The sequence below is a fragment of the Herbidospora mongoliensis genome (assembly GCF_001570545.1).
GTDB classification, from domain to species: domain Bacteria; phylum Actinomycetota; class Actinomycetes; order Streptosporangiales; family Streptosporangiaceae; genus Herbidospora; species Herbidospora mongoliensis.
The window spans coordinates 403,701-629,129 of record NZ_BBXD01000010.1 but is presented as its reverse complement, the minus strand read 5'-3'; the positions used below and the strand labels follow the sequence as shown (position 1 = coordinate 629,129).

Genomic DNA, 225,429 nt, shown 5'->3' with positions numbered 1-225,429 from the left:
CTGGACGGCGGCGAGCCCCGGGCGGCGCGACACCGTGTCGAGCAGGGCGAGTTCGGCCCGGCGGCCGACGAACATGACGGTCTCCACATCGATGCGGATCCCCGGCGCCCGGTCCTGATACAGCTAGACGGTCAGCCACTCGGTGACGACGGTCCGCCCGGCCAGCTCACACCGCAGACTCAGCGACCCGGCGGCCACCTCGTCGGCCGCGAACCGCCCGAGGTCGTCGGCCCGCACCGGCGGCCGCCCGTTGACCACGATCTCCGCCTCCTGCGGCGGCAGCAACTGCCCCAGCAGACGGCCCCCGTCGAGCTCCACCTCGATCGTCAGGCCGGGTGCCGTGAACGTCAGCAGCCGGGCGTCCTGCCCCCTGACCAGCTCGGGCTCGTCGAGGGAGTCGAACGCCAGCGCCGCCAGCTCGCCGTCGAGGTTATGCAGCGCGAAGGCGTCGACGGCGACCTGCACCAGGTCGACGGGCGGTGGGTCGAACATCGCGGCCACCTCCTGGAGTTCGGCTTCCAGTTCGTCGTCGGTCACGCCACGCCCTGCTCGGCCAGCAGCGTCCGCAGCCGCCCGAAGCAGCGGGCCCGGATCGGCCCGATGCTGCCCACGGCCAGCCCGGTCGCCGCCGAGATCTCGGCGTAGGAGGGCGGCGGGCTGGTCATCAGCACCCGGACCAGCCGCTGGCAGGTGTCCGACAGCTCCCGCACCACCTGCCAGAGCACCCGCGCCCTGGCCATCGCCGCCTCCTGCCGCTCGGCCTCGACGACCACCTCTTCTGGCGTCGGCGCGGCCGAGGACAGGTCGAGCAGGGCGGGATGGTCGTCGAGCGGCACCGGCCGGACCGAGCGGGCCATCTTCAGCGCCTCGTGGCGCGCGGTGCTGGCCAGCCAGGCCCCGACCTTGTCGGGCTCGCGGATCCGGCCCAGGTGCTGGACCAGCTTGAACCAGGTCGTCGCGAAGACGTCCCTGGCGTCGGCGTCGGACAGACGGTAGGAGCGCGCGATCGACCAGACGAGCGGCGCCAGCCCCTCGACCAGCCCTTTCCAGGCGGCCGAGTCACCGTCGGCGGCGGCGGTGAACAGCTCGCCGATCTCCGCACGCTCCATGTGTCCTCCGTGGGTCAGTACTGCTCGTACACGGTGCGCCGTTGCCAGGTCTCGGGAAAAACGACCGGATACGGGCGATCGTGGATCATGAGTTTCGGCGCCGAGCCGATCAGATCCGCGGCCGCGTCACGCGGGTCCACGTTCTTGTCCGCCGACATCCGGTTGGCGATCATGGCGGCGACCAGGGGCGTGGAGAACGACGTGCCGCTCCACTCCGCGAACCCGGTGAACTCGGCCATCTTGAGTTCCCTCTGGTCGGCCTGGTCCCCCGCGTCGAAGGGGCGGCCCAGGGACAACTCGCCGATGTGCCGGGGCCACTGGCAGGGGCACACGTACTTCGCCTCGTGGCGGCACCGGCTGTAGGTGGTGTGCTGGTAGTCGTACTGTGTCCTCTCCTCAAGAGGGCTGACGGCGTTGACCAGCCGCTCACCCGGCGCGAAGACCTTGACCCATCGGCCGTGGTTGCTGAAGCAGGCCTCCGCCCGGCCGTCGGCCCGCAGCGCGCCGACCGAGACGACCATCGCGGCGGCGCGTCTGGCCTCGGCGCGCTGGGGGTCGTTGGGTTCGAGTTCGGGCCAGGCCCCGGGATCGGCCCAGGCCGCGGGCCAGAACGGCTCCTCGGAGGCGTTGTTGCCCGCGGCGGCGACCAGCACCGTCTTCTCCGGGCGGAGCTTCGCCATGAAGGACCGCAGCGCCAACGGCTGGTGCCCCTCGGCGGTCGGGGTGCCCGACGAGAGGCTGATGATGTCGGGCCAGTAGTCCATTTCGTCGACGATCTTCAGCAGCTCCTCTCCGAGGTGGTGATCCTCGATCGTGCCCGCGTTGGCGAACGGATTGGCGACGGTGATCCTCGCATCGTGGGCGACGACCGAGATGAGGCCGGCGATGAAGGTGCCGTGACCGACGTACTGGCGGAGCACGTTCCGGTCGTCCAAGGGGCTCGGCTCGGCGAAGGTGCCGAGGGTCTTGCCGTCCGTGGTCTGCGGGATCACCACGTTCCGCGCCAGCCAGTCGTGCTTCTCGTAGTTGGGGACGAGGCCGGTGTCGACCACGAGGATCGAGACCTGGCGTTTGGACGGGGGCCTGGACGTCGGCAAGGTGGGGTTGAGCTGCTTCCGGGTGGCCGGCACCGGTTCGTCGCCGGGACAGCAGTTGACGTCGCAGATGGTGATCAGGTGGTTCCTGGTCGCCTCGATCTGGTGCCTGCGCAGGGCGTGGATCACATCGGAGACGGCGGGGTCGTTCCAGCGGTCGCCGCCCGGTGGTGTCGGCAGCACGATCCGTGCGACCCCGGTCCTTTCCGAGACCTCGACGACAGGTTCAACCGTGGTGCCGAGCACCTGGCTGATGATCTCCCGCCATGGCTCCGTGGGCATCTCCGGCTTGTCGGGGTCCTCCGGCTTGTCGGGGTCATCCGGCTTGTCGGGGTCCTCCGGCTTGTCGGGGTCCTCCGGCTTGTCGGGGTTCTCCGGCTTTTCGGGGTCTACGGGGTCCTTGACGACCACCGGGTCTGTGACGACCACGGGATCTGTGACGACCACGGGGCTCGCGGCGAACCCCGTGTCTCCGGCAGCCACGGCGGCCCTGGCGGCTCTGGGCTTGACCACGCCGGGCGGTATGAGCACCACACCGCGTTCATAGAGGTACTGGGGGGCGCCGCTGGGTCCGGCCACCATTCGGGGGCCGCTGGATAGGTCATAGCTCTGCTGGATCATGTCGAACTGTTCGCGGAAGCGGTCTGGCTCCATCTCGCGGTTCCTTTGATCGGAGGGGTTCCTTCGTGGAGTGGAGCCGAATTCCCAGCCGCTGATACAGCATGATCACCAAGCGTTTACGCCTCGTACCCCAACGTCTAACATCGATCTGTGCCGGGGGGAAGGTCACCTTTTAGAGGCATTCCGGGGGACCTGCTCCCCCTCGTCTTCGCTCGCCCCGCCGACGCCCTCGCAGGCGCGCGGGCCCTACTCGACGGCCGTCCCACCAGGTCTGAGGCCTCCATCGCGCACCAGGTCATCGGCATCTGGGAGCGCGACTTCGGCCGACTCACGGCCGCCCTGAAGCACCTCAGGAAGGCTGTCTCGCTGGCCGATTCCGCTGACAGGGAGGCCGATGTCCTGGCCACTCTGGGCGCGGCGCTCGTCCACGCCGGTCACACCCGGCGGGGGCTCGCCGCGCTGGAGCGCGCCGTCGCGCTCAGCGAGGGCGGCACGGCCGCGCGGGTGCTGTTCCGCCGCGCCTACGTGCGCTGGGTGGTCGGTGACCACGAGGGCTCTCTCTCCGATGTACGTCGTGCGCTCCCCGTACTGAGAAGGGAGAACGACGTCATCTGGACGGCCCGCGCCCTCACCCTGCGCGCCACCGTGCACCTGGCGGTGGGCGCCGCCGACCGGGCGGGGGCCGACTTCACGGCGGCCGACGAGCTGTGGGCCCGCACCACCCAAGACCACGACAAGGCCAAAGCGGTCGAGAACCGCGGTCTGGTGGCCTGGCGGGCCGGTGACGCCCCGGCGGCGCTGCGCCACTTCGACGAGGCCGCCCACCTCTACGAGACCCTCGGCACCCCGGCCGTCATGCTCACCATCCAGCGGTGCGGGGTGCTGCTCTCCGCAGGGCTGGCCCGCGACGCCCTGGACGAGGCGCAGGCCGCCCTGACCGGCCAGGCCACCCGGGCGGCCGAACTGCGCCTGGTGGCCGCCCGCGCGGCCGTCGCCGCGGGAGATCCGGGCCTGGCCGTCGGGCACGCCACGGCGGCGGCCCGGGTGTTCGCCCGGCAGCGCCGGGGCTGGTGGCACACCCACGCCCGGCTGGTCCTGCTCCATGCCCGATACGCGGCCGGTGACCACACCGCGCGCGACGCGCCCGCGCTGGCCGACCGGCTGGCGGAACTCCGCTCCCCCGAGGCGGCGCAGGCCCGCCTGCTGGCCGGGCGGATCGCCCTGGCGCGCGGGAACCTCTCCGCCGCCCGCCTGCAGCTGGGGGCCGCCGCCGAGGCCCGCCGCCGGGGGCCCGCCCAGGCCCGCGCCGACGGCTGGACCGCGCTGGCCCTGTTCGCCGCCGCGACCGGCGACCGCCGCCTGACCCTCGACGCCTGCCGCAAAGGGCTCGACGTCCTCGACGAGCACCGCATGACCCTGGGCGCCGCCGAACTGCGGGCACGCGCCACCGTGCAGGGCGCCGAGCTGGCCACGCTCGCCCAGCGGGCCGCGACCTCCCCGCGTGAGCTGCTGCGCTGGAGCGACCGGTGGCGGGCGACCGCGCTGGCCGTGCCACCGGCCCGCCCGCCCGCCGACCCCGAGCTGTCCCGCGACCTGACCGCGTTCCGCGAGATCGGCAGCCGGGCCGAGGCGGCCCGCGCGGCCGGGTCTCCCCAACCGGCGCTCGACCGCGAGCAGCGGCGGCTCGAACGCCGCATCCGCGCCCACACGCTGCGCCTGCGCGGCACCTTCAACGGCGACCGCCTCGACGTGGCCGCCCTCCTGACGGCCCTGGGCGACGACCGGCTGGTCGCGATCGTGCCGGTCGACGGGATGCTGCACGCGATCGTCTGCGGCGGCGGCCGGGTCCGCCGGTTCCCGGCCGGTTCGGCGGCCGACGCCGCCCTGGAGGCCGAGCGGCTGCGGGCGGCGCTGCGGCGGCTGGCCCACCGGGGCTCGGCCGACTGGCTGCCGATCGTCGCGGCCGGGGCCCGCCGGCTGGAGACCGTCCTGTTCGGCCGGGCCCTCGGCCACCTGGGAGACGGGCAGGTCACCGTGGTCCCGCCCGGCCGTCTGCACGGCGTGCCCTGGGCGGCCCTGCCGTCCCTGCGCGACCGGGCGGTCGGCACCTCCCCGTCGGCGGGGGCGTGGCTGCGGGCCCGCCGCATCACCCCGCCCGGCGGCGACGTCGTGCTGGTCAGGGGGCCCGGCCTGGTCTCGGGCGGCGCCGAGGTGCCCCTCCTGGCCCGCGACTACGGCGCCGCGACCGTGCTGGCCGACGGCGCCGCCACCGCCGGGGCCGTGCTGGCCGCGCTCGACGGTTCACGGCTGGCCCACATCGCCGCCCACGGCACCTTCCGCGACGACAGCCCCATGTTCTCGGCCCTGCGCATGGACGACGGGCCACTGACCGTCCACGACGTGGAGGGGCTGCGGGCGGCGCCGTACCGGATGATCCTGTCGAGCTGCGAGGGCGGGCGGCTCGCGCCCGCCGGAGCCGACGAGCTGCTGGGCCTGGCCGCCGCCCTGCTGCCGCTCGGCACCGCCGGGCTGGTGGCCAGCGTGGTCCCCGTCAACGACGCGGCGGTGGTCCCGTTCATGGTCGCCCTGCACGACGGCCTGCGCGCCGGGCTGACCTGCGCCGAGGCCCTCAGGGACGCCCGGCGGTCGGCCGACCCGGCGACCGGCTGGTCGTTCTCGGCGATCGGCGCCTCATGACGCCGACATCTTCATCATCTGCGGCGGCTTGTTCCCGGCCCCGAGCCCGCCGTCGACGGGCAGCGTCACCCCGGTGATGTACGACGACTGGTCGGAGAACAGCCAGATCACCGTCGCCGCGACCTCCTCGGGCAGCCCGACCCGGCGCATCGGGGTGGCGTTCCCGGCCTTGCGCTGGACGTCCTCCCCCGCAGCCTCCAGGTGGTAGGTCAGGATCGGCCCGGGGGCCAGCACGTTCGCCCTGATCCCCTGGTCGGCGTAGTCGAGCGCGGCCACCTTGGTCAGCCCGATGATCCCGGCCTTCGCCGCGACGTAACCGGCGAGGTTCGCGGTGCCCTGCACGCCCGCCACCGACGCCATGTTCACGATCGACCCGCCCCCGGACGCGAGCATCGCCGGGATCTGGAACTTCATCCCGAGGAAGGTCCCCCGGACGTTGGTCCGGATGCCGAGGTCGAAGTCGAGCGGGTCGATCTCGGCCAGCGGCGCGGGCACCGGCCCGTCGGTGGCGTTGTTGAACGCCGCGTCGAGCCGCCCGAACTTCTCCAGGGTCAGGGCGACGAGCCGCTCCGCCGAGTCGGAGTCGCCCACGTCGGTGGGCACGGCCATCGCCCGCCCGCCGAAGGTCCGGATGTCGGCCGCGACGGCCTCGATGGCGGTGGAATCACGGGCCGCGAGGACGACGGCGGCCCCGGCACGGGCCAGGGCCCGCGCGGTCACCGCACCGATGCCCCGGCTCGCTCCGGCGACGATCGCGACTTTCCCGTCAAGTGTCATAACGGTCTTGTTCCCGGTGATCGGTAATCCGGAGGGCGAGAGACCCTCTATACCTGGGCCGCGAGCGACTTCGGCGCCACCTGCCGGAACGCGTCGGCCACGATCCGCCCGATCTCGTCCCAGTCGACGGGGACGTCCAGATAGACCCCCAGCCACCCCCGATGCCCCACGTAGGGCGGCCGGAAGAACCGGTCGGGCTCGGTCTCCACCAGCTCGGCCTGCACCCCGGGCGCCGCCGCGCACCAGAAGGCCAGCCGGTCGACGTGGTGGTGGTCGGCGAAGGTCACGAAGGTCTTCTTGCCCCGGACGAACCATGTCGGCTCACCGTGGCTGAGGCGTTCGGTCGCTTCCGGCAGCGCCAGGCAAATGGCGCGCAATCGCTCCAACTGCTCCATGGTGGCACCATAACCGCATGAGAATCGACCCTCCCCTCGCCGGCGACGAGCGCGCCACCCTGATCGGCTTCCTCGACTACCAGCGCGACACCCTGGCCTGGAAGTGCGAGGGCCTCACCGGCGAGCAACTGCGCCTGCGGGGCGTCGAGCCCTCGTCGCTGTCGCTGCTCGGCCTGGTCAGGCACATGGCCGACGTGGAGCGGGCGTGGTTCCGCATCCGTCTCAACGGCGAGGACCTGCCGCCGATCTTCTTCACCGACGAGCACCCCGACGACGACTTCGACGCCCTCGACTCCGCCCCGGTGGAAGAGGTCTTCGCCACCTGGCGGACGGAGATCGAGACCGCCCGCAAGATCAGCGCGGAGACCGACCTCGGCGCCCTCATGAAGAAGCCCAACCGCGCCGGCGAGCTCATGTCGCACCGGTGGATCCTCGCCCACATGCTCGAGGAGTACGCCCGCCACAACGGCCACGCCGACCTGCTCCGCGAGCGGATCGACGGCGCGACCGGCGAGTAGCTAGCCGCTCAGCCTGATGGGGTTGACGATGTCGGCGAAGATCAGCAGGCCGCCCATGAAGAGCAGCACCACCGCCATCGCGTAGGTCAGCGGCAGCGCCTTGGCCACGTCGACGTAGCCGGGCGCGGGCCGCCGGGTGAGGCGGGCGAAGCCGCGCTTCAGGCCCTCCCACAGGCCGCCCGCGATGTGGCCGCCGTCGAGCGGCAGCAGCGGGACCAGGTTGAAGATGCCGATCGCCAGGTTCAGCCCGGCCAGCAGGTTGATGAAGATGACGATCTTGTTCTCGAGCGGCGCGGCCGAGGCGGCGATCTCGCCGCCGAGCCGTCCCGCGCCGACGATGCCGATCGGCCCGTTGCGGTCGCGCTCCTCGCCGGAGAAGGCGGCGTGCCAGACGCCGACCATCTTGGACGGGATGTCGACCATCGACACGGCGGTCCGGGTGGTCATGTCCCACATCTCGGCGGCGACGTAACCCGGGCCCTGGCGCTCGATCACCTGGGTCGGCTCGACCCCGAGGAAGCCGACGTTCTGGACGACCTTGCTGGGGTCTTCCAGGTCGGGCCGCTCGGTGGCGATCAGGTTCACGGTCACGGTCTGCTGCTCGCCGCCCCGCTCGATGACGATGGGGACCGGCCCCGCGCCGTGCGCCCGGATGGTCGCCGTCGCGGCTTCCCACGTGGGCACCGGCTTGCCGTCGATGGAGACGAACTTGTCGCCCTTCTGCAGCCCGGCCGCGAGGGCGGGCGTCTTCGGGTCGGTCGGCTTGCAGTCGCGGTTGGCCTGGGAGGCCGGGACCACACACGGGCTGACGCCGTTGACGGTCGGCTTCAGCACGGTCACGCCGAAGCCCATCATGACGATCGCGAACAGCACGAAGGCCAGCACGAAGTTCATGAACGGCCCGCCGGACATGATGATGACCTTCTGCCACCACGGCTTGCGGTAGAAGACCCGGCTCTCGTCGCCGGGCTTGATCTCCTCGCCTGCGACCTGGCGGGCGTTCTCGATGAGGCCCTGCCACGGCCCGGTGGAGATCGACCGCAGTTTGTTCGGGTCGTCGCTCGGGCGTGGCGGCAGCATCCCGATCATGCGGATGTAGCCGCCCATCGGGATCCACTTGATGCCGTATTCGGTCTCGCCGCGCCTGCGCGACCACATGGTGGACCCGAAGCCCACCATGTATTGGGTGACGCGCACACCGAAGATCTTGGCCGGCACGAGGTGGCCGATCTCGTGGAGGGCGATCGACACCAACAGGCCGACGAACAGGATCACGAACCCGGCAACGAACTGCCAGCTCATCGGCGCATACCCCCGGCAGGCGGAAAATCAGTCTCGCCTTGAGAGTAGCCCACGCCGTCCGGCGTCCAGTCGTGTCCACATTCGCGGGTATTTCTCCCTGGCAACTTGCGGTCGGTTTGCCGAACGTAGAGACTTCAATGACACTGTGCGTCTGGCCGATCACCCTGAGGTATGAAATGGGGGCTCATGATCAGGATCTTGGTGGCCGAGCACCTTCCTTTCGTCCGGCATGGCCTGGTCGCGTCCCTCAACGGGGAGAGCGATCTCGAAGTCGTGGCGGGGGTGGCCTCGGGGGAGGACGCCATCCCGGCCGCGCTCCGGCTCCGGCCCGACACTGCTGTGATCAACATCGACCTGCCCGCCATGGGCGGTCTCACGGCCGCGACCCGCCTCCTCGAGAAGATGCCCGCGTGCCGGGTGATGATCCTTTCCTCTCAGGCCAACCCTGGGCAGGTGCGCCGGGCGTTCGCGGCCAAGGCGCTGGGCTTCATGGGCACCGAGGCCGGGCCCGAGAAGCTGGCCGAGGGCATCCGGCTGATCGCGGCGGGGCGCCGGGCGATCGACTCCGACCTGGCCGTGGCCGCGCTCCAGACGGCGGAGAACCCGCTGACCCGGCGCGAGCTCGACGTGCTGCGCATCGCCGCGCAGGGGGCGCGGTCGAAGGAGATCGCCGACGAGCTCTATCTGTCGGTGGGGACCGTCCGCAACCATCTGTCTCGCATCATGTGCAAGACCGGAGCGAGGAACCGGGTCGACGCGGTCCGGATCGCCAGCGACTCAGGCTGGTTATAAGGGGCCGGGCCTCCGCAGGTGAGCCGCGCCGCCAACCTGAGGAGGCCCGGGGACCCTGAATGGGGCCGCACTCCGGCGACACCCCCGTACCGCCGGCGACCGGATCAAGAGTCTCAATTGCCGTCAAGCACGGCCAGTGACTGTCTATACACAGAAAGCCATGATGAAAGTCACGGTCGCCAGATGAGAACGAGGGCGCAGTCGTCGTTGTGACCCGACGACATCGCGGTCACGAGCTGGCGGGCGCTCTTGGAGAACCCGCCGGGCAGCAGCCGTTCGGCCTCGCCGAGCAGCTTGTCGAGGCCGGCGTCGATGTCGCGCCCCGGCTGCTCGATCAGCCCGTCGGTGTAGAGCATCAGGGCGTCGCCCTTGCGCAGGGTGCCCCGGTCAGGCTCGCAGGCCAGATCGGGCACCACCCCGAGCACGACACCCTTGGCGGCCGAGACCCGCCAGGTGCCGGTGCCGGAGTCGAACTTCACGACGGGCGGGTGGCCCGCGGAGGTGATCTCATAAGCGCCGGTGGCCAGGTCGAGGCTCAGGTGGACGGCCGTGACGAACCCCTCGCCCTCGCGCTGACGCCGCAGGTAGGCGTTGCACGCCCCGAGGAAGTCGGTCACCGAGCCGAGGAGGCCGCCGAACGTGCCGGAGAGAAGAAGGGCTCGGGTGCCCGCGTCGATGCCCTTGCCCGAGACGTCGACCACGGCGAGCTCGACCCGTGTCCCCTCGCGCATGGAGACCACGAAGTCGCCGCCGAACGACGACCCGCCGGCCTGTTTGAGCACGACCTTGCCGCCCCACGCCTTCGGGAAGGAGGGCAGCTCACTCTGTTTCTTCAGCCGGTCGCGCAGTTCCAGCAGCATCGCGTCGCCGCGCAGCCCCTGCACGCCGAGCGTGCCCCGGGTGCGCGCCATCAGCCAGGCGAGCACGACCGTGAAGCCCATGGTCAGCAGATAGCCGGGCCCGACCTGCCGGGCCCCGTAGGTGATCCCCAGATAGGTGACCGACGCGGCGACGGCGACCAGCAGGGCCGCCAGGCTGCGCAGACGCAGCTGGAGCCCGCCGGCGAGAGTCACCAGGATGAGCAGCGACGGCGAGAACCAACGCGTCGAGACCTGGACGCCGAGCACTCCGATGAGCAGGCTCACGACGACCAGGGCGATCAGCAGATGGCTATCTTTCGACGAACTCTTCCTTACGAACCGGACGATCGGCACCAGAAACGGGACCCGCACCAAAATCGCGCGGAGCCGAGGGGGAATGAGCGGCACCGGACGGGAACTCATGATGACGACGACTGTATCGGTCGGCTTCGTGGTAAGGCGCTGTCTTGACCAACACCTTGATCATTTAGGACGTATATTGGGTGGCCGTCCCTCTTTGCCCGGCCCTACGGTGGTGCCGTGAATCACCCCGTTCGCCCTATCGCCGAATCTGAGTTCCCCGCCGTGTGCGCCCTGCTCGACGAGGCGTTCGTCTCCTCCTGGGCACCCGGCCAGATCGAGCGGTTCAAGGGGGTCACCGAGTTCGACCGGTCCCTGGCGGCCTTCGACGGCGACCGCATGGTCGGCTACACCCAGGTGATGAGCTTCGACATGACCGTCCCCGGCGGCGTGCTCCCGGTGGGCGGGGTCAGCGCGGTGGGCGTGCTCGCCTCCCACCGGCGTCAGGGCGTGCTGAGCTCGCTGATGCGCAGGCAGCTCTCCGACATCCGCGACCGGGGCGAGTCGGTCGCCGCGCTCTACGCCTCCGAGGCCGCCATCTACGGCCGCTACGGCTACGGCCGCGCGGTCGACAACGTCTTCTACACGATCCCCAAGCACTCCAGCGCCTTTCGCCCCGACGCCCCGGTCGACCCGGCCCTGCGCCTGCGGGTCGAGCCGCCGGAAAACGTCCGCGACGAGTTCGTGAAGCTCTTCGACCAGGTCAGGACCTCCCGGCCGGGTCTCTACACGCGCACTCCTGCCCGCTGGAACGCGGTGCTGGCCGACGACGACAACGCCCGGCACGGTTCGGGGCGGCTGCGCTGCGTGCTGGCCGAAGACGACCAGGGCGTGCGCGGCTACGCGCTGTTCCGGGTGAAGCGTCAGACCACCGACCACGACGTGCCCGACGGCCTGGTGGACCTCGAGGAGCTGTTCGCCCTCGACCCGGCCGCCTACGCGCTGGTGTGGCGCAGCGTCCTCGACCGGGATCTGTGCTCGCGCGTGTTCGCCGGGAACCGGCCCGCGGACGACCCGATCATGCACCTGCTGGCCGAGCCCCGGCATCTGACCGCCGGCACCCTCGACGAACTGTGGATCCGCCTGGTCGACGTGCCCGCGGCCCTCACGCAGCGCGTCTACAGCGCGCCGGTCGACCTGGTCGTCGAGGTCGACGACGACGTGTGCCCGTGGAACGCCGGGCGCTGGCGGCTGTCGACCGCCAAGGGCACGTGTGAGCCGACCGAAGACGCGCCCGACCTCAGCCTGCCCGTCAGGATCCTGGGCGCCGGGTATCTCGGGGGGCGGTCGCTGGAGTCGTACAGACTGGCAGGTCAGATCGCCGAGCACCGCGAAGGCGCGGTGCGGGAACTGTCGGCGGCGATGTCGTGGAGCCCGCTGCCCTGGGGTGGGCTCGTCTTCTGAACTACCCTCAGACCATGGCCCTGACGAGTTTGACGATCACGGCGATCACCGCCATGCGCGCCCGCGACGTGTCGCGTCCGTCGAAGGAACAGCAGGAGGCCGCCGACCGGCGGCCCCTGCGTGACGAGGCCCCCCGCAAGGAGATCCGCAAGAAGCCTTAGGGCAGCGGGGGCAGTTCGCCGCTCTGCTCGTAGTCACTCAGCATGTCGATGCGCCGGGTGTGGCGCTCGGCGCCCGAGTAGGGCTCGGCGAGGAACAGTTCGACGAAACGGGTCGCGTCGGCCTCGGAGTGCATCCGGGCGCCGATGCTGATCACGTTGGCGTCGTTGTGCTGCCGCCCGAGCCTGGCGGTCTCGTCGCTCCACGCCAGCGCGGCGCGCACGCCCTCGACCTTGTTGGCGGCGATGGCCTCGCCGTTGCCAGAACCGCCGATCACCACGCCCAGCGAACCGGGCTCGGCCACCACCCCGGCGGCCGCACGGAGCACGAAGGGCGGATAGTCGTCTTCTGCGTCGAAGACGAAGGGACCGCAGTCGACCACGTCGTGGCCGTTTTCTTTGAGCCAGCCGACCAGGTGGTTCTTCAGGTCGTAGCCGGCGTGGTCAGAACCGATGTAGACGCGCATACGGAGAGCTTCTCAGGTCCACTAGAGTAACGGCCAGTTACCCCCGTCAACCCTTACAGCGGAGGGCATGATGCGCGAGATCCGGTATATCGGAGATCCCGTGCTGCGCACCCCGGCCGAGCCGGTGACCCAGTTCGACAAGGACCTGCGCCGCCTGATCGACGAGATGTTCGCCACGATGTACCTGGCCGACGGCGTCGGTCTCGCGGGCCCCCAGATCGGTGTGGGGAAACGCCTTTTCGTGTACGACATCAGCAACCGCAAGGGCGCTCTGGTCAACCCCGAACTCGTCATCGACGACGACGCCGAGATCCTCGAGGAAGAAGGGTGTCTGTCCGTCCCGAGCAAGGAGACCGGCAAGCCGCTCTACTCGACCACCCCGCGCGCGTCCGGAGTCACGGTGCGGGGCTTCGACCGTCTCGGCCGCCCGGTGGAGATGAAGGCGCGCGGCATGCTGGCCCGCTGCTTCCAGCACGAGTTCGACCACCTCAACGGCACCCTCTACGTCGACCGCCTGCCGAAGAACGCGGCCCGCCGCATCATGCTGCAGACCCCCTAAGGCACCTCCCAGCGGCTGGGCTCGGGGCGCTCCAGCCGGTAGGTGGCGTCCAGGACCGCCTGCTCCGGCGTCAGCCACCCGAGGTCACCGCCCAGCGTGTGCACGATGACGAGGTCCCACGGCTCGGCCCGGGGATCCGGTGCGCGTTTGAGGAACTCCTCCCCGACCGAGAGCTCCACCACCAGCGGATCGGTGAACTCCACCCGCGCGCCCAGCCGCCGCAGCTCGGCGATGATCGGCGCGGCGGGCGTCTCCCGCGCGTCGGCCACCCCCGGCTTGTACGACACCCCGGCGATCAGCACCTTCGCGTCCCGGATGTCCCGCCCGGCCGACGCCAGCATCTCCAGCGCCCGCCGCACCACCGCCTGCGGCCGGGCCGCGATGGCCCCCATCGCGGCGGTCAGCACCGTCGGCGCCGCCCGGCGCAGCCGCCACAGCAGGTAGTAGGGATCGGAGGGCACGCACTGCCCGCCGACGCCGGGCCCGGGGTCGAAGCGCATGAACCCGAACGGTTTGGTGGCCGCCGCCTCGATCACCTCGACCGGGTCGACCCCGACCTCGCGGGCGATGTCGGCGAACTCGTTGGCCAGCGCGATGTTGACCGCCCGGAACGAGTTCTCCAGCAGCTTGCACAGCTCGGCCGCCTCCGGCGAGCTGACCCGGTGCACCTGCGGCGCCACCCGCTTGAGCAGTTCCTCGGCGCGGTCGCCCGCCCTGGCCGAGGCCGGCCCGAGCACCCTGGGCACGTGTTCCAGCGGCCGCCCGCCGGGGCCCGGATCGACGCGTTCCGGGCTGAACACGACGTCGACCCCTTCGAGCCGGTCGATCAGGAGGTCGCGGGTGGACCCGACATAGGTGGTCGAGGTCAGCACCACGAGCTGCCCGCGCACCGCGTGGGCGACGACCGTGCCGCAGGCCGCTCTCAGCGCCTTCAGGTTCGGTACGCGCCGCTCGTCCACCGGCGTCGGCACACAGATCACCACGGCGTCGGCGGTGGCGATGGCGGCCGGATCGGTGGTGGTCACCAGCCGGTGGCGGCGCAGCCGCGCGTGGTCGCGGGGCGACAGGTCGGCCTCGCCCGAGCGGATGGCGGCGAGCCGGGCGGCGCTGACGTCGTAGCCGGTGACCCGGCAGCCCGCTTCGAGGAAGGCCAGCGCGGTCGGCAGCCCGACGTAGCCCAGTCCCACGATCAAGACGTGCATGACTTTGTGTATCTGTGCCCGGGTCAAGCCGGAAAGATCACATCTGCAAAGACTTGACCTGGAGGAACTCGTCGAACCCGGCCTCGCCCAGCTCCCGGCCGACGCCCGACTGCCCGTAGCCGCCGAACGGGGCCAGCGGGTTGAACCGGCCGCCGTTGATCGCGACCTGCCCGGTGCGCAGCCTGCGGGCCACGCTGACGGCCTGCTCCTCGTCTTTCGCCCAGACGGCGCCCGACAGGCCGTAGGGGGTGCCGTTGGCGATCGAGACGGCCTCGTCGACGGTGCCGTAGGGGACGATCGACAGCACCGGGCCGAAGATCTCCTCCTGCTCGATCGTCATGCCCGGCGCGACGCCAGCGAAGACGGCGGGCTCGACGTAGTAGCCGCGCTCGTGGACGGGCTCGGTGCCCCCGGCAACGAGCCGGGCGCCCTCCTCCTGGCCGACGTTGAGGTAGCGGATCACCCGGTCACGCTGGACCTTCGACACGAGGGGCCCGATGCGGGTGTCGTCGGCGAACGGGTCGCCCACGGTGTATTTGCGGGAGAACGCGACGGCCATCCGCACGGCCTCGTCGTATTGGTCCCACTGGACGAGCATGCGGGTCAGCGCCGAACAGGTCTGCCCGGCGTTGGTGTAGGCCTGCCCGACCCCCACCTTGACCGCCGTCTCCAGGTCGGCGCCCGGCAGGATCACGTTGGCCGACTTGCCGCCGAGCTCCAGCGCTACCCGCTTCACCGAGCCGCCCGCCAGCACGGCGACCCGGCGCCCGGCGGCGGTCGAACCGGTGAAGGAGACCATGTCGACGTCGTGATGGGCGGCCAGTGCCTCACCGACGGTCTGGCCGGGCCCGCTCACCAAGTTGAAGACGCCCCGCGGCAGCCCCGCCTCTTCGAGCACCTCCGCCAGCGCGTAGGCCGCAAGCGGCGCCACCTCGCTGGGCTTCAGCACGACCGTGCACCCGGCCGCCAGCGCGGCGCCGACCTTGCAGATCGCCTGGTGCAGCGGATAGTTCCAGGGCGTGATCGCGGCGACCACGCCCACCGGCTCCCTGACGACCAGGGAGTTGCCCACCCGGGTGGTCTCGGTCTGCCGCCCGGCCATGCCGGCGAAGGATTTGAGCACCGTGGCGGGCATCTGCGTCTGCGTGCGCAGCGCGAAACCCAGGGGCGAGCCCATGTCGGTCGCGATGATCTCGGCGATCTTCCGGGCCCGTGACTCGATCAGCTCGGCCGCGCGGGACAGCAGCGCGCCGCGTTCCTCCGGCGGAGTGGCCGCCCACCGGGGGAAGGCGTGCCGGGCGGCGTCGACCGCGTCGGCCACGTCGTCGGCGCATCCGGCCGGGACCCGGTCGACGACCTCCTCGGTCGCCGGATTGACGACGTCGACGCCTTCGCCGGACGCCGAGGGCACCCAGGCACCGTTCACGAAGAGCTGACGCATGCGCCCCATCCTTGCGTGAACGGTGTCATATGGCGAGTTCCACCTGTCAATCGAAGATGGGGTCCCTGGTGCGGGTCCGCTTCAGTTCGAAGAACCCGTCGGTGGACGCCACCAGGACCACTCCGTCCCACAGCCGGCCCGCCGCCTCGCCCTTCGGGGCGGGACTGATCACGGGGCCGAAGAAGGCGACGCCCTCGACCGCGACGACGGGGGTGCCGACGTCCATGCCGACCTGGTCCATTCCCGCGTGGTGGGAGCGGCGGATCTCCTCGTCGTACTCCGTGGAGTCCATCTCGCCCGCCAGAGCGGGGTCGAGCCCGGCCGCCACGAGCGCCTCGGCGACGACTTCCTGGAGATCGCCGAGGTCCTTGATGCGCTGACCGGGGTGGAAGCGGGTGCCGAGCTGGGTGTAGAGCTCGCCGACCACCTCGTCGCCGTACTTGCGCTGCGCGGCCGCGACGACGCGGACCGGCCCGATTGCCTTGCTCGTCCGTGCCTGATATTCCGCCGGGAGATCGCGTCCCTCATTCAGGAAGGTGAGGCTCATGAGATGCCAGCGGATGGTGACCGGCCGCACCTTCTCCACTTCGAGCATCCACCGCGAGGTCAGCCACGCCCAAGGACAGAAGGGGTCAAACCAGAAATCTGCGATCTTGCGTTCGGACATTTGTTCACTCTCCCGACAAGAATGTGGTTCCATCGATCGACAACTGGAGTCAGGGATCTACCTATTCCAGGTAGGGAAACATTTGAGTGCGGCTTTGTCCGGTCGCCGTGGCAGGATGCGGTCATCCCGGTCGCGACGGTGCGGCGGGCCGTGTGTGAGGAGCGGATGTGGCAGGCAATCTGACCCGTGACGAGGCCCGGGAGCGCGCCCGGCTGCTGACCGTTCAGTCTTATTCGGTCGAGCTCGACCTGACCGAGGGCGAAGATCGGTTCGAAAGCGTCACGACGGTCCACTTCACGTGCGCCCAGCCGGGTGCCGACACCTTCATCGACCTGCACAACGCCAACGTGCGCTCGGTGATCCTGAACGGCGCCAGCCTCAGCGTCAGCACCTACGACGCCGACGCGGGCCGCTTCCCGCTCACCGGGCTGTCGGAGCAGAACGAGCTCCGCGTCGACGCCGACTGCGGCTACATGCGCACCGGCGAGGGCCTCCACCGGTTCGTCGACCCGGTCGACAAGCGCGTCTACCTGCACAGCCAGTTCGAGACCGCCGACGCCCACCGCATGTACGCCTGCTTCGACCAGCCCGACCTGAAGGCCACCTTCGAGCTGACGGTGCTGGCCCCGGCCGACTGGGCGGTCATCTCCAACTCGGCGCCCGACGACACGATCTCCATGGACGCCCACGAGGGCCGTCATGGCACGCTCCAGGCCGCCAAGCGGTGGCACTTTCCGGCCACGCCGGTCATGTCGACGTACATCACCGCACTCGTGGCGGGCCCATACTCGTCGGTCCACGACGAGCACGACGGCATTCCCCTGGGCATCTACGTCCGCCAGTCTCTGGCGGAGCACCTCGACGCGGACAACATTTTCGAGGTAACCAAGCAGGGCTTCGATTTCTTCCACCGCGTCTTCGGCCTGCGCTACCCCTTCGGGAAGTACGACCAGCTGTTCGTCCCCGAATTCAACGCCGGCGCGATGGAGAACGCGGGCTGCGTCACCTTCCTGGAGGACTACGTCTTCCGGTCCCGGGTGACCGACGCCCTGATCGAGCGCCGCGCCGAGACGATCCTCCACGAGATGGCCCACATGTGGTTCGGCGACCTCGTGACCATGCGCTGGTGGGACGACCTGTGGCTGAACGAGTCGTTCGCCACCTACATGTCGGTCCTGTGCCAGGCCGAGGCCACCCGCTGGGGCCAGGGCGCCTGGACGACCTTCGCCAACGTCGAGAAGGCCTGGGCCTACCGCCAGGACCAGCTCCCCTCGACCCACCCGATCGCCGCCGACATCCCCGACATGCACGCCGTCGAGGTCAACTTCGACGGCATCACCTACGCCAAGGGCGCCAGCGTCCTGAAGCAGCTGGTGGCCTACGTCGGCCTCGACAACTTCCTGGCCGGCGTCCGCGACTACTTCAACGAGCACGCCTGGGGCAACACCGAGCTCAAAGACCTGCTGGGCGCCCTGGAGCGCACCTCCGGCCGTGACCTGTCCTCCTGGTCGAAGGAGTGGCTGGAGACCTCCTGGGTCAACACCCTGCGGCCCGCCTTCGAGGTCGACGCCGAGGGCCGGTTCACCCGGTTCGACGTGCTCCAGGAGGCCCCGGCCGACTACCCAACGCTGCGGTCCCACCGGGTTGCTATCGGCCTCTACTCCGACGTCCTCGGCGTGCTGACCCGGGTCAAGCGGGTCGAGCTCGACATCGTCGGCGCCCGCACCGCCGTGGCGGAGCTGGTCGGCGAGGTCCAGCCCGACCTGGTCCTGATCAACGACGACGACCTGACCTACGCCAAGGTCCGCCTCGACGAGCGCTCGCTGGCGACCGTGATCAACGGCGGCATCGTCAGGTTCGCCGACTCGCTGCCGCGCGCCCTGTGCTGGTCGGCCGCCTGGGACATGACCCGCGACGGTGAGATGTCCACCCGCGACTACGTCACCCTGGTCGACAGCGGCATCCACTCGGTCCGCGACCTCACCGTCCTCCAGACGGTGCTGCGCCAGGCCCGCCAGGCCGTCCAGCAGTACGCCGCCCCCGAATGGCGCGACACCGGCATGGCCACCCTGGCCGCGACGCTGCGCCGCCTGTTCCAGGGCGCCGAGGGCGGCTCGGACCACCAGCTGGCCTACCTCAACGCCTTCGCCGAGACGGCCACCTCCAAGGCCGACCTCGACTTCCTGCACGCCATCCTGCTCGGTGTGTCGGCCCCGGCCGGTCTGACCGTCGACGCCGACCTGCGCTGGACCCTCACCCGGGCCCTGGTCGTCGGCGGCGTGCTCGACGCGGCCGACATCGACGCCGAGCTGGTCCGCGACGCGACCGCGACGGGCGAGCGCTCGGCCGCGCAGGCCCGCGCCTCGATCCCGACCGAGGAGGCCAAGGCCAGCGCCTGGGCCCGCATCGTCGGCGGCGAGCTGAGCGGCGCGGTGCTGCGCTCGACCATCCTCGGCTTCGCCGAGCCGCGCCGGGTCGACCTGCTGGAGCCCTACGGCCCGGCGTTCTTCGCCGAGGTCAACGGGATCTGGAAGAGCTGGACCAGCGACACGGCCCAGAACTTCGCGATCGGCTGCTACCCGACCCACCTGATCCGCCAGGAGACCGCCGACACCACCCACGAGCTGATCACCTCCGCCCAGCCGCCCCACGGCCTGAAGCGGCTGCTGCTCGAAGGCGCCGACGGCGTCGCCCGCGCTCTGCGCGCTCGGGCCAAGGACGCCGCATCCGGCTGAACGGTCACGTAGGTTCTGGGGAGGCCGGGCCCGCGCCCGGCCTCCCCCGTACCCCGTGAGAAAGTGAATGGATGGAGTCGGCCCACGACCTGCTCATCGCGCTGGCCCGCCGTTATTCCTTCGGCGACGTCGGCGCCCTGTCCAGCTCCGTGCTGCCCGACGAGGCACGCGCGGCGCTGGTGGCGGCCGTCTGCGAGTTCGGCCAGCGTCTGCTGACGCTCGACGCCGAAGATTTCGCGAGCGAGCTCGACGCCCCGGTGATCCCCGCTGACCTGCGTCGCCGGGCCCGCGCCTGCCACATGCCGCAGACCCCGAAGGAACGCCCCCGCGGCGCCCTCGACTCGCTGCGCCCGGCCTACTCCCTGCTCCTTGAGGTGATCAAGGTGCGGTGGGACCAACGGGAGCTCAGCGCGATGATGGCCGCGCTGCACATCACGTCCGAATACCTGCCGCTCCTCGCCTTCGAAGAGGCGCTGGGCCACTCGGGCGACCCGGCCCGCTGGCCCGAGGGCCTTCAGGCGCCCGGCAGCCGCTTCGGCGTCATCGGCGAGAAGGAGTGCGACCACACCCGCTCCGAGCAGTCGGCCACCCAGCGATCGCTCCGCGTGGCGTCGGAGCCGGCCGAAGGCTGGCGGGCCTACTTCGACCGCCAGCACAGCCAGGTCGCCGGCGCGATGGCCGTCTGCGTCGCCAAGTGCCGCACCCCCTGTACGGCCATGGACTGGGTCCCCGACAAGGACACCCTGGCCACCCGCTGCCGCACCGCCCTGGCCTTCGCCGACACCCCTCTCGTACGGCTCCGCCACGCCGCTCCGGTCGGGCACGGCTTCGGCGTGCCCTCACCCGAAGAGGTGCTGGAGGCCTGGCGGCGGAGCAGGGCCGTCCTCGACAAGAACGCGGTCGGCCACGAGGTCACCGCGAACGACGGCTTCCCGCTGGAGGGCCTGCCGAGCCTGGTGTCCGCCATCGCGGGCACCGACGTGAGGCCCTCGGGGCTGCTGGCCGACGTGTCGGAACACGTCGTGTCCCTACTTATCTAGGGCTCACCAGCCGGGTGGGCGGCGTTCTCCCCAGAAGCCGCCCACGGCCGCCTCGACCTGGGCCGAGAGCGCGATCAACGTGCCTTCCCCGGCCCATCGGCCGCCCAGCATCACCCCGATGGGCAGGCCTTCGGGCGTCCAGTGGATCGGCAGGTTGACCGAGGGCTGGCCGCTGACGTTGTAGACGGCCGCGAACGGCGCGAACCGCTTCATCCGGGCGAAGGTCTCGGCGGGGTCCTCGACGTCCTCGAACCAGCCGATCTCCGGGGTCGGCCCGGTGACCGTGGGCGTCAGCACCGCATCGAACTCGTCGGTGACCAGCAGCGCGAACCGGGTGGCGAGCTGGATCGCCGACTGGGCCCGGAGGAAGTCGGGCGCCGAGGTGGCGAACCCGCGTTCGCGCAGCCACGCCGTGACGGGCCGCAGCAGGTGCTCCCGGTCGGGCGCGACGACGTGCATGCAGGCGAAGCTGAACCACATGCGCTCGAACAGCGCCACGGTGTCGGCGCCGTAGGGGTTGGGGATGTCGACGACCTCGTGCCCGAGTCGTTCCAGGAGCTTCGTCGCGTGGTCGTAGGCCGCGATCACTTCGGTGTGGAGTTCCGCCCCCTCCACCACCGGGTCGCAGTAGCGCGCGATCCTGAGCTTCCCCGGGTCTCTGCCGACATGGGCGGAGAAGGACGTCCCGGGATCGGGCGCCCAGTACATGTCTCCTGGCTGGTGATGGGCCAGGACGTCGAGCAGCGCCGCCGCGTCGGCGACGTTGCGGGCCAGCGGCCCGTTGGCCGACAGCCCCGCCAGATCGGGGATCATCGGGGCGAACGACACCCGTCCACGACTGGGCTTGATGCCGAACAGGCCGCAGGCCGCGGCCGGGATGCGGATCGACCCCGCTCCGTCACTCCCGTGCGCGACCGGCGCGAGCCCGGCGGCCACGGCAGCCGCCGCTCCCCCACTCGACCCACCCGCCGACCTGGTCACGTCCCAGGGGGTGCGGGCCGGTGGCCCGAAGGCTGGTTCCGTGTAGCAGGGCAAACCGAACTCTGGCGTATTGGTCTTACCGGTCAAAACGGTCCCGGCCTCGCGCAGCCGGGTGACGATGGAGTCGTCCACGGGCGCGATGAAGTCCTGATAGGTGGCGGAACCGAACCTGACGGGCACGCCCTTCACGAAGTTCAGGTCCTTCACCGGCACCGGCACGCCGAACAGCGGCCGATCTCCCGGGTCTTCGTTTTCGAGGCGTCGCGCCTGGTCAAGGGCTATCTCGGCGGTCACGGTGACGAACGCGCCGACCTCGTCGGTCCGGGCGAGGAAGTGTTCCGCGATCTCGACGGGCGACAGCTCGCGGGCGCGTACCGCGGAGGCGAGTTCGAGAGCGGTGAGATCATGAATGCCGGCCACTGCCGGAAGATATCTGGAGATGATGCCCTATACCAGCATGGGCGAATCAACAAATGTTGGCCACAAAAGTATGAACAAGGCTCCACTAGGCAACAGCTTGGCGCCTCAACTACGGTCTGTTATGTGGATAGCCGTCTAGCGCCCGAAGAGGGTCACGAAGCGTCACCGATCTGGGTGAGCGATCGTGAGGAGCGCCCCCCGACGCGACCCGACACGCCCGCGTCGACCTACGCGCCTGTTGAGCGCGCGTCCCTGCGGAGCACCTTGCAGCAACCCAAATACCAGGATCTGGCGCGCCGAGCAGCCATCTCCGTCGCGGTGGGGATCGTGACGGGTCTGTTGTTCGGGAGCGTCCGAACGGGTCTGCTGTTCTTGGTGCTGACCGCGATCGGGCTGACCGTCTACCGGGCCAGGACGACGTCGTCCGTCCCGGCGTGGCGGCGGCCTTCAGTCGCCGAGAGGCGGACCGAGGCCCAGCTGAAGAAACTCGAACGGGGTGGTTACCGCACGCTCCACGCCCGGTCGATTCCCGGCAGCGACGCCCAGATCGACCACCTGGTGGTGGGCCCGACGGGGGTGTACGCCGTCGACTCCGAGAAGTGGGACCGGCGTCTTCCCGTCCGCGTGCAGTCCCACCGCAAACTCTTCCACGGACCCTTCAACCAGAAGCCACGCCTCGACGAGGCACGCTGGGAGGCCACCCAGGCCGGTGACCTGATCAGCAAGGCGATCGGCCGCGAGATCACGGTGGTCCCGTCGCTGGCCATCTACGGGCCGGCGATCCCCTGGCGGATCCTCAACGTCCGCGAGGTCGACGTGTTCTCCGGCAGCATGGTCCGCAAGTGGATCACCAAGCGAGAGAAGTCGCTCACGACCTCGGAGGTCGACTCGATCTTCAAGGCCGCCGAGAACGTCCTGCCGTCGCGCTACAGCGAGGTCTGACGGAGGAACGTTCTAATCCCCTGTCCGAACAGGCCCGCGCCGGATCACGGCGCGGGCCGTTTCACGTTCTGGGACCCGTGTCTCAGCGGTCGGGCGGCAGACTTACCATGTATGGACCCGTGATGCGATCGCATCACGGTGACGGTCTTCTGATGGGAGTCTGGCCATGCCCGCCCTCAGGTCTCGAACGGTCACTCACGGCAGAAACATGGTCGGTGCCCGGGCCCTGCTCCGGGCGACCGGTGTAGCCGGAAGCGACTTCGGCAAGCCCATCGTCGCGGTGGCCAACAGTTTCACCCAGTTCGTGCCCGGCCACGTCCACCTCCGCGAGGTCGGCGAGGTCGTCGCCGGCGCCATCCGCGAGGCCGGCGCGATCCCCCGCGAGTTCAGCACCATCGCCGTCGACGACGGCATCGCGATGGGCCACGGCGGCATGCTCTACTCGCTGCCCTCCCGCGAACTGATCGCCGACGCGGTCGAATACATGGTCAACGCCCACTGCGCCGACGCGCTGATCTGCGTCTCCAACTGCGACAAGATCACGCCCGGCATGCTGCTGGCGGCCATGAGGCTGAACATCCCGACCGTCTTCGTCTCGGGCGGCCCGATGGAGGCCGGCAAGGCCGTGATGAACGGGAAGATCCGCAAGCTCGACCTGATCGACCCGATGATCTCCGCCGCCGACGAGAGCGTCTCCGACGAAGACCTCCTGACGATGGAAGAAGAGGCCTGCCCGACCTGCGGCTCCTGCAGCGGCATGTTCACGGCCAACTCGATGAACTGCCTCGTCGAGGCGATCGGCCTGGGCCTGCCCGGCAACGGCACGATCCTGGCCACCCACAAGGCCCGCGAGCAGCTCTACAAGGACGCCGGGAAGACGATCGTCGAGATCACCCGCCGCCACTACGAGAACGACGACTTCTCGGTGCTGCCCCGCTCGATCGCCACCAAAGACGCGTTCGAGAACGCCATGGCCCTCGACGTAGCCATGGGCGGCTCGACCAACACGATCCTCCACATCCTGGCGGCGGCCCGCGAGGGCGGGGTCGACTTCGGCCTGAAGGAGATCAACGAGATCTCGCTGCGGGTGCCGTGCCTGTGCAAGGTCGCCCCGGCCACGAACAAATACCACGTCGAAGACGTCCACCGGGCCGGCGGCATCCCCGCGATCCTGGCCGAGCTCTCCCGCGGCGGTCTGATCCACCGCGAGACGGTCACGGTCAACGGCGGCACCCTCGGCCAGATGCTCGACGAGTGGGACGTCCTGTCGCCGCAGGCCGTCAACACCGACCTGTGGTACGCCGCCCCCGGCAACATCCGCACCGTGAAGCCCTACTCCCAGAACGCCCGCTGGGAGACCCTCGACCTCGACCGCGCCGAGGGCTGCATCCGCGACGTCGAACACGCCTACACCAAAGACGGCGGCCTGGCCGTCCTCTACGGCAACATCGCCGTCGACGGCTGCGTCGTGAAGACGGCGGGCGTCGACGAGGAGATCTGGAAGTTCTCCGGCCCGGCCGTGGTGTTCGAATCGCAGGAATCCGCCGTCGAGGGCATCCTCGGCGACAAGGTCAAGGCGGGCGACGTCGTCGTCATCCGCTACGAGGGCCCCAAGGGCGGCCCCGGCATGCAGGAGATGCTCTACCCGACCTCGTTCCTCAAGGGACGCGGGCTCGGCAAGGCCTGCGCGCTGGTCACCGACGGCCGCTTCTCCGGCGGCACCTCGGGCCTGTCGATCGGCCACGCCTCCCCCGAGGCGGCCGAAGGCGGCACGATCGCCCTGGTCCAGAACGGCGACCTGATCGAGATCGACATCCCCGGCCGTTCGATCGAGCTGCGGGTGCCCGAGGCCGACCTGGCCGCCCGGCGCGAGAAGCTGCTGTCGGAACTGGGCCGCTACCGCCCGGTCGACCGCGAGCGCCCGATCACCGCCGCCCTCCAGGCGTACGCCGCGCTGACCACCTCAGCCAGCACGGGAGCCTCACGAGACCTCTCCCAGCTCGCGAACTAGTTCGAGAAAATGTCAGTGGGCTTAGTTAAAATCTAACTATGGCCACTGTCATTCGGCACACCGGGTCCCTGACGACCGCCGAGCTCGCCGCGCTCGCGCTTTCGCTCGCCCACCTCGGCGCCGGTCCGCAGTCCGTGACCGCGCGCCGGGGTCTGCGCCACGCCCTCGACCACATCGAACTCGACGACGACGTGATCGCGACGACCCTGTCCACCCTGACGACTCCCCTGTCTCCCGACGTCGCCCGCCGCGCCCGCGCGGTCGCCCAGGCCATCACGTCCCGGCTGGTCGTCCGCATCCACTACCTCGACGCCGCCGGGAACCTGAGCGTGCGCGACGTCGAACCCGTCACCTGCCTCGTCCACCGCGAACACTGGTATCTGGCGGGCTGGTGCCGGCTGCGCCGGGGCATCCGCGCCTTCCGCTTCGACCGCATCATCTCGGTCGAGTCCACCGACATCCCGGCTCGCCCCCACTTACCGGAACGTTTCCTGCCGTTCCAGCGCCGGAGTAAGACTGCGGCATAACCGCGTGTCGTAAAACCGCTGGTCAGGGCCCTCGACGGAGTCTGTGATCATGAACCCGAGGTCCCTACCGGCGGCATGCACGCAGGTCAGGCCCGCACGCCTGGCCACCACCCGCCCGCCCTGCACCGGACCGGCCCGTGAGGTGCCCATGGCTTTCGGTCCCGCCGATCGCCTCACGCTGACCCGTGAGGTGGCCGCCTACCTGCGGGCCCGTCCCGGCCGGGGCGCGGTGGCGGTCCACGACCGCCTGACCGGGATCCGCTTCACGATGGAACCGACCCCGGGCACCTTCCTGCTGGCCAGCGTGGCCAAGGTGGGCATCCTGCTGGCCACGCTGCTCAACGCCCAGTCGCAGACCCGCGACCTGACCCCGGCCGAGCGGGTCCGCGCGGAGGCGATGATGCGCCACAGCGACAACGCGGCGGCCCAGGCCCTGGCGGTGGAGCTGGGCGGCAAGGAGGGCATCACCCGGTGGCTCCGCGCGCTGGGCGTCGACCAGACCTGGCCGGCCACCGCCTGGGGCACCACCCGCAGCTGCCCGGCCGACCAGCTCAAGCTCCTCGACCTGCTGATCTCTTCCGGCGGCCCACTGACACCCGGGCACCGCGCCTACGCCCACGCCCTGATGACCTCGGTGGACCCTGCGCAGGCCTGGGGCATCAGCGCGGCCGCCCTGCCGGGGGAGCGGGTCGCGATCAAGAACGGCTGGATGCCGATGAAGGCCCACGACGGGAGATGGGTGGTCAACAGCGTCGGCCGCCTGTCGTCGGAGTCGTCCGACCTGCTCATCGCCGTCCTGACAGAACACAACCCCGACAGGGAGACCGGCATCAGAACCACGCAAGAGGTGGCCAAACTGGTGATCACGGCTCTACGCCGCTGATCTCCAAAGTCACGCTCATCCACGCGCCCAGCGGGGGTTACCCCTCAGGGCTGGTGACGCACTCCCGGGTCAGCCGCAGCAACCCCCACCGCAGCAGCCACCACCACCGCCGCCGCTCGACGGGCGGGGGGCCGAGCCGCCGCTGGCGGTGCCGGTGACGGCGACCGTGGACAGGAGTTTCACCGTGTCGCCGTGGCCGTCGGGGCAAGGCGCGGGGGCGTTGGCCTCGGCCATGGGGCGGTTGAGTTCGAAGGTCGAACCGCAGGCGCGGCAGCGGTAGTCATATCGAGGCATGCCACCAGAGTAAGGGGCTCAGGCGAAGGAGACAGAGGCGTAGTCGCCCACGGGGACGTAGCCGAGCTTCTGGTAGATCGAGTTCGAGGTCGGGTTGGACAGGTCGGTGAAGAGCAGGACCTCGGAGGCGCCGGCCGCCAGGGCGGAGGTCGTCGCCGCGTGGGTGACGGCCGAGCCGTAACCCTTGCCGCGGAGCTCCGGCGGCGTGTAGACCGGGCCGATCCGCGACATGCCGCCGATCGGCTGGGAGAAACCGGCCACCGAGACGGGGGCGCCGCCGGCTTCCCAGTAGACGAGCTCCTCCCGGTTGGTCCGGGCCGAGACCACGGGGGTCGGGTCGGTGTCGCGGTCGACGTGGGCCTCGTGCTGGAAGGCGCGGAACCAGCCGACGAGATGGTCGAGGTCGGGGGCGGTGGCCGTACGGGAGGATCCTGAACCGCCGTTCGGGGCCAGGGTGGTCAGACGGTAGAGGCGTTCGCTGCGGCGGCGGGTCTCCGGGCGCCACCAGAGGCGGGTGAAGGCCTCGGCCACCTCAAGGGGGGCGGAGATGCCGGGGATCGCATGATCCATCGCGATCAGCTCGCGCGCCAGCGACCCCAGGGCCCTGATGGGCACCGCTCCCAGCAGGAGCGGGTAGGGCGGGGTGTGCAGGACCGCGCCGGCGATCTCGTCGTCTTCGACGAACCAGCCACAGAGGTTGTCGTCGCGGAAGACGCCGCCCCGCAACCCCCGCAGCACGGTCAGTGGGACCGTGTTGCGAACGGGGTCGCGGAGCAGCCAGTCTTCGGCGTCACCGGGGAAACCGGTGACATCGTGGCTCAGAACCCAGGTCATGCACCGGATCCTAGGCCGCCGACTCCTCGAGGTAGGGAGCCCATTGCGGGTCCCCGTCGAGCTGGGCGCCGATCAGCCTCCAGTGGGGCCCGTGCGGGACCACCGGGAGCACCCGGAGCTGCCAGCCGATCTCCTCCAGGAGCTTGTCGGCCTTGCGATGGTTGCAGGGCATGCAGGACGCCACGCAGTTCTCCCACGTGTGCGGGCCGCCCTTGGAGCGGGGGATGACATGGTCGATCGTCTCGGCCCGCTGCCCGCAATAGGCGCAGCGGAAGTCGTCGCGGCGCATCAGCGCCGCCCGCGTGAGCGGGATTCTCGACCGGTAGGGAATGCGGACGTAGCGGCGAAGCCGGATCACCGACGGGATGTCGAGGGTCCGGGTCGCGGATCGGAGCACACCACCACGGCCGTCACGATGAATGATGTCCGCCTTCTCCCGGAGCACGAGCACGATCGCGCGGTGCATCGAGAGAGTCGTCAGCGGCTCGTAGGTGGCATTGAGGAGGAGTACCTGGCGCATCAGCCGACCCCCTCGGCCGTGGCTGTGCGCCGAAGTTGTGGCCCCACCTGTTGGGACTCAGGTCGTTCTTTCACACGGACCTCCGCCGGACGGCCCAGCGGATGGTCACCACGGCACCGTCCTCAACCAAAGTGTGTCCTTTGTGAAGACAAGTCCGCCACCCCATAACCTGGGCAACTGGTACGCCTGATGCTCTTTATGCCCCGGCGATCATCTTTTTACTCCCCTGGCGAAGCGTGTCGATGGCGCTGTCGTCCCGGTGTCTGCCTGTCGGTGAGCTGCCTTAGAGTGCCAGGCATGACGCGACCTTCCTACCCCGCCGCCAGGCGTGCCGACGCGGCCGACGTGCTCCACGGCACCACCGTGCCCGACCCCTACCGGTGGCTGGAGGAGCCGGCCGCCCCGGAGGTCGCCGACTGGCTGTCCGCGCAGGCCAAGCTGTTCGGCGAGGCCGAGATGGCCGGGCGCGGGCGGTTCCGCGGGCGGGTGGCCGAGCTGCTGAAGTCGGGCTCGATCGGGGTGCCGGCCTGGCGGGGCGCGCGGCGGTTCTTCATGCGGCGCACCCCCGACCAGGAGCACGCCGTGCTCTACGTCATCGAGGGCGACGGCGCCGAGCGGGCCCTACTCGACCCGATGGCGCTCGACCCCAGCGGCCTGACCACTCTCGACACCTGGCAGCCCGACAAGGAAGGCCGTCTGCTGGCCTACCAGATCTCCGTGGGCGGCGACGAGGAGTCGAAGCTTTACGTCATGGACATCACGAGCGGCGAGATCGTCGAGGGGCCGATCGACCGCTGCCGCTACTCCCCCGTGGCCTGGCTGCCCGGCGGGGAGCGGTTCTACTACGTCCGTCGCCTGGCCCCGGAGCTGGTGCCCGAGGGTGAGGAGCAGTTCCACCGGCGGGTCTACCTGCACACACTCGGCGCCTCGCCCGACGACGACGTCCTGATCTTCGGCGAAGGGCTGGAGAAGACCAACTACTACGGCGTCTCGGTCTCCCGTGACGGCTCGTGGCTGACGATCTCGGCGTCCCGGGGCACCGCGCCGCGCAACGACCTGTGGATGGCCGACCTGCGCGGGGGCGACGTGGCGGCGCCCGCGCTGGTGACCGTACAGGAAGGGGTCGACGCGCAGACCGGGCTCCACTTCGGGCGCGACGGGCGGCTCTATGTCTTCACCGACCGCGACGCGCCCCGCGCGCGGGTCTGCGTGACCTCACCGGCCGAGCCGGACTACGAGTCGTGGCGTGACCTGCTGCCCGAAGACCCCGAGGCGGTGCTGAGCGACTACGCCATCCTCGACGACCTCGACGAGCCGATCATGCTGGCGGCCTGGACCCGCCACGCGATCTCCGAGATCACCATCCACCGGCTCGACACCGGTGAGCGCATCGGCTCGGTGCCCACGCCCGGCATCGGCACGATCGGCGGCATCGCCGAACGCCCCGAGGGCGGCCACGAGGCCTGGTTCGGCTACACCGACAACACCACCCCGCCGACCATTCAGCGCTTCGACGCCAAGACCGGCGAGACCACCCTGTGGGCGGCCTCCCCCGGCTCGGTCGAGGTGCCGGCGGTCAAGACCGAACACCTGGTCTACCCGTCGGGCGACGGCGCCGAGGTCCACCTGCTGGTGATCTCGCCGGTCGACCGCGACGGGCCGTGCCCGACCATCCTCAACGGCTACGGCGGCTTCGGCATCTCGATGACGCCCGGCTACTCGGCGTCCGTGCTGAGCTGGGTCGAGGCGGGCGGCGTCTACGCGATCGCCCAGCTCCGGGGGGGTGGCGAGCAGGGCGAGGAGTGGCACCGCGACGGCATGCTGGCCAACAAGGAGAACACCTTCCGCGACTTCGAGGCCGCGGCCGAGTTCCTGATCGCCCAGGGGATCACCACGCCCGAGATGCTCGGCATCTCCGGGGGCTCCAACGGCGGTCTGCTGGTGGGTGCGGCGCTGACCCGTCGTCCCGACCTGTTCGCGGCCGTGGTCTGCTCGGCGCCGCTGCTCGACATGATCCGTTACGAGAAGTTCGGCCTGGGCGCGACCTGGAACGTCGAATACGGCTCGGCCGACGACCCCGAGGAGTTCGGCTGGCTGTGGGCCTACTCGCCCTACCACCACGTGAAGGAGGGCGTCGACTACCCGGCGACCCTGTTCACCGTGTTCGCCAGCGACACCCGCGTCCACCCGCTGCACGCCTGGAAGACCGCTGCGGCGCTCCAGCACGCCACGAGCGGCGACCGGCCGATCCTGCTGCGCAACGAGGCCGAGGCGGGCCACGGGGCGCGCGCGGTCAGCAAGAGCGTCGAACTCGCCGCCGACCAGCTCGCCTTCTTCGCCACCCACCTCGGTTTGAAGGTCTGACAAGGCTCACCGTCTTCGCGGGCCGTTTCGGGCCGGCAGGCCGATAGCCATGCCGCCCGAAACGGTCCACCGCGAGGCCTCATGGGCTGGAGTCGATAGGGCTCGTCATCGCGGGTCCCCTTGGCCGGTGGCCTGATGGATCGCACCACCCAAAACGGCCCGCCGCGAGCCCGGCCACCTCAGGCTCACCGCTTTCGCGGAGCGCCTCAGGCCGGCAGGCCTGGGGATCACACCGCCTAGAACGGCTTCGCCGCGAACGCTTCCGGCCTAACGGGGGAAGATGACCGTCTTGTGGCCGTCGAGCAGGATGCGGTGGTCGGCGTGCCACTTGACGGCTCGTGCGAGGGCCTGGCTTTCCAGGTCCTTGCCGATGGCGACGAGGTCTTCGGGTGAGTGGGTGTGGTTCACCCGGGCGACCTCCTGCTCGATGATCGGCCCCTCGTCGAGGTCGGCGGTCACATAGTGGGCGGTCGCGCCGATCAGCTTCACGCCCCGTTCGGCGGCCTGGTGGTAGGGGCGCGAGCCCTTGAACGACGGCAGGAACGAGTGGTGGATGTTGATCACCCGGCCGGCCAGCTTGGCGCACAGGTCGGTCGACAGCACCTGCATGTAGCGCGCCAGCACCACCAGGTCGGCCCGATAGTGGTCGACCAGGGTGAGGATCTCCTGCTCCTGGCGCTCCTTGGTGGCCGGGGTGACCGGCAGGTGGTGGTAGTCGATTCCGTGCGACTGGGTGAGCGGCCGCAGGTCGGGGTGGTTCGAGGCGACCGCGACGATCTCGATGCCGAGCGACTTCGACCTGACCCGATAGAGCAGGTCGTTGAGGCAGTGGTCGAACTTGGAGACCAGCACCAGCACCCTCGGCAGCACCGCCCGGTCGAAAAGCTGCAGTTCCATGCCGAAGTCGGGCGCGAGGGCGGCGAAGTCGCCGCGCAGCCCGTCGGCGGCGACCGTCGCGGTGAACTGCACGCGCATGAAGAATCGCTCGGAGACGGGGTCTCCGAACTGCTGGCTCTCGGTGATGTTGCAGCCGTGGCGGGCCAGCAGCCCGGAGACGGCGGCGACTACTCCGGGACGGTCAGGGCACGAAAGCGTCAGCACGTATTCGGCGGTCATTTCCGGAAACCTTCAGTCGAAGGGGTGACTCAGACGGAGAATGATACCCGGCCCGAGCCCGGCGGATGGGGGACGACACCGTGGCTGAAACCAGACCGGCCGCCCGCGTCGTCTGCCTCGACGGCGACGGGCGGGTGCTCTTACTGCGCTGGCACGACCACGTCAGCGACGAGATCTTCTGGGAACCGCCAGGTGGCGGCATCGACCCCGGTGAATCCCCGCTGGCGGCGGCCCGGCGCGAGCTGGCCGAGGAGACCGGCCTGCCGGGTGAGGCGGTCGAAGACCTCTGGGTGCCGGTGGAACGCGATTTCCACTGGCTGGGCGTCCACTACGTGAAGACCGAGCCCTTCTTCCTGGCCAGGTTCGCGGGAACGCCGCAGGTCGGCAGCGTCGACTTCACCTCCGAGGAGACGGGCACCTACCGGGGGCACGCCTGGCACACGCCCGACTCGCTCGACGCGTTGCCGGAACGGGTGGAGCCACCGAATCTGCGCGACGTCATCGAACGCCTGACGTAGTAAGCGATGGAACGACGCGACTCGCGGCGTTTCGTGGCCGACCGAGACGTCGTCGAACTCCTGACCCACAACCCGCCATCTCACGGTCGGACTCCTGATGCGGTCACCGATGCGATCGCGATCAGCAGGGTGCCGCCCAGCAGGACCGAGATCGCCGCCGCCGGGCTCAGTGCGGCGAAGCCCGGCTCGCCGGTGGCCACCACGGCAACCATGGCGAGCGCGGTGGCCAGCCGGGCGGTCTCGGCGCCGAGCATCAGCGAGCGGGCGTCGCGGCGGTCGACGTACACCCCTCCCGGCAGGTAGAGCACCAGGTAGGGGACCATGCCGACCGAGGCGATCAGGCCGGCCGCGACCGGTGACTCCAAGATGGCCAGGGCCAGCAGCGGGTAGGCGATCGCGGTCGCCCTGGTGCCGAGGAACGAGATCGTCGATCCCGTCCAGAACAGGATGTAGGCCCGGATCACGGACCGAGGGCGTGCCGGATGTCGGGGTCGGCCGGGTCGAGGTCGTGGGCCCTTCTCAGGTCCTCCTGGGCCGCCTCCTCCTCGCCGAGGGCGCGGTGGGCGACGGCGCGGTTGAAGTAGACGGCGGCGTTCTCGTCGAGTTCCAGGGATCTCGTGAGGTCGGCTATCGCGCCGACGGGGTCGCCGGTCTCGTACCGGAGGATGCCTCGGTTGGCCCAGATCGAGGCCAGGTCGGGGGCCCCGGCGAGGGCCACGTCGAAGGCGGCCATCGCGGCCGGGTGGTCGCCCTGGGCGGTTTCGAGCTGGCCGAGCACGGCGTGCAGGTGAGGGTTGCGCGGGTCGAGGGCCAGGCCCGCCCGCACGTCGCCGCGGGCGGCCTCGTGGTCGTCGAGCATCTCCAGGATGCCGGCGCGGTTGACATAGGCGTTCAGGAAGCCGGGGTCGAGGTCGAGCACGTGGTCGAAATCGGCCCTGGCGCCCGCCAGGTCGCCTTGGCCCAGGCGGAGTTCGCCTCGGTTGTAGTAGGCCTCCGGGAGGGGCGGGCTGACCTCGATCGCCGTCTCGTAGTCGGCCAGCGCGCCGTCGGTCTGGCCGAGGCGCAGTCGAAGGTTGCCCCGGTCGAGGTAGTGGTCGGGGACGGCGGGGTCGTACGCGATGGCGCGGTCGAGGTCGTGCAGGGCCTCTTTCGGATGGCCCGTCGTGGCCAGGAGCTGGGCGCGGTTGGCCAGCAGCACCATGCGGTGCAGCGGGTGGGCGTCGTCGGGGAGCTCGCCGGCCAGAGTGATGGCCGATTCGACCAGGTCGAGGGCGGCGTCGAGGTGGCCTCGGCGGAGTTCGATGAGGGCCTTGCCGTTCTGGTCGAAGCCCAGCTTGAAGGCGCGTTCGTGCGGGTCGGGCAGGATCGTGGAGATCGCGATGGCCTCGTTGATCCAGCCGGTCGCCCGGCCCAGGTCCCGCTGGGCGGGGTCGGGGTGGCGGGCGTCGAGCATCGCGGTGCCGTAGGCCGACGCCGCGTGCACGGCGGGGTCGAGGCTGGTGCGCCGCGCCTGGTCGTACACGACCAAAGCTTCTGAGGGGCGGCCGAGGCCGCCCAGAGCGGTGGCGGTGCGTTGCGCGAACCGCCACCAGGCGGGCGAACCCGGTTCGGAGAGTGCCATGCCCCGGCGCCCGAGGTCCACGACGGCGTGCAGGAAGCCCTCGCCCACGCAGCGGTCGACGGCGGCCCAGATCGCTTCGGCGGCGGCCGCCGGATCGCTCCCCCGCTCCAGGTGAAAAGGCAGTGCGCCGAGCATCTCCGCAGGTCCGAGCTCTGCGGCGCGGCGGTCATGGAGGCACTTCCGGACGGCCGGGTCGAGCGCCTCGTAGGCCGCCCAGGCCGCCGGCTGGTCGGTGGTGCCGTCGGAGGCGATCACGTCTTCGGCCGCCGAGGAGGCTTCGAACATGACCACGGTGACGCCCGGCAGCCGCCGGGACAGCACCTGGAGTAACTCCAGGTCGGTCGGATCCGCCTCGTGGACGTTGTCGGCCACCAGCGAGACGCCTTCCGGCATGACTTTCAAGGCCAGCTCGGCGATGCCGTTGGCCAGGCGTAACGTGCGGCGCGGCGCCGGGACCAGGATGCGCTCGTCGTCGGGGAGCGTCGCGTCGATCGGACGCCGTCTCCCCGGGACAGCCTCGCGCAGGCCCGGGAGGACGGCGTCGATCTCGATGTCGAATCGGTCGGCAAGACCGGGGGAACGCTCCATCGCCTCGGCCACGAGCACACGGAGCAAGGCTCCGCCGAACGTGTACGGCCCGCGTAGCCGCCGATGCGCGTTGACGGCGGCCATGAACAGAGGTGGCGCTCCCAGACTGCGGAGCGCCGCCAAGCGGTCACGAGAGAGATCTCCCCGAACCCAGATCTGCCGAGGCCGGGCCCTCACCCCTTGTGGATGACGCTCGCGGTCCCGGTGAGTTTGACCGTGCCGGGCTTCCGGACAATGATCTTCTTCATCGTGCCTCTTTCCCCGCCAAAGAGTTCCCCACTTTGGGCAACAACGCACAATTATTAGTACGAATGTGCGTTTAGCCAATAGTCGAGACCGACTATCTGGGGGTGAATTGCGAAGAACGGGCAGAAGTCAGGACTTTCTCCCCATAAAGCACAACCGAAACGCCTTTTTCCTCCCTGCTCACTTCGCGCCATCCATACTTTCGATAGAGGGCCATCGCGGCCCCCTGCTGCAGGGTGGTGTCACCACGCAGCACCGAGTAGCCGAGTTCGCGGGCCCGGTCTTCCAGGGTCTCCAGGATCAACGCGCCGTAGCCGCGCCGCTGGAAGTCGGGATGGACCCGCAGGCGGCACATCTCGGCCACCTGGTCGTCGACCCGTCGCAGCCCGCCCATCGCGGCGATGTGACCGCTGGGCACCTCGCCGACCAGGAACTCACCCCGATCCTCCAGGTAGATCTCCTTGATCCGGGGGAAGTCGTCGTCGTAGTAGACCCCGCCGCCGGGAGTCAGCCCGACCTGGGCCAGGCTGACCTGGTGCAACGCCCATACCTCGTCGAGATCCGAGAATCGGTATCGGCGGACCCGTAGAGGGGCCGTCACGTGTTCGCCGGGAGGTCGTCGAAGTTGATCATCGCGCGCTTCAAGGCCTCGTCCTTCAGCTCGGCGAGGCCCGCCACCTTGTCGCCGTTCTTGGTGGTGATCGCTCTGATCAGGTCATGCACCCGGCCCATGACCAATTCCGTGCGGTGAATGTTCTCGATGCGGTGCAGGGCGTCGAGTCCCTGCTTGGCCGCCTCTTCCGGGTCGCCCTCCAGCAGCCGGCACATGGCCAGATCGATGCGGATGAGGGTCTGGTCGAGTGGCTCGCCGGCGTATTGGCCCAGGGCCTGTTCCAGCACCACGTCGGCCTCCAGCGTCTCGCCCAGCTTCACGAGCACGTCGCCCTGGTAGAAGTAGAGCTGCCGCTCGGTGTAGCCGAACGCGGCGTCCTCCTGCTCCGAGGGCACCATCTGGGCGAAGGCCGCCCGAGCCCGCGACAGGGCCCGCTTGGCCTGCTCCACGACGTCTTTCTTCTGGCCGGTCGCACCGGCCAGCATCGCCAGCGCGCGGGCCTCCACGACAGGGGCCATCGTCTTGGCCGCGCACGGGGTCTGCCCCGCGAGATCGCGGCTCTTCTTCGCGAGGGTCAGGGCCTCGCGCGGATCGCCGTAGTAGAGCGGCACCAGGGATTCACGGGCCGTCACCCAGGCCCGCAGCGCGCGGTCGCCGGTCTCGTCGGCGGCGGTGCGCCCGGTGCGGAAGAAGGTCCGGGCGAGCCGATGGTCGCCCAGGTCGATCAGGATCATGCCGGTGAGGCCCGATAACTGCGCGGCCATGCGGCACAGCCGCTCCTGGAGGTCGACCGGCTGGCGCCGCTCCAGCGCCTTGCGGACCGCGGCGAACTCCAGTTGCACATCGCAGAGCAGGCGTAAGGGCGGGGTGTTCATATATTGGCGGCCGAAGCCGATGGTGGCCTCTTCCCACTGGTCGAGCATCGCCGGGGAAACCGTGGCCGACACCATGACGTCGTCCATCTTGCGCCGGTTGTTCTCCGTGGCCGCGAGCACCCGGGCGTCGAGCCCGACCGCCCCGGCACCGGCACCACCGGCGAGGAGCTGCAGCAGCGTCCTCCGTAGCACGTTCTCGTCCTCCTCGCCCCCGCCCTGCGCGGTGCCACCGCCGTCCGTCTGGAGCAGCAGTTCGCGCGGGACCGGGGAAACGTCGGGTCTTGCCTCTTGGGGGTCGCCACCGCGTACGACGCCCGGCATCCGGTGGCCGTGGCCACAGATGCACGGACCCTCGTATCCGAGGGCGACCGGTTCAACCCGGTAGACGGTGCACAGGTAATGGAGGTATTCGGGCCCGGGCCGCTTGAGCCCCGACTCGTACGCCGACAGGAGGGTCTCCCCGATCCCCGGAGGGTTCTTGCCGTCTCGCTCGAAGAGAGCGCGTACCTGTTCGATGACGTCGGCCAGTGCGATGCCGTACGAGAGGCGGTGGCATTTGATCCGGGACGTACCGAATTGAACCGAGCACGCCTCGAAGATCTCTTCGGCGATGATCGGCAGACTCCGCCCGTTGGCCAGGCCTCTGGCCCGCACCCGCCGGGCGGTCTCCGTTTCCTTGTGCTGCCTGCCGGACATACCGGCCCCTCTCCGTGGCCGGCCGTACGCGCCGTCCACATGTCCCGACCGGTCCACAATTCGTTGACACAGCGTAACCTTGGGGTTGCACTACGCCCAGGAGAAATAATGGACCAGATTTGGTGTGGCCCGGACCTGCAATAGAACGTGCTGATAGAGGATCGTCCACCGGCGGACGACATTCTTCAACCCACTTGGTGTTAACCGCATCCAACAGCCACTTATCACCTCGTTGACCCGTCAGGCCCGGTGAGTCATCTTTGGCCAACCAGCCCCGAACGCAGGGTTCGGGTGGCGGGAGAGGAAGGACGAACGTTGGGGGAGGACGATTTCGGGCATCTGGAGCGACTCGCTTCGGAGCTCGACTCGCGGGGGCTCCTCGCACGAGTCGTAACCACCCAATCGGGCCGGACCTTCGTGCGAGTGATCAACCCGAAGGCGACGAGTCTCACTGAGAACGTCGTCTGCAAGTCGGCCGACTACTGGTGGTCTTGGGGGGAGCGGATGCATCGAGTTGATGATCCGGCCGGGGCCGCCACGAAAGTCGCCCGCGTTCTCGCCGCGGTGGGCGAGTAGATCGCAAACGGCGACGGGCCGGGTGAAGCGCAGTCACCCGGGGCCCGTCGCCACCGCCGCGGCTTCACGGAGCCGGCGGGCGGCCCGGTGCGGAACGTTCCCTCGGGGACGTTGTGGCCGGCCCGCCGGCTCCGAATTCACACGGTAATTCCCACGGTTTTCCCCGGTCCGCCATCCGCTGGTACGGGTGGCGCTGGGGGGGATCCCCCTCTCGGAGAAAGGCATGAGACACGCTTCCGGGTGCGCGTCTCCGCCCAGCTGACCGCCACACGAGCACCTGTCCCTCCGCCCTCCGCGGCCCGGCGAGACGATGCTCACGTCCCCCGGCGTGAATGTGACGGCAGCCGGTTCGATCGGCAGTATTGGGTGCAGGCCTGCCCGATTCCGACCGAACCGATCCGAGGGGGATCCACTCCGTGTTCCTGCTCTCCCCGAGCCCGATCCCTACCCCCACTCCGTCTCCTACGCCGCCGGGTCTCATCCCCGACGCCAAGGAGGCCGCGAGTGCGCTGTGCAGTACAGACGACTTCGGGCTCTGCAACCTGATGAGCAGCCTCATATCGAACGGCGATTGGGCCAAGATCATCGCAGGCCTGCTCAGCGCGACCATCGCGGTCGTGCTGATCCTCGTTGTCGCACTGATACTGCGGGCCATCGTGCACCGCCTGATCAAGCGCGTCTCCAACCGCGCCTCCTCCGTGTCGATGCCGGAGAGGCTGCGCTCGCGGTTCGGCGGCCCGCAGGAGGGCCTGGACGCGATCCTCGCCGAACGACGCCGCCAGCGCTCCGAGACCCTCGGGTCGGTCTTGCGGCACGTCACGTCAATAGTGATTCTCGGCACCGCCCTGCTGATGGTCATCTCCCGGCTCGGCCTTGACCTGGCGCCCCTGCTGACCAGCGTCGGAATCCTGGGCGTCGCCATAGGGTTCGGCGCCCAGGAGCTCGTCAAGGACTTCATCGCCGGCATGTTCATGCTGATGGAAGACCAATACGGGGTTGGCGACGTGATCGACGTCGCGGTGGCCACGGGCACCGTCGAGGCGGTCAGCCTGCGCATCACCCGGGTCCGCGACGCCGACGGCAAGGTCTGGTACGTCCGCAACGGCACCATCACCCGCGTCGGCAACGAGTCCCAGGGCTGGTCGCGCGCGCTCGTGGACGTCCCCGTCGCCTACGACTCCGACGTGGCCCAGACCAGGGAACTCCTGGTCGGCGTGACCTCCGAGATGTGGGAGCACCAGGATTATCGCGACATCATCATCGTCGAGGAGCCCCAGGTCTTCGGCATGGAGCAGATCTCCGGGACGGCCATCGTCTTCCGCGTCGTCGCCAAGACCGCGCCGGGCAAACAACACGAGGTGGCGCGCGAGCTGCGTACCCGAATCAAGAGGGCCTTCGACGAGCGCGGGCTGGCCATCGCGACGATCGCGTGACACCGGCACTCGGGAGCTGTTTTAACCTGAGACGGTGAGTAGCGAGCAGACGTTTTACGATCTTGTCGGCGGCGAGGAGACCTTCAACCGCCTGGTTCACCGATTCTACGAGGGCGTCCGCGAAGATCCGCTGCTCAAACCCCTCTACCCAGCAGACGACTTCGAGGGCGCCGAAGATCGTCTGCGCATGTTCCTGGTGCAATATTGGGGTGGCCCGAATACCTACAGCGTGGAGCGCGGCCACCCCCGGCTGCGGATGCGCCACGCCCCCTTCGTGATCGGCGAGGCCGAGCGCGACGCCTGGCTGAAGCACATGGGCGACGCCGTCAACGAGCTCGGGCTCCCCGCCGAACAGGAGAGCAAGCTGTGGCAATACTTGGTTTACGCCGCCCAAAGCCTGGTAAACGCATGAGATGACTTCTCCCTGGTGGCGCGACGCCGTCGTCTACGAGATCTACGTCCGCAGTTTCGCCGACGCCTCGGGAGACGGCGTCGGCGATCTGCCCGGAGTGACCAGCCGTCTCCCCTACCTGTCGGAGCTGGGCGTCGACGCCATCTGGCTGACGCCGTTCTACAAGTCGCCGATGGCCGACGGCGGTTATGACGTGGCCGATTACCGCGACGTCGATCCCACCTTCGGGACGCTCGCCGATTTCGACACTCTCGTCGAGAAGGCCCATGGCCTGGGGATCCGGGTGATGATCGACGTCGTCCCCAACCACAGTTCGATCGAGCATCCGTGGTTCCAGGAGGCGCTGCGCGGGATCAAGCGCGACCGCTACCTGTTCCGGCAGACGACCAACAACTGGCAGTCCGTCTTCGGCGGACCGGCCTGGACCCGCGTCGCCGACGGCTCCTACTACCTGCACCTGTTCGCCCCCGAACAGCCCGATTTCAACTGGCGCAACCCCGAGGTCCACGCCGAGTTCCTCGACGTGCTGAGGTTCTGGCTCGACAGGGGCGTCGACGGCTTCCGGATCGACGTGGCCAACGGCCTCTACAAGGCCGAAGACCTGCCCGACACCACCGCCGGGTTCGTGTCCGACAGCCCGATGTCCAGCAGGCCCGAGGTCCACGGGGTCTATCGGGAGTGGCGGGCCCTGATGGACTCCTATCCCGGTGACCGGGCGTTCGTCGGCGAGGTCTGGACCGACACTCCGGAGGACCTCGCCCTCTATGTACGTCCGGACGAACTCCACCAGAGCTTCAGTTTCGCCTGGCTGAAGGCGCCCTGGTCGGCCGACGCGTTCCGCGCGGTGATCGACAAGACCCTGACCGAGATCACCGCTCCGACGTGGGTGCTGTCCAGCCACGACGCGGTGCGCCACGTCACCCGCTACGGCGAGGGATCGCTCACGCCGTCGGGCGGGGTCGACCGGGCGAAAGCCGCCCTCCTGGCGATGCTGGCGCTCCCGGGGTCGGCTTATCTCTACCAGGGGGAGGAACTCGGTCTCCCCGAGGTAGTGGAAATTCCCCCGGACAAGCGTCAGGACCCCATCTTCTTCCGCACCGATGGCGAACTGCCCGGCCGCGACGGCTGCCGGGTCCCGCTGCCGTGGTCAGGCTCTTCGAGCCCTTATGGCTTCGGCACGGGGGAATCATGGCTCCCCCAGCCGTCGAGCTGGGCGCTGCTCTCCGCCGAGCGGCAGTCCGACGATCCGACCTCGACGCTGTCCTTCTACAAGGCGGCCCTCGCCTGGCGGAAGCGGATCATGGAAGGCGACGCGATCGAGTGGCTGGCCGGTCCCGACGACACACTGTTCTTCCGCCGGGGCTCGGTGATCTGCGCGATCAACTGCGGGGACGTCGCGGTCGATCTGCCCGGCCACAAAGAGGTGCTGCTGGCGTCGGCGCCACTGGTCGGCGGTCAGCTGCCGCCTGACGGCGGGGCCTGGCTCCTCGCCTGACCTCGGACACGCCCGGAGGGCGTTTGTCCCGAGGAGGAAAGAATTCCACCCACGCGCTTCTCCCGCGGACATCCACCCCGGGCGGAGAAATCTCCACCTCGGAGCAGAAATCCGTCAAGCGCTCCGCTCCGACGCGTAGGGGAACAGCACACCATCGGCGGAGACCACGGAATCGGTGTCGTCGACGAACGCGACCCGCACCGGGCGTCCGTGATCAGCCGAACGCCGCAGAACGGACGGCCCCGAGGTCGGCGGCCGGTGCTCGTCGCCCCACTGCTGCAGGGCGGCGAGCACCAGCAGCAGTTTCTCGCCCGCCGGAGTCAGGTGGTAGCTGTATCGGGTTCGGGCGCCCGGCTCGCGATAGGGCTGCTTCTCCATGACGCCCGCCTCCAGCAGGATGTTGAGGCGGTTGCTGAGGATGTCCGGGGCGATCCGCAGGCCGGTTCGGAAGTCGGCGAAGCGGGTCACCTTCCGCAGCGCCGCCTCGCGCAGGATCAGAATGGTCCACTTGTCGCCGACGACCTCGATCGTGCGCGCGATCGAGCACATCTCTTCCGGCGCGCAATTGACATCATTCATGTCAACCAGCCTAATCCCTGAGTAGCACATTCCTACCCAGTGGGCGGGGGGTTACCGGGCTGCCGGCAGGCCGGGATAGAGCTGGTCGAGCGGGCCGGAGAGGGCGGCTCGGGCACCGCGGCTCGTGTCGTCGGCGACCACTTCGAGGGCGCGCGCCGCAACGCCGTCCAGAGCCAGACCGGCGACCCACGCGGGGTCGACCTTGTTCGCGCTGTCGACGTAGTCGGCCATGTCGGTGTCCATGTAGCCGACGTGGAGGGCCGTGACGTCGATGCCGGCGGGGGCCAGTTCCTGGCGGATCACGTTGGTCATGGCCAGTTCGGCGGCCTTGGCCGCGCCGTAGCCGCCGTAGGACGGATAGTGCACCCAGGAGAGGACCGACAGGACATTGAGGATCGCCCCTCCTCCATTGGCGGTGAGGACGGGGGCGAAGGCGCGCGTGACGCCGAGAGAGCCGAAGTAGTGGGTCTCCATCTCCAGTCTGATGTCGGCGAGGTCGCCGTCGATCAGTCCCACGTGCGTGCTGACGCCGGCGTTGTTGATCAGCAGGGTGACGTCGGGCGCACTTTTCGCCGCCTGTGCCACCGAGGCGGGGTCGGTGATGTCCAGCTGGAGGGGCACCGCTCCCGGCAGATCGACCGAGTCGGGGCGCCGGGCGCCCGCATAGACCTTCTTGGCCCCACGCTTGAGCAGCTCGGCGGCCAGGTGGCGGCCCAGACCGCGATTGGCCCCGGTCACCAGTGCGACGGCGTTCTGGATGTCCATGTCTACTCCCCCTGAGTTCTGAATACCTATCCAGAACCTAGCCTACCTGAGTAGGCATGTCCAATTCAGGTGTCGCGCGCAGAAGGGCGGGAACGGCCAGAAGGCCAGTGACTACATGCCATGCGCGCGCAGGTCTCGGCCCGGCCGACGCGCCGCCCCGGTCGAGCCACACGGCGCGCATGCCCGCCTCGGCGGAGGCGGTCACGTCCTCCACGAGGTGATCGCCGACATGGACGCATTCCCGCGGGCGGACGCCGAGTCGCGTCGCCGCGTGTCGATAGATCTGCGGGTCGGGCTTCCGGTAACCGCACTCGGCGGCGACCACGGTGCAGGCCAGGAGGCCAGTCAGTCCGAGCAGCTCGGGACGGGAATTCCCGTTGGTGATCAGCGCCAGCCGATGGCCCATCGCCTTCAGTTCGCGCAGGCACGGCAGCGCGTCGGGATAGAGCGTGACTCCGGCGTGCCGGGCGCGCATGTATTCGGCGTGGACCCGCCCGGCGAACCCGGCGCCCGCGCCGGTCCGCTGGGCACACTCCTCGAACGCCACCCGCCGGATGTCCTCCATCAGCGCGTTCGCGAACTCAGGCCGGCCCGCCACCACATCGCGGACCTGGGCCAGCCACACCGCCGTGACCGGCCGGCCCTCCAGGGTCACCCCTTCGGCCGCGAACAGCTCCGCCGCGAGCGCCAGGGCCCGGCGCATCGCCCCCTGGAAGTCCCACAACGTCTCATCGCCGTCGAAGGTGATCACTGACACGTCACCGGCCGTCACCCGTCTCGGCATGCCCCGCGCGGTGGTCGTCTAGTCTCCTCTTCGTGATCGCCAAGCTGCAGTGCGTGGTTCTGGATTGTGCTGATGTGAACGAGCTGGCCTGGTTCTACGCGTCACTCATCGGCGGGGTGGTGAACCGGCCGGACCCGCGCTGGGCACTCGGTGACACCTGGGCGACCCTGCACACCGACAGCGGGCTGGTGTTCGCCTTCCAGCGCGTGGACGACCATCGCCCGCCCCGCTGGCCGGATCCCGCCCGCCCGCAGCAGGTGCACCTCGACCTGGGGGTCCCCGACCTCGACCGGGCTCACGACCACGTCCTCAAGCTCGGCGCCACACTGCTGGACACCGGCGGCGACAGACGCGGCTGGCGGGTCTACGCGGACCCGGCGGGGCATCCGTTCTGCCTCGTCCGGGAATGACGTCCGGGCTACCTTCGGAGGATGGATTTACGAGCGGGCATGACGATCAGCGTCCGGACGCGCCGGGACGTCGTGGTCGTGGATCCGGCGCGTTTCCTCGCGGCAGCGCGGGCGGCGTTCCGGGAGCTCCACCCTGACGTCAGCGACGAGGAGGCGGCCGAGATCGTCGCGGATGTGTATGACGCGGTCGGTGTCCTGCTGGACCTGGACGGAAAGCTGGCGGCCGACGCGCCGGAGATGCCGATCGGGTGCCGTGGAACGCCTCCGGGCCAGCGCGTGCTCGACCGGCCTGACGGTCTGTCCCTGGCGGGCGAGCTTCAGCAGATCGTGCTCGACGATCCGATGCCGTTGCAGGACTACGGCGTCTTGGTGCCCGAAGATCCGTTCGCCCTGCCTTCCTGATCGTGGCGCCGGAGATCTGTCGTCGCGGCGGGGAGCGGGAACGGGCGGTCGGCGCCGGGTGCGGGGTGAGGCGCAGGCGGCGGGCGGGGTGGGGGTGGGCGGAGCCGTAACGGAAGAAGATCTTCAATGAGTTCAGCTTCCGGCCCGGGGCCCTCTCCAGGGCTGACGAAGACCCGTGTCGACGGCGCCAGAGCATGATGCCCGGCAGGTTTCTGCTCCGCAGCCAGAGTTGGCGACCACGAATTCGCCGGTGGGGCCCGACAGGCTGAAGGTCGCGATCAGGCGGGACGCCGCGTAGGCGACCTGAGCGAACCGACGCGAGAGGGCTTGACCCGTGCAACGGATCAAGCCCTCTTCACTGTCGAACGATCAGTCGCGGGTCAGCTTCCGGTAGGTCACCCGGTGGGGCCGGGCCGCGTCGGCGCCCAGGCGCTCGATCTTGTTCTTCTCGTAGTCGGCGAAGTTGCCCTCGAACCAGAACCAGTTCGAGCCCTCTTCCCAGGCCAGGATGTGGGTGGCGATCCGGTCGAGGAACCACCGGTCGTGCGAGGTGATCACCGCGCACCCGGGGAACTCGAGGAGCGCGTTCTCCAGCGACGACAGCGTCTCGGTGTCGAGGTCGTTGGTCGGCTCGTCGAGCATCAGGACGTTGCCGCCCTGCTTGAGGGTCAGCGCGAGGTTCAGGCGGTTGCGCTCGCCGCCCGACAGCACGCCGGCCTTCTTCTGCTGGTCGGGACCCTTGAAGCCGAACGCGGCGATGTAGGCCCGCGACGGCATTTCCACGTTGCCGACCTTGATGAAGTCGAGGCCGTCGGAGACGACCTCCCACACGTTCTTCTTCGGGTCGATGCCGCCGCGCGACTGGTCGGCGTAGGAGATCTTCACCGTGTCACCGATGACGATCGCGCCCTTGTCGGGGGTCTCGTCGCCGATGATCATGCGGAACATGGTCGTCTTGCCGACACCGTTGGGGCCGATGATGCCGACGATGCCGTTGCGCGGCAGGTCGAACTCGAGGTTCTCCATCAGAACCCGGTCTTCGAAGCCCTTGGTCAGGTGTTCGGCCCGGATCACCGTGGTGCCCAGGCGGGGGCCCGGCGGGATCTGGATCTCTTCGAAGTCGAGCTTGCGGTGCTTGTCGGCCTCGGCAGCCATCTCCTCGTAGCGCTGGAGACGGGCCTTGCTCTTGGTCTGGCGGGCGCGGGCGTTGGAACGCACCCACTCAAGCTCGTCTTCAAGACGCTTCTTGCGCTTGGCGTCCTTCTGACCTTCGACCCGCAGACGCGCGGCCTTGGCCTCGAGGTAGGTCGAGTAGTTGCCCTCGTAGGGGAAACAACGGCCACGGTCGAGCTCGAGGATCCAGGTCGCCACGTTGTCGAGGAAGTAACGGTCGTGCGTGACGGCCAGGACGGTGCCGGGGTATTTCTCGAGGTGGGACTCCAACCAGTTGACACTCTCGGCGTCGAGGTGGTTGGTGGGCTCGTCGAGCAGCAGCAGGTCGGGCTGCTCCAGGAGCAGCTTGCACAGCGCGACGCGGCGGCGCTCACCACCCGAGAGGGTGGTCACCTCGGCGTCGGGCGGCGGGCAGCGCAGAGCGTCCATCGCCTGCTCGAGCTGCGATTCGAGATCCCACGCGTTGCGGTGGTCGAGCTCGTCTTGCAGTTTGCCCATCTCGTCGAGCAGGGCGTCGCTGTAGTCGGTGGCCATCTGCTCGGCGATGGCGTTGAAACGGTCGAGCATCGCCTTGGTCTCGGCGACGCCCTCCTCGACGTTCCCAAGAACGGTCTTGGACTCGTTGAGCGGCGGCTCCTGCTGCAGCATGCCCACGGTGAAACCGGGCATCAGGCGGGCATCGCCGTTGGAGGTGGGTTCGATCCCGGCCATCATGCGCAGCAGAGTGGACTTGCCCGTTCCGTTCGGGCCAAGCACCCCGATCTTCGCTCCGGGCAGGAAGGACAGCGTGACGTCGTCAAGGATCACCTTGTCGCCGTGTGCTTTGCGCACGCGCTGCATGGTGTAGATGTACTCGGCCATGCAAACAAGCTTAGTGCCAACTCAGCACGCGGTTGCTGGCTTACCTCCGGACGGGGGCATCTGCTGGGCCGGCAGGCAGACCCGATCGCGCCCGAGCTCCTTGGCCCGATAAAGCGCCAGGTCAGCGGCGGCCAGCAGCTCAATGAGATCATGCCCGTGGACGTTCATGATCGCGACCCCCAGCGAGATCGTGACCGTGATCATCGCATCGTCGGCCGGCACCGCCATGCGGCCGACGCGGCTGCGCAGCCGCTCGGCCACCCGCCTCGCCTCGGCCAGATCGGCCCGTGGCAGCAGGACCACGAACTCCTCACCGCCGAACCGCCCCACGACGTCGTAGTCGCGCAGCTGGCTGCGCAGCGTGGCCGCCACCCCGACCAGAACCTGATCGCCGACGAGGTGCCCGTAGGTGTCGTTGACCCGCTTGAAGTGATCGATGTCGACGATCAGCAGGGCGAGCATCTCGCCCGTTCGGTGGGCCCGGACGATCTCCGTGTCGGCCTCCCGCTGCCAGGCGGCCGCGTTGAGCAGCCCGGTTTTGGGGTCGGTGCGGGCGGCGGCCTGGAGCTGGGCGTGCATCAGGCTGCGTTGCAGCAGCATGACCGGCGGCAGCGCCAGGACGAGGAGCAGCATGTTGAGCCCGCACATGATCGCGACGATCAGCCCGAGACACAGCTCGACCGTGTCGAGTAGCAGGCTCTCCCGATCCCACAGCACGTCGCGCCAGCGGAGGTCGGGATCGGCGGTGTGGGCGGCGACCGCGATCAGGCCGGTGTTGAGGATCGTGAACAGCGCCGCGCAACCGACGGCCAGGACGATCGGCCACCCCACCCCCTCGGTCAGCCGGGCGGGATCGTCGACCTGCGAGTGGAAGACCAGCGAGGCGGCCCCCGCCGCCAGCCCGATCGCGGCCGAGGTGACCACGCGCCGGTAGGCGACCGTGGCACGGACCCGCAACTGGAGCAGGATCTGCAGCGGAATCGGCGCCAGCAGCGCGTAGACCGGCGGCAACAGCAACGCCACCGGCAGCCACCAGGCCGAGAGCAGGTCACGGGACACCCCGGCGGGCATGCCGAGCCGCCGGGTCGCCTCGATGCACACGGCGCCACAGGCCATCAGCGAGCAGAACACCAGCAGATCGCCGATCGAGGGGACGGTCCCGAGGGCCAGCCCGACGATCGCGGCGAGATCGATGGTGACGATCAGAAAGAGATAGCCGACCAGCGGGCGTCGCTGGGCCATCAACGGCCAGCGGCCCGCCCGTGACGGAGGCCCCCCGATTGGTTTGGCCGAGGTCTGACTGGGCGCTGTCATCCGCTCCCCCAAACGCTTCTCATCCGCTGAACGCAGCGTCTCACGATGTGTAACACAATAGTTGCGGAGTGTGCGGCGCGCGACGGGAACCGCTACCTTGGGCGAGGTGGTCATCACATTCCGATGGCCGGCACGGAGGTAACCGCTCAATCGGAGCGGGTTGTGCGTGGAAAGGAGCAGCCATGGCTCGGGGCGTTGTCTGGACCTGATCTGTCTGGTGCTCTAGCAGCGACACGTTTAGTCGCCATCGGCCGTCCTCCCCACGCTGGTAAGACAGCGTTCGGGGTACCGGCCGCGCACGGCCGATGCCCCCTCCATCGCGCACCAGCGACCGTCTCTCAGATGTACAGCTAGTAGATGGCCGCTTCCGGATCTCCCCATCCGGAGCGGCGAACCGGGTCCCCCAACTTTTCCTGGACCTGAAGATCACTAACCAGATCTGGCGCACGACTGCCAGGTCTGGTTTTTGGGTTTTCCGGCGGTGTTCGGGGTTGTCCACAGGGCTTCTGGCGCGATCAGGGTTATCCACAGAGCCGGCTTCTGTCCGAGTCGCCCCGAGGAGAACGGGCGAATGTTGTGCCGAGCCCGGCGAGGGTCCGGGCAGACGGAGGACAGAGAGCAATGAGCGAGATCTACGTGACGCTGACCGGCAACGTCACCGACGACCCCAAGCAGTTCACGTTCGGCGACGGGTCCCGGGCCACCTCCATGCGGGTGGCCGTCGACCGCCGGGTGCTCGACCGCCAGTCGCAGACCTGGCGTGACGGCGAGACGACCTTCTACACGGTCCGGTCTTACCGGGGGCTGGCCGACCACGTCGCCCAGTCGGTCCGGCGGGGCCAGCCGGTCGTGGTGGTCGGCAAACTCCGGGTCAAGCAGTTCGAGCGCGAGGGCGAGCAGCGCTTCTGGGTCGAGGTGGAGGCCACCTCGGTCGGCCACGACCTGAAGTGGGGCATCTCCACCTTCGAGCGCCCGGCCCGTGGCGTCTCGCGGGGGCCCGCCACCGACGACGACCTGCGGGGGATGGAAGACGACACCCGCGACTGGGAGCTCAACACGCCCGGCCTGCGCGTTCTGGAGGGCGGCGCGGGCGAGCCTTCGGAGGACGACTCCGAGTCGTGGCCCGAAGAGCTGGTTCCGGCGGCCGCCTGACCATCCGAACCGCCGACTTGTCCAGCTCACCTGAGCAGGTCGGCAGTCGGCGCGGGACGCGGTTCGATCAGCCTGCCATCCCAGGTCAGGCTGATCGATGGGTCCCGTGGCCGCTAGCGGCGCGAGGTGTCCAGGGCCGCGAAGTAGTCGTTGTATCTGGTCAGTTCGCGTTCGACCGGTTCGATCACCAGGTCCTGGGCCACGGCCGCCACGCGGCGGCGCATTTCGCGCTCCAAGCGGTCGCGCTCCTTGCCGGCGGCCATGACCACGAAGTTGCGGCTCGCGACGGCGGAAAGGAGGCCCACGCCCAGCACGCTGACCATCATCAGCAGCACCCACGGGAGGGCGGCCACGTCTCCCAGCAGCTCGGCGGGGGGTTCACCGGCTTCGAGCACCCCGTAGACCAGGATCGCCCCCGTCACCCCGAGGCCGGCCACGAACAGCAGCACCAGGAGGTACTGCCAGGTCTTGGCCAGCCGCCACCAGCCGGGCACCCGGTCGAGCGGCGGCGCGATCTCGGCCAGTTCGTCGGTCAGCACCTTGGGCAGCTGGCCCGACCGGGAGCGGGCGGCGTCGCGGACGGCGTCCTGCCAGGGTTCGGGCATGCGCTGGGTCAGGCCGTCCGACAGGGCCTGGACGGCGTTGTCGACCTCGGCGGGCTGGGCGCGCACCGATTCGGAGACGAGGCTCCGGATCTCCTCTTTCACGTCGCCGAGCTTCAGGTGCTTCAGCGGGTCGCCCTGGAATCGGGCGGCCCAGCGGGCCCAGGGCCAGCCGACGAAGTCGATCGAGCGGGTGCCGTGGACGTTCTCCAGGGCCTCGCCGACGGCGGGGGAACCTACCGCGTCGCACAGGGCGTCGGTCAGGCCGGCCCGGCGGGCGGGGTCGATGGCCGGGTCGACCTTGAGCATGGCCGGCATGTCCTTGGCCAGGCGCAGCATCAGGCGGTCGAGGTCGGCCTCGATGCGCAGGTAGCCGGCCCGGCGGGCGCTGACCGACTCGGCCAACTCGGCCCTCAGGTCGACGATCCCGCCGCCGGTCACGGCCGAGGTCGCGACCACGCGGGGGTTCTCGACGCCTTCGCGGGCCAGCAGGGCGCGGAGGTCGGCGAGGCATTCCTCGACCTCGTCGGGGGTCAGGCGGTCGGCCTGGTTCAGGGCGAAGACGGTCACGGCGTCGTGGCCGGCGAGTTCGGTCACGTAGCGGCGGTGGGTGGAGGCGTCGGCGTACTTCTGGGGGTCGAGGACCCAGACGATCAGGTCGGCGGCCGTGATGAGGCGGTCGGCCTCGGTGTCGGTGAGGGCGCGGATGGAGTCGTGGTCGGGGAGGTCCATCAGGATGAGGCCGTGGAGCTGGCCGTCGTCCTTGTCGAGGGCGCTGGCCCGGGAGAAGCGGTGGCGCCACTGGATCTGGAGCCAGTCGAGCAGGGGGGCCGCGCCTTCCAGGCCCCAGACGCAGGCGTGGGTTCGGGCCGTGGTCGGACGGCGGACGCCCGTCGGCGACAGTTCCAGGCCCGAGATGGCGTTGAACAGGGAGGACTTTCCGCTGCCCGTCCCGCCTGCCAACGCTACGACGGTGTGGTCGGGGGAGAGTTTGAGGCGGTTGCCGGCCCGGATGATCAGTTGGGTCGCCTCGGTCAGCAGGTCGGCGTCCTCGCGCCCCTGGCCGAGATCGACCACCCTGGTCAGGGCGGCCAGCCGCGTGCCGAGGCCGTGCCTGGGCTCGGCGGTTATCGTCATCTGGCTACCTCAAGGTTGTACGTGGCCTGGTAGAGGCGGGTGGCCGCGGCCTCGTCGGGGATCCCGGCTCCGTCGAGTGCGTCGACGTAGCGGAGCGTCTCGTCGTCGAACAGTAAGCCGATGCGGGCGCGCAGGTCGGAACGGGCCTTTCCGCTGATGCTGCGCAGCGACTCGGCGCCGAGCAGGCCGCGCAGGAGGCGCTGCGGCAGGGCTCCGTTGCCGCCGGGGGCGTCGCCGGTGCCGTAGCCGAGCAGGCCGACGGTGAAGATCAAAGCGAGCGACTCCACGTCGAAGGAGACCAGACGGGCGACCGACCGCTTGGTCACGCCCTCGGTGCGGACCAGCTCGGTCACATGGTCCTGCCAGGAGGCGACCATGCGGGCGGTGTGGCGGTCGATGTCCTCCTCCGGGCGGCCCAGGCCCGGCAGGGCGGCCAGGCGGTCGCCCGCTCCGGCGCGCTGGCGCCAGCGGGTGACGACCTCCTCGGAGGCGCGGTGGACGGCGGTGCTGATGACCGATTCGAGGCCGCTGCGCAGGGCGCCGCGCAGCGCGCCGATGCGTTCGGGGCCGTGGTTCTTGGCTTTGCGGATCTGGAGGGTGCGCATCAGGTCGCCGGAGCCGGCGAAGTCCTGCCAGCGGGCCAGCACCTCACCGCGCAGCAGCGAGCCGTCGCGGGTCGACTCCTCGATCTCGGACAGGGCGCTGGAGAACGCGGCGTCGATGTCCGAGCGCAGGTCGGCACGCAGCGCGACCTGGGTCTCCAGGTGGCGGGCCAGCGCGGGGACGCGGGCCCGGAAGCTGTTGAGCACGCCGTTCAGCGTCGCCTGGACGGCCAGCGCGCGGCGCTGCTCGTCGACGGAGAGCTCCGACAGCCACATGCGGAGGTCGGCCACCTCTTCGTCGGGCAGCCTGCCGTTGGTGACGGAGGTCTCGTTGATGATGAAGCGCTCCACCTCGCCGAGGCCGTATTCGTCGAGCATGCGGGTGAAGTGCTTGGAGATGACCTCGCGGGACCGTGCGGGGACCCGGGACAGGACGATCACCAGGCGGGCGCCGCGTTCCTTGGCCAGCTTCAGCAGGCCCCACGAGGGGGCGTCGGCGTAGCGCGAGGCGCTGGTGACGAAGACCCACAGGTCGGCCGCGTCGAGCATGCGGTGGGCGATGTCGTGGTGTTCCTCGACGACCGAGTCGATGTCGGGGGTGTCGAGCAGGGCCACACCGTGGGGCAGCCACTTGGTGGAGGCGACCACGATCGAGTCGGCGCCGGGGCCCTCCCCCGGTTCGTCGACCCGGGTGAGGCCGCTCAGCAGCGTCCCCTTCTGGAACCACAGTTCGTCGGCCGGGTTGCAGACCAGGACGGGGGTGCCCGTGGTGGGGCGGCGGACGCCGGTGGCGCTGACGGTCTGCGCGGCGAGGGTGTTGACCAGGGTGGACTTCCCGGCCCCCGTCGATCCGGCGACGACGATCAGGGCGGGGGCGGTGCTCATGTGGACGCGGGGGATCACGTAGTCGTCGAGCTGGGCCAGCACCGCCGCCTGGGATTTGCGGGCTTCGTCGGCGCCGGGCACGTCCAGGCCCAGATGGAGGCCGGTGACGGCCTCGCGGAGCTGGCTGAGGGCGTCGGTCAGCGCGCTGGACACCTGCTCGGGGAGGTCGAACTCCTCCTCCTCTTCGGAGAAGTCGTCCTCGACAGATGGTTCTTCTGGCGGTTGATCGTCCGTGATGGCCCGGAAACTGAGCGTCTGCTCGCCGGGCGACTCGGGTTCTTCCTCGGGCATGACGGCCTCGTCTGCGGGTTCGGACCGCGGTGTCTGGTTGGCAGCCTTCATCGGGCTCGCTCCGCTCGCACCATTTCGATCTCCTGACCGACCTTGACGACGTCGCCGACGATGACGATCGCCGGTGGCCGTACGCCCGCGGAGTGGACGCGCTCAGCTACGTCGTGCAAGGTGGCGCGCACCGCCCGTTGGGTGGGAAGAGTACCGTCCTGTACCACCATTACGGGAGTTTCCGGCGAACGTCCCTCACGCAGCAAAGTGTCGGCGATCTCCGCTATGCGTTCCACGGCCATCAGCAGTATCAGGGTTCCCTCTGATCCCGCCAATAGCTTCCAGTCAACGGTTGACGCCGGATGTCCGGGGGCGACATGCACCGAGACGACGTGGAAGTCCTGACTGACGCCCCTGTGGGTGACCGGGACGCCCGCCGCAGCGGGCACCGCGACCGCACTGGTGATCCCCGGGACGACGATCACGGGGACCCCCGCCTCGGCGCAGGCCAGCATCTCCTCGCCGCCGCGGCCGAAGACGAAGGGGTCGCCGCCCTTGAGGCGGACGACGAACTTCCCCTCCTGGGCGCGGGAGACGAGCAGTTCGTTGATCTTCTCCTGGGCCAGGAACCTTCCATAGGGCACCTTGGCGGCGTCGATCAGCTCGACGTCGGCGGAGAGTTCGTCCAGAAGGGAACGGGGGATGAGGCGGTCGGCGATCACGACGTCGGCCTGGGCCAGGAGCTGGCGGCCCCGCACGGTGATCAGGCCCGGGTCTCCCGGGCCGCCGCCGACCAGCGCGACGCCGACGGGCTTGTCGCGGTGGCGGCGGGCGTCGATCGCGCCGTCGCGGAGGGCGTCGACCACGGCGTCGCGGATGCCGGCCGCGCGGCGCGGGTCTCCCCCGGCGGTGACCGCGACACCGATCTCGCCGACCCGGCCGCTCGCGGGCGTCCAGGCGGCGGAGGCGTCCTTGTCGTCGGCGCGGACGCACCAGATGCGTTTGGCCTCGGCTTCTTCGGCGATGGTGGCGTTGGCGGCGCGGTCGCTGGTGCAGGCGTGCACGAGCCAGGCGCCGTCGACGTCGCCCTCCTGGTAGCGGCGGCGTTCCCAGGTGACGCGGCCGTCGGCGATCAGGTCGTCGAGCGCGGGGGTCGCGCTGGGTGAGACCAGCGTGACCGAGGCGCCGGCGTCGAGCAGAGCGGGAATGCGGCGCTGGGCGACCCGGCCGCCACCGACGACCAGCACCCGCCGCCCGTCGAGCCGCAGGCCGAGCAGATAGGGGGCCATTTCTCCCTCGTTGTGGCACAGGTTTCGTTAGGCAGTAAACCTACCGGCTGGCCTGGGACGGGACTCAAGAGATCGTCGTTATCGGTCTTGTCACCCATGAGGAGTGACCTCGGTCACACTGCTGTTGAGTGGGTAATTGACCACATAACGGGGCCTATCGCAACTCCTACTGTCATTCGCAGCACCCTCGAAACGACAAACAGGAGTTTCCCGAAATGCTGCGCACCCTCATCGTCCCTGGTCTCGCCCTCGCCGCCGCGGTGGCGGCCACCCCCGCCGCCGCCAATCCCGGGCACGAGCACGGGACTCCGGCCACCTCGCAGTCGACCCAGGCCAACGCGCTGTCCGGACACCACAGTTCCGACGCCTACTTCGCGGCGACGCTGCTCGGCAAGAACGAGGTTCCGGCGGCGGGCGCGAAGGTCGGGGACAAGAACGGCATCGCGGTCGCGGCGTTCCGGATCCGCGGCAACAAGGTCGAGTACGCCATCCGCTGGCAGGGCACCGCGGCTCCCAGCGCCTTCCACATCCACCAGGGCAAGAAGGGCGCGAACGGCGACGTGAAGATCCCGTTCTTCGGGAGCGCGCTGCCGACCAGCCTGAGCGCCGTCAAGGGCATCGTGACGATCAACGACGCCGGCCTCCTCAACCGGATCAAGAACAACCCGTCCGCGTGGTACGCCAACCTGCACACCGCCGAGTTCCCCGGCGGCGCCGTCCGGGCCCAGCTCCACCGCATCAAGCCGGTCGAGCTCGACACGGTGCTGGCCACCGGTTCGCGTTCGACGCTGACCGCGATCGCCGACGGCCGCCAGGAGGTCCCGGCCCCCGGGACGAAGGTCGGCGACAAGAACGGCAAGGCCGTCTGGCTGGTCTGGGCCAAGGGCACCAAGGTCCACTTCGCGACCGTCTGGGAGAACATCGCCGCGCCGACCCTGGCCCACATCCACAAGGCCCCCAAGGGCAAGAACGGCCCGGTCGCCGTGGACTTCTTCGCGGCCTCCGCGGGCCTCCCCGCGGGCATCAACGGTCTCGCCGGCACCGCCACCGCCTCGTCGTCGCTGGTCAAGCGCATCAACAAGGCCCCGAAGAACTGGTACACCAACCTCCACACCGCCGAGTTCCCGGGTGGCGCGGTGCGCGGCCAGCTCTACGGCGGCCGCTGGTAGACCGTCAGCGGCCGTCCAGTAGCGGCTGACGGGGATCCCACGGCTCGCCCGACCGTCTCCGGGCGATGGCCGACAGGGCCTCCAGGACGACCCGGTTGCCCAGCAGGGCGGTGATGTCGGCATGGTCGTAGGGCGGCGCGACCTCTACGACCTCCAGGCCGACGACCGGCAGTTCATAGCAAATGCGGCGGACCGAGTCGAGGAGCTCCCGGGCCGACAGGCCCCCCGGTTCGGGGGTGCCGGTGCCGGGGGCGTGGCCCGGGTCGCAGACGTCGATGTCGACGGACAGGAAGATGCCGTCGCAGTCGTCCAGGGCGATGGTGAAGGCCTCGGTGAGGCACTCAGGAAGGCCTCTGTGGACGATCTCCGTCATCTCGTAGGAACGCATGTTCTGCGCGGCCATCCAGGTCAGCACCTCGGGGCCGGGCCAGTAGCCGCGCAGCCCGATCTGGAGGAACCGGTCGCCCCGGATGGCGCCCGACTCGATCAGGCGGCGCATGGGCTGGCCGTGGCCGTAGAGGTGGCCGAACTCGATCTCGCCGGTGTCGGCGTGGGCGTCGAAGTGGATCATCGAGACGCGGCCGAAGCCGTGGTGACGGGCCACGCCCCGGGCGTCGGGGAGCGCGATCGAGTGGTCGCCGCCGAGGATCACGGGGATGGCGCCGGAGGCGGCGATCGTGTGCACCGCCGCCTCGATGTCGCGGATCGAGGTCTCCAGGTCGCCGGAGAAGCACTCGACGTCGCCCGCGTCCAGGACCCGGATGTCCTTGAGACCGTCGACACGCAGGGCGAGGCTCGGCCGGGAGCCGTCGTGGCCCAGGTAGCAGGCCTGACGCATGGCCGAGGGACCGAAGCGGGCACCCGGCCGGTGGCTGGTCCCGCCGTCGAACGGCGCGCCGAGGATGACCACGTCGGCGTCCTCGAAGGACGCGGGGTCGGTCAGATCGCAACGGTCGACGCCGAGGAACGTGATGTCGGGGCCGTACATGGGGCCGTAGCGGGTCATGCGAGGGCCTCCTTGTCGGTGACGCCGGCGGCGTCGAAGGTGGCGACCTCGTGCAGCACCCGGGCCGCCGCGACGACCAGCGGGTGGGCCAGCAGGCCGCCCGTGCCCTCGCCCAGCCGGAGTTCCAGGTCGACCAGCGGGCGCAGGCCCAGGTGGGCCAGCGCGGCGGTGTGGCCCGGCTCGGCCGAACGGTGGCCGGCGATCCAGTAGCCGACGGCGTCGGGCTCCAGCGCGGCGGCGGCCAGCGCGGCCGCTCCGGCGATCACGCCGTCGAGGATGACGGGGATCCGCAGTTCCGCCGCTTTCAGCAGATATCCGGCGATCGCCGCGTGCTCCAGCCCGCCGAGAGCGGCCAGCGGATCGCGGCCCCGGTTGACCTCCAGCGCCCGGGTGACGATCTCGATCTTGTGGGCGAGCATGGCGTCGTCGATGCCGGTCCCGCGTCCCGTGACCTCGCCCGGCTTCTTGCCCGTGTACGAACAGATCAGCGCCGCCGACGCCGTCGTGTTGGCGATGCCCATGTCGCCGGTGACCAGGCACCTGGCTCCCTGGGAGATCAACTGGGCGGCCACCTCGGCGCCGACCTCCCGGGCCCGCGCCGCTTCCGCGTCGGTCATCGCCGGACCCAGCGACAGGTCGGCGGTGCCTCTGCGGACCTTGCGGGCGATCAGGCCGGGCGCCTCCGGAAGATCTCCGTTCACGCCGACGTCGACCACGGTCACCGAGGCGCCGATCTGGCCCGCGAACGCGTTCGCCACCGCGCCGCCCGCCAGGAAATTGGCGACCATCTGCTGGGTCACCTCTTGGGGCCAGGGAGAAACCCCCTGGTCGTGTACGCCGTGATCCGCCGCGAAGATCGCCAGCGCCACCGGCTGGGGCAGCGGCGGGGGTGAGAGGGCCGCGATACCCGCCAGCTGGACCGCGACGTCCTCAAGGACGCCGAGGGCGCCCCGGGGTTTGGTCAGGCGGTCGTGGTGTGCTCTCGCATCGGCCATGGCGGCGGGGTCAAGCGGGCTGATCATCGCGGGCCTCCTTCAGCGCCGCCAGGAAGGCGGCCGTCGTCTCATCGTCGCGCACCGCGACGCGTAGCCACTCCGGGCCCAGGCCGGGGAAGGTGTCGGCCCTGCGCACGGCGAAGCCCCTGGCCCGGAGGAGGGTTCTGAGGTGGAGGGCGTGCGGGAGACGTACACAGACAAAAGAGGCTTGGGGGTCGGGCACGACATAGGCCCCCAGATCGGTCAGGCCATCAATGAGAGCCTGGCGCTGACCGGCCATTTCCTCGGCCCACTTGAAGGATTCCGCCTGCGCCCGCGGCGAGACGCACGCCTCGGCGGCGGCCAGCGCGGGCGTGGAGACCGCCCAGAGCGGCTGCGCCTCCCGCATCGCGGCGATGAGCTCCGGCGGCCCGATGACGTAACCGATCCGCAGCCCGGCCAGGCCCCAGGTCTTGGTGAGGCTGCGGATGACCACCAGACCGGGCAGCCTGGCCGACGCCAGCGATTCCGGTTCGCCGGGCACACAGTCGGCGAAAGCCTCATCGACGACCAGATACCGACCCTCACGGGCAAGCGAGGCGATCGTCTCGGCGGGGTGCAGAACCGACGTCGGGTTCGTCGGATTGCCGATCATCACGAGATCGGCGTCGTCCGGGATGAGCGACGCGTTCAGCACGAAAGGATCCGGCAGCAACACCCGCCCGGGGTTGAAGCCGACCGCACGCAGCGCCGCCTCGGGCTCGGTGAACTGCGGATGCACCACAACCGGCCGCAGCACAGGCAGCACCCGCGAGGTAGCGGCACCGTCAGCATCCGGCCGCCCCGTAGAGAACTCCCGCACGGCGGCGGGTTCATGACCTGGCCGACCCATTGAAAGAACCCGGGCGAGCAATGTGAACGCCTCTGCCGCGCCCACGGTCAGCAGGACCTCTTCGGGGACGCGGCCGTGGTGTTCGGCGACGATGCGGGTGGCTCGCTCCGCGTTGGGATATGCCGAAATTTCCGACAAAGACGTCACGAGGATTTCGCGGAGCCACTTCGGAGGCATCCCCTGGCGGACGTTCACCGCCAGGTCCACCAGGCCGGGCCCGACCTCGCTGTCCCCGTGGTGGCGCAGGTCATGGTGATCGGGCCCACGGCCGGTAGACCCGTGGTTGGAGCCGGAAGGCATCAGACGATGGCCGGGACCGGGAAGATCTCCTGGAGCCGTTCGGTGGCCAGGGCGTCGGCGTAGCGTTGGCGGGCCGTGGTGGCGGCGGCGCCGGCCAGGGCCTCCTCGTAGCGGTCGATGACCACGTCGGCCAGGCCCTCGCAGTCGCCGATGACCTCGGCGCAGCGGATGTCCAGGCCCTCGTGGTTGGCGCCGTAGGCCAGGGCCGCGGCCCAGATGCGCTCCAGCACTCCACCGGCGAACAGGACGTACGGCAGCACGATGACCCGCTTGGCGCCCAGGCGGCGGCAGCGTTCCAGGCCGCCGGGGACTCCCGGGCGCGCGTGGGACACGTAGGCCGTCTCGACCGTCAGGTAGTCGGCCGCGTGGGTCTCCCAGAACAGCCGCGACACCCGGTGGACCTCGGCGTTCGCGGCGGTGCTGGGCGAGCCGTGGCCGACCAGGACTACCGCCGTCTCGGCGGGCGTGATCGGCTCGGGCTCCTCGACGAACGCGCCGCGCACGAAGGTGGGCATGTCGTCGGCGGCGTCGGCGAGGCGTTCGGCCAGGAGTTCCAGGATGCGCGGATCGGGGCCGAGCGGGCGGCCCAGGTCGTATCCGAGCGTCGGGTGGAGTTCCTGGGCCAGCGCGAGCGTGCCGGGAATGTCACCCAGTGCGGCGCGGTCGCCCGTGAGGCTCAGCGGCTGCGCGACGAGGTGGTGGTGGCCGCGCGCGACGAGTGAGGCGATCGACTCGCCGAGTGGTGGCCGGGCCCCGCTGACGAAACCTCCCGAGACGTCGGCGACGTCTCGGTCGAGGCGGCAACGGAGCCGATGGACGAACCGGCCGAATTCGGCTACGCCGGTATCGTCATGCGTGCCGTGCCCGATGAGCAGCAGCGGCGGTCTCATCTCAACGATCTCCCCTGGCTTGACCTGCTCCGCAAAGATAGCCGAGCTTGTCGTGCAATGGGGCATTCTTCGTAGGTTTGCCCAGCTCAGAGCTCACCGATCAAGAGGCCGTAAACCACCGTGTCGGCTCTTCCGCCGGGAACCGGGATGGCCCCGCGCAGAATTCCCTCCTCGGCGAAACCGGCCTTCTCGGCCACTTTCCGGCTGACCAGGTTGCCCTCGGCGATCAGCAGCTGCACCCGCGCGAACCCCTGCGCGAACAGGAAAGCGGTGAGTGTACGGGTGGCCTCGACGGCGTATCCCTGCCGCCGCGCCCACGGCGAGATCCAGTAGCCGATCTCGGCGTCGCCGCGCTCCCGGTCGGCCCGCACCACGGAGATCGCCCCGGCCAGCCGCCCGCCTTCGACCGGTTCGAGCGCGTAGGTGACACTCTGCCGCCGGTCGGTGTGGGCCTGGTGGGTGCACCAGTCGAGCGCCTTCTCCAGCGTGTAGTCGACCGCCCACGGCATCCAGCGGGTGATCTCGGGGTCGTCCCGCACGGCCGCCAGCACGTCGAACGCGTCGCGTTTGGCGAACGGCCGCAGCTCCAGCCGGTCGCCGGCCAGCCGCGAGGGGAACCCGCTCGGCCGATCGCCCCGGAGTAAACCGAAGACGACCACGTCATGGGGCCCGTCGTCTTCGAACCCGGCGCCGCGCAGCAGGCCCTCACGGGTGAACCCGGCCTTCTCGGCGACCCGGATCGAGGCGGCGTTGCCCGCGATGGCGCGCAGCTCGACCCGCCGCAGCCGGGCCTGGCCGAGCGCCCAGTGAGCCAGCCCGCCGAGGGCCTCGGGCGCGTAGCCGTTGCCCCGGTGGGCGGGGTGGACGCCGTAGCCGACCTCGGTCGTCCCGGCGCCCCAATGGGTCTTGAACAGGCTGATCGCCCCGACGATGCGGCCGTGCCGCTCCATCGCCAGGTGGATGCCCTGGTTCGACCGCCGCAGCTCGTGGACGCCGTTCACGAGCCACGAGACGATGCCGCCGGCGTAACCGGGGGCTCCCGGCGGCAGGGCGGTCGGGTGGGCGCCGTCCTGCACGATCGCCCGGACCTGCTCGTGGTCGGCCGGACGGAAGTTACGCAGGACGAGCCGATCAGTGGCGATGGACAGATGCTCGTCGAACACGCCCAATACCGTACGACTACCCGATGGCGATGACGACCTCGAGCGTCCGGGGCCCGTGCACGCCCTCGACCCGGTTCAGCTCGATGTCGCTGGTGGCGGAGGGTCCGCTGATCCAGGTCAGCGGGCGGGTCGCGTCGAGACGGGCGATCGCGTCCGGGACGTTCGGCACGATCTGATCCTCCCGGACCAGGCACAGGTGGTAGTCGGGGATGAGGGTCTGCGCGCGGGTGCCCTGGCCGGGGCCGGCGTCGAGCACGATCGTGCCGGTCTCGGCGATGGCGACCGCGCAGGTGGAGATGACCCCGTCGGTCTCGCCCTCAGAGGGGGCGTACCAGTGCGAAGGGAACCCTTCCGGCACGGCCAGCAACCTCTGCGCGGTGATCCCGGCGATGGTCGCGGCCACTTCGGCGCGCGGAACGACGTGCACGACCGCTTTGTAGTCACGGACCCGTTCGGCGAACAGCTCGACATCGCCCGGTTCGCCGGTGATGCCCTTGTAGCCGCGGACGATCTCCGCCTCGGGCGCGCCTTCGACGGCCGAGCGGATTCGCCGCAGGATGACCTCGCGTGCCGCCGCGCTCATCGCTTCCCCTCCCTCATCCACCAGTCGCGGAACGACTCGGCGGGGATGTCCGGCATGTCTCGGGTGTCGGTCCAGCCCGACAGCGGGCCGGGCAGTCGTTTGGGCACCAGCTTCCGCATCCGCCCGCCGAACCGCTGCGCCTTGGCCAGCCGCTTCGAGCGGTTGAACACCCACCCGGCGGCGGCCATGCCCGCCTTCTCCGCACGGGTGTGCCGTGCCTTCCCGCGCAGGTCGACGAGCACCGCCGGGATGTCGATGGCGACCGGGCAGACCTCGTAACACGCTCCGCACAGCGACGACGCGTAGGGCAGCGACCGGTCGAGCGGCGTGTCCATGCCCCTGAGCTGCGGTGTCAGGATCGCCCCGATCGGCCCCGGGTAGACGGAGCCGTAGGCGTGCCCACCGGCGCGCTCGTAGACCGGGCAGACGTTGAGGCAGGCCGAGCAGCGGATGCACCTGAGGGCCTGGCGTCCCACCTTGTCGGCGAGGACCGAGGTGCGCCCGTTGTCGAGCAGCACGAGATGGAACTCCTGGCCTTCCGTCGCGCCGGTCCACATCGAGGTGTACGGGTTCATCCGCTCCCCCGTGGAGCTGCGCGGCAGCAGCTGGAGGAACACTTCGAGGTCCTGCCAGGTGGGCAGCAGCTTCTCGATGCCGACCACGCTGATCAGGGTCTTGGGCAGCGTGAGGCACATCCGCCCGTTGCCCTCCGACTCCAGCACGACGAGCGTGCCGGTCTCGGCGATCATGAAGTTGGCGCCCGAGATGGCGACCTTGGCCTCCAGGAACCGTTGGCGCAGGTAGACGCGGGCTGCTTCGGCGAGGGCGCGGGGCTCGTCGGACAGGTCCTTCGGCGCCCCGGCCATGTGCTTCAGGAAGATCTCGCGGATCTCGGCCCGGTTCCGGTGGATCGCCGGCACGAGGATGTGTGACGGGAAGTCGTCGCCGAGCTGCACGATCAGCTCGGCCAGGTCGGTCTCGTAGGCGTTGATGCCCTCTTCGGCGAGCGCCTCGTTGAGGCCGATCTCCTGGGTGGCCATCGACTTGACCTTGACGACCTCGGTCTCGCCGGTCTCCTTGACCAGGCGGGCGACGATCCGGTTGGCCTCGGCGGCGTCCCGTGCCCAGTGGACGGTGCCGCCGGCCGCGGTGACCTTCTCCTCCATCTGGATCAGATAGTCGTCCAGGTGGCGGAGGGTGTGGTCTTTGATCGTCTTGCCGGCCTCACGGAGTTCGGCCCAGTCGTCGAGCTCGCCGACGACGGAGGCTCGTTTGCCCCGGATCGTGTGGGTGGCCTTGCGGAGGTTGAACCTGAGCTGACTGTCCTGGACGGCCTTGGCGGCGTTCTTCGGGAACGTCGGCATGCCGACGAAGGTGCCGCTCATTCGGCGCTCTCTTCGGTCGACGCGAGGATCTCGGCGAGGTGCCGGACTCGTACACCCGATTTCTGGCGTTTGAGGGTGCCGCCGATGTGCAGCAGGCACGAGTTGTCGGCGGCGCAGAGCACCTCGGCGCCGGTCTGCATGACGTTGCCGATCTTGTCGGCGCACATCGCGGCGCTCACGTCGCGGTTCTTGACCGCGAAGGTGCCGCCGAAGCCGCAGCACTCCTCGGCGCCCGGGAGGGGGACCAGTTCCAGGCCTCTGACGTTTTTGAGAAGGTCGGTCGGTTTGTCGCCGACCTTCAGGCCGCGCAGGGAGTGGCAGGTCGGGTGGTAGGTGACCTTGTGGGGGAAGTAGGCCCCCACGTCGGTGACCTTGAGGACGTCCACCAGGAACTCCGACAGGTCGTACACCTTCGGGATGTTCTCGATGTCGAGGTGGGGATACTGCTCGCGGACCATCGCGGCGCAGGATCCGCTCGGCGCGACGACGGCGTCGTAGCCGCCGAAGGTGTCGGTGAAGCGGTTGGCCAGTTTGACGGCTTCGTCGCGATAGCCGGTGTTCAGGTGCATCTGGCCGCAGCACGTCTGTGCGAGGGGGAATTCGACCTCGACCCCGAGTCTTCGCAGCAGCCCGACTGCCGCCTTCCCGGTGTCCGGGAAGAGTGTGTCGTTGACACAGGTGATGAACAGCGCGACCCGCACCGGGACTCCCGCAAGTATGGTCAGACCAAATATGGTCAGACCATACACCTTTCCGGCGGAAGGACCACGTGTGCGGACGTTCGAAGCGGTTCTCGCTCAAATCGAACAGCGCATCGCGGCTGACGGGCTGACGGTCGGCGACCGGCTGCCCGGCGAGCGGCAGCTGGCCGGGCAGTTGCAGGTGGGCCGGTCGTCGGTGCGCGAGGCGCTGCGGGTGCTGGAGACGCTGGGCGTGGTGTCGTCGCAGGTGGGGCGGGGGCCTGATGCGGGAGCGGTGCTGATCTCGCGCCCCGCCGGGACGCTGGCCGACCTGTTGCGGCTGAACCTGGGGCTGGCGACGATGTCGGCGCGCGAGGTCCTGGACACGCGGCTGATGATCGAACGGTGGTCGGCGGCGCGGGTGACCTCGGCCCCTCCGGCGATGGCGGAGGCCCTGACCGCGATGGACGGCGCGGCGTCACCGGAGGAGTTCGTGACGCACGACATCGCGTTTCACGTGGCACTGACGGACGCGGCGGGGAACCGGCTGCTGTCCGCCGTCATGCGGGCGCTGCGGGACGCGCTGGTGTCCAACGCGGTCGAGGCGGTACGGCGACTGGGCCACACGGACGATCTTCAGTCGGACCATCGGCGCATCCACACGGCCATCGAAGCGGGCGACGCCGACGAGGCGGTGGAAGCGGTCACCGCCCATCTGGCCAGGGCCTACGAGCACGTCCTCCACTGACCCGGCGGCCTTCCACTGATCCAGAACGTGTTCTAGTTTCGCGGTATGAAGCTGGGTCTGAATCTCGGTTACTGGCAGCGCACCCCCTCCGACGCAACCGCCCTCGTGCAGGCCGCCGAGCGGCTCGGTTACGACTCGGTGTGGACGGCCGAGGCCTACGGCAGTGACGCCTTCACCCCCCTGGCCTGGTACGGCGCCCAGACCTCACGGATCAAGCTGGGCACCTCGGTGGTGCAGCTCAGCGCGCGGACCCCGGCGGCGACCGCGATGACCGCGATGACCCTCGACCACCTCACCGGCGGGCGACTGCTGCTCGGGCTCGGGGCGTCGGGGCCGCAGGTGGTCGAGGGGTGGTACGGGGTGCCGTTCGCGCGGCCGCTCGCCCGGACCCGGGAGTACGTCGAGATCATGCGCAAGATCTGGCGGCGGGAGGAACCTGTTACCAACGACGGGCCGCACTATCCGCTGCCGCTGCCGCTGGGCAAGCCGCTCAAGCTGATCACCCATCCGCTGCGGGCGGACATCCCCGTCTATCTGGGCGCAGAAGGGCCGAAGAACGTCGCGCTGGCCGCCGAGATCGGTCAGGGCTGGCTGCCGCTGTTCGCCATCCCCTCCATGATCGAATCCATGTACGGGGACGCGCTCGCCACCCGTACAGAGGAATTCGACATCGCGGCCATGGTCATGGTGCTGATCACCGACGACGTCAGGGCCGGGCTGGACGTGGTCAAGATGATGCTGAGCCTCTACATCGGCGGGATGGGATCGTCCAAGCGGAACTTCCACGCCGACATCATCGGCCGCATGGGCTTCGCCGAGGAGGCCGCGCACATCCAGGCCCTCTTCCTCGACGGGCGCAGAGACGAGGCGTTCGCCGCCATCCCCGACGCGCTGGCCGACGGGATTTCCTTGATCGGACCGCCGGGACGGATCAAGGAGCGGCTGGCACCGTGGCGGGACAGCCCGGTGACGAGCCTGCTCGTCATGGGCCCCAGAGACGAGGACGAACTGCGGACGATCAGGGATCTGGTCGTCGAATAGGGGGATTGAACAGGCGTTGTCCAGATGGGCGATCGTCGGGTACTGGGGCGAGGAGGTCCCGCCCCGCCGCAAGGCGACCCGCGCATGGCAGGCCAACGCCCGCGAGGTGCTGGTGAGATCATGATCGGATGCGCTTCCCCCGTGCACTGATCATCCTGTTGCTGGCCGGTTGCGGAAGCGAACCCGTCGCCGCGCCGACGCCCTCCCCGACACCGTCTCTCCTGGCGACGGATGCGGCCGGGGCGGCCGACGGGCCGATGCCGCTCGACCGCTATGTGCCGACGGCGAGGTACCTGGCCGACCTGACCCTCGGCCAGGACGCGGCGATCGGAGACTGCATGCGCGAGCGCGGGCATCCCCAGTGGGTCGACGGGACATTCTCGACCTGGGGCGTGAACGACTTCGAGGAAGTCGACCACGTCACGTCCCTCGATCCCGGGACCGCCGCCCGGGACGGATATCCCCGCGAGGCACCCGATCCCCGGCTGGTCCGGCAGAAGAACGTGCGTTTCGAGCACCAGCCCTCGGGTGACCAGATGGCCTTGGCCGACAAGTGCTTCGAGGTGGCCCGCACGAAGATCTATGACCCGGACGATCTGCCGACCGACCCGGGCGAGCTGCTCGGAAACGCCAAGAACGCCGCCTGGGACGACCCGCGGGTCACGCCACTCGTCAAGGAGTGGGTGACGTGCATGAGAGATGGCGGGCACGCCTACACGAAACCCATCCAGGCGGTCTTCGACGAACGGTGGGAGCCCCGGCCAGCCGGGAAACCGGCCGGCCGGGAGGAACGTCAGGTCGCCGCCGCCGACGCGACCTGCCGGGCAGAGACCGGTCTCACCGAGACCTATCTGCGGGTGCGACGGGCGTACGAGCAGAAGGCTCTCGACGAGAACCGCGAGAAACTCGACGCGGCGCTGAAGGTGATGCGGGTATGGCGGGCCAACGCCCGCGCGGCCTTGGCCTGATCACGAGGTCGGCGGGGCCTTCGGCTACTCGGGCAGTTCGGACCAGCCCGACTCTAGGTAGGCGATCGCGGTGCCCTTCTTGGCCGGAATCATCACCGAGCCCGGCGGGGTGTCGGCCTGCTTCTCGTCCTCGCCCTCGTAGATATAGGCGAGCAGCTTCGCCGTGTCCCTGTCGACGACGAGCGTGTGGTCACCCGTCGCATCGGTGATCGAGACGCCCGGCCGGTTCAGCGGATCTTTCGACGTCTCGTCGAGGCGGAGGCCCTCCTGGTCGGCGAGGATGCGCAGCAGCGCGGCCCTGGTCTCGTTGGAGGCGGGCGAGGTCAGGATCGTGCGGGCGGCGCCGAAGGTGAACGCCCCCGCGTCCTCGCCGTCGGGCCGGGCCTCGTCGAGCCACTTCTGGAGGGCGGCCCGATCGGTGGGCAGCCTCTTCACATCCTCCTGCCGGACGTCCTTGTCACCGATCCCCCAGGCCAGGACCATGCCCGTGAACGACCGCTCCTCCTTGTCACCGGGGAGTCCGGGCCGGCCCTGAGCGCGCCATGCGCTCTCGGCCTTCGCGTCGGCGAAGGTGGTCTGCACATCCTGAGCGGGCTTGGTCCTGCCGCCGCTGCCGTCGTACCAGGTCTCGTCGGTCGACGCGACGATCACGCCCTCGGCCGGCGTCGTGAAGGTCCGGATCTTCTCGTGCCAGTACGTCCCGGCCTCCCGCGACGTCTTCGCCAGCGTCTCGGCGCCGGCCAGCAGCACACTCCGCGCGGTCAGCTTGGCCGGTTCGGTCACCACGGTCACCTGCTGCGGCCCCTCCATCGTCACGACCGTCGCGGACGGCGCGAACGCCACGAACGCGGCGGCGGCCGCCGCGAGCAGGCCGGAGGCGACCAGCAGCGGAGTCCGGCGCCGTGGCTTGGCAGCAAAGGCCTTCTGGAGGTCCTCGGGACGTCTGGCCTGGTAGGACTCCTCGGTCACGTCGTCGGGCCGCAGGCTCTTCACAAGGTCGTCGATCATGGTTGCTCCTGGAGGGTTCGGGGGCGCAGGGCCTCGGTGAGACGGCGGCGCGCGCGGTGGAGGCGGACGGTGAACGCGCCGGGGGCGCAGCCCGCGATCTTCGCGGCCTCGCGGGGGGCCAGGCCGTACCAGCTGGTCAGGATCAGCGCCTCGGCGTCGGCCTCGGCCATGGCGGCGAGCGCGCGCAGCGCCGCCTCCCGCTCGGTGACCTGATCGGCGACGTCGGGACTGTCGGCCGCCGGCAGGTAGGCGAGCAGCCGTTCAGCCCGGATGCCCGAGTCGCGCTGTTTGCGGAGGAGGTTCCTGGCCACGCCGAGCAGCCACGGCAGCGGCTCCGGCGGCAGATCGGCGAACCGCCGCCAGGCGATCAGGAAGGTCTCCCCCGCCACGTCCTCAGCGGCGGGCCGGTCGGCGCGCAGCAGGGCGTACCCGAGGACGGCCCGGTAGTGCAGGTCGTAGAGGTCGGTGAATCGTGTCTCTGGATCGTCCACACCCAGTAGTCCCGCCAGTCGAGCCCGGATTACACATGACATCATTCCGGGGTGAAGGTGCTGATAGCCGACGACCAGGAGCTGGTCCGCACGGGCTTTCGCATGATCCTCGACGCGCAACCCGACATCGAGGTCGTGGCGACGGTGGCCGACGGCGCGGCGGCGGTCGCGGAGGCCCGGCGACTGCGTCCCGACGTGTGCCTGCTCGACATCCGCATGCCGAAGCTCGACGGCATCGAGGTCACCCGCCTGCTGGCCGGGCCGGGGGTCCCCGACCCGATGCGGGTGGTCATCGTCACCACGTTCGACCTCGACGACTACGTCTACGGCGCGCTCCGGGCAGGAGCCTGCGGCTTCCTGCTGAAGGACAGCGGCCCCGCCCTGCTCATCGAAGCGGTCCGCGCCGCCGCCGCGGGCGACGCGCTGGTCTCCCCTTCAGTGACGGTACGTCTCCTCGCCCACCTCGCCCGCCCGCGTCAACCGGTCGCTCCCCCCGAATCGCTGACCGACCGCGAACTCGACGTGGTCCGCCTGGTCGCCCGCGGCCGGACGAACCAGGAGGTCGCCGCCGAGCTGTTCGTCTCGCTGTCGACGGTCAAAACGCACCTCGCGAGCGTCCAGTCGAAACTGGGTCTGCGGAACCGCGTAGAGGTCGCCGCATGGGCCTGGGAGTCCGGTGTCGTGAGTTGACCGGATTAGCGGAGGTTCTCCCTGGAAACGTAGGGATCAAGTAACACCGGGGGGAGAGTTCCGTGCATACGCCACAGAGATCCGAGTTCGGCGTCTATGCCGCGCTGACCATACAGATCACCTCCCTCGCGGCCCTGGTGACCTTCGAGGAACTACGCGGCCGCGACCTCGCCCAGGAGGTAGCGGTCTTCGGCGGCGACCCGAAAGCGCCGGGAGCCCAGGCGGTCGTCGGCGACGTGACCATCTTCGCCGTCTTGGTGATGGCCGTGGTCGTGACGACCCTGTTCGCGGCGGGCAGCTACCTGAGCTGGCTGTCCTCAGCGACGAGAACCAGCAAGCTGACGGCGACGGCGGCGTGGCTGGTCCCCGGGGTGAACCTGGTGGCCCCCATGATCCTCGCCGACCAGGCTTGGCGGGAGTCGGGCAAGGACTCGCGACTGCGCTGGCTGCTCCTGCTGGGCGGCTGGTGGGCGGCCGGCCTGACAACGCTCTGGCTGACCGCCGAAAGCCACGCGACCCACACCAACCTGACGGGACTGGGCGTCCGCGAACTCACGGCGGCAGCGGTGACGGCCATGCTGTGCGCGGCGACGGTGTGGGAGGTCTCGTCTCCGCGCATGGTCCGCGTCATGAGCCGTCAGGCGATCGCGGCGTCGAAATAGAACGCCACCTCGGCGGACACGTTCACTCCCCCGCAGGAGAACGTGCCCGCCGGTGTCACTACACGGTCGTGGAGGCCCGCGCGGACTCTCCCGCCTTGTTGAAGGCCGTCACGGAGAGCACGTCGCCGCGGTTGAGGATCAGGGTGCCGCGGAACTCGGTGGTGCCGGCCGCCAGCGTGGCGACCAGCGTGTCGTTCTGGTAGACCCGGAAACCGTCTTCGTCGGAGGAGTTGTCGCTCCAGGCGAGGAAGCCGTAGAAGCTGTCGATGTGGACGTTGCCGGGGGCCTTCGGGACCGCGGGCTGCTGCGGATTCCCGTCGTCGCCCCCGCCTTCACAGGTCCCGACGTCGAACGTGAGCGTGTGGGCGTTGTCGCCCTCGTCCGACTCCTTGATCCGGTTGTCGAAGTCGGCGATGAACCGGAGTGTGTGCCGGCCTGCGGTGATGTTCTTCCAGATGTGGTCGTGGGTGTCCGTCGAGCCGCCGCCGATGCTGGAGTGCCCGCCGTCGAAGGTTGCGCCGCCGTCCACGATCCACCGGATGTTGAAGAACTCGCTCCGGGACGAGCCCTCGTTGTGGATGTACGCGCGGAACGTCGGCGACCTGCCCGCGCAGAGCGGATCGCGCTTCAGGTCGATGACCTCTGTGACCCGCAGGTCGGGCAGGGCGGCCGAGGTGCACTCTTGGACCGTGAAGGACTGGGTGAGGGTGTTGTTGCCCTCGTTCGACTCCGCGACGTCCTTGCGGGAATCAGCGGTGAACGTCACCTTATAGGTGCCCTTGTGTACATTGTTCCATTTGAGCATGGTGCCGGTTATCGTCTTGCCTACCGCCACTCCTGGGTGCCGCCGGGAAAAACTCGCCGCCCTGCTCGTCCATTTCCCCCAGAATCCCGGACTGGCCGCAGACCCCTTGTTCGAGATCTTCGGGTGGAGTGTGACCGAATCACCCACGCAGATCTTGTCCGGAATCCCAGATATCCCGGTGACCACCAGGTCAGGCCGCTTGAAGAGCGAGGCCAGCCACTTTCCGGCCTCCTTTTGGTACGTCCCGTATTTCATGTGCTCACAGACGCCCTGTTTGCCACCGTTCTTTTCGTAACAGTTCAGGAACCGCTTGAGTTCGTCGAAGTCGTAGGCGCAGATCGGATCCTTCGCCCGGCAGTACGTCTTGGCCTGATTCACCCAGGAGGGGATTTCCTTCCAGAAGACGATCCCGTGGACGGAGCCGTCGGGATTCTTCTGTCTCGCCGGATCGAAGTCGCCCGCGCGGAACTTGTCCTTGGCCATGAACCTGGGGCTCGCGATCAACACCACGGCCTTGATGTTCTTCCGTACCGATGGCTTGAGCTGCCCTAACACGGCCTGGATGGCCCAGGCTCCCTGGCTGTAACCGACGAGCACCATCGCCTCCCCCGGGCAGGCGGCAGCCCGGAGTTCGACGGCCGTGTTCAGCAGACCGACGCCGTCCCTGACGCTGGCGGAGAGCTTCAGGAACTCCGGCACATAGTCTTTGATCTTGGTGTCCGGGTCGATGGCACGCGCCGGATAGAGAATCGCCTCAGGTTGTATCGTCATGCCGGGCAGCCGCTTCTTGAATTCGTCGAAGACCGCTTTGACCGGCCCTCCCATGTTCAGCGGCCGGTCCGGATTCTCGTCGGCCAGCGGCTCGCCGGTCCCCCGAAGTCCGTAGAAATGAATGTCGGCGCATTTCTCGGCGGCGGCGACGACCGGTCGGGTCTGGGCAGCGGCGGGAATCGACAGGAAAGGAATCACCATGGCGACGGCCATGAGATTTCGCAGAGTTTTCCGCATGGTGCCTTCCTAAGGGTGACTCGGACTAGCAAGTATCGTGATATCCGGAATAAGATACGAGATCGATCTGTACCGTTCGTCGACCCGATCTGTGTCGATCCCCGGGAACCCACGGGAGGGCTGAATGGCTGCTGGAACGTTCCGGGGAGAACAGGCCAGAGAGGTGCTGGGCCGCTGCCTCGACGCGCTGGGCAGGCAGGGCGCCGCCATGTCGGCCTCGGCCATCGCACGACGGCTCGGCCGTGATGAGGGCCTGGTCAGGAAGATCCTCAACGGGGAGCGGCCACTTCGACCCGACTTCGTCCGCGACCTGGGGATACTCGCCGGGGTGCCGGTGGCCGAGCTGTTCCAAGCCCTCGACTGGCTGCCCGAGGACGAGATGCCGTCGCGATCCCTCACCAGCCTGGCCGACGGCCTCGACGCCGCGTTACGGGCGCTCGAGGACGCCCACCCCTACCTGGCCGGGCTGACCGCGCCGGTGCCCGCCGCACCCTTGACAGCAGCCGAGGTGCTGCTCCGCGACCCGGCCGGCGCGGAGCGTTTCGAGGTCCGGCTGGCCCAGGTCATCTCGCGCGGACGATACCGGACCGCCACCACGACGTTCGGTGAGTTCACGCTGCGGCCGGGAGAGAAGCCGCTGGCCGGCGGAGACCTGGACCACCTGGCCGCCGTCGCGGGGATCACCTCCGATCAGGGCGACGGCGAACACCACGACCAGGTCCGCATCGAACTGCTCGCCCGACTGCGGGCCGCCCTCGACGACGGTCAGGAGTACAGCTGGCAGGGCGATCCCGGCCATCGCACCTGGCGCAGCGCGGCCCGGCACTGGCCCACCCACCTGCTCGTCCAGGACGCGATCAGTGGTCGCCAGCAGCCCGCCGGAGCCCACCCCTGTTCCTGGCCGGGTGCCAGGACGATCGTGGTGATCGGCGGCCGGCACGGCACGGGCCCCGCCGCCGCGCTGCTCGCCGAGGCACTCGGCTGGCGTTTCGTTCTGGTACGCCCGAATTTGGATGTGACCAGACGAGGACACGTCCAGGCGGTACCGACCGGGGTCAGCCGCCCGCGCACCCGAAGCTGGCAGGCGGTCACGGCGCACATCGCCCGGATGGCCGCGGCGGGCACCCCCTGGCAGGCGGTGGTCCTGGTCCGCCCTGCCGCCCTCTCCACGCCCGAGGCCGTGGCCGCACTCCGGGAGACCGAGGCCCGTCTCGTGTACGCCCGCCCTCCCGCCGAGTTTCTGCGCTGGTGGGGGGCTCGCATCGAGGGCGATCACCGCCCCGGCGAGTTCGACGGAGCCGATTGGGCCGAGCGTACGAAGCGTCTCTACGAAGAGGTGGAGCACCACCTCGGCGATCGCATCGCAGGCCGGGATCTGCTGCTGCGGATCCCGGCCCCGGCTCGGGAGCTCCTCCCCCACCTGCCGGAACTGCCGGGCGAGGTCCTCGACCAGACCGTCCGGGTCGCCTGGACGGCGCTCCAGTCGCTGGCCGGGGACGTGCCCGGCGCCCCTGTCGCCGGCAGGCTCCTCGCCTGGCGCGAAGAACTCGGCCGCGATCCCCTCGCCTCGGTTCCCCCGCTGTCCGACCTCGGTCGCCTCCGCTAAGCGACGTCGCCGTCCTCTTCGCCTCCCGTCATTTCACTGCCCTCCCCTCGCCTGCTCTCGCGTGCCGACATCACTCAGCGTGGCCAGCCAGGCGGCAGGAGGAAAGACCTCCCCTGAGAGGTCACCGGGGAGGGATCACCGAGGAGTGGACCGGTAGTCGTCCACTTGGTCGGGCCGGATCAGGCCGTCTTCGATGCAGCGCGCCAGCAGCGCGAAGTTGGAGGCGCACGGGCGGCCCATGGCCGCGAACTTGGCCCGGGCCCGGCCGATGTACTGCTTGACCGTGGCCGGGCTGATCGCCTCGCCGCCCGGCTTCTTCATCCGCCGTGCGATCGACTCGTGGCTCATCCCCTGGAACAGGTAGACCAGCGCCTCCCGCTCCCGTTCCGAAAGCCGCGCCCCCTGGAGCAGCCCGCCCGCCATCGAGGGCGTCACGTAGGGCTCGTCCTTGGCTACCGCGGCGATGGTGTCGACGAAATGGTCCTTGCCGGTGCGTTTGTCGAGGAAGGCGCAGGCGCCGGCGTCCATTACGGCCTGCACCACCAGCGGCTTGACGTGCACCGAGAACACCACCACCCGCAACCCGAGGTCGCTCAGTTCGGGAACCCGGTCAGTGACCATGTCCCTGCCGAGGTCGAGGTCGAGCACCACCACGTCGGCGGTACGGCCGTCGCCCTCGAGCAGGGCCTCGATGGTGTCGACGACGGCGGTCACCCGCACCCGCCGCCCCGGATCGGCGGCGACCCACGAGCGGACGCCCTCGACCACAACCTCGAGGTCCTCCACTATCGCGGCGGTGACGGGACGCTCCACCTGGCCTGGGCCCACAACAGGTCTCCTTCCATGTCGTAGTTCACCCGCACGGTCCCGTGGTCAGAAGGCATCAGCGGCGGCATGGCGGCATCGGCGATCACGGCCACCACCACCTCTTCCGCGTTGGACACTGTGGTCACCCGGGCATGGGTCTCGGTCGCCGCGAGCACCCTGATGATCGGTTCGGTGAGCGCGTGGCGTTCGGCCAGTAGCAACGCCGGAATCGACCCGACCGGCGCCTGGAGGTCGACCTCGACGCCACGCCGTTCGGCCGCGTCGGCACAGGCCCGCAGCTCGTGGATGAGCGCCTCCGGCACGTCGTCGGTCTCGACCATCAGACGGCGCAGCCGCGCCACCGCGACCCGGATCCGCTGCTGTGTGGCGGGCTCGTGCAGGTCGATCCGGCCGGACGCGATCTCGCCCAGCAGCGCGGAGACCGTCTCCTGGACCATCTCGTAGCGGCGGGCTCTGGCCGTGGCCACGGCCTCGGCGGCCAGTCGCAGAGTGGCGGTCCTGGCCTGGGCGGCCTGGGTGGAGGCGGTGCCCCGGCCCACGTCCACCAGCATGCGGCAGCCGACGAACAGCGCGACGGGGATGATGCACACGCCGTGGCCCAGTACCAGCAACTGCCCGAGCCCGGCGGCGTCCACGTGGTCGTCGGCGATGACGATGCCGAGCCCGATCAGCGTGTTGACGACGCCGTACAGGACGATCTCCCACAGGCTCCGTCGCCAGAGCGCGATGAGCGCCACCCAGCTGCCCGAGGCGAACCACCAGTTCGGTTGGAGCACATGCTGGTCGGTAGGCGGCAGGAGCAGAGCGGTGGCCACGACCCCGGCGAGCAGCGGCGGGATCACTAAGACCGGCAGGGCCGGACCCTGGCCTCCGCCCCGCAGGATCACCCAGGAGGAGATCAGGGCGAGCACGGTGAAGGCCAGCCACAGCGCCAGGCCCGCCGTCCGGTTCGGCATGGCCAGCGAGGCGGGCAGGTCGTTGGCGAGGTGCCAGGCGAACACGATCAGCAGGGCGGCGCCCAGCGCGCCCTGGTCGAAGCGGTCCCGGACCGTCGAGACACTACTCACGGGGCCATCGCAGTTCCACCCGGGTGCCCAGGCCGGGCGCGGAGATGACTGCCGCGCCACCACCGGTCTCTTCCATCGCGCCGATCACCGCACCCCGCAGGCCGAACTTGGAGGCGGGGACCAGAGCGGGCGTGAAGCCGGCGCCCTGATCGGCCACGGTCACCGCCACCTCCCCGTGTTCCTCGGCGAGGGTGAGCCGCGCGTCGGCGACTCCGGCGTGCCGCACCACGTTCTCCAGGCACTCGCGGACGGCGGCGCCGAAGGAGTCGGCGACCAGGTCGGGGACCAGGCACGGGTGTGTGGTGGCGGTCACCCGGAGCTGGGGTTCGTACCAGACCACCACCTGGGCCAGGCGTTCGTCCAGGCGGGCGTCTGGGGCCTGACCGTCGCGGGCGGCGGCCAGGCGGGGCAGCTCGGCGAGGTTGGCGGCGGCGTGACGGCGAAGGGTCGGAGTCGGGACGTCGGTCTCGGTGTGCAGGACCATGGTGAGGGTGGTGAGCGGGCCGTTGTGCACCAGACGGAGCTGGGTCAGCGCGTCGGCGCGTTCCGCGGTCTCTATCTCGGCCTGCCGCTCCTCCCGTTGCAGGGCGGTGAAGGCGTGCGAGGCGGCGACGCCGGTCCGGGTCGCGACGAGCATCGCCGCGGCGGCGACCAGGGTCTGGATGGCCAGTGTGATCGTGTGCGGGACGCCGCCGTCGGCGGACTCCGCCAGCCGGGCCCCGATCAGATAGGCCGCCGGGACGAGAAGGCCGACCGGGACCGAGACCGGCGGGCGCCCGGCGAGCTGGGCGCAGATGGCGGTCAGGCTGGCCACGGCGGACACCCAGCCGGTGCCGCCGGGAATCATCTCCGGCGGCACCAGATGGCGGATCAGCAGGCACAACGTGCACACGAGCGCGATGTCGACCGCGATCACCCCGGCGGTCAGCCCCCGCGTCCAGCAACTGCGCACGTAGACCGCGGTCCAGGCGCAGAACGCGGTCAGCGCCAGGCCGAGCCAGTAAGGGGAGATCTCGGGCTCGGTCGTGAGCGGGGCACCGATCGCCACCACGACCGCCACTGAACCGCGCATCATCGCGGCGAACCGCGACATGGCGATCCACACGGGATCCAATTGCGTCAGGTCAGACGATTTCCGGCTGCCGGCCATGGCCTCACCGCTTTACCGCCGATTAACAGCACCTGGGCAAAGGATACGAATCATCCGTCCGTCCGCCGATCGGGAATCGTGTTATCGAAGCCCGATTGAGATGTTCAGCTGCCTCCGCATTCCTGGACTGTGAAGGTGAAAGTCCGGCTGTTGTTGTTCTCGTTGTCCTCGGGGATGCCGCCGTCGAAGTCGGCGGTGAACGAAACTGTGTGAACGCCTGCGGTGATGTCGTGCCAGATGTGGTCATGGCTGTCGACGGCTCCGGCCGGGATGCTGAAATGTCCTCCGTCGAAGATCGTGCCGGCGTCGTCCACCCAGCGGATGTTGAAGAAACCGGTCTCGACGGTGCCCCTGTTCTTGATCAGAGCCCGAACCGTCGGCGAATTCCCCGCGCAGAGCGGAACTCCCGGCAGGATCGACATCGCGGTGACCGCCATGTCGGGATGGGGTCCGGGCGGAACACATTCCTTCACCGTCAGTTTCACGGTCCTGGTGTTGTTCCCCTCCTCGGATTCCCTGATCTCCCGATCGGGATCGGCGATGAACTTGACGATGTGCGTGCCTTTTGAGATATCCGGAAGTACGAGATCGACGACGCCCGACCCGCCGGCCGCTATGTCGGTATGCGTGGAAGTCTCCACGACGCCGTCGTTGTCCTCCCAGCGATAGTCGAACGCCCCGGTAGGCGCCTGCCCACTGTTATGGATGGTCGCTCGCACGGTCGGCGAGTCTCCCGGACAGATCGTGGCACCTGTGGTCTCCACCAGCCCGGTGACGTTGATGTCGGGGCGCGATTCGGGCTCGGCCTGGGCGACACCGCCCACCAGTGAGAGCAGCCCGGGAAGCGCCAAGGCGATGATGAGAATCCGGCGTAATCGAAGAACCATGAGGTGTGCCTTCTTTCGCGATTCGGTCCTCGATTATCACGAGCGGGCCCGCCGGAAAGGGATGGCGTTCTGTACCGTTTATCGGGCGAAATGTATCGGAAGGCGAATCAGTGTCCCGCAGTCACCCGGTTCGGCCCCGCGCCCGAGCTGCCCATGCTGGCGTGCCACAACACCCGCTGGGGTTCCTTGACGCCCAGGTCGGCGTAGGGCGACAGTTCGTAGCCGTTCTCGTAGGTGATCTTCTTGCCGCCGATGGCGCCCCGCGTCTCTCCCGGGCGGTCTGCGAGGAGGTCGCGGACCGCTTCGATGCCGTGGGTTCGCCACAGCCGGTCCAGGTCGGGCAGGTTCCAGGCGTGGACGGCGCGCATCGAGATCCCGCGACGGCCGGTACGCCGGATCACCCCCCGCGCCACCAGCAGCCACGACCCGAACACCGTCGCCGCCGTGTGCGCCTGGACCGACTCGAAGAAGGTCAGGTCGATGGGGCCGGTGGAGTCGTCCAAGGTCGTGAAGATGACGCGTTGCCCGGAGCGGACCGCCGGGGTCTGGGTCGCCACCTTCACTCCGGCGACCAGGATCTCCGCCCCGTTGCGCTGGCGGAGGAGGTCGCGGGCGCGGACCACGCCGATGGCGTCGAGGAAGTCGTCGTGGAAGGCGATCACGTGGCGGGTGACGTCCAGGCCGAGGACGCTCAGTTCCGCCTCGACCGCTTCGGCCTCGCTCATCTCCGGGAACTCACCCGGCACCACGTGGTCGGCGAAGTTCATCGGCAGCTGGCCCGAGCCCTGACCGCCTGCCCGGTCGAGGGCTCCCACCTGGGCCATCAGGTCGCGGCGGGTCAGGCGGCCGGGGCGCCAGCGGGGTTCCCCGGGGCGCAGGTCGTGGATCGCGTCCAGGCCGCCGACCTCGATGATGTGCTCGGCCACGGGGCGGGACGGGCGGGCGCGGTCCCAGAAGTCGGACATCGAGACGTAGGGCCGGCCCGCGATCATGCGGTCGATCTCGGCCGTGCTGATGCCCTTGATGGCGGAGAAGGGGACGCGGAGGCCGTACCCGCGACCGTAGAACGGCGGGTCGGCGACGCCGGGGGCGAGTTTCTCCACGCGCCAGTCGCGGGCGGAGCGGTTGATGTCCAGCGGCAGCACTTCCACGCCGCATTGGCGGGCTTCGTCGAGGATGACGCGGTTGGGGTACATGCCCGGTTCGTGGGTGAGGAGGCCGGCGAAGAAGGCGGCCGTGTGGTGGCGTTTCAGCCAGGCCGACTGGTAGGTGGGCAGGCCGAACGCGGCCGCGTGGGCCTTGCAGAAGCCGAACGCGCCGAACGCGTCGAGCACCCGCCAGGTCTCCTCGACCGTCGCGGCGTCGAACTCGGGGCGGACGTTCATCTCCCACCATGTCCGGACCCGGGAGCGTCCGGCCGGTGAGGACAGCGTGCGGCGGACCCTCTCGGCCTCCGACAGGCCGCAGTCGGTCATGATGTCGACGATCTTCAGGACCTGCTCGTGGAAGACGACGACGCCGTTCGTCTCGGCCAAGGCCGGGCGCAACGCCGGGTGCGGATAGACGGCCTGGCGGAAGCCGTGCCGGGACTCCAGATAGGGGGTCACCATGTCGGAGTTGACCGGGCCGGGGCGGAACAGCGAGATGTCCACGATCAGGTCGTGCATGGTGCGGGGTTCCAGTTTCGCGACGAGTTCGCGCTGACCTGGGGATTCGATCTGGAAGCAGCCGATGGTACGGCTCTCGCGCACCATGTCGTAGGTCGCCGCGTCGTCGTGCGGAACCGCATCGAGATCGACTTCGAGCCCGTCCACCCGGTGGATCTCGTCGAGCGCGTAGGCCATGGCCGACTGCATCCGCACGCCCAGGACGTCGAGCTTCAGCAGTCCGGCGTCCTCGACGTCGTCCTTGTCGAACTGCGACATCGGGAACTCCAGCAGGCTGCGCTCGACCGGGGTGCGGCCGCGCAGGCCCATGTTCCCGACCAGCACGCCACACGGGTGCAGCGCGATGTGCCGGGGCAGGCCGTCGAGGCGTTCGGCCAGCCGGAAGACCGTTTCCAGCGCCCGGTCGTTCAGGCCACTGTCGCGCAGTTCCGGCAGGTCGTCCAAAGCCGCACGAATCTGACGAGCGCGCACATGGGGAAAAGCCTTGGCGATGGCGTCGATCTCGTGGGGCGGCAGGCCCATCGCGGCGCCCACGTCGCGGATGGCGCTGCGGGCCCGGTAGGTCTCCATCATCGAGACGCAGGCGACGCGCGACTCCCCGTACCGATCGAGGATCGCCCGGTAGCAGTCGAGGCGACGGGCCGACTCGACGTCCACGTCGATGTCGGGCAGGCCGACGCGGCCCTCGGACAGGAAGCGCTCCATCAGGAGGCCGTGCTCCAGCGGGTTGACCTCGCCGATCTTGATCAGGTAGTTCACCAGGCTGCCCGCGCCCGAACCCCGGATCGCGCAGCGGACGCCCATGCCGCGGATCATGTCGGTGATCCCGGCGACCGCGACGAAGTAGCCCGACAGGCGCTTCTTCTCGATGATCGCCAGCTCGGCGGCCAACCGGTCCCTGGCATCCCGCGAGTTCCGAAGGCCCCGGTCGAGCAGGCCGTCTTCACACCGGTGCCGCAGCAGCGGGATCGGATCGCCGCCGATCTCCGGGAGGTGCACCACCGGATCGACCTCGTCGATCAGCGGCACGATCTCCACCGGGTCGAGCACGCACGCCTCGGCCGCGCGCCAGGTCACGCCGAGCAGCCGGGTCGCCCGCGCCTGGTCGCCGCCGCACACGCGCAGGGCGACGCGTGCCATCTCCTCGCCGCTCTTCAGGTAGGCGTGCGACGACGACTCCACGTGCCTTCCATGCAGCGGTACGAGTTTGCGCGCCGCGTCCAGCACGTTGCCGACCTGGTAGTCGGCCGGGTCGAGGTGCCTGACCGCGTTGGTGAGGATCGCGGGCAGGCCCAGGGAGTCGGCCAGGGCCAGCAGGTGGGTGGCGGTGTTGACGTCGCGGTAGCCGTACAGGTCGACGATCTCCACAGCGGCGCCCGGCACCGCCGCGCGCCAGCGTTGGAGCAGGTCGCGGGCCTGCTGGTCGCGGCGGGCGGCGACCGCGCGGCCGACCTCCGAGCGCGGGCCGAGCAGTACGGTCAACCTGCCGTCGGCGGCGTGCTGACCAACCAGGTCCATGGTGACCCGGGGTTCGCCGCGTTCGCCCGCGTAGTGGGCGGCGGTGACCAGACGGCACAGGTCGCCCCAGCCGTCGTGGTTGGCCAGAACCACGATGCGGTCGTCGTCATCGGACCCAGAATCAGACAGGGCCAGATCGACGCCGACGACGGCCCCGATGCCCGCCTCGTGACAGGCCCGGACGTGTTTGATCGCGCCGTAGAGGCCGTCGCGGTCGGTCAGCGCGAGGGCGTCCATGCCGTGTTCGACCGCGCGGGTGACCAGGGCCGGTGGGAACGCGGAGCCGTACCGCAACGAGTAGGCCGAAGCGACGTGGAGGTGCCGGAACGGCCCCATCAATCCCACGCCCGCAGCAGCAGCCACGCGTCGGTGGCGGTGTCGAACCGCAGTTCATAGGTGCCCGTCTGGGCTTCCAGCCGCCAGAACCGGCGTTCGCCGGGATCGGTTTCGGAGGTTTTCCACCATTCCCGGGCGACCACCCAGTGGTCGAGGATCTGCCGGACCACATAGAGGCGGTCACGCCAGACAAACCGGACAGGCTGGCCGTCTTTGACCCATACCTCTATCGGATCGCCATAGAGTCTGCTCACGGACCTTCTCCCGATGGCTCTCAGTTGCCTGTGATCGCCACCCGGGGGAAGTGGGCGGGCGGTGCTGTATCGAACATATGTTCACAGCGCCTTGAACGCAAGTTCGAACGTCAGGGTATGACGTAGTTCATTTCCCCTGGTTTCTGTACGGTGGGTCGTCGTGGCGAACGAACCTCAGCAGATAGGGCCTTATCGCATCACCGGCCGCCTCGGCCGGGGCGGTATGGGCACCGTCTATCTCGGCCAGGACGACGCCGGCCGCAAGGTCGCCGTCAAGGTGATCAACGCGGAGTACAGCCAGAACGAGAACTTCCGGGTGAGGTTCCGCCGCGAGGCCGACTCGGCCCAGCGGGTACGCCGTTTCTGCACCGCCGCCGTGCTGGCCGCCGACCTCGACGGCGAGCAGCTCTATGTCGTCACCGAATACGTCGACGGCCCCAACCTCGAACAGGCCGTGGAGAAGTCGGGCCCGCTGACCGGGTCGAGCCTGGAGGCCCTGGCGGTCGGGGTGGCCACCGCGCTCACCGCGATCCACTCCGCCGGGATCGTGCACCGCGACCTCAAGCCGTCCAACGTGCTGCTCTCCAACGTCGGCCCCCGGGTGATCGACTTCGGCATCGCCCGCGCGCTCGACACGTTCGGCGGGGTCACCCACACCGGCGAGCTGGTCGGCACCCCCCGCTACATGGCGCCCGAGGTGCTGCGCGGCGAGGCCATCTCCCCCGCCTGCGACGTGTTCTCGTGGGGCTGCCTGGTGGCGTTCGCGGCCAGCGGCAAGGCCCCCTTCAACGGCGAGGCGCTGCCCGCCGTGATCTTCCAGGTGCTCAACGCCGAGCCGGTGCTCGACAACCTCGAACCGCAGATGCGCCAGCTCGTGCTGGCCGCGCTCGACAAGGACCCGGGCAAGCGCCCGACCGCCCAGCAGCTCCTCGACAGCATGGTCGGCCGGGTCACCCCGGAGATCGCCCAGCACACGGTGGCGCAGACCTGGAAGCAGAGCGCGCCGACCCTGCGGCAGCGCACTCCGAACCGGGGCCGCCTGATCGCCGGGGTCGCGGTGGCCGCGGCGGTCGCGATCACGGCGGGCATCATCGGCGTGCGCGCCCTGGCCGGGCCGAGCGGCCCGCCGGAGCACCTGTCCCGCCTCTACCTGGAGGACTTCACCAGCAACGGCGACTGGTCTGGCACCTACGACCCCGACAACGGCTCCGTCTACGGATACACCCCCCAGGGCACCTACGCGCTGGACCTCAACACCGAGAACCCCGAGGGCATCATTCCGGCGCCGATCCCGTTCGTCGCGGTGCAGAAGGCCGACCCCGGCCCCTCGCCCACCCCGGTCACCCCCCTCAACCTGCTCATCAGCGTCTTCGCCGAGGCCAAGGAGCCGGTCGGCACCGGCGAATACGGCCTCTTCTGCCGGGGCAGCGACAACAACTACAAGGCCAATCGCTACGAGTTCCTGCTGAACAGCTCGGGCGAGGCCCGCATCCGCCGGGTCTCCGGAGGCTCCGGCGGCATCATCGCCAAGGGCGCCGTCGACCTGCCGAGCGGCAAGAACAGCCTGACCGTCTCCTGCGAGCCCGGCGCCGACAAGACCGTCACGCTGACCATGTGGGTGAACGGGAACCAGGTGGCCACGGCCATCGACAACAACGGCCTCGCCACCGGCGACGTCGGCATCATCGGCCGGGTCCAGGCCGACGGGGAGTCGTCGATCAAGCTGGCCTTCGACGACTTCGAGCTCAGAGGCCAGATCAACGGGTAGAACAGGCGCCATGCGAGCGATCGTCATCACCACACCAGGCGGATCATCGGTTCTCGACCACGCGGAGGTGCCCGATCCCGTTCCCGGGGAGGGCGAGGCGCTGGTCGAGGTCGCCGCGAGCGGCGTCAACTTCATCGACGTCTACCACCGCGAGGGCCGCTATCCCCTCGCCACCCCGTTCGTGCCAGGTTCGGAAGGCGCCGGTACGGTGAGCGCCACCGGCCCCGGCGTCACCGAGGTCGCCGTGGGCGACCGGGTGGCCTGGGCCAACGTGCTCGGCAGCTACGCCGAGAAGCAGGTCGTGCCGACGGAGAAACTGGTCCCGGTCCCCGACCCGCTGGAACTCGACCTGGCCGCGGCGGTGATGCTCCAGGGCATGACCGCCCACTACCTGACCCACTCGACCTACGCGATCCAGCCGGACGACGTGGTTCTGATCCACGCCGCCGCCGGTGGCATGGGCCTGCTGCTCACCCAGATGGCCAAGACCCGCGGCGCCCACGTGATCGCCACGGTCTCCTCGGAGGCCAAGGGGAAACTCGCCCGCGCGGCCGGCGCCGACGAGGTCCTCCGCTACGCCGACGTGGCCGCCGACGTGCGCAAACGCTGTCATGTCGTGTACGACGGCGTCGGCGCCACCACCTTCGAGGACTCCCTGGCGGCCCTGCGCCCCCGCGGCGTCCTGGCCCTCTACGGCGCCGCCAGCGGCCCGGTTCCCCCGTTCGACCTGCAGCGCCTCAACGCGGCCGGTTCGCTGTTCGTCACCCGCCCGACCCTGGGCCACTATGTGGCGACCCGTCCGGAACTGCTGGAGCGGGCGGAAGACGTGCTGGGCTGGGTCGCCGACGGGTCGCTCGACGTGGCGGTCTGGAAGCGCTACCCGCTGGCCGAGGCCCGGCAGGCCCACGACGACCTGGAGGGTCGCCGGACCACCGGGAAACTCCTGCTCATCCCGTGAATACCGTGAAACACAAGGCATAGGTTGGTTGACGTGAACCAGACGGCGTTCGTACTCGGTGGCGGCGGGGTTCTCGGCGCCCACGAGGTCGGCATGCTGCGCGCCCTCGGGGAGGCCGGGATCAAGCCCGACCTGATCGTCGGCACCTCTGTGGGGGCGCTGAACGGGGTCGTCCTGGCCGCCAACCCGACAGACGCCGTCGACCGGCTCAGCGAGCTCTGGAGCTCCCACATCGTCCGGACCGCGTTCGCCGGTTCGTGGATGACCCGCCTGTCCACCCTGGCCAGGACCGGCACCCACCTTCACCCGATCGACCCGCTGCGCCGCCTGCTGGGCGGCCACCTGCCGGACACGTTCGACGACCTGGAGATCCCGTTCCAGTGCGTCGCCGCGTCGATCCAGAAGGCCCGCGCCCACTGGTTCACCGAGGGCCCGCTCGCCGACGCGGTGCTCGCGTCGTGTGCCGTGCCGGGTCTGCTGCCGCCCGTGCGCATCGACGGTGAGCACTTCGTCGACGGCGGCCTGGTGCACAGCATCCCGGTCGGCCGCGCGGTCGCCATGGGGGCCACCCGCATCTTCGTCCTGCACGTCGGCCGCATCGAGAGGCCGCTGGAGCCCCCCGCGAAGCCGTGGGAGGTCGGCCTGGTCGCCTTCGAGATCGCCCGCCGCCACCGCTTCGCCGAGGAGATGGCCGCGCTGCCCGACGACATCGAGGTCCACGTGATGCCGGCCGCCTTCGGCGGCCGCCCCGGCCTGGGCGACCTGCGTTACCGGGACGCCTCCCGGATCGCCCGCCACGCCGGGCGCGCCTACGAGGCCTCGGCCGCCTATTTGGCAGCGCTATGAACAAAGCGAGACGCGGATGGCCGAAGGCCGGTCGTGGCTCGCGCAAGGAATCTGCCTCAAAGAAACGAGGTCGGTCATGCTCCCTCCCCGGATCGTCCGGCGGCTGATCTTCGCGCCGCTGGTGATCGTGCTGACCGTCGCCATCGTCATCACCCTGCCGGTCTGGCTCGTCTTCGGCCTCATCGTCAGCCTCCGCCTGCCCCCGCCGCGACGGCGGGGGCTGCGACTGGTCGTGTTCGCCGTGGTGTGGCTCGCGCTGGAGTCGGCGGCCCTGATCGCCAGCCTGGAACTGTGGGTCGCGTCGGGCTTCGGGGGGCGCCTGAGCGAGGCCAGCCACCAGGAGCGCCACTACGCCCTGATCCGCTGGCTGCTGACCAACGTCTACGGCGCGGCGGTGGCGATCTTCCGCCTGTCGGTGGAGATCGAGGAACCCGCGCTGACCGGGCAGGAGATCGAGCGCAGGCTGACCCGCCCGATCATCGTGCTGTCCCGCCACGCCGGCCCCGGCGACTCGTTCCTGCTCGTCTACCACCTGCTGGCCCGCTACCAGCGGCGTCCCCGGATCGTCATGAAGGCGGCGTTGCAGTTCGACCCGTCGCTCGACGTGGTGATCAACCGGCTGCCCAACGCGTTCGTCCCGAAGAAGATCGCCGAAAGCGGGATCGTGGCGGAGATCTCCCGGCTGGCCTCCGACATGGACGCCGACGACGCGCTCGTGATCTTCCCGGAGGGCGGCAACTTCACCCCGGCCCGCCGCTTCAGGGCGATCAGGCGCCTGCGTGAACGAGGACTGCGCAAGGAGGCCGCCCGCGCCGAACGCCTCGACCACCTGCTGCCCCCACGCCCCAACGGCGCCATCGCGGCCCTGACCGCCTGCCCGGCGGCCGACGTCATCTTCGTGGCCCACACCGGCCTCGACGACCTGATCACCCTCGGCGACATCTGGAACCACCTGCCGGAAGAGGCCCGCATCACCGCGAAGTGGTGGCGCTGGGCGGCGGAGGACGTCCCGAGAGAACGCGAGGACCAGATCACCTGGCTCTTCGACCAGTGGACCGCCATCGACAACTGGATCACCGCCCAGAAGGCGGTGGCCGCCACGGACGGCGGCGGTGGTGTCGTCGAGCCGTTGTGAGCAAGGCGATTCCTGTCAGCACGCCCACGGCGGCGACGGCGGCGGTGGCCGCGATCACGACCATCGGGGCCCTCCCGGCGGAATGACCGCCTTCGCCGGCCCCGCCCCTTTGTTGATCAACTCCTGGAGCGCTTCGGTGTCCATGTGGTGTTCGATCAGGTCGCCGATGGCGTCGAGGCGGTCTTCGCGCAGCTGGGCGAAGTCGACCGTGCTCTCGACCGGCAGGCCGATCTCGGCGAGGAACGCGCGGCGGAAGCCGTCGTTCTCCAGCGCGCCGTGCCAGGTGGTGCCCCAGACGTTGGCCCGGTGGCACCCGTCGAGGAACGGTTCGGTGCCCGGGGCGGGGGTGACGATGCCGTGATGGATCTCGTACGCGGCCACGCGGTGACCGTATGCCGACCCGGTCGGCCTGGCCAGCACTTTTTCCTGGACGAACCGGACTGTGGCCGGGAGGAGGCCCAGCCCCGGCGTGGTGCCCTGCTTGGACTCGACGTCGTCGTGGATGGTCTCGGTGAGCATCTGGTAGCCGCCGCAGATGCCGAGGATCGGGCCTGCCCTCCGGGCCAGGGCGTCGGCGATGCCGCGCTCCCTGAGCCAGGCGAGGTCGCTGACAGTGGCGCGGGAGCCGGGAAGGATCACCAGGTCGGCGGCGGCGATCTCGCGGGGTGAGGTGACGAACCTGACGTTCACCCCGGGTTCGGCGGCGAGGGCGTCGATGTCGGTGAAATTCGAGATGCGCGGATATCTCACGACGACGATGGTGATGTGGCCGTCGCCGGTCTCCGGCCGGTTGTCCAGCGCCAGGGAGTCCTCGACGTCCATCCACATCCCGTCGAGCCAGGGCAGCACGCCGTAGACCTCGCGGCGGGTGAGGTCGCGCAGCATGTCGAGGCCCGGTTCGAGCAGTTCCTTCGCGCCCCGGAACTTGTTGATCACGAAGCCGGAGACGAGCGCCTGGTCCTCGGGTTCCAGCAGCGCCAGCGTGCCGTAGAGGTGGGCGAACACCCCGCCCCTGTCGATGTCGCCCACGACGATGACCGGCAGGTCGGCGGCCCGCGCCAGGCCCATGTTGGCGATGTCGTTGGCCCGCAGGTTGATCTCCGCCGGACTGCCGGCGCCCTCGCAGACGACGACGTCGTATTCGGCCCGGAGCCGGGCCAGCGACTCCAGCGCGACCTCCTTGAGGTGCCGCTTCATGGTCGGGTATGTCAGCGCGTCGACGTCGGCCAGCGGCCTGCCCTTCACCACGACCTGGCTGCGGCGGTCGCTGCCCGGCTTGAGCAGCACGGGGTTCATGTCGGCGGTCGGCTCGATGCCGCACGCGGCGGCCTGGGTCGCCTGCGCCCGCCCGATCTCGGCGCCGTCGGCGGTGACGTAGGAGTTGAGCGACATGTTCTGCGCCTTGAACGGCGCGACCTTCACACCCTGCCGGGCCAGCCACCGGCAGATCCCGGCGGTGACGACACTCTTCCCCGCATCGGACGTGGTCCCGGCGACGAGCAGGGCGCCTTTCATCTTTGTGGTCATTTCCGCCTCGCCAGGACCGCCAGGACCGCCAGGGCCGCCGCCGCCCAGGCCACCCGCCGGGCCAGCGTCACAGATCGCGAAATATCCGCCTTCGTCGGCCGGGGGCCGTCGCCGAGTTCGGGGCGGTGTTCCAGGCGGCCGCCATAGTCGTTGACGCCGCCCAGCGTCACGTTCAGGGCTCCTGCGAAAGCTGCTTCGCACTGACCGGAATTGGGACTGGGGTGGCGGGAGCCGTAAAGAAAAACAGCTCTGAGGGTCGGCCGGAACCGACCGGAACACAGCGCGGCGAGCAGCGCGGTGAGGCGGGCGGGGATGTAGTTGACCACGTCGTCGAGGCGGGCCGCCGCCCAGCCGAACTTCTCGTATCGCGGCGAATGGTGACCGACCATCGCATCCAGCGTGTTGATCGCCCGATAGGCCAGCAATCCGGGCACGCCCGCCACCGCGCCCCAGAACAGAGGTGCGACCACGGCGTCGGAGGTGTTCTCGGCGATCGACTCGACGGTGGCGCGGGCCAGTTCGTCTTCGCCCAGATTGCTCGGGTCACGACCGCAGAGGTGCGGCAACCTGCGACGGGCCGCGTCGATGTCATCGTCATCGAGGTGGCGGGCCATGTTCGCGCCCTCGCGGGCCAGAGTGGTGCCGCCGAGGACCGCCCACGTGGCGGCGGCCGTGATCACGGTCTTCTTCGGGAGCAAGACCCCCAAAGCGGTCACGGAGCCGACGCAGACGGCGGTGAAGATCAATCCGCGGGTACGCGAGTCGCGATAGACCCGCCGTTCCAGTTCCGTGGCGGCGGTCCCGAACAGCGCCACCGGGTGTCCCCGCCGGGGGTCTCCGATCAGTGCGTCCAGAGCCACCCCGAGCGCGATCCCCCGCGCTTCCTCCCCCATCACGCACGCATTCTCTCCTATTGGAGGAAACGGTGCAGAACGTCCTCATTCGCATCAAGCCACGCGGCGGCCCGCCGGATGCGCTGCCCGGCCCCCGACTCCCACATGACCGCCCAGCCGCCGCCGTCGGTCTCGGCCTTGCGCTTCATGGCGGCGTACGAGCGATCGAATCGCAACCGCGCGGTGGGGATGAGCCGCAGCCTCTCGGCGGCGCTCAGCCCATAGGCGTCGGCGAACAGCCTGATGCGCCGGCCGGTGTCGAGATCGGGATGGTCGCGGTCGAGCGGATCGGCGATCGGCGCCCAGTGACGCAGCGTGGTCACCACGTCGAACAACCGGGACACCGGCCTGGCCATGTCGAAGTCGATCAGCGCCACCGGCAGCCCGTCGCGGAACACCACGTTCTCCGGCGTGATGTCACAGTGCCCGACGACCTCGGGCTCGACGTCGTCGACCGACCCCTCTTCCCAGGTGGCGCCGGGCTTCGGCCGGAACCCGGCCACCGCGTCGTGGTAGCGCCGCTGCAGCCCGGCCAGCTCGGCGAGCACGTTCTCGCCGGCCGGAAAGGGGCGCCCGGGAACATCTCCCGGTACGAAGGTCAGCACCTCCCGCCCCAGCTCATCGATGCCCAGCACGCGAGGCGCGGCGTCGAACCCGACGGATTCCAGGTGGCGGAGCAGGGCATGGACGGCGGACGAGGTGGCCTTCAACGGGCGGCGGACCGTGTCGCCGACACGGACCACGCCTTCGGTGACATCGCCGCCGGACAACGGGACTTCATCGGCCCGCGACACAACGAACATGCGTATTGAGAGTAGTGGAACAAGGTTCGGACGGCACTGGAAAAACGTGTCACAGCCTGCTACGGAGCGTGACTACTGTCGGGTAGGCTCGCCGCAAGCAAGGGCTTGATCGTTAAGTCACTGCGCTGCGAAGGGACCTGGACACGAAATGTCTCTCCCGTGAACGCCAGGTGGGTCGTGCCCACGTCGAGCGCCGCTGCCGCCGCGGGGTCATTCGCGATGGCCCCGGAGGACTCCACCGGCCTGTTTCTCGCCGTCGCGCTTGGAGTGGCGGCCGTGCTCGCGATATTGCTGGTCATCGAGGCGTCGACGGCGACGTTCTCCGAGAAGCACAGCGCCAGGGCCCTGAAGGTGCTGGCCCTGCTGTTCGGCCGGGACGAACCGGCCGACGAGCCTCAACCCGAGGAGCCTCATGAATGAGGGAAGGTTGGCGCGCCCTGAGGGATTCGAACCCCCGACCGGTGGATTAGAAGTCCACTGCTCTATCCGACTGAGCTAAGGGCGCCCAGTGCCCCATTCTGCATGATCCTCCGACTGGTTTCACACCGCAATTCCGGGGTGTTGACACTCGCGACATGTCTCGAAATACTCGAAGTCGAGTAAGGGGGGATATTGGGCGCACGTCACCGCAGCAATCCGCTGGCCCTCGCGGTGCTGGCGCTGCTCTACGAGCAGCCCATGCATCCCTACGAGATGGCCACCACCATGCGCGACCGCCGCAAGGAAGACTCGATCAAGCTCAACTACGGGTCGCTCTACTCGGTCGTGCAGTCGCTGGAGAAGCGCGCGCTGATCCAGGCCAGGGAGACCGGGCGCGACGGCCGCCGGCCCGAACGCACGGTCTACGAGATCACCGCCGGGGGTGGCGTCGAGCTCCTCGACTGGCTGAGCGAACTGGTCTCCGTTCCGGCCAAGGACTTCACCGATTTCGAGGCGGCGCTGTCGCTGCTGGGGTGTCTGCGGCCGGAGGAGGCCGTGCACCTGCTCGAAGAGCGGGCGGTCCGGCTGGAGCAGGAACTGGCGCAGGCCGAGGCGCTGCGCCGGCACGAGTCGATGGCCAAGCTCGACCGGCTGTTCTACATCGAGTGGGAATATCGGCTGGCCCTGCGGCGCACCGAGCTCATCTTCGTGAAAGACCTGATCAGAGACATCGGCGACGGTTCGATCGCCGGGCTCGAACACTGGCGGGCCTTCCACGCCGACCATTGAGAGCCCCGGGCGGGTGTTGCAGCACCCGGCCCGGGGCGAACCGACAAAGGCCGCCGGTAGCAGCCGTCATCGCAACAGACTCATGCTACGCGGGCAGCCGGAAAGATCATCAATGATCACCGCTGATCGACTGGTCAAGGACTACGGGAAGGTCAGGGCGCTCGACGAGCTGACCCTCGACATCCCGCCGGGCATCGTCTTCGGGCTCCTGGGGCCCAACGGCGCGGGCAAGTCCACCACTATCAAGATCCTCACCACGCTGTCGGCTCCGACGAGCGGCTCGGCCGTGGTCGCCGGCCACGACGTCATGAAAAATCCAGACAAGGTGCGCACCGCGATCGGCTGCGTCACCCAGAAACCCGGCATCGACCCCGCCGCCACCGGCCGCGAGAACCTCCGTCTCCAGGCCGCCCTGTACGGCATGCGGACCTCCGACCGGAACACCCGCATCACCCACCTGCTGGGCAGATTCGGCCTCGACGCCGCCGCCGACCGCCCGGCCCGCACCTACTCAGGCGGCATGCAACGCAAACTCGACATCGCGATGGGCCTCATCCACCGTCCCACCGTGCTGTTCCTCGACGAGCCCACCACGGGCCTCGACCCGGAGGCCCGCGCGGAGACCTGGGCCGAGATCGGCCGCCTCACCGACGAGGGCATGACCATCCTGCTCACCACCCACTACCTGGAGGAGGCCGACCGGCTCGCCGCCCGGCTGGCGATCGTCGACCGGGGCCGGGTGGTGGCCCTGGGGACCCCCGACTCCCTCAAGTCCGAACTCCAGGGCGACGCCATCCACGTCGACCTGGCCGACCCGGCGGCGGCGACGGAGGCCGTACCGATCCTGAAGACCCACGGCCGCGAGGTCACGGTGAGCGGCCGGACGGTCCGGGCCCGCGTGCACGACGGCGCGGCGGCCGTCCCGGCCGTGCTGGCGGCCCTCGACGCCGCGGGTGTCACGGTCGCGTCGGTCGCGGTGTCCCGGCCGTCGCTGGACGACGTCTACCTCCGGCACACCGGCCGCAGCTTCGCCGACGCCTCCGGGGAGGTGGCGGCGTGATCACGCACACCTTCCACCTCGCCGCCCAGTCGGTGCGGGCGCTGCTCCGGCAGCCGTTCTTCGTGCTGATCTCGCTGGTCCAGCCGATGATCTGGCTGCTGCTGTTCGGCGAGTTGTTCAAGCGGGTCGTCGAGCTGCCCGGGTTCGCCACCACGAGCTACATCGACTTCCTGATCCCCGGCATCGTCGTGATGAACGTGCTGTTCGGCGCCAACTGGGCCGGGATGACGTTCATCGAGATGATGCAGCAGGGCAGCCTCGACAGGATGCTGACCACTCCGCTGCGCCGGGGCGCGCTGATCCTGTCGTCGCTGGTCTACAACTCGATCACCACGGTGGTCCAGACGACGATCATCTTCCTCGTCGGCTGGCCGCTCGGGGCCCGGTTCACCCTCGGCGGCGTGCTGGTCACCTACGCCGCCGCGATCCTGCTCACCGGGGCGATCTGCTCGATCTCGAACGCCTACGCGCTGGTGCTGCGGAGCCGGGAGGCCCTGATCGGGCTGTCGGTCATGCTGGCGCTGCCGCTGGCGTTCCTGTCGACGGCGCTGCTGGCCCAGGACGCGGTGCCCGGGTGGATCAGGACCGTCGCCAGATACAACCCGATCGACTGGGCGGTGACGGCCTCGCGCGAGGCGATGGCCGCCGCGCCCGACTGGGCCGGGGTCGGCGGGCGGCTGGGGCTGCTCGTGCTGGTCACGGCGGCGCTCGCGGCGGTGGCGACGCGGACGTTCGATTCGTACCGGCGTTCGATATGAAAAATGTCGGCCCGGGTCGCTAGCGTAGGGTGATGGACTCTCAGCTCATCGGGCGGGATCACCCCGTCGGGTTGCTGCGTGCGGAGATCGGCCGGGCCCTCGACAGTCACGGGGGCCTGGTGCTGGTCACCGGGGAGGCCGGGATCGGCAAGACCACGCTGGTCACCGGTGGGGTCGAAGAGGCCAAGCGGGCCGGGGCCCTGGTGCTCGGCGGGTCGTGCTGGCAGTCCGACGGCGCGCCCGGCTACTGGCCCTGGGTGCAGGTCATCCGCGCGCTGCGGCGCGCCCCCGAGTGGTCGTCGGTGGGGGCCGACACCACCGAGGTGCTGGCGATCCTGCTGGGTGAGCGGTCCGGTGCCGGCAAGGAGCCGTTCGAGGGGTTCCGGCTCTACGACGCGGTGGCGACGGCGCTGGTGTCGGTGGCGCAGAGCCGTCCGGTCGTGGTGGTGCTCGACGATCTCCACTGGGCCGACACCGCGTCGCTGAAGCTGCTGGAGTTCGCCGCCCAGCACACCTGGTTCGAGCGGCTGCTGCTGGTCGGCACCTACCGCGACGTCGAGGCCGAGGCGCCCGGTCATCCGCTGGCGCCGCTGATCATGCCGCTGGTGGCGAAGGCGACGTGCATCTCGCTGACCGGGCTGGGGCGCGACGAGGTGGGCGCGCTGATGACCCGCACGGCCGGGCGGGTGCCAGATCCCCCTTTGGTCGACGAGGTGCACCGGCGCACCGGCGGCAATCCGTTCTTCGTCGAGCAGACCGCCCGGCTCTGGCAGGGCGGCGGGTCGGTGACCGCGATCGCGCCGGGGGTGCGCGACGCGGTGCAGAAACGCGTCTCGTTGCTGTCACCGCAGGTCGCGGCGTTACTGACCGACGCGTCGGTGCTGGGGCGCGAGTTCCAGCGCGACGTGCTGGCGGCGCTGGCCGGGCTGCCGGCCCACCGCGTCGACGCGCTTCTCGGGCAGGCCGTGGCCTCGCGCCTGGTCGTCCAGCTCACCGAGGGGCGGCTGGGCTTCGCCCATGATCTCGTACGCGAGACGCTCTACGAATCCCTCGGTGAGCACGCGGCCGGGCGGCACGCCGGTGTGATCATGGCCCTCGACGCCGATCCGGCGCTGGCCGCCCACATCCTCCCCGCCGACCAGGCCCGCCACGCCTACCAGGCGGGCCACCAGCTGCCGTCGACGGTCACGGTCGCGCGGCTGCTGTCGGCGGCCGGCGAGGCCCACGGGCGCATGGCCATCGAGGAGTCGATCGGCCATCTGCGCAAGGCCGCCACCCGGGGCGAGGGGCTGGAGCCACGACGCCGGGCGATGATCGCGATAGAGCTGAGCGCCTGCCTGTTCCACGTCAACGACGTCGGCGAGACCCGCGCCACGCTCGAGTCGGCCTGGTTCTTCGCCACCCAGACCGGCGACGCCGACGTGCTGGCCCGGGTCGCGATCAGCTACTACCGCATCGACGGGCCCGGCATGATGGGCGGCGGTCCCGGCGGGGGCCGCAGCGCCGAGATCGTCCGCCAGGCCCACCGCGCCCTGATCGGCGGCGACCAGGCCACGTCGACCGACGCGATGGCCGACGAGCTGACGATCCACATCGCGGCGATCGCCCGCGCGGGCGACGACGACGAAACGCTGGCCTTCGGGCTGGCCGCCCGCCACGACGTGCTGTTCGGCCTGGGCACCGCTGCCGAGCGCATCGAGCTGACCAGCGAGATGGAGACCGTCGCCCGGCGCAGCGCCGACACCGGCACCGAGCACTTCGCCGCCTCGCTGCGCTGGGTGGCGCTGCTGGAGGCGGGCGACCCCGCCTACCTCGACCAGTTCACCGAGTCGACCGCGTTCGCGCTGCGCGTCGGCGGCGAACGCATGATCTTCTCCGCCCGGATCGACCAGTCGATCATCATGACCCTGGCCGGCCGGTTCGCCGAGGCCGAGGAGTTCGTGCGCGGCGCGATCGAGGTGGTCGACGAAGACAGCCGCCACAAGTTCGCCTTCATGGTCGACCACATCCTGTGGGCGGTGCTGCTCCACCAGGGCCGGTTCACCGAGATCCCGGCGGTGCTGGCGCGGCTGGAGACCTCCGGCCACCCGCAGGCCGACCTGCTGAGAGGCATCACCGCACTCCAGTCGGGCGACCTCGACACCGCGCTGGCCACAATGCCCGACGACGGCGCCGACTCCTATCCGCGCGCGTTCGCCCCGCTGGGGCTGCGGTTCATCGCCCAGGCGGCGGCCGAATCGTCCGACCCGGCGCTGACGGCATGGGCGGCCGAGACACTGGCGCCCCATTCGGGCAACTGGCTGGTCAGCATCGGCGGCTGCGACATCGCCGGACCGGTCGACCACTGGCTCGGCGTCCTGGCCGCCTCGCAGGGGCGGTGGCACGAGGCGTTCTCCCGGCTGACCACGGCGCGGGAAGCGGCGGTGGCCATGGAGGCGCGGCCTTGGGTGGTGGAGGCCGGAGTCCACATGGGGCGGGCCCTGCTGGCCCTCGGTGATCGGGAGCGGGCCCGGGTCCTGCTCGACGAGACGGCGGCCGAAGCGGCCGAGCTGGGCATGAGCCACATCCGCGAGCAGGTCACCCGGGTCCGGCGAGAGATGGCGAGGCCGCCGACGGACAGTGGCCAGGTCGGCCACGCGGGCGGGTCGGCCCTGGGCAGCGCGTTCGCGGAGGTTCGGCGGGAGGCCGCCGAGGTCGGGCGATCCCAGATCAAGCCCACCTTCCGTCGTGACGGCGACGTCTGGGAGCTGGCCTACGACGACCTGGTGATCCGCATGCCCGATGCCAAAGGCCTGCGCGACCTGCACAACCTGCTGGGGGCTCCCGGCACCGACATCCCGGCGGTCCGGCTGCTCAACCCCGAAGGGGGCAGGGAGGCGGTCGCGGCCCGGAGCTTCGGCGGCGATCCCGTGCTCGACGACGAGGCCAAGGCGCGTTACCGGCGCCACCTCGCCCGGCTCGACGAGGAGATCGACCGGGCCGCGTCTCTCGGCGACGACGACCGCGCCGCCACCCTCGACCGGGAGCGTGAGGCGCTGCTCGCCGAACTGCGCGCCGCCGCCGGTCTGGCGGGGCGCGACCGGCGGCTGGGCGACGAGGCCGAGCGGGCCCGCAAGACGGTGACCGCCCGGATCCGCGACACTCTGCGCAAACTCGGCGAACGCCATCCCTCTCTCGCTTCCCACCTGCGCGAGTCGATCAGCACGGGCTCGTCGTGCCGCTACCGGCCGGAGTCACCGGTCGGCTGGCGGCTCTGAATTCGCCGGAGGAAGACTCCCGGGCCGCCGTGCCCCCGTTCAGGCGGCGGCCCGAAAGCCTTACTTCCTGTTGTACGCCCGCATCGTCAGCGGTCCAAAAATGGCCAGCAGCGCCACCGTGGCGATGAACACCCAGGTCAGCTCGCCCATATCCGGATTGCCGTCCATCAGGCCCCGAACCGCCGCCACCAGCCGCGTGATCGGGTTGATCTCGACGAAGGCCTGCAGCCACCCGGGCATCGTCGACGGGTCGACGAAGATGTTGCTCAGGAACGTCAAGGGGAACAGCACGAGCATGCTGACCCCCATGACCGACTTCTCGCTGCGCAGGTAGAGCCCGCACATCGTCCAGATCCATGAGAACGCGAACGAGAACACGACCAGCAGCCCGATCCCCGCGGCCACGCCCATCACACCGCCGGCCGGCCGGAACCCCAGGATCAGCCCGACCACAGTGATCACCAGCGACGCCAGCACATAACGCAGCACGTCGCCCAGCAGGTTGCCCACCATGGCCGCGGGCCGCCAGATCGGCAGGGACTTGAACCGGTCGAAGACGCCCTTGGCGATGTCGACGTTCACCGCGATCCCGCTGTACATGGTTGTCATCACGACGCTCTGCACCATGATCCCGGGCAGCAGGAACTGGAGATACTCCGTGGTCGACCCGGCCAGCGCACCGCCGAACAGGTAGGTGAACATCAGCGTCATCATGATCGGGAACGCCGTCACGTCGAACAGCTGCTCCGGCACATGCTTGATCTTCAGGATCGCGCGCCACCCGAACGTCAGCGACGCCGACAGCGCGCTCGGCCGGGGTGGTCGCGCCCGGGGGTCGAGGATCGCCCCGATGGCCTCGGCCGTGGGGACGTAGACCGGCTCGGTCGTCTCGGTGGTCTTCTCGGTGACGGTGCTGCTCATGCGGCGTCCTCCTGGGGGGTGGCGGGGTGGTCGGTGAGGGCGAGGAAGACCTCGTCGAGGGAGGGCTGGCCGAGGGAGAAGTCGTCGATGACGATCCCGGAGGCGGCCAGGGCCGACAGGGCCTTGGCGGCGTCTTCGGCCGCGCCGCGCTCGGTGCCGTGGCCGGGGACGCGCACGGTCACCCGGACCGGATCGGGCCCGGGGATCACCGGAGCCGCCAGCACACCGGCGAGGATCTTCTCGGCCTCGGCCCGCTGGGCGGCGTCGCGCAGCCGCACGTTGACTGTTCCGGCGCCCACCGACGACTTGAGCTCGCCGGGAGTGCCCTCGGCGATGAGCTTCCCGTGGTCGATCACCGCGATGCGGCCGGCGAGCTGGTCGGCCTCGTCGAGATACTGCGTGGTCAGCAGCACGGTCGTGCCGTAGCTGACCACGGCGCGGATGATGTCCCACACCTGGTTGCGGCTGCGCGGGTCGAGACCCGTCGTGGGTTCGTCGAGGAAGAGCAGGCGGGGTGTGTTCATCAGGGTCGCCGAGATGTCGAGGCGCCGCCGCATGCCGCCGGAGTAGTTCTTGACCAGCCGGTCGCCGGCCGGGGTGAGGCCGAACGCCTCCAGGAGCTCTTCGGCGCGGGTGCGGGCGGCCTGATGGCGGAAACCGAGCAGCCGGCCGATGAGGATGAGGTTCTCGCGGCCGGTCATGTCCTCGTCGAGGGAGGCGTATTGGCCGGTGAGGCCGACCAGTGACCGCACGGTGTCTGCCTCGGCCATCACGTCGTGGCCGAAGACGCGGGCGGTGCCGCCGTCGGGGCGCAGCAGGGTGGCCAGCATGCGCACAGCGGTGGTCTTGCCGGCGCCGTTGGGGCCGAGCACGCCGAACACGGCGCCGGCCGGAACCGTCAGGTCGAGCCCGTCGACGGCGCGGTTGTCGCCGAAGACCTTGACGAGACCGTTCGTCTCGATCGCGGTGTCTGTCATGCCCTATAGGCGCGAGACCGCGTGCTAGATCGGATCTAGCGGCGACTCGCGGGATACGGTCGTCTCGGAGATCAACGGGAGGAAGAGATGGCTGACGTCTTCGACGTGATCGTTATGGGCGCGGGCCCGGTCGGGGAGAACGTGGTCGACCGGGCCGTACGCGGGGGCCTGTCGGTCGCCGTGATCGAGGCCGAACTCGCCGGAGGCGAGTGTTCGTACTGGGCGTGCGTGCCGAGCAAGGCGCTGCTGCGCCCCGTCGACCTGGCCGGAGAGGTCGAACGGGCGCCCGGTCTGACGGTGGGACCGATCGACGTGCAGGCGGTGCTGGCGCGGCGTGACTGGGCGGTGAACGACTACAGCGACAACGGCCAGGCGCGCTGGCTGGAGTCGCTGCCGTCCACGTACATCAGGGGCCGGGCGCGGATCGCCGGGGAGCGGAAGGTCGAGGTCGGGGGCCGGGTGCTGACCGCTCGGCACGCGGTCGTGGTGGCGACGGGCAGCCTGGCGGCGATCCCGCCGATTCCGGGGCTGGCCGAGGCGAACCCGTGGACGAACCGCGAGGCCACCGGCGTGAAGAAGGTGCCGGGCCGGCTGATCGTGCTGGGCGGCGGCGTGGTGGCGTGCGAGATGTCCCAGGCGCTCCATGCCCTGGGCGCGACCGAGACGACCATGATCGTGCGTGGCCACCGGCTGCTCGGCCGGTGTGAGAACTTCGCCGCCACGATGGTCGCCGACGCGCTCGTGGCGCGGGGCATCGACATCCGGTTCGGCACCGAGATCGAGCGGGTCGAGCGGACCGGCAGCGAGGTCGTGGCGCACCTGTCCGACGGCACGACGCTGACCGCCGACGAGATCCTGGTCGCGACCGGGCGGCGCATCGGCGTCGACATCGGCCTCGACACCGTCGGCCTGCCGGACGGCCGCCCGATCGAGGTGGACGACAGCATGCGCTCGCCCAGCCACGACTGGCTCTACGCGGTCGGCGACGCCAACGGCCGGGCGCTGCTCACCCACATGGGCAAATACCAGGCCAGGTTGTGCGGCGACGTCATCGCGGCCCGCGCCAACCGCCGCCCCGACGACCTGCCGTCGATGCGCGACCAGGCCGACCACTACGGCCCGCCTCAGGTCGTCTTCACCGATCCGCAGGTCTGCGCGGTCGGGATCACCGAGGAGGAGGCGCGGCGGCGGGGGCTCAACGTCCGTTCCGTCGAGTACGACATGAGCGGCATCACCGGCGCCTACCTGTCGGCCGACGGCTACATCGGGCGCGCGAAGGCCGTGGTCGACGAAGATCGCAAGGTGCTCGTCGGAGTGACCTTCGCGGCCCCGGCGGTGGCGGATCTCCTCCACTCCGCGACCATCGCGATCACCGCCGAGGTGCCGATCGAGAAGCTCTGGCACGCGGTGCCGTCGTTCCCCACGGTCAGCGAGGTGTGGCTGCGCCTGCTGGAGACCTACGGCCTCTAGACCTGATAGGCGGAATCTCTGACATCGGTGATCGCCATGTGCCCCGGCGCATGGCCGATCGCGAACGGGATCCCGGCGGCCATCACGGCGGCCTGCGGAGTGACTCCGCAGGCCCAGAACACCGGCACCTCCCCCGGCCGGACCTCGACCGGATCGCCGAAGTCGGGCGCGGCGAGGTCGTCGATCCCCAGGCTCGCCGGATCACCGATGTGCACGGGGGCTCCGTGGACCTGCGGGTAGCGCGCGGTGACGCGTACCGCGTCGGGGACCGAACCGGCCGGAATCGGCCGCATCGACACCACCAGCGGCCCCGACAGCCGTCCGGCCGGGCGGCAGGGCACCGACGTGCGGTACATCGGGACGTTGACGCCCATCTCCAGATGCCTGACCGGAATGTCCTCCCGGATCAGCGCGTCTTCAAAGGTGAAACTGCACCCGATCAGGAACGGTACGAGATCATCCCGCCAGAACCGGGAGACATCGGTCATCTCGGCGACGGGCGCGCCGTTCTCGTACACGACATATCCCGGCAGATCAGTGCGCAGATCGCCCGCGAAGATCGGCAGACTGGTGGCCCCGGGATCTCCGACGTCCAGAATCGGACAGGGCTTGGGATTGCGCTGCGCGAAGAGCAGCATGTCGTATGCGAGGTCCGCGGGCACGGCGAGCAGGTTGGCCTGGGCGTAACCCGGACACCACCCTGCGGTGGGCGTCTTCAGCCCGGCCCGGAACCGCCTCCGGGCCTCGTGAGGGGTCATTCGGGCACGTCCTCCGGAATAGTTGAATCCTCAACCAAGTTGTGGGTCCATAGTCGACCAAGCGAGACGCGGTGAACCTGCCCAGAAGGCAGGGCCGGCTGTGGCTCTCGCTGTGTACCTCTCTTGCGAAACAGGAAGGAGCCCCAGATGCCCGCCGTAACCGTGGACAACCCGCTCACCCTCCCCCGGCTGCCGGAGCCCATGGCGGCCGTGCACGAGCGCAAGGTCCTGACGGTCGCCACCGCGCCGACAGGCTTCGAAGGCGAGGGATTCCCGGTCAGACGCGCACTGGCCACGATCAAGCCAAAGTATCTCGATCCGTTCATCATGATGGACCAGATGGGCGAGGTGGACTACGCCCCGGGCGAGCCCAAGGGCACGCCGTGGCACCCCCACCGGGGGTTCGAGACGGTGACGTACATCATCGACGGCGTCTTCGACCACACCGACTCCCACGGCGGCGGCGGAACCATCACCAATGGGGACACCCAGTGGATGACGGCCGGTTCCGGACTTCTGCACAAAGAAGCGCCGCCGGAATGGCTCGTCCAGAAGGGCGGCCTTTTCCACGGCATCCAGCTCTGGGTGAATCTGCCGTCCAAATCCAAAATGCTGGCGCCCAAATATCAGGACATCGGCCGGACCAAAGTCTCCCTGCTGAGCAGCCACGACGGCGGTTCCCTCGTGCGGGTCATCGCCGGTGACGTCGCCGGGCACCTCGGCCCAGGCGCCACCCACACGCCGATCACGCTGATCCACGCGAGCATCACGCCCGGGGCCCGGCTGACGATTCCGTGGCGGGCCGACTTCAACGCGCTCGCGTACGTGCTCTCCGGCCGGGGAACCGCCGGAGCCGACGGTCAGCCGATCGAGATGGGGCAACTCGCCGTGTACGAGGGATTCGGCGCGACCCAGGCCGAGACGATCACCCTGACGGCGGCGAAGACGCAGGACACCCGGTCACCGAACATGGAAGTGATCATCCTGGGCGGGAAGCCGATCGGGGAGCCAGTCGAGCACTACGGGCCGTTCGTGATGAACACGAAGGCGGAACTGGCCCAGGCGTTCGAGGACTTCCAGGCAGGGCGGCTGGGGACGATCCCGGCCGGACACCACTGAGCTCCGGCTCAGAAGAACGGCCAGGCCACAGGCCTGGCCGTTTGCTTTTGGACGAACGCTCGGACAAAAGTACGACCTCACGCGGCAGGGCGAACGCCCGGACAGCCGACCTCAGACAGCGGGCCGAGCTCCGGACAATAGTCGGCCTCTGCCGGTGCTGGCTGGTGTGCTTGAGCATCGGGTTCCGATGCGACCATCCGTACACGAACAGGCTTGAAACGGGTGGATCTCGGCGAGCTGTGCGCCAAACTCGCCGAGATCCGCGACGATCCCGTCCACCCGCCGGTGGCGGGACGGTATACCTGTTCCCGTTTGGTTCTCGTGCCGTCGGCACGGGAACTGCCCGTGGGACCGACCAGTTCCCGGACGTCAGACGATCAATCGCGATCCCGCCGATTTCCTCTCAACCGGTGAGTGGCGGAGGGGCGGCGGAACTCGCCGGTCTGGTCGAACTCCTCGTCGCGGCGCGGCCCCTCAAGGGGCTCGATCCGGCGCAAGGTGAGTCGCGTGGTACGCATCTCAATATCCCCCGATAACGTGGTGCCTTTCGTGAGTTAGTTGTATTTGGCATCGCTTGCAACTCGCTTGCCGCTTGACTGATCGCCAGGTCGAAGCCCGGAGATTTCATCTTGTATCTATTGAAAGCGGGCGCATGGTTCGCTTCGGTGGTGTCCCATGAGTGAAATGGTGGGCGCGGGTGTGGGCCGTCCCGTCGTCGTCGACGCGACCGTGGTCCGCGACGCGTCCGGGGAACTGGCCCGCGAGGGCAACCGGGTGCCGGACATCGTGGTCCTCGACGCGCGCCGCTGGATCGTCTGCTGGCGCTCCGGCATCCACGACCCGCTCGACCGCACCCCCACCGACCAGGGCACCATCAAATACGCCGTCACCAACGACGGCGGCATCACCTGGAAGAAGGGCACCCTGGCGGCGGCCACCGGCACCCATCGCTACCACTACGCGATGCTCTTCACCGAAGGCGCGGTCGTGTACGCCCTCCTCGGCCGGATCACCATCGCCGAAGACCGCGAAGAATCCGACGTCGATGGGTTCCCGGTCCACCTGACCATGAAGCGCTCGTCCGACGGCGGCACGACCTGGACGAACCAGCCGATCACGGTCGACGTCCCGCCGAACACCCGCGGCGTCGTGGTGGCCGGCAAGCCGGTCAAGGTCGGCGGCGTGTGGACGATCCCGTTCTGGCGACAGGGCGCCGGGGCGTCCCAGGCGGCGGTCCTGCGCTCGACCGACCTGAAGACCTGGACCGCAGGCGCCCTGGCCACCAACCCGCCCGGCGTCGGCGTCGAGGAACCCCAGATCGCCCTGCGCCCCGACGGCACGCTGGTGATGGTGACCCGGGCACTCGTGCGCCGCGCCAAGCCGGAGGACCGCGAGCCCTACTACCGCGTCTCGGCCGCCCACTGCGCGACCACCACGAGCACCGACGGCGGCCTGACCTGGGCACCGATGCGGCTCCACCCCGACCTGCCGAACTTCTACGTGAAGACGTTCTTCATGATCGACTCAGCCGGCCGGGAGATCGCCGTCTACAACACGTTCGGCGGCCCCATCAAGGAACCCCGGCCCGACCGGTTCCGTGAAGTGCTCCACTACAAGGTGGCCAACCGGGGCGAACCGTGGCAGCCCGGCCGCTTGTTCGCCGACGGCCCCCGCATGACGAAGACGACCGCACGCGGCTGGGACGTCTACCCGAGCGCGGCCGAGATCTCCCCCGGCGTCCTCGCGGTCGTCTGGGAACACAACCAGATCGAGATCAAAGTCGCCCGACTGACCCTGGACACCCCCGTCCCCAAGGACCTGGCACCCGGCCGCTGGACGCTCGACGCGGGCGCGGCCATCGGCCCCGACGGCGGCCTGCGGCTACGGTCGACGACCGCCAAAGCCGTCGGAGCCCGGAAGACCCTTGCCGAGATGTGCGACTTCACGGTCGAGTTCCACGGCGAGATCGTGGACGACAGCGCACTCGACCCCGCGACCGGGCAAGGGGTCTGCCTGGGGACGAAGGTGTGCAACGGCGCGCGACGGCTCATGCTGACGGTCCAGAAGGGCGGCGTCTGGACCATGCGCAAGGGCTCGACGACATGGGAACGCGTCCTCGCCACCCCGGCGACACCGGCGGTGTGGAAGGTCGTGACCGACAGCGCGGGAGTGGCCCGGCTCTACCGTGACGGCGCCGACACCGGGGTGACGTGGGTGATCCAGGACAGCGGCGAGACACCCCAGCTCAGCCACTGGGTCATGGGCACACGCGGGGGGAACACGGCCGAGGCCCGGATCGCCTGGACGCGCCTGACCCCGACGATCGAAGAGAACCCGGCCTGACGGCGGCGAAGAGGACCTCAGGCAAGGCCCAAGGTTGACGTCGCGGAAATGCCGAATCGCATAATGGCGGCCACCACGCCACGGCGGACCTGCCCGTATTCGAATCCCTCCAGCTTGTCACGCAGGGCCCCGATGGTCTCGCCGACCCCATCGCACCGCATATCCGCCTTTTCCGAACCCGAACCGGGCTCCGGCTCACCCCCAGCCGTCTCCATCGAATCCGCCATGATCCGCCGTGAATATGCGACTTCGGCGACTTGAGGCGAGAACCGGGCTCCGGCTCACCCGCAGCCGTCTCGGCCGAATCCGCCATGATCCGCCGAGATTGTGCGACTGCGGCGACTTGAGGCGAGAACCGGGCGAGCCGACCGCGTCGCCTGATGACACACCGGACTCAGCGCGGCACCGCCCGGGACAGAACCAGCGCGAAGTCCCCGTCTGGGTCCGTGTACCAGCGCTCCACCTCGAACCCCGCCATCGCCAGCTCCCGGGTCAGCCCCGCCCGCCGGAACTTGGCGCTGATCTCGGTGCGCATCTCCTCGCCCTCGGCGAAGGACACCTTCAGGTTCAGGGCCTTGACGTGGACGACCATGTCTTTGGTCGCGCGCAGGCGCATCTCGATCCAGTCGTTGTCGGTGTCGTAGATCGCCACGTGGGCGAAGTCGGCCGGGACGAAGTCGGCGTCGAGGCGCCGGTTGATCACCCGGAGGACGTTGCGGTTGAACGCAGCCGTCACCCCGGCCGAGTCGTCGTAGGCCGCGATCAGCCGGGACGTGTCTTTCACCAGGTCGGCGCCGAGCAGGAAGGTCTCCCCGTCGGTCAGGGTCGCGCGGAGTTCCTTGAAGAAGACCTCGCGTGCCGGTGGCTCGAGGTTTCCGATCGTGCCGCCGAGGAAGGCGACCATCCGGCCCTGCCGTTGCGGCAGCTGGGACAGGTGGTTCTCGAAGTCGGCGCAGACGCCGACCACCTCGAAGCGTTCCGACAGCCGGTCGGCCGCCGCCTTCAGGGTGACGGAGTCGACGTCGACCGGCATGTAGGTGCGCAGAGTCCCGGCCGAGGCCAGGGCGTCGAGGAGCAACTCGGTCTTCTCGGAGGTGCCGGAGCCGAGTTCGACCAGGGTCGCGGCGCCGCTCACCGCGGCGATCTCCCGTGCGTGGGCCTTGAGAATGGCAAGCTCACGGCGGGTTGGATAATATTCGGGCAGGCGAGTGATCTTGGTGAAGAGCTCGCTGCCGCAGGCGTCGTAGAACCATTTGGGCGGCAGCCATTTCGGCGCCGCCGCGAGGCCCGCGCGGACGTCGTTCTCCAGCGCCTGACGCAGGTAGTCAGCGTCGATCAGGTTCACAGGTCCCTCCAGTCGATTCCGTCGGGCGTGACAATCACGAGGGTCCGGTCGGGCACGCTGACCCAGCCGTCGTCGCGGTCGTCGAGCGGCTCGCTGGCCACCAGCACCCCCTCCGGGAGTGACCGCACGAAAAGCGTGTCGCCCCAGGTCGTGGCCGCGATCGTCTGTCCATCGGAGGCGAGGAGGTTCACTCTCGCCTCGGCGTCGGCGCCTCCGGCCGCCGTGGTTATCTCGGCGAGGGCGTCGCCGAGCCCCCACCCCAGCCGCCCGAGCGCGAACACCCCGGCGGCGAGCTTCGCGGAGTCGCAGGTGCTCTCGGCCTCATGGGCCTTCAGGCCGGTCAGCGCCTCGCCGGGGACCCGGCCGTTGTGGCTGAGCAGCCACTTTCCCTCCATGAAGGGGGCGGTCGCGGTCTCCTCTATCGGCATGCCGACACTCGCGGAGCGGACGGCCGCGATCAGGCAATTGGAGATCGCCGACGCGGCCAGACCTTCGAGGTTGGCGTCTGCCCACATCGGGATGGATCGGCGATAGCGGATGACGCGGTCGTTGGCGTACCAGCCCATGCCGAAGCCATCGGCGTTGACGGTGCCCCAGCGCTGCCGTCTCGGCACATAGGACTGTTTCAGCAGGCCGTGGTCGGGTTGCTGGATCAGCGACGACAGCGGGCGGGGTTCGCCGAGCCAGGCGGCGTGGCGGCACATCAGTGAACCTCCGCCGGGGCGGCGTCGCGGGCGCACCGGAATCCCGAGAAGATCTGGCGGCGCTGCGGATAGTCCCAGTTGCGGAAGGTCGCCCGCACCGCAGCCGGGTCGGCCGCCCACGAACCGCCGCGCAGCACGCGGTAGTCGGGCCCGAAGAAGACCTCGCTGTATTCGCGGTAGGGGAACGCGCGGAAGCCCGGATAGGCGTAGAACGTGGAGGACGTCCACTCCCAGACGTCGCCGATCATCTGCTCGGCGCCGTAGGGGCTCGTCCCGGCCGGGTAGGCGCCCACGGGCGCGGGTCGCGCGGCCCGATGGCCCAGGTTCGCCAGCTCCGGGGTCGGCGGCTCGTCGCCCCACGGGTAGCGCCGCGACCGGCCCTCTTCCGGGCTCCAGGCGCAGGCCTTCTCCCACTCGGCCTCGGTCGGCAGCCGCCGGCCCGCCCAGCGGGCGTAGGCGTCGGCCTCGTACCAGCACACGTGCTGCACCGGCTCGTTCGGCGGGATCTGCTCGGCGCGGCCGAAGCGGGTGCGCCACCAGGTGCCGCCGTCGTCGCGGGTCCAGAACAGCGGGGCTTGGAGGCCCAGCCGGAAGCCGTCGGGATGCCACCAGCGCGGGTCGCGGTAGCCGCCGTCTTCGACGAAGGCCAGATAGTCGCCGTTGCTGACGGGCACGCGATCGATCCAGTAGGCCGGGAGGTCGACCGTGTGCGCCGGACGCTCGTTGTCGTAGGCCCACGGGTTGACGTCGGTGCCCATGGTGAACGGCCCGCCCGGGACGAACACCTCACCCGACACCGGCCGCCCGATGGGTAGATCGCCGTCACCGACCAGGCCCGGCTCGCGGGAGAGCTGGAGCGTGGCCAGCATGGTCTCGTCGTGCTGATGTTCGTGCTGGATGACCAGCCCGAACACGAACCCGCCCGACTTGAGCGGATTCGGATCGTCGAAGTCGACCTTGTCGAGGACGTCGAGCACCCGGCCGCGTACACCCTCGATGTATTTGCGCGCCTCCGCCGGCCCCAGCATCGGCAGCGCCGGACGGTCGCGGCGCGGCGTCTTGAACGCGTCGTAGATGTCGTCGATCTCTGGCCGCAGCGGCGTGATCCCGCCGACCTCGCGCAGCACCCAGAGCTCCTCGTAGTTGCCGACGTGGGCGAGGTCCCAGACCAGCGGCGACATCAGCGGGGAGTGCTGGTGGACGAGGAGGTGGTCGTCGGCGTCGGTGTAACTCAGGGACCGGTCGCGCACGGCCATGAGCTGGGCGGCGATCTGTTCCTTCATCGGCTCTCCAAGAGGAGGTCGGCGGCCGGGGACCGGCCGGGTTCCACGAACCGCACGGCGTAGTCGGTGACCTGGTCGATCAGGCTCTGAGGCGCGCCACATCGGGGCAACGCCGTGATGGCGGCGCGGAAGGCCGCGACAGCGGCCCGGCGCATGGCCGGCGAGGCGAGCCCGCACCGCGCGGCCTCGGCCCACTGCCCGGCGACGGCCAGCGCGTCTTCGGCCGCCGCGGCGGCGGCCTCGTCGTCGATGACCAGGGCATAGGAGACGGCGACGGCGACCGGCCAGGCGACCGGCCCGAGGGCGTCGAGGTAGCGGATCTCCATGAACCCGCGCGGCCGGACGGCCGGAAAGAGCGTGGTGGCGTGATAAGCCAGGTCATCGACGGTGGGCGAGCGCCCTGCGGCGAGATGGAAGTCACGGAAACGATGGGCCCCCGCCCCCATCTGCCGGACCGACGCGTCAGGCTCCCGCACCAGCATCAGTCGTGCGGCCTGAAGATAGGCGGCCCAATCGGACGGCGGATAGCCCCGGCCGGGCACGTCGACCATCCCTGCGGCCTTCAGGGACGCGGATTCCGCCGGGACGGCGTCTGACAGGACGCATGAACACCCGAGACCTGAATCAGCAGCCCGGTCGATCGGCCCTGATCCCGCCACGTGCTGTCCGGATCCATCACACACGGAACACGACCCACTGCGGCTCTCCACCACAGGCACCGGCCCAAGCAGCCCCTCATCCGAACCGTCGCATGCAACACACGAATGACCAGGCTCTCGCCCGGCTCCCGTGAACGTGCCGTAGGACTGATCCGGTATCGGCTGTGAGGCGCCCGCCGGGTCACCCCCCACCGGTGCGGTGCGGGAAGGGTCGAGGGCCAGCCAGATCGCCTGCCGCCCCGACAGCCACGACTCGAACCCCGGCACCGGCCCCGGCGAGTTGGCGAACGCCGCCACCAGCACGGGACCGAACAGATGGGCCCGTCGCCATCGGGCGAAAGGGTCGGCGCCGAAGTCGAGGTTGACCTGGATCGACGCGGTCGAGCACATCATCAAGGGCCCGTAGGGCTCCCCCAGGCAGGCCGCCATGGCGTCATAGCGCGGTGTGTGAAGCTGGCGCAGCGGGCGCCGATGACCGTCGACCCCCGACCGCCCGAGGGCGAGGCCGGCGGCGCCAAGCGCGGACCGGACAAGACCGACGTCTCGCTGGAGTGCGGCCACGGCGACCGGCAGGGACCCCGGTGGCGCCGACAGTTCGATCTGGCCTCCGGGCTCGAAGGTGATCACGCTGCCGCCGGGAAGGGTCAGCCCGCCGAGCGCGTCGGTGACCCGCGCGATGGGCACGGTCAGCGCCGGGTCGGTCACGTCGTGGACGAGGAACTCCAACTCCACACCGACCTGATCGCCGGGACTCCCCGTGAAACAGCCTTCCGCGAACGCCAGCACATCGGCCATGAACACTCAGATCCACGACCGGCCCTGGCGTTACACCTCGTCGCGAAGTTTCTGGAAGGCCGTCATCAGGCGGGATCGCGTCTGCGGGGACAGGCCGGGGGCGGGAAGCTCACCGAGGGCGGTGATGGTGGCGGTGAAGCCGCCGTAGAGACCGGCGCAGGCGGAGCAGCACGCCAGGTGGTCGAGGAAGAGGGGACGGGAGGAGGAGTCGAGGGCGTCGTCGAGGAAGGCGGTCACGAGTTCGGCGAACTCGTCGCAGTTCATGGCCCTCCGATCCCGTCGTAATAGGCCGCCAGATGGTCGCGGACGGCCGCCCTGGCGCGGTGGAGCAGCACCCGCTGGTTGGCCGGGGAGATCGACAGGATCTCGCAGACCTCGTCGGAGCCGTAACCCTCCATGTCGCGCAAGGTGATCACGGCGCGCTGTCGGGACGGGAGGGTGCCCACAACCTTCTCGATCAGCGCCCTGACCTCGCCGGCCAGGGCCGCCCCTTCGGGACCGCCTTCGGGCCTGGCGCCGTCGGGACGTTCACCACCGACGCTGCTCACCGGGATAGTACGGCTCTCACGCTCCCCGCGTCTGCGGGCGGTGTTGACCAGGATGCGGTAGACCCACGTGCGCAGCGACGAGCGGCCCTCGAAAGTGCCCACGGCCCGGATCACGGCGAGCCAGGTGTCTTGGACGACCTCCTCCGCCGACGCCGCCGTCGACACGTATGACCTGGCGAGCCGCAGCATCCCTCGTGACCACTCGTCGAGGAGCAGCGCGAAGACCTCTTCGTCGCCGCTGCGCAACCCGGCCACGATCACCGGATCGGGCGGAAAATCGGTCACCTCACCGACCCTAACGACGCCCTCCGACATTCCCGCGACCCTCCCGTGAACGTCCGATGCCCGAGATGTCCCCCCTGCCCGACATCTCCCAATGTCCACCTAATCACCCTCTGTGAACGACCTTCCCGGCAGGGTCGCCGGGGAAAGTGACGATCGCGTGCTCTTCCCGGTGGATATCCCGTGAATACACGCGGATCCGATAGTTGCCCGGCCCGGCGGGCGTCAGATTCGGCGCCCCTTCATGGTTACTCATGGTGAGAATTCCGTTGACGGTGGAGATCGACATTTCGACGACCCGGTCCCAGTCTGCGCTCATGAGGGGCGGTCTGGCGGTCGCGGGCTTGAACGTGACGCAGAGTCGGTCACCCTCGTCCAGCCCGCTCAACACGTGGACGATCCCGCCGTCGGCGTCGGCCAGTTCGCCGGCCTCGACATGCGGATCACCCTTCTCCTGGTGGCCCCTGAGCCAATATTCGGCCCCGGTCAGTTCATGGGACACCGTGGCCTGCCCGGGGACCACCAGCATCGGCAACGAGTCGGGGCAGTCGCGGTCGAAGGCGGCCTGACGGGCGGCGTACACATCAGGGCAGAGCAACCTGAGCGGCCGGTCGACCCGCTCCCAGGTCCGCCCGATGGTGGCGAGCAGTTCGGCGGCCAGCGGACCGTCACGGTCGTCGACCTCCCCGCACAGCCACCGGCCATGGTTCACGATCTGCTTCTCGGCGAAGGCACGCGGATAGACCGGACCCCATGTGCGCGGGTGGTCCCACTGCCGCGCCGCGCACAGGAACCTCTCCTCCGGGCTCACCGAGACGGGGATCGGAAGGTCGAACTTCGCGACCATGCAGTCGTCGAAGGACACGTTCATCCGCAGGTCGTCTTCGGCGTCGACGACCAGCAGTGCCGTGCCGAGCGCCACCGTCAGCAGAACGCCCCTGGTCCGGGGGACGATCAGCAGCGCGACCACACCCACGAAGATCATCATCGAGAGCGACGACTCCTGCTCCCGCGCCCAGACCACGCAGCCCTTGCCCAGCGCCCCATCGGCCAGCACCGCCACCAGCGGGATCACCGCCTGGGCCAGCACATATCCGGCCGCGACGAACCCCGGCGCCCGCCCACGCCGCCACAGCCAGAACCCGAACGCCAGCGGCACCACCAGCCAGTCCCACCCGAAGACGGCCTCCACCATGATGGGCGAGTCACACGTCCAGAGATTCGAGTCGTACCGCGCGACGTGGACGGGACCGCGCGCGTGGTGGGAGTAGCCGGTGAGGACGATGGCGGCGATCCATCGCCAGGTGCCGGGGGGCGGGCGCCTGATCATGAGCCGAGACCCTACAAGTCCGGACGTCGCCGCCGAACCGGGCGAGGACCCGCTGTGGAAAACCTCCGCCAGGGCCAGAAGCCGGATCGCCAGCGGAAACACGGGCTCGATCATGGAAATCGGTGGCGAGTTCCTTTCGAGGCGAGGGTGTATCCGCAGCTGGGCCGGGTTCTCCGCGACAAATCGGTTATCCACAGGCGGAGTCCCCGCGTCGTCCGGCCGGGGCGGGGACGGTAGGTTCTTGAACCGTGACTTTCATCGAATCCGGTGCTCACGGTGTTGGGCTCGCGACCGTCACCCCCGAAGGGGCGGTCCTCGACGTCTGGTTCCCCAACCCCACCCTTGGCGACCCCGATGAGCCGGGAGTCCGCCGGCTGTCCGCGGTCGAGGTCGGCGAGCTGGCGAGCCTGGTCAGGGAAGACCCCGACCGCGATGTCGAGGTCGTGGCCGTCCAGGTCGGGATCGGCAAACTGACCGACCCGCCGGCCGACGCCTATGACGCCTACCTGCGCCTCCATCTGCTTTCCCACCGTCTGGTCCAGCCCCACCAGGCCAACCTCGACGGCGTCTTCGGCCTGCTGACCAACGTCGTGTGGACCAACCACGGCCCCTGCCAGGTCGAGGGCTTCGAGAATGTCCGCGCCCGGCTGCGCTCCCGCGGCCCGGTGACCGTCTACTCGGTCGACAAGTTCCCCCGCATGGTCGACTACGTGCTCCCGAGCGGGGTGCGCATCGGCGACGCCGACCGGGTCCGGCTCGGCGCCCACCTGGCCTCCGGCACGACCGTCATGCACGAGGGATTCGTCAACTTCAACGCCGGCACGCTGGGCACGTCGATGGTCGAGGGCCGCATCTCGGCCGGCGTCGTCGTGGGCGACGGCTCCGACGTGGGCGGCGGCGCGTCGATCATGGGCACCCTGTCGGGTGGCGGCAAGGAGACCATCAAGGTCGGCCGACGCTGCCTGATCGGCGCCCAGGCCGGCATCGGCATCTCCCTGGGCGACGACTGCGTGGTCGAAGCGGGCCTCTACGTCACCGGCGGCACCAAGGTGACCCTGCCCGACGGCACGATCGTCAAGGCCAGCTCCCTGTCGGGCCAGAACGGCCTGCTGTTCCTGCGCGACTCGGTATCCGGCGCCGTCGTGGCGAAGCAGCGCACAGGCGGAAAGGTCGAACTCAACGCCGCCCTCCACGCCAACGACTAACCGAACCACACAAGACCGGGCCCAAAGGTTCGGAACGGGGCTGAGCACGAGCGGGCGCCCTCGCCCGGGAACACGTCCAAGGGCGCGTGAAACTCAGGCTCAGAACCGCGCGCCGCCCTTGACCGCCGAAGGCCGGCTCGGAACACAAGGGAAGGGCGGCGCAATGATCAGCGCCGCCCTCGGGCCCTTCCGTCACACGTGTCTACGCCAGCGATTCCTGGATCTCCGTCACCCAGTTCTCCGGGTCGCCCATCCCGTACTCCAGGTAGACCTCCCGGCTGAACCCCACGCTCCGCTCGCCGTGGTCCTCGATCCAGCGGTGCAGGTTCTGGATGGTCGCATCCACCCCGTCCATCGGACCGTGGTGGATGATCGTCGCGGCTCGGTCGATGCCCGGCAGGTCGACGACGTCGAAGTCATAGGCGGGATCCGGGGACACGTTGACGGGGAAGCTGGCGTGGATCTTCACGCCGCCGTCCGCGACCTCCTCGTAGTAGGCGATCCCGGGGCCCGCGATCTCCACCCCCGCCTTGTTCAGCCGGGCGTGCAGCTCTGGGTAGAGCGGCTGGATGACGGGGCCGATGTGCTCGGACGCGAAGCTCTCGGCGACCGCCGACAGCTCGGCGACCCGGACGGGGGGAACCGGTTTCACGATGACTTCAGCAGGCAAGACGCCCTCCTTCTCGATGATCCGGATCCTCGCCTCGACCCCCCGCAGCCTCATCCCGTCGGCGAGGACCTGGGCCTCCAGTTCGGCCCGGCGGAGCCGCAGCATCCCGTGCAGTTCCGCCACCCCGACCTTGTCGTCGAGGATCTCGCGGACCTGCTGGAGCGTGAATCCGAGATCCTTCAGGGCGACGAGCCGGTTGAGGCGGCTGAGCTGGGCGGCCTCGTAGGAGCGGTAACCCGTCGCGGGGTCGACGCGGGCAGGGGTCAGCAGGCCGAGAGCGTCGTAGTGGCGCAACATCCGCACCGATACGCGGCCGATTCTGGCGAAGTCTCCGATGCTGTACATGACACCTCCGGGTCTATCGGCTGACACCGTGTGAGGGTCAACGGCTGTCCCTGAGACGCCCCTGAGTTGTCCCTGATGTTGCCGCCTGACCCGCGCTTTCTCCCCGAATCCGGCTTACCGTGAAGCCTATGGGACGCATTCTTATGTACGCCGTCATCGCCATCGCCGCCTTCTTCGTCATCGGCTGGCTCATCGGGCTGGTCTTCGGCCTCCTCAAGTGGGTTCTGATCATCGGCGTCATCGGCCTCGCCGTCATGGGCGTCATGAAGCTGGCCCGCGGCAGCAAGAGCAAGTCGCCGGACTGGTCGTGAATCTGGCTGAGCCCCGGCGCTGAACGGCACCGGGGCAAGCCAGAACTCAAAATCTTGCTCCGTTACGGCTCCGCCCACCCAGCACCGCCCGCCGCCCCCGGATCCCGCCGCAACCGGCACAAACCCGGCCGCCCCCGGTCCGCACCGCAACGACGGCGGACCGGCGCCACGGACCGGCGAACAGCCGCCCTGAACGTGATTTCGGGATCCGCCCCCAAGGCGACCGACAAGAAACCGGCGAGCCCACCCAGGCGCCGAACGCCGGAGAGCCCCGGCGTCGAAGACACCGGGGCTCCCGTCTGAAACGTACCCGCTAGCTGATCGGCGGGTAGGCGTTGGCGAGGAGCTGACGGAACTGGGCCGAGAACCAGTGGCCCGACAGCGGCGCGCCGGACAGAGCACCGGTCACGTTGTTACCGTTCCGGTCGTTACCGGTGTAGGTCGGGTCGCACATCCGGTCGAAGCCCTTGCCTTCGCTGTTCGGGATCTGCGTCGAGGAACCGTCCGACTCACCCGGAGGCTTGACCCACACGTAGGCGTCGATACCGGTGGCCGGGTTGGCCCTGGGACGCTCGCCCAGACCCGCACCGCTCTGGTTGCACCAGTTGCCGGCGTGGGCGCGACGGTCCACGCGCGAGTTGTTGACGAAGGTGTTCAGGTCGGTCGAGGTGCTGGCCGCGGTCGGACGGGCCGAGCCGCCCCAGCCGTTGCGCGAGGTGTCGATCAGCATGCCGATGTTGGAGGAGAAGCCCTCCTGGACCAGGCGGGTGCGGAAGGCCTGGGCGAAGGACAGCTCGTCGATGTAGAAGTTCCAGTCGACCCAGCGCGACTGGCGGATCTGCTGGCCGTTCACCGAGCCGTTGACCGAGAAGTACGGCTCGGTCAGCGCGCTGTAGTTGGCGGTGTTGGTGATGAAACCGTGCACCGTCGCCTTGCCACCGGTCGCCAGGTCGGCCGTGGAGCCGAACAGGTCAGCCGAGGGGCCGAAGTTGGTGTCCCAGCCGAGCCAGCCGTGGTGACCGGCGTCGACGTAGTTGTAGACGTTCGGGACGGCGTACAGCTTGCCGAGCGCGTAGGCCACACCCTGCTCGTAAGCGCCGCTGTTCTTGGCCTCCTGGCAGGTGGCCAGGTTCAGGTTCGTCACCAGGTTCGGCAGCGAGTCGATTTCCACGATCGCGACGATGCGCAGGTTGCGGTACTTGGTGTCACCCATGATCGCGGTGATCGGGTCGATGTACTCGGTCTTGTACCGGTTCAGGCCGTTCTCCGCGACCTTCAACTCGCCGTTGGAGGCCAGCGCCGAGCAGTCACGGTTGGGCAGGTTGTAGATCACGACCTGGATGACGACCGGCGTGGAGCCGTTGGCGGCGTCCTGGGCGACGGCCAGGTCCAGGTGGTCACGCAGACCCTTGCTGTTGTTACCGGCCGAGCCGCTGGTGATCGCGGCGATCCGGTCCAGCCAGATGGCCGTCGAGGTGTTGGCCACGGCCGAGCCACCCGGCTCGGAAGCGGCACTGGCCGACCAGTCGGGGTTCACATAACCGGCCGCACCCACATAGGGGTTGTCCACTCGAGGGCCGGGCGGTGACGGCGACGGAGAAGGCGAGGGCGACGGACTGGGCGAAGGCGACGGGGACGGTGAGGGAGACGGCGAAGGCGACGGGCTGGGCGACGGCGAAGGCGACGGGGAAGGCGACGGGGACGGTGAGGGAGACGGTGAGGGAGACGGGCTGGGCGACGGGGAAGGCGACGGGGTGCCGCCGCAGGTCACGCCGTTCACCGAGAAGCTGGTCGGCTTGGGGTTGCTGCCGGTCCACGTTCCGTTGAAGCCGAGGCTCAGGGTGGCGCCGCTCGCGAGGCTGTTGTTCCACGGCATGTTCGCCGCGGACACGTTCGCGCCGCTCTGCGTCCAGTTCGCCGACCAGCCCTGGGTCACCCGCTGGCCCGAGTTCGGGAACGTGAAACCGAGGTTCCAGCTCGAGAGGGCGTCGCCGGTGTTGCGGACGGTCAGGTTCGCGGTGAAGCCGCCCTGGCCGGGGCTCGTGGTCCAGTCGTTGGTGGTGTAGGTGACGTCACACGTCACCGCTGCCTGGGCGGACGTCGCCGTGACGACGGCCAGGGTGGATCCGAGCGCGGCCACCGCGAACGCGGCGAGGCCGCGGCGCAGTCGGGAACGCGCGGCTCCGGATCGGGGGGTGGATCTCATTGAGGGGGTCCTCCTGCGATGATTCACTGCGCGCTGGGAGCGCTCCCACGGACCATAGGTGCGCGGTCCAGCGCCGTACAGGAAGACCGTCCGCTTCCAGCCTCCCGTGAAATCGACGGTGAACACCAGCACCGGCGGCGACCAGCGCACACGTCACCCGGTCACCGCCCGAAAACGCCCTTTGTGACCTGAAAGTTTCAGCTAGATTCGCATCGCATGACGGATGTCTGGCGTCACAACAGCCACTACCACCGCCTTCTCCTCAAGGCGATGCCTCCGAACTGCGGCTCCGCCCTCGACATCGGTTGCGGTTCCGGTCTGCTCACTCGCAAGATCGCCGAGCGCTGCCCCGACGTGACGGGAATCGACCGGTCGGCCGAGATGATCCGCCAGGCGACGGAGACGGGGGGCGGGGCGAAATACGTACAGACGGATATTCACGACTGGGCGGAAGGGCCCTACGACTTCGTCACGTCCGTGGCGGTGATCCACCACATGGACTTCGAGACGGGACTCAAAGCCCATGCTGATCTTGTACGGCCCGGCGGCACCCTGGCCGTCCTCGGGCTCGCCCGTGACGACGTCCCGAAGGATCTGCCGCTCGCGCTGACCGGCATGGCCTGCTCATTCGTCCTGAACTGGATCAACAACGGCAGCCCGCGCTATCCGCCGGAGCAGCCCGGCATGCCGATGATCATGCCCGAACTCACCTGGGCCCAGGTCCGCGAACGGACGAGAAAAGTGCTGCCCGGCGCCGTCTTCCGCCGGCATCTGCTGTGGCGCTACTCCATCATCTTCACCAAGGCCATAGAATGAACCTAGATTCATTCTAAAACCGGGGAGCCTGATGCCACGGACGGTCGAACAGAACGAGGCGCTGCGGGCGACGACGCGGGAGGCCGTGCGGACGGCGGCGATCCGCGTCTTCGCCAGAGACGGGTTCGCCACCTCGAACATCCGCGACATAGCGACCGAGGCGGGTCTGAGTGTCGGCTCGATCTACCGCCACTACGCGACCAAGCACGAGCTGTTCGAGGAGTTCCTCGACCAGGCGGTGGCCGGTCTCCACGCGGCGGCGGCACGACTCGGTGGAGCGGGCCGGCCCCTCGATCTGGTCCGCGAGTTCACGACCGCCTATCTGTCGGATCTGGCCGCCGACGACGGCGCCGCCGAGTTCTTCGTGGTCGTCAACCAGGGGTTCGGCACCGACACCCCGGCCGGGACGACGGCGCGCCTGCTGGCCCCGCATCGCTCCCTCTGGCAGGCCTTCGCCGGGGTCGTGCGACGCGGTCAGGAGCAGGGCCACTTCACCCACGGCGACCCCGAGACCATGACGGTCTGCTACTTCGCGACGCTTTCCGGTCTGACCACAATGCGCCTCGCGCTGCACGGCGACCTGACCCTGCCCAGTGCCGACCAGGTGCTCAGGACGCTCACATGATCGAGATCAGGCGCGGCGACGAAGCGGACCGGCGTGGGATCACCGACGTGCTCGTGCGGGGATTCGCCGGGGATTTCGCCTTCTTCTCCAGGGATGCTCAGGTCCTCGCCGACGCCTTCGAGCACATGATCCTGCTCGATCGCTTCTATGTCGCCCTCGCCGACGGCGAACCGGCCGCCATCGCCTCCCTCACCGAGGGCGCGCAGGAGTGCTTCGCCCCACGAGGGGATGAGTTCCGGCGGCACCTCGGTCGCGTCCACGGCACGATCAGCCACGCCATCATCCGGAGTCAGTTCCTCGGCGCCTACGACGGCGCGCGTGCCGGGCTCGCGGAGATCGGATTCGTCACCACCGCGCCGAGGTTCCAGGGACGCGGCGTCGCGACCACGCTCATGCGCCATCTGCTGGCGCTGCCGGAGTATGACGAATACGTCCTGCGCGACATCAAGGACACCAACGCCCCCGCGCTCGGCCTCTACGCCAAGCTCGGCTTCCGCGAGTTCCGGCGGCGCCGGGTCAGGTTCGCGAAGCGGGCGGGGTTCTCCGCCTACATCTCCATGAAACTCGTGCGTAACTGACACCGTTTGCCGCAAACCCGTGGCCTGAGCATAAGTGGGCCGCCACTGGCGAGTAGCATCCGCAGGACCACGTACACCGCCCGAAGGGGAATCGTCATGACCGTCAAAGTGACCGTCACCGGCGCGGCCGGCCAGATCGGTTACGCCCTGCTCTTCCGCATCGCCTCGGGGCACCTGCTCGGCCCGGACGTTCCGGTTCAGCTGAGCCTGCTGGAGATCACTCCGGCGCTGAAGGCCGCCGAGGGCACCGCGATGGAGCTCGACGACTGCGCCTTCCCGCTGCTCAAGGGCATCGACATCACCGACGACCCGAACTACGCGTTCAACGGCGCCAACGTCGCGCTGCTTGTCGGCGCCCGCCCCCGCACCGCGGGCATGGAGCGCGGCGACCTGCTGTCGGCCAACGGCGGCATCTTCGGCCCGCAGGGTCAGGCGATCAACGACCACGCGGCCGACGACGTGCGCGTGCTGGTGGTGGGCAACCCCGCCAACACCAACGCGCTGATCGCCCAGCAGCACGCGCCGGACGTCCCGGCCGACCGGTTCACCGCCATGACCCGGCTCGACCACAACCGCGCCCTCTCCCAGCTCTCGTCGAAGCTGGGCGTCCCGGTCACCGAGATCAAGAAGATGACGATCTGGGGCAACCACTCCGCGACGCAGTACCCCGACCTCTACCACACCGAGGTCGGCGGCAAGATCGCCGCTGAGCTGGTCGACCAGGCGTGGCTGAAGGACACCTTCATCCCCACGGTCGCCAAGCGCGGCGCCGCGATCATCGAGGCCCGTGGCCAGTCGAGCGCCGCGTCGGCCGCCAACGCCGCGATCGACCACGTGCACTCATGGGTCAACGGCACCCCCGAGGGCGACTGGACCTCCGCCGCCATCGTCTCCGACGGCTCCTACGGCGTGCCCGAGGGCCTCATCTCCTCCTTCCCGGTGACCTCGCGGAACGGCCAGTGGGAGATCGTCCAGGGCCTGGACATCGACGACTTCTCCCGTTCGAAGATCGACGCCACGGTCAAGGAGCTCCAGGAGGAGCGCGACGCGGTCAAGGAGCTCGGCCTGATCTGACGCCCTCTGGGCAGGTAGCCGGGCATGAACGAATTCGACGTGATCGTGCTCGGCATGGGCCCAGGTGGCGAGGACGCCGCCGGCCGGCTGGTCGAGGCCGGGCTGAGTGTGGCCGCGGTCGAGGCCGGCCTGGTCGGCGGCGAATGCCCTTATTGGGGCTGCGTCCCGTCGAAGATGATGATCCGGGCCGCCCACGTGCTGGGCGAGGCCCGGCGCGTCTCCGGCCTGGCCGGCTCTTCTGCTGTCACCCCGGATTGGTCACCGGTGGCCAAGCGGGTGCGTGAGGAAGCGGCCGACAACTGGGACGACAAGGCCGCGGCCGACCGCTTCGAGAAGAAGGGCGGTCATCTCGTACGCGGCCATGGAACCGTCACCGGCCCGCGCGAGGTGACCGTCGGCGACCGGGTGCTGCGCGCCCGGCGAGGCTTGCTGATCTCCACCGGGTCCACCCCGGTGATCCCGGACATCGATGGATTGTCCGAAACGCCGTATTGGACAAACCGCGACGCGGTCTCCACCGAGAGCGTGCCCGAGTCGATGATCGTGCTCGGCGGCGGGGCGATCGGGCTGGAACTGGCCCAGGTGTTCGCCCGCTTCGGCAGCCGGGTGACCGTGATCGAGGCGGCCCCCTCACTGCTGTCCGGCGAGGAGCCCGAGGCCGGAGAACTGATCGCGAAGGTCTTCCGGGACGAGGGGATCCGGGTGCTGACCGGCGTCTCCGCCTCCCGGGTGCGCTTCGAAGACCGTTTCGCGGTGACGGCCGGAGACGAGGTCATCGAGGCCGAGACACTCCTGGTCGTGGCCGGTCGGAAGACCGACCTCACCGGGCTTTCCGTCGTGGGGATCGAGGAGAACCAGAAGTTCATCCCGACCGATCCCCATATGCGCGCGGCCGACGGGGTGTGGGCAGCGGGCGACGTGACCGGGCGGGGCGGGTTCACCCACGTGGCCAATTACCAGGGGCGGATCGCCGCGCTGGACATCCTCGGCGAGGAGGTCGCGGGGGCCGACTACCGCGCGGTTCCCCGGGTGACCTACACCGACCCGGAGGTCGGCGCGGTCGGGCTGACCGAGCGGCAGGCCCGCGACGAGGGGCTGGCGGTGACCGTCGGTGTCACCACGGCCGGGGCCCGGGACTGGATCCACGGGACCAAGGACATTCTGATCAAGCTGGTCGCATCCGATGGCGTGCTGGTGGGGGCCACCGCCGTGGGGCCCGCCGGCGGCGAGGTGATGGGGGCGCTCGCGGTGGCGGTGCACGCCCGGGTGCCGGTGATGACCCTGCGGTCGATGATGTACGCGTACCCGACCTTCCACCGGGGCATCGAGGACGCGCTCAAGAACCTCCTGAATCAGGACCGCCCCTGAAATATGGTCACCCGGTGGCCTTTATCGGTACTCCCCGCCCCGCCCTGCGCTGGCACCACGCCGAGAGCGAGCTCGACGACTTCGCGATCGTGAGTTTCCGGGTCTCCGCGGAGAGGCTGGCCACGCTGCTGCCGCCCGGGTTCGCGCCCATGCGGTTCGACTGGGTCTCGGGCGATCAGGGCAGCCTGGTGTCGGCGGTGGCGTTCCGGGATCGGGACTTCCACTTCCGGTTCTGCCCGCCCGTCGCGATCGCCTGCGGCCAGATCAACTACCGCGCCTACGTCACCCGCGACGGCGAGCCCGGGGTGTGGTTCTTCCGGACCGCCCTCGATCACCCGCTCGTCGCGGTGCCTCGGCACCTCTGGGGGATGCCGTGGCGGCGCGACCGGATAAGGATCACGGGCGACTGGGGCGCGGAACCCCGCTGGGAACTCGACGCCGGCGACGCGGAGTGCCGGGCGGCGGGCGTGGCGCCGTACACACCGGATGGGCTGGGAGACGACTGGTTGTCGCTGCTCACCCATCCCACCCGTGGCTGGTTCCAGGGGCGGCGATCGGTCGGGACCTACAGCGTGTGGCACCCCGTCATGGAGCCGGTGTTCCTCAGAGCTGAGCGCGCCAGGTTCCGGCTGTTCGAGGAGCTGGGGCTGGTCGAGCCGGGGCAGGAACCCCATTCGGTGCTGGCGCAGGAGTCGATCCACTTCGACGTCCATGTCCCGCCGAGGGGGGCGCGCCAAGCGCGTGGCACGCCCCCTGGCCCAGTTTGATCGCGTGCGCCTGGGCCCGAACCCCGGTCACAGCATGCCCAACCGGTTAGATGCGGACCAGAACCACTACGGGGCCGTTTCCGGGTCGGAGAGGCGGAACCAGCGGCATCCGTAGTCGTCCACGTCGATCTCGGCCTCGCCGCCCTTGATCTCCACGACGTCGTCGGAGAACAGGTCGGCCAGCACCTTCCCGTCTTCGTCGAGGTCCAGGGTCACCTTCGTGGTCCGCCCGGCGAAGTTGTGCAGGGTGACGATCCCCTCGTTGCGGAGCACGAGGACCGAGTCGTCTCCCCCGTCGAGCACCTCGTAGCTGCCCCAGGCCAGCTCGGGCGCCTCCCGATACTGCTCCACCAGCCGCCCGATCCACGACAGCAGTGACTCGGGATCACGCCGCTGGGCGCTCACGTTGACCTCGGACGGTCCGAACGCCCCGCCGGTGACGGGGATCGCGGGTTCGACGTCGCTGAACCCGGCGTGCTTCCCTGCCGTCCACTGCATCGGGGTGCGGACCGACAGGCGCCCCTCGATGGCGAGGTTCTCCCCCATGCCGATCTCCTCGCCGTAGAACATCACGGGGGTGCCGGGCAGGGCGAACAGGAGGCTGTAGACCATCCGGATCCGGCGCGGGTCGCCGTCGAGCATCGGCGGGAGCCGGCGGCGGATGCCCCGGTCGAAGATCCGCATGTCCTCGTCCGGGGCGAAGGCGGCGAAGACCTCTTCGCGTTCCTTCTTGGTCAGTTTGTCGAGGGTCAGTTCGTCGTGGTTGCGCACGAATGAGGCCCATTGGCTGTCCTTCGGCGGCAGCGGCCGCTCCCGCAGCGCCTGGGCCAGGGGGGTCGCGTCCTCCCGGGCCAGCGACAGGTACATGCGCTGCATCCCGATGAAGTCGAAGCACATGGTGATCTCGTTGCCGAGCGGGGTGTCACCGAAATAGGCCATCAGGTCCTTGTACGGCAGATTGACCTCCCCCAGCAGCATCGCGGTGCCGTCACGACGGTTCATGAAGGCGCGCAGATCGGCGAAGAACAGGTGGGGGTCGGGAAAGCTGTCGTCCTTCTCCAGGACGCGTTCGACCAGGAACGGCACCGCGTCCACCCGGAAGCCCGACAGGCCCAGTTCCATCCAGAATCCCAGGATGCGGGCGATCTCGTCTCTCACCTCGGGATTGGAGGTGTTGAGGTCGGGCTGGAACTTGTAGAAGCGGTGGAAGTAGTACTGCCCGGTCTTCTTGTCGAGTTGCCAGAGGCTGTTCTCCTGGTCGGGGAACACGACGCCCTTGGGGTCGTCGGGCTCCGGCTTGTCCGACCAGATGTACCAGTCACGGTGCTTGGATTTCTTGGACGACCGCGCGTCCTTGAACCAGGGGTGCTGGTCGGAGGTGTGGTTCACGACCAGGTCGGCGATCACCCGGATGCCCCGGTCACGGGCCACCCGCATGAACTCCACGAAATCGCCCAGGGTGCCCAGGCGGGGGTCGACGCTGTAGAAGTCGACGATGTCGTAACCGTCGTCGCGGTCGGGGGTCGGGAAGAACGGCATCAGCCAGATGCAGGTCACACCCATACGGTCGAGGTGGTCGATGTGCTGGATGGCGCCCCGGAAGTCACCGATGCCGTCACCGTTGCCGTCGGCGAAGGTCTCGATGTCGAGGCAGTAGACGATGGCGTTCTTCCACCACAGTTCAGAAGTCTGGGTCAGCCGCATGGGCTGCGCCCCTACCCATCCCGTGACGAAGAAAGCCGACCGCTGCGCAAGGCATCGGTCGGCTTCTGTGTTGTTGCGGGTGGAACTAGATCGGCGTCACGTTTTCAGCCTGAGGACCCTTCTGGCCCTGCACGGTCTGGAAGCTGACGCGCTGGTTCTCGTCCAAGCTACGGTAGCCACCGGCGTTGATAGCCGAGTAGTGGACGAACACGTCAGGGGTGCCGTCGTCGGGGGCGATGAAGCCAAAGCCCTTTTCGGCGTTGAACCACTTGACGGTGCCTTCAGACAACTGCTTCTCCTTATTAGGAGCCTCACCGTCTCGTCAGGTCAACGAGACGGGCTGCCTAGCGGACCAGCCCTGCATCCGCCTACGTCGGAAAAGCAGTACGCCCGCTACCGGTCGCAAAACCGGAGGCGTTCTTTACAAAACACCACTGCAACACGTCAAGCCTATCGCACCCCGAGGGCAGGAGCAGCCATGTACCACCTCGCGTGGCCATCGCCTCTGGTCAGAGAGTCGAGACGGCGTGGAAGTTCTTGTTGGGAGAACGGATCGCCGAGTGCGTTGCGGATGTGGATGCCGACCGCGTACATGTCCCTGACCTCCATCAGGGTCGCGTATCCGGGCCAATCCCGCAGGTCAGAGCCGTAGGCCTCGGCGAAGGCGTCGACGTCGCCGGCCGAGAGGCCGAATCTGCGCTGTCCGTGGTACGTGTGGACCAGATCCCACTCGCGGGGACCCACAGCCACGCCGTCCCAATCGCAAAGAATCGCATTGCCGTCGCGGCACCGGAGGAGGTTGTCGATCCAGGCGTCGCCGTGCAGAAGAACAGGCGGGCCGGAGTCGAGGTGGTGCCACTGGTCGGTGAGCTCTTCGATCCGGTCGCCGAGCCAGCGACGCTGATATGGGGTGAGCACCTCGGCCCGGTGTTCGACCGCGTGCCGGACCTCGGCCAGCGGGTCGTTGAGACGCCGCAGCGCGATCGACGTCGGCACCGGCTCGCGATGGAGATCGCGCAGCACGTGGCCGAGCTCGGTGGTGGTCGGGGAGCCGTTGGAGCGGACGTACCGCCAGAAGGTGACGGCCCGGCCGCCGTGCACGATGGGCTGGTGGGGGATCTCGTCGACCGGACGGACCGTCGGGAACCCCCGGTCGGCCAGCCAGCGGGCCACCGCCAGCACGACCGGCAGGCGGGTCAGGGCGTCGGGGGCGGTGGCGATCCGGACCACCATGTCGCCCCGCAGCTTGAAGACGGCGTTGCTCCGCAGCCGCATCAGCCGGGCTCCGGAGGCGTCGACGCCGATGCGGTCGCAGACGGCACGCAGAACCGTGTACGCCTCGTCCGCGAGCGGCCGGGCGGTCGTGGCGCGGGCCAGGTGCGTGATCGTCACGTGCGAGGCGCTCATATGGCCAGCCGGAGAGACGACTCCGACAGAACCTGGTTCAGGTTGCGGACGGCGGGGAGCCGCGGGTCGGCCTCGCTCAGCAGCGCCTTGGCCCTGGTGATGACGATCGAGGTGCGGTGTTCGGCCGGAACCTGGCTGAGCGCCTGGGCGGCCAGCCGGCAGGCCTCCTCGTAGTCGCCGTGGCGGGCCAGGTGGGTGGCCTGGTCGAGCAGGATCAGCGCCGGGTCGATGGTCTGGAACCCCGAGTCGAGTTCGAGGTTCTGGAGCTGTGAGTCGTCGCCGAGCTCGATCAGGGTGCCGGTGCGGTAGAAGCTCATGCGTTTCTCGGTGAAGACGAAGGCGAGGTCGTCTTGGCTCATGCCGCGCATGCGGGCGAAGATCTGCTCCGCCTCGGCCAGCGCGATGCGGGCGGCCTTGCGGTCGCCCATCCGGGCCAGCGCCCGCGCCTCGGCCGCCGCGGCGAGGGCTGCCGGGGAGCTGGGGGCCGAACCGGCCAGCATCCGGGCCTCGCGGGCCAGGCGCACGGTCTCGGTGAGGTCGCCGTAGTAATAGGGCAGCATCGTCTGGTTGGCCCGCACTAAAGCGCGTAAGCGCAGGTCGCCTACGTCGTCGGCGGAGGTGCGGGCGGTGCCGTACCAGGCGTGGGCCTGGCGGGTGTCGCCGAGCTTCATCAGGGCGTCGGCCGACAGCAGGGACAGCATCGTGGTGGCCGTCAGCAGACGGCGCTGCACGCCGGCGGGCTGACGCGCACCGGTCAGTTTGCGTACGTCGGCCAGCTCCAGCATCACCCGGCAGAGCATGGGCGTGGGCGGGGTGGTCATGTATTCCCGCCGGTAGCGCAGCACCTGCTCGTCGAGCCGGTCGAGCTGGTCTTCCGTCACCGTCGTGGTGGCCAGGGATCGGTCCAAGTCGTGCCGGGTGCCCTCGACCTCGGCGAAGAAGCGCCCGTTGGGGGTGCCCATCAACATCGCCTGGTGGAACAGCGCCCGCCGGTCGGTGTCGTCGTCGGCCAGGTCCTCGACGTGGACGGCGTCCTCGGACGACCCGTTCGCCACGACCACGACCTTCTGGCTCACGCCGGGGTCGTCGCAGTAGTCGGAGGCGAGGCCCAGACGTACCGCGTTGGCCTTGTAGAGCCGGGCCAGCAGGTCGATCGTCTGGGGGCGCGGTCGCGCCCGGTTGTTCTCCCATGCGTTGAGCAGGTCGATGCTGGCCCGTGGCAGGCCGAGCGACTGCTGCTCACAGAGGTATTCGAGTTCTTCGATCGCCTGACGTGCCGACCATCCCCGGCCGAGCCGGTGCGCCTTCAGCATGCTGACGCCGCAGCACCCGTGGATCGCCTGGACCGTCTGCCACATCGACCACTGCCGTGCCTCGGCTTGCTCGCGCCAGCGACGAGCACATGCCGGAGAGTGCTCTCCTCGGGCCATCCCGCCTGCCCTTCCGCTGCTGACATCCCACCAGGTCCAGTTTGCCCCGGACCCGCCGTGATCCGCTATTACGGATATTTCCCACAGGTTAACCGGCACGCACCCAACCGCCAGCACTGTTATGGGTTCGCGACCCGGGAACCGTGGGTCTTCCACTGAATACCAGCGGGTTCCCTGGTTATTGCACGTATTCGGCTAGTACGCCCGATTGCCGGGCAGTCATCCCAGGTTCACCCTTTCCGGAGAAAGGTCGCAACGTCCCCGGGAGACCACCATGGCGATGAAGGCAGATCGCAGCGAGGCGATGGACCACCTAGAACGACTCGCCGCCCAACTCGAGGCGCACTCGTTCCAGGTACGCCTGTCGGCCCCGGCCGGCCTCTACCCCCGGCTTCGGGTGGTGAACCCGATGGCCCCGGCCATGGCGGAGGATGTTCTGGCGTCCGACACCAATGACGGAGAGTGGTGGTACTGGCTCTCGTGGGCCGGCCGCATCGGGCACGCCTCCGATGTCGTGACCGCCGCCGAACGCATCGCCTCCGTACTGCACGTGATCCGCCGATAATTTCGGACACCCCTCAGCCGGTACGGCTCGCGCCTCCCGGCGGCCAGTTGTCAGGCGGCAACCGCGTCCCCCTTCACGTCAAGGAAGGGGCCGCGGCCCACCCCACGCCGACCCGGACCGACAGTCGCTGACCGCCCCCGCCCACCCACCGGGGGCGTGGGCCGTACCTCCACCCGACCGATTTGTCCAGAGCTGCCCCTTCGCCATGACGGGTGATTCATTACCCCGTCAACCCGTTTGACCTGTCTCACAATGAGGCATTCATGATGTGCACCGCACGTCTGCCCGTTTCTATCGACAGGACGCGGATTTCTGGCTTACCCTCGGGTAGGTGGGACTTCGCCTATACGATACTTTCAGCCGGTCGGTCCGCGATTTCTCCCCCCGAATTCCGGGAATCGCATCGATTTATCTTTGCGGCCCCACTGTCGTCGTCCCGCCACATGTCGGGCAAATACGTTCGCAAGTGAATTTCGATATCCTGCACCGCTGGTTGATACATTCCGGATATCGCGTTCTTTTCTGCCGAAACGTCACCGACATCGAAGACAAAATCATCAGCCGCTCGCTTTCCGAGGGCGTGCACTGGTGGCGGATCACCGACCCGGTCTACCGCGCGTTCGAGAGCACCTACGAGGCCCTCGGCTGCCTTCCGCCCAGCGTGGAGCCCCGGGCGACCGGCCACATCCCCGAGATGCTGGAGCTCATCGAGCAGCTCCTCGACTCCGGCAACGCCTACGTCTCCGACGGCGACGTCTATTTCTCCATTTCCTCGTTCCCGGGCTACGGCGAACTCTCCGGGCAGCGCCCGAACCAGATGCGCGACGGCGAGGAACCCGGCCAGGGCAAACACGACCCGCGCGATTTCGCATTATGGAAAAGAGGCCGTCCGGGCGAACCCGTATGGCACGCGCCGTGGGGTGCCGGACGCCCCGGATGGCACCTGGAATGCTCCGCGATGGCCCGCAAATATCTGGGCTCCGAATTCGACATTCACGGCGGCGGCGCGAATCTTATTTTTCCCCACCACGAGAACGAGATCGCCCAGTCCCGCGCCGCCGGAGACGGTTTCGCGCGATTCTGGATCCACAACGGCCCGGTGACGCACCGAGGCGAGAAGATTCGCAAGGTCGCGAGCAACCCGCTGTCAGTCAGTACGCTGCTGCGGCGCATCCGGCCGGTCGAACTGCGGTTCTATCTGGCCGCCGCCCACTATCGCTCGCCGATGGAATTCTCGGTGGGGGCGGTGGAGGAGAGCGCGGTGGCGTACCGGCGGATCGAGCGGTTTGTTCACCGGGTGGCCGTCGCGACGCCGGGCGAGCTTCCGCCGCAGTTCAGAGAGGCGATGGACCACGACCTGAACCTCCCCCAGGCGATTTCGCTGATTCACGCGGCCGTCAATGAGGGGAACGCCGCCCTCGATTCCGGCGACGCTCACAAGGCGATGCGGAAATGCTCCGAGGTTCGGGCGATGCTGGACGTACTCGGGCTCGATCCGATGTCCGAGCACTGGTCCAGGGAAACGCGACTGCGCGAAGTCGCCGGGGCCGTGTTACACGTGGTCCGAAATCTCGCGGAGGCGAGTGCGGAGCGTGGCGAGTTCGAACGAGCGCGGATCATGCAGCGGCAGATCGACTCGGCACTGAAGATTCGCGAGCGGGTTACCCTCTGAGGCGTGCCCGCACCAAAGAAGATCCTCATTGACTGCGATCCCGGGATCGACGACGCCCTGGCGATCACCCTCGCCCACGGCTGCGAAGCGCTGGACCTGGTCGGCATCACCACGGTAGGCGGAAACGTCTCCCTCGACCTGACCACGGCCAACGCATTGAAGCTGCGCGAATACCTCGGCTTCCCCGCCGTCCCCGTGGTCGCCGGCTCCGCCGGAGCACTGGTGATCAGCAGGATCGACGCGGCCGAGGTCCACGGGTTCGGCGGGCTGGGCGGTGCGGTGCTGCCGGAGCCCCGGCTGAACGTGAACGATGGGCACGCGATCGACTTCATCATCGACACCCTCGCGGCCTCCCCCGGCGAGATCTCCCTCACCGCCGTCGGCCCGCTGACGAACATCGCCCTCGCCGTCCGCAAAGAACCCCGGATCGTGGAATGGGCCCGGGAGTTCGTGATCCTCGGCGGAAGCTACACACGCGGCAACCGCACCCCCGCCGCCGAGTTCAACATCGCCGCCGACCCCGAAGCGGCGGCGATCGTGTTCGGCGCCGGGTGGACGGTCAACCAGATCGGCCTCGACGTCAGCCTGACGGCGCTCGCGACCGGCCCTGTGCTGGCGCGGATGCGGGATCTGGGGCGACTCGGCGGTGAACTGCTCATCCCCGCGCTGGAGTTCTACGGGATGACAACGGCCCACGACGGGCCGGCCGTCCACGACGCGCTGGCGATCGCCTACGTGGCCGACCCGAGCCTGTTCGAGTTCACCCCCGCTGTGGTCGACGTGGAGACGGTCGGGCGCTTCACGTCGGGGATGACGGTGACCGACTTCAACCTGCACGGCCGCATGCCCAACGCGAACGTGGCCAGGTCGATCGACGTGGCACGCTTCTGGGAACTCACGCTGGATAGCTTCGCCCGGGTGTCGGCTCAGCTTCCCTGACAGGGTGCCTGGCCGGCCCCGCAGCGCATAACGCACTTGATCTCGTCAACTCCTCGGTCCGGCCCCTCCTGAGGTCGATTGCATTTATTGCACTTGCTGCGCATAATGCAATAGAGAGGGGGCCGATGATGACTGTACGAACTCCAAAGTCCCTGGAACCCGGCAAAGTCGACGCGCAGGATGCCGGCCGCGCCATGCGCCGGATCAAGGACTACCTGGCCACCCACCCCGGCGCTGACGACATCCTCGTCACCGGAGAGCTGGCCGGTGACGAGACGCTCGTCCTGCCTCGCGATGTCGTGACGATGCTGGCCTACATGCTCACGCAACTCGCCGAAGGGCGAGGCGTGACCGCGATGCCCAACCATGCCGAGCTGACTACCCATCAGGCCGCGGACCTGCTGAATGTCTCCAGGCCCTACCTCATCGGGCTGCTCGACGCGGGCAAGATCCCGCATCGGCTCGTCGGGCGGCACCGACGCGTCCGGTTCGAAGATCTCATGGCGTACAAGCGCCAGAACGATGTCGACACCCGCAAGGCGGCCGATGACCTCATAGCTCTCAGCGAGGAACTGGACCTGTACTGATGACGTTCGCCGCGGTGTACGACGCGAATGTGCTGTACGGCAACGAGGTCCGCGACCTGCTCATCCGGATCGCCCGATCCGGCACGGTCCGCGCGCATTGGACCAACGAGATCCTCGACGAGATGGTTCGCAACCTCGCCGGGAACCGGCCGGACATCTCGCCGGACAAGCTGGTGACTCTCCGCGAGCGAATGAACGCCGCTCTGCCAGGGGCGCTGGTGGCGGACTACGAAGCGCTCATCGAAAGTCTCAAGCTGCCCGACGCCGACGACCGGCACGTTCTCGCCGCTGCCATCAAATGCGGCGCGGAGGTCATCGTCACCTCGAACCTGAAGGACTTCCCCGTCGGCATGGTCGAGACTTACGGCATCGTCGCCAAGACCCCTGACGACTTTGTCCTCGACCAGCTTGACCTCGACGAAGGCACCGTTCGCACCTGCGTCCAGGAAATCGCCAACGGCAGGACTCGGCCGCCCAAGACCTTCGCGGCCATCCTCGACGCACTCGAGCGCGCCGGGCTCGTCGAATCAGCCGCAGCGCTCAGGGACTGACCCCCTCACCGGTCTGTTCGGCGAGTTCGACCCGGCGCCGCGCATCGCTACGTGGATTTAACACGTCACGGTAGGCACAGAATCGGCCGTCGGTTACATTTTGTCGACAATCGACGGTAGGTGCAGCCCCTGTACCCGGCACTGGAGGGCTAGTGGATCTGCAGATTTCGGCGTTGAAGGCGGCGTACAAGAGCGGGCTGCACCCCCGTGAGGTCGTCGCAGAGGTCTACCGGCGTATCAAGGCCAGAGGCGACGACAACGTCTGGATCAGCCTCAGACCCGAAGACGAGACCCTCGCCGAACTGCCGGACGACCCCGACCTCCCCCTCTACGGCATCCCCTTCGCCGTCAAGGACAACATCGACGTCGCGGGCATGCCCACCACGGTCGCCTGCCCGGACTTCGCCTACCGGCCCGACAGGTCGGCGCCGCTGGTCGACCGGCTGATCAACGCGGGCGCGATCCTCATCGGCAAGAACAACCTCGACCAGTTCGCCACGGGACTGTCGGGATCGAGGAGCCCTTACGGCTCGGTCGAATCGCCGCTGGTCGAAGGGCTGATCTCGGGTGGCTCGTCGTCGGGGTCGGCGGTGGCGGTCAGCGCCGGGCTCGTCAGCTTCTCGATCGGGACCGACACGGCGGGGTCGGGCAGAGTTCCGGCGGTCATGACCGGAACCGTGGGGCTCAAGCCGTCGAAAGGCCTGGTCAGCACGCTGGGGGTCGTCCCCGCGTGTGCGTCGCTCGACTGTCCGAGCGTGTTCTCGCTGAACGTCCCCGACGCCCGGACGGTCCTGGAGATCATCGAGGGTTACGAGCAGGACGACCCCTGGTCGAGGCGGCTCCCCCGCGTCACGGCGCCCATCAGGAGGATCGGTGTCATCCGGGGCGACGAGAACTGGACCGAGGTGCTGAGCAGGCTCGAAGACCTCGGGTACGAACTCGTCGACATCGGCATCGAGCCCTTCCTGGCCGCCGGGCGGCTGCTCTACGAGGGCCCGTGGGTGGCGGAACGGTGGAGCGTCCTCGGGGCGTTCGTCGAGGGCCACCCCGAGTCGCTCCACCCGGTCACCGCGGAGGTTCTGCGGAGCGGCGGCGACGTCACGGGGCCCGACACCTTCCGGGGGATCCACCGGCTCAGGGAGTTGCAGGCCGAAACCCGCCAGACCTGGGCGAAGGTCGACGCCATCGCCGTCCCCACCGTCCCGAGAACGTTCACGCTCGACGAGATGGCCGAAGATCCGATCGCCAGGAACTCCGTCCTCGGCACCTATACGACCTTCGCCAACCTCCTGGATCTGGCCGGGATAGCAGTCCCGGCCGGCACAACGTCCGCGGGCAGACCGCACGGCGTCACCCTGCTGGCCCCCGCAGGCGCCGACGGTCCGCTCGCGGACGCAGCCGAACGTTTCCACACGGGTCGTGCGGGAGCCACGCCGTACCGGATCCAGAACGGCAGGAAGCTGCTGGCCGTGGTGGGAGCCCACCGGACCGGCCATCCGCTGCACCCGGAGTTGCTGGCGCTGGGCGCGACCCTGGCGGGCATCGCCCACACGGCCAAGGCCTACCGCCTCTTCGATCTGGGCGACCGGCCGGGGCTGGTCAAGACGGCCGATGGCGAGAGCATCGAGGTCGAACTCCACTACCTGACGGCGGAGAAGCTCGGCGAGCTGCTGGTGACCATCGCCCCGCCGCTCGGGCTCGGGTCGGTGGAGCTCGACGACGGCACCCACGTCACCGGGTTCCTCTGCGAGGCCCATGCGGTACGAGAGGCCAGGGACATCACGGGTTACGGCTCCTGGCCGAGCTACGTGCACGCCCGGCCGTAACATCCGGCGGCATCACGCGAAACATCGGTTTCCTACGCTCCGGACATGGCGGACATATTCGACTCATATGCCCTGGCCGATGCATGGGACGAGATGTTCGAGCGTCCGGGGATCCCCCGGCCGCCGTATCAAGGGCTGTTCGCGGCCCTGCAACCCCTCGGGGCCGACGAGCTCCGTTTCCGGGCCGACCAGCTGACCCGGGTCTTCACCGACAGAGGCGTGACCTTCGACTACGCGGGCGAGGAGCGACCCTTCCCGCTCGATCTGATCCCCCGCGTGATCGACGCGGCGGAGTGGGATCTGATCGCCCGCGCGGTCCGTCAGCGGGTCCGCACCCTGGAAGCCTTTCTGGCCGATGTGTACGGCGGTCGCCAGATCTTCCACGACGGGGTGGTCCCGTGGTCGCTCCTGCACAGCTCCCCTCATTTCCACCGGATGGCCGACGGGATCAGACCGGCGAACGGGGTCCGCGTCCACATCGCGGGCATCGACATCATCCGCGACGAGCTGGGCGCGTTCCGGGTGCTGGAGGACAACGTCCGCACCCCGAGCGGGGTCAGTTACGTCCTGGAGAACCGCCTGGCGATGATGCGCACCCTCCCCGCGCTGTTCACCGAACAGAGGGTGCGCGCGGTCGACGAGTATCCGGGCCGGCTGCTCGCCGCCCTGAGACGGGCCGCACCGGCGACGATCAACGATCCCACGGTGGTCGTGCTCACCCCGGGTGTCTACAACGCCGCCTACTTCGAGCACGCCCTGCTCGCCCGGTTGATGGGCGTGGAGCTCGTCGAGGGCCGTGACCTGGTCTGCGAGAACAACCGGGTCTACATGATCACCACACACGGCAAGCGGCCCGTCCACGTGATCTACCGAAGGGTCGACGACGACTATCTCGACCCCTTGCACTTCCGCCCCGACTCGACCCTCGGCTGTCCCGGCCTGCTGAACGCCGCCAGAGCGGGCACGGTCGCCATCGCCAACGCGGTCGGTAACGGGGTGGCGGACGACAAGCTGCTCTACACCTACATACCGGACATCATGAAGTACTACCTCGGCGAGACCCCGCTGATCTCCAACGTCGAGACCTACCGCCTGGAGGACGCCGACACGCTCGGATGGGTCCTCGGCAACCTCGACCACCTGGTGCTCAAGCCCGTCGACGGAGCCGGTGGCAAGGGCATCGTCATCGGCCCGAGGGCCGAGGAGGAGACGCTGGTGGCGCTGAAGGAGAACGTACAGAAAGATCCTCGGGGGTGGATCGCCCAGCGGCCGGTGGCTCTGTCCACCTCGCCGGCCATGATCGGCGATCTCCCGAGGCCCCGGCACATCGACCTGAGACCGTTCGCCGTCAACGACGGCGACGACGTCTGGCTGCTCCCGGGCGGTCTCACCCGGGTCGCCCTCCCGGAAGGCGAACTCGTCGTCAACTCCAGCCAGGGCGGGGGCTCCAAGGACACCTGGGTGCTGTCGGAGCCGGGATCGCGCATTCCGCACGTCGCGACCGGCGGGCACATGCCGCCGGCGCATTGGCAACCGAGCCGCAACGCCGCCTGGGACGGGGAGGCCGAACAGTGAGAGAGCTGCTGAGCCGCATCGCGGAGACGCTGTACTGGATAGGCCGGTACGTCGAACGCTCCGACGACATCGCCCGCCTGCTCGACGTCTCCCTGCACCGCACTCTCGGCGACGACGAGGACTGGTCGACGGTTTTGGCCATCCTCGGCCACGAGGGCGGCGACAACCCGACGACCGAGACGATGATCCAGCGCCTCGCCTACGACTCGGCCACCCCGAGTTCGATCGCGGGCTGCGTCCGGGCGGCCCGCGAGAACGCCCGAGGTGTACGGGAGATCATCTCCAGCGAGGTCTGGGAGTGCCTCAACGTCACCTGGAACGAGCTCCCGATCCGCCAGATAGGGGCCGAACGGCTCGGTCCGCACGGCTATCTCCGGTACGTCCGCGAGAGGGCCGCCCTGTTCTCCGGTCTGGCCGACGCGACCATGAGCCGCGACGACGGCTGGCTGTTCATGGTGCTCGGCCGCAGCCTGGAACGGGTCGACATGACCGCCCGCCTGCTCGCCGTGCACGGTGAGGTGCTGCCCAGCGAGTTCGCCCCGCCGTCGGAGTCGAGCGGCTGGAAGGTGCTGCTGGAGGCGTGCGGCGCCGACGAGTCGTTCACCAGAACCCACCGGGGCGACTCGAAACGGGTCCTGGAGTTCCTCCTCCTCGACCGGCTGTTCCCCCGCTCGGTCATGCACGCCCTCACCACCGCCGAGCAGTGCCTGGCCGAACTCAGCCCCAACCAGGGCAGAGCGGGCATGAACGACCCGGCGCGGGCGGCGATCGGGCGGGTCCGGATGGCCCTGGAATACGCGGACACGGCGGGCCTGGAAGATCAGCTGCCCGAACTGCTGATCACCCTCCAGGCGGCGTGCGTGATCGCCTCGGAGGGGCTGACGGAACGGTTCTTCCAGCACGTCGCGACGGTGCGCTGGGAGCTGGGCGTGCAGGCGCTGGGAGGTGTGACATGGAAACCGGCTGGCGTGTGAAGATCCGCCACTCGACGTTCGTGGAGTACGAAGGCGACGCGGCGTCCTCCTACAACGAGGTCCGGATGACCCCGGTGGACGACCACCGCCAGGCCACCCTGGACTATCAACTGATCATCCGGCCCGGCACACCGGTCTGGACCTACCGCGACTACTGGGGCACCAGCGTCAGCGTCTTCGACGTGTCGGGCGGCCACCGCACGCTGTCGATCGAGGCGGTGGCACGGGTCGACACCTCACCGGTGCGGCCGCTGGCCAAGCCGCTCCCGTGGGAGGTCCTGAAGGCCGTCAATGGACCGGTCGCCGAGCTGCTGCGCCCGACCGACCGCACGACGATCACTTGTGGCGACGTCGGGCTCACGCAGACCGCCGGCCGCGACCCCCACGAGGCGGCCGAGGCGATCGCCTGGGCGGTCCATGAGCGGGTCGAGTACGTCCCCGGCACGACCGGGGTCCTCACCAGCGCTCAGGAGGCCTGGGACCAGGGGAAAGGCGTCTGCCAGGACATGGCCCACCTGACCGTCGCGCTGATGCGGGCGGCGGGACTCCCGGCCCGGTATGTCTCCGGTTACATCCATCCGGCGCCCGACGCGGCCATCGGGGAACCGGTCGCGGGGCAGTCGCACGCGTGGGTGGAGTACTGGGCCGGCGAGTGGAACGCGCTCGACCCGACAAACCGCTCAAAAGTAGGCGAAACACATGTAGTGGTAGCGCGCGGGAGAGACTACGCTGACGTACCCCCTTTGAAAGGTATTTACCAAGGACCACCTGCGGGAAGACAAGAAGTAAAGGTTGAAGTGACCCGGTTGGCGTGATCATTACGTATTACTGGGAAGGCTGAGACCAAAACGGGAGAGGAGAGCCTCTTGTGAAAAGGGTCCAGATCATCCAGCGTCCCCGTCCGCCCCGGCAACCGCTGCCCATCGACCTACGCACTCCCTCAGGCCGGGTCCTCCCTTTTTGACCCGGCCCCCGACCTACCGCCGGCCCGAAGGCGCGTCGGCGGCCCGTTCATAACAGCGTTCGAACCCTTCAAGGACCACCGGCCACGAGCATCTGACCGGCGACGTCGACCGATTGTGCTCGGCGATCGCCCCTCGTAGCGCAGGGTCCCCCGCGAGCCGTGCCACCGCACCGGCCAGCTCGTCGAAGGTGCGCCCCAGCAGGCCTTCCTTGCCGGGGCTCACGAAGTCGGCCACACCGCTCTGCGAGCGTGCCACCACCGGCACCCCCGCCGCGCGTGCTTCCAGCGCGGCCAGACCGAACGACTCCCGGGGCGCCGGGGCGACGAAGACGTCGGCCTCCGCCAGCAGCCCCCTGATCTCCTCCCGGGTGTACCTCCCCGGCATCTCGACCCAATCGATCCGCTTCGACCGCAGATGGCGCTCCATCTGCCCCCGTGCGGGCCCGTCGCCCACGATCGTGGCCCGCAGGGTGATCCCCTTCGGAGCCCTGGCCTTGGCGGCTTCCAGGAGTTTCAGGAGTCGTACGGGCTGCTTGCGCGGCGCCAGCCGGCCCACCGCGACCACATGGACCTCGTCGGTGGGTGTCCGGGCCGGGCCTTCGGGCCGCCAGTCGGACAGGTCGAGCCCGTTGGACACCACGTGGACGGGTGTCCGCGGCCCCGCCACGCGGCGGATGGGGCGGGCGGCGGCCTCGGAGACCGCCGTGCCCACGAGACCCCAGTCTGCCCAGTTCGAGATCTTGAGTGCCCGGTAGAGGTTCGCGGTGACCGGATCCCACATGCTGTGCACGGTCACGACGGTGGGGATCCTCACGCGGCGGGCGGCCAGCACCCCCATCCACGCGAACGGCGACACCGCGCCGGTGTGGACATGGACGACATCGGGCCTGTATCCAGCCATGATCCGGGTCAGATGGCCCGTCCCGCGCGGGTGGACCGGCAGGTCGAAGGGCATGCGCGCGGTCACCCGGTGAACCCCGGGAAGCGGCTCGCCCGGCGTGGCGGTGACCACCTCGACGTCGTGCCCCGCCTTCCGCTGGCTGCCGATCAGATCGGCGACCTGCACCTCGATGCCGCCCAACCGGGGCAGGTAGCAGTCGCTCACGTGAAGGATGCGCACCCGATCAGCCTGACAGAGGTCGGGACCCCGCTCAAACGCGCGATCAGAGGGTGGGATCATGTGTCGGGTGAAGACAGCGGTGTTCTTTCACGCCCATCCCGACGACGAGGCGCTGCTGACGGCCGGGACCATGGCGATGCTCGCAGCCGAGGGCCACCGCGTGGTCCTGGTGGTGGCCACAGCGGGCGAACACGGCCTGGCCGAGCTCCCCTATGGCGACGAGCTTGGCGAAACCCGCATGAACGAGCTCTACGACTCGGCCGCACGACTGGGCTGCGCGCGCGTGGTCCAGCTGGGCTACGCCGATTCGGGCCTGGAAGCGGGCGGCGGCGCCGAAGACCGCCCGGCCGACGCCTTCATGGACGCCGACATCGAAGAGGCGGCCACCCGCCTGGCGGCGGTCCTCGACGAGGAGAAGGCAGAGCTACTGACCATCTACGACCCATCAGGCGGCTACGGCCACCCCGACCACGTGCAGGTCTACCGAGTGGGCACCCGCGCGGCGAGACTGGCGGCGACCCCGCCGATCCTGCTGGAGGCGACCGTGAACCGCGACCCTCTGCTGAAAGGTGTGCGCCTGGCGGCCCGGCTCTATCCCCAGCTGGACATCCGCTCGTTCGAGACGGCCTACTCGGCCTCGGCCGACATCACCCACCGGGTGAACGTCCGCAAGTGGACCTCGGTCAAACGCCAGTCGATGGCCGCCCACGCCACCCAGGCCAGCGGCGGAGACGGCGACCGGACCCTGGCGGCCCTGCTGAAGATCCCGGCCCCGGTCTACCGCTACGTGTTCGGCACCGAGTGGTACGTCCGCCGGGACCTGCCGCCGGGCACCAGGATGAGCCACCCGTTCGACGACTGAGTTCGTACCAGAGGATGAGCGAAGCGCTCTGCGCGCCCGGCAGACTTGGCGCATGAACAGGTGGGTGCGGGTCGGTATGTCGGTCGCGTCGCTGGCGCTGGCCGCGGGGCTGATCGTCTACCTGCCCACGATCATCGGGTCGCTCACCGGGGCGACGATGTCGTGGGGTCAGATCGGCGACCTGTTCGCGGCGGTCTCCTGGCAGATGGCCGCCCTGATGACCGTCGTATGGCTGGCCAGCCTGCTCTCCTACACGTTCGTGCTGACCGGGTCGCTCCCCGGGCTCGGGCACACGCAGGCGCTGACGCTCAACGCCGCCGGGAGCGCGGTCAGCAATCTGCTGCCGTTCGGCGGGGCGGCCGGGGTCGCGCTGACGATGGCGATGACCAAGGGGTGGGGGTTCCCCGTCGGCGCGATCGTGGCGTCGACGCTGGTCAGTGGCGTATGGAACATGATCTTCCGGTTCCTGCTGCCGGCGATCGGCATCCTGGCGCTGCTGTTCTCGGGGACCGCGCTGTCCCCCGAGGTGACCAAGGCCGGGTGGATCGCCTCGGCGTCGCTGCTGGCGCTGGTGCTCGTCGTCGGGGCGGCGCTGTTCTGGGAGCGCGGGGCCAGGGTGATCGGGCACGGCGCCGACCGGGTGGCGGCGCTGGCGCCCAGGAAGATCCGGCCCCCTGAGCGCGGGGCCTCCGACGCCATTCACAAGCTGCGGGCGAACATGGCGGGGGTCGTCAGGACCGGCTGGTTGAAGATGTCGTTCGGGATGGTCTTCTTCCTGGGGTTCCAGTGGCTGATCCTGGCGTTGTGCCTGGTCGGCACCGGGTCGTGGGTGGGTCCGGCGCAGTCGATCGCGGTGTTCGCGCTGTCCCGGGTGCTGACCAGCGCGCTGGCCACTCCCAGTGGCGCCGGATTCATGGAGGCGGGCACCGCGCTGGCGCTGATCGGGTTCGGCGCGGGCGAGGCGCAGGCCACCGCGGCGGCCATTCTTTTCGGGTTCTGGACCTACACGATCGAGATTCCGTGGGGCGGGCTGGCTCTCGGCGGCTGGGCTCTGTTGCGCCGTCGAGATGGGAAGCGCGAATCCCAACCTGTCACTCGCGAGAAAGCATCATGATCTTGCGCGACAATTGACCTCACTCTCCCCGAAGTGAGGTTGACCGGTGAACGTCTTGTGTACCGTTTGGCGGCGCGCATAGCGTGGCGGCTGACATGAGCACGGTGGGCTTCCGGGTCTTGGGTCCGGTCGAAGCGTATGACGGCGACAACGAGCTCGATCTCGGCGGCCTCCGCCAGCGGGCCGTTCTGGCCCGGCTTCTCGTCGCCCGGGGTCAGGTCGTCCCCGTCGACACTCTTCTGTTCGACCTGTGGGCCGACGACGCCGCCAAGGGCGCGCAGTCGGGCCTCCAGGTGTACATCTCCCGGTTGCGCCGGGTGCTGGAGCCCAACCGTCCACGGGGCGGGCCCAACCGGCTCCTGGTCACCGTCGCCTCCGGCTACGCCCTCCGGGCCGCCCCCGAGCAGGTCGACGCCCTGCGGTTCGAGGCGACCGTGCGCGCCGCGGGTGAACGCCTCGACGAGAATCCGCAGACCGCGCGGGCGCGGCTGGAGTCGGCGCTGGGGCTCTGGCAGGGCACGCCCTACAGCGACTTCCAGGATCAGCCCTGGGCCGAGGCCGAGGTGACGCGGCTCAGCGAGCTGCGGCTGGTGGCGCGGGAGCGCTATGCCGACGCGGGGCTGCGCCTCGGGCTCCACGCCGAGACCGTGCCCGACCTCGAGGCGCACACCACCGAGCATCCGCTGCGCGAAGAGGGCTGGCGGCTGCTGGCCCTCGGGCTCTACCGCTGCGGGCGGCAGGGCGACGCGCTGGCCGCGCTGCGCCGGGCCCGAACCATCCTCGACGACGAACTCGGCATCGACCCCGGGCCCGCCCTGCGCAAGCTGGAGAGCGACATCCTGTCGCAGGATCCGGGGCTGGAGCTGACCGTCCTGCCGCGCCGGGCCGAGACGACCTCGACGTGGCCGCCGCGCCCCCTTGAAGTCACTCCGCTGCCGCCGCTGGAGACCGAGCCGTTCGTCGGCCGCGAGACCGAGCTGACCGCGCTGATGGCCGCCGTCCCCCACACCAAGTCGGGCCGTCTCACGATCGCGCTGGTCGGCGGCGACCCGGGGGCGGGCAAGACGACGCTGCTGCGGCAGCTCTCCGGCCATCTCGAGGAGCAGGGCTGGATCATCGCCGCCGGCGGCTGCCCCGACAGCCCGGCGACCCCGCCCGGCTGGGCCTGGGTCGAGGTGCTGCGGGCGCTGATCGCCCGGCGCGGCGCGGGGGAATACGGCGCGCTGCTGGCCCCCCTGATCGACGACCACGCGCCGCCCAACGACGACGACACCTCCGGTGGGTTCCGGCTCCACCGGGCGGTTGGCGGATTCCTGTCCGGCGTGGCCCGCGAGGCGCCCCTGCTGATCACCCTCGAAGACCTCCACTGGGCCGACGACCAGACCCTCGCGCTGCTGCGCGCGCTGCCGAGCCTGCTGGCCGCCAGCCGGGTGCTGCTCGTGGTGACCTGCCGCGAGGGCGAGCTCAGCGACCAGCAGCAAGACGTGCTGGCCGCCCTGGCGCGTCTCGGCCCGGTCCGGGTCGAGCTCGACGGCCTGTCCCCCGCCCAGACGGCCGAACTCGTGCGCGCGACGTTCGTGCGCGGCGAGATCGACCACGACGTCGTGGCCGCGATCGTCGAACGGACCGGCGGCAACCCGTTCTACGTGAAGGAGACCGTCCGCCTCTTCGAGGCGGAGGCCGACATCTCCCAGGTTCCTTCGGGTGTACGCGATGTGCTCCGCCGCCGCGTCGCGAGGTTGCCCGAACGGGCCCAGCAGATCCTGCTGCAGGCCGCCGTGATCGGCCGCGACGTCGATGTCGACGTCCTGGTCGACATCTCCGGCGAGGAAGACTCGGTCGTCGACGCGATCGAGGCCGCGCTGCTGGCCGGCCTGGTCACCGAACCGGGCGCCGGTCGTCTGCGGTTCGACCACGAGATGGTCCGCGACACCCTCTACTCCGACGCCTCGCGCCTGCGCCGATCGCGCCTGCACGCGGCGGTGGCCTCCGTCATCGAGGCCCGCACCCCGGGTGACGTGGCCGCGCTCGCCCACCACTACGACCTGGCCGGCACGGCCGACACGGCCGCCAAGGCGGTCCGTTACGCTGGCCTGGCCGCCGAGCAGGCCGAGCGTCGCTACGCCTACCGCGAGGCCGCCTCGCAGTGGGAACGCGCGATCATCGCCTACGACCGGGCCGGTGGCAGGCAGGGCAAAGACCGGCTCGAACTCCAGGTCCGCACCATCCACGCGCTGGCCCTCGCCGGTGACATGACCGCCGCGCGGGCCCACCGCCGCGACGCGATGGACGTCGCGCTCCCCCTCGGCGACCTCGAACTGACCGCCCGGGTGGCGGCGGCCCTGGCCGTCCCGCACAAGGGCATCGCCCGCGACTTCACCCGCACGGCCTGGGAGATCGTCGACGTCACCGAGAAGGCGCTGCTGGAACTGCCGCCCAGCGAACACTCGCTGCGCGCCAGCCTCCTGGCGACCCTGGCACTGGAGCTCGAAGGCTCCGCCACCCCGCGTGGCGAGCAGGCCTCACTGGAGGCCGAGGAACTGGCCCGCGCCAGCGGCGACCCCAACCTGCTGGCGATGGCGCTGAGCGGCCGGCTGCGCCAGTCCTACACCCTGGCCCAGGTCGACGAGCGCGAGGACATCGGCCGCGAACTGCTCCGGGTCGGCGCCGAGTCTGGCCAGATCTCCGTGCAGACCCTCGCCCACCTGGTCCTGCTCGAATGCGCCGCGGCCCGCGGCGACTTCGCCGAGGCCGACCGCCAACTGGCGCGGGCCGACAAGCTCGGCCAGCAATACGGCCTGGCCGCCCCCGCGGCGGTCGGCGCCTGGTACGCCGGCCAGCGCCTCATGATCACCGGTGACTACTCGGCCGCCGAGATGGCCTACCGGAACGCGGCCCGCCTGACCGCACGGGCCGGAATGCTGGAGGGCCGCCAGGACCTCCCGCTGATCGCGACCTTCTGCCTCCACCTCGTCCAGGGCAAAGCAGACGAGATGGCCGACGCCCTCGGCGAGGCACACACCCGTGGCGCCAAGTGGACCCTCGATGCCTACGCGGTCGCCCTGGCCGAGGCCGGGCACCTCCGCGACGCCCGCGCGGTGGCCGTGACGAGGGAACCGGTCCGAGGCGACTTCCTCTACGAACTCGCGATGACCTGGCGCGCCCTCGCCGGCCTGCGCCTCGACGACGTCGACCGCATGCAGGAGGCCTACGCAGCGCTGCGTCCCTTCCACGACCGCATCGCCGGCGCGGGAACGGGCGTGGTGGCCCTGTGGCCGGTGGCCCGGACCTTGGGCGACCTGGCGGTGAAACTGGGCCACGCCGACGCACGGGCCCACTACGAGAAGGCGCTGACGGTGGCCCGCCGCGTCAATGTGCAGCGATGGGTGGACGAAGCGGAAGCCGCCCTCGACCGCGTCTGAATGATCGGCTAGGCGAGAGCGCGAAGCCGCCGGGCGAGTTCGGGGACGTCGTCGAACTCGCCCTTGGCCAGTGACATGACCAGATGTTCCGCCTCGTCGATGTCGCGGTAGACGAGAGTCTCGCCGTTGTCTTCCAGGAAGGCCACGGCGGAGGCCCAGCCCAGTCTTTTGTTGCCGTCGACGAGCGGATGACCCGCGACGATGCTGTGCATCAGGGCCGCCGCCTTCTCCCACAGGTCGGGGTAGGCGTCATCGCCGAAAACCGATGTCTGCGGGCGCAGCACCGCCGCATGCAACGCTCCAGCGTCGCGCACCTGAACTATGGGGAGGATCGCCCCGGCCAGCGCGAGAATGTCTTCGGTGGTCGGGAATACCGTCATCGCGACAGGCGCTCCAGAAGCTCCTTGTCACGCTGCGCGATCTTCCTGCCCATCTCTTCGTATCGCTCGCGCCGACGCCGGGCGATGTACTCGTCGATCGCCACGATCAGCGTGGAGTTGACACTCTCGTCGTCTCCACTGGCAATCTGTTTGATCTGCTCATAGGTCTCGTCCGGAAGACGGAGTCTCGTCTCAGCCACCCACCGACGGTACCACTTTATGGTGTCAGTCTTCGGTGACAGGCGGCAGGTACGGGAACTCGTTCCTCGGCTTCGAGGTGACCGATTCCTTGCCGATGCCCAAGGTCAACGGCGTGTTCGCGGCGAAGGAGAACATCACGTCCGGGGCGTTGTCGGTCATCGCCCGGCCGTTCCAGCCGGCGAAGGTGAAGCCCGCCTTCGTGCCGATCGTGTACGGCAGCATGTTCGGGAAGATGCGCTCCACGACCATCTGCGCGTAGGCGTCGGGGTCGGCGGACGTCCCGTAGGCGCGGACCACCCCGGCCACCTTCGAGCGGACCACGTCCCCGTGGATGCGGATGTCATCGGCCGGGCCGTTGGTGTTGAGGCGGTCGCCCAGGTCCTCGTCGTACTGGGTGAACAGGGGGTGGATCATGGGCAGGCCCGCCCGGTTGATGGGGCGCCAGCCGCCGCTGTCGGTGGCCAGGCTCGTCTGGAGCCAGACGCCGATGCGCCCGTCGGGCCCGGCGATGCGCAGGAGTTCCTCGTCGGGGAGTTCCAGGACGGTCGAGTAGACCGTGTGCCCGGCGAACAGGTTGCCTGCCTTGTCGGGGTTCCAGCCGGTCAGGTCGACGGTCGTGCCGTGCTGGAAGGCCTGGCCGACGGCGTGCAGGACGTCCGGTTCGATCCAGAACGGGTCGCCCGCCTGGCCGGTCCAGACGCGGCCGCCGCCGCGCAGTTCGACCACCTCGCCCATGCGGCCCTCGGCGATCAGTTCGTCTCCCGCGTGCAGGCTGAAGCTCTGGATACCCTCCGCGTCGCGCTCGCCGAAGGTGAAGCGGAAGGTCAGGTCCTCGACGGCGTCGCCGTTGCCGTCGATCTTGATCTCGTAGCGGCCCTCCGGGTGCAGGCCCTTGGGTGCGTCGGGGCCGGCGAAGGAGTGGCTGTGGTCGGCGGCGAAGACGGTGCCGCGGTCGCCGCGGAAGACGAAGAGGTCGGTGATGTCCAGGCGCGGGTCCTGGCGGGCGAGGGGCGAATCGAGGTGGTGGGACATGGGTGCTCCTGGATCGCAGGGCTGTCCTGACTCGGACGGCCCTGCCCCGGCCCGGGAAGATACAGGCCCATGAATCAGCAGGTCACCTGGAACTTCTCGCTCATGGTCCGGTCACCCGACACGTCCAGGATCGCCCGGTAGGTCCCCGGGTTGCCGGGAACCCGGACGTGCCAGTCGACGGTCCGGCCCGCGCCGTCGAAGCCGCCCGTGGTCGACAGGTAGTCCTGCCAGACCCCCGACCGCGCGCTGAAGCGCTGCAGCGTCCACTCGTAGGCGACGGCGCCCGATTCGACCGCGCTGCTGACCCGGTAGGAACAGTCGGTGAGTTCGCCCACGCTCACCCGGCCCGGTGCGAGCGCGATCAGGCCGTTTTCCGCGGGGATCGACTGGGCCGACAGGGTGAGGGTGCGGGACGGCTCGTCGGTGAGAGTCGCACCGGTCAGATAGGCGGCGGCCACCGCGGCGGCGGCGATGAGGAGTCGCAGCGCGGTTCCGCCGACGCTCGCGACGAGGCTGCGGGATTTCATACCCTTTTTGTAGAACGCCGTGGTTGAGCGGTGGTTGCCGTCCGGTTGCAGGGGGTGTGGTGCCTGGCGCGGTCCACGGAGGCTCGCTTAAGGTAAGGCTGTCCTAATTGTTCGTCCCGAGGCGGCACGGTGGAGTTCTCAGACCCGATGGCGGCGTCGTTCCTCGGGCTGCCCTACTGGCTCGTCGGCGCGATCCTCACGGTCGCCCTCTTCGGGGCGTTCCAGGTCTACTACTGGGTCGGCCACAAGGTCGGCGACGCCGTCTACGAGTCGCGGCTCGGGCGCAGGATCGGGCAAGAGCGGATCATCAAGGTCGAGAACGTCGTCCGCAAATGGGGGGCACTCGCCGTCTACGGGTGTTTCTTCGTGCCGGGGCTGCGGCACACGCTGCCGTGGGTGGCCGGCGTGCTGCGGATCAACTATCGCTGGTATCTGGTCGCGAGCGCGCTGGGCTGTCTGACCTGGGCTCCGCTGGTCTGGTTCGGCCTCTATTCGGTCATCTGGGCCTGGCTCAGGCTCGCCGCCGACTCGCCGGTGCTCGCGGTCACGCTCGCCGTCGTGGCGCTGGCCCTGCTGGTCGTGTACGTCATCTGGCGCCGCCGCAGCCGCGACGCTCCGGCGGCGTCCCAGGCGAGTTAGACCTCCGAGTCGTCGAGGGCCGCCTCGGGGGCGGTGCGGCGCACCGACTCGATGCCGTTGACGCAGGCCGCGCGGCTGGTGAAGGGCTCGCTGACCGCGAGGGTCTGCCCGTTGCCCATGACCAGTCTGAACCGGTATGCCCCGGCCGTGTCTCTGCTGATGACGAATCTGCCCGCCATGATGTTTCCCCCCGAATGCCGTCCGGCCGTCGCGTGTGTACCCGTGCGATCATGCGGGCATGCGTACGACCGTTCTCGTCAGCGCCGTCCTCACCTGGGCGGTTTTTCTGTCAACTCCCGCCCATGCCGATCCCCGGGTGACCGCCTCTGAGGTGTATGTCGTGGATCTCACGTCGGGAACGGTCCCGTACGCCAAACACGAGGACCGGCGGGTGCCCGTCGCCAGCCTGACGAAGGTGATGACGGCCTATGTCGTGCGGAAGCAGGCCGATCTTGACGACCTCGTGACGATCACCACCACCGACGTGAACCACGCCCGGAACAGCGGCGCCACCCACGCCGGGCTGCGGGCCGGTGAGCGGCTGACCGTGCGGCAGCTCCTGTACGCGCTGCTGCTGCCCTCGGCGGCCGACGCCTCCAACGCCCTGGCCAGGGCATACGGGCCGGGGAAGGCGCGGTTCGTGGCGCGGATGAACGCCGCAGCGCGGTCTCTCGACCTCGACGACACCCGGTTCGTGAACGCCGACGGGCTGCCCGCCTCAGGGCAGTATTCGACCGCCCGCGACCAGCTGGAGCTGACCCGGGTCGTGCTGAAGGACCGGGTGCTGTCGCAGATCGCCCGGACCCGGGTCGCGAAGGCCGCCGGGCACACCTGGACGAACACCAACAAGCTGCTCGCGACGACGCCCGGGGCCATCGGGCTGAAGACGGGCTACACGAAGGCCGCCGGCTACTGCCTGGCGTTCGCGGCGCGACGGGACGGCCACACCTACCTGGGCGTGATCCTCGGCGACACCGGGGACCTGCGCCGGTTCACGACGGCGCGGAACCTGCTGAGCTGGGCCGAACGAGTGAGTGACAGGCGATAGCGGCGGCGGCCACGACGTTGAGGGAGTCGACGCCGTTCTTCAGGGCGGCGGGGCTCATCGGGATGCGGACCCGCTCGGTCGCCTGGGTGAGCCAGCGGGACGACAGGCCGTCGCCCTCCGAGCCGAGCAGCAGCGCGGTCTTCTCGCCCAGCCTGACCTCGTCGATCGGGACGGCCGAGGCGTCGGGGGTCAGCGCGAGGAGGTCGTAGTCGTCGAGGGCGGCCAGGCCGCCGTGCCAGTCGTCCATGCGGGCCCACGGGACGGCGAAGACGGCGCCCATCGAGACCTTGATCGAGCGGCGGTAGAGGGGGTCGGCGCAGCGCGGCGAAAGGATCACGGCGTCGACGCCGAGCGCCGCCGCCGACCGGAAGATCGCGCCGACGTTGGAGTGGTCGACCAGGTCCTCCAGGACGACGATCCGCTTCGATCTCCGCGCCAGATCGGACACCGCCGGAAGGGGAAGCCGCTCGAAGGAGGCCAGCGCGCCCCGGTGGACCGGAAAGCCGGTCACCTGCTCCATGAGGACGTCGCTCACGACGTACACGACCTGGTTTTCGAGCACGTCGGCCAGGTGGGTGAGCCATTTCGGGGTGGTCAGGAAGGCCCGCGCGGGGTGGCCGGTCTGGAGGGCGCGGCGGATGACCTTCTCGCCTTCGGCCAGGAACAGGCCGTGTTCGGCCTCCAGGCTCTTGCGGAGCTCGACGTCGCGCAGGTGGGTGAAGTCGGTCAAGCGCGGGTCAGCCGGGTCGTGGAGCTCGATGACCATCCCGCAAGCCTACCCTTGCCACCCCTTGGCGACGGTGTAACAGAAGTGACCGATCGTGACCGGTACAGTACTCAGCGCTGTATCCGGCGGTGTGAGGGCGATCGGGGGTCAAGGTGCCTGACCAGCGGACGCTCACGCGCCCGGCCGTTGTGGCCGAGAGCTGGCTGAGGGACGCCCGCCGCGCGCGCCTGCTGTCGGTGGCGACCCTCGGCTGGCTCGGCGCCGAAAGCCTGCTGGGTGTGTACGCCGGTTACACCGCCGACTCGGTGGCGCTGTTCGGGTGGGGCCTGGCGGCCCTGGTCGAGGCGCTGGCCAGCCTCATCGTGCTGTGGCGCTTCACCGGCACCCGGCTGGTCTCACCGACCGCCGAACTCCGCGCGACCCGCGCGGTCGCGGTGAGCTTCTGGCTGCTGGCGCCCTATCTCGTGCTCCACGTGCTCCACGACCTGGACCAGGGTCACCGGGCCGCGCCGACCGGGCTCGGCATCGCGGTGACCACGATCAGCCTGGTCAGCATGCCGGTGCTGGGGTGGGCCAAACGGCGCGTCGGCGCCCGCCTGGCCTCGGCGGCGACGACCGGGGAGGGCACCCAGAACGTGCTCTGCGGGCTGACCGCCGCCGGGGTGCTCGCCGGGCTCGCGGCGGCCTCGATCGGCTGGTGGTGGGCCGACCCGCTGGTGGCGCTCTCGCTCGCGGGGATCGCCGTGCGTGAAGGCGGCAGGGCCTGGCGCGGGCACGTCTGCGACCACTGAAGCGACAGCACGGCGACGTCCATCCCGGCTTCTCTGAGGGCGTCGATCACCTCGGCGGCGCCGCCGGGGATCGTCCACACCCGGCCGTGACGGCCCGTCAGATGCACGGCGCGCAGCCCGGGAAGGGCCCGCAACGCCTCTCTGGCCGAGGGCGGCAGGCCGGGGCGGTTGAACTCCAGCAATAGGAGATCTCCGTCGCGCATCCGAGCCCCCGGGTGCAGATTCGCCTGATGTGAAGAACACGATACATCGCGAGATGACGCTGTCAAGATGTATCGCGATGCCCATCATCGCAGTAAAAGGTACGTTTTGCCGGTCTAATGGTTGCCACTATGGTTCCGTAAGCATTACGGAGAATCTCCCTTTATGCCTGGACGGGGAGACCGAACGACTGACGAAGAGGCCATCGTGGGACGTCACCGCACTGACGAGATCGAGGGCGGTTACCCCGCATACGAGCAGCCGCCGGCCCGGCGGAAGTCTTCCGGACCGGGCAAGGTGCTCGTCCCGCTGGCGGGGGCCGTGGCTCTCGCGGTGTTGTTGGGCGTGGCCGCGTATGTCGTCGTGAACAAGGACACGGCCGGATGTTCCGGGGAGAAGGTGTCCCTGTTCGTGGCCGTCGCCAAGGACATCGAGCCGGCCGTGACCGAGATCGCCGGGCGGTTCGTCAAGGCGGAGAAGACCGTCGACGGACGCTGCGTCGAGGTGGCCGTGAAGGGCACCGACTCCGACGGCGTGGCCGCCGCGATGGCCGGGACCGGCGGCGCCAGCTCCGCTCCCGACATCTGGATCCCCGACTCGTCGCTGTGGCTGTCCCAGATGCCGGAGAAGTCCGCACCCAAGGTGACCGGGAACCTGGCCCACTCGCCGATCGTGCTGGTCGCGCCGAAGGCCGCCGCCGCGAAGCTGGCCGAATCGTTGCAGCCGAGCTGGACCGGCCTGATGTCGGCCGCCAACGCCGCCAACCCCGACGGGCTGGCGAGCAAGGTCCGCGTGGTCGTGCTCGACCCGGCCAAGAACGCCGCCGGGCTCGGCGCGCTGCTGGCCGGGGCCGGGATCCTGCAGCAGAGCGGCGACGAGGGCTCCGAGGAACTGCTGGTCGGCGTGATGCGCCAGCTGTGGGACTCGAAGGTGACCTCGCCCGACAACCTGTTCGCGACCCTGTCGAAGGCCGCCAAGCGGGTGCCGATCGGGGTGACCTCCGAGCAGTCGATCTGGGCGTTCAACAGCAAGAACAAGAATGCCGCCGTGGCGCTCTATCCGGCCGAGGGCACCGTCGACCTCGACTACCCGATCATCACCACGGCGAAGGACCCCGAGAACGTCCAGGCCGCCAAGCTCTTCACCGACGAACTGGCCTCCGCCGCGTCCCGCAAGACCGTCCAGCAGCACGGTTTCCGGACCCTCGAAGGTCAGGGCACCGTCCTGACCGCCGAGGCCGGCATGCAGACCGAGGCTCCGACGTCCCTGCCGATCCCCGGCGCGGCGATCGTCACCGAGCTCGCCCAGTCGTGGAAGCGCGTCGGGTTGGGCACCAAGCTGCTGTCGCTGCTCGACGTCTCCGGCACGATGGCGCGGCCCGCCGACTCGACCGGCATCACCCGCATGCAGGCCATCTCGCAGGTGAGCATCGAGGGCCTCAAGCTGTTCCCGGACAAGACCGAGATCGGCACCTGGATCTTCTCCGACAACCTCAACGGCAAGAAGGTCGACTGGAAGGAGACGGTCCCGATCGGGCCGCTCGCCCAGCAGATCAACGGGGTCACCCGGCGTGAGGTGATCGCCGGGCAGCTGACGCAGATCAAGGCCATCCCGACGGGCAACACCGGTCTCAACGACTCACTGTGGGCGGCGTACCAGAAGCTCACCAAGGAGTACGAGGCCGACAAGATCAACACGATCCTGCTGTTCACCGACGGCGTCGGCAACGACGACCCGACCGGCGGCATCACCAACGCGGGCATACTCAAGCGGCTCAGGGAGTCCTACGACCCCGCCAAGCCGGTCTCGATCCTGGTCATCTCGTTCAACACCCAGGGTGACGAGAACCGGCTCCAGATGCAGAACATCGCCAAGGCGACCGGCGGCGACGCGTTCTTCCCCGAGACGGTGCTGGAGATCAGGAACATCTTCCTGCAGGGCATCGCGCGCCGTCTGTGCGCGCCCAACTGCCCCAGCGCGCAGTAATCGTCACCCGAGTCACAGGAGTCGCTGTCTTCCCAGGTCATGCCACTTGAGCATGGCCTGGAAGACAGTAAACGCGGAGCCGGAAGGCGGCGTCCTTCTCGTGTGGGGATCCGCAGGTCCCCTGTTCTCGGGGAGGAATTCCGTTGCCCGGATGGCCGACTGTCGGCCGAGCCGACGACAATCGTCTGCTCGACGCGCTGAAGCGCACCGACGCGCACGCACCAGCGAGCCTGTACGACGCGTACGCCGATCGGCTGAACGACTACGCCTACTCCAGGCTGCGCGACTTCGACCTGGCCGCGAGCGCCGTGCACGACGCCCTCGTGCTCGCCACCGCCTCGGTGCGGCGGTTGACCGAGACGCAGCGGTTACGCGCCTGGCTCTACGCCCTGGTGCGCTTCCAGTGCGCGGCCCGCACCGCCGCCACCGCGCCGATATCGATGGACCTCGCCGACAGCCCCGACCCCGAGATGACCGTTCTGGTCCACGAGGCGCTGGGTGAGCTGAGCGGGCCCGAGCGCGAGGTGCTGGAGCTCTCGCTGCGCCACGACCTGACCCCGGCCGAGGCGGGCGCCGTGCTGGGGCTGACCTCGCGGCAGGCGGCCACGAGGCTGGAGCGGGCACAGGACCACTTGGAGAACTCGGCCGCCGCGGTGGTGCTGGCGCGGACCGGCCGGGCCCACTGCCCCGACCTGTCGGCGATGGTCGACTCCTGGGACGGTCCCCTGAGCACGCTGCTGCGCCAGCGGCTGAGCCGCCACATCGGCGGCTGCGAGGTCTGCACCGAGGGGAAGCAGCGGCACGTCGCGGCCCCGAAGCTGCTGGAGATGGTGCCGGTCGCGTTCCCGCCGCTGTCACTGCGGCGCCGGTTCGTGGACACCTGCGCCAATCCGGAACGGGACGAAACGAAGATCCTGATCGCCCGGGAAGGCGATCACTTCGACCGGAACGGGTTCCCCGTGCCGGTCGGGAGGCGGCCCCGAGTGAAGCGGGGCCGCCGGGCGGGGGGCGTGTCACGGCGGGCGGCGGGGAAGAAGAAGTCCCGGCGCGCGACGCCCGTCGTGGCCGCTCTCGGCGTGGTCCTGGTCGCCGGGGGCGGGGTGTTCTGGCTGAACGGGGTCAGCGCGGGCGCCCCCGCCCACATCGAGGCCATGCCCCAGCCGCAGCCCACCGACGACGTCGTCCAGGCCCCGCAGTACGAGGTGGACACCGAACCGCCGGCCGAGGAGCCCATCCCCGACACGCCGCCGCCGTCGCCGTCGCCTGAACCGGAGGAGGCCGAGCAGACGTCGTCCACGCGGGTTCCCGGGCCGGTGCCGACGGCGGCGGGCGTGCCCTCGGCGAGGCCCAAGCCGACGCGCAAGCCCGCCAGACCGACCAAGCGGCCGACGATCGCCAAGGGCGCGCTGTCGATGACCTGCCCTGGTGACGTCGGCGACGCCACCGGCGGGGTGCTCTACCTCACCGCCAGGAACGCTCCCATCGCCTGGAGCGCCCGCACCGGTGAGGGCGTCTCGATCGCCCCGGCGCGCGGTGTGCTGCAGAAGGGCGCCAGCGGACGCATGACGATCTCGATCGTCAACCCGCGCTCGGCCGGCAGCGCCACGATCGCGATCAGCTCGCCGGGCGGCAACCCGTCGTGCAAGATCTCCTGGCGCGGCGACGGCTACGGCCCGCCGCCCGGCGGGTGGCCCGACCCGACCAACCCGCCGCCCCGGCCCTCGCCTTCGCCCACCAAGCCCGACGAGCCGACCCCGGCGCCCACCGAGACCCCCGCGACGCAGACGTCAGGGGAACCTCAGCAGTAGTACGGGCGGTTGCCGATCCGTTACCGATAGAGTCCCTGTTCTTTGTGAACCGGGAACCACGCAAGAGCGTCGGCATTGACGTGCTCGTTCCCGGTTGATCCTATGAAGTGCCTCCACCAGCCGGGAGAGTGACATGGGGACCAGCCGGACCATCCTGATCGGTGTGACGGGCGCGCTCTGTCTAGCGGGAGCCGTGCTCGCGCTGGCCGACGTCCAGACGCCCGCCAGGCTGATCTTGACCCCCATGTTCCTGCTCGTGGCGCCCGGCGCGGCCATCGCCGGACTGTTGCGTGATCGTGACCCTCTATCGGCTCTAACCGTCGGACTGGCCGCCAGTCTGGCTGTCAACGTTCTTCTCGCCGAGGCGATGCTCCTCCTCGACGCCTGGTCCCCGCGTGCCGGCGTGGCCACCGTCGCAGTTGTGAGCGCGTTTCTGGTGATCCTGCGCCAGCTTCACCGCCCCCGCACTCGCGTCACCCCCGCACAGCACAGCGGGTGACGACCCCACACCACCCTCTGCCCCACGACCGGGACGAGTTCCAACGCCATCTCGTCCAGTCGCGCCGGTCCGCTGGCAGTCTCCGCTCATGACAGACCGCCCGGAAGGACATCTCCGTCACCATGAGTCCCGAGATCACCGGCTTGCGGCCGCTTCCGCACGTCGAGCGATACACCGCCGTCGGCCCTCACCTCGCGGTCACGCCGACCGTCAGCGTCGTCGTGCCGGCCATGAACGAGGCCGAGAACCTGCCCCACGTCTTCGCGACCCTGCCGACGTGGGTGCACGAAGTCGTGCTGGTCGACGGCCATTCGACCGACGACACCGTCGAGGTGGCCCGGCGACTGCGGCCGGGCCTGCGGATCGTCCACCAGACCGGGCGCGGCAAGGGCGACGCCCTGGCCGCAGGCTTCGCGGCCTGCACCGGCGACATCATCGTGATGATCGACGCCGACGGCTCGACCGACGGCCGGGAGATCATCCACTTCGTGAGCGCGCTGGTCGGCGGGGCCGACTTCGCCAAGGGGTCGCGGTACGTCCCCGGCGGCGGCAGCGACGACCTCACGGTCACCCGGCGGGCCGGCAACAGCGTGCTGCGCACCATCGTCAACACGCTCTACCGCACCCGCTACACCGATCTCTGCTACGGATACAACGCCTTCTGGGCCCGCCACCTGCCCGCGCTCGACCTCGACTGCGAGGGCTTCGAGGTCGAGACGCTGATGAACATCCGGGCGGCCAAGGCGGGGCTGCGGGTGCACGAGGTGCCCAGCCACGAGCGCAACCGCATCCACGGGGAGTCGAATCTGCGCGCGGTCCGCGACGGGCTGCGGGTGCTGCGCACGATCGTGCGGGAGTGGCGGCGGCGCCGTCCGGTCCCCGGGCCGCTGGCGCAACCGGCCACGGCCGACCAGGGCGCGATATGAACACCTCGGTCGTGATCTGCGCGTACACCGAAGATCGCTGGGACGACATCGCCGCCGCCGTGGCGTCGGTGCGCGGCCAGACGGTCCAGGCGCGCGAGCTCATCCTGGTCGTCGACCACAACCCCGACCTGCACCTGCGGCTCAAGCGTTCCTACCCCGACGCGATCGTGCTGGAGAACGTCCACGACAAGGGCCTGTCCGGTGGCAAGAACACCGGCACCGAGGCGGCCACCGGCGCCTACGTCGCGTTCCTCGACGACGACGCGGTGGCCGACCCGGGCTGGATCGAGGGCCTCGAGTCGGCCATGGCCGAGCCCGGCGTGGTGGGGGCGGGCGGGCTGACCCGCCCGCTCTGGGCGACGGGACGGCCGGGCTGGTTCCCGGTCGAGTTCGACTGGACGGTCGGCTGCACCTACAAGGGCATGCCGGAGACCCGGGCGCCGATCCGCAACGTGATGGGCGGCAACGCGATCTTCCGCCGCGAGGTGATCGGCGCCGTGGGCGGGTTCTCCACCGGCATCGGCCGCAGCGTCGAGGGCGGCAAGAGCCGTCCGCTGGGCTGCGAGGAGACCGAGTTCTGCATCCGGCTCACCCAGAAGATGCCCGGCGCGGTGCTGCTGTTCGAGCCGTCGGCGGGCATCGGCCACCGGGTGCCGGCGGCGCGGGAGACCTTCCGCTACTTCCGGTCGCGCTGTTTCGCCGAAGGTCTGTCGAAGGCCCTGGTCACCCAGAGCGTGGGCAGCGGCGACGGGCTGGCGAGCGAGCGGTCGTACACCTTCAGGACCCTGCCCCTCGGAGCGCTCCAGGGCCTGATCACTTTGAGACCGGGCAGGTCGGTCGCCATCGTGGTCGGACTGGCCTGGACGACCTGGGGATACCTGGTCGGAAAGGCACGCGGATGACCCGGGTGCCGATCCTGATGTACCACTCGGTCACCGACCGGCCCAACGCGGAGACCCGGCCGCTCGCCGTGCGGCCGGGCGACTTCGCCGGGCAGCTCGACTATCTGGCCGCGAACGGCTTCACCCCGATGACGTTCGCGGGCCTGATCGCGGCCGTGAACGGCACGGGCGTCACCCTGCCGGACAAGCCGGTGGTGCTCACCTTCGACGACGGCTACGCCGACTTCCACACCGAGGCGCTGCCGATCCTCGATCGTTTCGGGTTTCCGGCCACCCTTTTCCTGACCACGGGGTGGGTGGCCGACGCGGGCGGCGAGGCCGCGGGGAACCCGCTCGACCACATGGTCACCTGGTCGCAGGCCCGTGAGGCGGCGGCGCAGGGCCACGAGATCGCCGCGCACAGCCACAGCCACCCGCAGCTCGACCAGTTGCCCGACGCCGAACTCCGGCAGGAACTCCGGCGCGGCAAGGCGGTCCTGGAAGACAGACTCGGACTCCCGGTGACGACGATGGCCTATCCCTACGGCTACTCCAGCGCGCGGGTCCGCCGCGAGGCGCGCCGGGCCGGGTTCTGGGCCGCGTGCGCGGTCGCCAACGATCTGGCCGAGCTGCCCGCCCCCGACATGCTGGCCGTTCCCCGCCTGACGGTGAGCCGGACCACCGGCCCCGGCCGGTTCGCCCGCGCCGTGGAGGGCCGGGCGCTGCCGCTGGTCTATCTCCGGGAGCGCGCGCTGACCCGTGGCTACGCCGTCGTGCGCCGGGGCAGGTACGGGATCGCGCGTTTCGCCAGAAGAGCATAAGGGGAGAAAACAGGGCGACCGAGGACATGAGGGGGCACAGTGGCCCAGGCATGGCTACCCGTCGCCAGTCGCATTCCCGCTCCCCAGGACGCCGGCCCCATGATCGGGGGCGCGCCCAGGGTGGTCTGGTTCATTTGGCCTACGGACCCACAAGGGATCTCGGCCAAATCCGTGGCCCAGCGGCTCGTTCAGCTCAACCGCCCCGCCCACCTGGTGTGGAATCCGGTGACAGGGCAGATCATCCAGCAGTTGTCGCCGACCCGCGCGGCCTGCGGCCTCACCGGAGACCTCAATCGGCACGGCCGGGTGTGCGTCCAGATCAGAGTGCTGGGGTCGGTGCACGAACCGTTCACCGACAGCAAGCTCGACGGTCTGGACGAGATCCTCGCCTGGCTGGATTCGTGGGAGGTCCCCCGGCGCTGGCCCGCCGGTCCGCCCCTACCTCCACCCCATTCGCTGGTGCACGACGGCGACCGCCGTCTCTGGGCCCGTGGGGGGCATTTCGGGCATTCGCAGGTTCCGGGTTCCGCCGAGGGGGATCCAGGGGCCATCGACGTCGCCCGCATCATCGGAGACGGCGCACCGCATTTAGAGGTGCCCCGCCCCCGGGAGGAGCTCCGGCTCCTGGAGAGCGTGGTCTAGGAGCGTTCTGACGATTCCGCAGCCCCGGCGGACGTCGTGGAGTGCGGCCGAGCCGTACCCGACGACCAGGCCGTGGACGCGGGGCGGGCCGTGGTGGTGGCGGATGGTCGTGTCGACCAGAACGCCCCGCTCACGGGCGCCCGCGACGATTTCCGGCACCACGTGTTCCGGAAGTTCCGCCAAGACGTGCAGCCCGGCCGTGTCGCCCTTGGTCCACGGACCGAGGGCGGCCACCACGGCCTCGCGTCTGCGGGCGTATTCCAGGCGCATGCGTCTCAGGTGCCGGTCCAGGTCACCGCGGTCGAGCATGATCGCGACCGCGCGCTGGACCGGGCCCGAGGTGCGGTCGGCGAGTTCCTTGCGCCTCCTCGCGACGCGGTCGAGCAGCGGCGGGTTCGCGACCAGCCAGCCGACCCCGACGTCGGGGCTGAGCGACTTCGACAGGGTGCCGAGCAGCACGACGTGTTCGGGGTCGAGGCCGTAGAGAGCGGGCAGCGGGGCCACGTCGTAGCGGAACTCGGCGTCGTAGTCGTCTTCGACGACCAGGGCGCCGGTGGCGCGGGCCCAGGCGAGCAGGCGTTCCCTGCGCGGGATCGGCAGCCGGCCGCCGGTCGGGAACTGGTGCGCGGGGGTGGTGTAGATCATCCGCAGGTCGCCGGGCAGGTCGTCGACGATCACTCCGTCGGCGTCGACCGGGCAGGGCACGATCTCGGCGCCCCTCCCGGCGAAGATCCACCGGGCCGCGCGGTAGCCGGGCTCCTCCACGCCCACCTTGTCGCCCGGCTTCAGCAGGGTGGCGGCGAGCAGGTCGAGCCCGTTCCCGGTGCCGCGCGTGATCAGCACGTCGCCAGGCCCGGCCGGGACCGCGCGGGCCCTGCGCAGGTGCGCGGCCAGGGCGTCGCGCAGCAGCGGGTCGCCGTAGAGGTCGGGCCGGGCGCTCATCGGCAGGTCACCGGCCGCCCGCCAGGCCCGGCGCCAGGCGGCGTCGTCGTAGTTGAGCACCCACGGCCGTCCCGGGCGCAGATCGATCAGGCCCGTCTCGGGGTCCTCTCCTTCCAACGGGGTGTGTACGTCGTCGGCCGCCTCCGAGCGGTGGCCCCCTTCGGCGTGGACGTGGGGGTACACCTCGGCCACGTAGGTGCCGGAGCCGTGTTTCCCTTCGAGCCAGCCCTCGGCGTAGAGCTGCTGGTAGGCCTCGGTGACCACGGTCCGGCTGACGCCGAGCAGGTCGGCCAGGCTGCGGCTGGAGGGCAGTCGGGAACCGGCGGTGAGCTGGCCCCCGCGCATGGCCGCGCGCAACTGGTCGCCGACCTGGGTCACCAGGGGCACCGAGCCGGCCCGATCGACGGCCACCGGCAGGTCGACCTGCAGCTTCCGCAAAGTGGTCTCCCTCAATGCCGCAGAAGTGGACGTGTTCGCCCAGGCCACTCGGCTCCTACGGTAGCCGCATGACCGAGCTGACCAGCACCCCCCCGACCACGGGCCTGTCCACCACGGGTCGTACCACCCTCGGCCGTTCCAAGGAGCGTGGCCGCACCGACCGGGCCGATCTCCATGCTGTCCTCGACGCCGGGCTGATCTGCCACCTCGGCGTGATCGTCAACGGCGCCCCGATGGTCATCCCGACCGGATACGGCCGCATCGGCGACACCCTCTACCTCCACGGATCCACCGGCTCCCGGAGCCTGCGCACCGCTCCCGGCGAGACGATCTGCGTGACGGTGACCCACCTCGACGGCATCGTGCTGGCCCGGTCGTCCTTCCACCACTCGGTCAACTACCGCTCGGCGATGATCTACGGGGTGCCGCGCCTGGTGGCCGACGAGGACGAGCGGTGGTCCGGGCTGGCCGCGATCACCGAGCAGCTCGCCCCCGGCCAGTGGGACTACACCCGCAAGCCCAACCGCAAGGAGTTGGCCAAGACCGCCGTGCTGGCCCTGTCGCTGGAGGAGGCGTCGGTCAAGATGCGCGCGGGCGGCCCGAACGACGACGACGAGGACTACGACCTGCCCATCTGGGCGGGCGTGCTGCCTGTCGTGACGACCTGGGGCGACCCGGTCACCGACCCGAAGCTGACCCAGCCGATCCCGGTTCCGGAGCATATTTCCGGTAGATGATTCGGCGAGGTTATTCGGCGGACTTTCCGACAACCGGTCCGCCGGGTCGCGCGTCTACTTAACGCATCGATTCTCAGCCGAGGCCGTCGCGGTCTCCCGCACTGGGGATGCACGAGGCGTCCGGCGCCCACGTGGCCATCGAGTACCCGAACAGGGACTTGCGTGGGCAGCCGGGCTCCCCTCGATGTCGCCACCCACATGCTCCGGATGCCGGCCGGCCACTCCGGAGGCGTAACGGATGATGAACTTCCGAACGACGGGACCCGCGCCGACGAGCGCGCCGCCGGCGACTCACAGCAGGCCGATCTGAGCGGTGACTCCGCCTCCCCTGACGCACGGGAACCGTGGATCGTGTCAAGGCGATGTGATCGCTGTCACTACGAATCCGATATCAGATGCCTTTCGGGTATGACTCGGCACCCTCCGCCCCATAGGTTGCGGTATCCCCTTACGATGAATCCGCCCAGGTCAGGAACCCCCACGACATGCCCTCCCAAAGCGGGCGTGCGCCTCTGTGTCCCCGCTCAGCCCGCCTGTACCACTAAAGTCACATTTGACACTGAGTCACTACAATCTCATGACTTTTCCCCTCGTGCCTTGAGTCACCGTTAGGCTCTGTGCTCGTCATGGTGGGGGCCCGGGCACATAAGGAGACCGCATGTACGGCCAGACCGGCGCCTGGCGGGTTCCCGGCTATACGGAGCTACGCGAGCTCGGCACCGGCGCAGCCGGACAGGTCGTGTTGGCTAGGCACGATGCCGATGGAACGCCAGTCGCGATCAAATATCTCTCCCAGGAACTCCTGGCCGATCCCAACTTCATCGCCCGGTTCCGGCACGAGGCACGCCTCCTCGCGCTGATGGACCGCAACCCGCACGCCGCACGCTTCTACGAGTACGTCGAGCAGCCCCACGGGGCCGCGATCGTGATGGAACTCGTCGACGGCGTCTCCCTGCGGGCGATGATCCGTTCCGAAGGCCCCACGGGACCCGAGGCCGCTCTTGCGGTCCTCAAGGGCTCCCTGATCGGCCTCGCCATCGCCCATGACATGGGCGTGGTGCACCGGGACTTCAAGCCCGAGAACGTCATGGTCGACGGCAACGGCCACAGCAAGCTCGTCGACTTCGGCATCGCCGCCCACGCGGGTGAGGGCATGCCCGCCTCGGGCACGCCGTCCTACATGGCGCCCGAGCAGTGGGCGGGCGCACCCGCCGGTCCGTCGACCGACGTCTACGCCGCCACGGTGGTGTTCTTCGAGTGCCTCACCGGTCAGCGTCCGTTCCAGGCCAACAACCTGGCCGCGCTGGCCCACCAGCACCAGACGGCCCAGCCGCCGGTCGAGCAGCTCCAGCCGCAGCTCCAGGGCCTCATCCAGCGCGGCATGGCCAAGCACCCGCAGGAGCGCCCGGCCTCGGCCCACGCGTTCCTCCAGGAACTTGAAGCCGTCGCGGTCGAGACGTACGGACCGCAGTGGGAGGAGCGCGGACGCCGCCGCCTGGCGGCTCTCGCCGGGCTGCTCGCCGCCTTCTTCCCGTTCGCCGCGGCCATCCCCGAGGCGCACACCCAGCTCGCCGACACCCAGCTCGCCGCCGACGGCGAGCAGTACGGCGGCGAATACGGCGGCGGTGAGGAGACGCGCAAGAGCGGCTTCTTCAGCAAGGCGATCGTCAAGATCAGCCTGACCGTCGTCGGCATGGCGGTGATCGCGGGCGGTACGGCCGTGCTGGTCGGCTCGATCAGCGGCGCCACCCTGTCGGCCGGGACGACCCAGCTCACCCCGAGCCCGCTGAACACCTCGGCGACCCCCGACCCGCTGGTCGAGGAGGTCGACGACGGCCTGATCGAAGAGGTCCCGGTCACCGAGACCCCCGAGGTCACCGAGTCGCCCGACGCCGACGGCAACCAGCCGCCGGTCACCCAGCCGACCCAGAACGCTCAGCCGAAGCCCACGCAGGGACCGAAGCCGAAGCCGACGAAGAAGCCCACCAAGAAGCCGACCGCCAAGCCCACCAAGAAGCCGGGCGGCGGTGGCGGTGGCCTGGAGGAGCCGGGCGACCCGACGGCCACGAGCGAGCCGGGCGACGAGACCCCCACCCCGACCCCGAGCGCCAGCCCGTCGACCACGCCTCCCACCACTCCTCCGCCGTCGACTCCCCCGCCGTCGACCCCGCCGCCGTCGACCCCGCCGCCCTCGGAGAACCCCACCATCGAGGGTCCGGGCTCGCCGGGTGGCCCCGGTTCCACTCCTCCGGAGACGCCGCCCACGCGTGACACCGATGAGCCGACCACCGTTCCGACGGTCGAGCCGACCACCGGTGAGACGGCCGCCGCAGGATTCTTCGCCATCGGCCTGATGACGACCGGCCTGGTTCCCGCCACACTTGCCGTGAAGCGGACCATGGCGGGAAGGCACCGGCGGAGGCGTAAGTAGTCATGCATGACGGGGGAAGTGTCGCGGGCCATCGGCTGACCGGCAGGACGAGGGTCAGCGAGGTCGGCACCTGGCACGACGCGGAAGGCCCCGGCGGCGAGCCGTCGGGGCTTCTGCGGTTCAACGATCACCTTCTGGCCGCCCCGGGCGCGCGTGAGCGCCTGGTGGCGGCCATTTCCGCTGATCGGCGACTGGCCCAATCGGGGCAGTACGGCCTGTTGCCGATCTCCGACCTGGTGGCCGCCCACGGCGAGGTCTGGCTGATCACCGGCCGCCGCGCCGTCCCGACGGTGGCCGACCTGCTCACCGGCGGGGCGCAGCTCGGGTGGGAGCTCGACGCCGGCAGCGCCGCCACGATCCTGATCGAGACCGCCCAGACCCTGCTGGGCCTGCACGCCGCCGGCCTGACCCATGGCGCGGTCCATCCCGGCACGGTCGTCATCGGCGAGGACGGCTCGGCCCTGCTGGCCGAACGAGGCCTGCTGGAGGCCCTGCGCGGCGAGCCCGCCTCACCGGAACGTGACATCGCCGCCTGGCAGGGCCTGGCCCGCACGCTCTCGGCGAGCTGGGCCACCGGACAACCGGCGCAGCTGCTCGACCACGCCGCCTCGGTGGCCGCCTCCCACGGCCTGGCCGCCGCCAGAGACGCCCTGACGAACGGCCGGGACATGCTCCCCGCCGGGTTCACCACCCGCGACTCGCTGGTGCGCACCCTGCACGCCTGGTCGGCGCTGCCTCCGGTGGCCGCCGCGCTGCCGCCGCCCCGGCTGCCGCAGACCGGCGAGCTGCAGACCCTGCTCGACCCGTCCCGCCATCCCAGCGCGGGCCTGGGCGGGTACTCCGGCGGGCCGCCCCAGGCGGAGTCGGGCGGCATGCGGTTCGGTCCGGGCGTGCCCGCCGACACCACGGCCGCCCAGATCTGGCGGCAGGGCGCCGCCACCCAGCACGCCGATCCCACGGCCAAGCCGCGCCGCAAGCCCAAACCCAAGCGCCGGACCGCCTGGTTCAGCTCCCTGCTGATCTGCGCGCTGCTCGCCGCGTTCATCCTGTATCTGCGGATGGCCCCGCCCGCCGAGATGGCGGTGTCCAAGGTCAGCGTGTCGGCCCCGAAGAAGACCCAGGGGTGCGACGCCAAGACCAGGATCATGGCGGTGGTCACCACCAACGGCGAGGCCGGGACGTTCAAATACGTCTGGGATCAGAGCGACGGCAAGAAGACCGAGGGCAGCCAGCGGGTCGAATCGGGTACGACTTCGGTAGATCTTCCGCTCATCTGGCAGGTCAGCGGACCGGGCAGATTCAAGGGCACCGCCACGCTGCGCGTGCTCGACCACACCCCCGAGGGCAAGCCCATCACCGACAAGGCGAGCTTCTCGTATAAATGCTGACTTCACTAGGCTGCCTGGCATGACGACGACCCCCTCCGGCTGGTACCCGGACCCCTACGGCTCGCCACAGCTGCGATGGTGGGACGGTTCGCAGTGGACCGACGCCACCCATCCCCTGGAGGGCCAGGAGGCCCCTGCGCCTCCCGAGCCCGCCGAGCACGCGGCCCTGGAGGCCGCGCCGGTCACCGCCACCGCCGTGTTCGCTCCCCCGCAGCCCACGCAGCCCACGCCGCAGTGGGGCGGCCCCCCGTCCGCCCCGTCGCAGCCGTGGGGCGCCACGAGCCAGCTTCCGATGCCTCATTTCGGGGCGCCGCCGAAGCCGCCGTCGCCGCTGCCCTGGGTGCTCGGCGGAGTGGGCATCGTGCTGGTCATCGCCCTGGTCGTGGGCGGCGCGTTCGTGTTCCTGAACCAGGGCTCCGGCAACACCCCGATCGCCCAGCCGCCGGCCACCGCCGAGCCGCTGCCGCCGCCCCCGGCCGAGACCGAGCAGCCGCCGCAGGAGACGATCCCCGACCAGCCGCAGCAGCAGCCGTCGATCACCTCGTTCCCCCAGCCGGAGGACGGCCGCATCGACGACCCGGTCTCGGGCCTGAGCTACAAGTTCCTCGGCGAGCCCTGGGCGGTCAGCGACCCGAAGACCATGAACAGCCCCAACGACCCGACCTACCCGCTCTTCACCAGCGCCTACGCCGCCGTCTCGCAGAAGGCGTTCAACGGCAAGGAGGGCGCCGACTGGATGGGCACCGTCGCGGCCGCCCAGCTCCCCCAGATGCTCCCCTACCGGGGCGTCGAGGACCTGGAAGTGGTCACCACGACGCTGCTGTCGGCCTACGAGCCGGCCTTCTACTCGATCCCGCACGAGCGCCAGGTGATCCGGAACGAGGCGCTCAAGGTCGGCGACCGCGACGCCTGGATCATCGAGTACAAAATGGACTTCAGCGCCGAGGCCGCGAAGAACAAGTACGAGTTCAAGACGGAGACGGGCGCGTTCGTGCTGGTCGACATGGGCGAGGGTGAGCGGCCGTCGTTCTTCTACGTGTCGATCCCCGACAACCTGAAGTCCGACCAGGTAGGCGATGTCCTGGACTCCCTCCAAACGAACTGAGCGGGAGCACTACGCTAAGGACATGAACGACCTGCTGGTCTGGATCGACTGTGAAATGACCGGGCTCGACCTCGGGCGAGACGCACTGGTGGAGGTCGCCTGTGTCATCACCGACGGTGAGCTGAACCAGCTGGACCAAGGGGTCGACGTCGTCATCAAGCCCCCGCCGGAGTCGCTGGAGCAGATGTCGGAGATCGTGCGCACCATGCACACGGCCTCCGGCCTGCTCGAAGCCCTGGCGGGGGGCGTGACCCTCGGCGAGGCCGAGGCCATCGTCCTGGATTACATCCGGAGCCACCTCCCGGAGGCCAAGAAGGCCCCGCTGTGCGGCAACTCGATCGCCACCGACCGCTCGTTCCTGGCCCGGGACATGCCCGTGGTGGACAACCACCTCCACTACCGGATGATCGACGTCTCCTCGATCAAGGAACTGGCCCGCCGCTGGTACCCGCGGGTCTATTTCGCCTCGCCCGAGAAGCAGGGCGGCCACCGCGCCCTCGCCGACATCACCGAAAGCATCCGGGAACTCCGCTATTACCGGGCAACCGTGTTCGTCCCGCAGCCCGGTCCCGACTCGGCGACGGCGCGCGACACGGCGGAGGCCGTTAGTAGTTCGTAGATGTCTCGCGATACCGCTACACTCGTGCTTGTACGCGAGACCGGGTGAGCGGGATCGCGCACATGGTGGGTATAGCTCAGTTGGCAGAGCGCCAGGTTGTGGTCCTGGATGTCGTGGGTTCAAGTCCCATTACTCACCCCAGATAAGGGCCGGTCCTTCGGGACCGGCCCTTCATCGTTTCGCGGCCGGCTTCCCGGCACAACCCCGGCCTGCACCGATCGCGCAACGGTCCGTCGTTCCGGGGTGACTTATCGCAAGACGTGATTTGCCCTCAAAGCAACCCCCACAGGGCTTTCACGCGGGTTAAACTCGCACACAACCGCTACGCCGGACGCGCGGGGGCCCTCGGCGGCTTAATCTCTGCCACGGATCTCTGCCACGGAGGCCAGATGCGAGTCGACGAACCCACCGGAACGGCACTCAGCAAGCGCGAGACCGAGGTCATGGACCTGATCGCGGGCGGGCATTCCAACAACCAGATCGCGCAGCAGCTGTTTCTCAGCGAGAAGACGGTCAAGAACCACGTCAACCGGATCTACGCCAAGCTGGGCGTCGCCTCCCGGGGGACCGCGATCGATCTGTGGTCAGGGCGCGAGGCCGCGTCTTAGGCGGGACAGCCCCACTTCGATCTCCTCCGGGGTGACGTTCAGGGGTGGGCGGAGCCGTACGGTCCCCTCCGAAGCGGGCAGGACGAGCAGTGACTCGCGCTCGCGCAGCCGGGTGACGACCGCGTCGCGGTCATCCACGTCGAAGGCGGCGAGCAGCCCACGACCGCGCGCGGCCCGCAGCAGGCCCTCCGCCTCCAGTTCCCGCAGGGCCCCGAGGAGTTTGTCGCCCAGTACGGCGGCGTGTTCCATGAGGCCGTCGCGTTCGATGATCTGCATGATCCGGGTGGACCGGACGATGTCGGTCAGGTTGCCGCCCCACGTGGAGCTGATGCGGCCGCTGACCCGGAACACGTTGTCGGGGACCAGGTCGACTCTGCGGCCGGCCATCACACCGCCTACCTGCATCTTCTTGGCGAACGCCACGACGTCGGGCTGAAGGCCGAGGGCGCGGTAGGCCCACGGCGCACCGGTGACGCCGACGCCGGTCTGGACCTCGTCCACGACGAACAGGGCCTCGTATCGGTGGCACATCGTCTGCATGGCTCGCAGGAACTCGGGGGTGAGGTGGATGTCGCCGCCCTCGCACTGGATCGGCTCGGCGATGAAGCAGGCGATGTCGTGGGGGTACTTGCGGAAGGCCTCCTCCGCCTGGGCCAGGGCGTGGTCTTCTCCCTGGGCGGTGTCGACGCGGGGCCAGCCGAACTTGGGGAAGCGGTCGGTCTTGATCGGTTCGGTGTTGGTGAGCGAGAGCGTGTAGCCGCCCCGGCCGTGGAAGGCGCGGGTCAAGTGGAGCACCTGGGTGCCCAGGCCGGGGTGGCGGCCGTTGGCCTCGTTCCAGCGGCTCTTCCAGTCGAAGGCGACCTTCAGCGCGTTCTCGACGGCCGCCGAGCCGCCCTCCACGAGGAACAGGTGGGGCAACTCGGGGTCGCCGAGGACGCGCGCGAACGTCTCGGTGAAGGCGGCCAGCTCCTCGGTGTAGAGGTCGGAGTTGGACGGTTTGTTGGCGGCCACTCGTCCGAGGCGGGCGAGGAAGGCCGGGTCGTCGTCGAAGGGGTTGAAGCCCAGGGGCGACGAGGCGTACGAGGTGAAGAAGTCGAGGAGTCTCCGGCCGTCGCGGGCGTCGACGAGCCAGGAACCCGAGCTGCGCGCCAGATCGAGGACGACCGGCAGGCCGTCGACGAGCAGGTGCCGGGAGAGCCGCTCGTGAACCGTCATTATGGAGATATTCCCGTCTTATGGGCTCATACGCGAAGATCTTTCAGCTGGGATGTTCTTCACCCGGAAGGCCAGATAGAGCAGCGCCACGCCCAGGATGATGGCCAGGACACCGATCAGCCAGGCCAGGGACAGTGCGCCGGCGGCCGGCCAGATCACCAGCACCACGCCGAAGACCACCGACAGGACGCCGGCCAGCATCAGGCTCCAGTCGCTGTCGATCCGCCTGCGGGCGTGCACGGCGGCGATGATCTCCAGTAGGCCGGTGACCACGAACCAGGCGCCGATCAGCCACAGCAGCACGATCGCGGTGATCGCGGGCCAGGTGGCCACCACGATTCCGGCGATCACGCCGATCACGCCGGAGACGATCATCCAGGTTTTGGAGCCTCTGTTGGCCTCGCGGAACGCCCCGGCGATGGTGAACAGGCCGTTCACGATGGCGTAGGCGGCGAAGACGTACACCAGCGAGAGCAGGGTGATGCCCGGCCACGCCAGGGCGATGACACCGAAGATCACCGCCAGCACGCCGCGGACCGCCAGTGCCCACCAGGTGTCCCGGCTGACCGGCCGGAGGCCCGGGTTCAGGTCGGCGTTCAGATCATGCATGAGACCTCACCTCCATCAGGAGGTACCTGTCCCGAAATATCCCTAATTCAGCTCTTATGTCGGCCAACAATTAGAGAGCGTTCAAGAAGCGGGCCGCCACCGGGATCGCCACGTCCCGGCCGGTGCCGCCGTTCTTGACGAAGACCGCGAAGGCCAGGTCGTCGTGGAAGCCGACGAACCAGGCGTGGTCGTGCTGGCCGGCCTGCTCGGCGGTGCCGGTCTTGCCGCTCACCCCGGCGGGCAGGCCGGTGTTCTCGGCGGTGCCCTCCGACACGACCGACGACATCATCGTGCGCAGGCCGTCGGCCACTCCGGGCGCCAGCGGCGCGTCGGGCGGCTGCGCGCCCGCGTCGGTGAGGAGCCTCGGTGCGCGCCAGACGCCGCTCTGCACGGCCGCCGCGACCGTCGCCATGCACAGCGGGGTGGCCTGCACGGTGCCCTGGCCGAACGACGCCTCGGCCAGCGCGTCGGGGTTGTGCGGCTCGGTCAGTGAGCCGCAGGTGCCGCCCGCGCCGGTCGACAGGGTGGCGCCGAAGCCGAAGGCGGCGGCCTGGGCGCTCAGCGTGGCGGCCGGGACGCGTTCCACCGCGAGCTGGGCGAACGTCGTGTTGCACGACTCGGCGAAGGCCTGCCGGAAGCTGATCGTGCCGAAGTCGTGGTTCTGGTAGTTGCTGATCAACCGCCAGCCGGGGATCTGGTACTGCGCCGGGCAGGGCACCTGCTGGTCGGGGGTGACCCCGGCGCCGAGCAGCGCCGCCGCGGTGACGATCTTGAAGGTCGAGCCAGGTGGGAAGGGCGAGGAGAACGCGCCCTTGCCGCCTAAGCGGTCGGCCACCGCGAGGACCTCGCCGGTCGAGGGCTTCATCGCGACGAGGGCGGCCGGGTTCTGCACCGGGTCGAGGGCGCGGGCGGCGGCCATCTGCACGTATTTGTCGATGGTCGTGGTGAACACCGGGCCCTCGGTGACCGGCTGTTCGTGGCGGTAGACCTCTTCCACCTGGTCGCCGAAGGGTTTCTCGATCACCACCCGCCAGCCGCCGGTCGACGGGTTGGGCGGGGCGTGCGCCGCCAGTTCGTCGACATAGGAATCGGCGTAGCTGTTGGGGGGCAGGCCCTCGCCTTCCCGGGTGGCCAGCCGGTAGGGGGCGCCGGGCAGGTCGCGGCGTTCGATCGTGTCGCCGTGTTCGAGGTCGGGGAAGATGGCGTCGGGCGACCAGTCGACCATCCACCTGCGGCCGACCACGATGAGGCGGACCGTCGAGGTCAGCTTCATCGGAGGGCCGTCGGCCATCTTCCACTCCCCCGTGAACGACAGGTCGGCGGTGGCGTCGTCGATCTCGTCCACGGAAAGAGGGGTGAAGACCCGGCCGGCCGCCTGCAGCGCCGCGTCGGCGGCCTGGTGCAGCGAGGTGAAATCCTCCGGTGGGTCGCTGACGAGCTCGCGCATCGCCGCCAGGTCGCCCCTCTCCCACACCTTCAGGTAGGCGGTCCCCGCTTCCAGAGGGGTGTTGCGGTTGCGGTTCTCCGGCTCCACGAGCTCGTCGGGCACGTCGGCGGGCGTCGCGGTGGTCACCGGTTCAGGGGGCGGCACGCTCCGGCCGCTCACGATGAGCCCGGTCACCCCGGCCACGAACATGGTGACGACCGCCGCGACGAGAACGAGCAGGGGCCGCCTGCGCATTAGGTTCTCCTGGGAGGTCGGAGTGCACTCCTGGATATACCACGCGAAGACGACAGGCAGAGAGATTGTGATGGCGAAGTCCACGAACCCGGTACCGGGCCGCTACCTCGTCGTGTTCGGCGAGGTCGACCTGCTGCGGGACCTCGACAACCCCGACGGCTGGATGCTGCTCATGGACGGGGTGCCGCAGTCGTACGTCGACCTGGCCGACCCGACGCATCTCGACTTCGAGTACGTCCAGCTCATGGGCATCGCCGTCGACTGCCTGCCGGAGGGACCGCTCGACGTGACCCACGTGGGCGGGGGCGGGTTCACGCTCCCCCGCTACGTCGCGGCGACGCGGCCGGGGTCGCGCCAGATCGTCATCGAGCCCGACCACGCGCTGGTGCAGCTGGTCAGAGACCAGCTATCGCTCAAATCCGTGCCCCGGCTCAAGGTGAAACTTACGGGTGGACGAGAAGGCGCGACCCTGCTGGAGGACGCGTCGGCCGACCTGGTGATCCTCGACGCCTTCGCCGGCGCGACAATGCCTCTCGAGCTGGCCACCGCCGAGTACATGGGCGATCTGGCCCGCGTCCTGAGACCGACCGGCACGCTGCTGATCAACGTCGCCGACGGCAAGGGGCTGATGTTCGCGCGGCGCCTGCTGTCGACGGTCAGAAACGTGTTCCGGCACGTCACCCTGCTGGCCGAGCCCGGCGTGCTGCGGGGACGGCGGTTCGGCAACCTGATCGTGGTCGCCTCGAACCGCGATCTGCCGCTCGACCGGCTCGTGCGGTCGGCCGCCGGCGGGCTGACGCAGGCGCGCTGCGTGTCGGGTGAGGATCTGGTGAAGTTCGTCGCGGGCGCGAAGGTCATCCACGACGGAGACCCGGTGGCGGTTCCCGTGCCGCCACCTGCGGTCTTCGGTTAACTCCCGCTCAGGCCCCGTGGGAGCGGGCGATCTCGTCGATGCGCTCGGCCAGCCGGTAGTCGAGGTCGGTCAGGCCGCCCGCGTCATGGGTGGTGAGCGTGAAGTGCAGGGTCCGCCACCGGATGTCGATGTCGGGGTGGTGGTTCATCTTCTCGGCCTCTTCCGCCACCCGGTCGACGATGAGGATCGCGGCCGGGAAGTCGGGGGCCTGGATGGTGCGTCGCAGCGTTTCGCCGTCTTTGGTCCATTCCATACCGTCACCGTCTCACAGGCGCGGCCAGCCGCCCGCTGTCGGCGTGGCCTTGGCACGGGCCCTGCGCGCCATCGACATGATCCCCCTGACCATGTGCGTGGCGTGGGTCTGCTGCCGCGTCGCGATCGACTTGGCCAGTATCGGCTCCAGGTCGGTCATCAGGCGCGGGAGCTGGGAGACGCTCCACTCGTGCCAGCGGGAGAACTGGGTGCCGCCGCTGTCACTGTCCTCCTGCCGGTAGGCGACCATGACCGGGCAGTGGTCGTTGGCGTACGCCAGCCACGACTCGATGGCCGAGTTGAAGCGCTCCACGCGCGAGTGGGCGGCGTAGAACCAGCCGTCGTCGCCCAAGTAGTCTTCGTCGCCGGGCTTGGCCGGGTAGGCGCGGGCCAGCGCGCCGTGCAGGAACAGGCCCGAGGCGACCATGAGCTGGCGGCCGTCGGCCCAGTCGATCGTGTCTTGGAGCGGTCCAGGGCAGCTCGATTCGATCGCCGACCGTTGGTAGCTGGAGGGCTCGCGCTCGAAGCGCACATGGACCTCGGCCCACATGTAGTACTTCGCCTCACCCGCCCCGTAGAAGGGGAAGGGGAACTCGTTCATCAACGGAAACTCCAGAGGGGCTGTCGAACAGGCGATATTAACCGTCGCACCTGACCGAACTCCTAGCATCCGTAGGATTGCGGGGATTTACTGTCTTTCGTGTTCGTGGGACGCGAAGTAGAAATGTCCGCCCTCATCGGAGCCCTGGAAGCCGGGGGCCTCGCCGAGGTGACGGGTGAGCCCGGCATCGGCAAAACCCGGCTGCTGACCGAGTTCGCCGTCGAGGCTGACGGCCGGGGGGTCAAGGTCCTGCGGGGAGTGGCGACCGAGTTCGAGCGGGAGATGCCCCACCGGGTCTTCGAAGACGCGTTCGGAGTGCTGGGCGGGGGTGACCGGCTGGCGCTGGCCCGGACCGTCCGGGAGCACCTGGCCGAGCTGGGCCGGGTGGCCTTGATCCTCGACGACCTCCACTGGGCCGACCCCGCCTCCTGTGAGCTGCTGGCCTACCTGATCCGGCGGCCGGCCAAGGAGCTGCTGCTGGTGTGCGCCTACCGCGACCGGCAGGCGGGCAACCGATTACTGGGCGCGCTCGCGGAGGCAGGACCGGCCGCGATCCCGCACGACCGGTTGCGCCTCGGGCCGATGTCGCTCGGCGAGGCGCGGGAGCTGGTCGGCGACCGGCCGGAGCTGCGTGAGCTGCACGACGAGAGCGGCGGCAACCCGCTCTATCTGAAGGGCCTGGCCGGTGGCGCCGCCGGGTCGACCCTGACCGGGCTGCTCGCCGGGGAGCTCGCCCGGCTGTCCGACATGGAGCTGCGGGCGGCCCAGGCCGGGTCGGTGCTCGGCGACGCCTTCACCCCCGACGACGTGGCGATGCTCGGGCCGATCCCGGGCGTGCTGGGTGAGCTGGCCGCCCGCGACCTCATCCGCGACACCGGCGACGGCCGCTTCCGCTTCCGCCACCCCCTGCTTCGCCAGCTCGTGTACGAGGGCGCCGACCCCGCCTGGCGCATGCTGGCCCACCGGCTGGCGGCGCGGGAGCTGTCGGCGCTGGGGGCGCCGGTCCGCGAGGTGGCGCACCACATCGCGCGTACCGCCAGCCGGCACGAACCCGGCGACCTGCCGACGCTGATGACGGCCTCCCACGAGGCCGTCACCGTGGCCCCCGGATCCGCGATCGAGTGGCTGAGAGCGGCGAAACCGCTGGTCGGCGATCTGACCGAGCACGCCTCCGTGGACCTGCACGTGCTGCTGGCGCGGGCGCTGATGTTCGACGGCCGCCTCGACGACGCCCGCACCGCCCTGCACGAACTGCTCCCGGCCATGCCACCCGGGGCCCGCAGCGAACTCGTCGCCGCCTGCGCCGTGGTGGAACGCCTCCTCGGCCGGTACGCCGAAGCCACCTCCCTGCTGATCACCGAGGCCGCGGGGGGCGGCGGGGGCGCCTGGCTGCACCGCGAGATGGCCACCCTGCGGCTGCACCTGGGCGAGGTGCCCGCCGCGATGACCGAGATCGCCGCCGCGGCCGCGGTCTCCGAGAGCCCCGAGGAGCACTCGGCCGCGCACTCGCTGCTCGCCTTCGCCACCGCCTACGAGGGCGAACCCGGCCCGGCCGAGGAGGCCATCGAGATCGCCCGGCAGGCCGCCGACGGACTGAGCGACGCCGACGCCGCCCGCGACCTGACCACGCTGACCAGGCTGGCCTGGGCCGAGTCGTTCATGGACCGGCACGCCGAGGCCGACCGTCACGCCCGGCGCGCGCTGGTGCTGGCCCGCGCGCTGCCCCGCAGCGGGGTGCTGGCCGACGTGCTGATGGCGCTCACCCAGCTCAGCGGCCGGATCGGCAACATCGACGAGGCGATCGTCTTCGGCGAGGAGGCCGAGGACGTCGCCTGCCAGTCGGGCAGCCCGACCCTGCTGGCGCTGGTCCGGTCGATCCTGGCCGAGTCGGTCGCCCACAAGGACCTGTCGAGGGCGGTCGGCCTGGCCGCCTGGGCGAGCGATTCGGTCGCCGGGGTCGACGGCTGGTGGTCGGCCACCACGGTGAGCCTGTCGGCGCAGGTGCTGCTGGTCGCCGGGGAGCCCGACCGGGCCCGCTGGATGCTGCTCGGCATCGGCGGCGGGGTCGCCATGCCGCAGTGCCAGCCGGGCTACCGGCCGATGTGGCTGGAGACCCTCACCCAGGCGCTGCTCGGCTGCGACGAGGTGGCCTGGGCCAAGGCCGCCGCCAACGCCGCGGTGGCCGCCGCCGACGCGCTGACGCTCCCGGCGCAGCGGGCGTTCGCGCTGCGCGCGCTGGCCTGTGTACGGGCCGCCGAGGGCGACCTCGCGGGGGCCGCCGAGTTCGCCGTGCAGTCGGAGGGTCTGTTCCGCGTGGTGGGAATGCGGCCCCAGGTCGCCCGGACGCTGATCATGACCGCCCCCTTCAGGGACGACGGCCACAAGGCGCTCGCGATGGCCAAGGCGCTGGCCGTCGAGGTCGGGTCTGTCGTGCTGGCCGAGGAGGCCGAGCGCGAGCAGCGCCGCCTGGCCGCCCGGGGCCCCCGCAGGGGCGACCTGCTGACCAAGCGGGAGCGGCAGATCGCCGAACTGGCCAAGACCGGCCTGACCAGCAAGGAGATCGCCGCCCGCCTGATGCTGAGCAGCCGTACGGTCGACGACCATCTCGCCCACGTCTACCGCAAGCTCGGCGTCACCTCGCGCACGGCGCTCGCCAACGTGCTGAACGGTGTCTAAGGAAGAGTCGCATAGCGAGCCACAACCGGCCTTCGGCCGTCTGCGTCTCGCTATTTGACCGCCCCTGCGGTCAGACCGGTCTGGATCTGGCGCTGGAAGACGACGTACACGATCAGGATCGGGATGATCGCCATCGACAGGGCCGCGAACAGGCCGGCCCAGTCGGCCTCGTAGCCGGCGCTGGTCGAGATGTTGGCGATGCCCTGGGTGATCAGCCACTTGTCCTGGCGGTCTCCCGGGAGCAGCACGATCGGCAGCAGGTACTGGTTCCACTGGCCGATCACGTTGAAGATCGTGATGCTGACCAGGCCGGGTTTGGCCATCGGCAGCATGATCTGGAAGAACGTGCGGGTGTGCGAGCAGCCGTCCATCATCGCGGCCTCGGCCACCGTGGTCGGCAGCGTCCTGAAGAACGCGGACAGGAAGAACACGGTGAAGGGGAGCGAGAAGGCGACGTACACGATGACCACGCCGGTGTGGGTGCCGAGCAGGCCCACGTTGTCGACGACCTTGTAGAGCGCCGACAGCGCCAGGAACGGCGGGATCGACAGGCCGGCCACGAACAGCGTGTAGATGATCCGGTTGCCGCGGAAGACGTACCGGGACAGCACGTAGGCGGCCATCGAGCCCAGCAGCATCGTGAAGAACGTCGAGAAGGCCACCACGATGATCGTGTTGATCATGTACTCGCCGATGCGCGAGGTCTCCCAGGCGCGGCCCCACGAGCCCCAGTTCCACGACTGCGGCAGCGACAGCGGGCTGTCGCCGAAGATCTCGGTGTTGGACTTGAACGAGTTGAGGAACGTGTAGACGATCGGCGTCACCACCATGATCGTCCACAGGACGAGCACGACGTGGGACAGGCCGCCGAACAGACGCGAGGACTGCTGCTTCATCTAGTACTCGATCCTCTCGCGCCGGGTGACCCGCAGAGTGAGGGCCGCGAACGTCAGCACCAGGAAGACCAGCGCGACGCCCATCGCCGAGGCGTAACCGAACTTGTAGTAGGTGAAGGTCTGCCGGAAGATCTCCAGCGGCAGCACCGTGGTCGAGTTGTCGGGACCACCACGGTCGACCGACAGAACCTGGACCAGTGCGAACGCGTCGAACGCGGCGATGCCGAGGTAGACCCAGCCGACCTGCACGGTGTTCCACACCAACGGCAGCGTGATCTTGAAGAACAGGGTGAAGCGGTTGGCGCCGTCGAGCGCGGCGGCCTCGAAGACCTCTTTCGGCACCCCGGCCATGCCGGCGCTGAACAGCACGACGTAGAAGCCGACGCCCTGCCAGACCATGACACCCATCAGGGTCCACAGCGCCAGGTCGGGGTTGATCAGCCAGCCGACCGGATCGACGCCGAACAGGCCGAGCACGCTGTTCAGGATGCCGGTCTTCTGCGGGTTCAGGATGGCCTGGAACAGCACACCCACGATGACGACCGCGAGGACCTGCGGGAAGAAGAAGACGACCTTGTAGAAGGCCGACCCCCACACTCCCCTGAGCTGCCCGTTCTTCTGCCCGCCCCCGAGGTTGAGCAGGAACGAGAAGAACAGCGCGATGACGATCGTGACCAGCGGCATGACAAGCAGGATCAGTCCGTGGTGCCGGACCGCGGCCCAGAACGCGTCGTCGTCGAGCAGGCGGGTGAAGTTATCCAGCCCGACGTACTCGAAGTCGGGCGAGATGCCGCGCGAGTTGGTCAGCGCGAGCTGGAGGGCCTGAAGGTTCGGGCTCACGAAGAAGATGATGTAGACCGCCAGCGGCACGGCCAGGAAGGAGGCGATGAAGCCCCACTTCCTGACCGCCCCCGGCGCGGGCCTGCCACGCCGCATGGGTCACACGGCCCGGTTCTGCTTGACGATCGACGAGTCCGCCTTGGTCTTGTCGGCCGCCTCCTGCATCTTGGTGGCGAACTCCTCGGCGCTGATCCGGCCGAACATCAGGGCGTTGGTCTGCTTGCGCAGCTCGGTCTCCAGCTCCTTGTACCAGCCCTCGAACGAGGAGAAGGTGACCACGTTGGTGCCCGCGGCGGTCTGCGCGGCGGCGACCGAGGTCAGGCCGGGCGACAGGGTGAGGCCCTCGGTGGCGCCGATGACGACGGTCAGCGACTTGGTCTTCTCGGTGAAGTCGCGGGCGCCCTGCTTCGACAGCATCTGGCGCAGGTATTCGAGGCCGCCGGCCGCGTTCTTGGCCTTGGACGGCACCACGAAGCCCTCGGCGGCCGCGGCGCGGATGGCCTCGTAGGGCATCTGGTCGGCGGCGGTGACCGAGGGGGTCGGCACCATGCCGTATTCGAAGCCGGCGGGGGTGTCCTTGGCCTGCTCGGCCTCCAGCCACGAACCCGACGGGTAGAAGGCGACCTTGCCCTGGTTCTGCTGGGTCTGGACCTCGGTGTGGATGAGGCCCTCGTAGGCCTTGTCCATGTACTTGCCGATCTCGGCCCAGGCGGCGGCGGCCTGCTTGACCGAGTCGTTGTTCCAGGCGTTGTCGGCCAGGTTGTCGATGTCGAGCAGGACCTTGTTGCCGCCGATCTTCGCGGCCGAGATCAGGATCATCCAGTAGGCGTAGTAGGCCGCGTTCTTGCCGGCGTAGCCGAACGGCACGATGTCCTTGGCCTTGGCGGCCTCGGCGAAGGTCTTGAACTCGTCGAAGGTCTTCGGCGGGGTCCAGCCCTCCTTCTCGAAGAGCTTGGCGTCGTACCAGAGGCCGTAGGCGGTGTAGACGTAGTTCAGCGTGTACGGCTTGGCGGGGTCGCCGCCCAGGCCCGACTCGATGGTGCCGGGGACGATGACGTCCTTGACCTTCTTCGTCGGGTCGTCGACGCTCGGGGCCTCGAACAGCGGGGTCAGGTCGAGCAGCTGCCCGGCGTTGATCAGGGCGCCGCCGTCGAGGTTGTCGGTGCCGGAGTTGTTCACCACGTCGGGCACGTCACCGGCGGCGAAGCGCGGGGTGAGGGTCTGCCCGATGGTCTGGATGCCCTGGTGCTTGATCGTCGCGCCCGGGTACGCCTTCACATAGAGGGGCTCGTGCGACTGGGTGGCGTACTCGTCGCTGTAGCCGCCCTTGAAGATGACGACTTCGAGCGGGGTGGAGGCCTGGACGTTGAACGGGTTGTTCGCCGAGGCGCTCGCGCCGCCGGTCGTCGGAGCGGCCGAAGGTGCGGCCGCCTCGGAGCCACCGCCGCCGGTGGCACATGCGCTCAGAAAGGGACCTGCGACGAGGGCGGTCAGTCCGACGCGGGCCAGCAGCTGACGGCGCGTGATGTCACGGGGCGTGATGGTCATCCAACTCTCCTGATGCCGGGGGGATCAATTAGGAAAGTTTCCTAAACGTTCGTGAACGTACGAGCGAGGCCGGAGCATCGTCAAGATGTCGAGGTCGGTCTAGACCAACCTGTGACGTGACCGCGATGGTACGTGTGCCAATCGCAGCCTTTTGTCATGTTATGGGGGATATTAAACATGGGACGATCCCCTCTTGACAGCCGAGCTTGACCGTATCTTATGCCCTATATGGCCTCTACTGGTATAGACCGGCTGACAGATAGTGTGATCGCCATGATGGAGCTCCAGAAGGAGTTGTGCCGGTACGGCCACCGCGCCGCCGCCCTCGGGCTGGTGATCGGCACCTCCGGGAACCTCAGCGTGCGCCGGGACTCCCTGGTCACGGTCACCCCCTCCGGGGTGGCCCTCGACGCGCTGACCCCCGACGACTGCCCGGTCCTGACCCTCCACGGCGAGATCGTCTCCGGTGCCCGCGCGCCCTCGTCGGAGACCCCGATGCACCTGGCCCTCTACAAGGCCACCGGAGCTCAGGCGGTGGTCCATACCCACGCCATGTTCGGCACCGTGGTCGCCTCCACTCTGACCGAGCTCCCGCCGATCCACTACAACGCGCTGCTGCTCGGCGGCACGGTCCGGGTCGCCGAGTACGCCACCTACGGCACCCCCGAGCTCGCCGCCCACGTGGTCGAGGCCCTGCACGGACGGCAGGCCGCACTGATGGCCAACCACGGCAGCGTGTCGATCGGCCGCACCCTGGAGGAGGCGTTCGAGGCGACCCGGCTGCTGGAGTGGCTGTGCGAGGTCTACGTTCGGGCCCTCGGCGTCGGCGCCCCGCGCGTGCTCACAGAGGACGAACTGGTCGCGGTGATCGAAAGGGCCAGTAAGGGTTCGGGAAACGCCTGATCGTCGCGCGCCCTGCCGGTTAACTCCCTTGATCGAATGACCCGTGGGAATTTCTCGCCACAAGGGGGACACCATGGGATTGCTCGCCAACGCCGCACTCGTCGCAGGAGTAGCCGTCGCCGCCATGCAGGCGCCGGCGGTGGCCTCGCCGCACCCGACGACGCAGGCGATCCACGTGCCGTGCTCGACGCCCGCGCTGGCCAGTGCCATCACCACCGCCAACCTGAGCCCGGCGATCCTGAAGCTGGCGCCGAACTGCTCCTACAACCTGACCACGGCGCTCCCGCTGATCACCGGCCGGATCACGCTGAAGGGCACCGCCAACACCGCGATCAAGCGCGACCCGGGGGCCGTGGCGCTCCGCATCCTCGAAGTGAGCCCTGCGGGCAACCTCACCGTCGAGGACCTGTTCATCCTGAACGGCCAGCTCGGCTCCACCGACGGCGCCGGCATCAGGAACGAGGGCAACCTCTACCTGCGGCGCGTCACGGTGTCGGGCAACCAGACCAGCACCGGCAGCGGCGGCGGGCTCTACAACCTCGGCCGGGCCACGATCCGGAACTCCCTCTTCACCACCAACCTGACCCTGACCGGGAACGGCGCAGGCATCTACAACAACGGCGACCTGCACATCATCGACAGCGCCGTGGCCGGGAACGTGCTGAACAACCACGGCGGCGGCATCTACACCGCCGCGGGCCGCACCTCGAAGGTCGTCCGCACCGCCGTCAACGGCAACCTGTCGGCCACCCAGGCCGGCGGCGGCATCGCCAGCGCCGGCATCACCACGCTCGACAACTCCTGGGTCAGGCTCAACAAGTCCATCCTCGCCGGCGGCGGCGTCGTCGTCCTGCCCGGCGGCGTCGTGACGCTGCACCGGTCGGGCGTCCGGGACAACAGCCCGACCAACTGCGCCCCCGTGAACACCGTCCAGGGTTGCGTGAACTAGGCCAGGCTGCCGGGCAGTCGATAGATGGGGGCGGGCTCGATCTCCGGGGCCCGCCTCCGGCCTCTTCGTGGTTCCTCGTCGGCGCAGAGATAGGCGTACATGCCGGCGAGGAGCCGCTGCACGTCGGAGTGGGGACGCACGACCAGCCGCAGGAAGCGGCTGTTGAAGCCGAGCTTGTTGCCGCACTCGCGGATGTAGACGCCGTGTTCGCGGATCAGGAAGTCGCGCAGCTCCCGGCCGTCGCGGCCCTCGGGGAGCTTGCACAGCACGAAGTTGCCCTGCGACGGGAAGACCCTCAGCCCCGTGAGGGACGCGAGCTGCCGGATCATCATCTCGCGGTCGTGGGCGACCAGCCGGAGGCTGTGACGGTATTCGTTCATGTGGGCCTTCAGCATGAAGACCACGACCTCGGCGAAGGAGTTGAGGTTCCACTTCGGCAGCACGCGGCGGACCAGACCGGCGATCTGCGGATTGGCCACCAGGTAGCCGAACCGGACGCCGTGCAGCCCGAAGTTCTTGCCGAGGCTCTTCAGCACCACCACGTTGGGCCGGATCACCGCCTCGTCGGCGACGCTGGCGAGCGGCTCGGAGTCGACGAACTCGATGAACGACTCGTCGACCACGACCAGGTCGAGGTCGGTCAGCCGGTCGAGCAGCCGGATCACCTCGTGGCGGGGCAGGTAGCCGCCGTCGGGGTTGTTCGGGTTGCAGATCACCGCCACCCGCGACCCGCGCTCCCGGATGAACCGGACGTAGTTCTCGACGTCCAGCCGGAACCCCTGCGACTCCAGCAGCGGGAACATGTCGCACCGTTTGCCGGTCTCCAGCGGCTGGTCGGTCCAGCGGCCGAAGGTGGGCACCGGCACGGCCAGGCTCTCGCGGACCATGAGGTGGTCGAGCCAGGTGATCAGCTCGGTCGAGCCGTTGCCCATGGCGATCGTCGACGGGTTCAGGTCGAGGGCGTCGCACAGCTCCTTCGTGATCGTCTCGGCGTCGCTCGGGTAGTACTTGAGCATGTCGACCAGGTTCGCCCGCAGATCGTCGAACATCCCCGTCGTCGGGAAGTAGGGGTTGCACGGGATGCAGAAGTCGACGAGGTCCTCACCTGCGGCGCCGCGCCGCAGGGCGAAGTAGGACGGACTGTGCGCGTCGCTCCGCAGCAACGCCAGGTCTACGGATGCTGTCACGCAGGAGATTACGCGCCAGGGCTTTATCGAGTTCAGCCAAGGGCCGCTTTACGGGCCAGCCCGAGGGGTAGGCCGCCGCTTCCGGCGATGCGGTCGTGGAAACTCTTCAGGTCACCGGTGTACTCGGCCCGGATCTTCTCGATCTCGATCGCGCCGGTCAGATAGCTCGGCGCCTGGGTCGGCCAGGCGCAGTAGCGGCTGACCTCACCCTTGGCGGTGCCGGGCGACAGCGACGCCTTGGTGGCCATGTAGGTCTCGGCCTCCTCGATCGACATGTCCTCGCAGTGCAGGGCGGTGTCGACGACGATCCGGGCGGCCCGCCAGATGCGGCAGTCGAGGTGGGCCAGCTCGGTCTCGGGCGTGTCGTAGTAGCCCTGCTCCCACATGAGTTTCTCGACGTAGAGGCCCCAGCCCTCGACGAAGTAGGGCGTCCGGAAGACCTTGCGGATCCGGCGCTTGTTCTCGGCCAGGTGGGCGAGCTGCCAGTGGTGGCCGGGGTAGGCCTCGTGGACGGCGATCGAGGGCATCTGCGGGCGCGAGTTGGTGCGCAGCCGCTGCCGGATCTGCTCCTCGGTGAAGTCGTCGGGGGTGTAGGGAACGAAGAACACGCCCTCGCGGGCGGTGCTCAGCGGCGGCGGCGCCAGGTAGTTGGCCACCGCGATGATCGGCCGCTGGAACTCCGGCGACGGGAGCACCTGGCAGTGTTCGCCCGCCGGGAAGGTGACCAGGTCGCGGGCGCGCACATACTGCCTGGCGCGTTCGGTCTCGGCCTCGTATTCGGCCCGCATGGCTTCCAGGGTGGGCGGGTGGTCGTCCATCAGCGACTCCATGGCGGGCCGCCAGGCGTCGAAGCCGAGCTTGCCGGCCACCTCGTTCATCCGCTGGTTGAGCGCCTCCCACTCGGCGACGCCCTTGGCGTGGAGCTCGCCGGCGCCGTAGCCGAGCATCTCGCGCTCCCGGAGCAGGCCCGAGTAGAGCTCCTCGCCCATCCGCCAGCTGCCGCCCGCGCGGAAGCCGTCGAGGAAGGCGACCAGGTCGTCGAAGGCGGTCGCGGCCGGTTCGGCCGCCGCCGCCAGGCGGGTGCGCAGCGCGGGGTCGCGCACCTGCGCGGGCAGCGTCTCGGTCAGGAACCTCCGTCCTGTACGAGCCTGCTGCAGCCCCCGCGTGACGAGGAGTTCGGCGGCGAGATCGGGCACCAGGTTGGCCTTGCACGCCGCCAGCACCCCGGGCACCTCGGCCAGCCGCGCGACGGCCGCCTCGACGAGTTCCGCCTCCGGCGACAGCCGCTGCTGGAACGGGGTGAACATGGAGGCGAAGATCGCGTCGAGATAGGGCGCGGGCGTCCGCCGCCACTCAGGCCAGCGCGCGAGGAGCACGTCGCCGTGCAGATGGGAGAGGGCGAGTTCGTGGTCGATCCGGTCGTCGAGCGAAGGCCCGGGATCGGCGTTGGAGAGCCGGTCGAGCCACAGCTCGGTGGCGCGTTCCCGGCGGATGAACCCCTCTTCGCTGAAATCGCCGAGGGTGCGGTCGAATCCGGTGGCCCCGAGCAGCGTCGCCCGTACCGGATTGTCCTTCAGATACCAGTCGACGAACTCGTCCAGCAGCGTCATGCGGCGACCCTACCTCCGACCCGCCTCGCCAGTAATGGACGACATCCGCGACACTTAATCGCATAGGTCCCCCCAAAGTAGGAGCAATCAGGTGCCACTGCAGATGACCGGCGCCCCGACGGATCCCGATCTCATCCGGCTCCCCTGGGACATCCCGCTCGAAGAGTGGCCCGAACACCGCCTGGTCGCCCTCCCCCGTGGCATCTCCCGCCACGTCGTGCGGTTCGCCCGCATCAACGGCACCGTGTACGCGATCAAGGAGATCAGCGAGCGGTACGCCAAACGCGAATACCGCCTGCTCTGGGACCTGAGCCGGCTCGACACCCCGTCGGTCGAACCGGTCGCCGTGGTGACCGGCCGCGAGTCCAAGACCGGCGAGGTCCTCGACTCGGCCCTGATCACCGCCCACCTGCAATATTCGCTGCCCTACCGGGCCGTGCTGTCGGGCACCCTGCGCCCGGAGACGCTGGAGCGGCTGCTCGACGCGCTGGCCGTGCTGCTGGTCCGGCTGCACCTGACCGGCTTCTACTGGGGCGACTGCTCGCTGTCCAACACCCTGTTCCGCCGCGACGCGGGCGCGTTCGCCGCCTACCTGGTCGACGCCGAGACCGGCGAACTGCACCCGATGATCAGCGAGGGCCAGCGGCACCACGACATCGAGGTCGCCCACATCAACATCTACGGCGAACTGCTCGACCTCGAGGCCGGCGACCTGCTGCACCCGTCGATCGACCCGCTGCTGTTCGCCGAGCAGATCGTCGAGCGCTACCACCGCCTGTGGACCGAGCTCAACTCCGACGAGATCATCGAGGAGGTCGACTGGCACAAGGTCGACCAGCGCATCCGCCGCCTCAACACCCTCGGCTTCGACGTGGCCGAGATGATGGTCCGCCGCAAGGCCGGCACCGGCCGCCTGATCGTGCGTCCCAAGGTCGTCGACGCCGGCCACCACCAGCGCCGCCTGCTGCGCCTGACCGGCCTGGACGTCGAGGAGAACCAGGCCCGCCGCCTGCTCAACGACCTCGACTCCTTCACCGTCACCCACGGCCTGCGCCACGAGGACGAGGCGATAGTGGCCCACCGCTGGCTCGCCGAGGTCTACCAGCCGGTGATAAAGGCGATCCCGTCGGAGCTGCACCGCAAGCTGGAGCGCGCGGAACTGTTCCACGAGGTGCTGGAACACCGCTGGTTCCTGTCCGAGGCGGCCGGCAAGGACGTCGGACTGGAGGCGGCGGTCCGCAGCTACATCGACAACGTGCTCGTCCACCGCCCGGACGAGAAGGCGATCATCGGAGTAGACCTCTAGCAGCCTCGGCGATGCGGTCCTCGCCGAAGACCTCGATCCCGTTGGCGACCAGCAGCGCGGCCGTCACGCCCTCGCCGGGCAGCACGCGCCCCCGGAAGGTGCCGTCGTAGATCCGCAGCGACCCGCACGACGGGCTGCCCTCTTTGAGGATCGCGATCCGCACGTCGAATGAGCGGGCCACCGCGAGGCACTGGCGCGCGCCTTCCAGGAAATGCGCCGTGACGTCGCGGCCGTCGGGAGTGAGAATGCGGGCCGCCCCCGCGAGCACCGCCGCGCCGCCGGCGCCGCCCTCGATCTCCGCCGGGGGGCGGGGCACCGGCAGGCCGCCCTCGACCTCGGGGCAGAACGGCACCAGCCGTCCTTCGGCCTTCCAGCCTGCGAGGACGGCGTCGTCGCTGGTCTTGGCGCCGCCGTCGTAGCGCACCCGGCGCCCCATCAGGCAGGCGCTCACGAGAATTCGTTCCACCTCACCAATTTTGCAACACGGGTTCCACCGGGTAGCAAATTCCTCCATCCACTGACTAAGTATTTATGTCAGGAAACCAACCGACACATGCTTATTCGTGGGGCGAATCTCCGGTCTCTCTATGGTTTGACCCACCACTTGGCGGGGGGTAACCGGATGAGGAGTTGCGGGTGATCGGCATCGAGGACTGCCTGTCCGAGGCGATGGCCATCCCGGGAGCGCTCGGCGCCATACTGGTCGACCACACCAGTGGCACCGCGCTCGCGACGGAGGGCCTGCCCGACCCGGAGCGGTCGGCGATCGGGCTCAGCGAGACCTTCCGCGCCACGCTCGACGGACTGGCCCTGTCATCGCCTGATGGAACGATCCGCATCGATGATCTGATCATCACCACCGACCACGGCTACCAGCTCATCAAGCCGATGGAGACGATGTGGGACGGCCCGATCCTGATCTGTGTGCGGCTCGACCGAGACAGGGCGAACCTGGCCCTGGCGCGGCGGCGCCTCGACAGCATCTCCCACGAACTGATCGCGTCGTGACAGGTGCCGATCGACGACATGCTCTCCGAACTGGCGGAGAGCAAGGCGACCGGCGCCCTGAAAGCCGGCCGGAGCGGCACCGTCTATCTCAGCAAGGGGCGCGTCTGTTACGTGGAGTGCGCCCGCACCCCGACCGTGGAGGAACTCCTCACGGTCTCCGGCCGGATCACCTCCCACGGGGTGAAGACGGCCCGCCAGACCACGGCGGCCACCGCCGACGGCGGCGACATGCTCGTCCGGCGGGGCGTGCTCAGCCGGGGCGAACTGCAACTCTGCGTCCTGGGAGCGACCCTGGACGCCTCCTTCTTCCTGTTCGGCGCGAACGTACCCAAGCCCAGGTTCCGCGAGGGGGACCGGCACTGGCTGGGGATCCAATGGTTCTTCGACGTGCCGGGCCTGTTCCGGGAATGTCATCGCAGGAGGGCCCGGTTGGACCGCGCCTGGCCATCGGCCGAACTCGACAGCCGCCCGGTCGTACCGGTGCGGCGCATCCGCGCACATCACGTGATGCTGACCGCGCTCCAGTGGGAGATCCTGCTGAACGCGGACGCCGACACCACGCCGATCGAGCTGGCCAAGCGGATCGGGCGGCCGGCGTACACGACGCTGCTCGCGGTCCGCGAGATGGCCGCGGCGGGGCTGCTGGAGACACCGGCGGCGGCTCCGGAGCCGCCGCCTCCGGAGAAACGCCTGGAACTTCCGAAGAGAGTCGCGGGATCGGCTCCACGGCCCGAGCCTCCCAACGGAAACGGACGGCGGGCGCAGTCGTCCTTTCCCGAGATCAGCGGGGATCCGTCGGACGTGAACCTGCTCATCAGGCTGCGTAACGCGCTGGAGGCATTCCAGTGATCACGCGCCCGTGGCTCAAACGGGCCGGAAGGGGCATCCCCATGGATCTGCGCCGCGAAATTCACGAGGAGATGCTGCTCCTCCGAGGCCGCACGTCTGAGATCACGGGTGTCCTCACCTGCACCGTCGACGGGATGCTCGTCTCCGCCGACATCGCCGGGAACGTCGAGCAGACCGCGGCGCTCACCTCGGCCGTGCTCTCGATGAGCCGCCGGATGGCCGACCTGACCAGGATCGGTGACCTCGAGGAGACCCTGATCTCCGCCACCCGCGGCTTCACCGTCCACTACGCCGCGGGTCCCAAACTCGTCCTCACCGTGCTGGCCGTGCCGGGCGCCAACCTCGGGCTGCTGCGCATCGAGGGCAGGAAGACGGCGGCGAAGATCGCCGCCATCGTCGAACGCGAATGAAGAGGAGAAAAGCCGACATGGCGAACATGGACATCTCTCTCAAGGAGATGATGGGGATCGACGGCGCCCTCGGTGCCGCCGTGGTCGACTACAACAGCGGCATGAGCCTGGGGGTGCTGGGCGGGTCCAAGGACCTCGACCTGCAGATCGCCGGGGCCGGCAACACCGAGGTCGTGAAGGCCAAGCTCCGCACAATGGACAGCCTGGGCCTGAAGGACGCGATCGAGGACATCCTCATCACGCTGTCCGGCCAATATCACATCATCCGCCCGATCACCGGCAGGGGCGGCAAGGGCCTGTTCCTCTACCTGGCCCTCGACCGGGGCCGCGCCAACCTGGCGATGGCCCGCCACCACCTGCGGACCATCGAAGACAAGCTGGAGATCTGAGCCGCCGGCGTGAGCCGCTCAGGCGGAACCCAGGAGCGGCTCACGGTTCTCTCTCCCCGGAAACAGCTTCTCCCCCGGCATGGGCAGCCCGAGGGTGCCGGTCACCCGGCGGATCAGCTCGGCGTGGGATCTGATCCCGGGCAGCCTCAGCAGTTCCTCGCCCTTGCGGGTGAGCAGCACGGTCGGAGTGCGGTCGACGCCGGCGGCGGTCGCCGCGCCGATCGCGGTCTCGACGTCGGCGACCGCGCCGATCAGCTCGTCGTCGTACTCGGCGACGATCCGGTCGATCACCGGCGCGATCCACTCGCTGGCCAGGCAGTCACGGCTGGTGAAGATCAGAAGCACCGGGGCCGGTCCCATCACCAGTGAGGTCAGGTCGCGCTCCCCGGTGACGATCCGGCGCCGGGGCGCGATCCCGGTCGGCCGGTCCGGGCCGGTCAGCATCCGCGCGTACGCGTCCGCCAGCCGGGGCGGGCCCGACAGCCCGTTCACGGCCAGGCCGTGGAACAGCAGCCGGGCGCAGTCGGCCCGGGAGACGTGGTCGAGGTCGATCTCCTTCAGCGGCGGCGCGAACGACAGCACCGCCTCGCAGTCGACCGGCCCGGCCAGCGACAGGATGGCCAGCGACTCGCTGGACCCGAGGCGCCACAGGCAGCCGGGCTCGATGTTCTCGCTGCCCAGGCGCAGGTAGCGGAGCGTGGGCATGGCGCCGAGGGCGCCGAGTCCGTGGCCGCGTACGGACTCGCCGGAAACCGCGACCACCGCGGCCGTGGTGCGGGCGAGATGACCGAACGCGGCGTCGACGACCGAGGAACCGCCGATCTTGACCTTGATCAGCGGGCTGTCCTCCGGCAGCGGCACGTCACCGGTGATGTTCGGCGACCACAGCTCCAGGCTCTCCAGCGTGGTGAGCCCCTGGATCGCGCGGACCCCCTCGTCGGTGAACCGCCCCGTCACGGCCAGGTCGCGCAGCGTCGACCGCTTGGCGATCAGGCGGAGGTCGTCGTCGCAGACGCCGCTCAGCCGCAGGCCCGTCATCTCCGGCACCTCGCCGAGCCGTTCGGTCGTCGCGGCCACGTAGGCCAGCTCGACGTCGGACGGAACCGGGATCTCTCCCGTGGGCCGGAATTCACCCATCGTCTGCCCGGCAGGCCTGTCGCCGATCACGACGAAGTGGACCTCGCCCGGCAAGGCGGTTTCGGGGAATCTCAGCGCGCGCTCCATTCAGGAAGAATCCCCAGGTCAGCGTCATGATCAAACGCCCCGGAAGGTACGTTGGAAGCAATGACCCTCCGAGCGTGTTTTTATGGGGCATATGGCGAATCCGGCGATTCTGACGGTGGACGACGACCCTGCGGTCTCCCGCGCGGTCTCCCGTGACCTGCGCCGCCGATACGGCGACCGCTACCGCATCGTGCGGGCCGACTCCGGCGAGGCGGCCCTTGAGGCGTTGCGCGAGATCAAACTGCGTGGCGAACAGGTCGCCGTTCTGGTGGCCGACTATCGGATGCCCCAGATGAACGGCATCCAGTTCCTTGAGACGGCCATGGATCTGTTTCCATTGGCCCGGCGCATCCTGTTGACCGCCTATGCCGACACCGAGGCGGCCATCGACGCGATCAACCTGGTCGACGTCGACCACTATCTGCTCAAGCCGTGGAACCCGCCGGAGGAGAAGCTCTACCCGGTCATCGACGCCCTCCTGGACGCCTGGATCGCCACCCCCGACCGCCCGGTGACCGAGATCCGCGTGGTCGGGCACCGCTGGTCGGCCGAGTCGTACGCGGTGCGCGACTTCCTCGCCCGGAACCTGGTGTCCTACCGCTGGCTGCTGGCCGACGACCCCGAGGGCCGCAGGCTGCTGACGGCGGCCGGGCTGACCGAGAACGACGTGCCCCTGGTCGTGACGACCGACGGCAAGTCACTGGTGCAGCCGTCGGAGATGGACCTGGCTCCCCACGTGGGCCTGTCGACCACCGCCACCAGCGACTTCTACGACCTGGTGGTCGTGGGCGCGGGCCCGGCGGGCCTGGGCGCGGCGGTCTACGGGGCGTCCGAGGGATTGCGTACCGTCCTGATCGAACAGCGGGCCACCGGCGGCCAGGCCGGGCAGAGCAGCCGCATCGAAAACTACCTGGGCTTCCCCGACGGCGTCAGCGGCGCCCAGCTCACCGAGCGCGCCCGCAGGCAGGCGCTGAAGTTCGGCACCGAACTGCTGAGCGCCCGCGAGGCCGTCGCGCTGGAGACGGGCGGCTCGACGAGGATCCTGCGCTTCGACGACGGCACCTCGATCGCCGCCCACACCGTGGTCCTGGCGACCGGGGTCTCCTACCGGATGCTCCAGGCGCCCGGCCTGGAGGGCTTCACCGGCAGGGGCGTCTTCTACGGCTCCGCCTCGACCGAGGCCCCTTCATGCCTCGACCAGGACGTCTACATCGTCGGCGGCGCCAACTCGGCCGGCCAGGCGGCGGTCTACTTCTCCCGGTACGCCGCCCGCGTCCACATCCTGATCCGCGGCGACAGCCTCGAACGCTCGATGTCGAGTTACCTGATCAAGCAACTCGCCTCCCACCCGTCGATCCAGGTCCACCCGCACACGGAGATCTGCCAGGCGGAGGGCGACGACCACCTGGAGCGGCTGACGCTGCGCGACACCCGTACCGGCAAGATCAGAACCGCCGAGACGACGTGGTGCTTCATCTTCATCGGCGCCGAGCCCCGCACCGCCTGGCTCGACTCCGTCGTCCAGCGCGACCAGAACGGCTTCGTCCTGACCGGCCCCGACCTGCTCTCCGGCGGTCAGCGGCCGTCGGGCTGGGCGCTCCCCCGCGACCCCTACCATCTGGAGAGCAGCATGCCCGGCGTCTTCGCGGCCGGCGACGTGCGCTCCGACTCCGTCAAACGCGTCGCCTCCGCCGTCGGCGAAGGCGCGATGGCCGTCTCCCTCATTCACCGTTATCTGGAGGCGCAGTGAGCGACCTTCTGACCCCGGACGACCTCCGCGGCCTGTTCCTGTTCGAATCCCTCAACCAAGACCAGCTCCAGCTGATCGCCGACTGCGGCCGCGTGATCCCCTATCAGGCCGGAGCCCGCGTCTACGAGGAGGGCCAGCCCGCGACCTGTTTCGTGGTCCTCCTCGACGGCACGATCACGCTGACCCGGCGCGTCCGGGGCGACGACGTCGAGTTCACCCGCAGCGACCAGCGCGGCGCCTACGGCGGTGCGACGCAGGCCTACATGGACCCGCTGGTCGCCCAGGAATACAACAACTCGATGATGGCCCTGACCGACGTGACCGTCTACGAGATCCCGGCCGACTCGTTCGCCGAGTGGACCCGGCAGTGGTTCCCGATGGCGATGCACCTGCTCGAAGGCCTGTTCGTCGGCATGCGGGCGACGCAGACGGCGGTCGGCGAGCGCGAACGCCTGCTCGCCCTGGGCGCCCTGTCCGCCGGGCTGACGCACGAGCTGAACAACCCCGCCGCCGCGGCCGTGCGCGCCACCGCGATCCTGCGGGAGCGGGTGGCCGGAATGCGCCACAAGCTCGGCATGATCGCCGACGGGAAGATCGACGGAGGCCGGCTGCACAAACTGGTCGAACTCCAGGAGGTCGCGGTGAAACAGGCCGCCTCCGCCCCCGAGCTGACCGCCCTCCAGACCTCCGACGCCGAGGACGCCCTCGCCGACTGGCTCGACGACCACGACATCGCCGGCTCGTGGGACATCGCGCCGACTCTCGTCGCCGGGGGGATCGAGTCGGAGTGGCTGGAGACCGTCAAGGAATGCGTCGGGGAGGGAAACCTGGAGGGGGCGATCCGGTGGCTGACGTACACGATCGACACCGAGCTCCTGATGGGCGAGATCGACGACGCGGTGTCCCGGATCTCCGGGCTGGTCGCCGCCGCGAAGCAGTATTCGCAGCTGGACCGTGCGCCGCATCAGACGGTTGACGTGCACGACCTGCTCGACGCGACGCTGACCATGCTCCAGGCGAAGGTCCCCGAGGGTGTACGGGTGGTCAAGCACTACGACCGCACGCTGCCTCCCGTGCCCGCCTACGCCGCCGAGCTCAACCAGGTGTGGACCAACCTGATCGACAACGCTATCGGCGCCATGGAGGGCGTCGGGACCCTGACGATCTCGACCTGCCGCGACGGCGAGAACCTGGCGGTCGACGTCGAGGACACCGGCCACGGGATCCCACCGGAGGTCCGGCCGCGCATCTTCGAGCCGTTCTTCACGACGAAGGCGGTCGGAGAGGGGACGGGGCTGGGGCTGGACATCTCCTACCGGATCATCGTGAAGAAGCACCACGGCGACATCCGGGTGGACTCCCAGCCGGGCCGGACGAACTTCCGGGTGCTGCTGCCGTTCGAAGGAGCCTGAAGGCTCAGCGGCCACCGATGACGAAGGCGGCCTGTTGTTTCTCCTGGTCCGGTTCGTGCCGCTTCGGCCGTGACCGCAGGAGAAGCACCAGACCTCCGGCGAGCACGAACCCGCCGAACGCGTAGGGCCAGATGAGGGGTTCCGGTTCGGGGACCGTGGCCGCTTTCACGACGGGGACGTCGGCCGTGCTCCGCCGGAACGGGGTGCCCCAGGGATGCCCCGGCGGTTTGATCGCGCCCCACGGGTCCAGCTGGCCGGCCATCCGCATCGGCTGATACTCCGGCGGGGACAGCGTCAGCCCACCCGGGACGGTCAGCGTCCCGATCTCATAGGTGCCGTAGTAGCTCTGGAGCGCCTCGACCTCCCACACACCGGCGGGCAGCACGATCGAGGTGGCGTAGTGGGAGGGTTCGGCGAGCTTGGTGCCGGTGAACTCCAGCTTCTGCCCGTTGCCGCTGAAGCGCAGCGCGGTGTCCCCGAACGCCTCGTCCCTGACGGGCTCGCTGCCGAGCCCCAAGACCCAGTAGCCGATGGTGTACACGGTGCCGGGCTGGATCTCGGGGATCGGATCGACCTCGGTCGCCGCGAATCCACCGGCGGACGCGGCGGGGACCGGAACGACCAGGAGCGCGAGGAAGGCCAGCAGGAGCACGATTCTTCGGGTCATGCCTCTGCTACATCCGCCGAGCTCCGAAGGTTCCAAGTCAGCTGCGTGAGATCACGAAGGCGTTCTCCTCGTCCCCGGCCGCAGGCTCGGGCTTGCGCCGTAGCCGTCCGACCAGGAACACCACCACCGCGCCCACGACCACCCCGCCGACCGCGTAACCCCATCCCGAGCTCTCCTCAGCCGGAGCCGCGGGCGCGGCGGGAACCACCGCGGCGGCCGGGCTCGGAGCGGCGGCCGGCTGGGGTGCGGGAGCGACGGCGGTGCTCTCGGCCTTGACCACGTTCTTCGCGTCCCAGGGGAAGCCCGGCGGCTTCACCGGCCCCCAGTAGTCGGTCGCCGTTCCGCCGGTCTGGCTCGGGAACGGCGGGGGCGCCACCTTCAGGCCGCCGGGCACCGTGAGAAGGCCCAGGTTGTATGGCTGGAAAATGCCCTGCACGCCTTCCAGCTTCCACTCACCTGAAGGCACCTGGATCGTCGTGGCGTAGTGGGCGGGCTCGGCGAGCGGCGTCCCGGGGAAGTCCAGCACCTTCGAGCCGTCGGTCAGCCGCAGCCCGGTCTGCATCTCCGAGTCGGGTCCCTCGAAGGGGTGCGTCCCGTGCTGGAGAACCCAATAACCGATCGTGTACGTCACCCCCGGCTCGATCGCCGAGGGGAGCGTGTCGAGCTCCGTCACCGCCCACGCGCCGGCGTTCGCGGGAACAGCCGGGAGGAATACGGCGGCGACGACCGCCAGGGCGGCCAGAATTCGTCGTGTCATACCGGTCATACCGCGCCCCGGCGAAAAAGGTTCTCAGCGGTGCACGATCAGCCACGTCGCCACGGCGGTCACCTCGGACGACCGGTTGCCGATCAGGTGCGGGCGGTCGCAGGGGAAGGTGATCGAGTCGCCCACCGCCAGCGTCACCAGCTCCGACTCGAACTCGATCGTCAACTCGCCGGCCGTGACCGTCCCGACCTCGTAGCCGTCGTGCTTCAAGAACTGGCCGTGAGCGTTGGAGATCGACAGAGGCGGATACGTCGACTCGAAGAACTCCACGTCAGGCGTCGAAGCCGGGGACAGCCGCCGGAAGGTGATGCCCCCGCTCAGCAGCAGCGGCGCGACCTCTCCGGCCCGCCGGACCGCGAAGGAGACGGGCTGGGCGTCGGCCTCGTCGAAGACCTCGGAGAGCGGCACCCCGATCGCCGTCACGTAGGCGATCAGGCGGGACACCGACGGCCGCATCAGGCCGCGTTCGATCTGGGAGACGGCCGACGGGGAGATCTCCAGGGCTCGGGCGACGGCGCGGAGGGACAGTCCCGAGCGCTCCCTGAGGTCGCGTAGCCGGGGTCCGAGCGCGTCCATGGCTCCTTACCGATTGTCATAACGGGTTAACAGCGGCGAAACCAGCCGAGCGTTAAGTGACTGCTTAACAGGACCGAACGGTTTCCATCCGCACGATACCCCCCGAGGAAGCTGTGATGACCGACGTCCAAACGGGCCTCATCAAACCCGACTACGACCCCCGGCTGGCCAACGAGGATCTCGTCCCGCTCAAGAAGCAGACCTGGTCCTCCTACAACATCTTCGCCTTCTGGATGTCCGACGTGCACAGCGTCGGCGGATACGTCACCGCGGGCTCGCTGTTCGCGCTCGGGCTCGCGTCGTGGCAGGTGCTGGTCGCGCTGCTCGTGGGCATCGTGATCGTGCAGTTCTTCTGCAACCTGGTCGCCAAGCCCAGCCAGGTGACGGGGGTGCCCTACCCGGTCATCAACCGGGCCATCTTCGGGGTGCTCGGGGCGAACATCCCGGCGATCGTCCGGGGCCTGATCGCGATCGCCTGGTACGGCGTGCAGACCTATCTCGCCTCGCAGTCGCTGCTCATCATCTTCCTCAAGTTCTGGCCGTCGACGGCCTCCCTCAACGAGACGACCTTCCTCGGCCTCTCGCCCCTCGGATACATCTGTTACGCCATCCTCTGGGTGGCGCAGGCGGCGGTGTTCTGGAAGGGCATGGAGGCGATCCGCCGGTTCATCGACTGGGCCGGACCCGCCGTGTACGTCGTCATGGTCGTGCTGGCGGTCTACCTGGTCAGCGAGGCCGGGTGGGAGAACATCTCGCTGGACCTGAGCTCGGGCGAGAGCCTCGGGTTCGCCGAGTCGATCCCGGTCATGCTCGGCGCGATCGCGCTGGTGGTGTCGTACTTCTCCGGCCCGATGCTGAACTTCGGGGACTTCTCGCGGTACGGCAAGTCGTTCGACGCCGTCAAGCGAGGCAACCTGCTCGGGCTGCCGGTGAACTTCCTGTTCTTCTCGATCCTCACGGTCATCACCGCCTCGGCGACGGTGCCGGTGTTCGGGGAGCTGATCACCGACCCGATCCACACGGTCGAGCGGATCGACACCCCGTTCGCGATCCTGCTCGGCGGCCTGACGTTCGTGATCGCCACGATCGGCATCAACATCGTGGCCAACTTCATCTCGCCGGCCTTCGACTTCTCCAACGTGTCGCCGCAGCGCATCTCGTGGCGGATGGGCGGGATGATCGCGGCGGTCGGGTCGGTGCTGCTGACGCCGTGGAACTGGTACGGCAACCCGGACGCCATCCACTACACGCTCGGGGTGCTCGGCGCGCTCATCGGGCCGCTGTTCGGGATCCTGATCGCGGGCTACTACGTGATCAGCAGGCAGTTCGTGGACGTCGACGCCATGTTCACCATGTCGCCCAGCGGGCGCTACTACTTCAGCAAGGGCTACAACCCCAACGCGATCTACGCGATCCTGTCCAGCGGCATCCCGGCCATCCTGTCGGTGATCGTGCCGAAGCTGCTCGGGTCGGGGCTGTGGATCGCCGACTACTCGTGGTTCATCGGGTGCGGGCTCGGGTTCGTCGCCTTCATCTTCTTCGAGCGGCGCAACCCCAGGATCCTGGTGGACGCCGGGTGATCCACGTCAAGGTGATCAACCCCAACACCTCCCGGGACATGACCGAGATCATCGGTTCGTGCGCCCGGGAGGTGGCGGCACACGTCACCGCGGTCAGCCCGGCCATGGGTCCGGCCTCGATCGAGAGCCACTACGACGAGGCGCTGGCCGTACCGGGGATCCTGACCGAACTCCACGGCGCCGACGCCTACGTGATCGCCTGCTTCGGCGATCCGGGCCTCGACGCGGCCCGCGAGGTCGCCGACGGCCCGGTGATCGGCATCGCCGAGGCGGCCATGCACGTCGCGACGCTGGTCAGCCGCAGCTTCAGCGTGGTCACCACGCTGGGCCGGACCGTCCAGCGGGCCTGGGACCTGGCCGAACGGTACGGGTGTGAGAAGGCCTGCCGGGGTGTGCACGCGTGCGAGATCCCGGTGCTCGACCTCGACGACAAGGCCCTGAGCGTGGTCGCCGAACTAGCCGAGACCGCCTTGGAGAAGGACGGTTCGGAGGCGATCGTGCTCGGGTGCGCCGGGATGGGGGCGTACACGAAGGAGATCGCGCGGAGGATCGACGCCCCGGTGATCGACGGCGTGCAGGCGGCGGTGACGCTGGCCGAGTCGCTCGTGAAGCTCAGGCTCACCACGAGCAGGCGCGGTGAATACGCCTCTCCCCCGCCGAAACCGTACACAGGGCTCCTGGCCGGCTTCGAGATCAAATAGGTGGCGGGCGGAACGCCGGATATGAAGACTGTGCGGCATGATTCCGCCGCGGCAGATCCGGGCCCGCCACGACGAGCGCACGATCACCGTCTACCAGGCCTACAGCCCCGAGATCGGTGACCACGCCGCAGCCCACGGCCGGTTCGGATCCAGTGGGACCCCGAGCGGTCGCCGCCCTTGCACGCGCTGCCCCACCGGGCGTTGCAGATGGGCCTGTCCCGCGAGGCGGTGACCGCTACGTCGAGGAGTGGATCGTCGGGATCGGGGACGTGACCGCCCTCGCCCACCGGATCCACGCGCTCAGCCCCGAGGCCCGCGAGGCCGCGCTCCCGGTGGAGCGCCCCTACCCGCTCCCGGCGGACATCGCCGCGACCTGCGGGGCCACCCCATGATCGAACGTGTGTTTGATAGCCTGAGGCGTTATGAGCGCAACGTTCCAGCCGTCGCTGCTCGACGCGACGGCCGACCACGAAGGGCCCGGCCCGCTCGACGGCCACGTGCGCCGCACCCTTCTGACTGACGGCGCCTGGATCGACGTCCGCCCCGGCTGGATCTCCGGCGCCGACGCCCTTTTCGGCCGCCTCTCCGACTCGGTCCCCTGGCGGGCCGAGCGCCGCAAGATGTGGGACAACGTGGTCGACGTCCCCCGGCTCCTCGCTTTCTACGACGAGGGCGACCCCCTGCCCGACCCGATGCTCGTCGAGGCGAAACAGGCCCTCGACGCCTATTACCGCGACGAACTGAAAGAGCCGTTCCGCACGGCGGGCCTGTGCCTCTACCGCGACGGCCGCGACAGCGTCGCCTGGCACGGCGACCGCATCGGCCGCGGTTCCACCGAGGACACGATGGTGGCGATCGTCTCGGTCGGCACTCCCCGGGCGCTCCTGCTCAGACCCCAAGGCGGCGGTACGACCCTCCGCCACGACCTCGGCCACGGCGATCTGATCGTGATGGGCGGCAGCTGCCAGCGCACCTGGGAACACGCCATCCCCAAGTCGGCCAAAGCCCTGGGCCCCCGGATCAGCATCCAGTTCCGCGTGCGCGGGGTCCGCTGACGAGCAGCGAGAGGTCGCGCTCCGCGAAGCGGCGATGCTCGCAGTGTTCCCTCATCACCACGCGGAGACAGTCACCGACCGAGTGCGTCTCCGGAGCGCCGCCGGGGCCCAGCGCGGCGGTGCGGGTCTGTTCGAGGTCGTCGCCGGTGAGTGCGGCGACGACGGCACGCACCCGTTCCCGGCTGGCGGCGTAAAGCGCCACCACCTCGGCATACGACGGCTCGGCGGCGACGTCGAGGCCCAGCTCCGCCGAGTCCGAGGCGGAGAAGTCCGTGGGTGGCAGGCCGAGGCGATGGTACGGCTCCGGCTCGCCGAGCACCATGCGGCCCGCCCACGTGTCGGCGGCGAAGACGAGATGGCGCAGCGTCTCGGCGAACGACCACTCGTCGTCGACCCTTTCGTGGCGCGCGCTCTCGGGCAGCCGCTCGGCCCGGACGATGGTCTGCGACCAGAGGCTTTCGAGGGCGTCCCACATGGCGCGGAAGTCGTCGGCGGTCCGGACGGCCCGCAACCGCACGCGCTCCGGGTGCCGCCGGTCGAGCTCGGCCGCCACGAACGCGGTGACGTCGACGTCGTCGACCACGACCGTGCCGGCCTCCCCGTCGAACCCGGAGATCCGGAGGTCGGACACCTGCGAGGCGACGATCCTGACCGCGCTCAGGTCACACTCGCGGAACGTCGCGCCGGTGAGATCGGCGTCTCTGAAGGTCGCACCGCGGAACTCACGGGTATGGGTGTATTCCGTTGCCATCGCGCGATTCTCCCGAACCGCAAGAGCGGTGACCACCCCGGAGGGGCGATCACCGCTCGACGCGGTGGCTCAGCCGACCGGTTCGACCGGGGCCGCGACGGCGGTGCGTTCCGCCGTCAGGACCGGGCGCTCGACCAGGGTGACGTCGACCTTCAGGCCGGGTGCGAGGCGGACGGCCTCGTGGCCCGGGACGTCCGCGAGGACCTCGCCGCCGCCGTCCAGCTGGACGCGCAGGCGGGCGATCGAGCCCCGGAACGACGACGCGAGGATGAACCCGTGTCCGTCCTCGGAAGGGGTCACGCGAACGGCCTCCGGCCGGACCAGGACGTCGACCTCCTCGCCGGGGGCCGTGCCGTCGAGGGGCAGGATCTGGCCGAAGACCTCGACCGTGCTTCCCGTCACGCGGCCCGGCAGGTGGTTCATGGTCCCGACGAACTCCGCCACGAACGGCGTCGAGGGCCGGTCGTAGACCTCGGCGGGGGAACCGACCTGCTCCAGCCTGCCCGACTTCAGCACCGCGACCCGGTCGGCGACCGACAGGGCCTCCTCCTGGTCGTGGGTGACGAAGATCGTGGTGATGCCGAGTTCGAGCTGCAGGCGGCGGATCTCCTCGCGCAGGGAGACCCGGACCTTGGCGTCCAGGGCCGACAGCGGCTCGTCGAGCAGCAGGACCTTCGGCTGGAGGGCCAGCGCGCGGGCCAGGGCCACGCGCTGCTGCTGGCCACCCGACAGCTGGTGCGGATAGCGCTCGCCGAAGCCGCCGAGACCGACGAGTTCGAGCAGCTCGGCGGCCCGGTCGTGGCGCTCGGAGGTGGGCCGCCGCCGGACCCGCAGGCCGAACGCCACGTTGTCGCGGACGTTCAGGTTCGGGAACAGCGAGTAGCTCTGGAACACCATGCCGGCGTCGCGGCGGTTGGCGGGGACCCGGGTGACGTCGGCGCCGTCGATGAAGACGGCCCCGGTGTCGGGGCGTTCGAAACCGGCCACGCAGCGCAGCGCGGTCGTCTTGCCGCAGCCCGACGGACCCAGCAGGGCGATCAGCTCACCCTGCTCGATCTTCAGGCTGAGGCCGTCGAGGGCGACCGTGCCGCCGAACGAACGGCGCAGCTCACGGAACTCCACGGTCATTTAGCTTTCCTTCCCGCCCCCGAGAGGGTGAGCAACAGCAGCCAGATCAGGCCGAGACTGAGCACCGACAGCGCCACCGAGAGCTGGCCGTCGTTGCCCGAGATCGTGACGATCCACACCGGGAAGGTGCGGTAGCCCATCAGGGCCGCGATCGTGTACTCGCCCATGACGAGCGCCAGGCTGAGGAAGCCGGCGCTGGCCACGGCCGAGCGCAGGTTCGGCAGGATCACCCGGAACAGCACGTACGGCCACGAGGCGCCCAGGTTCCGGGCCGCCTCCACGAGGGTGCGCACGTCGATGGCCCGCAGGCCGGTGTCCAGCGAACGGTAGGCGAACGGCAGCGCGAGCATGACGTACGCCAGGACCAGGACGACGGGGAAGTCCTCGTCCTGGATGGAGATGAGGGTCTGCCAGAACGGGGTGGCCGCCAGGGCGTCGGTGCCGCCGCGCAGGGCGTTGGCGATGCCGACCACGTAGGTGATCGGCGGCACGATCAGCGGCAGCGTCGTGATGGTCTCCAGCACCGGGCGCAGGCCGGGGGCCCCTAGTCGTACAGCCAAGAGAGCGGGTAGGGCCAGGAGCAGGACCAGCACGATGACCGCGGCCCCGAGCAGCAGCGACTTCAGCAGGCTCTCGCCGAAGCCGGGGGCCGAGACGATCCGGCCGTAGGCGCCGAGGGAGAAGCCCTGCGACTCGTTGTAGACGGTGAACCAGACCGCGATGGCCAGCGGCACCAGGAAGTAGACCACCGCCACGCCCAGAGTGATCCGGCGCCAGGTCACGCCAGCCATCGGGAGCTCCTCTTCTGCAGCGGCAGGTAGACGGCCATCACCAGCAGCGCGATCACGATCATGTCGAGGGACAGCGCGAGGGCGACGTTCTCGTACCCGATGAGCACGTTGCCCGTGAGGGCGTCGGCGATCTGGAGTGTCACCAGCGGCACCGACGCGCCGACCATCGCGGCGGCGGTCGCGTAGGCGGCGAACGCGCCGCCGAACAGCAGCACGCCCCCGCCGAGCAGCGACGGGCCGAGGACCGGGATGCCGACCATCCGCCAGAACTGCCAGGTCGAGGCGCCGCTGTTCTGCGCGGCCTCGCGCCACTGCGGCTTGAGGCCGTCGAGCGCGGGGGCGATGACCAGCACCATCAGCGGTACGGAGAAGTAGAGGTAGACCAGGGCCAGGCCCCAGAAGTTGTAGAGCGCGCCCGCGCCGAGGCCGAGGGCGGCGGTGACCACGCCGGAGTTGCCCAGCGTGGCGATCCAGATGAACGCGAGCGGCACGCCGCCGAAGTTGGACAGCACCCCGGACGCCGTCAGCACGGCCTCCCGCAGCAGTCCGGACCGCGAGGTCAGCACCGCCTGCGCGAGGAACGCCCCGAGGATCGCGCCCAGGACGGCGACCACGCCCGACAGCTTGACGCTGCTCCACAGCGACCCGATGTACGGCTCCCGCATCGTCGCCGACAGGTTGTCGAACCCGAGCCCGCCGTCCTCGACCGAGAACGCGCCGATGACCAGCACCGCCACCGGGATGCCGAACGCGATCAGCGTGACGGCGAGCAGAGGCGCCGCCGCCAGCCACCCGGCGCCGCCACCGCGGCGCCGGTTCTTCACCAGGGCAGACATCAGCCCGCGACCGCGGCGCCCCAGCCGGAGGCGACGTCCGCGTTCGCCTTCGTGACCTGGTCGGCGGTCGGGAACGACGGCTCGCCGTCGACCGGCGGCAGGGCGGCGGAGGCGGCCTGGTCGACCGAGCCGTCGGCGATCATCGCGGGCAGCAGCACCGGGCGGGCGAAGCCCTTCAGGTACAGGTTCTGGCCCTCGACGCTGTAGAGGAACTCCTGCCACAGCCGCGCGGCGGCCGGGTGGGGGGCGTCCTTGTTGATGGCCTGGGCGTAGAGCGAGATGTACTTGCCGTCGGTGGGGATGACGGTCTTCCAGTCGAGGCCCTTCGCGGCCATGATCGGCGCGTAGGCGGCGTTGTTGTAGTCCCAGTCGATCGAGATCTGGGTCTCGCCCTTCTCGATGGTCGCCGGGGTCGTCTCGACCGGGTTGAAGTTACCGGCGTCCTTGAGCTTCTTGAAGAAGTCGATGCCGGGCTGGATGTCGTCGAACGAACCGCCGTTGGCGAGCGCGGCGGCGTACACGCCGGCGAAGGCGGAGCCCGCCTTGGTCGGGTTGCCGTTCATCGCGACCTTGCCCTTGTATTCGGGCTTGAGCAGGTCGGCGAAGGTCTGCGGGCAGGCCGCGATCTTCTTGGCGTCGCAGGCGATGGAGACGTAGCCGCCGTAGTCGTTCACCCAGAGGCCATTGGCCTCCTTCTGCGCGGCGGGGATCTTGTCCCAGGTCGCGACCTTGTACGGGGCGAACAGGTCCTCGGCCGCGCCGGAGTAGGCAAACGACTGGCCGACGTCCAGGACGTCGGGGGCGCGGTCCTGGCCCTTGCGGGTCTTCACCGCGTTGATCTCGTCGGCGGAGGAGGCGTCGGGGGTCTCCTCCTCGATCTCGATGCCGGGGTACTTGGCCTTGAAGGCGGTCAGGATCTCGCCGTAGTTGGCCCAGCTCGGCGGCAGCGCGATGACGTGCAACTTGCCCTCGGCCTTGGCGGCCTCATACAGCTTGTCGACACCGCCGAAGTCGGCGGCCGAGGTCGCGGTCCTGGCGTCGACCGCGGCGGCGCCGCCAGAGGCGGCCGGAGAAGTAGAGGTTGCCTCGGTGCCGGGCGCGGACCCACAGGCCGCGACGGCGATCAGCAGACCGGCTGCGAGGCCGGTGAGACGGACTCGGGAAGAGACCACAATGAACTCCCACTGGAGCGAAGTGCCTTAACTTGTTCAAACAAGCTAGGGACACGAGATCGACCACCCACGTCCTGACGGTGAACAGTCGGCGGCCATTCGTCAAATGGCTAAACCCCCACTTTTCCGGACGATTTCCGGACCGTACGGTGAAGCCTGCCCTGTACACAGCAAAGTTGGGGGAGTCGCCGTGCACCCGCGATACGCGCGCATCGCCGACGAGCTCCGGGCGGCCATCCTCGGCGGTGAGATCCCGGTGGGCACACCGCTGCCCTCGGAGACCGTGCTGGCCGCCCGGCACAAGGTCGCCCGGGGAACGGTCCGCCAGGCCGTCGCGGTGCTGACGGCCGAAGGGCTCGTGGGCTCCCGCCAGGGTGCCAGGCGGATCGTTCTCGGCCGCGAACGCAGCCAGAACTTCGCGGTGCTGCACAGTTTCGCCCAGTGGGCGCGGGCCGCCGGGCACGAGGTGACCGGCCAGGTGATCGACCAGCGCCGCCGCGGGGCCGCCGCCGCCGAGGCGGCCCGCCTCGGGCTGACCACCGGTGACTCGGTGCTCGACGTGCTCCGGTTACGCAGCCTCGACGGCACGGCGGTCCTGCTGGAACGGACCGTGTACGCGGGCTGGCTCGCCCCCGCCGTCGAACGGCTGCCCGCAGACTGCGACTCGGTCACCCAGGCCCTGTACGAGTCCAGGGGCCTGATCTTCGCGTACGGAGAGCACCTCATCGACGCCGTCGCGGCCGGGACCGAGGACGCCCGCCTGCTCGGAGTGCGGCGCGGCGGGCCGCTGCTGCGGCAGCGGCGGGTGACGACGACACGGGAAGGGCGCCCAGCCGAGTGGTCGGACGACCGCTACCGAGCCGGCAGCGTGACGTTCGCGATCCGCAACGCGGCGGGCGCCCTGGCCGTGCATCCGCAGGACTAGCTGTAGAACCCGCCCTCGATGCGGCTCTTGAACACCGACTGGATGCCCTGGTGGGCCATGACGCCCTGGGAGAGCGTGTAGTCGATCAGCAGGACGCTGGCCTCGAACGTCAGGTTCTCGGTCACCCGGGTCCCGGCCGCGCCCAGGTCCTCGAAGGTGATCGTCTGGTGGGTCATGATGTTGGGCAGCGTCCACGAGTCGACCTCGTAGAAGTATCCGGCCGCGTTGATCCGCTGCTGGGCGTGGGTGTTGATCGGGGTCGCGGGCAGCCCCGGCTGGAGCGGCGTGTTCTCGACCGCGGTCTGGTTGATGGTCCGGACCCCGGCGGTGGTGGTGTCGGAGTGGGTGACCACCCGCTGGAGCAGCGGGTTGGCGCCGAGGTGGTTCTCGAAGTTCGAGTAGATCGCGAACACCTCGTCGCGGGGGGCCGCGATGTCGACCGAGATGCTCTGCGATCTGGCCGCCCGGAGGAGGGCCGGGTTCGGGTGGTTCAGGCTCTCGAACAGGGTGTACGTGGTGCGGGCCAGCTCCCACTGCAGGGCCAGCACCGGGTCGGTCTCCGCCCTGGCGGGCGAGCTCATGACGGACAGCACCATCGTGAGGGCGAGCAGTGGAGCGCTTAACAGCCGAAACGGCTTCTTTCTCATGGGCACATCTCACCCCATGTGCCCTTGGAACGCTCCTGGCAACACCTGACAGTCTTTTCAGGGGACCAACCGGTAGCCCACTCCCCGCACGGTCTCCACCACATTCGGCTCGCCGAGTTTGGCCCGCAGGTGCGCGATGTGGACGTCGAGAGTCCGCGCCGCCGACCTGCTCAGGTCCTTCCAGTTCTCGAGTAACAGCGTCTGTTTGGTGACCACCTCGCCCGGCGTCTGCACGAGCCGCCGGAGTAACGCGAACTCCTTCGGCGTCAGCGGCACATTCCGGCCGTCCCGCCAGACCAGATAACGTTTCGCGTCGATCTGGATGTCACCGGCCTGGAGAACGTCGGTCTTGCCGCCCCGCGTCCGCCGCAGGACGGCTTCCATCCGCGCTTCCAATTCCTCCATGCAAATGGGTTTGACGAGATAGTCGTCGGCGCCGGCCCGCAGTCCGCGGATCCGTTCGGCCCCGCTGTCGCGGGCCGAAAGCACGATGATCGGCACGTCGCTGGTCCGCCGGATCTCCCGGCACGCCTCTGCCCCGTCGTCGGCTCCCACGCCGAGAAAAACAACGTCATATCCGAGCACGGCCGTCCGGTCGGGACCGACCGTGACCGAATATCCGGATTTCACCAGTGCGGCTTCGATGTCCGCCGCCGTCTGCCTATCTTCGTCCACGACGAATACCCGCATGTCTCCCCGTGTTAAAGCTGTGGCCCCCGCCTCGTCCGGGCAATACTGGTGGGTACAGGATGACATGTCAACAATTGCTGAAAGATAATTAGGGTGTGGTCAAATGAATGGCCGCTTCCGCGGTGAACGGCAGGAACGTGAACGACTCCTGGAGATACAGCGTCACCGTCGCGTCGGTGTGGCTCAGATAACCAATGGAGACGTCCTGCCCGAGGTGCAGATCGAAGTCGCCACCCCGGGTGGTGAGCACGACCGCGCCGGAGATGGCCGGAGCCCAGACGATGTCGCCGGAGACCAGTCGCTGGATGTGCTCCAGCACCGGATATCCGTGGTCGGCCGTCTCGGCCACCCCCGTGTAGGCGTCGGCGCTCAGGAGCACCGAATAGGGCCCGTCGACCCCCGCCATCCGCAGGATGCCGAGGGCCTGCGCGATGGCGTCCGGATAGGCCCTGACATCGGCCGGGAGCACCAGCGGCGAGTGCGCGCTGCCCGGGATGACGCCGTAGATCCGGCCGGCGTCGTAGCCGTTGAAAACGGCGTGGTCCTCGGCGATGGCCAGCGCGGCGGCGGCGTCCTTGACGGGCTGCCAGTCGGAGTCGCCCGAGCCGCGCTCGACGTCGTCGATCGCCTCGCGGTCGAGCTCGAAGGGCCGGCGCAGCTCGATCAGCCGCGACACCTCCCGCTGCCGCGCCTGGACGTCGGGCGACGGCGGCTGGATCGGGGTGGTGTGCCCGGTCGACACCGCCGACAGTTCGGTCCCATCGGGGCCGTGGACGTCGACCACCCGCCGGCCGGCGATGTGGCGCTTGAAGGTGCGGGTGGCCTCCTCCTCGATCTGCGCCCAGGCGGCGTCGGAGATCGGGGCCAGCTCCCGATGGAGGTTGTTCATGTCTGCGGGACTCCCTTGAGGTCGCCGATGATCAACCGACCGGACCGCACGGGCTCCGGCGGGTCTTCCAGGAAAGCGCCTGAGGGGACGAAATAGAGGGAACCGGTCAGCGCCGAGGAGAAGTCGAGGATCCGGTCGTAGTTGCCCGGCGGGTCGCCGATGAACATGTTGGTCAGCATGAGTTCCAGCAGCTCAGAGGTGCGCGAGTAGCCGATGAAGTAGGTGCCGAACTCCCCCTGCGAGGCGTTGCCGAACGGCATGTTGTCGCGGAGGATCTTCACCTCCTTGCCGTCCACCTCGATGACCGTGAGCGCGTTGTGCGCGTTCGACGGCTTCACCTCGTCGTCGAGTTCGACGTTGGAGAGCTTCTGACGTCCGATGACCTTCTCCTGCTCCTCGGTGGCGAGGCCGTTCCAGGTGATCAGGTCGTGGACGTATTTCTGGACCAGGACGTAGGAGCCGCCGGCGTAGTCGGGGTCCTCGTCCCCGATGAGCACCGAGTCGAGAGCCAGGTTCCCGGTGGGGTTCTCGGTGCCGTCGACGAATCCGAGCAGGTCGCGGGCGTCGAAGTAGCGGAAGCCGTGGACCTCGTCTGCGCTGGCGACGGCGTCCCTGAGGCGGTTCATGATGAGCCCGGCCAGCTCGAAGCAGAGGTCCTGCCGGTTGGCCCTGATGTGGATCAGCAGGTCGCCCGGGGTCGAGGGCGCGAAGTGGGCGCCCCTGATCTCCTTGAACGGGTGCAGCCCCTGCGGCTTGGGCAGCCCCGGATAGAGCCGGTCCCAGAACTGCGAGCCGTAGCCGACGACACACGACAGCCCCGGGTCGAGCGAGCGGAAACCGACCGTCCGCAGCAGCCCGGCCAGGTCTTCGCCCAGGTCCCTGACCGCCTGATGGCCGGTCGGCTTGATCGTGGCGACGATGAAGATGGCCGCAGGGCTCAGCGAGCCCAGGACCGCCTGCACACCGCTGCGATAGTCCTCCACCCCGCTAGGGGTCGCCGGTGACATGGTTGATCAATCTCCTTATCGGGTCACGGGTTTGTTCATAAATGAACGGTCATTTATATTGGTGGGTGTGGTGAGACCGCGTACACGAGATGACGAGACGATCCTGCGGGCCGCCGGCCTGGTGATCGCCCGGCACGGCCCCGCCGGGGTGACGCTCGCGCTGGTGGCCGCCGAGGTGGGCCTGTCGCCGGCCACGCTGGTGCAGCGCTTCGGCTCGAAACGCGGCCTGCTGCTGGCCTTCGCCCGGCACGCCGCCGCCTCGGTGACCCTGCCGCCCGGCGACGTAGTCGACGCGCTCGTCACCCTGAGCGCGGGCGCCACCGACCCCGGGAACCTGGCGTTCTTCCAGCTCGACCTGACCGACGCCGATTTCCGGCGCCACGCCGCCGACCATGCCCGGCGCCTGGAGGAGCAGATCCGCGACCGGATCGGCGACCCCGTCCTGGCCCGGCTGATTTTGCTGACCCACAACGGCAGCCTCGTCGACGCCGCCCTGACCGGGGTGTCCCGGCTGCGAGACGACCTGCGCGCACTCTTGGAGACGAGATGACCTTCACCGCCGCGGCCTTCATCGGCACCAGCCTCGACGGCTTCATCGCCCGCCCCGACGGCGATCTGACCTGGCTGACCACCCGGGGCGAGCAGGCCGGCGACCTCGGCTACACCGACTTCATCCGCGACATCGACACCGTCGCCCTCGGCCGGGTGACCTACGAGACGGTCCTCGGCTTCGGCGCCTGGCCCTACGAGGGCAAGCAGGTAGCGGTCCTGAGCACGACGCTGCCCGCCTCCGATGAGCGGGTGACCGTCTACCGGAGCTTCGACGACCTGGTGGCCGGGCTGACTCCGCACAGCAAGCGGGTGTACGTCGACGGAGGCCGCCTGATCCAGACCTTCCTGCGGGAGGGCCGCCTCGACGAGCTCACCGTGACCCGCGCGCCGGTCCTCATCGGCGAGGGGATGCCCCTTTTCGGGTCCCTGCACGGGGACGTCGCGCTCACTCATCGGCTGACGGTGGCCTACGAGTCGGGGTTCGTGCAGTCGACGTACACCCGATAGTGGGAGACGACGGCCGGCTGGCCGGTGTAGTTGGGCCCGGCCTTGTCATCGGCGCCCAGGTATTCGTAGGGGAGCTCGATCGCGGCGGGGCCGGTTCTGGAGATGAGCTTCTTCCTGGAGTCGTAGACGAACCCCTGGCTCCTCAACGTGGCCAGCAGTTTCCGCCGCGACTCCGTGTGGACGGAGGCGACGTCGAAACTGGCCGCGAACCTGCCGTGATCGGTCAGCCACCCGGCGACGTCGGCGAGGAATTTGAGCTTGTCACCGACGTAGTGAAGGCCGTGAACGGCAGTGACCAGGTCGAACTTCCGGGCCGGCCGCCAGCCCGGGACGGCGGCGACGACCAGCTCCACGTTCTTCCCCGGCGGGACGGCGAAGTGGCCGACCAGATCGACCCCCGTGACATCGGCACCGAGCATCGCGGCCTCCGCGAGCGCGTGGCCCTCGCCACAGCACAGGTCGAGCCAGGACGCGCCCGGGAGGAGCCCGGCCAGGTTCAGGCCGAGCTCACGGGAGTAACTCGCCAGACGGCGTCCCCGGTTCATCGCGATGTTCGCCACGACGGGAGACGCGTCCAGCTCGGCGGACCCCAACAGCCTCGTCGTGCGCATGCGCCCTATTTTGTCGCCAATGCTGTGAAGCGGCGCGCATTTATCACCGCGGCCCCCGCGTGGTCGTTGTTGAAGTAGACGTAGCTGTCTTCGGGCAGTCTGGTCAGCCACGTGGTGAGCGCTCGGTCGCCGTATCGGGGTGGGTGTCTCTTCGACGTGCCCTCGTGAAAGCGCAGGTAGGCCCACGTCGTGGTCTGCCACAGCGGTCCTTGCCTGCGGCCACGGCGGTCGCTCCAGACGAGGGCGGCGTGGTGCTTTTCGAGGGTTCGCCGGGTGTCGTCGTTCCACCACGATTCGTGGCGGGGTTCGACGGCCAGGGCGACGCTTGTGGGGAAGCATCTGAGGCAGGCTTCGAGGGTGCCATCTTCCCACCGGAGATTGGGCGGGAGTTGCAGCAGGATCGGGCCGAGTTTGTCGCCCAGGCCTTCGGCCATCCGCATCAGGCGGTCGACCGGTTCTTTCGGGTCGCGCAGGCGTCTGACGTGGGTGAGATATCTACTCACCTTGACCGCCATGACGAAATCGTCAGGCGTTCTGTCGTGCCATTCCTGAAAGGTTTCGCGGCTCGGCAGGCGGTAGAAGGCGCCGTTGTTCTCGACGGTGCCGAATTCTTCTCCGTAGTGTTCCAGCCATCGTTTCTGCGGCAGGCCGGGCGGATAGAGGACCCCGCGCCAGTCGGCGTACTGCCAGCCGGACGTTCCCACCAACATTGCGCCAGCCTAAGCTTCGGCGGGTGAACACCAGGGAGATCGCCCTCCGCTTCGCCCGCACCTGGCAAACCGGCTGGGCCACTCACGACGTCGGCCTGCTTGTTTCTCTGTACGCCCCGGACATCGTCCACCGCTCGATGCCGTTCCGTGAGCCGCATCGGGGACTCGCGGCTTTACGGGAGTATCTGACGTGGTCGTTCTCAGAGGAGATCGTGCTGAACGTGAAGTTCGGCGAGCCTTTGGTCGACGGGGACACAGCCGCGATCGAGTTCTCCGTACGCGCCGAGGAAGGCCACCTGGCCGGATGTGTTTTCGTGCGGTTCGACGAGAACGGTCTGGCGGTCGAGACCCGCGACTATTGGCATATGACGGATAATCCCGAATATGTCCAGAAATCAGGTGTGACAGACCACCCGGGCTACGCCTGAACGTCCGCCGGCGGTTGTAGAGTCGGCCGGTGAATTTTCCCGCCTGGTACGCCGCCCTCCCCGTCGCCGTCTCCGCGGCCGGAGTGCTGTTCACCGACGAAGCGAGCCGGGTGCTGCTGGTGCGGACGACGTACAAAGAAGACTGGGACATCCCCGGCGGCGTGATCGAGGTCGACGGCGGGGAGACCCCCGCGGCGGCGGCCCGCCGGGAGCTCTTCGAGGAGCTGGGCCTCGACCGCCCGGTGGGTGACCTGCTCAGCATCGATGTTCAGCCGCCGCGGCCGAACAGGCGCGCGTTCGTGGCCTTCCTCTTCGACGGGGGCACGCTGACCGCCGACGACCTGGCCGGGATCCGGTTCCAGGACGGTGAGATAGCCGAGGTCCGGTTCGTCGCGCTCGACGAGCTGGCCGGGTTCACCGACCCGGCGCTGGCCCGCCGGATCGGCGCCACCCTGCGGCACCCGGGTTCCGGCCCGCTGTTCCTGTCGGATGGCGAGCCGACCGGGAATGATCGTGGCCATGGACCACATGACCGCCCTGATCGAGCAGAACGCCCGGTTCGCTGAACTCCTCCACACCGCCGACCCCGACACTCCCGTGCCGACCTGCCCCGGCTGGACCCTGAAGCAACTCTTCCGCCACGTCGGCCGGGGCGACCGCTGGTCGGCCCAGATCATCTCCGACCGCATCGAGGGCGTCCTGGACCCGCGCGAGGTCCGCGACGGCAAGCCCCCGGCCGACACCGAGGGCGCACTTGCCTGGCTGCACGGCGGCCCGCAGGTTCTCCAGGACGCGATCGAATCGGTCGGCGCGTCGACGCAGGTGTGGACGTTCCTCGGCCCGCGCCCGGCGCAGTGGTGGGTCCGGCGGCGTCTGCACGAGGCGACCGTCCACCGGGCCGACGCGGCGCTGGCGCTCGGGCAGCCCTACGAACTGGCCGCCGACCTGGCCGTGGACGGCATCGAGGAGTGGATCGACACGGTCGCGACCTCCCGTCAGACCCTCGACCCGGGGGTGACCGTCCACCTGCACACCACCGACGTGCCGGGCGAGTGGATGATCCACGGCGAAGAGGGACGGGTCGTGTGGGAGCCGGGGCACGGGAAGGGCACGGTGGCGGTGCGGGGGCGCGCGGCCGACCTCTTCCTGGCCCTGCTCAACCGGGGGTCCGACGGCCTGGAGATCTTCGGCGACGAGGCCGTCTGGGCGTCGTGGCGGGAACGCGCCCAGTTCTGAGGGGGAAGGAAGAGGGCATGAGACCGACCGACTTCCTGACCCGTCACGGTGCCGCCGAGATCCCCCACCCCGGCGGCACCCTGCTGGAGCACCTGAAACGCGTCGCCGCGCTGCTCGGCGAGTGGGGCGCGCCCGAGGAGGTTCGGTCGGCGGGCCTGCTCCACGCCACTTACGGCACCGACGGCTTCGCCCACCCCCTCCTGCCCTTTTCCGACCGGGCCGCGGTCAGGGACCTGATCGGCGACGAGGCCGAGGCGATCGTGTACGCCTACGCCTCCTGCGACCGCAACGCCACCTACCCCGACCTCGCCCACTTCCACGACCGCTTCACCGGCGAGGTCACCCGGCCCGACCTGCGCGCCTTCCTCGTCATCACCGCCGCGAACGAGATCGACGTCGCCCGCCACAACCCCGACATCCTCGCCAGGCACGGTGACGGCCTGTACGCCTTCTTCACCCGCAACCGCGCCCTGCTGGACGTCCAGGCCTGGCGGGCGATCCAGGAGACCTTCGCGATCCGCATCGACCGTCTCGACCACTTCGTCCTGACCGTGGCCGACATCCCTCGCGCGATCGCCTTCTACCGCGACGTCCTGGGCATGGACGCGGTCACCTTCGGCGAGGGCCGCGACTCCCTCCACTTCGGCGCCAGCAAGATCAACCTCCATCAGGCCGGGCACGAGTTCAGCCCCCACGCCCTGAACCCGGCCCCGGGCACCGCCGACCTCTGCCTGATCACCACCAGTCCGCCGGCGCGGGTGGCCGCCCGCCTGAAAGCGCACGGCATCGAGATCGAGGAGGGCCCCGTCCGGAAAACGGGCGCCCTCGGCCCGATGACCAGCCTCTACGTGCGCGACCCCGACCAGAACCTCATTGAGGTCGCCTCGTACGACTAGGCGGTCGTCCACTCCCGTCCGAACCAGCGCCGGACCCGGCTCGACCCGAACTCTCCCTTGTCCGCCGCGTACACCACGGACGCGTCGTCGAACCGGCCGTGCGGGCGTTCGCCGCTCCGGAACGTCACCTCGACCCGGGCCACCTTCTCGTGCTCGAACTCGATGTAACAGATCCCCGTCCCACCGTAGGTGGCTGACCTCCCGGCGATCCGGTCGGCCACCACGGCTGCCTGGCCTTCGGCGAACACGCCGGCCTTGGGGGTCCCCACGCTGGTCACGTCGCCGACCGCGTACACATTCGGGAACGCGGTCTCCAAGGTCAGCGGGTTGACCGGAATCCACCCGTCCACGCACATCCCCGACTCGACGACCACGTCGGGGACCCGATGCTTCGGCACCCCGAGGAACAGGTCGAACGGCATCTCCTCCCCATCGGCGAGGATCGCCACCTTCTTCTCGGGGTCGAGCCGGGACACCAGCCGATCCGGATACCACCCGATCCCCCGCTCCGCGAACGCGTCGAGCAGCGCCTCGGAGGCGGCCGGTGAGGGTGGAATGGGCGTCCCGAGCGGCATGACGAGGGATATCTCCGACACGTCCCGTAAGCCACGCTCGAACAGGTAGTCGTGCAGCATCAGCGCCGTCTCGCTGGGCGCGGGCGGGCACTTGAACGGTGTCGAGGTGACCCCGACGACCACTCGCCCGCCCTGGAACCCGGCGAGCACGTCCCGCACCGCGAAGGCGCCCGGGACGGTGTAGAACTCGTGCCCGGCCTCGACCAGCCCCGGTGTCGCGGCAGGCTCCAGGTCGGCGCCGAGGGCGACCACCAGGACGTCCCCCTCGAACGCCCCGGCGTCGGTCTCGACGCGCAGCCCGGCCGGATCGATGGCCCGGATGGTGGTGCGCACCAGACGTACACCCGGCTTGACCAGCCCCTCGTAAGGGTGCACCACGGCGTCGGGAACGGTCCGGCTGAACATCACGTCGAGTTTCGAGAAGCCGAACACGAACCCCTCGGCCTTGTCGATCAGCGTGATGTCGGCCGCGTCGCCGAGCGTCTCCGCGAGCCGGGTGGTCAGTTCCAGACCGCCGAACCCGGCCCCGAGTACCAGAATCCGCATCGTCGTCACTTCGGCTGCGGCACGATGCGGATGTACGGCTTGGGCTCGACCCACCCGCCGAACAGCTCCTTGGCCTGGTCGTTCGACACCGACCCGGCGATCACCACATCGTCGCCCTGCTGCCAGTTCACCGGCGTGGCCACCTTGTGCCGGGCGGTGAGCTGCAGCGAGTCGATGACGCGCAGGATCTCGTCGAAGTTGCGGCCGGTCGTCATCGGGTAGAGCATGATCAGTTTGATCTTCTTGTCAGGGCCGATCACGAAGACCCCGCGCACCGTCTGGTTGTCGGCGGCGGTCCGGTCGGACGGGTCGCCGCTCACGTCGGCGCCGAGCATCCCATAGGCCTTGGAGACGGTGTAGTCGGCGTCGCCGATCATCGGGTAGTTGGGCGCGACGCCCTGGGTCTCCTCGATGTCGGCGGCCCAGGCGGCATGCTTGTCGACCGGGTCGACCGACAGCGCCATGATCTTCACACCGCGCCGGTCGAACTCGGGCTTGATCCGGGCCATGTAGCCGAGCTCCGTGGTGCAGATCGGGGTGAAATCCTTGGGGTGCGAGAACAGCACGGCCCAGGAGTCGCCCATCCAGGTGTGGAACCCGACAGCGCCGTCGGTGGTCGCGGCGATGAAGTCGGGGGCGGTGTCGCCGATGGTCAGGCTCATTGTGGAGCTCCCTCGCTAGGTGTCGAGGAAGACGTTACGGAGCCCGCGTTCCCTGAACGTTCCCTCGCGCCTTCTCGGCCCAGAAGGCGTGCCCGGCCCGCTCGTAGAGACCGGCCGCCTTGTGGAAGTGATCGTCGGCTTCCGCGTGATCGCCGTCGGCGAGCGCCACGCTCCCCGCCGCCGACTCCGCCATGGCGTTCCAGCCGGAACTCTCGAAAGACCCAGCCAATCGGGTGGCCGCTTTCATGAGTGTGTACGCCCCCTCGCGATCACCCACCAGCGCGAACGCCTGCGCCCCCACGGGGTTGAGCAGCGCGCTGCACGTGGCGCAGTCGCCGTGGCGGGCGGCCGCGTTCTGGGTCGCCCGGACCGACCGGATGACGTCGTCGGGGTTGCCGCGCTCCATGGCCGCCAGCGCGGCGGTGGCGTGCAGCCGCGCCCACGCGTGCCGCGCCATCGGCGTGACCATCGCGATCGCGCGCGCACGCTTCAGGTGGGCGGTGGCCTCGTCGTGGGCCCCCAGACAGGCCGCGAGCTCGGCCCGTCGCAGCCACGGGAGTGCGACCGAGCGGCTGCCGAGGGGCGCGTACAGCTCACACGAGCGTTCGAGACACGCCTCGGCCTCGTCCCATTGGGCCCCGAGCAGCAGTGATTCACCGAGCAGACACCAGGCGAACGCCTGGGCGGGGATCGCGTCGGCCCGCTCGGCGAGGGTGAGCGTCTGCCGCGCGTAGTCTTCGACGTCACCGGAGAAGGCGTCGCCGTAGAGCTGGTATTGACCGAGGCAGTGGTTGAAGTCGCACAGCCGGGCGACCCTGACCCCGAGCGCGACCCCGGCGAGCCCTTCGATCTGGGCGTGCAGACCGGGCCGCCAGTTCCCCTGGACGTGGGACACGAACGCCAGCGCTTCCAGCGCCGCCGCGACGTCGGCACTGTCGCCGTCGGCGAGCGCGATGGCATGGGCCTTCTCGGCGAGCAGGTGAGCGGTGGCCAGGTCACCGCGCTCCCAGGCGAGGTTGGCCCTGAGACAGGTGAGCCGGCCCAGTTCGGCGGCGTCGGGGGTGTGCCGCTCGGCGGCGTCGAGATGAGACTCCGCCTCGTCCGGTACGTGCTGCATCAGCCACGCGCCGGCGGCCTTGCGGTGGATGCGTCCGGTGACTTTCAGGTCGGCGGAGTCGGTGAGCGCCTGCCCGAACGCCTTGACCGCGCCCGCCGGATCGCCCGACTGAACCCGCAGGTCGCCGACCTTCTCCCAGAGATCCGTGGTCAGGGCAGGGTCTGGGGCCTGGTCGGCGCCGATCTCGGCATACTGGCGCTGCGTTTCTGGCTGAGGTTCGACGCCCAGCTCGATGTCGAGGAGCTCATTGATTTTCGAGTACTGGCGTCGGGCCTCGTCCCGACGTCCGGCGAGTGTGTAGAGGCGCATCAGCCAGGCGTGGGCGGACTCCCGGAGCGGGTCTTCCGCGACGAGTCGCTGGACCTTTCTCGCCGCTTCGTTGAGGTCGCCCCTGGACTCCAGGAGTCCGGCGTACTCCTCGACGGCGGCCAGCCAGTCGAGGCGCAGTTCCTCTCGTGGGGCGGCGGCCCAGTCTTCGTACACGTCCTCCGGGAGGAGACCGTCTCGGTAGAGCTCGATCGCCTCGTCGTAATCCCTGGTCCGGCGGGCGGACCAGTAGGCGGCGACGTCGACCCTGACCCCCTCCGGTGGGAGGCAGAGGAGGTCTCCCACCGCAAGGATCAGCTTGTCTTCGGCCAGATTCCGTCGGGCGGAGTGGAGGGCCTTGCGGAGGTTCGCGGCGGCGGCGCGCTGGTCGAGGTCGGGCCAGAGGGCGTCCATGACCTGTTCGCGGCGGAGCCGGTGGCCGGGGGCGAGGGCGAGGAGCTTGACGAGAGCGGCCGGTTTGCGCTGGGACCAGGCCTCCGGAGCGATGAGTCGATCGCCGACCCTGACCCGGAAGCCGCCGAACAAGTCAATCCGGAAATCAATCACGTTTCACCCAGAAGCCGTCTCCATCAGGACATTTCGAATAGTGCCATACGAAAATCAGGCCTCCGCCAAAGCCGTCCGGGAGCAGCTCGGCAGTTGAACGCCTGACACGACTGGTTCAGGCGCCGGCGCCCGGAAGGGTCTCCGAGAGCTCGATCATGTTTCCCCAGGGATCGCGGAAGAAGGCCAGGCGGCGGCTGATGTCCTCGATCTCGAACGGCTCGCCGATCACGTCGACACCGCGGCGGACCAGTTCGGCCCGGGTGTCGTCGACGCTGTCGACGTGGACGCAGATGTGCTGGTAACCGCCGTGGCGCAGGCTCACTTCCAGGTCGTCCAGGACCTCCTTCGGAAACGGGACCGGCCCGGCGAGCAGTTCGACGTGGAAGTCGTCGTCGTTGGCGGGGCTGAGATAGGCCAGCTTCAGGTCTCCGTACGGCCACTCCCGCAGAACCCGGAAGTCGAGTTTCTCCGTGTACCAGGTCTTGGCGGCCTCGAAATCCGGCACCCGGATTCCGACGTGGTGCCCGGCGAAGGACGCGAACGGGCTGGCGGGGTTCTTGGGCGGGTTCGCCGGCATCGGCATGGTGCTCTCCAGCAGGAAAGGGAAGGCGCCGTCCGGTCGGACCGGCACCACTGAGGAGTCAACCGGCCCGGCCCTTCCGGGAGAACGCGCAGGCTGGCCCCGCTCAACCTGGTTCCCGCAGGACCACCCACGGCGCTCGGGGATACTGGGTTCATGTCCCGGCCGCAGGAGATTCGCGAGTTCCTTCGCTCCCGCCGGGCCCGGCTGACCCCGGCTGATGTCGGCCTTCCGATCAAGACCGGGAGCCGCCGCGTGGCCGGCCTGCGCCGGGAGGAACTGGCGATGCTGGCCGGCGTCAGCGTCGACTACTACACACGCCTGGAGCAGGGCCGCGCGACAGGCGCCTCCGAGCAGGTGCTGGGAGCCGTCGCCGACGCCCTGCGGCTCGACGCTTTGGAGCGGCGCCACCTGTTCGCCCTGGTCAAGCCGGTGACCGACGCGGCCGGTGACCGACCGCCACGGGCCCGCGCGGCGGTCCGGATGATGCTCGACGCCCTCGACCCGGTGCCCGCGGTGCTCCACGGCCCCTGCCTGGAGGTCGTCGCGATGAACCGGATGGGCAAGGTCCTGCTCGACGACTTCGAGGCCATGCCGCCGGGCGAACGCAACATGGTGCGCTGGATGTTCCTCAACCCCAAAGCGAGATCGGTCTATCCCGACTGGGACGAGGTCGCCGCGCAGATGGTCGCGATCCTGCGACTGGCCGCCGGCCACGACGTCCACAACCCGCGTCTGGCCCTGCTGGTCGACGAGCTCACCGAGCGGTCGCCGCGGTTCGCGCACTTCTGGGACGACTACATGGTCTTCCAGCACACCCATGGCACCAAGCGCTTCCACCACGACGTGGTCGGCACCATGTCGATCAACTACGAGTCGCTGGTCCCGCCGACCGATCCGCACCTGTCGCTGATCATCTACTCGGCGGCCACCGGCTCCCCGTCGGAGGAGAAGCTACGCACCCTCGCGAGCTGGGCGGACAACCGCTGAAACGCGAACAGCGCACCCGTGGAATCACGGATGCGCTGTGTCGGTGCGCCGCCAGGGACTTGAACCCCGGACCCGCTGATTAAGAGTCAGCTGCTCTAACCAACTGAGCTAGCGGCGCTTGAAGCCCTTGAAGATTACCGCACCACCGAACCCCCACCAAATCGGGCTACACTAGAACATCATTCGGTACGCCAAGAGGGAAGCCCACGTGACCTGGTTCGCCTCACCGTCGGACGCCGCCACCCGTCTCAGACAGACCGGATACCTCTCCGACGACGCCATCGCCACCTCGGTCTTCCTGGCCGGCGTCCTGGAGAAACCCCTCCTCGCCGAGGGCCCGGCGGGCGTGGGCAAGACCCAGCTCGCCAAGGCGATAGCCGAGGCGACCGGCGCCGACCTGATCAGGCTCCAGTGCTACGAGGGCCTCGACGAGGCCAGAGCCCTCTACGAATGGAACTACAAGAAGCAGCTCCTGCGAATCCAGGCCGAGGACGACGCCTGGGACGACATCTTCGCCGAGGACTTCCTTCTCGAACGCCCGCTCCTGAAGGCGATCCGATCGGAGAACCCGACCGTCCTGCTGATCGACGAAACCGACAAGGCCGATGTGGAGGTCGAAGGACTCCTCCTGGAAATCCTCTCCGACTTCCAGATCACCATCCCCGAACTTGGCACGATCACCGCCACGAGGAAACCCTTCGTCGTCCTCACCTCGAACGCGACCAGGGAACTCAGCGAAGCGCTCAAACGCCGCTGCCTCTACCTGCACCTCGACTACCCCACACCAGAACGCGAACGCGACATCGTCGTCGCCCAGGTCCCCGGCATCGCCGAGAACCTCGCCGAACAGCTCGCCAGAACGGCCGCCACGCTCCGCGCCCTGGAACTCAAGAAATCGCCGAGCATCGCCGAAACCGTCGACTGGGCGCACACCCTGCTCGCACTGGGCCGCGAAGTCCTCGACGAACAGACCATCGCGGAGACTTTGGGCGTCGTCCTGAAACACCATTCCGATCAGCAGCGGGCGGCCAAAGAACTGGGCCTGCGGTCATGACCGCCCCCACGCAGGCCAGACCACAGGTCGCCGCGCCATGATCGATCGCCATATCGGCTTCGTCCACGCCCTGCGGGAATCGGGCCTCCCCGTCTCCCTCGCCGAAGGATTGGACGCCGCCAAAGCGCTCCAGCACATCGACCTCACCAGCCGGGAAACCCTCCGCGAGAGTTACGCGGCCACTTTGGTGAAGCGCGCCCAACACCGGGAGGGTTTCGACGTCCTCTTCGACCTCTGGTTCCCGTCGACGACCCAGGCCCCGCCGAAACTCCGAAAAGACGAACCTGAGGACCTGAGAGCCGAACTCGCCGATCTCCTCGCCGGCGACCCCGGCACTCCGGAGTTCCGCGCCTTCGCCCAGGCCATGGTCGAACGGTTCGGCCAGGTCCAGGCAGGTCCCGGACGCCAGTCGTGGTTCTCCTATCCGGTCATGCGTGCCCTCTCCCCGCAGACGCTGATCGCCCGCCTGCTGGGTGAACGCGGCGGTCTCGCCGAGAAACTGGCTCGTCAGCGCATCACCGCGAACATCGCCGCCTTCGAAGCCGAAGTGGCCACCGACGTCCGGCGGAGAATCGCGGAGGACCAGGGCCGGGAACGCATCACCAGGTCCGCCGTCAAACCGTCGATCGACCGCCGCGACTTCCTCCGCGTCACCAAAGCCGAACTGGCCGAACTCCGGCGAGAGGTCCATCCGCTGGCCAGAAGACTGGCCACCCGACTGTCGATGAAACACAGAAAGGGCGACCGGGGCCGGCTCGACTTCAGGAGAACGGTCAGGGCGTCACTGCAGTCGGGCGGCGTGCCCCTCACCACCCACCTGAGGCCCAAGCGGCCGCACAAACCGGAGCTGGTCGTCATCACCGACGCCAGCGACTCGGTCTCGAGCTTCGCCCAATTCACCCTGCTGCTCACTTTCGCCCTGCGAGAGCAGTTCACGAAAGTCCGCGCATTCGCGTTCGTCGACACCGTCGACGAGATCACCAAGTATTTCGCCCCCGGCACCGACGTCCTCGACGCCATCACCCGCATGACCGGCGAGGCCGACATCACCAGATTCGGCCGCACCAACTACGGCCACGTCCTGACCCGTTTCGAAGAACGCTACGCGAGCGCCCTCACGCCGAAAACCAGCCTCCTCATCCTGGGCGACGCCAGATCCAACTACCAACCCCCGAACACCGAAACACTCAAACGCCTCACCGAAAAGGTCAGGCACGCCTATTGGCTCAACCCCGAACCGAGAAACCAATGGGACACCGGCGATTCCGTCGCCAGCGGCTACGCCGCCGTCGTTCCCATGTACGAATGCCGAAACGTCCAACAACTGGCCGCTTTCATCGAAGAAACCACTTAAAACTTTTCTTCCGTTACGGCTCCGCCCACCCCGGCACCGCCCACCGCCCCCGGCAGGCCCCGTAACCGGCGCCAGCCGCCCGCGCCCGCCACGCACCCGCACGAGCCATCTCTGGCCACCCCCAATCCACACCCGCACGGGGAGCAGTCAGCCGCCATCCGTCACCATCTCGTAACCGCCCGCATCCGGCTCCGACCGGGTACGTCCGCTTCGCGTCTGTGTGAGTTGCGCGCGGTGGCGCTGACTACGATGCGGGCATGCCCTGGAAGACCGGGATGGTCGCGCGTGACCCATCCGAGCCCCACCGCACCGCCACACCCCTTGAGCTGCTGTTCGACCTGGTTTTCGTCACCGCCGTCGCTCAGGTCGCGGCGCAACTCGACCATGCCCTCCTCGAAGGGCACGCCGCTCAGGGGATCATCAGTTTCCTGATGCTCTTCGGCGCGATCTGGTGGGCGTGGATGTCGTTCACGTGGTTCGCCAGCGCCTTCGACTGCGACGACGGGCCCTACCGGATGCTCGCGTTCGTGCAGATCGCGGGGTCGCTCGTGCTGGCGGCGGGGGTCCCCTCGGCGTTCAACGACCTCGACTTCCGCTGGGTCGTGCTGGGCTACGTCATCATGCGCATCGGCTATGTGGCCCAGTGGCTACGCGCCGGGAGAGAGCATCCGACGGTCAGAAACCTGTCGTTGAAGATCGCCGGCGGAACCGCGGCCGTGCAGGTCCTGTGGGTGCTTCAGCTCACGCTGCCGGACGACTACCGGATCATCGCGTTCTTCATCCTGTTCGTGATCGAACTGGCGGTCCCGTGGTTCTCCGGCTGGAACAGCGGCCAGGGCGGCTTCCACCCGCACCACATCGCCGAGCGCTTCGGCCTGTTCACGCTGATCGTCATCGGTGAGTCGATCACCGCGGCGACCCTGGCCATCCAGAGCGCGTTCGAGGAGGGCGGCCACGTCACCGAGCTGACCATCCTCGCCGTCGCGGCGCTGCTGATCGCGCTGTCGACCTGGTGGCTCTACTTCGGCTACCTGGACTTCAAGGCACTCCGGAAGAACGCCACGACCACCTACATCTGGTCCTACAGCCACTACTTCATCCTCGCCGCCATCGCGGCGGGCGGGGCGGGCGTGGCAGTGGTGGCGGGGTCGGTCGGGGGCCACGGCGTGCACCTGCCCGAATGGGGGGTCGCACTGGCTCTCACCGTGCCGGTCGCGGTCTTCCTCTTCGCGTACGCCGCCATCGACGCGTTCGCCAACGGCAGGCGGGACCTCAAGCCGGTCGTGTTCGCGGGGACCGGGGTGGTCGTGCTCGCGCTGACGCCGCTGGCGCTGGTGATCGGGGGGCCGTGGACGACGCTGGTCACGGCCCTGATCATGGTCGCGCTGCTGACGAAGGAGCTGCTAGCGCATCCGTCGGAGGATGCGCGCGGCCGTCCGGCTGAGTAGTTCGACCTGCTCGGCGTCGAGCTCGGCCGTCGGGTTGCGCCTGATGGCGCCGGGGATCCTGCTGGGGTAGGCCACGGTCAAGCCCTCGCCGCTGACCACGCCTGAGCGGTTGGCGATCGTGCATCCGTGCAAAGCGAGCACGGGGCTGATCGTCACCTCGATTCCGGTCTCCTTCGTCAGGACCTCGGCCAAGTCCGTCGCGGCGCCGATGAGGCCCTTGGCGACGCTGGTGCCGTACTTCTCGTCGAAGAAGAGTCGTTTGCCGTGCTTGGCCACGATCGTGTCGGGCGACCAGGCCTCGTTGTCGACGATCCACAGGCCGCCGGGGCCGATGATCAGATGGTCGACCGAGGCCTTGCCGGGGACGGCGCGGCCGTCCATCACCCGGTAGCCGCGGCGGCGCAGCAGCAGGCGGAGGAGGCGTCCGGTGCGGACCTCCCCCCGCCGTTTACCGCGCCAGACGGCGGTGCGCTCGTGGGACCGCCATGCGATGAAGGCGTCGGTTCCGCCGACCAGGGCGCCTAAGGCGACACCCGTGATGAAGGCGTTCCAGCCGAGTCGCTCGGCGAGGAGGTAGCCGGCGATGAGACCGGCGACCGAGTAGGCGGCGCGCAGCCGGAGACGGTTCCTGCGGCCGGCGAGCCAGAAGGTCAAGTACAGGTTCTGGGGCGACGACCCGGTGAACTTCTCGTCGCGCGGGACATAGATGGACCCGTTGGGCACCCTGCACTCCCGGATAGTTAGGGCAGCTTTGCCTAAGGCGTACCCGATCAGGGATTCCAGATCCACGATGGTGATGGAACTAGCACACTTACGCCACCACCGGTTGAAACAACCTCTTCTTGACCGACCAGTCGGTATGCTGGTCGTCGATCAGAGGAGGTCGGTATGGCGCGGTTGGGCACGTCCGTCGAGGAACCGGTACGCCAGCGGTTGCTGTCGGCGGCGACGCGTCTCTTCGCCGACAAAGGCTTCGAGAGCACGTCCGTTCAAGAAATCGTAGCTGCCGCGGGCGTGACAAAAGGGGCCATGTACCACTATTTCGACTCCAAAGATGATCTTCTCCACGAGATCTACGGCCGGGTCCTCCGCATGCAGATGGACCGCCTGCGGCATTTCGCCGACGGTGAGGGCACCGTCGCTGAGCGCCTGCACGCGGCGGCGGCCGATGTGATCAATACCACAGTCGACAACCTCGACGATTCGAAGATCTTTTTCAGGTCGAACCACCAGTTGGCCCCCGACACCCGCAAGGTCGTCCGCGCCGAGCGCCGCCGCTACCACGAGCGCTTCCGCGACCTCGTCCTCGAAGGCCAGCAACTGGGCGTCTTCAACACCGACGTCCCGGCCGAGATGGTGGTCGACTTCTTCTTCGGCTCGGTCCACCACCTCGGCACCTGGTACCACCCCGACGGCCCGCTCACCGGCAGCGAGGTCGGCCGCTACTTCGCCGACCTCCTGCTCAGGTCGCTCACACCGGCAAGCTAAGGCATTTCTTCCGTTACGGCTCCGCCTGGCCGGCACCGCCCGCCGTCGCCGGACCGCCCGCCCCCGGCGCCAACCGGCCGCGCCCGCCGCGCCCCGTAACGAGGCCTTGCACCGACCGGCCTTCGTCCGTGACGGGGGGCTTGGCCTTGACGGGGCACTACTCCGGTGCCGGGAGGCCGACCAGAGGCCCCAGGGCGTTGCGGTGGGCGCCGGGGGTGCCGAAGGCGATGGCGTCGGCCTTGGCCCGCTTCAGATAGAGGTGGATGGGATGCTCCCAGGTCATCCCGATACCTCCATGGAGCTGCAGGGCCTCCTCCGCCGCGCACACCGCGACATCGCCACAGTGCGCCGCCGCGACCGCCACGGCCACGCGGGCGTCGGCGCCGCTGGCGAGCCGATCGGCGGCGTTGCGCGCCGCCGCACGGGCACCCGCGACCTCCAGCCACAGATCGGCGAGCCGGTGCTTGAGCGCCTGGAAGGACCCGACCGGCCGGGCGAACTGCCGCCGCTCCTTCAGGTAGGCCACCGTCGTGGTGAGGCACCACTCCGCCACCCCCACCTGCTCGGAGGCCATGAGCCCGCCCGCGAACAGGAGCGCGTCCCGCACCGAAGCGCCTCCGAGCACCACGGCGGGAGCCCGGTCCACCGTCACCACGGCGAGCGGGCGCGTCACATCCAGGGAGACCACGGGCTCGACCCGGGCGTGGTCGCGCCCGACCACGGCGACCCGGCCCCCGTCGAGCGGCACGACGAAGAGGTCAGCGCCGACGGCACCCGCGACCCCGGTGAACCGCCCGCTCACCACACCCGCCTGGAGAACACCCGTCACGCGTTCCGCCGCGGCCCCCGCATGGAGAACACCAGTGGCCCGTTCCGGCGCGGCCCCCGCCTGGAGACCACCGGCTCCGGATTCCCGCCCGGCGACGCCCTCGTCGAGGACGCCTACCGAAATATCCCGATAAGGCGAGGCGGCCAGCGAGACACACAGCGCAGCCGTCACCTCTCCGGCAGCCAATAGCGAAATATCGGGATATCCGGCGTCCAGCAACACCCGGGTCGCCAGCACCGACGAGGTGAGGAACGGTGTCGGGGTGCCCGCCCGGCCCAGTTCCTCCAGCACCACCGCGACCTCGCGAGCGGAGGCCCCGGCTCCCCCGAGGTCCTCCGGCACCAGCAGCCCGGCCACGCCGATGTCGCGGGCCAGGCCGTTCCAGGCGGCGGCGTTCTCGCCCTCGGCGGCGACGGGGGCCTTGTCGGCGAGGAGGTCGCGGACGGCGGTCCGCAGTTCCTCCTCGACCTCCGTGTAGAGCAGCGTCATCGAGGCAGGTCCTTCCAGGGCACGGCGACGTCGGTTCGGGGTTCCGCCGGCAGCCCGAGCACCCGCTCGGCCACGATGTTGCGGAGGATCTCGGACGTGCCGCCCTCGATCGAGTTGCCCTTGGCGCGCAGGTAGCGATATCCGGCCCCGCGGCCGAGGAAGTCGACCCCGTCGGGGCGGCGGAAGGTCCAGTCGTCGTAGGTCAGGCCGTCTTCGCGCAGGAACTCGACCTCCAGCGCCGAGACCTCCTGGTGGTGCCGCGAGAACAGCAGCTTCATCCCCGAACCCTCCGGTCCTGGGTGCCCGGCGAGGAGCTGCTCGCGCAGCCGCTGTCCGGTCAGCCGCATCACCTCGCCCTGCACCCACAGCCCCAGCGCCCGCTGGTGCAGGTCGTGCGTGCGCGACTCGGGACGCTCGTTCCACGACTCGGCGAAGATGCCCATCATGGTGCGGCGCGGCGACCCGGCCGTGCCGATGGCGACGCGTTCGTTCATGAGGGTCGTCTGGGCGACCTTCCAGCCGTCGCCGATCTCGCCCAGCCGCAGGTCGTCGCCGAGCCGGACACCGGTCAGGAAGACCTCGTTGAACTCGGCCTCGCCGGTGATCTGGCGCAGCGGCCGCACCTCGACGCCCGGCGCCTCCATGTCACAGACGAAGTAGGTCAGCCCTCGGTGTTTGGGCAGGTCGGGGTCGTGCCGGGCGACCAGGATGCCCCAGCGGGCCAGGTGCGCACTGGACGTCCAGACCTTCTGACCGTCGACGACCCAGTCGTCGCCGTCGCGGACCGCCCTGGTCGCCAGGCTCGCCAGGTCGGAACCGGCGCCGGGCTCGGAGAACAACTGGCACCACACCTCCTCGCCGGTCCACAGCGGGCGCAGGAAGCGCCGCCGCTGCTCCTCGGTGCCGAAGGCGAGGATCGTCGGCGCGGCCATGCCGAGCCCGATGCCGATGCGGCCGGGGTTGTTGTCGGGGGTGCCCCGGAAGAGCTGGTCGACGACCCCCTGCAGGTCGCGCGGGGCGCCCAGGCCACCCAGCCCTTCGGGAAAGTGCACCCAGGCCAGCCCGGCGTCGAACCTGGCCCGCAGCCAGTCGAGCGGACTCAGCTCCGAAGGGTCGTGCTCGGCCAGGAACGCCTCCGCGCGTTGCCTGACCGTCGTCGCGTCCACCACGTGGTTTCCCCTGTCTGACGTGCCGTGCCAAGCGAGACGCGGACGGAGCGCGAGACGCGGACGGACGAAGTCCGGTCGTGGCTCGCGCTGTGAACCTGCCCAGAAGACAGGACCGGTCGTGGCTCGCGCTGTGATCTGCCTCAAGTAAGAAGTCGTACCGCACCGGCTCTTCGGTCCGGTATCGGTGGAATCACGTGTGCTTCTTCAGTTCCCGGTAGGCCAGGGACCGCTTGTGGACCTCGTCGGGCCCGTCGGCGAAGCGCAGGCTGCGGGCCCCGGCCCACAGCGCGGCCAGCGGGAAGTCCTGGCTGACGCCGCCCGCCCCGTGGACCTGGATGGCCTTGTCGAGGATCCACTCCACCGTGATCGGGGTGGCGATCTTGATGGCCTGGATCTCGGTGTGCGCGCCCCGGTTGCCGGCGGTGTCCATCAGCCAGGCCGTTTTCAGCACGAGCAGCCGGAGCTGCTCGACCTTCACGCGCGATTCGGCGATCCAGTCCTGGACGACCCCCTGCTGCGCCACCGGCTTCCCGAACGCCGTGCGGGCCAAGGCCCGCCGGCACATCAGCTCGATGGCCCGTTCGGCCATGCCGATGAGGCGCATGCAGTGGTGGATGCGGCCGGGCCCGAGCCGGGCCTGCGCGATGGCGAAGCCGCCGCCCTCCTCACCGATGAGGTTGGCCGCCGGGACGCGGACGTCCTCGAAGATCACTTCGGCGTGGCCGCCGTGGTCGTTGTCGGTGTAGCCGAAGACCGACATGCCGCGCTTGACGGTCAGGCCGGGGGTGTCGCGCGGGATCAGGATCTGGCTCTGCTGCCGGTGTTTGGGCGCCTCGGGATCGGTCTTGCCCATCACGATGAAGATCGCGCAGTTGGGGTTCATCGCACCGGTGATGAACCACTTGCGGCCGTTGACGACGTATTCGTCGCCGTCCCGGACGATCGAGGTGGCGATGTTCGTCGCGTCGGAGGAGGCCACGTCGGGTTCGGTCATCGCGAACGACGAGCGGATCTCGCCGTTCAGCAGCGGTTCGAGCCACCGCTTCTTCTGGTCGTCGGTGCCGAACTGGTGCAGCACCTCCATGTTCCCGGTGTCGGGGGCGGCGCAGTTGGTCGCGACCGGGGCGATGGCCGGCGATCGGCCCATGATCTCGGCGAGGGGGGCGTACTGAAGATTGGTCAGTCCCGCGCTCGGGAGGAACAGGTTCCAGAGCCCGCGCTTCCTGGCCTCGGCCTTGAGCTCGTCGAGAATCGGCGGAGCGCCCCAGCCGCCCGAAGCGGCCTGCTCCTCGAAGACCGGCTCGGCCGGGTAGACGTGCTCGGCCATGAAGGCCTCGAGCTTCTCCCGATAGGCCTCAGTCGTCGCGTCGAAGGCGAAATCCATGTGTCAGACCTCCCGAAGGCCGCGCTCGACGAGCGGCGCGACGATGTCCCCGATGTCGGCGAACCCGGCGCCGACCGTCAGGCCCTGGGTGAAACGGAAGTAGATCCCCTCGGTGATGACGGCCAGCTTGAAGCAGGCCAGCCCGACATACCAGCCCAGCCGGGACACGTCGCGGCCCGACTCCGCGGCGTAGCGGGCGGTCAGCGCGGTCACGTCGACCTCGCCGCCGAGCGCGCCGATGTCGAGGTTCGGGAAGTCGGCGTAGAGCACGAACAGCGCGAGGTCGGTGAGCGGGTCGCCGAGGGTCGACATCTCCCAGTCGAGCACCGCCGCCACTCTTCCGTCGCGCATCAGCGTGTTGCCCAGCTTGAAGTCGCCGTGGACGATCGCGGGCGCCCCCGACCCCGGCACGTCGCCGGCCAGCCGGGCGAACAGCTCGTCGATCCCGGCGACCTCGCGGCTGCGGGAGGCGTCGAGCTGCCGCTTCCACCGCTTGACCTGCCGGTCGAGGAACCCCTCAGGCCGCCCGAAGTCGCTCAGGCCCACGGCGGCCGGATCGATCACGTGCAGTCTCGCCAGTACGTCGGCCAGATGCTCCCCCACCTCCTGAGACAGCGGCGTGGGGGTGCCCTCGACGTATTCCATGACGTAGAAGGGCGCGCCGGCCACCTCGACGTCGTCGCAGAAGTGGAACATGCGCGGCACCGGCACGTCGGTGTGCTGCAGCGCGCCCATCACCCGGAACTCCCGGCCCATGTCGTGGGCGGTGGCCAGCACGTGGCCGAGCGGCGGGCGGCGCACCACGACGGTCCGCTCCGCGTCACGGACGATGTAGGTGAGATTGGACTTGCCGCCCTCGATCAGTTCGGCGGTCAGCGGGCCACGGGTGACGCCGGCGGTTTCGAGACGGGCGGCGAGACGGTCGAGATCCAGTCCGGGCACTTTCACAGCTCGCGAGCATACCGACCAGCCGGTATGACTGTCGACACGGGCTGGACACAACCACGACACGGCGTTTTTTCTGGATATATCAGGACATGTGGTTCGGGTCGGCCGGACCCCCACGACCCTAGGGTGACTGCCCATGGAACCGACGTTCTTCGAAACCCCCGACGAGCTGTACGCCTGGCTGGCCGCCAACCACGCCGCCGAGACCGAACTGTGGGTCGGCTTCCACAAACGCTCCACCGGCAGGCCGAGCCTCACCTGGCCGGAGTCGGTCGACCAGGCGCTCTGCTTCGGCTGGATCGACGGCGTGCGCAAGAGCCTCGGCCCCGAGTCCTACGTCATCCGCTTCACCCCCCGCAAGCCGCGCAGCACGTGGAGCTCGGTGAACATCAGTCGCATCCGCGAGCTGATCGAGACGGGCGTCGTCCACGAGACGGGCCTGGCCGCCTTCGAGGCCCGCTCCGCGGAACGGTCCGAGATCTACGCCTACGAACAGCGTCAGGCCGCCGAACTGCCGGAGGAGTACGCCGCGCGGTTCCAGGAGGACAAGGCCGCCTGGGACTGGTTCGAGGGCCAGGCCCCCTGGTATCGCCGGACCGCCATCTACTGGGTCATCAGCGCCAAGAAGGAGGAGACCCGGCTGCGCCGCCTCGCGACCCTGATCGAGGACTCGGGGGCCGGCCGCCGCATCAGGTCGGCGACGCGTCCCTGAACACGGCCGACAGGTATTCGGCGAACGCGGCCCGCAGGTCGCCGAGCGTGGGCGCGCCCCCGGCGCCGACCACGGCGTCGAACAGCAGCCCTTCGGTGAAGGCGACGAGCTGGCGGCCGTGCCGGGCCGGGTCGGAGGTCCCGGCGGCGGCGAACATGGCGACGGACGGCTCGCGGTAGCGACGCCCGATGTCGTCGTAGACGGCGCGCAACTCGGGCCGCCGGGTGGCCTCCAGCGCCAGTTCGTAGCGGGCGACGCTGCGCCGCCGGTCGACGCCCGTCATCTTGTACGTCGACACCGCCAGCAGCTCGACCATGGCCTCCCGGCGATCGACGGGAAGCGGCTGGGTCAGCAGCTCGGCGAAGTGCTCGTCCTCCAGCTCGGTCAGCCGGGCCAGCGCGAGTTCCAGCAGCGCGGCGCGGCTGCGGGCCAGGTTGGACGTCGACCCGGCCGGCAGCCCGGCCGCCGCGTCGACCGCGCGGTGGGTCAGCCCGCGCATGCCCAGGTCGGCGAGGATCTCGATCGCCGCGTCCCCGATGAGTCGCGTCCGGTCAGTGCTCACCTCGCGCAGACTACACATGTAGTGTTAACCTCTGCATACTACAGATGTAGTTTCCTTTCCTGAGGGGCCCCGAAATGAGACATGCCGTGGTCGTCGGCGCCGGGATCGGCGGGCTGACCGCAGCCGCCGCGCTGAAGCAGCAGGGCTGGGCGGTGACCGTGCTGGAGCGGGCCGCCTCGATCGAGCCGGTCGGCGCCGGGCTGGCGATAGCGCCCAACGCGCTGCGCGCGCTCGACGTGATCGGCGTCGGCGACCAGGTGCGGAAGCTGGCGGCGTTCCAGGGCTCGGGCGGCATCAGGACCAAGACAGGGAAGTGGCTGTCGCGCACCAGCGCCGAGGCCGCCGAGAAGCGCTACGGCGACCCGACCGTGCTCCTGCACCGGGCGGTCCTGGCGAACCTGCTGGCGGAGAAGGCCCCGGAGATCGAGCTCAACACCCCGGTGAAGCTGGTCACCGCCGACGGCGTGGTCAGCACTTCGAAAGGCGAGCTGCGAGCTGATCTGGTGGTGGCCGCCGACGGCATCCGCTCCCGCGTCCGGCAGACCCTGTTCCCGTCGCTGCCCGGCCCGGTCTACGCGGGCGTGACGAGCTGGCGGTTCATCGCCGACGGCACCGCGCAGCCGTCGGAGTCATGGGGCGACGGCCAGGTCTTCGGCGTGATGCCGCTGGTCGGCGAGCAGATCTACGGGTACGCCACCGCGCCGGCCCCGCCCGGCGGCACGGCGCCGGGCGAACTGGCCGAGCTGAGGCGCCTGTTCGCGGGCTGGCACGACCCCATCCCGGCGCTGCTCGACCGCACCGACCCGGCGAGGGTGATCCGCACCGACATCTTCAGCCTGGAGACCGCTCCCCCGGCCTTCCACGTCGGCAAGGTGGCGCTCCTCGGCGACGCCGCCCACGCCATGACCCCGAACCTGGGTCAGGGGGCCTGCCAGGCGATCGAAGACGCGATCACGTTGGCGTACACCACCGATCTGAGCGCCTATTCGGCGGCGCGGCTGCCGCGCACGACGCCGATCGTGAAGCGGTCGCGGACCATCTCCCGGATGACCGCCTGGCGCAACCCGCTCGCGGTGGCGGCACGCGACACGATGATCGGCCTGGCCGGAAGACTCGGCACGACGGCGGCGCTGCGGCAGATGGACTCGGTCTTCGCCTGGGAGCCGCCGGTCAGACCGTGACGGGCTGCTTGACCTCGTCGAGCTTGGGCGAGTGGTCGGGCGCTAACCGGCTGAGCGTGATGGTGCCCCAGACGAGGATCGCGGTGGCCATCAGCGCGGGGATGACCTGGCCGACGCCGGTCGGCAGCGGCTCGCCGAGCAGCACCGTCCCGGCGGTGATGGAGGTGATGGGGTCGATGATCTGCACGGTCGCGTAGGCGATGCCGAAGTAACCGACCTCATAGGACTTCTGCAGCAGCACGACCGCCGCGATCAGCAGCAGCGGGATCGCGAGGGCGAACCAGTGCAGTAAATCGCCCCAGGCACCGTTGAAGTTGGCGCCCACCACCCGCACGAACGTCGACACGGTCGCGGTGACCGAACCCGCGCCGATCGACATCCAGATGGCCTTGCCCGCCCCGGTGAAGAACCGGGCGGACACGAAGCTCGCGGCGGCGATCAGGGCGACCACCAGGATCAGCCCGACGCCCTCGTTCGTGGACATCGACGGTGTCGTGTTGTGCGCCGGGACCAGCAGCATCAGCCACAGCAGCCCGGCCGCGACGGCCGCCGAGCCGAGGTATTCACTCCGGTGCGCCCGGCGTCCGTGCAGCCAGGCGGCCAGCGGCACCGCGAACACGAGAGTGGCGACGCTGATCGGCTGCACGATGATGAGCGGCGCGAAGCTGAGCGCGACCGCGTGGAGGCAGGCGCCGCTGAAACTGATGGCCCCGCCGATCCACCAGCGCGGCCGGCGGACGAGCCGCAGGGTGGCTCCCTGGGCGACGGCCTCGAACTGCTGGAGAGCGGCTCCCAGGGCATAACCGAGCGCACCCAGCAGGGCAATGGTGAACCCCAGCCAGCTCATGGGCATGCTCCGGAAAGTCCGAGGGTGTGAGTCACCCGAATTAGCTTAGGGACAATCGACCGTTCCCCGGGTCGAGTCTCCCATATCCACCAGCACGGCCATGGCGGCGTTCCGCCCATTGAGGGCGATAACACTGCCGCCGGGATGGGTGGCCGCACCACAGAGATACACCCCTTCCATCGGTGTACGGGAGGTCAACCGCCGATCCCACATCTGGTCCGGCCGTACCTCGCCCTGGAAGATGTGCCCGCCGGTGAGCCCGACGCGGGCCTCGATGTCGGGCGGCCCGAGCACCTCGTAGTCCGCCAGGCAGTCGGCGAAGTCGGGGGCGTACCGGCCGATGAGGTCGATGAACTGTCTGGCCACCTCGTCACGGCGGGCCTCCCAGCCGCCCTTGACCGCGTAGGGGGCGTACTGCCCGAAAACGCTCATGAGATGCGTCCCCTCCGGAGCTCCGGGCTGGACGTAGATCTCCCCGAACCCCACCGCCGGTTCGCCGGCCTCGCAGCGTTCGAACGCGCGCTGGGCCTCGGCGAGGCCGGTCGTCACGTCGACCACGCCGCGCGCCATGAAGGTCTCGCCTGGGGCGGCCGTCCAGGAGGGCAGGCGGTGCAGGGCGGCGTTGAACTTGACCACCGGGCTGCGGACGTCCCATTCGGCGATGCGCAGCCGGTAGTCGGCGGGGGCGTCGGCGACCATCGTCATCAGGCGTTTGGGGTCGGCGTTGGAGACGATCTTCTCGGCGGCGATGAACGTGCCGTCCTCCAGGCAGACGCCCTCGCCGGGGATGACCTGGGCGACCGGCACACCGGCGGCCAGCACCGCGCCGGCCTCGCGGGCGGCGTCGGCGATGGCGAAGCTGACCATCCCCATCCCGCCCTTGACGTAGCCCCAGACCGCGCCGACGCCGTCGAGTTCGCCGATGAAGTGCATGAGCTTGACGGCGGCCGTGCCGGGATCGTCCGGACCGGCGTAGGTGCCGATGATGCCCTGGCCGAACAGGGCGTCCTTGAGCCGCTGGTCGGTGACGAAGTCGTCGATGACGTCCGCGATCGAGGCGTGGAACAGGACGTCGGACATATAGGTGTCGTCCAGCAGCGCGCCGAGTTCCTCGCGGGAGGGCGAGTCGCCGATCCAGGTGTCGCGGGCGCCCTTGCGGAGTTTGATCCGCATGCGGTCGAAGAGGTCCTCGTACGCGAGGTAGCCGTCGATCTCCTTCTGGGGCAGGCCGAGATCGCGGAGCGAGTTGACCGTGCGGTCGTGGTCGAGCCACTGGGCGAAGGCGGTGCCGTCGTCGTAGGGGATCCACAGCTGGGGGTCGGCGAGCGTGAAATCGAGGCCGCGCCGTTTCAGGTCGAGTTCGCGGATGACCGTCTCGTCGAGCAGGCCGATCACATAGGCGCAGGGGCTCACGACGTACCGGGGATCTTCGAACGGGCGTTCCAGGGTGCACGCGCCGCCGAGGCGCTGCCGGGCCTCCAGCACCAGTACCGATTTGCCGGCTCGTGCCAGGTAAGCGGCACATGTCAGGCCGTTGTGGCCGCCACCGACCACGATCACATCCCACCGGCGACTCGCCAGGGCTTTCACCGGTTCCGGGAGCCCCACCTGGCCGAGCTGGGCGGCGATCTCGTTCATCCTTCAACACTGACTGGATAACCAGTCAAAGCGCAAGGGCCACCCATGGGTCTAGCATCGGTCATTCCGGGGTTTTTCCTACGGGGTGCCCAGGAACGACCTACTCGTTCGGCGCGTTGGAGCGGGCGTGGCCTCTCTATCCCAGATGATCCGGCGTTTCCTTGAGAAACCCGGCAGCGTCGACATCGCGCCCTTCGCGCGGACAGTCGCCGCCGCCGGGGCGCTCGCCGACCGCGCGCGCGGCCTCTCCATCGAGGAGTTGCGCGAGATGGCCGCGGCGGAAGTCGGCTCCGCCGAGTTCTGCGCGGCGGTCCGCGAGGTCGCCGACCGCACCCTCGGTGAACGCCCGTTCGACGTGCAGCTCGTCGGCACGCTCGCCATGCTGTCGGGGAACGTCGTCGAGATGGCCACCGGCGAGGGCAAGACCCTCGCGGGCGCGCTCGCAGCCGCGGGATTCGCGCTGCGCGGCAAGTCGGTGCACGCCATCTCGGTGAACGACTACCTGGCCCGCCGCGACGCCGAGTGGATGGCGCCCTTCTACACGGCGATGAACCTGACGGCCGGGTGGATCGCCGAGACGTCCACGGCCGAGGAACGCAGGGCCGCCTACGCCTGCGACATCACCTACGCCAACGTCAGCGAGATCGGCTTCGACCTCCTGCGCGACCGCCTGGCCACCGACCCCGACGCGACCGTCCAGCCGGTCCCGCAGGTCGCCCTGGTCGACGAGGCCGACTCGGTGCTCGTCGACGAGGCCCGCGTGCCGCTGGTGCTGGCCGGCGCCACCGACGCGGGCGCGGCGGTCCCCGAGATGGCCGCGCTGGTCCGCCGCCTGTCGCGCGGCTACCACTTCGAGCTCGACGACGAGGGCCGCAACGTCTTCCTGACGAGCAAGGGCACCGACACCGTCGAAAGCGCTCTCGGGATCTCCCTGTACGACCACCCCGGCACCGTCACCGAGGTCAACCTCGCCCTCCACGCCCACGCGCTGCTGGTCCGCGACGTCGACTACATCGTGCGCGACGGCCGGGTGCAGCTGGTGAACGCCTCGCGCGGCCGGGTGGCCCAGCTCCAGCGCTGGCCCGACGGGCTCCAGGCGGCGGTGGAGGCCAAGGAGAAGCTGGCCCCCTCCGACACCGGCGAGATCATCGACTCGATCACCATCCAGGGCCTGCTCACCCGCTACCCCGAGATCTGCGGCATGACCGGCACCGCCGTGGCCGTCGGCGAGAACCTGCGCGAGTTCTACAAGCTCAAGGTCGCCGTGGTCGCCCCGAACCGCCCCTTCATCCGCGTCGACGAGCCCGACCGCCTCTACCCGTCGCTGATCGACAAGGAACTGGCGCTGGCCGACGAGATCGTCACCCAGCACGCCACCGGCCGCCCGATCCTGATCGGCACGCTCGACGTCGCCGAGTCGGAGTCGCTGTCCAAGGAACTGCGCTCCCGGGGCCTCGAACCGGTCGTCCTGAACGCGAAGAACGACGCCGAAGAGGCCGCCATCATCGCCAAGGCGGGCGAACTGGGCGCGCTGACGGTCTCGACCCAGATGGCCGGGCGCGGCACCGACATCCGCCTGGGGTCCCCGAAGGTCGCCGAACTGGGCGGCCTGCTGGTCATCGGGACCGGCCGGCACCCGTCCAGCCGCCTCGACGACCAGCTGCGCGGCCGCTCCGGCCGGCAGGGCGACCCCGGCAGGTCGGTGTTCTTCGTCAGCGGCGAAGACGACCTGCTGAAGGCCTACCTGCCCGAGGAGAACCTGCCCAAGGCCGACAAGGACGGGCAGATCCGCGACAAGCAGGGCTCCTACCTGGTCGGCCACGCCCAGCGCATCGCCGAGGGCGTCAACACCGAGATCCACCGCAACACCTGGCGCTACACCCGCGTCCTGGAGGAGCAGCGCACCCGCCTGCTGGAACACCGCGACCGCATCCTGTACGGCGACTCCGGCGCCGACGCCCTGCGCGAAGCCCGCCCCGAGCGCTACCGGGAGCTGGTCGAGCAGTCGTCGGAGGAGGCCGTCTCCTCGGCCGCCCGCCAGATCGTGCTGTTCCACCTCGACCGCTGCTGGACCGACCACCTCGGCTACCTGGCCGACCTGCGCGAAGGCATCCACCTGCGCGCGCTCGGCCGCCTCAGCCCGATCGACGAGTTCAACCGGGAGGCGCTGCCGGCGTACCGGAAACTCCTCGAAGAGATCGAGAAGCGCTCGACGGCGAGCCTCGACACCCTCGACCTGTCGGCGCCGCTGTCCGAGCAGGGCATGAAGCGACCGACCGCGACATGGACCTACCTGGTGTCGGAGAACCCGTTCGGCAGCGACTGGGACCGGGTGCTCCGGCGCGTGTCCTCGGCACTGCGCGGCCGCAAGAAGGGCTAGGCCGGGCCCGAGCACGCCGCGGCAGACCGCACCCAGCCCGGTCTCAGGTCTGTGCCCGGACCGACAGGCCGATGATGAGGTTGGTCAGTCCTTCGCGCAGCCCGGCCGCGAACATCTCGGCGGCCGGGGGGATGCCCATCTCCCTCGACACCTGGGCGACCGTGTCGGACGGCGTGGCGTAGGGCCACAGGCCCGCGGTGATGACGAAGACCGCACCCGCGAAGTGACTCGACGCGGCCCGGCTCAGGTGCGGCAGCACCGCGCCCACCATCGTGG

General features: G+C 69.4%; 221 protein-coding genes, 3 tRNA genes and 1 pseudogene (2 of these 225 running past the window's edge). 109 read left to right on the top strand and 116 right to left on the bottom strand.

What is annotated here, in order from left to right:
- The 4 genes in view from AW272_RS11720 to AW272_RS11705 are tightly spaced (at most 48 nt apart) and all read right to left on the bottom strand, a layout consistent with a single transcriptional unit that may run on beyond the window.
- A protein-coding gene (locus AW272_RS11720) for a helix-turn-helix transcriptional regulator (RefSeq protein WP_157518482.1) crosses the window boundary here: on the bottom strand, positions 1–75 show its 5' end (the start). The gene continues 2,316 nt to the left of window position 1, outside the view; 75 of the gene's 2,391 nt are visible here — the first part of the coding sequence; the start codon lies at positions 73–75; the stop codon falls past the left edge of the window.
- A 48-nt stretch (positions 76–123) separates the two neighbouring features.
- Positions 124–537 carry a hypothetical protein gene (locus tag AW272_RS11715; RefSeq protein WP_157518481.1) on the bottom strand — a complete coding sequence of 138 codons (414 nt, stop codon included), beginning with the start codon at positions 535–537 and terminating at the stop codon, positions 124–126.
- Entirely contained in the window at positions 534–1,109 is a 576-nt protein-coding gene (locus tag AW272_RS11710) for an RNA polymerase sigma factor (RefSeq protein ID WP_066363625.1), read from the bottom strand. Before AW272_RS11710 ends, AW272_RS11715 begins: the two co-directional genes overlap by 4 nt.
- Before the next feature lie 14 nt (positions 1,110–1,123).
- Positions 1,124–2,857, bottom strand: a complete 1,734-nt coding sequence (locus AW272_RS11705) for a S8/S53 family peptidase (RefSeq protein ID WP_066363624.1) — start codon at positions 2,855–2,857, stop codon at positions 1,124–1,126.
- A gap of 117 nt (positions 2,858–2,974) precedes the next feature.
- Between AW272_RS11705 and AW272_RS11700 the strand changes: the two genes are divergently transcribed.
- Positions 2,975–5,521, top strand: coding sequence for a CHAT domain-containing protein (locus tag AW272_RS11700; protein ID WP_218010846.1), 2,547 nt, complete (start codon positions 2,975–2,977; stop codon positions 5,519–5,521).
- Here the strand turns inward: AW272_RS11700 and AW272_RS11695 are convergent.
- Both AW272_RS11695 and AW272_RS11690 read right to left on the bottom strand, forming a co-directional pair.
- Positions 5,516–6,298, bottom strand: coding sequence for an SDR family NAD(P)-dependent oxidoreductase (locus tag AW272_RS11695; protein ID WP_066363622.1), 783 nt, complete (start codon positions 6,296–6,298; stop codon positions 5,516–5,518). The two genes, AW272_RS11700 and AW272_RS11695, sit on opposite strands and share 6 nt — an antisense overlap.
- Positions 6,299–6,345: 47 nt before the next feature.
- Positions 6,346–6,693, bottom strand: coding sequence for an MmcQ/YjbR family DNA-binding protein (locus tag AW272_RS11690; protein WP_066363621.1), 348 nt, complete (start codon positions 6,691–6,693; stop codon positions 6,346–6,348).
- A 17-nt stretch (positions 6,694–6,710) separates the two neighbouring features.
- Between AW272_RS11690 and AW272_RS11685 the strand changes: the two genes are divergently transcribed.
- Positions 6,711–7,211 carry a DinB family protein gene (locus tag AW272_RS11685; protein WP_066363620.1) on the top strand — a complete coding sequence of 167 codons (501 nt, stop codon included), beginning with the start codon at positions 6,711–6,713 and terminating at the stop codon, positions 7,209–7,211.
- Here the strand turns inward: AW272_RS11685 and AW272_RS11680 are convergent, their stop codons facing one another.
- Positions 7,212–8,513 carry a M50 family metallopeptidase gene (locus AW272_RS11680; RefSeq protein WP_066363618.1) on the bottom strand — a complete coding sequence of 434 codons (1,302 nt, stop codon included), beginning with the start codon at positions 8,511–8,513 and terminating at the stop codon, positions 7,212–7,214. It abuts the gene before it with no gap.
- A gap of 186 nt (positions 8,514–8,699) precedes the next feature.
- Between AW272_RS11680 and AW272_RS11675 the strand changes: the two genes are divergently transcribed.
- Positions 8,700–9,305 (top strand): response regulator transcription factor, encoded by a 606-nt coding sequence (locus tag AW272_RS11675; RefSeq protein WP_066363617.1) that lies wholly within the window; start codon positions 8,700–8,702, stop codon positions 9,303–9,305.
- 170 nt (positions 9,306–9,475) lie between these two features.
- Here AW272_RS11675 and AW272_RS11670 read toward each other — a convergent pair whose 3' ends face one another.
- Positions 9,476–10,588: a PP2C family protein-serine/threonine phosphatase gene (locus AW272_RS11670; protein ID WP_066363616.1), complete on the bottom strand. Its 1,113-nt coding sequence runs from the start codon at positions 10,586–10,588 to the stop codon at positions 9,476–9,478.
- A gap of 117 nt (positions 10,589–10,705) precedes the next feature.
- Here AW272_RS11670 and AW272_RS11665 point away from each other — a divergent pair, with 117 nt between their 5' ends.
- Both AW272_RS11665 and AW272_RS41930 read left to right on the top strand, forming a co-directional pair.
- A complete protein-coding gene (locus AW272_RS11665) occupies positions 10,706–11,929 on the top strand; it encodes a GNAT family N-acetyltransferase (RefSeq protein ID WP_066363615.1) in 1,224 nt (407 codons plus the stop codon).
- 14 nt (positions 11,930–11,943) lie between these two features.
- Positions 11,944–12,090, top strand: a complete 147-nt coding sequence (locus AW272_RS41930) for a hypothetical protein (protein WP_157518480.1) — start codon at positions 11,944–11,946, stop codon at positions 12,088–12,090.
- Here the strand turns inward: AW272_RS41930 and AW272_RS11660 are convergent.
- Positions 12,087–12,554, bottom strand: coding sequence for a ribose-5-phosphate isomerase (locus tag AW272_RS11660; RefSeq protein WP_066363613.1), 468 nt, complete (start codon positions 12,552–12,554; stop codon positions 12,087–12,089). The two genes, AW272_RS41930 and AW272_RS11660, sit on opposite strands and share 4 nt — an antisense overlap.
- 67 nt (positions 12,555–12,621) lie before the next feature.
- Here AW272_RS11660 and def point away from each other — a divergent pair, with 67 nt between their 5' ends.
- On the top strand, positions 12,622–13,113 hold the full coding sequence (gene def / locus AW272_RS11655) for a peptide deformylase (RefSeq protein WP_369408726.1): 492 nt from the start codon (positions 12,622–12,624) through the stop codon (positions 13,111–13,113).
- On the opposite strand, the gene AW272_RS11650 is transcribed toward def, so the two are convergent.
- Genes AW272_RS11650 through AW272_RS11640 form a run of 3 tightly spaced genes read right to left on the bottom strand, consistent with a single transcriptional unit; the run spans position 13,110 to position 16,423 of the window.
- Positions 13,110–14,315, bottom strand: coding sequence for a nucleotide sugar dehydrogenase (locus tag AW272_RS11650; RefSeq protein ID WP_066363611.1), 1,206 nt, complete (start codon positions 14,313–14,315; stop codon positions 13,110–13,112). The two genes, def and AW272_RS11650, sit on opposite strands and share 4 nt — an antisense overlap.
- 37 nt (positions 14,316–14,352) lie before the next feature.
- The gene (locus AW272_RS11645; protein ID WP_157518479.1) at positions 14,353–15,756 is read right to left on the bottom strand and encodes an aldehyde dehydrogenase family protein; all 1,404 of its coding nucleotides are present in this window, start codon (positions 15,754–15,756) and stop codon (positions 14,353–14,355) included.
- A gap of 46 nt (positions 15,757–15,802) precedes the next feature.
- Positions 15,803–16,423, bottom strand: coding sequence for a mycothiol-dependent nitroreductase Rv2466c family protein (locus AW272_RS11640; RefSeq protein WP_066363608.1), 621 nt, complete (start codon positions 16,421–16,423; stop codon positions 15,803–15,805).
- Between the two features lie 167 nt (positions 16,424–16,590).
- On the opposite strand from AW272_RS11640, the gene pepN reads away from it, so the two are divergent.
- A complete protein-coding gene (pepN, locus tag AW272_RS11635; protein WP_066363607.1) occupies positions 16,591–19,158 on the top strand; it encodes an aminopeptidase N in 2,568 nt (855 codons plus the stop codon).
- Between the two features lie 71 nt (positions 19,159–19,229).
- Positions 19,230–20,198 (top strand): hypothetical protein, encoded by a 969-nt coding sequence (locus tag AW272_RS11630; protein WP_066363605.1) that lies wholly within the window; start codon positions 19,230–19,232, stop codon positions 20,196–20,198.
- A gap of 3 nt (positions 20,199–20,201) precedes the next feature.
- Here AW272_RS11630 and AW272_RS11625 read toward each other — a convergent pair whose 3' ends face one another.
- Positions 20,202–21,599 carry an amidase gene (locus tag AW272_RS11625; protein ID WP_066363604.1) on the bottom strand — a complete coding sequence of 466 codons (1,398 nt, stop codon included), beginning with the start codon at positions 21,597–21,599 and terminating at the stop codon, positions 20,202–20,204.
- Between the two features lie 327 nt (positions 21,600–21,926).
- Between AW272_RS11625 and AW272_RS44940 the strand changes: the two genes are divergently transcribed.
- The 4 genes from AW272_RS44940 to AW272_RS11605 all read left to right on the top strand — a co-directional run bounded on the left by AW272_RS44940 (position 21,927) and on the right by AW272_RS11605 (position 25,962).
- Positions 21,927–22,541, top strand: a complete 615-nt coding sequence (locus AW272_RS44940; RefSeq protein ID WP_245657428.1) for a nuclease-related domain-containing protein — start codon at positions 21,927–21,929, stop codon at positions 22,539–22,541.
- Between the two features lie 166 nt (positions 22,542–22,707).
- Positions 22,708–24,552 carry a dihydroxy-acid dehydratase gene (gene ilvD / locus AW272_RS11615; protein ID WP_066363601.1) on the top strand — a complete coding sequence of 615 codons (1,845 nt, stop codon included), beginning with the start codon at positions 22,708–22,710 and terminating at the stop codon, positions 24,550–24,552.
- A gap of 38 nt (positions 24,553–24,590) precedes the next feature.
- The gene (locus AW272_RS11610) at positions 24,591–25,079 is read left to right on the top strand and encodes a helix-turn-helix transcriptional regulator (protein ID WP_066363600.1); all 489 of its coding nucleotides are present in this window, start codon (positions 24,591–24,593) and stop codon (positions 25,077–25,079) included.
- Between the two features lie 148 nt (positions 25,080–25,227).
- On the top strand, positions 25,228–25,962 hold the full coding sequence (locus AW272_RS11605) for a serine hydrolase (protein WP_066363599.1): 735 nt from the start codon (positions 25,228–25,230) through the stop codon (positions 25,960–25,962).
- Between the two features lie 69 nt (positions 25,963–26,031).
- Here AW272_RS11605 and AW272_RS40490 read toward each other — a convergent pair whose 3' ends face one another.
- The 3 genes from AW272_RS40490 to AW272_RS11595 are packed head-to-tail and all read right to left on the bottom strand — an operon-like array spanning position 26,032 to position 27,610.
- Positions 26,032–26,256 carry an FmdB family zinc ribbon protein gene (locus AW272_RS40490; RefSeq protein ID WP_083958194.1) on the bottom strand — a complete coding sequence of 75 codons (225 nt, stop codon included), beginning with the start codon at positions 26,254–26,256 and terminating at the stop codon, positions 26,032–26,034.
- A gap of 18 nt (positions 26,257–26,274) precedes the next feature.
- Positions 26,275–27,090 (bottom strand): GNAT family N-acetyltransferase, encoded by an 816-nt coding sequence (locus AW272_RS11600; RefSeq protein ID WP_066363597.1) that lies wholly within the window; start codon positions 27,088–27,090, stop codon positions 26,275–26,277.
- A gap of 10 nt (positions 27,091–27,100) precedes the next feature.
- The gene (locus AW272_RS11595; protein ID WP_066363596.1) at positions 27,101–27,610 is read right to left on the bottom strand and encodes an HNH endonuclease; all 510 of its coding nucleotides are present in this window, start codon (positions 27,608–27,610) and stop codon (positions 27,101–27,103) included.
- A gap of 297 nt (positions 27,611–27,907) precedes the next feature.
- Here AW272_RS11595 and AW272_RS11590 point away from each other — a divergent pair, with 297 nt between their 5' ends.
- The gene (locus AW272_RS11590) at positions 27,908–29,974 is read left to right on the top strand and encodes a prolyl oligopeptidase family serine peptidase (RefSeq protein WP_066363595.1); all 2,067 of its coding nucleotides are present in this window, start codon (positions 27,908–27,910) and stop codon (positions 29,972–29,974) included.
- A gap of 267 nt (positions 29,975–30,241) precedes the next feature.
- On the opposite strand, the gene purU is transcribed toward AW272_RS11590, so the two are convergent.
- A complete protein-coding gene (gene purU / locus AW272_RS11585) occupies positions 30,242–31,090 on the bottom strand; it encodes a formyltetrahydrofolate deformylase (protein ID WP_066363593.1) in 849 nt (282 codons plus the stop codon).
- Positions 31,091–31,170: 80 nt separating this feature from the next.
- Between purU and AW272_RS11580 the strand changes: the two genes are divergently transcribed.
- Positions 31,171–31,608, top strand: coding sequence for an NUDIX hydrolase (locus AW272_RS11580; protein ID WP_083958221.1), 438 nt, complete (start codon positions 31,171–31,173; stop codon positions 31,606–31,608).
- 80 nt (positions 31,609–31,688) lie between these two features.
- On the opposite strand, the gene AW272_RS11575 is transcribed toward AW272_RS11580, so the two are convergent.
- From AW272_RS11575 to AW272_RS11560, 4 genes are all read right to left on the bottom strand, one after another.
- Positions 31,689–32,072 (bottom strand): MFS transporter, encoded by a 384-nt coding sequence (locus AW272_RS11575; protein WP_066363591.1) that lies wholly within the window; start codon positions 32,070–32,072, stop codon positions 31,689–31,691.
- Positions 32,069–33,901, bottom strand: coding sequence for a tetratricopeptide repeat protein (locus AW272_RS11570; RefSeq protein WP_083958220.1), 1,833 nt, complete (start codon positions 33,899–33,901; stop codon positions 32,069–32,071). Before AW272_RS11570 ends, AW272_RS11575 begins: the two co-directional genes overlap by 4 nt.
- A gap of 256 nt (positions 33,902–34,157) precedes the next feature.
- Positions 34,158–34,604 carry a GNAT family N-acetyltransferase gene (locus AW272_RS11565; protein ID WP_245657427.1) on the bottom strand — a complete coding sequence of 149 codons (447 nt, stop codon included), beginning with the start codon at positions 34,602–34,604 and terminating at the stop codon, positions 34,158–34,160.
- Positions 34,605–34,660: 56 nt separating this feature from the next.
- Positions 34,661–36,247: an NsdA family TPR-like regulatory protein gene (locus tag AW272_RS11560; protein ID WP_066363587.1), complete on the bottom strand. Its 1,587-nt coding sequence runs from the start codon at positions 36,245–36,247 to the stop codon at positions 34,661–34,663.
- Between the two features lie 315 nt (positions 36,248–36,562).
- Between AW272_RS11560 and AW272_RS44030 the strand changes: the two genes are divergently transcribed.
- The 4 genes from AW272_RS44030 to AW272_RS11540 all read left to right on the top strand — a co-directional run bounded on the left by AW272_RS44030 (position 36,563) and on the right by AW272_RS11540 (position 40,163).
- Positions 36,563–36,823, top strand: coding sequence for a hypothetical protein (locus AW272_RS44030; RefSeq protein WP_066363586.1), 261 nt, complete (start codon positions 36,563–36,565; stop codon positions 36,821–36,823).
- 416 nt (positions 36,824–37,239) lie between these two features.
- Positions 37,240–38,256, top strand: coding sequence for a mechanosensitive ion channel family protein (locus AW272_RS11550; RefSeq protein WP_066363584.1), 1,017 nt, complete (start codon positions 37,240–37,242; stop codon positions 38,254–38,256).
- 34 nt (positions 38,257–38,290) lie between these two features.
- The gene (locus AW272_RS11545; protein WP_066363581.1) at positions 38,291–38,668 is read left to right on the top strand and encodes a globin; all 378 of its coding nucleotides are present in this window, start codon (positions 38,291–38,293) and stop codon (positions 38,666–38,668) included.
- 1 nt (position 38,669) lies between these two features.
- Entirely contained in the window at positions 38,670–40,163 is a 1,494-nt protein-coding gene (locus AW272_RS11540) for a glycoside hydrolase family 13 protein (RefSeq protein WP_066363578.1), read from the top strand.
- 114 nt (positions 40,164–40,277) lie between these two features.
- On the opposite strand, the gene AW272_RS11535 is transcribed toward AW272_RS11540, so the two are convergent.
- The 3 genes from AW272_RS11535 to AW272_RS11525 are packed head-to-tail and all read right to left on the bottom strand — an operon-like array spanning position 40,278 to position 42,291.
- Complete coding sequence (locus AW272_RS11535) at positions 40,278–40,742, bottom strand: winged helix-turn-helix transcriptional regulator (protein ID WP_066363576.1); 465 nt, start codon at positions 40,740–40,742, stop codon at positions 40,278–40,280.
- Positions 40,743–40,793: 51 nt separating this feature from the next.
- On the bottom strand, positions 40,794–41,507 hold the full coding sequence (locus AW272_RS11530) for an SDR family oxidoreductase (protein WP_066363574.1): 714 nt from the start codon (positions 41,505–41,507) through the stop codon (positions 40,794–40,796).
- 37 nt (positions 41,508–41,544) lie between these two features.
- Positions 41,545–42,291, bottom strand: a complete 747-nt coding sequence (locus tag AW272_RS11525; protein ID WP_066363569.1) for an HAD family hydrolase — start codon at positions 42,289–42,291, stop codon at positions 41,545–41,547.
- A 32-nt stretch (positions 42,292–42,323) separates the two neighbouring features.
- On the opposite strand from AW272_RS11525, the gene AW272_RS11520 reads away from it, so the two are divergent.
- Positions 42,324–42,701, top strand: coding sequence for a VOC family protein (locus AW272_RS11520; protein ID WP_066363567.1), 378 nt, complete (start codon positions 42,324–42,326; stop codon positions 42,699–42,701).
- A gap of 21 nt (positions 42,702–42,722) precedes the next feature.
- On the top strand, positions 42,723–43,103 hold the full coding sequence (locus AW272_RS41925; RefSeq protein WP_157518477.1) for a hypothetical protein: 381 nt from the start codon (positions 42,723–42,725) through the stop codon (positions 43,101–43,103).
- Positions 43,104–43,472: 369 nt separating this feature from the next.
- On the opposite strand, the gene ettA is transcribed toward AW272_RS41925, so the two are convergent.
- Together ettA and AW272_RS11505 are read right to left on the bottom strand one after the other, a co-directional pair.
- Positions 43,473–45,137: an energy-dependent translational throttle protein EttA gene (gene ettA / locus AW272_RS11510; RefSeq protein WP_066363562.1), complete on the bottom strand. Its 1,665-nt coding sequence runs from the start codon at positions 45,135–45,137 to the stop codon at positions 43,473–43,475.
- A 21-nt stretch (positions 45,138–45,158) separates the two neighbouring features.
- Positions 45,159–46,379, bottom strand: a complete 1,221-nt coding sequence (locus AW272_RS11505) for a GGDEF domain-containing protein (RefSeq protein WP_245657425.1) — start codon at positions 46,377–46,379, stop codon at positions 45,159–45,161.
- Positions 46,380–47,072: 693 nt separating this feature from the next.
- Between AW272_RS11505 and ssb the strand changes: the two genes are divergently transcribed.
- Positions 47,073–47,603, top strand: coding sequence for a single-stranded DNA-binding protein (gene ssb / locus AW272_RS11500; protein WP_066363560.1), 531 nt, complete (start codon positions 47,073–47,075; stop codon positions 47,601–47,603).
- A 113-nt stretch (positions 47,604–47,716) separates the two neighbouring features.
- Here the strand turns inward: ssb and AW272_RS11495 are convergent, their stop codons facing one another.
- From AW272_RS11495 to cobA, 3 genes are read right to left on the bottom strand one after another with little or no spacing between them, the layout of a single operon-like run.
- Positions 47,717–49,342, bottom strand: coding sequence for a GTPase (locus AW272_RS11495; protein WP_066363556.1), 1,626 nt, complete (start codon positions 49,340–49,342; stop codon positions 47,717–47,719).
- Positions 49,339–51,120 (bottom strand): GTPase family protein, encoded by a 1,782-nt coding sequence (locus tag AW272_RS11490; RefSeq protein WP_157518476.1) that lies wholly within the window; start codon positions 51,118–51,120, stop codon positions 49,339–49,341. The genes AW272_RS11495 and AW272_RS11490 overlap by 4 nt, the downstream gene beginning before the upstream one ends.
- 47 nt (positions 51,121–51,167) lie before the next feature.
- The gene (cobA, locus tag AW272_RS11485) at positions 51,168–52,400 is read right to left on the bottom strand and encodes a uroporphyrinogen-III C-methyltransferase (protein WP_066363555.1); all 1,233 of its coding nucleotides are present in this window, start codon (positions 52,398–52,400) and stop codon (positions 51,168–51,170) included.
- A 215-nt stretch (positions 52,401–52,615) separates the two neighbouring features.
- Between cobA and AW272_RS11480 the strand changes: the two genes are divergently transcribed.
- Complete coding sequence (locus AW272_RS11480) at positions 52,616–53,569, top strand: CHRD domain-containing protein (protein WP_066363554.1); 954 nt, start codon at positions 52,616–52,618, stop codon at positions 53,567–53,569.
- 4 nt (positions 53,570–53,573) lie between these two features.
- Here AW272_RS11480 and speB read toward each other — a convergent pair whose 3' ends face one another.
- From speB to AW272_RS11440, 8 genes are all read right to left on the bottom strand, one after another.
- A complete protein-coding gene (speB, locus tag AW272_RS11475) occupies positions 53,574–54,575 on the bottom strand; it encodes an agmatinase (protein ID WP_066363553.1) in 1,002 nt (333 codons plus the stop codon).
- Positions 54,572–55,597 (bottom strand): nicotinate-nucleotide--dimethylbenzimidazole phosphoribosyltransferase, encoded by a 1,026-nt coding sequence (gene cobT / locus AW272_RS11470; protein ID WP_066363551.1) that lies wholly within the window; start codon positions 55,595–55,597, stop codon positions 54,572–54,574. The genes speB and cobT overlap by 4 nt, the downstream gene beginning before the upstream one ends.
- Positions 55,581–56,741, bottom strand: a complete 1,161-nt coding sequence (cobC, locus tag AW272_RS11465) for an Rv2231c family histidinol phosphate aminotransferase CobC (protein ID WP_066363550.1) — start codon at positions 56,739–56,741, stop codon at positions 55,581–55,583. Before cobC ends, cobT begins: the two co-directional genes overlap by 17 nt.
- Complete coding sequence (locus AW272_RS11460) at positions 56,741–57,631, bottom strand: sirohydrochlorin chelatase (RefSeq protein WP_083958192.1); 891 nt, start codon at positions 57,629–57,631, stop codon at positions 56,741–56,743. Before AW272_RS11460 ends, cobC begins: the two co-directional genes overlap by 1 nt.
- 86 nt (positions 57,632–57,717) lie before the next feature.
- Positions 57,718–58,794 carry a GNAT family N-acetyltransferase gene (locus AW272_RS40480; RefSeq protein ID WP_169807528.1) on the bottom strand — a complete coding sequence of 359 codons (1,077 nt, stop codon included), beginning with the start codon at positions 58,792–58,794 and terminating at the stop codon, positions 57,718–57,720.
- Positions 58,795–58,810: 16 nt separating this feature from the next.
- Positions 58,811–59,377: a LutC/YkgG family protein gene (locus tag AW272_RS11450; RefSeq protein WP_066363548.1), complete on the bottom strand. Its 567-nt coding sequence runs from the start codon at positions 59,375–59,377 to the stop codon at positions 58,811–58,813.
- A complete protein-coding gene (locus AW272_RS11445) occupies positions 59,374–60,762 on the bottom strand; it encodes a lactate utilization protein B (RefSeq protein ID WP_066363547.1) in 1,389 nt (462 codons plus the stop codon). Before AW272_RS11445 ends, AW272_RS11450 begins: the two co-directional genes overlap by 4 nt.
- Entirely contained in the window at positions 60,759–61,463 is a 705-nt protein-coding gene (locus tag AW272_RS11440) for a (Fe-S)-binding protein (RefSeq protein ID WP_066363546.1), read from the bottom strand. Before AW272_RS11440 ends, AW272_RS11445 begins: the two co-directional genes overlap by 4 nt.
- A gap of 70 nt (positions 61,464–61,533) precedes the next feature.
- On the opposite strand from AW272_RS11440, the gene AW272_RS11435 reads away from it, so the two are divergent.
- From AW272_RS11435 to AW272_RS11425, 3 genes are all read left to right on the top strand, one after another.
- Positions 61,534–62,190, top strand: a complete 657-nt coding sequence (locus AW272_RS11435) for a FadR/GntR family transcriptional regulator (protein ID WP_066363545.1) — start codon at positions 61,534–61,536, stop codon at positions 62,188–62,190.
- Positions 62,191–62,235: 45 nt separating this feature from the next.
- Positions 62,236–63,231 (top strand): LLM class F420-dependent oxidoreductase, encoded by a 996-nt coding sequence (locus AW272_RS11430; protein WP_066363544.1) that lies wholly within the window; start codon positions 62,236–62,238, stop codon positions 63,229–63,231.
- Between the two features lie 128 nt (positions 63,232–63,359).
- Positions 63,360–64,199, top strand: coding sequence for a hypothetical protein (locus AW272_RS11425; RefSeq protein WP_066363543.1), 840 nt, complete (start codon positions 63,360–63,362; stop codon positions 64,197–64,199).
- 24 nt (positions 64,200–64,223) lie between these two features.
- Here AW272_RS11425 and AW272_RS11420 read toward each other — a convergent pair whose 3' ends face one another.
- Entirely contained in the window at positions 64,224–65,207 is a 984-nt protein-coding gene (locus tag AW272_RS11420) for a hypothetical protein (RefSeq protein ID WP_066363540.1), read from the bottom strand.
- Positions 65,204–65,698 (bottom strand): RNA polymerase sigma factor, encoded by a 495-nt coding sequence (locus AW272_RS11415; RefSeq protein WP_066363539.1) that lies wholly within the window; start codon positions 65,696–65,698, stop codon positions 65,204–65,206. The genes AW272_RS11420 and AW272_RS11415 overlap by 4 nt, the downstream gene beginning before the upstream one ends.
- A gap of 51 nt (positions 65,699–65,749) precedes the next feature.
- Here AW272_RS11415 and AW272_RS11410 point away from each other — a divergent pair, with 51 nt between their 5' ends.
- Together AW272_RS11410 and AW272_RS11405 are read left to right on the top strand one after the other, a co-directional pair.
- Entirely contained in the window at positions 65,750–66,388 is a 639-nt protein-coding gene (locus AW272_RS11410; protein WP_275527291.1) for a response regulator, read from the top strand.
- 62 nt (positions 66,389–66,450) lie between these two features.
- A complete protein-coding gene (locus AW272_RS11405; RefSeq protein ID WP_066363538.1) occupies positions 66,451–67,050 on the top strand; it encodes a DUF4328 domain-containing protein in 600 nt (199 codons plus the stop codon).
- 58 nt (positions 67,051–67,108) lie between these two features.
- Here AW272_RS11405 and AW272_RS11400 read toward each other — a convergent pair whose 3' ends face one another.
- The gene (locus tag AW272_RS11400) at positions 67,109–68,863 is read right to left on the bottom strand and encodes a CARDB domain-containing protein (protein ID WP_083958188.1); all 1,755 of its coding nucleotides are present in this window, start codon (positions 68,861–68,863) and stop codon (positions 67,109–67,111) included.
- Positions 68,864–68,987: 124 nt separating this feature from the next.
- On the opposite strand from AW272_RS11400, the gene AW272_RS11395 reads away from it, so the two are divergent.
- A complete protein-coding gene (locus tag AW272_RS11395; protein ID WP_157518475.1) occupies positions 68,988–70,469 on the top strand; it encodes a hypothetical protein in 1,482 nt (493 codons plus the stop codon).
- 135 nt (positions 70,470–70,604) lie between these two features.
- Here the strand turns inward: AW272_RS11395 and AW272_RS11390 are convergent, their stop codons facing one another.
- The 6 genes from AW272_RS11390 to AW272_RS11365 all read right to left on the bottom strand — a co-directional run bounded on the left by AW272_RS11390 (position 70,605) and on the right by AW272_RS11365 (position 78,176).
- A complete protein-coding gene (locus AW272_RS11390; RefSeq protein ID WP_066363532.1) occupies positions 70,605–71,297 on the bottom strand; it encodes a response regulator transcription factor in 693 nt (230 codons plus the stop codon).
- Entirely contained in the window at positions 71,255–72,364 is a 1,110-nt protein-coding gene (locus AW272_RS11385; RefSeq protein ID WP_066363530.1) for a hypothetical protein, read from the bottom strand. Before AW272_RS11385 ends, AW272_RS11390 begins: the two co-directional genes overlap by 43 nt.
- A complete protein-coding gene (locus AW272_RS11380; protein WP_066363528.1) occupies positions 72,357–73,469 on the bottom strand; it encodes a sensor histidine kinase in 1,113 nt (370 codons plus the stop codon). The genes AW272_RS11385 and AW272_RS11380 overlap by 8 nt, the downstream gene beginning before the upstream one ends.
- 149 nt (positions 73,470–73,618) lie before the next feature.
- A complete protein-coding gene (locus tag AW272_RS11375) occupies positions 73,619–74,338 on the bottom strand; it encodes a CARDB domain-containing protein (RefSeq protein ID WP_169807527.1) in 720 nt (239 codons plus the stop codon).
- 170 nt (positions 74,339–74,508) lie between these two features.
- Positions 74,509–77,922, bottom strand: coding sequence for a DNA polymerase III subunit alpha (locus AW272_RS11370; protein ID WP_066363519.1), 3,414 nt, complete (start codon positions 77,920–77,922; stop codon positions 74,509–74,511).
- Positions 77,922–78,176, bottom strand: a complete 255-nt coding sequence (locus AW272_RS11365; RefSeq protein ID WP_083958187.1) for a DUF6504 family protein — start codon at positions 78,174–78,176, stop codon at positions 77,922–77,924. The genes AW272_RS11370 and AW272_RS11365 overlap by 1 nt, the downstream gene beginning before the upstream one ends.
- Before the next feature lie 160 nt (positions 78,177–78,336).
- Here AW272_RS11365 and AW272_RS11360 point away from each other — a divergent pair, with 160 nt between their 5' ends.
- The 4 genes from AW272_RS11360 to AW272_RS11345 all read left to right on the top strand — a co-directional run bounded on the left by AW272_RS11360 (position 78,337) and on the right by AW272_RS11345 (position 82,883).
- Complete coding sequence (locus AW272_RS11360; protein WP_245657423.1) at positions 78,337–79,944, top strand: serine/threonine-protein kinase; 1,608 nt, start codon at positions 78,337–78,339, stop codon at positions 79,942–79,944.
- 10 nt (positions 79,945–79,954) lie between these two features.
- Positions 79,955–80,902, top strand: coding sequence for a quinone oxidoreductase family protein (locus tag AW272_RS11355; protein ID WP_066363510.1), 948 nt, complete (start codon positions 79,955–79,957; stop codon positions 80,900–80,902).
- Positions 80,903–80,935: 33 nt separating this feature from the next.
- Positions 80,936–81,748, top strand: a complete 813-nt coding sequence (locus tag AW272_RS11350; RefSeq protein WP_066363507.1) for a patatin-like phospholipase family protein — start codon at positions 80,936–80,938, stop codon at positions 81,746–81,748.
- A 76-nt stretch (positions 81,749–81,824) separates the two neighbouring features.
- Positions 81,825–82,883, top strand: coding sequence for a 1-acyl-sn-glycerol-3-phosphate acyltransferase (locus tag AW272_RS11345; RefSeq protein WP_066363749.1), 1,059 nt, complete (start codon positions 81,825–81,827; stop codon positions 82,881–82,883).
- Between the two features lie 54 nt (positions 82,884–82,937).
- Here AW272_RS11345 and AW272_RS11340 read toward each other — a convergent pair whose 3' ends face one another.
- Genes AW272_RS11340 through AW272_RS11330 form a run of 3 tightly spaced genes read right to left on the bottom strand, consistent with a single transcriptional unit; the run spans position 82,938 to position 86,106 of the window.
- Positions 82,938–84,410, bottom strand: coding sequence for a cobyric acid synthase (locus tag AW272_RS11340; protein WP_245657421.1), 1,473 nt, complete (start codon positions 84,408–84,410; stop codon positions 82,938–82,940).
- Entirely contained in the window at positions 84,407–85,303 is an 897-nt protein-coding gene (locus tag AW272_RS11335) for a cobalamin biosynthesis protein (protein ID WP_066363505.1), read from the bottom strand. The genes AW272_RS11340 and AW272_RS11335 overlap by 4 nt, the downstream gene beginning before the upstream one ends.
- A gap of 17 nt (positions 85,304–85,320) precedes the next feature.
- Positions 85,321–86,106 carry a phosphotransferase gene (locus AW272_RS11330; RefSeq protein ID WP_066363504.1) on the bottom strand — a complete coding sequence of 262 codons (786 nt, stop codon included), beginning with the start codon at positions 86,104–86,106 and terminating at the stop codon, positions 85,321–85,323.
- 159 nt (positions 86,107–86,265) lie between these two features.
- Here AW272_RS11330 and AW272_RS11325 point away from each other — a divergent pair, with 159 nt between their 5' ends.
- Positions 86,266–86,526 (top strand): ABC transporter permease, encoded by a 261-nt coding sequence (locus AW272_RS11325; protein WP_066363501.1) that lies wholly within the window; start codon positions 86,266–86,268, stop codon positions 86,524–86,526.
- A gap of 8 nt (positions 86,527–86,534) precedes the next feature.
- On the opposite strand, the gene AW272_RS11320 is transcribed toward AW272_RS11325, so the two are convergent.
- Positions 86,535–86,611 (bottom strand) — tRNA-Arg (locus AW272_RS11320).
- 107 nt (positions 86,612–86,718) lie between these two features.
- On the opposite strand from AW272_RS11320, the gene AW272_RS11315 reads away from it, so the two are divergent.
- From AW272_RS11315 to AW272_RS11300, 4 genes are all read left to right on the top strand, one after another.
- Complete coding sequence (locus AW272_RS11315) at positions 86,719–87,315, top strand: PadR family transcriptional regulator (RefSeq protein WP_066363500.1); 597 nt, start codon at positions 86,719–86,721, stop codon at positions 87,313–87,315.
- 112 nt (positions 87,316–87,427) lie between these two features.
- Positions 87,428–88,375 carry an ATP-binding cassette domain-containing protein gene (locus AW272_RS11310; protein WP_218010845.1) on the top strand — a complete coding sequence of 316 codons (948 nt, stop codon included), beginning with the start codon at positions 87,428–87,430 and terminating at the stop codon, positions 88,373–88,375.
- Complete coding sequence (locus AW272_RS11305) at positions 88,372–89,133, top strand: ABC transporter permease (RefSeq protein WP_066363498.1); 762 nt, start codon at positions 88,372–88,374, stop codon at positions 89,131–89,133. The genes AW272_RS11310 and AW272_RS11305 overlap by 4 nt, the downstream gene beginning before the upstream one ends.
- A gap of 32 nt (positions 89,134–89,165) precedes the next feature.
- Positions 89,166–92,390 (top strand): ATP-binding protein, encoded by a 3,225-nt coding sequence (locus AW272_RS11300; protein ID WP_066363497.1) that lies wholly within the window; start codon positions 89,166–89,168, stop codon positions 92,388–92,390.
- Between the two features lie 60 nt (positions 92,391–92,450).
- Here AW272_RS11300 and AW272_RS11295 read toward each other — a convergent pair whose 3' ends face one another.
- Both AW272_RS11295 and AW272_RS11290 read right to left on the bottom strand, forming a co-directional pair.
- Positions 92,451–93,311, bottom strand: coding sequence for an ABC transporter permease (locus AW272_RS11295; protein ID WP_066363496.1), 861 nt, complete (start codon positions 93,309–93,311; stop codon positions 92,451–92,453).
- Positions 93,308–94,288: an ATP-binding cassette domain-containing protein gene (locus AW272_RS11290; protein ID WP_066363495.1), complete on the bottom strand. Its 981-nt coding sequence runs from the start codon at positions 94,286–94,288 to the stop codon at positions 93,308–93,310. Before AW272_RS11290 ends, AW272_RS11295 begins: the two co-directional genes overlap by 4 nt.
- Before the next feature lie 87 nt (positions 94,289–94,375).
- On the opposite strand from AW272_RS11290, the gene AW272_RS11285 reads away from it, so the two are divergent.
- The gene (locus AW272_RS11285) at positions 94,376–95,758 is read left to right on the top strand and encodes a dihydrolipoyl dehydrogenase family protein (protein WP_066363494.1); all 1,383 of its coding nucleotides are present in this window, start codon (positions 94,376–94,378) and stop codon (positions 95,756–95,758) included.
- Here the strand turns inward: AW272_RS11285 and AW272_RS11280 are convergent.
- Positions 95,755–96,516, bottom strand: coding sequence for a putative hydro-lyase (locus AW272_RS11280; protein ID WP_066363493.1), 762 nt, complete (start codon positions 96,514–96,516; stop codon positions 95,755–95,757). The genes AW272_RS11285 and AW272_RS11280 overlap by 4 nt on opposite strands.
- A gap of 147 nt (positions 96,517–96,663) precedes the next feature.
- Here AW272_RS11280 and AW272_RS11275 point away from each other — a divergent pair, with 147 nt between their 5' ends.
- Positions 96,664–97,635 (top strand): pirin family protein, encoded by a 972-nt coding sequence (locus AW272_RS11275; RefSeq protein WP_066363492.1) that lies wholly within the window; start codon positions 96,664–96,666, stop codon positions 97,633–97,635.
- 377 nt (positions 97,636–98,012) lie between these two features.
- Here the strand turns inward: AW272_RS11275 and AW272_RS41920 are convergent, their stop codons facing one another.
- On the bottom strand, positions 98,013–98,153 hold the full coding sequence (locus tag AW272_RS41920; RefSeq protein ID WP_157518473.1) for a hypothetical protein: 141 nt from the start codon (positions 98,151–98,153) through the stop codon (positions 98,013–98,015).
- Between the two features lie 157 nt (positions 98,154–98,310).
- On the opposite strand from AW272_RS41920, the gene AW272_RS11270 reads away from it, so the two are divergent.
- On the top strand, positions 98,311–99,978 hold the full coding sequence (locus AW272_RS11270) for a sialidase family protein (RefSeq protein WP_083958185.1): 1,668 nt from the start codon (positions 98,311–98,313) through the stop codon (positions 99,976–99,978).
- Between the two features lie 17 nt (positions 99,979–99,995).
- Here AW272_RS11270 and AW272_RS11265 read toward each other — a convergent pair whose 3' ends face one another.
- The 8 genes from AW272_RS11265 to AW272_RS11230 all read right to left on the bottom strand — a co-directional run bounded on the left by AW272_RS11265 (position 99,996) and on the right by AW272_RS11230 (position 106,924).
- Positions 99,996–100,205, bottom strand: coding sequence for a hypothetical protein (locus AW272_RS11265; protein WP_157518472.1), 210 nt, complete (start codon positions 100,203–100,205; stop codon positions 99,996–99,998).
- A 167-nt stretch (positions 100,206–100,372) separates the two neighbouring features.
- Positions 100,373–101,323 carry an L-histidine N(alpha)-methyltransferase gene (gene egtD, locus AW272_RS11260; RefSeq protein ID WP_245657419.1) on the bottom strand — a complete coding sequence of 317 codons (951 nt, stop codon included), beginning with the start codon at positions 101,321–101,323 and terminating at the stop codon, positions 100,373–100,375.
- Positions 101,320–102,027 (bottom strand): ergothioneine biosynthesis protein EgtC, encoded by a 708-nt coding sequence (gene egtC, locus AW272_RS11255; RefSeq protein WP_066363747.1) that lies wholly within the window; start codon positions 102,025–102,027, stop codon positions 101,320–101,322. Before egtC ends, egtD begins: the two co-directional genes overlap by 4 nt.
- On the bottom strand, positions 102,027–103,310 hold the full coding sequence (egtB, locus tag AW272_RS11250; RefSeq protein WP_066363485.1) for an ergothioneine biosynthesis protein EgtB: 1,284 nt from the start codon (positions 103,308–103,310) through the stop codon (positions 102,027–102,029). The genes egtC and egtB overlap by 1 nt, the downstream gene beginning before the upstream one ends.
- Complete coding sequence (locus AW272_RS41915; RefSeq protein WP_157518471.1) at positions 103,307–104,764, bottom strand: glutamate-cysteine ligase family protein; 1,458 nt, start codon at positions 104,762–104,764, stop codon at positions 103,307–103,309. Before AW272_RS41915 ends, egtB begins: the two co-directional genes overlap by 4 nt.
- A 30-nt stretch (positions 104,765–104,794) precedes the next feature.
- Complete coding sequence (locus AW272_RS11240) at positions 104,795–105,028, bottom strand: anti-sigma factor family protein (RefSeq protein ID WP_066363483.1); 234 nt, start codon at positions 105,026–105,028, stop codon at positions 104,795–104,797.
- Positions 105,025–105,597 carry an RNA polymerase sigma factor gene (locus AW272_RS11235; protein WP_245657418.1) on the bottom strand — a complete coding sequence of 191 codons (573 nt, stop codon included), beginning with the start codon at positions 105,595–105,597 and terminating at the stop codon, positions 105,025–105,027. The genes AW272_RS11240 and AW272_RS11235 overlap by 4 nt, the downstream gene beginning before the upstream one ends.
- Before the next feature lie 103 nt (positions 105,598–105,700).
- Positions 105,701–106,924: a hypothetical protein gene (locus tag AW272_RS11230; protein WP_157518470.1), complete on the bottom strand. Its 1,224-nt coding sequence runs from the start codon at positions 106,922–106,924 to the stop codon at positions 105,701–105,703.
- 248 nt (positions 106,925–107,172) lie between these two features.
- Here AW272_RS11230 and dapD point away from each other — a divergent pair, with 248 nt between their 5' ends.
- Positions 107,173–108,129, top strand: a complete 957-nt coding sequence (gene dapD, locus AW272_RS11225) for a 2,3,4,5-tetrahydropyridine-2,6-dicarboxylate N-succinyltransferase (protein ID WP_066363479.1) — start codon at positions 107,173–107,175, stop codon at positions 108,127–108,129.
- 202 nt (positions 108,130–108,331) lie between these two features.
- Here dapD and AW272_RS11220 read toward each other — a convergent pair whose 3' ends face one another.
- The gene (locus tag AW272_RS11220) at positions 108,332–109,144 is read right to left on the bottom strand and encodes a MerR family transcriptional regulator (RefSeq protein WP_066363477.1); all 813 of its coding nucleotides are present in this window, start codon (positions 109,142–109,144) and stop codon (positions 108,332–108,334) included.
- A gap of 128 nt (positions 109,145–109,272) precedes the next feature.
- Between AW272_RS11220 and AW272_RS11215 the strand changes: the two genes are divergently transcribed.
- A complete protein-coding gene (locus AW272_RS11215) occupies positions 109,273–109,455 on the top strand; it encodes a hypothetical protein (protein WP_066363476.1) in 183 nt (60 codons plus the stop codon).
- Between the two features lie 313 nt (positions 109,456–109,768).
- Here AW272_RS11215 and AW272_RS11210 read toward each other — a convergent pair whose 3' ends face one another.
- Complete coding sequence (locus AW272_RS11210; protein WP_066363475.1) at positions 109,769–111,661, bottom strand: glycoside hydrolase family 6 protein; 1,893 nt, start codon at positions 111,659–111,661, stop codon at positions 109,769–109,771.
- 216 nt (positions 111,662–111,877) lie between these two features.
- On the opposite strand from AW272_RS11210, the gene AW272_RS11205 reads away from it, so the two are divergent.
- The 6 genes from AW272_RS11205 (at position 111,878) to AW272_RS43140 (ending at position 116,889) form a co-directional block, all read left to right on the top strand.
- Positions 111,878–112,477 carry a class I SAM-dependent methyltransferase gene (locus AW272_RS11205; RefSeq protein ID WP_066363473.1) on the top strand — a complete coding sequence of 200 codons (600 nt, stop codon included), beginning with the start codon at positions 111,878–111,880 and terminating at the stop codon, positions 112,475–112,477.
- A gap of 31 nt (positions 112,478–112,508) precedes the next feature.
- Entirely contained in the window at positions 112,509–113,102 is a 594-nt protein-coding gene (locus AW272_RS11200; protein ID WP_066363471.1) for a TetR/AcrR family transcriptional regulator, read from the top strand.
- A complete protein-coding gene (locus tag AW272_RS11195) occupies positions 113,099–113,680 on the top strand; it encodes a GNAT family N-acetyltransferase (RefSeq protein ID WP_066363470.1) in 582 nt (193 codons plus the stop codon). Before AW272_RS11200 ends, AW272_RS11195 begins: the two co-directional genes overlap by 4 nt.
- 96 nt (positions 113,681–113,776) lie before the next feature.
- Positions 113,777–114,754 (top strand): malate dehydrogenase, encoded by a 978-nt coding sequence (locus AW272_RS11190; protein ID WP_066363469.1) that lies wholly within the window; start codon positions 113,777–113,779, stop codon positions 114,752–114,754.
- Between the two features lie 24 nt (positions 114,755–114,778).
- Complete coding sequence (locus AW272_RS11185; RefSeq protein WP_066363467.1) at positions 114,779–116,122, top strand: dihydrolipoyl dehydrogenase family protein; 1,344 nt, start codon at positions 114,779–114,781, stop codon at positions 116,120–116,122.
- Between the two features lie 14 nt (positions 116,123–116,136).
- Positions 116,137–116,889 (top strand): DUF2071 domain-containing protein, encoded by a 753-nt coding sequence (locus AW272_RS43140; protein WP_066363466.1) that lies wholly within the window; start codon positions 116,137–116,139, stop codon positions 116,887–116,889.
- Positions 116,890–116,955: 66 nt separating this feature from the next.
- Here AW272_RS43140 and AW272_RS11175 read toward each other — a convergent pair whose 3' ends face one another.
- The 4 genes from AW272_RS11175 to AW272_RS11160 form a co-directional block, all read right to left on the bottom strand.
- On the bottom strand, positions 116,956–118,593 hold the full coding sequence (locus AW272_RS11175) for an alpha-amylase family protein (protein WP_066363464.1): 1,638 nt from the start codon (positions 118,591–118,593) through the stop codon (positions 116,956–116,958).
- A gap of 85 nt (positions 118,594–118,678) precedes the next feature.
- Positions 118,679–118,882: a cold-shock protein gene (locus AW272_RS11170; protein WP_061298987.1), complete on the bottom strand. Its 204-nt coding sequence runs from the start codon at positions 118,880–118,882 to the stop codon at positions 118,679–118,681.
- Positions 118,883–119,043: 161 nt separating this feature from the next.
- Positions 119,044–119,985: a phosphotransferase family protein gene (locus AW272_RS11165; protein ID WP_245657416.1), complete on the bottom strand. Its 942-nt coding sequence runs from the start codon at positions 119,983–119,985 to the stop codon at positions 119,044–119,046.
- Positions 119,986–119,996: 11 nt separating this feature from the next.
- Positions 119,997–121,358: an NsdA family TPR-like regulatory protein gene (locus tag AW272_RS11160; RefSeq protein WP_245657408.1), complete on the bottom strand. Its 1,362-nt coding sequence runs from the start codon at positions 121,356–121,358 to the stop codon at positions 119,997–119,999.
- Between the two features lie 346 nt (positions 121,359–121,704).
- Here AW272_RS11160 and AW272_RS11155 point away from each other — a divergent pair, with 346 nt between their 5' ends.
- From AW272_RS11155 to AW272_RS11115, 9 genes are all read left to right on the top strand, one after another.
- Positions 121,705–121,995, top strand: coding sequence for a hypothetical protein (locus AW272_RS11155; protein WP_245657407.1), 291 nt, complete (start codon positions 121,705–121,707; stop codon positions 121,993–121,995).
- Between the two features lie 331 nt (positions 121,996–122,326).
- Positions 122,327–123,667 carry a cysteine--tRNA ligase gene (gene cysS, locus AW272_RS11150; RefSeq protein ID WP_066363458.1) on the top strand — a complete coding sequence of 447 codons (1,341 nt, stop codon included), beginning with the start codon at positions 122,327–122,329 and terminating at the stop codon, positions 123,665–123,667.
- Positions 123,668–123,670: 3 nt separating this feature from the next.
- A complete protein-coding gene (locus AW272_RS11145) occupies positions 123,671–124,606 on the top strand; it encodes a nucleoside hydrolase (RefSeq protein WP_066363456.1) in 936 nt (311 codons plus the stop codon).
- Positions 124,607–124,731: 125 nt separating this feature from the next.
- On the top strand, positions 124,732–125,193 hold the full coding sequence (locus AW272_RS11140; protein ID WP_157518468.1) for a helix-turn-helix domain-containing protein: 462 nt from the start codon (positions 124,732–124,734) through the stop codon (positions 125,191–125,193).
- Positions 125,193–125,744 (top strand): PIN domain-containing protein, encoded by a 552-nt coding sequence (locus AW272_RS11135; RefSeq protein WP_066363455.1) that lies wholly within the window; start codon positions 125,193–125,195, stop codon positions 125,742–125,744. The genes AW272_RS11140 and AW272_RS11135 overlap by 1 nt, the downstream gene beginning before the upstream one ends.
- A gap of 152 nt (positions 125,745–125,896) precedes the next feature.
- Positions 125,897–127,570, top strand: a complete 1,674-nt coding sequence (gene atzF / locus AW272_RS11130) for an allophanate hydrolase (RefSeq protein WP_066363453.1) — start codon at positions 125,897–125,899, stop codon at positions 127,568–127,570.
- 45 nt (positions 127,571–127,615) lie between these two features.
- Positions 127,616–129,145: a circularly permuted type 2 ATP-grasp protein gene (locus AW272_RS11125; protein ID WP_083958183.1), complete on the top strand. Its 1,530-nt coding sequence runs from the start codon at positions 127,616–127,618 to the stop codon at positions 129,143–129,145.
- Entirely contained in the window at positions 129,142–130,119 is a 978-nt protein-coding gene (locus AW272_RS11120; RefSeq protein WP_066363451.1) for an alpha-E domain-containing protein, read from the top strand. Before AW272_RS11125 ends, AW272_RS11120 begins: the two co-directional genes overlap by 4 nt.
- The gene (locus tag AW272_RS11115) at positions 130,098–130,934 is read left to right on the top strand and encodes a transglutaminase family protein (protein ID WP_066363448.1); all 837 of its coding nucleotides are present in this window, start codon (positions 130,098–130,100) and stop codon (positions 130,932–130,934) included. The genes AW272_RS11120 and AW272_RS11115 overlap by 22 nt, the downstream gene beginning before the upstream one ends.
- A 162-nt stretch (positions 130,935–131,096) precedes the next feature.
- Here AW272_RS11115 and AW272_RS11110 read toward each other — a convergent pair whose 3' ends face one another.
- Positions 131,097–132,203, bottom strand: coding sequence for a glycosyltransferase family 4 protein (locus tag AW272_RS11110; RefSeq protein ID WP_066363447.1), 1,107 nt, complete (start codon positions 132,201–132,203; stop codon positions 131,097–131,099).
- A gap of 58 nt (positions 132,204–132,261) precedes the next feature.
- On the opposite strand from AW272_RS11110, the gene AW272_RS11105 reads away from it, so the two are divergent.
- The 3 genes from AW272_RS11105 to AW272_RS11095 all read left to right on the top strand — a co-directional run bounded on the left by AW272_RS11105 (position 132,262) and on the right by AW272_RS11095 (position 137,601).
- Complete coding sequence (locus tag AW272_RS11105) at positions 132,262–133,065, top strand: PIG-L family deacetylase (RefSeq protein ID WP_066363445.1); 804 nt, start codon at positions 132,262–132,264, stop codon at positions 133,063–133,065.
- A 52-nt stretch (positions 133,066–133,117) separates the two neighbouring features.
- Positions 133,118–134,179, top strand: a complete 1,062-nt coding sequence (locus AW272_RS11100; protein ID WP_066363443.1) for a lysylphosphatidylglycerol synthase domain-containing protein — start codon at positions 133,118–133,120, stop codon at positions 134,177–134,179.
- Between the two features lie 95 nt (positions 134,180–134,274).
- Positions 134,275–137,601: an ATP-binding protein gene (locus AW272_RS11095; RefSeq protein WP_066363741.1), complete on the top strand. Its 3,327-nt coding sequence runs from the start codon at positions 134,275–134,277 to the stop codon at positions 137,599–137,601.
- Between the two features lie 8 nt (positions 137,602–137,609).
- Here AW272_RS11095 and AW272_RS11090 read toward each other — a convergent pair whose 3' ends face one another.
- From AW272_RS11090 to AW272_RS11075, 4 genes are all read right to left on the bottom strand, one after another.
- Positions 137,610–137,981 (bottom strand): type II toxin-antitoxin system death-on-curing family toxin, encoded by a 372-nt coding sequence (locus AW272_RS11090; protein WP_066363441.1) that lies wholly within the window; start codon positions 137,979–137,981, stop codon positions 137,610–137,612.
- Positions 137,978–138,181 (bottom strand): Arc family DNA-binding protein, encoded by a 204-nt coding sequence (locus AW272_RS43755; protein ID WP_066363440.1) that lies wholly within the window; start codon positions 138,179–138,181, stop codon positions 137,978–137,980. The genes AW272_RS11090 and AW272_RS43755 overlap by 4 nt, the downstream gene beginning before the upstream one ends.
- 25 nt (positions 138,182–138,206) lie before the next feature.
- Positions 138,207–139,214: a DUF4331 family protein gene (locus AW272_RS11080; RefSeq protein ID WP_066363438.1), complete on the bottom strand. Its 1,008-nt coding sequence runs from the start codon at positions 139,212–139,214 to the stop codon at positions 138,207–138,209.
- A gap of 74 nt (positions 139,215–139,288) precedes the next feature.
- On the bottom strand, positions 139,289–139,741 hold the full coding sequence (locus AW272_RS11075) for a hypothetical protein (RefSeq protein WP_066363435.1): 453 nt from the start codon (positions 139,739–139,741) through the stop codon (positions 139,289–139,291).
- Between the two features lie 129 nt (positions 139,742–139,870).
- Between AW272_RS11075 and AW272_RS11070 the strand changes: the two genes are divergently transcribed.
- Positions 139,871–140,380 carry a DedA family protein gene (locus AW272_RS11070; protein ID WP_245657405.1) on the top strand — a complete coding sequence of 170 codons (510 nt, stop codon included), beginning with the start codon at positions 139,871–139,873 and terminating at the stop codon, positions 140,378–140,380.
- Here AW272_RS11070 and AW272_RS11065 read toward each other — a convergent pair.
- A complete protein-coding gene (locus AW272_RS11065) occupies positions 140,377–140,559 on the bottom strand; it encodes a YegP family protein (RefSeq protein WP_066363430.1) in 183 nt (60 codons plus the stop codon). The two genes, AW272_RS11070 and AW272_RS11065, sit on opposite strands and share 4 nt — an antisense overlap.
- Before the next feature lie 59 nt (positions 140,560–140,618).
- Here AW272_RS11065 and AW272_RS11060 point away from each other — a divergent pair, with 59 nt between their 5' ends.
- Positions 140,619–141,428 carry a D-alanyl-D-alanine carboxypeptidase family protein gene (locus AW272_RS11060; RefSeq protein WP_066363428.1) on the top strand — a complete coding sequence of 270 codons (810 nt, stop codon included), beginning with the start codon at positions 140,619–140,621 and terminating at the stop codon, positions 141,426–141,428.
- Here the strand turns inward: AW272_RS11060 and AW272_RS11055 are convergent.
- A complete protein-coding gene (locus tag AW272_RS11055) occupies positions 141,373–142,194 on the bottom strand; it encodes a TrmH family RNA methyltransferase (protein ID WP_066363426.1) in 822 nt (273 codons plus the stop codon). The genes AW272_RS11060 and AW272_RS11055 overlap by 56 nt on opposite strands.
- Before the next feature lie 113 nt (positions 142,195–142,307).
- Here AW272_RS11055 and AW272_RS11050 point away from each other — a divergent pair, with 113 nt between their 5' ends.
- The 8 genes from AW272_RS11050 (at position 142,308) to AW272_RS11015 (ending at position 150,710) form a co-directional block, all read left to right on the top strand.
- Complete coding sequence (locus AW272_RS11050; protein WP_066363424.1) at positions 142,308–142,946, top strand: cation efflux transmembrane domain-containing protein; 639 nt, start codon at positions 142,308–142,310, stop codon at positions 142,944–142,946.
- Between the two features lie 408 nt (positions 142,947–143,354).
- The gene (locus AW272_RS11045) at positions 143,355–145,133 is read left to right on the top strand and encodes a substrate-binding domain-containing protein (protein WP_245657403.1); all 1,779 of its coding nucleotides are present in this window, start codon (positions 143,355–143,357) and stop codon (positions 145,131–145,133) included.
- A 143-nt stretch (positions 145,134–145,276) separates the two neighbouring features.
- A complete protein-coding gene (locus AW272_RS11040) occupies positions 145,277–146,941 on the top strand; it encodes an RNA polymerase sigma factor (RefSeq protein ID WP_066363423.1) in 1,665 nt (554 codons plus the stop codon).
- A 133-nt stretch (positions 146,942–147,074) separates the two neighbouring features.
- Positions 147,075–147,440 carry a hypothetical protein gene (locus AW272_RS11035; RefSeq protein WP_066363422.1) on the top strand — a complete coding sequence of 122 codons (366 nt, stop codon included), beginning with the start codon at positions 147,075–147,077 and terminating at the stop codon, positions 147,438–147,440.
- A 122-nt stretch (positions 147,441–147,562) separates the two neighbouring features.
- Positions 147,563–148,366: a glycosyltransferase family 2 protein gene (locus AW272_RS11030; protein WP_066363421.1), complete on the top strand. Its 804-nt coding sequence runs from the start codon at positions 147,563–147,565 to the stop codon at positions 148,364–148,366.
- On the top strand, positions 148,363–149,268 hold the full coding sequence (locus AW272_RS11025) for a glycosyltransferase family 2 protein (protein WP_066363419.1): 906 nt from the start codon (positions 148,363–148,365) through the stop codon (positions 149,266–149,268). Before AW272_RS11030 ends, AW272_RS11025 begins: the two co-directional genes overlap by 4 nt.
- Entirely contained in the window at positions 149,265–150,068 is an 804-nt protein-coding gene (locus AW272_RS11020) for a polysaccharide deacetylase family protein (protein ID WP_066363418.1), read from the top strand. Before AW272_RS11025 ends, AW272_RS11020 begins: the two co-directional genes overlap by 4 nt.
- 171 nt (positions 150,069–150,239) lie before the next feature.
- Positions 150,240–150,710, top strand: coding sequence for a hypothetical protein (locus AW272_RS11015; protein ID WP_245657401.1), 471 nt, complete (start codon positions 150,240–150,242; stop codon positions 150,708–150,710).
- Here the strand turns inward: AW272_RS11015 and pdxR are convergent.
- Positions 150,657–152,090: a MocR-like pyridoxine biosynthesis transcription factor PdxR gene (gene pdxR / locus AW272_RS11010; protein ID WP_066363417.1), complete on the bottom strand. Its 1,434-nt coding sequence runs from the start codon at positions 152,088–152,090 to the stop codon at positions 150,657–150,659. The genes AW272_RS11015 and pdxR overlap by 54 nt on opposite strands.
- A 68-nt stretch (positions 152,091–152,158) precedes the next feature.
- On the opposite strand from pdxR, the gene AW272_RS11005 reads away from it, so the two are divergent.
- The 7 genes from AW272_RS11005 to AW272_RS10975 all read left to right on the top strand — a co-directional run bounded on the left by AW272_RS11005 (position 152,159) and on the right by AW272_RS10975 (position 158,978).
- Positions 152,159–152,827: a pyridoxamine 5'-phosphate oxidase family protein gene (locus AW272_RS11005; RefSeq protein WP_066363415.1), complete on the top strand. Its 669-nt coding sequence runs from the start codon at positions 152,159–152,161 to the stop codon at positions 152,825–152,827.
- 658 nt (positions 152,828–153,485) lie between these two features.
- The gene (locus tag AW272_RS11000) at positions 153,486–155,258 is read left to right on the top strand and encodes a serine/threonine-protein kinase (protein ID WP_066363414.1); all 1,773 of its coding nucleotides are present in this window, start codon (positions 153,486–153,488) and stop codon (positions 155,256–155,258) included.
- A gap of 2 nt (positions 155,259–155,260) precedes the next feature.
- Positions 155,261–156,646, top strand: a complete 1,386-nt coding sequence (locus AW272_RS10995) for a protein kinase family protein (RefSeq protein ID WP_066363412.1) — start codon at positions 155,261–155,263, stop codon at positions 156,644–156,646.
- A gap of 19 nt (positions 156,647–156,665) precedes the next feature.
- Positions 156,666–157,751 (top strand): DUF2510 domain-containing protein, encoded by a 1,086-nt coding sequence (locus tag AW272_RS41900; protein ID WP_066363410.1) that lies wholly within the window; start codon positions 156,666–156,668, stop codon positions 157,749–157,751.
- Positions 157,752–157,773: 22 nt separating this feature from the next.
- Complete coding sequence (gene orn, locus AW272_RS10985; protein ID WP_066363408.1) at positions 157,774–158,370, top strand: oligoribonuclease; 597 nt, start codon at positions 157,774–157,776, stop codon at positions 158,368–158,370.
- 65 nt (positions 158,371–158,435) lie between these two features.
- Positions 158,436–158,511, top strand: a tRNA-His gene (locus AW272_RS10980).
- A 248-nt stretch (positions 158,512–158,759) separates the two neighbouring features.
- Positions 158,760–158,978, top strand: coding sequence for a helix-turn-helix domain-containing protein (locus AW272_RS10975; RefSeq protein ID WP_066363405.1), 219 nt, complete (start codon positions 158,760–158,762; stop codon positions 158,976–158,978).
- Here the strand turns inward: AW272_RS10975 and lat are convergent.
- From lat to AW272_RS10960, 3 genes are all read right to left on the bottom strand, one after another.
- Positions 158,955–160,193 carry an L-lysine 6-transaminase gene (gene lat / locus AW272_RS10970; RefSeq protein ID WP_066363403.1) on the bottom strand — a complete coding sequence of 413 codons (1,239 nt, stop codon included), beginning with the start codon at positions 160,191–160,193 and terminating at the stop codon, positions 158,955–158,957. The two genes, AW272_RS10975 and lat, sit on opposite strands and share 24 nt — an antisense overlap.
- Positions 160,194–160,211: 18 nt before the next feature.
- Positions 160,212–160,802, bottom strand: a complete 591-nt coding sequence (locus AW272_RS10965) for an HdeD family acid-resistance protein (protein WP_066363401.1) — start codon at positions 160,800–160,802, stop codon at positions 160,212–160,214.
- A 70-nt stretch (positions 160,803–160,872) separates the two neighbouring features.
- Positions 160,873–162,483 (bottom strand): penicillin-binding transpeptidase domain-containing protein, encoded by a 1,611-nt coding sequence (locus AW272_RS10960; protein ID WP_066363399.1) that lies wholly within the window; start codon positions 162,481–162,483, stop codon positions 160,873–160,875.
- A 70-nt stretch (positions 162,484–162,553) separates the two neighbouring features.
- Here AW272_RS10960 and AW272_RS10955 point away from each other — a divergent pair, with 70 nt between their 5' ends.
- Positions 162,554–163,396 carry a spermidine synthase gene (locus AW272_RS10955; protein ID WP_066363397.1) on the top strand — a complete coding sequence of 281 codons (843 nt, stop codon included), beginning with the start codon at positions 162,554–162,556 and terminating at the stop codon, positions 163,394–163,396.
- Positions 163,397–163,403: 7 nt separating this feature from the next.
- Here the strand turns inward: AW272_RS10955 and AW272_RS10950 are convergent, their stop codons facing one another.
- Complete coding sequence (locus tag AW272_RS10950; RefSeq protein WP_066363395.1) at positions 163,404–163,649, bottom strand: 4a-hydroxytetrahydrobiopterin dehydratase; 246 nt, start codon at positions 163,647–163,649, stop codon at positions 163,404–163,406.
- Positions 163,650–163,661: 12 nt separating this feature from the next.
- On the bottom strand, positions 163,662–164,249 hold the full coding sequence (locus AW272_RS10945; RefSeq protein WP_066363393.1) for a hypothetical protein: 588 nt from the start codon (positions 164,247–164,249) through the stop codon (positions 163,662–163,664).
- A gap of 99 nt (positions 164,250–164,348) precedes the next feature.
- On the opposite strand from AW272_RS10945, the gene AW272_RS10940 reads away from it, so the two are divergent.
- Positions 164,349–166,925 (top strand): LuxR C-terminal-related transcriptional regulator, encoded by a 2,577-nt coding sequence (locus AW272_RS10940; RefSeq protein WP_369408724.1) that lies wholly within the window; start codon positions 164,349–164,351, stop codon positions 166,923–166,925.
- Positions 166,926–166,975: 50 nt separating this feature from the next.
- Here AW272_RS10940 and AW272_RS10935 read toward each other — a convergent pair whose 3' ends face one another.
- Genes AW272_RS10935 through ngcE form a run of 3 tightly spaced genes read right to left on the bottom strand, consistent with a single transcriptional unit; the run spans position 166,976 to position 170,209 of the window.
- Positions 166,976–167,821, bottom strand: a complete 846-nt coding sequence (locus AW272_RS10935; RefSeq protein ID WP_066363389.1) for a carbohydrate ABC transporter permease — start codon at positions 167,819–167,821, stop codon at positions 166,976–166,978.
- Positions 167,822–168,757 carry a carbohydrate ABC transporter permease gene (locus tag AW272_RS10930; RefSeq protein WP_066363386.1) on the bottom strand — a complete coding sequence of 312 codons (936 nt, stop codon included), beginning with the start codon at positions 168,755–168,757 and terminating at the stop codon, positions 167,822–167,824.
- Between the two features lie 3 nt (positions 168,758–168,760).
- Positions 168,761–170,209, bottom strand: coding sequence for an N-acetylglucosamine/diacetylchitobiose ABC transporter substrate-binding protein (gene ngcE, locus AW272_RS10925; protein ID WP_066363385.1), 1,449 nt, complete (start codon positions 170,207–170,209; stop codon positions 168,761–168,763).
- 273 nt (positions 170,210–170,482) lie between these two features.
- Here ngcE and AW272_RS10920 point away from each other — a divergent pair, with 273 nt between their 5' ends.
- Both AW272_RS10920 and AW272_RS43750 read left to right on the top strand, forming a co-directional pair.
- Complete coding sequence (locus tag AW272_RS10920) at positions 170,483–171,112, top strand: class II aldolase/adducin family protein (protein WP_245657399.1); 630 nt, start codon at positions 170,483–170,485, stop codon at positions 171,110–171,112.
- A gap of 73 nt (positions 171,113–171,185) precedes the next feature.
- A complete protein-coding gene (locus AW272_RS43750) occupies positions 171,186–172,061 on the top strand; it encodes a hypothetical protein (RefSeq protein WP_066363383.1) in 876 nt (291 codons plus the stop codon).
- On the opposite strand, the gene AW272_RS43745 is transcribed toward AW272_RS43750, so the two are convergent.
- Together AW272_RS43745 and AW272_RS10905 are read right to left on the bottom strand one after the other, a co-directional pair.
- Complete coding sequence (locus AW272_RS43745; protein WP_174551807.1) at positions 172,058–173,248, bottom strand: pyridoxal phosphate-dependent aminotransferase; 1,191 nt, start codon at positions 173,246–173,248, stop codon at positions 172,058–172,060. The two genes, AW272_RS43750 and AW272_RS43745, sit on opposite strands and share 4 nt — an antisense overlap.
- A 32-nt stretch (positions 173,249–173,280) precedes the next feature.
- On the bottom strand, positions 173,281–174,858 hold the full coding sequence (locus tag AW272_RS10905; RefSeq protein WP_066363375.1) for a DUF885 domain-containing protein: 1,578 nt from the start codon (positions 174,856–174,858) through the stop codon (positions 173,281–173,283).
- Positions 174,859–174,949: 91 nt separating this feature from the next.
- Between AW272_RS10905 and AW272_RS10900 the strand changes: the two genes are divergently transcribed.
- Entirely contained in the window at positions 174,950–176,164 is a 1,215-nt protein-coding gene (locus tag AW272_RS10900) for a DUF4032 domain-containing protein (RefSeq protein ID WP_218010844.1), read from the top strand.
- On the opposite strand, the gene AW272_RS10895 is transcribed toward AW272_RS10900, so the two are convergent.
- Complete coding sequence (locus tag AW272_RS10895; RefSeq protein ID WP_066363373.1) at positions 176,145–176,630, bottom strand: 2-thiouracil desulfurase family protein; 486 nt, start codon at positions 176,628–176,630, stop codon at positions 176,145–176,147. The genes AW272_RS10900 and AW272_RS10895 overlap by 20 nt on opposite strands.
- Before the next feature lie 170 nt (positions 176,631–176,800).
- On the opposite strand from AW272_RS10895, the gene AW272_RS10890 reads away from it, so the two are divergent.
- Genes AW272_RS10890 through AW272_RS10875 form a run of 4 tightly spaced genes read left to right on the top strand, consistent with a single transcriptional unit; the run spans position 176,801 to position 178,820 of the window.
- Positions 176,801–177,172: a hypothetical protein gene (locus AW272_RS10890; protein WP_066363372.1), complete on the top strand. Its 372-nt coding sequence runs from the start codon at positions 176,801–176,803 to the stop codon at positions 177,170–177,172.
- Between the two features lie 3 nt (positions 177,173–177,175).
- Positions 177,176–178,021 carry a hypothetical protein gene (locus AW272_RS10885; protein ID WP_066363370.1) on the top strand — a complete coding sequence of 282 codons (846 nt, stop codon included), beginning with the start codon at positions 177,176–177,178 and terminating at the stop codon, positions 178,019–178,021.
- A 41-nt stretch (positions 178,022–178,062) separates the two neighbouring features.
- Entirely contained in the window at positions 178,063–178,431 is a 369-nt protein-coding gene (locus tag AW272_RS10880; RefSeq protein WP_066363734.1) for a roadblock/LC7 domain-containing protein, read from the top strand.
- A gap of 17 nt (positions 178,432–178,448) precedes the next feature.
- The gene (locus tag AW272_RS10875) at positions 178,449–178,820 is read left to right on the top strand and encodes a hypothetical protein (RefSeq protein ID WP_066363368.1); all 372 of its coding nucleotides are present in this window, start codon (positions 178,449–178,451) and stop codon (positions 178,818–178,820) included.
- An 18-nt stretch (positions 178,821–178,838) separates the two neighbouring features.
- Here AW272_RS10875 and AW272_RS10870 read toward each other — a convergent pair whose 3' ends face one another.
- Positions 178,839–180,044 carry a YbbN family protein gene (locus tag AW272_RS10870; RefSeq protein ID WP_066363365.1) on the bottom strand — a complete coding sequence of 402 codons (1,206 nt, stop codon included), beginning with the start codon at positions 180,042–180,044 and terminating at the stop codon, positions 178,839–178,841.
- Positions 180,045–180,135: 91 nt separating this feature from the next.
- On the opposite strand from AW272_RS10870, the gene AW272_RS10865 reads away from it, so the two are divergent.
- Both AW272_RS10865 and AW272_RS10860 read left to right on the top strand, forming a co-directional pair.
- On the top strand, positions 180,136–181,794 hold the full coding sequence (locus AW272_RS10865) for an NAD(P)/FAD-dependent oxidoreductase (protein WP_066363362.1): 1,659 nt from the start codon (positions 180,136–180,138) through the stop codon (positions 181,792–181,794).
- A complete protein-coding gene (locus AW272_RS10860; RefSeq protein ID WP_066363359.1) occupies positions 181,791–183,206 on the top strand; it encodes an ATP-binding protein in 1,416 nt (471 codons plus the stop codon). Before AW272_RS10865 ends, AW272_RS10860 begins: the two co-directional genes overlap by 4 nt.
- Positions 183,207–183,210: 4 nt before the next feature.
- Here AW272_RS10860 and AW272_RS10855 read toward each other — a convergent pair whose 3' ends face one another.
- From AW272_RS10855 to AW272_RS10845, 3 genes are read right to left on the bottom strand one after another with little or no spacing between them, the layout of a single operon-like run.
- Entirely contained in the window at positions 183,211–183,873 is a 663-nt protein-coding gene (locus tag AW272_RS10855; RefSeq protein WP_157518467.1) for a hypothetical protein, read from the bottom strand.
- A gap of 37 nt (positions 183,874–183,910) precedes the next feature.
- Positions 183,911–184,630 (bottom strand): hypothetical protein, encoded by a 720-nt coding sequence (locus tag AW272_RS10850; protein ID WP_066363357.1) that lies wholly within the window; start codon positions 184,628–184,630, stop codon positions 183,911–183,913.
- A 33-nt stretch (positions 184,631–184,663) separates the two neighbouring features.
- Complete coding sequence (locus tag AW272_RS10845) at positions 184,664–185,215, bottom strand: helix-turn-helix domain-containing protein (protein WP_066363355.1); 552 nt, start codon at positions 185,213–185,215, stop codon at positions 184,664–184,666.
- Positions 185,216–185,331: 116 nt separating this feature from the next.
- On the opposite strand from AW272_RS10845, the gene AW272_RS10840 reads away from it, so the two are divergent.
- The 6 genes and pseudogenes from AW272_RS10840 (at position 185,332) to AW272_RS10830 (ending at position 188,551) form a co-directional block, all read left to right on the top strand.
- Positions 185,332–186,795 carry an NCS1 family nucleobase:cation symporter-1 gene (locus AW272_RS10840; RefSeq protein WP_066363353.1) on the top strand — a complete coding sequence of 488 codons (1,464 nt, stop codon included), beginning with the start codon at positions 185,332–185,334 and terminating at the stop codon, positions 186,793–186,795.
- The gene (locus tag AW272_RS10835; RefSeq protein WP_245657397.1) at positions 186,792–187,496 is read left to right on the top strand and encodes an aspartate/glutamate racemase family protein; all 705 of its coding nucleotides are present in this window, start codon (positions 186,792–186,794) and stop codon (positions 187,494–187,496) included. Before AW272_RS10840 ends, AW272_RS10835 begins: the two co-directional genes overlap by 4 nt.
- Before the next feature lie 37 nt (positions 187,497–187,533).
- Positions 187,534–187,602 (top strand): annotated as a pseudogene (locus AW272_RS44935) (DUF4291 domain-containing protein); the annotation flags it as partial.
- Positions 187,603–187,673: 71 nt separating this feature from the next.
- Positions 187,674–187,769, top strand: coding sequence for a hypothetical protein (locus AW272_RS44930; RefSeq protein ID WP_245657395.1), 96 nt, complete (start codon positions 187,674–187,676; stop codon positions 187,767–187,769).
- Positions 187,766–187,888 carry a hypothetical protein gene (locus AW272_RS45550; protein WP_275527290.1) on the top strand — a complete coding sequence of 41 codons (123 nt, stop codon included), beginning with the start codon at positions 187,766–187,768 and terminating at the stop codon, positions 187,886–187,888. Before AW272_RS44930 ends, AW272_RS45550 begins: the two co-directional genes overlap by 4 nt.
- Before the next feature lie 30 nt (positions 187,889–187,918).
- A complete protein-coding gene (locus tag AW272_RS10830; RefSeq protein ID WP_066363350.1) occupies positions 187,919–188,551 on the top strand; it encodes an alpha-ketoglutarate-dependent dioxygenase AlkB in 633 nt (210 codons plus the stop codon).
- Here the strand turns inward: AW272_RS10830 and AW272_RS10825 are convergent.
- The 5 genes from AW272_RS10825 to AW272_RS10805 form a co-directional block, all read right to left on the bottom strand.
- Positions 188,517–189,302, bottom strand: coding sequence for a DinB family protein (locus tag AW272_RS10825; protein WP_066363339.1), 786 nt, complete (start codon positions 189,300–189,302; stop codon positions 188,517–188,519). The two genes, AW272_RS10830 and AW272_RS10825, sit on opposite strands and share 35 nt — an antisense overlap.
- A gap of 69 nt (positions 189,303–189,371) precedes the next feature.
- Positions 189,372–190,430: an ABC transporter ATP-binding protein gene (locus AW272_RS10820; protein ID WP_066363328.1), complete on the bottom strand. Its 1,059-nt coding sequence runs from the start codon at positions 190,428–190,430 to the stop codon at positions 189,372–189,374.
- Entirely contained in the window at positions 190,427–191,221 is a 795-nt protein-coding gene (locus tag AW272_RS10815) for an ABC transporter permease (RefSeq protein ID WP_066363326.1), read from the bottom strand. The genes AW272_RS10820 and AW272_RS10815 overlap by 4 nt, the downstream gene beginning before the upstream one ends.
- Positions 191,209–192,057, bottom strand: coding sequence for an ABC transporter permease (locus AW272_RS10810; RefSeq protein ID WP_066363321.1), 849 nt, complete (start codon positions 192,055–192,057; stop codon positions 191,209–191,211). Before AW272_RS10810 ends, AW272_RS10815 begins: the two co-directional genes overlap by 13 nt.
- The gene (locus AW272_RS10805; RefSeq protein WP_066363320.1) at positions 192,057–193,229 is read right to left on the bottom strand and encodes an ABC transporter substrate-binding protein; all 1,173 of its coding nucleotides are present in this window, start codon (positions 193,227–193,229) and stop codon (positions 192,057–192,059) included. The genes AW272_RS10810 and AW272_RS10805 overlap by 1 nt, the downstream gene beginning before the upstream one ends.
- 190 nt (positions 193,230–193,419) lie before the next feature.
- Here AW272_RS10805 and AW272_RS10800 point away from each other — a divergent pair, with 190 nt between their 5' ends.
- Positions 193,420–194,154 (top strand): GntR family transcriptional regulator, encoded by a 735-nt coding sequence (locus AW272_RS10800; protein ID WP_066363318.1) that lies wholly within the window; start codon positions 193,420–193,422, stop codon positions 194,152–194,154.
- Here AW272_RS10800 and AW272_RS10795 read toward each other — a convergent pair.
- From AW272_RS10795 to AW272_RS10780, 4 genes are all read right to left on the bottom strand, one after another.
- Entirely contained in the window at positions 194,151–194,801 is a 651-nt protein-coding gene (locus AW272_RS10795) for an SRPBCC family protein (RefSeq protein WP_083958180.1), read from the bottom strand. The two genes, AW272_RS10800 and AW272_RS10795, sit on opposite strands and share 4 nt — an antisense overlap.
- A gap of 57 nt (positions 194,802–194,858) precedes the next feature.
- A complete protein-coding gene (locus tag AW272_RS10790) occupies positions 194,859–195,491 on the bottom strand; it encodes a response regulator transcription factor (protein ID WP_066363316.1) in 633 nt (210 codons plus the stop codon).
- Positions 195,492–195,579: 88 nt separating this feature from the next.
- Positions 195,580–196,380, bottom strand: coding sequence for a family 1 encapsulin nanocompartment shell protein (locus AW272_RS10785; RefSeq protein WP_066363314.1), 801 nt, complete (start codon positions 196,378–196,380; stop codon positions 195,580–195,582).
- Complete coding sequence (locus AW272_RS10780) at positions 196,377–197,387, bottom strand: Dyp-type peroxidase (RefSeq protein WP_066363307.1); 1,011 nt, start codon at positions 197,385–197,387, stop codon at positions 196,377–196,379. The genes AW272_RS10785 and AW272_RS10780 overlap by 4 nt, the downstream gene beginning before the upstream one ends.
- A gap of 67 nt (positions 197,388–197,454) precedes the next feature.
- Here AW272_RS10780 and AW272_RS10775 point away from each other — a divergent pair, with 67 nt between their 5' ends.
- Positions 197,455–197,937, top strand: coding sequence for a TetR/AcrR family transcriptional regulator (locus AW272_RS10775; RefSeq protein ID WP_066363731.1), 483 nt, complete (start codon positions 197,455–197,457; stop codon positions 197,935–197,937).
- Positions 197,934–198,446 (top strand): dihydrofolate reductase family protein, encoded by a 513-nt coding sequence (locus tag AW272_RS10770; RefSeq protein WP_066363306.1) that lies wholly within the window; start codon positions 197,934–197,936, stop codon positions 198,444–198,446. Before AW272_RS10775 ends, AW272_RS10770 begins: the two co-directional genes overlap by 4 nt.
- On the opposite strand, the gene AW272_RS10765 is transcribed toward AW272_RS10770, so the two are convergent.
- The gene (locus tag AW272_RS10765; RefSeq protein WP_066363304.1) at positions 198,407–199,057 is read right to left on the bottom strand and encodes a class I SAM-dependent methyltransferase; all 651 of its coding nucleotides are present in this window, start codon (positions 199,055–199,057) and stop codon (positions 198,407–198,409) included. The two genes, AW272_RS10770 and AW272_RS10765, sit on opposite strands and share 40 nt — an antisense overlap.
- Positions 199,058–199,062: 5 nt before the next feature.
- Positions 199,063–199,767, bottom strand: coding sequence for a DUF72 domain-containing protein (locus AW272_RS10760; protein ID WP_066363303.1), 705 nt, complete (start codon positions 199,765–199,767; stop codon positions 199,063–199,065).
- Between the two features lie 23 nt (positions 199,768–199,790).
- On the opposite strand from AW272_RS10760, the gene AW272_RS10755 reads away from it, so the two are divergent.
- The 4 genes from AW272_RS10755 to AW272_RS43740 are packed head-to-tail and all read left to right on the top strand — an operon-like array spanning position 199,791 to position 202,327.
- Positions 199,791–200,195, top strand: coding sequence for a nuclear transport factor 2 family protein (locus AW272_RS10755; protein WP_066363300.1), 405 nt, complete (start codon positions 199,791–199,793; stop codon positions 200,193–200,195).
- Between the two features lie 29 nt (positions 200,196–200,224).
- A complete protein-coding gene (locus AW272_RS10750) occupies positions 200,225–200,761 on the top strand; it encodes an NUDIX domain-containing protein (protein WP_066363293.1) in 537 nt (178 codons plus the stop codon).
- Positions 200,715–201,431, top strand: a complete 717-nt coding sequence (locus AW272_RS10745) for a maleylpyruvate isomerase family mycothiol-dependent enzyme (protein ID WP_066363292.1) — start codon at positions 200,715–200,717, stop codon at positions 201,429–201,431. Before AW272_RS10750 ends, AW272_RS10745 begins: the two co-directional genes overlap by 47 nt.
- A 17-nt stretch (positions 201,432–201,448) precedes the next feature.
- A complete protein-coding gene (locus tag AW272_RS43740; protein ID WP_174551806.1) occupies positions 201,449–202,327 on the top strand; it encodes a VOC family protein in 879 nt (292 codons plus the stop codon).
- Here the strand turns inward: AW272_RS43740 and AW272_RS10735 are convergent.
- The 4 genes from AW272_RS10735 to AW272_RS10720 form a co-directional block, all read right to left on the bottom strand.
- Positions 202,324–203,448: an NAD(P)/FAD-dependent oxidoreductase gene (locus tag AW272_RS10735; RefSeq protein ID WP_066363730.1), complete on the bottom strand. Its 1,125-nt coding sequence runs from the start codon at positions 203,446–203,448 to the stop codon at positions 202,324–202,326. The genes AW272_RS43740 and AW272_RS10735 overlap by 4 nt on opposite strands.
- Before the next feature lie 5 nt (positions 203,449–203,453).
- Positions 203,454–204,110, bottom strand: a complete 657-nt coding sequence (locus AW272_RS10730) for a peroxiredoxin (RefSeq protein ID WP_066363289.1) — start codon at positions 204,108–204,110, stop codon at positions 203,454–203,456.
- 34 nt (positions 204,111–204,144) lie between these two features.
- Positions 204,145–206,100, bottom strand: coding sequence for an AfsR/SARP family transcriptional regulator (locus tag AW272_RS10725; RefSeq protein ID WP_066363288.1), 1,956 nt, complete (start codon positions 206,098–206,100; stop codon positions 204,145–204,147).
- A 115-nt stretch (positions 206,101–206,215) separates the two neighbouring features.
- Complete coding sequence (locus AW272_RS10720; protein ID WP_218010843.1) at positions 206,216–206,731, bottom strand: VOC family protein; 516 nt, start codon at positions 206,729–206,731, stop codon at positions 206,216–206,218.
- A 105-nt stretch (positions 206,732–206,836) separates the two neighbouring features.
- Here AW272_RS10720 and AW272_RS10715 point away from each other — a divergent pair, with 105 nt between their 5' ends.
- On the top strand, positions 206,837–207,670 hold the full coding sequence (locus AW272_RS10715) for a helix-turn-helix transcriptional regulator (protein ID WP_066363287.1): 834 nt from the start codon (positions 206,837–206,839) through the stop codon (positions 207,668–207,670).
- A 44-nt stretch (positions 207,671–207,714) separates the two neighbouring features.
- Here AW272_RS10715 and AW272_RS10710 read toward each other — a convergent pair.
- A tRNA-Lys gene (locus tag AW272_RS10710) sits at positions 207,715–207,788 on the bottom strand.
- Between the two features lie 90 nt (positions 207,789–207,878).
- On the opposite strand from AW272_RS10710, the gene AW272_RS10705 reads away from it, so the two are divergent.
- The 3 genes from AW272_RS10705 to AW272_RS10695 all read left to right on the top strand — a co-directional run bounded on the left by AW272_RS10705 (position 207,879) and on the right by AW272_RS10695 (position 211,526).
- A complete protein-coding gene (locus AW272_RS10705; RefSeq protein ID WP_066363284.1) occupies positions 207,879–208,724 on the top strand; it encodes an AAA family ATPase in 846 nt (281 codons plus the stop codon).
- A gap of 37 nt (positions 208,725–208,761) precedes the next feature.
- Positions 208,762–210,078: a vWA domain-containing protein gene (locus AW272_RS10700; RefSeq protein ID WP_066363282.1), complete on the top strand. Its 1,317-nt coding sequence runs from the start codon at positions 208,762–208,764 to the stop codon at positions 210,076–210,078.
- Positions 210,079–210,335: 257 nt separating this feature from the next.
- Complete coding sequence (locus tag AW272_RS10695; RefSeq protein ID WP_066363280.1) at positions 210,336–211,526, top strand: low temperature requirement protein A; 1,191 nt, start codon at positions 210,336–210,338, stop codon at positions 211,524–211,526.
- Here the strand turns inward: AW272_RS10695 and AW272_RS10690 are convergent.
- Positions 211,482–212,249: a nuclease-related domain-containing protein gene (locus tag AW272_RS10690; RefSeq protein WP_066363278.1), complete on the bottom strand. Its 768-nt coding sequence runs from the start codon at positions 212,247–212,249 to the stop codon at positions 211,482–211,484. The two genes, AW272_RS10695 and AW272_RS10690, sit on opposite strands and share 45 nt — an antisense overlap.
- Before the next feature lie 165 nt (positions 212,250–212,414).
- On the opposite strand from AW272_RS10690, the gene AW272_RS10685 reads away from it, so the two are divergent.
- The gene (locus tag AW272_RS10685) at positions 212,415–213,014 is read left to right on the top strand and encodes a TetR/AcrR family transcriptional regulator (RefSeq protein WP_066363276.1); all 600 of its coding nucleotides are present in this window, start codon (positions 212,415–212,417) and stop codon (positions 213,012–213,014) included.
- A 157-nt stretch (positions 213,015–213,171) separates the two neighbouring features.
- Here AW272_RS10685 and AW272_RS10680 read toward each other — a convergent pair whose 3' ends face one another.
- The 4 genes from AW272_RS10680 to AW272_RS10665 all read right to left on the bottom strand — a co-directional run bounded on the left by AW272_RS10680 (position 213,172) and on the right by AW272_RS10665 (position 217,833).
- Positions 213,172–214,332, bottom strand: coding sequence for an acyl-CoA dehydrogenase family protein (locus AW272_RS10680; RefSeq protein ID WP_066363274.1), 1,161 nt, complete (start codon positions 214,330–214,332; stop codon positions 213,172–213,174).
- Positions 214,329–215,498 (bottom strand): acyl-CoA dehydrogenase family protein, encoded by a 1,170-nt coding sequence (locus AW272_RS10675; RefSeq protein ID WP_218010857.1) that lies wholly within the window; start codon positions 215,496–215,498, stop codon positions 214,329–214,331. The genes AW272_RS10680 and AW272_RS10675 overlap by 4 nt, the downstream gene beginning before the upstream one ends.
- A gap of 193 nt (positions 215,499–215,691) precedes the next feature.
- A complete protein-coding gene (locus tag AW272_RS10670; RefSeq protein ID WP_066363264.1) occupies positions 215,692–216,885 on the bottom strand; it encodes an acyl-CoA dehydrogenase family protein in 1,194 nt (397 codons plus the stop codon).
- A 3-nt stretch (positions 216,886–216,888) separates the two neighbouring features.
- Positions 216,889–217,833 (bottom strand): phosphotransferase family protein, encoded by a 945-nt coding sequence (locus AW272_RS10665; protein ID WP_066363262.1) that lies wholly within the window; start codon positions 217,831–217,833, stop codon positions 216,889–216,891.
- A gap of 136 nt (positions 217,834–217,969) precedes the next feature.
- Between AW272_RS10665 and AW272_RS10660 the strand changes: the two genes are divergently transcribed.
- Positions 217,970–218,545 (top strand): YdeI/OmpD-associated family protein, encoded by a 576-nt coding sequence (locus tag AW272_RS10660; RefSeq protein WP_066363260.1) that lies wholly within the window; start codon positions 217,970–217,972, stop codon positions 218,543–218,545.
- Here AW272_RS10660 and AW272_RS10655 read toward each other — a convergent pair.
- Positions 218,523–219,107 (bottom strand): TetR/AcrR family transcriptional regulator, encoded by a 585-nt coding sequence (locus tag AW272_RS10655; RefSeq protein ID WP_245657393.1) that lies wholly within the window; start codon positions 219,105–219,107, stop codon positions 218,523–218,525. The genes AW272_RS10660 and AW272_RS10655 overlap by 23 nt on opposite strands.
- Positions 219,108–219,181: 74 nt before the next feature.
- Between AW272_RS10655 and AW272_RS10650 the strand changes: the two genes are divergently transcribed.
- Positions 219,182–220,288 (top strand): FAD-dependent monooxygenase, encoded by a 1,107-nt coding sequence (locus AW272_RS10650; protein WP_066363248.1) that lies wholly within the window; start codon positions 219,182–219,184, stop codon positions 220,286–220,288.
- Here the strand turns inward: AW272_RS10650 and AW272_RS10645 are convergent.
- Together AW272_RS10645 and AW272_RS10640 are read right to left on the bottom strand one after the other, a co-directional pair.
- Positions 220,278–221,135 carry a DMT family transporter gene (locus tag AW272_RS10645; protein ID WP_066363240.1) on the bottom strand — a complete coding sequence of 286 codons (858 nt, stop codon included), beginning with the start codon at positions 221,133–221,135 and terminating at the stop codon, positions 220,278–220,280. The two genes, AW272_RS10650 and AW272_RS10645, sit on opposite strands and share 11 nt — an antisense overlap.
- Before the next feature lie 45 nt (positions 221,136–221,180).
- The gene (locus tag AW272_RS10640) at positions 221,181–222,773 is read right to left on the bottom strand and encodes a phytoene desaturase family protein (protein WP_066363238.1); all 1,593 of its coding nucleotides are present in this window, start codon (positions 222,771–222,773) and stop codon (positions 221,181–221,183) included.
- Positions 222,774–222,918: 145 nt separating this feature from the next.
- Between AW272_RS10640 and secA2 the strand changes: the two genes are divergently transcribed.
- Positions 222,919–225,153, top strand: a complete 2,235-nt coding sequence (gene secA2, locus AW272_RS10635; RefSeq protein WP_066363236.1) for an accessory Sec system translocase SecA2 — start codon at positions 222,919–222,921, stop codon at positions 225,151–225,153.
- A 43-nt stretch (positions 225,154–225,196) separates the two neighbouring features.
- Here secA2 and AW272_RS10630 read toward each other — a convergent pair whose 3' ends face one another.
- Positions 225,197–225,429, bottom strand: partial view of a TetR/AcrR family transcriptional regulator gene (locus AW272_RS10630; RefSeq protein ID WP_218010842.1) — the 3' portion only. Its footprint extends 427 nt past the window's final position; 233 of the gene's 660 nt are visible here — the last part of the coding sequence; its start codon lies off the right edge, out of view; its stop codon occupies positions 225,197–225,199.

What these genes read in the sequence shown, in the direction of transcription:
- AW272_RS11240 (WP_066363483.1), bottom strand. Translation starts at nt 105,028, where the DNA reads ATGAACTGCGACGAGTTCGCCGAACTCGTGACCGCCTTCCTCGACGAC.
- AW272_RS11695 (WP_066363622.1), bottom strand. Translation starts at nt 6,298, where the DNA reads ATGACACTTGACGGGAAAGTCGCGATCGTCGCCGGAGCGAGCCGGGGC.
- AW272_RS11595 (WP_066363596.1), bottom strand. Translation starts at nt 27,610, where the DNA reads ATGCGCCAGGTACTCCTCCTCAATGCCACCTACGAGCCGCTGACGACT.
- AW272_RS11195 (WP_066363470.1), top strand. Translation starts at nt 113,099, where the DNA reads ATGATCGAGATCAGGCGCGGCGACGAAGCGGACCGGCGTGGGATCACC.
- AW272_RS11215 (WP_066363476.1), top strand. Translation starts at nt 109,273, where the DNA reads ATGGGACGCATTCTTATGTACGCCGTCATCGCCATCGCCGCCTTCTTC.
- AW272_RS10685 (WP_066363276.1), top strand. Translation starts at nt 212,415, where the DNA reads ATGGCGCGGTTGGGCACGTCCGTCGAGGAACCGGTACGCCAGCGGTTG.
- AW272_RS11140 (WP_157518468.1), top strand. Translation starts at nt 124,732, where the DNA reads ATGATGACTGTACGAACTCCAAAGTCCCTGGAACCCGGCAAAGTCGAC.
- AW272_RS11590 (WP_066363595.1), top strand. Translation starts at nt 27,908, where the DNA reads ATGACGCGACCTTCCTACCCCGCCGCCAGGCGTGCCGACGCGGCCGAC.
- AW272_RS11275 (WP_066363492.1), top strand. Translation starts at nt 96,664, where the DNA reads ATGCCCGCCGTAACCGTGGACAACCCGCTCACCCTCCCCCGGCTGCCG.
- AW272_RS10855 (WP_157518467.1), bottom strand. Translation starts at nt 183,873, where the DNA reads ATGACCCGAAGAATCGTGCTCCTGCTGGCCTTCCTCGCGCTCCTGGTC.
- AW272_RS11125 (WP_083958183.1), top strand. Translation starts at nt 127,616, where the DNA reads ATGGCGGACATATTCGACTCATATGCCCTGGCCGATGCATGGGACGAG.
- AW272_RS11035 (WP_066363422.1), top strand. Translation starts at nt 147,075, where the DNA reads ATGGGGACCAGCCGGACCATCCTGATCGGTGTGACGGGCGCGCTCTGT.
- AW272_RS11220 (WP_066363477.1), bottom strand. Translation starts at nt 109,144, where the DNA reads ATGTACAGCATCGGAGACTTCGCCAGAATCGGCCGCGTATCGGTGCGG.
- AW272_RS11190 (WP_066363469.1), top strand. Translation starts at nt 113,777, where the DNA reads ATGACCGTCAAAGTGACCGTCACCGGCGCGGCCGGCCAGATCGGTTAC.
- AW272_RS11295 (WP_066363496.1), bottom strand. Translation starts at nt 93,311, where the DNA reads ATGAGCAGCACCGTCACCGAGAAGACCACCGAGACGACCGAGCCGGTC.
- AW272_RS11005 (WP_066363415.1), top strand. Translation starts at nt 152,159, where the DNA reads ATGACCGAGCTGACCAGCACCCCCCCGACCACGGGCCTGTCCACCACG.
- AW272_RS11395 (WP_157518475.1), top strand. Translation starts at nt 68,988, where the DNA reads ATGGCTGCTGGAACGTTCCGGGGAGAACAGGCCAGAGAGGTGCTGGGC.
- AW272_RS10770 (WP_066363306.1), top strand. Translation starts at nt 197,934, where the DNA reads ATGACCTTCACCGCCGCGGCCTTCATCGGCACCAGCCTCGACGGCTTC.
- AW272_RS11660 (WP_066363613.1), bottom strand. Translation starts at nt 12,554, where the DNA reads ATGCGCGTCTACATCGGTTCTGACCACGCCGGCTACGACCTGAAGAAC.
- AW272_RS10715 (WP_066363287.1), top strand. Translation starts at nt 206,837, where the DNA reads ATGTCCCGGCCGCAGGAGATTCGCGAGTTCCTTCGCTCCCGCCGGGCC.
- AW272_RS11705 (WP_066363624.1), bottom strand. Translation starts at nt 2,857, where the DNA reads ATGGAGCCAGACCGCTTCCGCGAACAGTTCGACATGATCCAGCAGAGC.
- AW272_RS11420 (WP_066363540.1), bottom strand. Translation starts at nt 65,207, where the DNA reads ATGATCGACGACCTTGTGAAGAGCCTGCGGCCCGACGACGTGACCGAG.
- AW272_RS10960 (WP_066363399.1), bottom strand. Translation starts at nt 162,483, where the DNA reads ATGCGCAGGCGGCCCCTGCTCGTTCTCGTCGCGGCGGTCGTCACCATG.
- AW272_RS11450 (WP_066363548.1), bottom strand. Translation starts at nt 59,377, where the DNA reads ATGAGCGCGGCGGCACGCGAGGTCATCCTGCGGCGAATCCGCTCGGCC.
- AW272_RS11020 (WP_066363418.1), top strand. Translation starts at nt 149,265, where the DNA reads ATGACCCGGGTGCCGATCCTGATGTACCACTCGGTCACCGACCGGCCC.
- AW272_RS10950 (WP_066363395.1), bottom strand. Translation starts at nt 163,649, where the DNA reads ATGGAATGGACCAAAGACGGCGAAACGCTGCGACGCACCATCCAGGCC.
- AW272_RS11205 (WP_066363473.1), top strand. Translation starts at nt 111,878, where the DNA reads ATGACGGATGTCTGGCGTCACAACAGCCACTACCACCGCCTTCTCCTC.
- AW272_RS10945 (WP_066363393.1), bottom strand. Translation starts at nt 164,249, where the DNA reads ATGAACGAGTTCCCCTTCCCCTTCTACGGGGCGGGTGAGGCGAAGTAC.
- AW272_RS10955 (WP_066363397.1), top strand. Translation starts at nt 162,554, where the DNA reads ATGGCGAAGTCCACGAACCCGGTACCGGGCCGCTACCTCGTCGTGTTC.
- AW272_RS11540 (WP_066363578.1), top strand. Translation starts at nt 38,670, where the DNA reads ATGACTTCTCCCTGGTGGCGCGACGCCGTCGTCTACGAGATCTACGTC.
- ssb (WP_066363560.1), top strand. Translation starts at nt 47,073, where the DNA reads ATGAGCGAGATCTACGTGACGCTGACCGGCAACGTCACCGACGACCCC.
- AW272_RS11525 (WP_066363569.1), bottom strand. Translation starts at nt 42,291, where the DNA reads ATGCCGAGACGGGTGACGGCCGGTGACGTGTCAGTGATCACCTTCGAC.
- AW272_RS10830 (WP_066363350.1), top strand. Translation starts at nt 187,919, where the DNA reads ATGAGCGCAACGTTCCAGCCGTCGCTGCTCGACGCGACGGCCGACCAC.
- ilvD (WP_066363601.1), top strand. Translation starts at nt 22,708, where the DNA reads ATGCCCGCCCTCAGGTCTCGAACGGTCACTCACGGCAGAAACATGGTC.
- AW272_RS11460 (WP_083958192.1), bottom strand. Translation starts at nt 57,631, where the DNA reads ATGAGACCGCCGCTGCTGCTCATCGGGCACGGCACGCATGACGATACC.
- AW272_RS41915 (WP_157518471.1), bottom strand. Translation starts at nt 104,764, where the DNA reads ATGGCCGATGTGCTGGCGTTCGCGGAAGGCTGTTTCACGGGGAGTCCC.
- cobA (WP_066363555.1), bottom strand. Translation starts at nt 52,400, where the DNA reads ATGGCCCCCTATCTGCTCGGCCTGCGGCTCGACGGGCGGCGGGTGCTG.
- AW272_RS11570 (WP_083958220.1), bottom strand. Translation starts at nt 33,901, where the DNA reads ATGGCCGCCGTCAACGCGCATCGGCGGCTACGCGGGCCGTACACGTTC.
- AW272_RS11155 (WP_245657407.1), top strand. Translation starts at nt 121,705, where the DNA reads ATGGCGATGAAGGCAGATCGCAGCGAGGCGATGGACCACCTAGAACGA.
- AW272_RS10640 (WP_066363238.1), bottom strand. Translation starts at nt 222,773, where the DNA reads ATGAACGAGATCGCCGCCCAGCTCGGCCAGGTGGGGCTCCCGGAACCG.
- AW272_RS43740 (WP_174551806.1), top strand. Translation starts at nt 201,449, where the DNA reads ATGAGACCGACCGACTTCCTGACCCGTCACGGTGCCGCCGAGATCCCC.
- AW272_RS11060 (WP_066363428.1), top strand. Translation starts at nt 140,619, where the DNA reads ATGCGTACGACCGTTCTCGTCAGCGCCGTCCTCACCTGGGCGGTTTTT.
- AW272_RS41920 (WP_157518473.1), bottom strand. Translation starts at nt 98,153, where the DNA reads ATGCGTACCACGCGACTCACCTTGCGCCGGATCGAGCCCCTTGAGGGG.
- AW272_RS11690 (WP_066363621.1), bottom strand. Translation starts at nt 6,693, where the DNA reads ATGGAGCAGTTGGAGCGATTGCGCGCCATTTGCCTGGCGCTGCCGGAA.
- AW272_RS11115 (WP_066363448.1), top strand. Translation starts at nt 130,098, where the DNA reads ATGGAAACCGGCTGGCGTGTGAAGATCCGCCACTCGACGTTCGTGGAG.
- AW272_RS11670 (WP_066363616.1), bottom strand. Translation starts at nt 10,588, where the DNA reads ATGAGTTCCCGTCCGGTGCCGCTCATTCCCCCTCGGCTCCGCGCGATT.
- def (WP_369408726.1), top strand. Translation starts at nt 12,622, where the DNA reads ATGATGCGCGAGATCCGGTATATCGGAGATCCCGTGCTGCGCACCCCG.
- AW272_RS11560 (WP_066363587.1), bottom strand. Translation starts at nt 36,247, where the DNA reads ATGTCCGGCAGGCAGCACAAGGAAACGGAGACCGCCCGGCGGGTGCGG.
- AW272_RS10995 (WP_066363412.1), top strand. Translation starts at nt 155,261, where the DNA reads ATGCATGACGGGGGAAGTGTCGCGGGCCATCGGCTGACCGGCAGGACG.
- AW272_RS11105 (WP_066363445.1), top strand. Translation starts at nt 132,262, where the DNA reads ATGTGTCGGGTGAAGACAGCGGTGTTCTTTCACGCCCATCCCGACGAC.
- secA2 (WP_066363236.1), top strand. Translation starts at nt 222,919, where the DNA reads ATGATCCGGCGTTTCCTTGAGAAACCCGGCAGCGTCGACATCGCGCCC.
- ettA (WP_066363562.1), bottom strand. Translation starts at nt 45,137, where the DNA reads ATGGCCGAGTACATCTACACCATGCAGCGCGTGCGCAAAGCACACGGC.
- AW272_RS11650 (WP_066363611.1), bottom strand. Translation starts at nt 14,315, where the DNA reads ATGCACGTCTTGATCGTGGGACTGGGCTACGTCGGGCTGCCGACCGCG.
- ngcE (WP_066363385.1), bottom strand. Translation starts at nt 170,209, where the DNA reads ATGACCATCACGCCCCGTGACATCACGCGCCGTCAGCTGCTGGCCCGC.
- AW272_RS10650 (WP_066363248.1), top strand. Translation starts at nt 219,182, where the DNA reads ATGAGACATGCCGTGGTCGTCGGCGCCGGGATCGGCGGGCTGACCGCA.
- AW272_RS11285 (WP_066363494.1), top strand. Translation starts at nt 94,376, where the DNA reads ATGGCTGACGTCTTCGACGTGATCGTTATGGGCGCGGGCCCGGTCGGG.
- AW272_RS10845 (WP_066363355.1), bottom strand. Translation starts at nt 185,215, where the DNA reads ATGGACGCGCTCGGACCCCGGCTACGCGACCTCAGGGAGCGCTCGGGA.
- AW272_RS10975 (WP_066363405.1), top strand. Translation starts at nt 158,760, where the DNA reads ATGCGAGTCGACGAACCCACCGGAACGGCACTCAGCAAGCGCGAGACC.
- speB (WP_066363553.1), bottom strand. Translation starts at nt 54,575, where the DNA reads ATGACCCGCTACGGCCCCATGTACGGCCCCGACATCACGTTCCTCGGC.
- AW272_RS11400 (WP_083958188.1), bottom strand. Translation starts at nt 68,863, where the DNA reads ATGCGGAAAACTCTGCGAAATCTCATGGCCGTCGCCATGGTGATTCCT.
- AW272_RS11480 (WP_066363554.1), top strand. Translation starts at nt 52,616, where the DNA reads ATGCTGCGCACCCTCATCGTCCCTGGTCTCGCCCTCGCCGCCGCGGTG.
- cobT (WP_066363551.1), bottom strand. Translation starts at nt 55,597, where the DNA reads ATGATCAGCCCGCTTGACCCCGCCGCCATGGCCGATGCGAGAGCACAC.
- AW272_RS11645 (WP_157518479.1), bottom strand. Translation starts at nt 15,756, where the DNA reads ATGCGTCAGCTCTTCGTGAACGGTGCCTGGGTGCCCTCGGCGTCCGGC.
- AW272_RS10880 (WP_066363734.1), top strand. Translation starts at nt 178,063, where the DNA reads ATGGATCTGCGCCGCGAAATTCACGAGGAGATGCTGCTCCTCCGAGGC.
- AW272_RS11680 (WP_066363618.1), bottom strand. Translation starts at nt 8,513, where the DNA reads ATGAGCTGGCAGTTCGTTGCCGGGTTCGTGATCCTGTTCGTCGGCCTG.
- AW272_RS11355 (WP_066363510.1), top strand. Translation starts at nt 79,955, where the DNA reads ATGCGAGCGATCGTCATCACCACACCAGGCGGATCATCGGTTCTCGAC.
- AW272_RS10760 (WP_066363303.1), bottom strand. Translation starts at nt 199,767, where the DNA reads ATGTTGGTGGGAACGTCCGGCTGGCAGTACGCCGACTGGCGCGGGGTC.
- AW272_RS10795 (WP_083958180.1), bottom strand. Translation starts at nt 194,801, where the DNA reads ATGAGAAAGAAGCCGTTTCGGCTGTTAAGCGCTCCACTGCTCGCCCTC.
- orn (WP_066363408.1), top strand. Translation starts at nt 157,774, where the DNA reads ATGAACGACCTGCTGGTCTGGATCGACTGTGAAATGACCGGGCTCGAC.
- AW272_RS10735 (WP_066363730.1), bottom strand. Translation starts at nt 203,448, where the DNA reads ATGCGGATTCTGGTACTCGGGGCCGGGTTCGGCGGTCTGGAACTGACC.
- AW272_RS10815 (WP_066363326.1), bottom strand. Translation starts at nt 191,221, where the DNA reads ATGGCTGGCGTGACCTGGCGCCGGATCACTCTGGGCGTGGCGGTGGTC.
- egtC (WP_066363747.1), bottom strand. Translation starts at nt 102,027, where the DNA reads ATGTGCCGCCACGCCGCCTGGCTCGGCGAACCCCGCCCGCTGTCGTCG.
- AW272_RS11675 (WP_066363617.1), top strand. Translation starts at nt 8,700, where the DNA reads ATGATCAGGATCTTGGTGGCCGAGCACCTTCCTTTCGTCCGGCATGGC.
- AW272_RS11345 (WP_066363749.1), top strand. Translation starts at nt 81,825, where the DNA reads ATGCTCCCTCCCCGGATCGTCCGGCGGCTGATCTTCGCGCCGCTGGTG.
- AW272_RS10820 (WP_066363328.1), bottom strand. Translation starts at nt 190,430, where the DNA reads ATGACCGTGGAGTTCCGTGAGCTGCGCCGTTCGTTCGGCGGCACGGTC.
- AW272_RS11335 (WP_066363505.1), bottom strand. Translation starts at nt 85,303, where the DNA reads ATGGGGGAGGAAGCGCGGGGGATCGCGCTCGGGGTGGCTCTGGACGCA.
- AW272_RS10780 (WP_066363307.1), bottom strand. Translation starts at nt 197,387, where the DNA reads ATGTCACCGGCGACCCCTAGCGGGGTGGAGGACTATCGCAGCGGTGTG.
- AW272_RS10695 (WP_066363280.1), top strand. Translation starts at nt 210,336, where the DNA reads ATGCCCTGGAAGACCGGGATGGTCGCGCGTGACCCATCCGAGCCCCAC.
- AW272_RS11290 (WP_066363495.1), bottom strand. Translation starts at nt 94,288, where the DNA reads ATGACAGACACCGCGATCGAGACGAACGGTCTCGTCAAGGTCTTCGGC.
- AW272_RS10850 (WP_066363357.1), bottom strand. Translation starts at nt 184,630, where the DNA reads ATGACACGACGAATTCTGGCCGCCCTGGCGGTCGTCGCCGCCGTATTC.
- AW272_RS41900 (WP_066363410.1), top strand. Translation starts at nt 156,666, where the DNA reads ATGACGACGACCCCCTCCGGCTGGTACCCGGACCCCTACGGCTCGCCA.
- AW272_RS10875 (WP_066363368.1), top strand. Translation starts at nt 178,449, where the DNA reads ATGGCGAACATGGACATCTCTCTCAAGGAGATGATGGGGATCGACGGC.
- AW272_RS11160 (WP_245657408.1), bottom strand. Translation starts at nt 121,358, where the DNA reads ATGTGGCAGACGGTCCAGGCGATCCACGGGTGCTGCGGCGTCAGCATG.
- egtB (WP_066363485.1), bottom strand. Translation starts at nt 103,310, where the DNA reads ATGAAGGAACAGATCGCCGCCCAGCTCATGGCCGTGCGCGACCGGTCC.
- AW272_RS40490 (WP_083958194.1), bottom strand. Translation starts at nt 26,256, where the DNA reads ATGCCTCGATATGACTACCGCTGCCGCGCCTGCGGTTCGACCTTCGAA.
- AW272_RS11430 (WP_066363544.1), top strand. Translation starts at nt 62,236, where the DNA reads ATGAAGCTGGGTCTGAATCTCGGTTACTGGCAGCGCACCCCCTCCGAC.
- AW272_RS11640 (WP_066363608.1), bottom strand. Translation starts at nt 16,423, where the DNA reads ATGTCCGAACGCAAGATCGCAGATTTCTGGTTTGACCCCTTCTGTCCT.
- AW272_RS11055 (WP_066363426.1), bottom strand. Translation starts at nt 142,194, where the DNA reads ATGGTCATCGAGCTCCACGACCCGGCTGACCCGCGCTTGACCGACTTC.
- AW272_RS10905 (WP_066363375.1), bottom strand. Translation starts at nt 174,858, where the DNA reads ATGACGCTGCTGGACGAGTTCGTCGACTGGTATCTGAAGGACAATCCG.
- AW272_RS10680 (WP_066363274.1), bottom strand. Translation starts at nt 214,332, where the DNA reads ATGACGCTGCTCTACACGGAGGTCGAGGAGGAACTGCGGACCGCCGTC.
- AW272_RS11090 (WP_066363441.1), bottom strand. Translation starts at nt 137,981, where the DNA reads ATGACGGTATTCCCGACCACCGAAGACATTCTCGCGCTGGCCGGGGCG.
- cobC (WP_066363550.1), bottom strand. Translation starts at nt 56,741, where the DNA reads ATGCCTTCCGGCTCCAACCACGGGTCTACCGGCCGTGGGCCCGATCAC.
- AW272_RS11075 (WP_066363435.1), bottom strand. Translation starts at nt 139,741, where the DNA reads ATGAAATCCCGCAGCCTCGTCGCGAGCGTCGGCGGAACCGCGCTGCGA.
- AW272_RS11175 (WP_066363464.1), bottom strand. Translation starts at nt 118,593, where the DNA reads ATGCGGCTGACCCAGACTTCTGAACTGTGGTGGAAGAACGCCATCGTC.
- AW272_RS10660 (WP_066363260.1), top strand. Translation starts at nt 217,970, where the DNA reads ATGGAACCGACGTTCTTCGAAACCCCCGACGAGCTGTACGCCTGGCTG.
- AW272_RS11230 (WP_157518470.1), bottom strand. Translation starts at nt 106,924, where the DNA reads ATGATCAGGCGCCCGCCCCCCGGCACCTGGCGATGGATCGCCGCCATC.
- purU (WP_066363593.1), bottom strand. Translation starts at nt 31,090, where the DNA reads ATGACCGCCGAATACGTGCTGACGCTTTCGTGCCCTGACCGTCCCGGA.
- AW272_RS43750 (WP_066363383.1), top strand. Translation starts at nt 171,186, where the DNA reads ATGGGATTGCTCGCCAACGCCGCACTCGTCGCAGGAGTAGCCGTCGCC.
- AW272_RS11265 (WP_157518472.1), bottom strand. Translation starts at nt 100,205, where the DNA reads ATGGCGGATTCGATGGAGACGGCTGGGGGTGAGCCGGAGCCCGGTTCG.
- AW272_RS10645 (WP_066363240.1), bottom strand. Translation starts at nt 221,135, where the DNA reads ATGAGCTGGCTGGGGTTCACCATTGCCCTGCTGGGTGCGCTCGGTTAT.
- AW272_RS11710 (WP_066363625.1), bottom strand. Translation starts at nt 1,109, where the DNA reads ATGGAGCGTGCGGAGATCGGCGAGCTGTTCACCGCCGCCGCCGACGGT.
- AW272_RS11600 (WP_066363597.1), bottom strand. Translation starts at nt 27,090, where the DNA reads ATGACCTGGGTTCTGAGCCACGATGTCACCGGTTTCCCCGGTGACGCC.
- AW272_RS10840 (WP_066363353.1), top strand. Translation starts at nt 185,332, where the DNA reads ATGACCGACGTCCAAACGGGCCTCATCAAACCCGACTACGACCCCCGG.
- AW272_RS11030 (WP_066363421.1), top strand. Translation starts at nt 147,563, where the DNA reads ATGAGTCCCGAGATCACCGGCTTGCGGCCGCTTCCGCACGTCGAGCGA.
- AW272_RS11330 (WP_066363504.1), bottom strand. Translation starts at nt 86,106, where the DNA reads ATGTTCGTTGTGTCGCGGGCCGATGAAGTCCCGTTGTCCGGCGGCGAT.
- AW272_RS11425 (WP_066363543.1), top strand. Translation starts at nt 63,360, where the DNA reads ATGCGCTTCCCCCGTGCACTGATCATCCTGTTGCTGGCCGGTTGCGGA.
- AW272_RS11135 (WP_066363455.1), top strand. Translation starts at nt 125,193, where the DNA reads ATGACGTTCGCCGCGGTGTACGACGCGAATGTGCTGTACGGCAACGAG.
- AW272_RS11200 (WP_066363471.1), top strand. Translation starts at nt 112,509, where the DNA reads ATGCCACGGACGGTCGAACAGAACGAGGCGCTGCGGGCGACGACGCGG.
- AW272_RS11080 (WP_066363438.1), bottom strand. Translation starts at nt 139,214, where the DNA reads ATGTCCCACCACCTCGATTCGCCCCTCGCCCGCCAGGACCCGCGCCTG.
- AW272_RS11340 (WP_245657421.1), bottom strand. Translation starts at nt 84,410, where the DNA reads ATGACCACAAAGATGAAAGGCGCCCTGCTCGTCGCCGGGACCACGTCC.
- AW272_RS11495 (WP_066363556.1), bottom strand. Translation starts at nt 49,342, where the DNA reads ATGACGATAACCGCCGAGCCCAGGCACGGCCTCGGCACGCGGCTGGCC.
- AW272_RS11100 (WP_066363443.1), top strand. Translation starts at nt 133,118, where the DNA reads ATGAACAGGTGGGTGCGGGTCGGTATGTCGGTCGCGTCGCTGGCGCTG.
- AW272_RS11310 (WP_218010845.1), top strand. Translation starts at nt 87,428, where the DNA reads ATGATCACCGCTGATCGACTGGTCAAGGACTACGGGAAGGTCAGGGCG.
- AW272_RS11490 (WP_157518476.1), bottom strand. Translation starts at nt 51,120, where the DNA reads ATGCCCGAGGAAGAACCCGAGTCGCCCGGCGAGCAGACGCTCAGTTTC.
- AW272_RS11530 (WP_066363574.1), bottom strand. Translation starts at nt 41,507, where the DNA reads ATGGACATCCAGAACGCCGTCGCACTGGTGACCGGGGCCAATCGCGGT.
- AW272_RS10930 (WP_066363386.1), bottom strand. Translation starts at nt 168,757, where the DNA reads ATGCGGCGTGGCAGGCCCGCGCCGGGGGCGGTCAGGAAGTGGGGCTTC.
- AW272_RS11505 (WP_245657425.1), bottom strand. Translation starts at nt 46,379, where the DNA reads ATGGCCCAGCGACGCCCGCTGGTCGGCTATCTCTTTCTGATCGTCACC.
- AW272_RS10935 (WP_066363389.1), bottom strand. Translation starts at nt 167,821, where the DNA reads ATGAAGCAGCAGTCCTCGCGTCTGTTCGGCGGCCTGTCCCACGTCGTG.
- AW272_RS11065 (WP_066363430.1), bottom strand. Translation starts at nt 140,559, where the DNA reads ATGGCGGGCAGATTCGTCATCAGCAGAGACACGGCCGGGGCATACCGG.
- AW272_RS11095 (WP_066363741.1), top strand. Translation starts at nt 134,275, where the DNA reads ATGAGCACGGTGGGCTTCCGGGTCTTGGGTCCGGTCGAAGCGTATGAC.
- AW272_RS11000 (WP_066363414.1), top strand. Translation starts at nt 153,486, where the DNA reads ATGTACGGCCAGACCGGCGCCTGGCGGGTTCCCGGCTATACGGAGCTA.
- AW272_RS10765 (WP_066363304.1), bottom strand. Translation starts at nt 199,057, where the DNA reads ATGCGCACGACGAGGCTGTTGGGGTCCGCCGAGCTGGACGCGTCTCCC.
- AW272_RS10920 (WP_245657399.1), top strand. Translation starts at nt 170,483, where the DNA reads ATGATGGAGCTCCAGAAGGAGTTGTGCCGGTACGGCCACCGCGCCGCC.
- AW272_RS11445 (WP_066363547.1), bottom strand. Translation starts at nt 60,762, where the DNA reads ATGAGCGGCACCTTCGTCGGCATGCCGACGTTCCCGAAGAACGCCGCC.
- AW272_RS11370 (WP_066363519.1), bottom strand. Translation starts at nt 77,922, where the DNA reads ATGGGGCCGTTCCGGCACCTCCACGTCGCTTCGGCCTACTCGTTGCGG.
- AW272_RS10810 (WP_066363321.1), bottom strand. Translation starts at nt 192,057, where the DNA reads ATGTCTGCCCTGGTGAAGAACCGGCGCCGCGGTGGCGGCGCCGGGTGG.
- AW272_RS10865 (WP_066363362.1), top strand. Translation starts at nt 180,136, where the DNA reads ATGGCGAATCCGGCGATTCTGACGGTGGACGACGACCCTGCGGTCTCC.
- AW272_RS11270 (WP_083958185.1), top strand. Translation starts at nt 98,311, where the DNA reads ATGAGTGAAATGGTGGGCGCGGGTGTGGGCCGTCCCGTCGTCGTCGAC.
- AW272_RS10670 (WP_066363264.1), bottom strand. Translation starts at nt 216,885, where the DNA reads ATGGATTTCGCCTTCGACGCGACGACTGAGGCCTATCGGGAGAAGCTC.
- AW272_RS10730 (WP_066363289.1), bottom strand. Translation starts at nt 204,110, where the DNA reads ATGAGCCTGACCATCGGCGACACCGCCCCCGACTTCATCGCCGCGACC.
- AW272_RS10700 (WP_066363282.1), top strand. Translation starts at nt 208,762, where the DNA reads ATGATCGATCGCCATATCGGCTTCGTCCACGCCCTGCGGGAATCGGGC.
- AW272_RS11630 (WP_066363605.1), top strand. Translation starts at nt 19,230, where the DNA reads ATGGAGTCGGCCCACGACCTGCTCATCGCGCTGGCCCGCCGTTATTCC.
- AW272_RS41930 (WP_157518480.1), top strand. Translation starts at nt 11,944, where the DNA reads ATGGCCCTGACGAGTTTGACGATCACGGCGATCACCGCCATGCGCGCC.
- AW272_RS41925 (WP_157518477.1), top strand. Translation starts at nt 42,723, where the DNA reads ATGGATTTACGAGCGGGCATGACGATCAGCGTCCGGACGCGCCGGGAC.
- lat (WP_066363403.1), bottom strand. Translation starts at nt 160,193, where the DNA reads ATGACGGTTCACGAGCGGCTCTCCCGGCACCTGCTCGTCGACGGCCTG.
- AW272_RS10825 (WP_066363339.1), bottom strand. Translation starts at nt 189,302, where the DNA reads ATGGCAACGGAATACACCCATACCCGTGAGTTCCGCGGTGCGACCTTC.
- AW272_RS11605 (WP_066363599.1), top strand. Translation starts at nt 25,228, where the DNA reads ATGGCTTTCGGTCCCGCCGATCGCCTCACGCTGACCCGTGAGGTGGCC.
- AW272_RS10785 (WP_066363314.1), bottom strand. Translation starts at nt 196,380, where the DNA reads ATGAACAACCTCCATCGGGAGCTGGCCCCGATCTCCGACGCCGCCTGG.
- AW272_RS11535 (WP_066363576.1), bottom strand. Translation starts at nt 40,742, where the DNA reads ATGAATGATGTCAATTGCGCGCCGGAAGAGATGTGCTCGATCGCGCGC.
- AW272_RS10965 (WP_066363401.1), bottom strand. Translation starts at nt 160,802, where the DNA reads ATGCATGATCTGAACGCCGACCTGAACCCGGGCCTCCGGCCGGTCAGC.
- AW272_RS11210 (WP_066363475.1), bottom strand. Translation starts at nt 111,661, where the DNA reads ATGAGATCCACCCCCCGATCCGGAGCCGCGCGTTCCCGACTGCGCCGC.
- AW272_RS11300 (WP_066363497.1), top strand. Translation starts at nt 89,166, where the DNA reads ATGGACTCTCAGCTCATCGGGCGGGATCACCCCGTCGGGTTGCTGCGT.
- AW272_RS11685 (WP_066363620.1), top strand. Translation starts at nt 6,711, where the DNA reads ATGAGAATCGACCCTCCCCTCGCCGGCGACGAGCGCGCCACCCTGATC.
- AW272_RS11025 (WP_066363419.1), top strand. Translation starts at nt 148,363, where the DNA reads ATGAACACCTCGGTCGTGATCTGCGCGTACACCGAAGATCGCTGGGAC.
- AW272_RS10870 (WP_066363365.1), bottom strand. Translation starts at nt 180,044, where the DNA reads ATGGAGCGCGCGCTGAGATTCCCCGAAACCGCCTTGCCGGGCGAGGTC.
- AW272_RS11280 (WP_066363493.1), bottom strand. Translation starts at nt 96,516, where the DNA reads ATGACCCCTCACGAGGCCCGGAGGCGGTTCCGGGCCGGGCTGAAGACG.
- AW272_RS10745 (WP_066363292.1), top strand. Translation starts at nt 200,715, where the DNA reads ATGGACCACATGACCGCCCTGATCGAGCAGAACGCCCGGTTCGCTGAA.
- AW272_RS11185 (WP_066363467.1), top strand. Translation starts at nt 114,779, where the DNA reads ATGAACGAATTCGACGTGATCGTGCTCGGCATGGGCCCAGGTGGCGAG.
- AW272_RS10790 (WP_066363316.1), bottom strand. Translation starts at nt 195,491, where the DNA reads ATGCGGGTATTCGTCGTGGACGAAGATAGGCAGACGGCGGCGGACATC.
- AW272_RS11610 (WP_066363600.1), top strand. Translation starts at nt 24,591, where the DNA reads ATGGCCACTGTCATTCGGCACACCGGGTCCCTGACGACCGCCGAGCTC.